Origin of the sequence: Alkalihalobacterium alkalinitrilicum (genome assembly GCF_002019605.1) — a bacterium.
GTDB lineage: Bacteria > Bacillota > Bacilli > Bacillales > Bacillaceae_F > Alkalihalobacterium > Alkalihalobacterium alkalinitrilicum.
In genome coordinates, this window is record NZ_KV917368.1 from 1,384,055 (window position 1) to 1,571,616 (window position 187,562).

At 35.4% G+C, this 187,562-nt stretch carries 171 protein-coding genes, 4 pseudogenes and 1 riboswitch; of the genes and pseudogenes, 34 read left to right on the top strand and 141 right to left on the bottom strand.

Annotated features, from left to right (window positions below; translation table 11 throughout):
* Positions 1-249, top strand: a 249-nt coding sequence (locus tag BK574_RS27380; RefSeq protein ID WP_158211557.1) for an IS3 family transposase, incomplete at its 5' end; no start/stop codon positions are given.
* 177 nt (positions 250-426) lie between these two features.
* On the opposite strand, the gene BK574_RS06565 is transcribed toward BK574_RS27380, so the two are convergent.
* The 3 genes from BK574_RS06565 to BK574_RS06575 form a co-directional block, all read right to left on the bottom strand.
* The gene (locus BK574_RS06565) at positions 427-1,812 is read right to left on the bottom strand and encodes a protoporphyrinogen oxidase (protein WP_078428009.1); all 1,386 of its coding nucleotides are present in this window, start codon (positions 1,810-1,812) and stop codon (positions 427-429) included.
* 658 nt (positions 1,813-2,470) lie between these two features.
* Positions 2,471-2,695 (bottom strand): 4-hydroxyphenylacetate 3-hydroxylase C-terminal domain-containing protein, encoded by a 225-nt coding sequence (locus BK574_RS29180; protein WP_158211558.1) that lies wholly within the window; start codon positions 2,693-2,695, stop codon positions 2,471-2,473.
* Positions 2,635-2,964 (bottom strand): 4-hydroxyphenylacetate 3-hydroxylase N-terminal domain-containing protein, encoded by a 330-nt coding sequence (locus tag BK574_RS06575; protein ID WP_078428011.1) that lies wholly within the window; start codon positions 2,962-2,964, stop codon positions 2,635-2,637. Before BK574_RS06575 ends, BK574_RS29180 begins: the two co-directional genes overlap by 61 nt.
* 364 nt (positions 2,965-3,328) lie before the next feature.
* On the opposite strand from BK574_RS06575, the gene BK574_RS06580 reads away from it, so the two are divergent.
* The 3 genes from BK574_RS06580 (at position 3,329) to BK574_RS06590 (ending at position 5,765) form a co-directional block, all read left to right on the top strand.
* The gene (locus tag BK574_RS06580; protein ID WP_075388641.1) at positions 3,329-4,252 is read left to right on the top strand and encodes a S66 peptidase family protein; all 924 of its coding nucleotides are present in this window, start codon (positions 3,329-3,331) and stop codon (positions 4,250-4,252) included.
* A 198-nt stretch (positions 4,253-4,450) separates the two neighbouring features.
* Positions 4,451-4,933 (top strand): YsnF/AvaK domain-containing protein, encoded by a 483-nt coding sequence (locus BK574_RS06585; RefSeq protein WP_075388640.1) that lies wholly within the window; start codon positions 4,451-4,453, stop codon positions 4,931-4,933.
* 301 nt (positions 4,934-5,234) lie between these two features.
* Positions 5,235-5,765, top strand: a complete 531-nt coding sequence (locus BK574_RS06590) for a YsnF/AvaK domain-containing protein (protein ID WP_078428012.1) — start codon at positions 5,235-5,237, stop codon at positions 5,763-5,765.
* A 6-nt stretch (positions 5,766-5,771) separates the two neighbouring features.
* Here BK574_RS06590 and BK574_RS06595 read toward each other — a convergent pair whose 3' ends face one another.
* Positions 5,772-6,284, bottom strand: coding sequence for a CBO0543 family protein (locus tag BK574_RS06595; RefSeq protein ID WP_078428013.1), 513 nt, complete (start codon positions 6,282-6,284; stop codon positions 5,772-5,774).
* Positions 6,285-6,343: 59 nt separating this feature from the next.
* On the bottom strand, positions 6,344-6,898 hold the full coding sequence (locus tag BK574_RS06600; protein WP_238457970.1) for a DUF3231 family protein: 555 nt from the start codon (positions 6,896-6,898) through the stop codon (positions 6,344-6,346).
* 547 nt (positions 6,899-7,445) lie between these two features.
* On the opposite strand from BK574_RS06600, the gene BK574_RS06605 reads away from it, so the two are divergent.
* From BK574_RS06605 to BK574_RS06615, 3 genes are all read left to right on the top strand, one after another.
* A complete protein-coding gene (locus tag BK574_RS06605) occupies positions 7,446-8,561 on the top strand; it encodes an IS4 family transposase (RefSeq protein ID WP_078427739.1) in 1,116 nt (371 codons plus the stop codon).
* Between the two features lie 384 nt (positions 8,562-8,945).
* Positions 8,946-9,464 carry a DUF2243 domain-containing protein gene (locus BK574_RS06610; RefSeq protein ID WP_420796929.1) on the top strand — a complete coding sequence of 173 codons (519 nt, stop codon included), beginning with the start codon at positions 8,946-8,948 and terminating at the stop codon, positions 9,462-9,464.
* Positions 9,457-10,287 carry a cytochrome c oxidase assembly protein gene (locus tag BK574_RS06615; protein WP_338020583.1) on the top strand — a complete coding sequence of 277 codons (831 nt, stop codon included), beginning with the start codon at positions 9,457-9,459 and terminating at the stop codon, positions 10,285-10,287. Before BK574_RS06610 ends, BK574_RS06615 begins: the two co-directional genes overlap by 8 nt.
* A 252-nt stretch (positions 10,288-10,539) precedes the next feature.
* On the opposite strand, the gene BK574_RS06620 is transcribed toward BK574_RS06615, so the two are convergent.
* Positions 10,540-11,199: a hypothetical protein gene (locus BK574_RS06620; protein ID WP_078428016.1), complete on the bottom strand. Its 660-nt coding sequence runs from the start codon at positions 11,197-11,199 to the stop codon at positions 10,540-10,542.
* Positions 11,200-11,395: 196 nt separating this feature from the next.
* Positions 11,396-11,683, bottom strand: a complete 288-nt coding sequence (locus BK574_RS06625) for an AbrB/MazE/SpoVT family DNA-binding domain-containing protein (protein WP_158211559.1) — start codon at positions 11,681-11,683, stop codon at positions 11,396-11,398.
* Between the two features lie 338 nt (positions 11,684-12,021).
* On the opposite strand from BK574_RS06625, the gene BK574_RS06630 reads away from it, so the two are divergent.
* Both BK574_RS06630 and BK574_RS06635 read left to right on the top strand, forming a co-directional pair.
* Positions 12,022-13,212, top strand: coding sequence for a sensor histidine kinase (locus BK574_RS06630; protein ID WP_338020584.1), 1,191 nt, complete (start codon positions 12,022-12,024; stop codon positions 13,210-13,212).
* Entirely contained in the window at positions 13,190-13,864 is a 675-nt protein-coding gene (locus tag BK574_RS06635) for a response regulator transcription factor (protein ID WP_078428018.1), read from the top strand. The genes BK574_RS06630 and BK574_RS06635 overlap by 23 nt, the downstream gene beginning before the upstream one ends.
* A 52-nt stretch (positions 13,865-13,916) precedes the next feature.
* On the opposite strand, the pseudogene BK574_RS06640 reads toward BK574_RS06635, so the two are convergent.
* The 8 genes and pseudogenes from BK574_RS06640 to BK574_RS29185 form a co-directional block, all read right to left on the bottom strand.
* Positions 13,917-14,300: pseudogene (locus tag BK574_RS06640) on the bottom strand (endonuclease); the annotation flags it as partial.
* Between the two features lie 347 nt (positions 14,301-14,647).
* Positions 14,648-14,851, bottom strand: coding sequence for a hypothetical protein (locus BK574_RS06645; protein ID WP_078428020.1), 204 nt, complete (start codon positions 14,849-14,851; stop codon positions 14,648-14,650).
* Between the two features lie 251 nt (positions 14,852-15,102).
* Positions 15,103-15,525, bottom strand: a complete 423-nt coding sequence (locus BK574_RS06650; protein WP_078428021.1) for a DUF1801 domain-containing protein — start codon at positions 15,523-15,525, stop codon at positions 15,103-15,105.
* Between the two features lie 170 nt (positions 15,526-15,695).
* The gene (locus tag BK574_RS06655) at positions 15,696-16,559 is read right to left on the bottom strand and encodes an isocitrate lyase/PEP mutase family protein (RefSeq protein ID WP_078428022.1); all 864 of its coding nucleotides are present in this window, start codon (positions 16,557-16,559) and stop codon (positions 15,696-15,698) included.
* A 141-nt stretch (positions 16,560-16,700) separates the two neighbouring features.
* Complete coding sequence (cls, locus tag BK574_RS06660; RefSeq protein ID WP_078428023.1) at positions 16,701-18,149, bottom strand: cardiolipin synthase; 1,449 nt, start codon at positions 18,147-18,149, stop codon at positions 16,701-16,703.
* A gap of 283 nt (positions 18,150-18,432) precedes the next feature.
* Positions 18,433-18,789 carry a response regulator gene (locus BK574_RS06665; RefSeq protein ID WP_218970548.1) on the bottom strand — a complete coding sequence of 119 codons (357 nt, stop codon included), beginning with the start codon at positions 18,787-18,789 and terminating at the stop codon, positions 18,433-18,435.
* Positions 18,790-18,824: 35 nt separating this feature from the next.
* Positions 18,825-20,186, bottom strand: coding sequence for an IS4 family transposase (locus BK574_RS06670; RefSeq protein ID WP_078428025.1), 1,362 nt, complete (start codon positions 20,184-20,186; stop codon positions 18,825-18,827).
* Positions 20,187-20,525: 339 nt separating this feature from the next.
* A complete protein-coding gene (locus BK574_RS29185) occupies positions 20,526-20,798 on the bottom strand; it encodes a CHASE domain-containing protein (RefSeq protein WP_078430790.1) in 273 nt (90 codons plus the stop codon).
* Positions 20,799-21,069: 271 nt separating this feature from the next.
* Here BK574_RS29185 and BK574_RS06680 point away from each other — a divergent pair, with 271 nt between their 5' ends.
* On the top strand, positions 21,070-21,255 hold the full coding sequence (locus BK574_RS06680; RefSeq protein WP_075387624.1) for a hypothetical protein: 186 nt from the start codon (positions 21,070-21,072) through the stop codon (positions 21,253-21,255).
* A gap of 361 nt (positions 21,256-21,616) precedes the next feature.
* Here the strand turns inward: BK574_RS06680 and BK574_RS06685 are convergent, their stop codons facing one another.
* From BK574_RS06685 to BK574_RS29190, 5 genes are all read right to left on the bottom strand, one after another.
* On the bottom strand, positions 21,617-21,820 hold the full coding sequence (locus tag BK574_RS06685) for a CLC_0170 family protein (protein WP_078428026.1): 204 nt from the start codon (positions 21,818-21,820) through the stop codon (positions 21,617-21,619).
* A gap of 12 nt (positions 21,821-21,832) precedes the next feature.
* Positions 21,833-23,038: a Ger(x)C family spore germination protein gene (locus BK574_RS06690; RefSeq protein WP_158211560.1), complete on the bottom strand. Its 1,206-nt coding sequence runs from the start codon at positions 23,036-23,038 to the stop codon at positions 21,833-21,835.
* A complete protein-coding gene (locus BK574_RS06695; protein WP_078428028.1) occupies positions 23,031-24,152 on the bottom strand; it encodes a GerAB/ArcD/ProY family transporter in 1,122 nt (373 codons plus the stop codon). The genes BK574_RS06690 and BK574_RS06695 overlap by 8 nt, the downstream gene beginning before the upstream one ends.
* 1 nt (position 24,153) lies before the next feature.
* On the bottom strand, positions 24,154-25,776 hold the full coding sequence (locus BK574_RS06700; RefSeq protein WP_078430791.1) for a spore germination protein: 1,623 nt from the start codon (positions 25,774-25,776) through the stop codon (positions 24,154-24,156).
* Between the two features lie 599 nt (positions 25,777-26,375).
* On the bottom strand, positions 26,376-26,543 hold the full coding sequence (locus tag BK574_RS29190; protein WP_078428029.1) for an ATP-binding cassette domain-containing protein: 168 nt from the start codon (positions 26,541-26,543) through the stop codon (positions 26,376-26,378).
* Positions 26,544-26,898: 355 nt separating this feature from the next.
* On the opposite strand from BK574_RS29190, the gene BK574_RS06710 reads away from it, so the two are divergent.
* Positions 26,899-27,123, top strand: coding sequence for a hypothetical protein (locus BK574_RS06710; protein WP_078428030.1), 225 nt, complete (start codon positions 26,899-26,901; stop codon positions 27,121-27,123).
* 411 nt (positions 27,124-27,534) lie between these two features.
* Here the strand turns inward: BK574_RS06710 and BK574_RS06715 are convergent, their stop codons facing one another.
* Together BK574_RS06715 and BK574_RS06720 are read right to left on the bottom strand one after the other, a co-directional pair.
* Positions 27,535-28,257, bottom strand: coding sequence for an HAD family hydrolase (locus BK574_RS06715; protein ID WP_075387628.1), 723 nt, complete (start codon positions 28,255-28,257; stop codon positions 27,535-27,537).
* Positions 28,258-28,456: 199 nt separating this feature from the next.
* Positions 28,457-28,969 carry an acyl-CoA thioesterase gene (locus BK574_RS06720; protein WP_075387629.1) on the bottom strand — a complete coding sequence of 171 codons (513 nt, stop codon included), beginning with the start codon at positions 28,967-28,969 and terminating at the stop codon, positions 28,457-28,459.
* Between the two features lie 358 nt (positions 28,970-29,327).
* On the opposite strand from BK574_RS06720, the gene BK574_RS06725 reads away from it, so the two are divergent.
* Both BK574_RS06725 and ltaE read left to right on the top strand, forming a co-directional pair.
* Positions 29,328-30,239 (top strand): hypothetical protein, encoded by a 912-nt coding sequence (locus BK574_RS06725; RefSeq protein WP_218970549.1) that lies wholly within the window; start codon positions 29,328-29,330, stop codon positions 30,237-30,239.
* A 101-nt stretch (positions 30,240-30,340) separates the two neighbouring features.
* Positions 30,341-31,369 (top strand): low-specificity L-threonine aldolase, encoded by a 1,029-nt coding sequence (ltaE, locus tag BK574_RS06730; protein ID WP_078428032.1) that lies wholly within the window; start codon positions 30,341-30,343, stop codon positions 31,367-31,369.
* 92 nt (positions 31,370-31,461) lie between these two features.
* Here the strand turns inward: ltaE and BK574_RS06735 are convergent, their stop codons facing one another.
* The 9 genes from BK574_RS06735 to BK574_RS06775 all read right to left on the bottom strand — a co-directional run bounded on the left by BK574_RS06735 (position 31,462) and on the right by BK574_RS06775 (position 44,508).
* Positions 31,462-32,394, bottom strand: coding sequence for a D-2-hydroxyacid dehydrogenase (locus BK574_RS06735; RefSeq protein ID WP_078428033.1), 933 nt, complete (start codon positions 32,392-32,394; stop codon positions 31,462-31,464).
* Positions 32,395-32,424: 30 nt separating this feature from the next.
* Positions 32,425-33,765, bottom strand: coding sequence for a hypothetical protein (locus BK574_RS06740; protein ID WP_078428034.1), 1,341 nt, complete (start codon positions 33,763-33,765; stop codon positions 32,425-32,427).
* Position 33,766: 1 nt separating this feature from the next.
* Positions 33,767-35,065, bottom strand: a complete 1,299-nt coding sequence (locus BK574_RS06745; protein ID WP_078428035.1) for a DUF58 domain-containing protein — start codon at positions 35,063-35,065, stop codon at positions 33,767-33,769.
* Positions 35,062-36,027 (bottom strand): AAA family ATPase, encoded by a 966-nt coding sequence (locus BK574_RS06750; RefSeq protein WP_238457971.1) that lies wholly within the window; start codon positions 36,025-36,027, stop codon positions 35,062-35,064. The genes BK574_RS06745 and BK574_RS06750 overlap by 4 nt, the downstream gene beginning before the upstream one ends.
* An 85-nt stretch (positions 36,028-36,112) precedes the next feature.
* The gene (locus BK574_RS06755; RefSeq protein ID WP_078428036.1) at positions 36,113-37,543 is read right to left on the bottom strand and encodes a phospholipase D-like domain-containing protein; all 1,431 of its coding nucleotides are present in this window, start codon (positions 37,541-37,543) and stop codon (positions 36,113-36,115) included.
* Positions 37,544-37,787: 244 nt separating this feature from the next.
* On the bottom strand, positions 37,788-39,161 hold the full coding sequence (locus BK574_RS06760) for a sensor histidine kinase (RefSeq protein ID WP_078428037.1): 1,374 nt from the start codon (positions 39,159-39,161) through the stop codon (positions 37,788-37,790).
* Positions 39,162-39,830, bottom strand: a complete 669-nt coding sequence (locus tag BK574_RS06765; protein WP_078428038.1) for a response regulator transcription factor — start codon at positions 39,828-39,830, stop codon at positions 39,162-39,164.
* A 147-nt stretch (positions 39,831-39,977) separates the two neighbouring features.
* Positions 39,978-43,082 carry an efflux RND transporter permease subunit gene (locus BK574_RS06770; protein WP_078428039.1) on the bottom strand — a complete coding sequence of 1,035 codons (3,105 nt, stop codon included), beginning with the start codon at positions 43,080-43,082 and terminating at the stop codon, positions 39,978-39,980.
* A 22-nt stretch (positions 43,083-43,104) separates the two neighbouring features.
* Complete coding sequence (locus BK574_RS06775) at positions 43,105-44,508, bottom strand: efflux RND transporter periplasmic adaptor subunit (RefSeq protein WP_158211561.1); 1,404 nt, start codon at positions 44,506-44,508, stop codon at positions 43,105-43,107.
* Between the two features lie 516 nt (positions 44,509-45,024).
* On the opposite strand from BK574_RS06775, the gene BK574_RS06780 reads away from it, so the two are divergent.
* Positions 45,025-46,155 carry an acyltransferase family protein gene (locus BK574_RS06780; protein ID WP_158211562.1) on the top strand — a complete coding sequence of 377 codons (1,131 nt, stop codon included), beginning with the start codon at positions 45,025-45,027 and terminating at the stop codon, positions 46,153-46,155.
* A 75-nt stretch (positions 46,156-46,230) separates the two neighbouring features.
* Positions 46,231-47,316 carry a serine hydrolase domain-containing protein gene (locus BK574_RS06785; RefSeq protein ID WP_078428042.1) on the top strand — a complete coding sequence of 362 codons (1,086 nt, stop codon included), beginning with the start codon at positions 46,231-46,233 and terminating at the stop codon, positions 47,314-47,316.
* Positions 47,317-47,428: 112 nt separating this feature from the next.
* On the opposite strand, the gene BK574_RS06790 is transcribed toward BK574_RS06785, so the two are convergent.
* The 5 genes and pseudogenes from BK574_RS06790 to BK574_RS06805 all read right to left on the bottom strand — a co-directional run bounded on the left by BK574_RS06790 (position 47,429) and on the right by BK574_RS06805 (position 52,629).
* Positions 47,429-48,946, bottom strand: coding sequence for a class I adenylate-forming enzyme family protein (locus BK574_RS06790; protein ID WP_078428043.1), 1,518 nt, complete (start codon positions 48,944-48,946; stop codon positions 47,429-47,431).
* A 20-nt stretch (positions 48,947-48,966) separates the two neighbouring features.
* A pseudogene (locus BK574_RS06795) lies at positions 48,967-49,699 on the bottom strand (SDR family NAD(P)-dependent oxidoreductase).
* 127 nt (positions 49,700-49,826) lie between these two features.
* Positions 49,827-49,973: a hypothetical protein gene (locus BK574_RS27385; protein ID WP_158211563.1), complete on the bottom strand. Its 147-nt coding sequence runs from the start codon at positions 49,971-49,973 to the stop codon at positions 49,827-49,829.
* Positions 49,974-50,073: 100 nt separating this feature from the next.
* Positions 50,074-51,054 carry an NAD-dependent epimerase/dehydratase family protein gene (locus BK574_RS06800; protein ID WP_158211564.1) on the bottom strand — a complete coding sequence of 327 codons (981 nt, stop codon included), beginning with the start codon at positions 51,052-51,054 and terminating at the stop codon, positions 50,074-50,076.
* A 33-nt stretch (positions 51,055-51,087) separates the two neighbouring features.
* On the bottom strand, positions 51,088-52,629 hold the full coding sequence (locus BK574_RS06805) for a sodium/proline symporter (RefSeq protein WP_078428045.1): 1,542 nt from the start codon (positions 52,627-52,629) through the stop codon (positions 51,088-51,090).
* 359 nt (positions 52,630-52,988) lie between these two features.
* On the opposite strand from BK574_RS06805, the gene BK574_RS06810 reads away from it, so the two are divergent.
* Positions 52,989-53,741 (top strand): SDR family NAD(P)-dependent oxidoreductase, encoded by a 753-nt coding sequence (locus tag BK574_RS06810; RefSeq protein WP_218970550.1) that lies wholly within the window; start codon positions 52,989-52,991, stop codon positions 53,739-53,741.
* 365 nt (positions 53,742-54,106) lie between these two features.
* Here BK574_RS06810 and BK574_RS06815 read toward each other — a convergent pair whose 3' ends face one another.
* Both BK574_RS06815 and BK574_RS06820 read right to left on the bottom strand, forming a co-directional pair.
* Positions 54,107-55,684 carry a class I adenylate-forming enzyme family protein gene (locus BK574_RS06815; protein ID WP_078428047.1) on the bottom strand — a complete coding sequence of 526 codons (1,578 nt, stop codon included), beginning with the start codon at positions 55,682-55,684 and terminating at the stop codon, positions 54,107-54,109.
* A 237-nt stretch (positions 55,685-55,921) separates the two neighbouring features.
* A complete protein-coding gene (locus tag BK574_RS06820) occupies positions 55,922-57,457 on the bottom strand; it encodes an NAD(P)H-hydrate dehydratase (protein WP_078428048.1) in 1,536 nt (511 codons plus the stop codon).
* A gap of 228 nt (positions 57,458-57,685) precedes the next feature.
* Here BK574_RS06820 and BK574_RS27390 point away from each other — a divergent pair, with 228 nt between their 5' ends.
* Together BK574_RS27390 and BK574_RS06825 are read left to right on the top strand one after the other, a co-directional pair.
* On the top strand, positions 57,686-57,835 hold the full coding sequence (locus BK574_RS27390) for a hypothetical protein (RefSeq protein ID WP_158211565.1): 150 nt from the start codon (positions 57,686-57,688) through the stop codon (positions 57,833-57,835).
* Positions 57,836-58,342: 507 nt separating this feature from the next.
* The gene (locus BK574_RS06825) at positions 58,343-59,179 is read left to right on the top strand and encodes an MBL fold metallo-hydrolase (RefSeq protein ID WP_078428049.1); all 837 of its coding nucleotides are present in this window, start codon (positions 58,343-58,345) and stop codon (positions 59,177-59,179) included.
* 56 nt (positions 59,180-59,235) lie between these two features.
* Here the strand turns inward: BK574_RS06825 and BK574_RS06830 are convergent, their stop codons facing one another.
* From BK574_RS06830 to BK574_RS06930, 23 genes are all read right to left on the bottom strand, one after another.
* Positions 59,236-59,904: an NUDIX hydrolase gene (locus tag BK574_RS06830; protein WP_078428050.1), complete on the bottom strand. Its 669-nt coding sequence runs from the start codon at positions 59,902-59,904 to the stop codon at positions 59,236-59,238.
* A gap of 238 nt (positions 59,905-60,142) precedes the next feature.
* Complete coding sequence (locus BK574_RS06835) at positions 60,143-60,766, bottom strand: hypothetical protein (RefSeq protein WP_078428051.1); 624 nt, start codon at positions 60,764-60,766, stop codon at positions 60,143-60,145.
* Between the two features lie 55 nt (positions 60,767-60,821).
* The gene (locus BK574_RS06840; RefSeq protein WP_078428052.1) at positions 60,822-61,550 is read right to left on the bottom strand and encodes a gamma-glutamyl-gamma-aminobutyrate hydrolase family protein; all 729 of its coding nucleotides are present in this window, start codon (positions 61,548-61,550) and stop codon (positions 60,822-60,824) included.
* Between the two features lie 248 nt (positions 61,551-61,798).
* On the bottom strand, positions 61,799-63,073 hold the full coding sequence (gene ltrA / locus BK574_RS06845) for a group II intron reverse transcriptase/maturase (protein ID WP_078428053.1): 1,275 nt from the start codon (positions 63,071-63,073) through the stop codon (positions 61,799-61,801).
* Between the two features lie 558 nt (positions 63,074-63,631).
* On the bottom strand, positions 63,632-65,377 hold the full coding sequence (locus BK574_RS06850) for an acyl-CoA dehydrogenase family protein (RefSeq protein WP_158211566.1): 1,746 nt from the start codon (positions 65,375-65,377) through the stop codon (positions 63,632-63,634).
* 360 nt (positions 65,378-65,737) lie between these two features.
* Entirely contained in the window at positions 65,738-66,139 is a 402-nt protein-coding gene (locus BK574_RS06855) for a MerR family DNA-binding protein (protein WP_078428055.1), read from the bottom strand.
* 192 nt (positions 66,140-66,331) lie between these two features.
* Positions 66,332-66,502: a hypothetical protein gene (locus BK574_RS27395; protein WP_158211567.1), complete on the bottom strand. Its 171-nt coding sequence runs from the start codon at positions 66,500-66,502 to the stop codon at positions 66,332-66,334.
* Positions 66,503-66,554: 52 nt separating this feature from the next.
* Complete coding sequence (locus BK574_RS06860; RefSeq protein ID WP_078428056.1) at positions 66,555-67,433, bottom strand: haloalkane dehalogenase; 879 nt, start codon at positions 67,431-67,433, stop codon at positions 66,555-66,557.
* A gap of 54 nt (positions 67,434-67,487) precedes the next feature.
* The gene (locus BK574_RS06865) at positions 67,488-69,044 is read right to left on the bottom strand and encodes an acyl-CoA carboxylase subunit beta (protein ID WP_078428057.1); all 1,557 of its coding nucleotides are present in this window, start codon (positions 69,042-69,044) and stop codon (positions 67,488-67,490) included.
* A 453-nt stretch (positions 69,045-69,497) separates the two neighbouring features.
* The gene (locus BK574_RS06870; RefSeq protein ID WP_078428058.1) at positions 69,498-70,529 is read right to left on the bottom strand and encodes an LLM class flavin-dependent oxidoreductase; all 1,032 of its coding nucleotides are present in this window, start codon (positions 70,527-70,529) and stop codon (positions 69,498-69,500) included.
* Positions 70,530-70,634: 105 nt separating this feature from the next.
* Positions 70,635-72,203: an ATP-dependent acyl-CoA ligase gene (locus BK574_RS06875; RefSeq protein ID WP_158211568.1), complete on the bottom strand. Its 1,569-nt coding sequence runs from the start codon at positions 72,201-72,203 to the stop codon at positions 70,635-70,637.
* 16 nt (positions 72,204-72,219) lie between these two features.
* The gene (locus BK574_RS06880) at positions 72,220-73,374 is read right to left on the bottom strand and encodes a thiolase family protein (RefSeq protein ID WP_078428060.1); all 1,155 of its coding nucleotides are present in this window, start codon (positions 73,372-73,374) and stop codon (positions 72,220-72,222) included.
* Between the two features lie 12 nt (positions 73,375-73,386).
* Positions 73,387-73,821: a thiolase family protein gene (locus tag BK574_RS28080; protein ID WP_218970551.1), complete on the bottom strand. Its 435-nt coding sequence runs from the start codon at positions 73,819-73,821 to the stop codon at positions 73,387-73,389.
* A complete protein-coding gene (locus tag BK574_RS28085; protein WP_218970552.1) occupies positions 73,799-74,386 on the bottom strand; it encodes a thiolase family protein in 588 nt (195 codons plus the stop codon). Before BK574_RS28085 ends, BK574_RS28080 begins: the two co-directional genes overlap by 23 nt.
* A gap of 40 nt (positions 74,387-74,426) precedes the next feature.
* Positions 74,427-75,632: a cytochrome P450 gene (locus tag BK574_RS06890; protein ID WP_078428061.1), complete on the bottom strand. Its 1,206-nt coding sequence runs from the start codon at positions 75,630-75,632 to the stop codon at positions 74,427-74,429.
* A 163-nt stretch (positions 75,633-75,795) separates the two neighbouring features.
* Positions 75,796-77,154, bottom strand: coding sequence for a phenylacetate--CoA ligase family protein (locus BK574_RS06895; protein ID WP_078428062.1), 1,359 nt, complete (start codon positions 77,152-77,154; stop codon positions 75,796-75,798).
* Between the two features lie 382 nt (positions 77,155-77,536).
* The gene (locus BK574_RS06900; protein WP_078428063.1) at positions 77,537-78,310 is read right to left on the bottom strand and encodes an SDR family oxidoreductase; all 774 of its coding nucleotides are present in this window, start codon (positions 78,308-78,310) and stop codon (positions 77,537-77,539) included.
* A 273-nt stretch (positions 78,311-78,583) separates the two neighbouring features.
* Positions 78,584-79,603, bottom strand: coding sequence for a zinc-binding dehydrogenase (locus tag BK574_RS06905; RefSeq protein WP_078428064.1), 1,020 nt, complete (start codon positions 79,601-79,603; stop codon positions 78,584-78,586).
* Between the two features lie 34 nt (positions 79,604-79,637).
* Positions 79,638-80,903 carry a TRAP transporter large permease gene (locus tag BK574_RS06910; RefSeq protein ID WP_142248055.1) on the bottom strand — a complete coding sequence of 422 codons (1,266 nt, stop codon included), beginning with the start codon at positions 80,901-80,903 and terminating at the stop codon, positions 79,638-79,640.
* A 23-nt stretch (positions 80,904-80,926) separates the two neighbouring features.
* On the bottom strand, positions 80,927-81,421 hold the full coding sequence (locus BK574_RS06915) for a TRAP transporter small permease (protein ID WP_078428065.1): 495 nt from the start codon (positions 81,419-81,421) through the stop codon (positions 80,927-80,929).
* Positions 81,422-81,538: 117 nt separating this feature from the next.
* Positions 81,539-82,615 (bottom strand): TRAP transporter substrate-binding protein, encoded by a 1,077-nt coding sequence (locus BK574_RS06920; RefSeq protein ID WP_078428066.1) that lies wholly within the window; start codon positions 82,613-82,615, stop codon positions 81,539-81,541.
* 370 nt (positions 82,616-82,985) lie between these two features.
* On the bottom strand, positions 82,986-83,207 hold the full coding sequence (locus BK574_RS06925) for a ferredoxin (protein ID WP_078428067.1): 222 nt from the start codon (positions 83,205-83,207) through the stop codon (positions 82,986-82,988).
* A gap of 48 nt (positions 83,208-83,255) precedes the next feature.
* A complete protein-coding gene (locus BK574_RS06930) occupies positions 83,256-84,464 on the bottom strand; it encodes a cytochrome P450 (RefSeq protein ID WP_078428068.1) in 1,209 nt (402 codons plus the stop codon).
* 211 nt (positions 84,465-84,675) lie between these two features.
* Here BK574_RS06930 and BK574_RS06935 point away from each other — a divergent pair, with 211 nt between their 5' ends.
* Positions 84,676-85,260, top strand: a complete 585-nt coding sequence (locus tag BK574_RS06935) for a TetR/AcrR family transcriptional regulator (protein ID WP_078428069.1) — start codon at positions 84,676-84,678, stop codon at positions 85,258-85,260.
* A gap of 190 nt (positions 85,261-85,450) precedes the next feature.
* Here the strand turns inward: BK574_RS06935 and BK574_RS06940 are convergent, their stop codons facing one another.
* Positions 85,451-86,800 (bottom strand): phenylacetate--CoA ligase family protein, encoded by a 1,350-nt coding sequence (locus BK574_RS06940; protein ID WP_078428070.1) that lies wholly within the window; start codon positions 86,798-86,800, stop codon positions 85,451-85,453.
* Positions 86,801-87,013: 213 nt separating this feature from the next.
* On the opposite strand from BK574_RS06940, the gene BK574_RS06945 reads away from it, so the two are divergent.
* Both BK574_RS06945 and BK574_RS06950 read left to right on the top strand, forming a co-directional pair.
* Positions 87,014-88,198, top strand: coding sequence for a thiolase family protein (locus BK574_RS06945; RefSeq protein ID WP_158211569.1), 1,185 nt, complete (start codon positions 87,014-87,016; stop codon positions 88,196-88,198).
* Between the two features lie 44 nt (positions 88,199-88,242).
* Positions 88,243-88,965 (top strand): SDR family oxidoreductase, encoded by a 723-nt coding sequence (locus BK574_RS06950; protein ID WP_274379458.1) that lies wholly within the window; start codon positions 88,243-88,245, stop codon positions 88,963-88,965.
* 79 nt (positions 88,966-89,044) lie between these two features.
* Here the strand turns inward: BK574_RS06950 and BK574_RS06955 are convergent, their stop codons facing one another.
* Complete coding sequence (locus tag BK574_RS06955; RefSeq protein ID WP_420796930.1) at positions 89,045-91,042, bottom strand: acetoacetate--CoA ligase; 1,998 nt, start codon at positions 91,040-91,042, stop codon at positions 89,045-89,047.
* 215 nt (positions 91,043-91,257) lie between these two features.
* Here BK574_RS06955 and BK574_RS06960 point away from each other — a divergent pair, with 215 nt between their 5' ends.
* Positions 91,258-92,619, top strand: a complete 1,362-nt coding sequence (locus tag BK574_RS06960; protein ID WP_078428074.1) for an IS4 family transposase — start codon at positions 91,258-91,260, stop codon at positions 92,617-92,619.
* Between the two features lie 252 nt (positions 92,620-92,871).
* Here BK574_RS06960 and BK574_RS06965 read toward each other — a convergent pair whose 3' ends face one another.
* The 6 genes from BK574_RS06965 to BK574_RS27400 form a co-directional block, all read right to left on the bottom strand.
* The gene (locus BK574_RS06965; RefSeq protein ID WP_078428075.1) at positions 92,872-93,828 is read right to left on the bottom strand and encodes a DMT family transporter; all 957 of its coding nucleotides are present in this window, start codon (positions 93,826-93,828) and stop codon (positions 92,872-92,874) included.
* 305 nt (positions 93,829-94,133) lie between these two features.
* Complete coding sequence (locus BK574_RS06975; RefSeq protein WP_078428077.1) at positions 94,134-94,316, bottom strand: hypothetical protein; 183 nt, start codon at positions 94,314-94,316, stop codon at positions 94,134-94,136.
* A gap of 39 nt (positions 94,317-94,355) precedes the next feature.
* On the bottom strand, positions 94,356-94,745 hold the full coding sequence (locus tag BK574_RS06980; protein WP_078428078.1) for a DUF2203 domain-containing protein: 390 nt from the start codon (positions 94,743-94,745) through the stop codon (positions 94,356-94,358).
* A gap of 86 nt (positions 94,746-94,831) precedes the next feature.
* Positions 94,832-95,575: an SDR family NAD(P)-dependent oxidoreductase gene (locus BK574_RS06985; protein ID WP_078428079.1), complete on the bottom strand. Its 744-nt coding sequence runs from the start codon at positions 95,573-95,575 to the stop codon at positions 94,832-94,834.
* An 84-nt stretch (positions 95,576-95,659) separates the two neighbouring features.
* On the bottom strand, positions 95,660-97,105 hold the full coding sequence (locus BK574_RS06990) for a DEAD/DEAH box helicase (RefSeq protein ID WP_078428080.1): 1,446 nt from the start codon (positions 97,103-97,105) through the stop codon (positions 95,660-95,662).
* Positions 97,106-97,337: 232 nt separating this feature from the next.
* Positions 97,338-97,511, bottom strand: a complete 174-nt coding sequence (locus BK574_RS27400; protein WP_158211570.1) for a hypothetical protein — start codon at positions 97,509-97,511, stop codon at positions 97,338-97,340.
* A 225-nt stretch (positions 97,512-97,736) separates the two neighbouring features.
* Between BK574_RS27400 and BK574_RS06995 the strand changes: the two genes are divergently transcribed.
* Complete coding sequence (locus BK574_RS06995) at positions 97,737-98,717, top strand: quinone oxidoreductase family protein (RefSeq protein WP_078428081.1); 981 nt, start codon at positions 97,737-97,739, stop codon at positions 98,715-98,717.
* Positions 98,718-98,734: 17 nt separating this feature from the next.
* Here BK574_RS06995 and BK574_RS07000 read toward each other — a convergent pair whose 3' ends face one another.
* From BK574_RS07000 to BK574_RS07140, 30 genes and pseudogenes are all read right to left on the bottom strand, one after another.
* A complete protein-coding gene (locus BK574_RS07000) occupies positions 98,735-99,109 on the bottom strand; it encodes an EthD domain-containing protein (protein ID WP_078428082.1) in 375 nt (124 codons plus the stop codon).
* A 79-nt stretch (positions 99,110-99,188) separates the two neighbouring features.
* On the bottom strand, positions 99,189-100,037 hold the full coding sequence (locus BK574_RS07005) for an enoyl-CoA hydratase/isomerase family protein (RefSeq protein WP_078428083.1): 849 nt from the start codon (positions 100,035-100,037) through the stop codon (positions 99,189-99,191).
* 48 nt (positions 100,038-100,085) lie between these two features.
* Positions 100,086-101,507 (bottom strand): MFS transporter, encoded by a 1,422-nt coding sequence (locus BK574_RS07010; RefSeq protein WP_078428084.1) that lies wholly within the window; start codon positions 101,505-101,507, stop codon positions 100,086-100,088.
* Between the two features lie 217 nt (positions 101,508-101,724).
* Positions 101,725-103,239: a long-chain-fatty-acid--CoA ligase gene (locus tag BK574_RS07015; protein ID WP_078428085.1), complete on the bottom strand. Its 1,515-nt coding sequence runs from the start codon at positions 103,237-103,239 to the stop codon at positions 101,725-101,727.
* 116 nt (positions 103,240-103,355) lie between these two features.
* Positions 103,356-104,510: an acyl-CoA dehydrogenase family protein gene (locus BK574_RS07020; protein ID WP_078428086.1), complete on the bottom strand. Its 1,155-nt coding sequence runs from the start codon at positions 104,508-104,510 to the stop codon at positions 103,356-103,358.
* Positions 104,511-104,624: 114 nt separating this feature from the next.
* Positions 104,625-105,392 (bottom strand): 3-hydroxyacyl-CoA dehydrogenase, encoded by a 768-nt coding sequence (locus BK574_RS07025; protein WP_078428087.1) that lies wholly within the window; start codon positions 105,390-105,392, stop codon positions 104,625-104,627.
* Between the two features lie 53 nt (positions 105,393-105,445).
* The gene (locus BK574_RS07030) at positions 105,446-106,594 is read right to left on the bottom strand and encodes a thiolase family protein (protein WP_078428088.1); all 1,149 of its coding nucleotides are present in this window, start codon (positions 106,592-106,594) and stop codon (positions 105,446-105,448) included.
* 324 nt (positions 106,595-106,918) lie between these two features.
* Positions 106,919-109,003 (bottom strand): sigma 54-interacting transcriptional regulator, encoded by a 2,085-nt coding sequence (locus tag BK574_RS07035; protein WP_142247913.1) that lies wholly within the window; start codon positions 109,001-109,003, stop codon positions 106,919-106,921.
* Positions 109,004-109,213: 210 nt separating this feature from the next.
* The gene (locus BK574_RS07040) at positions 109,214-109,675 is read right to left on the bottom strand and encodes a hypothetical protein (RefSeq protein WP_078428089.1); all 462 of its coding nucleotides are present in this window, start codon (positions 109,673-109,675) and stop codon (positions 109,214-109,216) included.
* A gap of 15 nt (positions 109,676-109,690) precedes the next feature.
* Positions 109,691-110,725 (bottom strand): phosphotransferase family protein, encoded by a 1,035-nt coding sequence (locus BK574_RS07045; RefSeq protein WP_218970554.1) that lies wholly within the window; start codon positions 110,723-110,725, stop codon positions 109,691-109,693.
* A 105-nt stretch (positions 110,726-110,830) separates the two neighbouring features.
* Positions 110,831-111,850, bottom strand: coding sequence for an MBL fold metallo-hydrolase (locus BK574_RS07050; protein ID WP_078428091.1), 1,020 nt, complete (start codon positions 111,848-111,850; stop codon positions 110,831-110,833).
* Between the two features lie 75 nt (positions 111,851-111,925).
* Positions 111,926-112,717 (bottom strand): enoyl-CoA hydratase, encoded by a 792-nt coding sequence (locus BK574_RS07055; RefSeq protein WP_078428092.1) that lies wholly within the window; start codon positions 112,715-112,717, stop codon positions 111,926-111,928.
* A gap of 529 nt (positions 112,718-113,246) precedes the next feature.
* Complete coding sequence (locus tag BK574_RS07060) at positions 113,247-113,837, bottom strand: group II intron maturase-specific domain-containing protein (protein WP_078428093.1); 591 nt, start codon at positions 113,835-113,837, stop codon at positions 113,247-113,249.
* Between the two features lie 69 nt (positions 113,838-113,906).
* A complete protein-coding gene (locus tag BK574_RS29195) occupies positions 113,907-114,212 on the bottom strand; it encodes a group II intron maturase-specific domain-containing protein (RefSeq protein WP_420796990.1) in 306 nt (101 codons plus the stop codon).
* Positions 114,213-114,365: 153 nt separating this feature from the next.
* Positions 114,366-115,168, bottom strand: a pseudogene (ltrA, locus tag BK574_RS28345) (group II intron reverse transcriptase/maturase); the annotation flags it as partial.
* Between the two features lie 546 nt (positions 115,169-115,714).
* Positions 115,715-116,386: pseudogene (gene ltrA / locus BK574_RS07070) on the bottom strand (group II intron reverse transcriptase/maturase); the annotation flags it as partial.
* A gap of 543 nt (positions 116,387-116,929) precedes the next feature.
* Positions 116,930-117,718, bottom strand: coding sequence for a crotonase/enoyl-CoA hydratase family protein (locus tag BK574_RS07075; protein ID WP_075387689.1), 789 nt, complete (start codon positions 117,716-117,718; stop codon positions 116,930-116,932).
* A gap of 36 nt (positions 117,719-117,754) precedes the next feature.
* Positions 117,755-119,326, bottom strand: a complete 1,572-nt coding sequence (locus BK574_RS07080; protein ID WP_078428094.1) for an acyl-CoA synthetase — start codon at positions 119,324-119,326, stop codon at positions 117,755-117,757.
* 229 nt (positions 119,327-119,555) lie between these two features.
* Complete coding sequence (locus BK574_RS07085) at positions 119,556-120,077, bottom strand: TRAP transporter small permease (protein WP_158211573.1); 522 nt, start codon at positions 120,075-120,077, stop codon at positions 119,556-119,558.
* Between the two features lie 25 nt (positions 120,078-120,102).
* The gene (locus tag BK574_RS07090; protein ID WP_075387692.1) at positions 120,103-121,419 is read right to left on the bottom strand and encodes a TRAP transporter large permease; all 1,317 of its coding nucleotides are present in this window, start codon (positions 121,417-121,419) and stop codon (positions 120,103-120,105) included.
* A 53-nt stretch (positions 121,420-121,472) separates the two neighbouring features.
* Entirely contained in the window at positions 121,473-122,642 is a 1,170-nt protein-coding gene (locus BK574_RS07095) for a type 2 periplasmic-binding domain-containing protein (RefSeq protein ID WP_078428096.1), read from the bottom strand.
* Between the two features lie 594 nt (positions 122,643-123,236).
* Entirely contained in the window at positions 123,237-124,400 is a 1,164-nt protein-coding gene (locus BK574_RS07100) for a type 2 periplasmic-binding domain-containing protein (RefSeq protein ID WP_158211574.1), read from the bottom strand.
* Between the two features lie 876 nt (positions 124,401-125,276).
* Positions 125,277-125,876, bottom strand: coding sequence for a response regulator (locus BK574_RS07105; RefSeq protein WP_078428098.1), 600 nt, complete (start codon positions 125,874-125,876; stop codon positions 125,277-125,279).
* Positions 125,873-127,006 carry a sensor histidine kinase gene (locus BK574_RS07110; RefSeq protein WP_158211575.1) on the bottom strand — a complete coding sequence of 378 codons (1,134 nt, stop codon included), beginning with the start codon at positions 127,004-127,006 and terminating at the stop codon, positions 125,873-125,875. Before BK574_RS07110 ends, BK574_RS07105 begins: the two co-directional genes overlap by 4 nt.
* A 217-nt stretch (positions 127,007-127,223) precedes the next feature.
* Entirely contained in the window at positions 127,224-128,243 is a 1,020-nt protein-coding gene (gene desA / locus BK574_RS07115; protein ID WP_078428099.1) for a Delta(5) desaturase DesA, read from the bottom strand.
* Between the two features lie 395 nt (positions 128,244-128,638).
* A complete protein-coding gene (locus BK574_RS07120) occupies positions 128,639-129,976 on the bottom strand; it encodes a CitMHS family transporter (protein ID WP_078428100.1) in 1,338 nt (445 codons plus the stop codon).
* A 206-nt stretch (positions 129,977-130,182) separates the two neighbouring features.
* Positions 130,183-130,887 (bottom strand): response regulator, encoded by a 705-nt coding sequence (locus BK574_RS07125; protein WP_078428101.1) that lies wholly within the window; start codon positions 130,885-130,887, stop codon positions 130,183-130,185.
* A gap of 13 nt (positions 130,888-130,900) precedes the next feature.
* Entirely contained in the window at positions 130,901-132,550 is a 1,650-nt protein-coding gene (locus BK574_RS07130; protein WP_078428102.1) for an ATP-binding protein, read from the bottom strand.
* A 170-nt stretch (positions 132,551-132,720) separates the two neighbouring features.
* A complete protein-coding gene (locus tag BK574_RS07135) occupies positions 132,721-133,014 on the bottom strand; it encodes a DUF6509 family protein (RefSeq protein WP_078428103.1) in 294 nt (97 codons plus the stop codon).
* Positions 133,015-133,082: 68 nt separating this feature from the next.
* Positions 133,083-133,268, bottom strand: a complete 186-nt coding sequence (locus tag BK574_RS07140; protein ID WP_075389385.1) for a hypothetical protein — start codon at positions 133,266-133,268, stop codon at positions 133,083-133,085.
* A gap of 329 nt (positions 133,269-133,597) precedes the next feature.
* Between BK574_RS07140 and BK574_RS07145 the strand changes: the two genes are divergently transcribed.
* Positions 133,598-134,017 (top strand): hypothetical protein, encoded by a 420-nt coding sequence (locus tag BK574_RS07145; RefSeq protein ID WP_078428104.1) that lies wholly within the window; start codon positions 133,598-133,600, stop codon positions 134,015-134,017.
* A gap of 174 nt (positions 134,018-134,191) precedes the next feature.
* On the top strand, positions 134,192-135,775 hold the full coding sequence (locus BK574_RS07150) for a bifunctional metallophosphatase/5'-nucleotidase (protein ID WP_078428105.1): 1,584 nt from the start codon (positions 134,192-134,194) through the stop codon (positions 135,773-135,775).
* A 349-nt stretch (positions 135,776-136,124) separates the two neighbouring features.
* Here the strand turns inward: BK574_RS07150 and shc are convergent, their stop codons facing one another.
* The 5 genes from shc to BK574_RS07175 all read right to left on the bottom strand — a co-directional run bounded on the left by shc (position 136,125) and on the right by BK574_RS07175 (position 146,844).
* The gene (shc, locus tag BK574_RS07155) at positions 136,125-138,002 is read right to left on the bottom strand and encodes a squalene--hopene cyclase (RefSeq protein WP_078428106.1); all 1,878 of its coding nucleotides are present in this window, start codon (positions 138,000-138,002) and stop codon (positions 136,125-136,127) included.
* Between the two features lie 194 nt (positions 138,003-138,196).
* Positions 138,197-139,336, bottom strand: coding sequence for a dicarboxylate/amino acid:cation symporter (locus tag BK574_RS07160; RefSeq protein ID WP_078428107.1), 1,140 nt, complete (start codon positions 139,334-139,336; stop codon positions 138,197-138,199).
* A gap of 312 nt (positions 139,337-139,648) precedes the next feature.
* Positions 139,649-142,903, bottom strand: a complete 3,255-nt coding sequence (locus BK574_RS07165; RefSeq protein ID WP_238457974.1) for an SNF2 helicase associated domain-containing protein — start codon at positions 142,901-142,903, stop codon at positions 139,649-139,651.
* Between the two features lie 538 nt (positions 142,904-143,441).
* Positions 143,442-145,244 carry an oligoendopeptidase F gene (gene pepF, locus BK574_RS07170; RefSeq protein ID WP_078428108.1) on the bottom strand — a complete coding sequence of 601 codons (1,803 nt, stop codon included), beginning with the start codon at positions 145,242-145,244 and terminating at the stop codon, positions 143,442-143,444.
* 229 nt (positions 145,245-145,473) lie between these two features.
* Positions 145,474-146,844, bottom strand: coding sequence for a hypothetical protein (locus tag BK574_RS07175; RefSeq protein ID WP_078430796.1), 1,371 nt, complete (start codon positions 146,842-146,844; stop codon positions 145,474-145,476).
* A gap of 350 nt (positions 146,845-147,194) precedes the next feature.
* On the opposite strand from BK574_RS07175, the gene BK574_RS07180 reads away from it, so the two are divergent.
* On the top strand, positions 147,195-148,418 hold the full coding sequence (locus BK574_RS07180) for an MFS transporter (protein ID WP_075389223.1): 1,224 nt from the start codon (positions 147,195-147,197) through the stop codon (positions 148,416-148,418).
* A 122-nt stretch (positions 148,419-148,540) separates the two neighbouring features.
* Here BK574_RS07180 and BK574_RS07185 read toward each other — a convergent pair whose 3' ends face one another.
* The 6 genes from BK574_RS07185 to BK574_RS07205 form a co-directional block, all read right to left on the bottom strand.
* Positions 148,541-149,890 carry a flavin monoamine oxidase family protein gene (locus BK574_RS07185; RefSeq protein WP_158211576.1) on the bottom strand — a complete coding sequence of 450 codons (1,350 nt, stop codon included), beginning with the start codon at positions 149,888-149,890 and terminating at the stop codon, positions 148,541-148,543.
* 201 nt (positions 149,891-150,091) lie between these two features.
* Positions 150,092-150,442, bottom strand: a complete 351-nt coding sequence (locus tag BK574_RS07190; protein WP_078428110.1) for a DUF2254 family protein — start codon at positions 150,440-150,442, stop codon at positions 150,092-150,094.
* A gap of 197 nt (positions 150,443-150,639) precedes the next feature.
* Positions 150,640-150,795 (bottom strand): transmembrane 9 family protein, encoded by a 156-nt coding sequence (locus tag BK574_RS26925; protein ID WP_142247914.1) that lies wholly within the window; start codon positions 150,793-150,795, stop codon positions 150,640-150,642.
* Between the two features lie 165 nt (positions 150,796-150,960).
* Positions 150,961-151,968, bottom strand: a complete 1,008-nt coding sequence (gene mreBH, locus BK574_RS07195; protein ID WP_078428111.1) for a rod-share determining protein MreBH — start codon at positions 151,966-151,968, stop codon at positions 150,961-150,963.
* Positions 151,969-152,450: 482 nt separating this feature from the next.
* On the bottom strand, positions 152,451-153,269 hold the full coding sequence (locus BK574_RS07200; RefSeq protein ID WP_142247915.1) for an alpha/beta fold hydrolase: 819 nt from the start codon (positions 153,267-153,269) through the stop codon (positions 152,451-152,453).
* Positions 153,270-153,282: 13 nt separating this feature from the next.
* Positions 153,283-154,350, bottom strand: a complete 1,068-nt coding sequence (locus BK574_RS07205; RefSeq protein WP_078428113.1) for an SDR family oxidoreductase — start codon at positions 154,348-154,350, stop codon at positions 153,283-153,285.
* Between the two features lie 247 nt (positions 154,351-154,597).
* Between BK574_RS07205 and BK574_RS27405 the strand changes: the two genes are divergently transcribed.
* Complete coding sequence (locus BK574_RS27405) at positions 154,598-154,768, top strand: hypothetical protein (RefSeq protein ID WP_158211578.1); 171 nt, start codon at positions 154,598-154,600, stop codon at positions 154,766-154,768.
* Between the two features lie 76 nt (positions 154,769-154,844).
* Here the strand turns inward: BK574_RS27405 and BK574_RS07210 are convergent, their stop codons facing one another.
* The gene (locus tag BK574_RS07210) at positions 154,845-155,762 is read right to left on the bottom strand and encodes a DMT family transporter (RefSeq protein WP_238457975.1); all 918 of its coding nucleotides are present in this window, start codon (positions 155,760-155,762) and stop codon (positions 154,845-154,847) included.
* Between the two features lie 27 nt (positions 155,763-155,789).
* Positions 155,790-156,779 carry an NADPH:quinone oxidoreductase family protein gene (locus tag BK574_RS07215; RefSeq protein WP_078428114.1) on the bottom strand — a complete coding sequence of 330 codons (990 nt, stop codon included), beginning with the start codon at positions 156,777-156,779 and terminating at the stop codon, positions 155,790-155,792.
* Positions 156,780-156,904: 125 nt separating this feature from the next.
* Between BK574_RS07215 and BK574_RS07220 the strand changes: the two genes are divergently transcribed.
* The gene (locus BK574_RS07220) at positions 156,905-157,492 is read left to right on the top strand and encodes a TetR/AcrR family transcriptional regulator (protein WP_078428115.1); all 588 of its coding nucleotides are present in this window, start codon (positions 156,905-156,907) and stop codon (positions 157,490-157,492) included.
* An 80-nt stretch (positions 157,493-157,572) separates the two neighbouring features.
* On the opposite strand, the gene BK574_RS07225 is transcribed toward BK574_RS07220, so the two are convergent.
* The 4 genes from BK574_RS07225 to phaQ all read right to left on the bottom strand — a co-directional run bounded on the left by BK574_RS07225 (position 157,573) and on the right by phaQ (position 159,976).
* Complete coding sequence (locus BK574_RS07225; protein ID WP_078428116.1) at positions 157,573-157,758, bottom strand: hypothetical protein; 186 nt, start codon at positions 157,756-157,758, stop codon at positions 157,573-157,575.
* A gap of 153 nt (positions 157,759-157,911) precedes the next feature.
* Positions 157,912-158,823, bottom strand: a complete 912-nt coding sequence (locus BK574_RS07230) for a CBASS cGAMP-activated phospholipase (protein WP_078428117.1) — start codon at positions 158,821-158,823, stop codon at positions 157,912-157,914.
* A gap of 174 nt (positions 158,824-158,997) precedes the next feature.
* The gene (locus BK574_RS07235) at positions 158,998-159,555 is read right to left on the bottom strand and encodes a hypothetical protein (RefSeq protein WP_078428118.1); all 558 of its coding nucleotides are present in this window, start codon (positions 159,553-159,555) and stop codon (positions 158,998-159,000) included.
* Positions 159,527-159,976 carry a poly-beta-hydroxybutyrate-responsive repressor gene (gene phaQ / locus BK574_RS07240; RefSeq protein WP_078428119.1) on the bottom strand — a complete coding sequence of 150 codons (450 nt, stop codon included), beginning with the start codon at positions 159,974-159,976 and terminating at the stop codon, positions 159,527-159,529. The genes BK574_RS07235 and phaQ overlap by 29 nt, the downstream gene beginning before the upstream one ends.
* Before the next feature lie 170 nt (positions 159,977-160,146).
* Between phaQ and BK574_RS07245 the strand changes: the two genes are divergently transcribed.
* On the top strand, positions 160,147-160,932 hold the full coding sequence (locus BK574_RS07245; protein WP_078428120.1) for an alpha/beta fold hydrolase: 786 nt from the start codon (positions 160,147-160,149) through the stop codon (positions 160,930-160,932).
* A gap of 70 nt (positions 160,933-161,002) precedes the next feature.
* Here the strand turns inward: BK574_RS07245 and BK574_RS07250 are convergent, their stop codons facing one another.
* The 11 genes from BK574_RS07250 to BK574_RS07295 form a co-directional block, all read right to left on the bottom strand.
* Positions 161,003-162,094 (bottom strand): alpha/beta fold hydrolase, encoded by a 1,092-nt coding sequence (locus tag BK574_RS07250; protein ID WP_238457976.1) that lies wholly within the window; start codon positions 162,092-162,094, stop codon positions 161,003-161,005.
* 27 nt (positions 162,095-162,121) lie between these two features.
* Positions 162,122-162,700, bottom strand: a complete 579-nt coding sequence (locus tag BK574_RS07255) for a peptide chain release factor 1 (RefSeq protein WP_078428121.1) — start codon at positions 162,698-162,700, stop codon at positions 162,122-162,124.
* Positions 162,701-162,730: 30 nt separating this feature from the next.
* The gene (locus BK574_RS07260; protein ID WP_078428122.1) at positions 162,731-163,357 is read right to left on the bottom strand and encodes a hypothetical protein; all 627 of its coding nucleotides are present in this window, start codon (positions 163,355-163,357) and stop codon (positions 162,731-162,733) included.
* Positions 163,358-163,411: 54 nt separating this feature from the next.
* Positions 163,412-163,849 (bottom strand): hypothetical protein, encoded by a 438-nt coding sequence (locus BK574_RS07265; RefSeq protein WP_078428123.1) that lies wholly within the window; start codon positions 163,847-163,849, stop codon positions 163,412-163,414.
* A gap of 493 nt (positions 163,850-164,342) precedes the next feature.
* A complete protein-coding gene (locus BK574_RS07270) occupies positions 164,343-164,588 on the bottom strand; it encodes a hypothetical protein (RefSeq protein WP_078428124.1) in 246 nt (81 codons plus the stop codon).
* A gap of 232 nt (positions 164,589-164,820) precedes the next feature.
* Positions 164,821-165,630: an adenosylmethionine decarboxylase gene (gene speD, locus BK574_RS07275; protein WP_078428125.1), complete on the bottom strand. Its 810-nt coding sequence runs from the start codon at positions 165,628-165,630 to the stop codon at positions 164,821-164,823.
* Between the two features lie 123 nt (positions 165,631-165,753).
* Entirely contained in the window at positions 165,754-165,978 is a 225-nt protein-coding gene (locus BK574_RS28350) for a polysaccharide deacetylase family protein (protein ID WP_238457977.1), read from the bottom strand.
* A gap of 99 nt (positions 165,979-166,077) precedes the next feature.
* Positions 166,078-166,869, bottom strand: a complete 792-nt coding sequence (locus BK574_RS07280; protein ID WP_238457978.1) for a polysaccharide deacetylase family protein — start codon at positions 166,867-166,869, stop codon at positions 166,078-166,080.
* Positions 166,870-167,024: 155 nt separating this feature from the next.
* Positions 167,025-167,417 (bottom strand): (2Fe-2S) ferredoxin domain-containing protein, encoded by a 393-nt coding sequence (locus tag BK574_RS07285; RefSeq protein ID WP_078428126.1) that lies wholly within the window; start codon positions 167,415-167,417, stop codon positions 167,025-167,027.
* Between the two features lie 125 nt (positions 167,418-167,542).
* Positions 167,543-167,752, bottom strand: a riboswitch (cobalamin riboswitch).
* A gap of 78 nt (positions 167,753-167,830) precedes the next feature.
* Positions 167,831-168,577, bottom strand: coding sequence for a type I methionyl aminopeptidase (gene map, locus BK574_RS07290; RefSeq protein ID WP_078428127.1), 747 nt, complete (start codon positions 168,575-168,577; stop codon positions 167,831-167,833).
* A 273-nt stretch (positions 168,578-168,850) separates the two neighbouring features.
* Positions 168,851-171,619 (bottom strand): hypothetical protein, encoded by a 2,769-nt coding sequence (locus BK574_RS07295; protein WP_078428128.1) that lies wholly within the window; start codon positions 171,617-171,619, stop codon positions 168,851-168,853.
* Between the two features lie 513 nt (positions 171,620-172,132).
* Between BK574_RS07295 and BK574_RS07300 the strand changes: the two genes are divergently transcribed.
* Together BK574_RS07300 and BK574_RS07305 are read left to right on the top strand one after the other, a co-directional pair.
* The gene (locus tag BK574_RS07300) at positions 172,133-172,441 is read left to right on the top strand and encodes a hypothetical protein (protein WP_075388955.1); all 309 of its coding nucleotides are present in this window, start codon (positions 172,133-172,135) and stop codon (positions 172,439-172,441) included.
* A 163-nt stretch (positions 172,442-172,604) separates the two neighbouring features.
* Positions 172,605-172,961 carry a hypothetical protein gene (locus BK574_RS07305; protein WP_078428129.1) on the top strand — a complete coding sequence of 119 codons (357 nt, stop codon included), beginning with the start codon at positions 172,605-172,607 and terminating at the stop codon, positions 172,959-172,961.
* Between the two features lie 453 nt (positions 172,962-173,414).
* On the opposite strand, the gene BK574_RS29200 is transcribed toward BK574_RS07305, so the two are convergent.
* The 9 genes from BK574_RS29200 to BK574_RS07355 form a co-directional block, all read right to left on the bottom strand.
* Positions 173,415-173,687 (bottom strand): CPBP family glutamic-type intramembrane protease, encoded by a 273-nt coding sequence (locus BK574_RS29200; protein WP_078428130.1) that lies wholly within the window; start codon positions 173,685-173,687, stop codon positions 173,415-173,417.
* Positions 173,688-173,732: 45 nt separating this feature from the next.
* Positions 173,733-174,143, bottom strand: a complete 411-nt coding sequence (locus BK574_RS07315; protein ID WP_078428131.1) for a hypothetical protein — start codon at positions 174,141-174,143, stop codon at positions 173,733-173,735.
* Between the two features lie 83 nt (positions 174,144-174,226).
* A complete protein-coding gene (locus BK574_RS07320; protein ID WP_078428132.1) occupies positions 174,227-174,538 on the bottom strand; it encodes a cyclic nucleotide-binding domain-containing protein in 312 nt (103 codons plus the stop codon).
* 453 nt (positions 174,539-174,991) lie between these two features.
* A complete protein-coding gene (locus BK574_RS07330) occupies positions 174,992-175,249 on the bottom strand; it encodes a hypothetical protein (RefSeq protein WP_075388952.1) in 258 nt (85 codons plus the stop codon).
* A 217-nt stretch (positions 175,250-175,466) separates the two neighbouring features.
* Positions 175,467-176,489 carry a potassium channel family protein gene (locus tag BK574_RS07335; protein ID WP_338020585.1) on the bottom strand — a complete coding sequence of 341 codons (1,023 nt, stop codon included), beginning with the start codon at positions 176,487-176,489 and terminating at the stop codon, positions 175,467-175,469.
* Positions 176,490-176,573: 84 nt separating this feature from the next.
* On the bottom strand, positions 176,574-177,821 hold the full coding sequence (locus tag BK574_RS07340; RefSeq protein WP_078428135.1) for a glutathionylspermidine synthase family protein: 1,248 nt from the start codon (positions 177,819-177,821) through the stop codon (positions 176,574-176,576).
* Positions 177,822-177,836: 15 nt separating this feature from the next.
* Positions 177,837-178,253 carry a DUF350 domain-containing protein gene (locus BK574_RS07345; protein ID WP_075388949.1) on the bottom strand — a complete coding sequence of 139 codons (417 nt, stop codon included), beginning with the start codon at positions 178,251-178,253 and terminating at the stop codon, positions 177,837-177,839.
* Positions 178,244-179,503, bottom strand: coding sequence for a glutathionylspermidine synthase family protein (locus tag BK574_RS07350; protein WP_158211579.1), 1,260 nt, complete (start codon positions 179,501-179,503; stop codon positions 178,244-178,246). The genes BK574_RS07345 and BK574_RS07350 overlap by 10 nt, the downstream gene beginning before the upstream one ends.
* Entirely contained in the window at positions 179,496-180,017 is a 522-nt protein-coding gene (locus tag BK574_RS07355; RefSeq protein ID WP_075388947.1) for a DUF1190 domain-containing protein, read from the bottom strand. Before BK574_RS07355 ends, BK574_RS07350 begins: the two co-directional genes overlap by 8 nt.
* A gap of 422 nt (positions 180,018-180,439) precedes the next feature.
* Here BK574_RS07355 and BK574_RS07360 point away from each other — a divergent pair, with 422 nt between their 5' ends.
* Complete coding sequence (locus BK574_RS07360) at positions 180,440-180,595, top strand: Spo0E family sporulation regulatory protein-aspartic acid phosphatase (protein WP_139313935.1); 156 nt, start codon at positions 180,440-180,442, stop codon at positions 180,593-180,595.
* Between the two features lie 116 nt (positions 180,596-180,711).
* Here BK574_RS07360 and BK574_RS07365 read toward each other — a convergent pair whose 3' ends face one another.
* Positions 180,712-183,150, bottom strand: coding sequence for a S8 family serine peptidase (locus tag BK574_RS07365; protein ID WP_078428137.1), 2,439 nt, complete (start codon positions 183,148-183,150; stop codon positions 180,712-180,714).
* 519 nt (positions 183,151-183,669) lie between these two features.
* Here BK574_RS07365 and BK574_RS07370 point away from each other — a divergent pair.
* Both BK574_RS07370 and BK574_RS07375 read left to right on the top strand, forming a co-directional pair.
* Complete coding sequence (locus tag BK574_RS07370; protein WP_078428138.1) at positions 183,670-185,103, top strand: carbon starvation CstA family protein; 1,434 nt, start codon at positions 183,670-183,672, stop codon at positions 185,101-185,103.
* 213 nt (positions 185,104-185,316) lie between these two features.
* Complete coding sequence (locus BK574_RS07375; RefSeq protein WP_078428139.1) at positions 185,317-185,682, top strand: hypothetical protein; 366 nt, start codon at positions 185,317-185,319, stop codon at positions 185,680-185,682.
* Positions 185,683-185,800: 118 nt separating this feature from the next.
* On the opposite strand, the gene BK574_RS27985 is transcribed toward BK574_RS07375, so the two are convergent.
* The 4 genes from BK574_RS27985 to BK574_RS07385 form a co-directional block, all read right to left on the bottom strand.
* A complete protein-coding gene (locus BK574_RS27985) occupies positions 185,801-185,965 on the bottom strand; it encodes a hypothetical protein (protein ID WP_180320581.1) in 165 nt (54 codons plus the stop codon).
* The gene (locus BK574_RS27990; RefSeq protein WP_180320582.1) at positions 185,947-186,084 is read right to left on the bottom strand and encodes a hypothetical protein; all 138 of its coding nucleotides are present in this window, start codon (positions 186,082-186,084) and stop codon (positions 185,947-185,949) included. The genes BK574_RS27985 and BK574_RS27990 overlap by 19 nt, the downstream gene beginning before the upstream one ends.
* Positions 186,085-186,188: 104 nt before the next feature.
* Complete coding sequence (locus BK574_RS27995; protein ID WP_180320583.1) at positions 186,189-186,881, bottom strand: hypothetical protein; 693 nt, start codon at positions 186,879-186,881, stop codon at positions 186,189-186,191.
* A gap of 517 nt (positions 186,882-187,398) precedes the next feature.
* Positions 187,399-187,554, bottom strand: coding sequence for a transposase (locus tag BK574_RS07385; RefSeq protein WP_420796991.1), 156 nt, complete (start codon positions 187,552-187,554; stop codon positions 187,399-187,401).
* Positions 187,555-187,562: the final 8 nt, after the last annotated feature.

The following is a 187,562-nucleotide window of genomic DNA, read 5'->3' on the forward strand; positions in this document are numbered from 1 at the left end:
GGTGTTAAAAACAAAATTTTTCAAAGCATGTCACGTAAAGCAACCTGCGCAGACAACGCTTCGATGGAGAACTTCTTTGGGATTTTAAAGCAAGAAATGTATTATGGGGAAGAATTGGTAAGCTATGAAGAATTAAAAAGACGAATTGAAGAATATATCTACTGGTATAACCATGAACGATCAAAAGAAAAATTGGCTGGGATGAGTCCAGTTGAATACCGAACTCACTCCAACCAATCAGCTGCATAATAAAAACTCTAACATTTGGGGGTAACCACCCATGAATAATTGATAAGGCTCTATTTTTTTATGTAGGTAGTTTAAGTTCACTTGGTAATTCCGAGGCAAACTCAACTTCATTAGAAACGATATACTTAAATAATTTAACAATAACTTATGTACAGATATACAAACTCCGTGCCTATTTTATAGGCTTTTTACAATCCTTCCGGCTGTTTCTTTACCATTTTTTATACAAGCTCCTATACCTACCCCATAATATGAACAACCCGCTAGAATTACATTAGGATATAGGGTGGCCATTTTTTTATTGAGTGAGTGAATAGCTTGGCTATGTTTTAAGTGGTAATTTGGCATTTGTTGATCCCAATTTGTCACTTCAACGTGTTTGGGTGTACCTTTCAGACCTAAACTCATTTCAATGTCTGTCAGAGCGGCTTGTACGAGTTCATCTTCATTCAATTGGTTTAATGATTCGTAAGCTGGATTAGAACTTTTATAGAAAAGTCTGACTAACAACTGTTGTTGTTTTGAAGTATGCTCCCATTTTCTACTGGTCCACGTACACGCATCACATTTTACATTACTATTTTCTGAAACAATAAAACCTGTCCCATCTGCTGGTAACTCATTGTCTGCAATATCAAAACCGAGATAAATGCTAATTAGCGATGAATTTTTTAATAAGTTAAAATCTAGATCTAGTTCTTCGTTCTTTAATATATTCTGCGAAACATCATGAGGTGTCGTTAATACAACATAATCCGCTTCAAGTTTTTTATCATTTGAATAAGTTATTTCATATTTGTTATTTTCGAAACGGATTGAGTTGGTGTTTACTCCTTTTACTATTTTACAATCCTTTAATTCTGCTTCAAACTGGTCAATCAATGCTGACAAACCATTATTAAACGAAATGAATTTTTTGTCTGCAGCCGCGAGAAATTGTTTTCTATTTTCTGCTAACCCTTTAATAATGCTACCGTACTTATTTTTATATTCAAGCAAATAAGGTAGTGTTGAAGCAATCGTTAACTTATTAAGGTCTCCTGAATACACACCTGATAATACAGGGGCAATCTGCTTTGCAACTAACTCTTTTCCTAGAAAATGTTCAAGAAACGATCCGATTGAGCTTTCGTGAGTGAACGTTTCGTTGTTGGTATCTAAATCTTTAAGCGCTTCATTTTTACCTTCTGTAGACACTAGTGTACTGCTAAATAAAGATTCTACACTTGTTGGGATACCAAACACCGTATCAACAGGAATAGCGTGTAACTCATTATTTGTATAAATATACGAAATCCCTGTTGCATTATAAACGACTTCGTCTTCTATATTTAACTCTTTAATTAACGGCATGACACTCTCGTGTCGTGCAACGATAGAATCTGCACCAGTTTCAATAATGAAATCCCTATTACGTACGGTATGGATTTTTCCACCCAAGTACTCATTTTTTTCCATTAAAATTAACTCAACTTCTAAATGTTTCTCTCTTTTAAGCTTTTGCAAATAATGAATCGTAGATAGCCCTGTAATTCCCCCACCGATAACAACAATTGTTTTCAATACATTTCAACTCCTAATAATCATTACCTACCTAATATAAATGATTTCACTATAAAGTGCTAGGCACCTATAGCACTCAATAGGTTCCTAGCACTACTTGTTCACTATCCTGTAAATATTTCCACATCAGGATAGCAGATATTCGACTTTTTTGGTCTTGCTAACGTAAATATTAACGCTAAAAAGTCCAATTCGTCAGATGTACATTATAAAATTATCACTTGTCTCCCTACTGATGTGTTCGATCTCTGGTTAATCCCATCGAAAGTCCTACAAGTACAGATTAGGGTTTTTGGGCAATGGTCATCATGTGCTTTATTCAACTTGGTGGTTTAGGGTAATCGTGTTTACTCCATAACGAAAAAAGCAGAAAAAACTTCGCAAACGTTTGTGTTCTTCAAATGTTTGCATTCATAAATAGGATTAGTATTTCATTAAATTGGGTCACTCTTCCAGTCATTTTATTAATGCTTCTAAGATCAATGTTACGATTTTCGCTAATTTTCCTTGTATATCCACTAATACTGATGCTGTATCCGCTTGCCTAAGCATCTTGAACCTCCCCTTTTGTTTGGTACTTATTATTATCAACAATGCAAACCTATCACCCGAGATATAAAAATTACTTTATAAGGCTCGAATGATAGATAATGGTACTCTAACAAATAGCATTTACTCTATCTTTCCTACGAATATGTGAGACCTCATTATGAGGTACGCCATTATATTTAGACATCAATGCAGAAGCCCCAATGATCATATCTCTAAGACCAGCAAGTGCTCCGATACATGATTGCCAGTGATGGTTCGCGAAAGACTCTGCTAATTTGCCTGTATATTCCCACTCTGCACATAAGAAAACTTTTTCCCACGGGATAAACACATCATTGAAAATAACAAGTGCTGTTCAATGTCCATAATTGAACTAAATGGAGCTTCAGCTGCTGGCTTTGCAATCATTTGTAAACCTGGTGCATCGACTTGAACGGCAAACGATACTGCGTAATCAACATCCTTTTCTTTCATCGCACGAGTTGGGAGCACAATAAACTCATGAACATAAGGATCCCCTGTTAAATTGGCTTTTGCCCCGCGGAAGACAATCCCTTTTTGATTTTTTTCAACGACACGAACATATAAATTTAATCGGATACTTGATCACAAAATTTCGTATAAGGCTGTAACGTCTTTACTATGACTCTCCATCGGATCAGAAACCTGCGATTTCCTTTTGTAGTCGTAGCATGAAATCTTTTTTTCGAAAAAACATTCACTGCAGCATCGATAATTTCTGCTCTTTTTCTAAAAATTAATCTTCAAAAAATCATAAATTTACCATGTGTTAATACAGTAACAGAATAAACAATTGCTAATGTAATAATTTGTTATTAAAATAAGTAATTTTTCATATATATTGATAAAACCACCACTGTTTTGAGAGATAAAAGTTATTGGTTTTGAACCACAACTAAGAGCTATTCATCATAAAATTAATTAAATGCAAGGGGAGAAAATTATGGCCATAAAACCACCACTGTTACAAAGTGGAGATACGATCGGATTAGTAACACTGGGCAGCCCTCTTGATGCTAATATTATTAACATGAGAATTCAGAATTTGAGAGATATGGGCTTTAATATCGCTTTTGGGAGGCACATGTATTCTTGGCAAGGAATCGCAGCTGCTCCTGCCGAGCAAAGATCTGAAGATGTTATGAACATGTTCCGAGACCCGAGTATCAAAATGATCCTTCCAACACGAGGGGGTACAGGAGTTCAGACTATCCTTCCTTATCTCGATTTTGATGTCATTAGAGAGAATCCCAAACTAATTTCTGGTTATAGTGACATCACGGTATTACTAAATAGTTTGTATCAGTACAGTAATTTAATTACGTTCCACAGCTTAATGCTTATCGATTTTAGACCTGACACACCTGCCTATAATTACAATCATTTTTTTTCAGCGACCTCTACATTAGTATCTCCGAGAATTATCGAAAATCCACCCGAAATGCCATTAATGAGTTTAGTACCAGGAAATGTAACTGGAGCAATTGTTGGAGGAAATATAGCTTCAATTGTAAATACTCTAGGTACTCCATTTGAAATTGATACAAAAGGAAAAATTCTTTTTTTAGAAGAAATTAATGCACCTACAACGATGATATATCGTTATTTCACACAATTACAAATGTCAGGGAAGCTTGATGATTCTATTGGTATTATCATGGGTGAATGTATAAATTGTCTTGCCTCTTATGGATCAACGTATGAAAATTTAATAAATGAATGGTTAGTTCCTTTAGGTAAACCGTTAATGGTTAACCTTGCTACAGGTCATGGACTGTATAAAGCGACGATTCCTATCGGTGCTAGGGTTAATCTTAATACGACAAAAAATACATTGACTGTAATGGAACCAACTGTTTCTCCTTAACTAAATTAATATTAAAAAGCAACACATAATTAGCGTATCAGGTTCACTTCAGGTGCAACCAATCATTTCAAATGATAACGTATAGGTTTTTAAATGAAAATTTATTATCTAAACACCCTTCGAATAGTTTATTCTCCCATTGGTTACGATAATATTTGTAATCAGGTCAAAATCACATTTCCTAGGAGGGTTTTAACTATGAACTTTTTTGATTGGTTAAACGGTGAAGACGAAACTCAGAAGGAAAGTCGAAAAGAAGTACGTAAAGTTGACCGAGCTACAGATACAGAATTTGCAGATGACAACGCACACCTGGACCTTCGTGAAGAAGAGTTAGATATTGACAAATATCGTGTGGAAACTGGCGATGTTGTGCTTCATAAGGATATCATCGAAGAAGAACAAACTGTTAATGTTCCAGTTGCTCATGATCAAGTAGTCGTGGAGAGAAAAGCAATTGATCGTGAACCAACTGATGAACCGATATCGAATGAAGAAACTGTCCACATTCCCGTTACTGCGGAAAAGATCGATGTAGATAAGCATACGGTTGTAACTGGTGAAATTTCTGCTCACAAACGTTCAGTTCAAGAAACTGAGCAAGTACGCGATGTAATTCATAAAGAAGTAGCAGACGTAGAAGCACATGGTGATACAGATGTTATTAATGAAGACCGGTAATTAAAGTACTGAGGCTGATTCGAAAAACGGTCAGCCTCTTTTCATATTTCACCACTTCAATGGGCATCATAATAATGTGAAATTTCCATCAGTGAGGTTCCTCCACTGATGTTTAGTTGAGGCCCACACGATGTGGTTTTCACGCAGCCGTTGCCACAGATCGTGGAGCATTTAGTTTGTATTCTTTTAGTTGTTACTGGCATTTATCGCCCACCTTATCCTTCTTTGATTTCTCGAAGTCTTGAGTGGGGGTATTACTGTCAGTTGTTGTGGGATAAAAAACTTTTACTCAGGAGGCTCTATGGGAAAATCTATTCTTATTGGTGTTATAATGGGAGGCTTAATAAGTTGGTTATTGGGCTTTACTATATTTACAGGAATTATCATTGGAGCAATTGTAGGTGGAATGCTTTACACAATACTGGCGAAAAAGAATCAAACAGCAGAAGAAACACAAAACAAATTTGATGATAATACATTGCAGTTGCGCGAAGAGGAATTAGATATTAAAAAAGAACGAGTGCAAACAGGTGAAGTAAAAATTCATAAAGAGGTCGTTGAAGAACCAAAAACCATCACAGTCCCCATTCGCCGCGAAGAAATGGTGATAGAAGCTGGGAGTGACGAAGTTTACCGTATTCCTGTTAAAGAAGAGGAAATCGAAATTAATAAACATCCAGTTAAAGTAGCCGAAGTTTCAGTATCAAAACGACAAATTGAAGAAATACAACAAGTGAAAGAAACCATAAAAAAGGAAACGGCTGAGCTTGAGGTTAAAGGTGTAGCAGATGTTCAGGAGGATAACAAAAAACACCACCCCCATAAAAAATGAGCCATATTAAACTGGCTCTTTCTTTATATTATCCTGTTTAAGTTTTTTTATGTCATAAAAATCCATTGCTACAAGGGAAGACCTCACCATATATTTAGCAATAGCGATCGTCATTAATGAATGAACCCAAGTCCAACCTTTATTGTACTTAATCAGTTGGGTATTCTTTTCTAACCACCATTCTGCCATGGCTTGTGGAAGAGCAAAGAACCAAACTTTGATAAGGGCTATCTTCCAGTTATCTTTTAAAGACATTCGACAATACCATGTTGTAACTAAAGAACATAAACAGTAATCGTAAAGAATACTACTTTGGTATACTTTAGGTAGAATTCTGACTGGATACTTCAAAAATCCTATCCTTTCTAATAACGGCGCAACAAATGTATTAGCGTATCCATTAAGTAAGAACGCCTTCATCCACTTTCTATAATCCTTTCCTATTATTGAAATAGGAACTGCTATTAATCCAAATGTTAAAAGGAACCGTAAAACGTTTTTTTCGAATTTGTTGAACAATGTGCTACTCCCTCCTCTCTTCACCACCTAATGATATTACAAATTATAATCTTTTTCTATTATTGTGGTTGTCCTGGTGGGTAATAATATGGGGGTATCTTTAGCCAGCCACGTTTCATCATTAATGCTTTTAAGCTTGTACCAAACGTAAGCATTTCGAGATGAAATTTAAACCAAAGCATGCCCATGTCATTTCTAATGGAATCAATTTGTCCTTTTGCACACATTGCTAGACACGTTGTTAATTTTAATGTAATGCCATTGGCAATTTCTTCGTCAGTTAGCTTTACTCCTAAAGGAATTGCATTTGGTTCAGAGTTTGGTTTTGGCGGAGTTGTTTCAGGTAAAGGGATTCCTTCTTTTTTCATGAAGTCACCTAATTTCTGTGCTTGGCTTTCACACATTCTTATTGCATCTGTTAACATTTCCTTTACCTCATCGTCTATCGTTGTATTTAAGCTCATCTCCTCAAATCTGATAAATTCTCCTAACGACGTAAGATACACCCAACAATCCATCGCTTCGCCAATATGTAATGGTGTTTTAGATGAAGTTAAATTATCAAATTCTTTACTTACTACATTCCAAACAGCTTCAAAAGTATTTGCCAACATTTTCACCCCTTTTTATCTATATTAAGTAGTTTTAATCTGAAACCTATAAATCATTCTTAGGGAATGGAAGTAATATTTACTAGTTAAGGCCCACACGATGTGGGGGTCACACAGACGTTGCCACAGAACGTGGCGCATTTAGTCTGTGTCATTTAGTTGTTACTGGCAGTTATTGAACTAATGACAAACGCGGATTATTAGAAAAAAACTGGCTCCGTTTTATGGAACCAGTTTATGAAATTAATCAAGAACGACTAAGTTTGAGAAGATATAAGAAGCTTATCAGGTTAATGTGAAATTGTTGAGTTAGTTTACTGACCTTTTTTATGAGTGGACTAAGCAATAATCGTATTAAACGAACCATTTTCATCGCCTCCTACCAAAAGTATTGGCAATAATCCATTTATCACTAGTGTTGCATTAAAAGAAACGAAATATTTAAAATACTATAAATCTTCAATTATTGATTGATTTGGATACAAAAAAATCCTTTACAATGGAAGTACAGGTGGTTCCTGTCCAAATCCAAAAGTAAAGGATATCAGCTATGGACAAGAATACACGATTATCTTCATTTGGTAAATGGGTTGCGCCCATAAATATAAAACTTTTTGATGAACAAGTTGAAAAGTATCAACTTGATAAGTACACAAAGAAGCTAAAAACACTCTCTTTTACTAAGCTTTTTCTTTATGCTCACTTAAATCAAATGGAAAGTCTCCATGATCTTAATACAGCACTGGCTGATGAGAAGTTACAGAAAGAACTTGGATTTAAATCAATCAGTGTCTCTCAGCTTTCTCGTAAGAATAGAGCGATAGACCCTGAGTTTTTATCAACTATCTTTCTTGAACTTGTACGTCTGATTCACCTCAAGACAGAAAAACGAAAAGCCATCCGACCGATTAAAATCATTGACTCTAGTACGATGCCACTCAATCTTACTCGTTGTCAGTGGGCCAAATTTCGAAAGACTAAAGCTGGCGTAAAACTTCACCTTAGGTTAGTTTACGTGGATCAGGAATTGGCATACCCAGAAAAAGCCATTATCACAGATGCTTCGGAACACGACCGAAACCAACTTGAAATACTCGTTGATGATAAAGACGCCATGTACGTGTTTGACCGCGGGTATGTTGATTATGAACGATTTGATCGTTATACAGATGATGGTATCTTTTTCCTATCCAGACTAAAGAAAAACGCAGTTATTCGAGAGATTGAAACGTTTAACATTCCAGAAGGTAGCCCAGTAACATCAGACAAAATGGCCTATATCGGCACAACACAAAAGCGATGTGAAAATGTGTTTCGTATTATTGAAACCGTTGATTCAAAAGGACAATTACTACGCTTGATTACCAATCGCTTCGATTTAACAGCTGAAGAAATTGGAGATCTATACCGTTCAAGGTGGGCAATTGAGCTCTTTTTCAAATGGTTAAAACAGCACGTAAAAATTAAAACTTTTTTTGGTTATAGTGAAGAAGCAGTTCACAATCAACTGTTTTTAGGACTGATTACGTACTGCCTTAGTGTACTTATCCAACTAGAAATCAAAAGTAAGCAAACACTTTTACAGATCACTCGATGGTTGAAGAGAACTTTATGGCGGCCAGTCCATGTATGGTTCAGTTATATTAGTCCCAAAGGGATTCCGTAAGAACTTTACTAGCTGACCGTCACTTAAGAACTAAATGTATAATTTTACCAAATGGACAGTACCACCTTTCGCTTGGTGTTGTCTTTTTAGCTCATTTGCCACGAAGTGCAAAATACAGAATATTCTAACTTATAGAATGCAGTTTTATGCAACACTAGTGTCCATTTATGTATTTTTATTTTTTAATGGATCAGCTGATTGATTTTGAAATAAAATAAAATCTTTACCAATAAAGTTAGCGAAACTGGGGGTGTTCCTATTCTCTATGACTACATTAGTTTAAACGAAATTTTGACTAAGAAATTTAATTCTTGGAGAAAATAATATAAATCAATGCGGTTTTTACCATCTATGCATTTAATACTAAATCAGCGGGGCGTACTTATGGAAAAAGAAACAATGAATACTAAGCAAAAATCAAATATGATGAATCGGCAATTATATTCTAAGCGCAATTTATGGTCTGGTATTTTATTTGGGGTCGGCCTAATTGCATTTTTTGATGAGGTTGTATTTCATCAACTACTACATTGGCACCATTTTTATGATCTATCAACAACTAGCATGGGGTTAATCTCTGATGGTTTGTTTCATGCCTTTAGTTGGTTTGCAACAATTGCGGGTTTATTTATGTTTGCTGATCTTAGGAGAAGAAACGCCTTATGGTTTACAAGGTGGTGGGGTGGTGTCTTTCTCGGTGCAGGAGTTTTCCAATTGTACGATGGAATTATTCAACACAAGTTAATGGGAATTCATCAAATTAGATATGTAGAAAACGTGATAGTATATGATGTCGTCTGGAATATTTTTGCTTTAGCCATTATTATCGTTGGGATAATTCTTATTAATCGGACACAAAATCACAAAACAACTGGAAGTACAGTAACAAATGATCATGTATAGTCATATTCACCCTGGAGAAGGAATACATCTTCACCATGCGATTGGAATTTTACCGCAGTTCATCTTAGCTCTACCATTTGTTTTAGGATTCGTACTGTATAGCATTGCAGTGTGGATTTCAAATCGTAAGTATAAACAAAAATGGCCCGTTTTTCGCACTGGATTATGGACGAGTGGGACTTTTTGTGCCATATTGGCAGTAGTTGGACCGTTAGCGGAAAAAGCACATGTTGATTTCACTGCACACATGATTGCTCATTTATTGCTTGGTATGCTAGCTCCACTTCTAATGGTAATAGCTGCTCCAATGACCCTTGCCTTACGTTGTCTCCCAATCACTCAAGCAAGACGACTTGCTAAGTTACTAGATACAATGCCCGTTCGAATTGTAAGTGATCCAATTGTTGCAACACTACTAAACGTTGGAGGTTTATGGATTCTATATACAACTAATTTATATACTGCCATGCACGAAATCACATTTTTACATATAGTTATTCATACACACGTATTTTTGGCAGGCTATGTTTTCACTTTATCCATGATTTATATTGATCCAAAGCCACATCATACGAGCCATGTGTACCGTTCTGTTGTTTTGGTAATTGCTTTGGCTGGGCATGGGATTTTATCAAAATATATTTACGCTCATCCACCAGCAGGAGTTTCTCAAACACAAGCAGAAATCGGCGCAATGCTCATGTACTATGGAGGGGATATCATAGATGCTATGATTATACTCATTCTTTGCTATCAATGGTATAAAGATACACGTCCTCGATTATTTTGGGAATCGGAACTGTACTCTTCTCAAAGTACTTGATATAAAAGTAAAACTTCCATCAGTGAAGGGGTTTCCTCTTCCTTTTCCCCCGACTGATGGTTAGTTGGGGCCCACACGATGTGGGTTCAATTAATATATTCGTTGAACAGATTTCATATAACGAGGGTTTGAACAAAAAAGGAGGACAGCTTTTAGATTAATGCCCTCCTCGTCTTATACTACTTTTAGTTGGTTTAGTTACTTAACGGTAAATATTATTATATAAATGTTTAAAGTATCTAAACTACGATTTTAAGTAACCATCTTTGTATTACTTATTTCTACCATTGCCATTTCCCTTGTCGTAACGATTCCTATGTTATTACTTTGATGAAATATTTCTGCAAGATGACCTGGATTATGATCTTGTTGATTTGAATAGCTAACGTCTTTACTTAGTTGAAATCCAAATAATAAGTAGGAACCTATCCCCATGAAAACAAACAATGGTTTAAATAGCCATTTTCTATTGTAGCCAATACGCGTTTGACTATCACCAGCACATAAAACGAAAAACAAGAGCAATGAGCTTATTGTAAAAGTAATAAAAATCATTAAAATAATAGAAGCTTCCGATCCTGATATCATATCACCTAACATTGCCCCCATCATACTTCCCATTAAGCCAGCCATAGCACCTTCGATAGCTGAGAGTATACCTAATGAAATTCCAGATAAAGCTCCAGCTAGTAATCCAAAGAATATAGAAATTATTGTAGAAAAATATAATTCACCTTGAAATAATACGCCAAACAAAACGCCACCAGTTAATCCTATATTCATAGAAACCGTCATCGATACGATCATCCTGTGCATCGGTAATAGTTTATCTTTGAGTAGGTAAGAGATGATAGTCATAACGATCATTGTAAGTAAGAGGCTGATAAGGATGTAATAATAAAATGGATTCAAGTTGTCCCCTCCTTACTTAATATTTATGACTACAAAACGCTGTACATGCAATAGAGTAAAAAAGATGTAAATCTAATTTTTATGTATACAAACTGAAAGATAAAAACCACATATTATACATGAACACGTGGTTTTTGCAACTAGATTATTTTTTTCACTTCTTACTTTAACTCCAGTTATCTTGATGGTTCTCCTTTTAATATTCTTTTTTTAAAAATATTCTCTCCCCTATGCCTTCGACGATAAAATGATCATTTGGACCAATGTTTAGTAGATTTCTAATCTCCTTAGGAATTGTAATTCTTCCTTGATGAAACACACATTGATTATGTGTGGATTCTTCTAAAAGGGGTTCGATAATAATCGTCTTGTCTTTATGGTAAACATAAACAGAGTATAGTTTTCCGTTGGCAAGGTTTAGTTGCTCCCTGACTTTTTTTGAAAAAGTAATTAAGCCACGGTTGGATATTTTACATACATTCACTTTTGAATCACCTTTATTACAAGAAATATTTAGTATAAGCTTAACAAGAATAAGTCAAGAAAATATGCAGAAACGAAAAATTAATTTAGAGCTTAGACAACTGTTTTAAAAAAAATCATCATAAAGTCTGGACTGCATATTTTCTCAACAATTTATGTTTAAACTTTTGTTATTATTTGTAAAGGTGATGATGATGAAATTTTCTATTAAAGTTGGTTTATGGTTCTTTTTATGTATATTGATTATCGAAACAGCTTTCCTTACAAGCGAGAGGAAATAGTCATCGCGATGTATTAGAAATCTCGTTTTATCACGATACGCTTCATCATATTGCGTTAATGGAAGCACAAGCAGATACTGAAGTGGTCATCACAAATACAAACCGAGACATAATAAAAACCTCGAGTCCGATAGACTCTGCTACTCAATTTATACTTGAAAAAGAAAACTTTAGTCATGCAGAAGGTGGACATATTCTGCAATCTGATTGGAAAAAGGAAAAATATATAGCAACGGTATCGCCATTTAATGATGGAAAAGGAAATCAAGGATACGTTTATATGCTTAAAAGTACAGATCATATTCAGGCATTTATTACCCATTTAAACCGCCATTTTCTTTTGGCTATAGTTCTTATTCTCTTATTTCTTTTCATTACGATTATCTTCTTATTAAAAGTATTAACGAAACCACTTGTCTCGATGAAGGAGGCGACGAAGAAAATTAGTAATGGAGATTTTTCAGTCACTGTCCCAATTAAGTCGAATGATGAAATCGGTGAGTTATCGAAATCAATTCAATCGTTAGCTAATGATTTGAATTATTTAAAAAAGGAACGCAATGAATTTTTGGCAAGTATTTCTCATGAACTTCGCACACCGCTAACTTATATTAAAGGCTATGCGGATATTGGAAGAAGAAAAACATTATCGGAAACTGAAAGAATGAAGTACTTGTATATCATCCATGAGGAATCTGAGCGTGTCTATCTACTGTTACAAGAATTATTTGATCTTGCCAAAATGGATCAAAACATGTTTACGATTCAAACGGAACGAGTCAATCTAAAACAGTTCATATCTTCCATCTATGAAAAAGCTCGACTCGTTTTCCATAATCAAGAAAAAGAATTGTTGTTTATGTGTACATCGGAACCGATTGTCGACATTGATCCGCGGCGATTTGAACAAGTGATCTTAAATCTATTAGATAATGCCCTTAAATATTCGCCAGAAAAGTCCATTACCTTGATCGAAGTACAAAGCATGAATAACGAAATTCTTATTAAACTCCAAGATGAAGGTAACGGCATCCCTAGTGAAGATTTACCACACATTTTTAACCGATTATATCGTGTTGATAAATCCCGTTCTAGGTTAACAGGTGGTTTTGGTTTAGGGTTGGCGATTGTAAAAGAAATTGTTGAAGCTCACAATGCTGATATAATAGTTGAAAGTAAAGTTGGCGAAGGGACATGTTTTATTATTCGTTTGAAGGAGATTAGTGATGAAAACCGTACTATTAGTTGATGATGAAAAACGTATGCTCGACCTCCTAGATTTATATATCACACCTTATGGCTATGAATGTATTAAGGAAACCTCAGGAATTGAAGCCATTGCATCCTTAGAAAAACAGAATGTAGACATTGTCATTCTTGATATTATGATGCCTGAAATGGATGGTTGGACTACCCTTGAAAAAATTCGGCAATTTTCGAACGTTCCGATCATTATGCTCACAGCTAGAAATGATAAGGGAGATATCGTAAAAGGGTTAAAAAAAGGTGCAGATGATTATGTGTCCAAACCTTTTGACGAAGGGGAATTACTTGCTAGAATAGAAGCGATCATTCGACGTACAAGTGATAAAACCGAAGACGGTCCTTTGTCTTTTCATGGATTAACAGTCGATCTAACGACGATCGAAGTTCAGTATCAAAATAAAAAAATTCCGATGACACCGAAAGAATTTGCGCTGCTCGAATTATTTTTAACCTATCAAAATAAAGTGTTCTCGAGAGATCACCTTCTATCCACTCTCTGGGGGCTTAAAGCAGATACTGAGGATCGCACCATTGATTCCCATATTCGAAACCTTAGGGAAAAACTTCGTAATGCGGGATTTCCTGCCGATGAACATTTGAAAACAGTATGGGGTATTGGGTATAAGTGGAGTTGATAGTGAGGACTCCGTAACTAATTAGTAGTACGGGTCTTTTTCTGCAGAAATATTATATTTCCCAGCCGATTTTCTTTACTAATTCAGGGAAGTCGATAAAAAGATTTCGATTCCCTTGGATTTCATAAATGGCTTTGTTCCTATGCTTTTCATATATGTCAACCGGGAATTCCTCATGCCATGTTTTCAATAAAGAAATGTTAAGGTTTTTCCGAAAACCTTTTCTTATTTTACTAGGGTAACGTAACAAAAAATAAAGAGTTGCCCGAGCAACTGTACCTTTTCCAAACTTCGGTTCAAAACGATCTGATTCGAAGGTACCACAGTAGTTACTATTACTTAACTTTCTTGGAACAGTTAAATATTCTCTGAAATCAAAATAAGGAAAATTTGACCGAGCATTGTTACAATTAGGTTCACAAACAAACAAATGATGTAAATCCCTTTCATCGGTTCTCCTCCATTAAACCAAGATTGTGGTACTACATGTTCCGTATTAAATCGGTGTTGTCTCGAAACGTTCATTACCTCTTCAGTCATCTTTTTACTATTAGACTGGTAATATAAAATTAGTTTTCTATATTGTTGAAATCACTTTTGAATGATCTCATAGTCTTCTTCAATTGCTTGTAATGGGTTCTTTCTTTCACCAGAATAAATTCCAATTAATTCTCCATTTGGTTGAAGGTCTACCCAAGAATATAACTTATCTTTACTAATGTAATAGGGATATTTGTATTGATGAGTTTTCGTAATTAAATCTTTAAACTCATGGACTATTTGTTAGGGTAGATTCCTATTTATTGTAATTTCGCGGTAATAATTCTCAATCCAAATTTCATCTTGTTTTTGATCATAATATAATTTTTTACTTGATTTGATTTTGTTTTGATTTTCGGTTAGGTTTACTACAAGAGTATCATGCTCACAGTTTTCCATACATTCTAACTCTTCCAACTGTAATTGGATAAGTTTGTTGTAAAGCATAATCTCCCTCCAAAATCTTAAGTTCATTCATTTTTAATTTTAGCTTTCTATTTTAAAATATCAGATAGTTATTAATAGTTAAATATGTAAAGTGAAAAAAAGGTGTGATTTATGCCTTTAGCTTAGTAAAGACTGTTCACAAAAATTAAAGGAGAGATCGACTATAATTTTGCTAAAGTCAATCTCTCCTCCTTTATACTTGAATTCAACTAAGCTATTTATCATGTATGTCAACCTAACATATATCCAAGCTATTGAGCAGGATACATTTCTTGTAAAAACGTTATTGATTGATTAATTAATGCCTTTAAGACATCAATATCAATGTCTGCGACTTTATTGATATACACACATGCTTTTCCTGTCGTATGCTTTCCAAAATCCTTTAATATCTCTTCTCGCTTTGTATCTCCTGTTACAAAATATAAACTAATTTTAGCTTTCCGAGGTGAAAAACCGACCAGTGGCGCATCGCCTTCATGGCCTGATGCATATTTATAATGATATGATCCAAACCCTATGATGCTTGGCCCCCACATTTTCGCCTTATACCCTGTTGTTTCAGTAAATATATCTAATAGCTTATAAGCATCTTCACGTTTTTTTGGACTTTCAACCGCTTCGATAAATTCAATCACACTATTATCAGTTTCTTTTGTTTTTAATTCGTACATTTATTTCTCTCCTTCCCTTATTAAAAAATTTTGATTTGGTTTATGGAAAAACTTTGTGATTATTAATCGATTACCTTCAAAAATTGTTATACAAACCCTAATTAATAATAAAATAAATACACTGTAACACACTTAGCTTCACTGGTCACAGTGTATACAATCAACAAACATTATTTAAAGTTTTTTTCCCACTCCATCAATTCGTCTAACCCTATTAATTGATTAAATTCTGGAAAATTGGTCATTCGGTCTAAACTTGGTTCGATGGTTCCATGACTAGATAGCGTTTCTAGCATTTCTTTTACAGCAAACGTAGCAGCAAACAAAACTGAGACAGGATAAAGTACTAATTTAAATCCAATTTGACCTAATTCCTCAATAGGTAGTAACGGGGTTTTCCCATGTTCCACCATATTAGCAACTAGTGGAATGTTAGGAAATGCTTTATGTATCGCTTCCATTTCCTGAATGGATTGTGGAGCTTCAATGAATAAAATGTCTGCTCCTGCATCTGCGTATGCCTTTCCTCTTTCAATCGCATCCTCAAAACCATTCACAGCTCTTGCATCGGTTCGAGCAATTATAAGGAAATCATCGTCAGTTCTAGTGCTTACGGCTGCCTTAATTTTTTGTGCATGTTCGTTTACTGAAACGACTTGTTTTCCTTCCATATGTCCACATCTCTTTGGGAAGACTTGATCCTCTAAATGAATGGCTGCAATACCAGCTAATTCATATTCTTGAACCGTTCGCTGAACATTAATTATATTTCCATAGCCTGTATCTGCGTCTGCGATTAATGGTATATCAACTGCCGCTCCCATGTTTTTTGCATTTTGAACCATTTCAGTTAATGTTAAATACCCATAATCTGGCTTCCCAAGAATGTTAGCCGTTGTTCCATACCCCGTCATGTAAACGACTGAAAATCCAGCTTGTTCAACTAATTTTGCTGTTAAACCATTATAAGCTCCTGGTGCCATAATTGGCTTCTCACTTGCGAGTAGTTTACGTAATATTTCTCTTTTTTTCATCTCGCCGCCTCCCATTCATTTTCTTTAATCACTATAGATTAGTTAACCAATTTCATTTTTAAAGATAAACGAAATTTATTCCCTGTTTGGTGCTTCATATTTTAATTAAATACAGCAGATGCTGTTGTCTCGTTCATTTCCCTATAGAATTGGAGAAAGTAATCGAGAAATTGATTCTTTAAAACGAATGAATTTTGATCGTTTTTCATATTTTTGTTGAGTCAATTCAGTACAGAATTCCATATCTTTTTCGAACACTTGAGCCAACTTTTCAGATGTTTCAACATCATAAATAAAAGCGTTCACCTCAAAATTTAGTTTGAAACTTCTCATGTCAATATTCGCTGTTCCAACAGAATTGATTATCCGATCAACAACAAGCATTTTCGCATGAATAAATCCTTTTTCATAAATGTATACTTTAGCACCAGTTTTAATGAGTTCACCAACATGGGATAATGTTGCCCAGTATACAAAAGGATGGTCAGGCCGATCTGGGATCATAATTCGAACATCTTTACCTGATAAAACCGCTATTCGTAGTGCATCTAAAAGACTTTGATCAGGAATAAAATAAGGCGTTTGAATATAAATCGATTCTTTGGCTGACATAATCATATAAATATAACCATTCTTCACTTGTTCCCGTTCTGAATCAGGTCCACTCGATACAATTTGAATAGCCGCTTTTCCTTGTATTGGTTTTTGGGGAAAATAGTGAGGATCGTAATTAATATAATAGTGTTTAGACGCGTGGTTCCAATCTAAGATGAACCTTTTTTGAATAGAATCTACTGCAGGTCCTTTAATTCGTAAATGCGTATCTCTCCAATAACCAAACTTTTTATTCAACCCTAAATATTCATCGCCAACATTAAAACCACCAATATACCCTAAGTACCCATCGACATTTACTAACTTACGATGATTTCTGTAATTTAAACGCAAGTTAATCCAAGCGAGTTTCGAAGGGAAGAATACTCCAACTTCTCCACCAGCTGCTATTAAGTCAACAAAGTCCTTTCGTTTTAACTTACGTGAACCTAACTCATCATACAATACCCTAACTTTTACGCCTTTTTTTGCTTTTTCGACGAGGGCTTGAATAATTTGTTTTCCTAGCCCATCATTTTTAATAATATAATATTGAATATGGATAAAGTTTTTTGCATGTCGAATATCTTCTAGTAACGTATCAAACTTCTTACTTCCGTCCACAAGAATTTCAACTTCATTTCCTTTCGTTAACATCGCATCGTTGTTAATGAGGTGCATGTAAATTAAATCCTTATATTTTTCAGTAGTTGTGTCATCAAACTGAAATTCTGAATGTTTTATTTGATCAATTTGTTTAGCAATTACTTGATCTATTCCTATTTTTTTCGTCCCTTCAGCATCAAATAAACGCTTTCTTGTTAAATTTTGACCGAGGAAAAGATAAATAATAAATCCAAGGAAAGGAATAAAAAATAAAATTAAGATCCATGCCCATGTAGCACTTGCATCTTTTCGCTCGATAAAAATAATAATACTGGCAAATAAAATATTTATAATAAACATGACTGCTACTAATATTGAATAAATCTCCATTTGTCATATCCTACCTAATCTTAGTTTATTACTATTATTTTACCATGGATTTAAATCAGTGAACCCTTTTTTATACCCGAAAAGGCTCAACCTATTTTATTTTGAGGTTGAGCCTTGCTGACTTATAAATAGCTATCGTTGTTGATTTTAACAAAACTAGTTTGAGTCGCTACTTTTATTTCGTTCTAGGTAGAGTTCAATTCATAAATTTATACAGATTTCTTTATCGGTTTTGTAAGGTGTACATTGCACCCAACATCGATACTTTTTTGTTTATCTTCTTTTAAAGCATGAGCACAGTTAATGCAATAATAGGTGTTTCCTTTTTTCCTTCTTGCTGTTCGATTTTTCTTATTTCCTTTGTCGCAGTGTACCCATCCATAACGGGCATTTGAATGTCCATCAAAATAACATCATACTTATTTTCCTTAAACTTTTCTACTGCAATGGCTCCATGCTCAGCTATATCAATTTCCCAATTTAACCCTTTTAAATAAGCGTTTATGAGGTGCCTATTATCAATGGAGTCTTCAACGAGCAGGAGTTTCACTTTATTATTTTTGGGATTTGTTGTTTCAATGATAACTTCTTTCTTACCAACATTTCCTTGATTTTGCTGTATGTCTCCAATAGCTGCCAAAAGAGTTTTTTTACTAATGGGTTTTAATAAATAACTCAACTTTCGCACACTGAAATAGGCAGGTAGACCTTGATGTAGTTAGGTAAGCCTGCAATCCAGTGTTGTAGTTGACATTGAATTAATTTTTGAATCTTTTTGTTACTTTCTTTTAGAATATCTTGAAGAAGCTCGATTAGCTGCCCAAGTGCAACAGCCCAATCAAGATCACTGATTTCATCACATAATTCATAGAATAGACCGCCTAATGTTCTTTGGTCTGTGCTACAACGGTTCTGCCAAGAGAGTACAATGTATCTAGTAAACACAATCGTGGTATGACAAATCAAGGAGTCATAAGAACGACCTTGAAACTCCTTTTGTAGCTTTAATAATGACTTTGTTGTTTTAAAAAAGACTTCAATGTCCCAGCGAATTCCATAGATACGAATGATTTCTTGTTCACTTAAACAACAATCTGTACTTAAAATTGCCAACCATTTGCTCTTTTTATTACGATTGCGGACAAAGACAATTTTGACAGGAATCCCATTCGCTTGTGTGGTATGAATCGAACGAAGAATTCCCTTCTTACCCTGGATAGGAGTGGCTAAGTGATACAGTTCTTTTAGACCGAACTTCTTTCCTTGGATAAGATAACGTTGCTTTAAGTTTTTCACCATGCCAATGACATCAAGACCTTGATCCTTGATCTCTTTAATAAGCGGCTGATGTGTAAACCAAGTATCCATCAGCACATAAGAGGCTTCAATTCCCGAGTTCATGGCACGCTGAACCATCGATGGAATTTGTTCAGGTGAAGATTGTAATGCTTCGACACGTCGCTTATAACCAGAACTGCGTTTATCAATTTTATCTGATATTCCATTGATGACACTGTTTTTAGAGCTCAATAAGGAAAAGTCTACAGGCATAAACGTTGTACCGTCAGACCAACCCAATGTAAGCATACGAAAGCCTTTGTAAAAGCGCATTTTTTGAGAAGCGTGGTCAAAACAACGCGCAAGAAGTTCAACTGATTTACTTCGATTTTTATCATAAGAAGAATCGTCAACAATCAGCACTTTGATACGCTCATGATTCGTAAGGTTACTTACTTTTTCAATCGAGTGTGTGCTTAATAAGAGTAGAAACCTTCTCCATGAATAAGTGGAATGGTTTAAGAAACGATAGACCGCGTCTTTAGCTGGAATATCCGTAGATTTCCTACTTTCGAGTGTTCGAAACCAGTTTTTGTTTTCAAAGATCAAACAGAAAATGAGCTGAAATAAATAAGCACAGGTAAAGCCAAAAGACTTGGTAATTCCAGCTTTTCTAAGATGTTTTAACACTTTTAGTTCTTTAAAGGTAGATTTTAATTCATTTGGTAGTTGCTTAGTTTGGTCATTATTCGCTATCATATAGAGGACACCTCTTCTGTATGGAATGTTTGATTCTCGACAAATCAACTATACCAAACGGATGGGTGTTTTTTTATGCAAATTTTTCGTGTCAATGAAAGTATTTCAATGACGTCAGCAACTACTGTTGGTTGAGCTTAATGAACTTTTATTGGTGCGAAAGTTGAGTAAATAAGAATCAATATTATAAAAGTTGATATCCTTTAATATAGAATTTAGATTTGTTGCTGTAATCATTTCTTCTACAGAAAAAGCAGCGACGACAGCTCCACGCCATTCATCCACGTCTCTCCTCTACTGTCTGAATGCCCTTATCAAACTCATAGGCGGGGGCATACATTATAAACCCTGCCTTATGTTCACCTTAATAGTTATTAATGTCAGTTTATCTGTAACCGTAATTTCACCTGTATCTCGTGCTTGAATTATTGAAGCAAATCGAACGGGCTCGCTAAAATGATTATAGCCAACTCCTGGTATTTTATGTTGTTCAGGATGTACGTATATATTAATAGCGAAATCATCTGTTTCTATTTCTGGCCAAACATCATATTCGTCAATCGTCGTTGTAACGTCTTCTTGTACTGCTAGAGGTCTGAACTCGGATAGTATTTAGCATAAGCAGTAACACGAAGTCCTGGATATTGTTCTAATAGTCTACTATGGTCAACAAAGCGTGTCATATAGAAAATTTATCTAAATTGACATACATATCTAAACAGTAAATGAGAAAGGTCCTAGATTTGATAAAAACTTGGGTATTAAATTCTTACTAACTTCCTCGTACCTTTCTATATTACCACTACAACCCCATCTTTTAGCTTATTTTTGTAACCGTTTACATATTTTAGACATATCATTATTCTGAAAGGAGGGAGAAAGAATGGATCGACTTATCTTATTAATGTTAGCTAGTATTTTAGCAGGTTTCGCCTTATTACGAGTACCTGTGGAAGGGACATTTATAGCGGGTATCGAACCGATTACAAGTACTATTGGTGTATTAGCTATTTTAGTATTTTCTCTATTCCTTTTATATAAAGGATTAATGGCTCTACTAGGTAAGTAGCTAAATATTTTAGATGGTGATATTAAACATAGTGTCAGGTAACTCTACCCACTACGTGTTGTCATAGCCATCTAGCTCAAATACAACATAGACAGCATATCTCATAAAGGGAGAGTAAGTACTTTAAAGTCACCCTCATTTCAAAATTACTTTTAAACATAAAGTGAAACTTCCATCCATGAGGGTTTTCCTCTTTCCCCACTGATGGCCACACGATGTCTCAGACGTTGCCACAGGACATAGCGCATTTAGTCTGTGTTTATTTAGTTGTTACTGGCAGTTTATCCCCACTTATCCTTCTTTAATTCCTCGAAGTCTTGAAGTGGGGATATTACTGCTAGTTGCTAATACGTTATACTGACTACACAAACCAGATATAATAACTCCAATCTACCAAAAAGATAAGCAAACCGAGAGTAATATTCAACCAACCTAAAATTTTAGCTGCCTTCTTCTCCTTTTTTAAATCATCCCGTTTATATATCCGAACATCTACATATAAAACCAACCCGCCTGATATCAAAAATAAAATGACAGCATAATGAGAATATCCAATTTCAAACATTGTTTTCTCCTATTATTTATTTTTCATCCCAATCCTTCTCGTGTCAATCGTTAACTCTACTTCAACAGGAAGATCTTTATACATTTCCTGCCATTTTTCTTTCGTCTTTATTTTTTGTTTCCAATAACGAGGGTGCTTGGCACGGATATATTCACCAAAACCAAAGATATCCGATTGATGTTCTTGTGTTTTTCTAATAAGGTCAATAAAACTTTCTTCTGCTTTTTCTTCGATTTCTTGTTCTATTTTTGATAGCGCCTCTGAATTTATATCAAATTGTTGATTCGTTTTTTCACGCAACTCTCCCTCTATATGAACTTTTATGGTCACCTGAGGGATATCGTTCTTAAAATTAATTTTTATTTTAGATTTACGCTCATCCGATTTAAAAATAATCGTGGCATTTTTGTCAGGTATTGGAACAAGCGCAGAATACCCTCCAGGATTGATTTGCATTATAGCCATGTAATTTCCGATTTGAAATGGTGTTGTTACCCCAACCATACGGTCATCTTTAAAATAAGCAAGTCCAGAAATTTCAATGTTCCCTTTATCCTTAATTGTTATATATGGGAGGTAAGCTTCCTGTCCTAAACTCGAAAGTTTACTCCAAAAAACCCCTAGAAAATCTTCAGGAAATTTCCCCATTTTAACTGCCTCTTCAATTGCTGTCACTAAATATAGTGTAGGAACTCGTTCCATTTCAGGAGCTGCATCCATATGTTTTATTGCTTCTCCTTGAGAAATAACCATCCATGCTGCTCTGCGGACTTCTGTGTTTCGACGTAAAAAATCATTTAAGTCTTTGACCCCTTCTTTCGCCACATCTTCACTAACAATAATGACACGTAAATGACCTAAGAAAATTCGAAGGGAAAGTTGTTGCTGTAAATTTTCCCAAGCATCATTCAGTGTTTGACCAGCAACACTTAACACTAGAACGGTTTCTTTTCCACCTCCTCCTTGTTCTCCACCTGTTCCTAGCGGAAGTCGTCCAGGTATGGCAATTTGAACGGAAAGTCGAATTGGTTGAACGTTTTCGATCTGAAGATCGTTAAGGTGAGTTATTTCTCCTTCTTTTTTTATTTCTTCTACAGTAGCTTTATCAATAGATATCCCTAGCACATTTGCTCTTGACTCAATATCAACATAATCCCAACAAGCTGTAAGAAAGGGGATCAAATAGATAATTAGGAAGAAAGGAAGCCATTTAGCCATTTTGATCCAAATTCCTTCCTGCATTTTCATTTCCTTTTGTTTTACTGATTACGGCTATTATTAGTAATAAACTAGGATATCCTATTGTTAACAAAAGACCTAAGCGTCCGACTAATTCAATAACGTTATACAACTCTAAAATATTCTGAGGTTGCATCGCTATAATAAAAATAAATGGTAACATGATAAATGAAAACAATTTATGATCCCAAAAATGAAAGAGCTCTTTGAGAGCATAGATGGTCAAAAAATAACTTGAAAACAGTGTAGTAAATACCGCGGTTACCCAAACTGCAAGGAAGCCAGCATCTAGACGTTCTAGGACTTGACCTGGTAATGATGTCATTTTGGCTAATTCTAATGTAGGCCAAATTAAATTTTTAATCTCTTGGGCACCAAATACGGAAACATTTGCAATTACAATAATAAAAAAAAGACCACCAGTAATGAGCATACCCCAAATACTTGCTTTAAGCGCTTTCCTTATTTCACGCATTGCTGGGATTATAAATGTTAAAATGAATGACCCTTGAAATAAAGCAGCAACTGTCAGCATCCCTTTTATCAGTCCATTTGGATAATTACCTATAATTGGTTGAAGATAAAGTAAATTTGCGTTTTTTAGTGAAAAAGCAACTATTACTAATGCAGGAGCTAAAATTAACGGAAAATAAAAGTGATGAATATAAGCAAAGGTTGTTATATTGCTCCGTGTTGACAACGAAGCCAGCAAAAGCATAACAATGACTGTAACCTCAAGTGGTGTTTCACGAAGAACCGATGTAACTATCACTTCTCCAAATTCACGTGCCACTAAGGAAGAGAGCGTGGCAAAAAAACAAATTATTATGATATTAAAGAATCGTGACAACCATTTCCCTATAACTTCTTCACTGTATTGAATGATAGATTTACCAGGAAATCGCTTTGCAAGTATAGTAATTAAATATACCCCTAAAAAAGCAATCAAAGACCCTAATAGTGTAACAAGTGGAGCCCCCGTGTCTACTGCTTCAACAGTAATTCGCGGAAGTGCTAAAATGCCGACCCCTATCGTTGTACTAGCTGTTATTATTGCTGTTTGAATGACTGTAATCTTTTTTTGATACTCCATTTCAATCATCCCACCTTTTCGTACCAGCCTGAGGATTAAGTGTATTACTTGGTTCTTGATTTAATTGTTCAACTACATTTTCACCTAGACGTTCTTGATTCTGACTATGGAATTGCCCTGGCCTTTTGGTCATCGACCATAGCGGACTTCGAACGACTGTATCCTTCATTCCTTGAAAATCCCCTGGAACGATAGGGCTCATGTAAGGCACACCGAATGAGTTTAAAGAAAGCATATGATTCATAATTAAAATAAAACCGATCATCACTCCATATAAGCCAAAGATACCCGCAATAATAACCAAGGGGAATCTAAGCATCCGTAGTGCGATAGCTGCATTATAAGCAGGTGTAGCAAATGATCCTATTGTCGTTAAAGCGATCACGACAACAGTAATCGGGCTAACAAAACCAGCTTCGACTGCAGCTTGTCCTATAACTAATACCCCAACAATTGAAAGGGCGCCCCCTACTTGTTGTGGCAAACGGATGGTTGCTTCTCGCAATACTTCCATAGCAACTTCCATTATTAATACTTCGAGGATAGTGGGGAATGGTACTCCAGCTCTTCCACTAGCTACAGCAACGGCAAAGTCAGTCGGAATTAATTCAGGATTATATGCAATAATCGATACGTAAATGGCAGGAAAAAACAAAGCAAAAACTAATGCAATTAGCCGAACGATTCGAACTAAACTACCCATTAAAAACCGTTCAGAATAATCTTCCGTCGTTTGATAAAACTGGTTAAATACAGCAGGTGCAATTAGAGCAAAGGGAGATCCGTCAACGAGAAGGACAACCTTTCCTTCTAACATCGCAGCAACCGCTTTATCGGGGCGCTCAGAATTTTGAATTTGTGGAAAAGGAGAAAGGTGATTGTCTTCGATAAATTGTTCAAGATACCCAGAATCCTGTATACCGTCGATATCAATGGCTGAAAGACGATCTTTCACCTCTTCAACAAGGGCAGGTTCAGCAATTCCTTCAACATAACATAATGCTACCTTACTCTTTGTTATACGCCCTAGCCTCATTGTTGTGATTCGGAAGTCTGTAGTTTGTAGTCGATACCGTAAAAGAGCCAGGTTAGGTTGTAGTTGTTCAATAAATCCTTCCCGAGGTCCCCGGATCACTCGCTCTGTATCTGGATTTTCAATCGAACGTTTTTCAACATTTCGAGTCTCTAAGAGAAACGCTTCCTCCAGCCCGTCAATCAAAACGGTGGTATGTCCTTCCATAAGACTTTGTACTATTCTAGAAATATTACTTTCTAATTTTGATTCAGCAAAATACAAGGTATCATAAAATATAATATTTTTTAATTGCTCAAGAGTAATACTTTGATTACCCAGGTTTTTAGGAGCATTCATAAATAGTTTTAAAATATCTTTATTAATAACCCCTATGTCATTTAAGTTTTCAAAATAAACAACTGCAGCTTTATACTGACCAAATACATGAAATCGTCTAATGAAAAAATCATCGTTCATTCCAAGGACATGTTGGATCGTCTCTAACGATTGTTCTAAGTCTGTTGTTAGCTTTTTATTTGATAGTTTATCTAACATTTGATCTGGCACTTTAGCAGTTTTACCCTTTTGAATTTTATGCTTTTTAATCATAATTCTTCGTTTCCAGACCAAACAAAATGACCCCCTTAATTTATGCTAAATGCTTTATATTTTATATACATTCATCAAACATTTCTAAATTAGTAAAGATAGAATAATTTGCCTATATGTCTAAATTTATCATGTCACTAAAAAATAATAATATTCGCATTGTTATTGAACCCGTAGAAGGAAAGATAATCTAAAATAAATGGTAAGTAGTGAATGTATGGAGGCAAGGAAGAATTATTAGAATTGTAAAATATTTTATTAATAATTTCTAAAGTTGTTTCAAATTCACATTGGAGAGCGACTACAATAAAAACTAGGCTACCCAGCACCAAAGAAACTTGGTGATGGGTAGCCTAGTTCTTTCATTTATATTGTTTCAGTTTAGCTAATAATTCTTTATAACCTTTAACTAACCTTTTACTGAAATTTAACTAAATTTTTGCTCCTCTTAAAAATCGGTAAAAATTTCTCCCTGCAAAAAGTAAATTAATCATCGCTACAAATAATAATACAAGTAATGATGTACACTGTAGTCGTTAAGGTTAAAGCGAAGGATAATACAAAGATTTCCATATATCCTGAAGAACATAGCCGATTCGCTACTTAATTTTGTTCTTTTCTGTCCTGAGAGGTAAACCCAAAACAGAAACTTTCCCTTCAAAATCTGCATGAATACTCGATAATATTTTCATTACTGTAGATTTACCCGCACCATTTGGACCGATTAATCCTAAACATATTCCTTTTCCTATATGTAAAATTAATATTTTGTAACGCTATTCTTTCACCATACACTTTATGTACATTCGCAAATTCAATCATTTCTTACCTCCCAATCTTCTTTACTATAATCTATTTTTTTCCGTGAAGTACCCACCACTTACCACCGACCAGGTAAATAGTTAGACGTTTCCACTCTACATTATGACTATGTTTAGAGATAGAAATTTTTTCAACGTCCTACTAATTTCTCAATTAATAGTTATCTTTACTATTACCCCCTAAAAATCCTAATTCATTTCGAATAGATAGGTAAAAGAAACCTCTTCAAAAAAGCACTTGCTGTTAAATTTAGTTTCATCACACATATAAAATACATAGTAGATGGGAGAAGAATGAATAATGCTCTTAAACATTACATACAGTCCAAGAAATCCACTTGTAACTAAACCAAAGCACATATATAAAGCGTGGGACAAACGTCAACGGCATCAAGAATTTTATAACATTAAGAACTCTTTGTCAGAAGAAAATCAGACTTCCTACATAGCTAATATTGATCTTTATGGTTATGGGTATAAAACAATTGAGGAACAAAAAAGTAATACGTTGGATGTTAGGATATAAAGTTAATACAGTAACAACGGGGATTTTATAAACGGAGTTTCTTGTCAGTTGTAATAATAATGGTGTGACTTTAAAGTGAAACTTCAGTAAATGGGCTTTTCCTTCACCCCAAATGAATGGTAGTTGAGACCTAAACGATGTGGACCACAAAGACGTGCAATATCTTTGTTCTTTTGCTTGTTACTGGCGCTAGCTTCTCACTTCGTCTTTCTTGTTTCCTTAAGACTTAAAGTGGAAGTCTTGGCGCCAGTTAAACAGGTTAAAAAAGGCTAGATATTCGTCTCCTAACCCTTCATTTTCAACTTTTTACCAATTCTATTACCTGCTCCTGAAACTCTTCTTCACTCATTTTTCCTTCTAGCCTCGCTCTAACTATTTGTTCATGTTCTTCCTTAATATCAAACCCTAAGATTACTTAGTAAACAATCCCGTTCGACTTGCTAATCTATGATACAACTCGTCTAATGTTCCACGTTCATCAATCGCATAGCTCTGAGTCCCACGGTCGATAACAAAGCCGTCAACCAAAAACGTTTTCATCCCAATCGTACTTACGACCATATCTTCTTGCACATCATTTCCTACCATAATACACTCTTCTGGTGTTACTTTCAGACGCTGACAAATATCGTTATAATAATGCGTGTGAGGTTTTGTAAATGTACTTTCTTCATAGACCGTCACCATATCAAACGGCATATCGGCCACTCCCGCCCAATTTAAGCGATGGTTAATTGCGACTTTCGGAAACACAGGGTTCGTTGCTATTGCAACTCGATATCCTTGTGAGAAGGCTTCATCGACAACTTTTTTGGCAGTTGAGGTTGGTTGGGTGAAATGTGAAAATGTCGGGAAAATGTTCTCATAAAAATGATCTAACGTCGGCCAAATGTCGTTTTTATTCAGTTTTGTCATGGTTAAAAATGTTTCTTCAAATACTTGTTCATTCGTTTTCTTTGGATCTAAATTTTTAATCATCGCTTCAGTTCCAGCCCAAAGCGATTTCACAAAATGATTAGGTTCCATGATATGAGCTACTCTAGGAGCTAATTCTTTAATGTAATTTTGGATAAACGACTCGGTATCCATAGGAAGTAATGTTCCATCTAAATCAAATAAAATGACCTTTGCCACGATTATCGCCTCTCATATCTTCTTTTATTTATATAAATTCTTATCCAAATTATAACATATTGAACAGTGTATTGACGTAATACAAAAGCAGCATTACGTCATTTATTTCTTATACTATAAAGTGAAACTTCTATCAGTGAGGATTTCCCTCTCCCCCCACTGATGTTTAGTTAAATCATATAGCCCAATTCATTTCCTTCTATTCCCACGGTTTATTGGTCGTGATAAAAGCAGCAAGATCCTTACTTTGTTTTCTTCTTTCAACGCGGATTTTTGCGCGCTCAGGACCTGTTTTGTGCAGTTGTTTTTCTTCTTCTGTTTCAGGAATGATTCCTGGGACGGCAATAGGTCTACCATCTTCACCTAAGCTGACAAACGTAAGAAATGCCGTTGCTGCCATTCTTCTTTGACCTGAATTAAAGTCTTCGGCGATAATTTTCACGAAAATTTCCATGGATGATTTTCCTGTCCACGTTACAAATGACTCTAGAGAGACGGCATCACTTTGATATATGGGATTTAGGAAATCGACTGAATCAGTAGAAGCGGTAACGACCTCTGTACGACTATGTAATCTTGCACTTATAGATGCGACTTCATCCACATTTCGCATTAAAATACCACCAAATAACGTATTGTGATTATTCGTTTCATTGGGTAACACTAAGTGTGTCTTAATTACTCGCGACTCTTTGACGAATTTAGGCGTCATAGCTGAACCCCCTTTTTTACCTATTATTCCGCAGAATGGAGACAACATCAAATATTCCACACTTACTCAAAATTGAAAGTACAAAAGATTTAGAATCCGCTACACCTGAAAAGCCTATGGGTAAAAACATTGCGGATGATCTCTTTTAGGCGACCGCCATTTATGCTAAAGCTATTTATTACTTAGCTAACATGAAAAATGAGTAAAGTTTGTATAAAAATGAATAGTAAAATTAGACGGGGCGGACCATCAAGAAATGGACGTCTCGTATATTTGTCTCTCGAAAAAACTCTTAAAGTATAAAAATTTTAAAATAAATTCATACTAAGGCACATAATACGAATTGAATCAGTTCTTAATGCAATCAATAACGAAACGGTTAGGTGGGTTAATGAAAAATCGAGTGTATTTTCTTGGGTTAAACTTTCTTTCTATACTCTTGCTTTTTTTTACGTACCGAAAAATGAATCAAGCAAACAAGCGTTACTTTTTTCCATTATACTTAGCATTCACAGGTATAAATTATTTCTTTGAATTTATTGTACTTGTCTTAACAAAAGCATATGAATATGATCCAAAAATATTAAAAAAACAATATTTTGATAACGTTTTTGGAGCTACGGTATCCCAACTTTTTGTAGTTCCAACCACAAGTCTACTTATGAATTTGTTAAACTTGAATGCCAAGTGGCCAACCTTACTATCCATATTAATGACTGGTCTTGATAAATTTTTTGTTAAGCAAAAAGTATATAAACATTTTTGGTGGAAAACACCTTTTACAACCGTTGGTATTCAATTGTTTTATGTCCTTGCCAAATTTTGGACAATTCAAATTATAGAAAGAAAAAATAAATGGTTTGAATTAATGACAGTTTACTTTGCTGTTTTTGTAAGTTATGCTACCATGAACTTTTTTCATGTCGCGCTTTTTAAAACTTGTTTTTTTCATATCAACCTCTATCGAAATCCGTACCGCAGCCACGTTGCAACTTCTAGTGTGTACAGCGGAATTTCTGCGTTGATTTTCATGCCTGTCATTCTATATAAAAAGTGGTACGTGACACTTCTTTCAATGTCTTTATTTATTAGCTTAGAAACATTATTTATTAGAAGCAGAATTATTACAATTTCTTCACCACCTGTTTTTTATAGTATTTCTTTTCTCACCAAGTTATTTAGTATTTTGATTGGTAACTATGTATTGCGTTTACTAAAGGGAAACACTAGCTCATCTACTTCAACTGGATCAGAGTCAAGAAGTTTTTAATGTAATTATAAGGTTAACAATGGTAAAATTACTATGAAAGGTCCTACAGTTAATCCGTGGGACCTTCTTTTAAATAAGTTTCATTAATAGGAGAGACAAACATGACGTATATCGATTTACGAAGTGATACAGTTACCAAGCCAACAGAAGAAATGAGACAAGCGATGCTAACTGCCGAAGTTGGCGATGATGTATATGGTGAGGATCCGACGATTAACCGTCTAGAGGCACTAGCTGCAAAGATGCTTGGCAAAGAGGATGCCTTATTTGTAACAAGTGGAACTCAAGGAAATCAAGTCGCAATTTTAACACATTGTCGACCTGGAGATGAATTAATATTAGAAGCAGAAGCGCATATTTTTTTATACGAAGGCGGTGCGGCTTCGGCTTTAGCGGGTGTTCAAACCCGAACTATTTCAGGGATTAAAGGAGAAATGGATCCATTAGCTATAAAAAAAGCCATTCGTGGTGAAGATATTCATTACCCGTATTCTGGGTTAATTTGCTTAGAAAATACCCATAACAAAGCTGGAGGAAAAGTCGTTCCTCTCCAAACAATGAAGGAAATCCATGAGATTGCCAGAGAAAAAGACGTACCTATTCACTTGGATGGGGCTAGATTATTTAATGCGGCTGTCGCGACTGGAGTACCTGTCGCTGATTTCACTCAATATGTGGATACCGTTCAAGTTTGCCTATCAAAAGGATTATCGGCACCCGTCGGATCGATTTTAGCTGGCAATACTGCTTTTATTAAGGAAGCACGTAAATGGAGAAAGCGTCTCGGTGGTGGTTTACGACAAGCTGGTGTACTTGCGGCTCCAGGTATTATCGCATTAGAGAAAATGATCAACCGCTTAAAAGAAGACCATAAAAACGCACAACTCTTAGCTGAATTATTAGCAAATGTTCCACGTTTACATGTTGACGTAGAAGGCGTTGAAACGAATATCCTCCTTTGCAATATTAAGGAAACAGGTTTATCCAACGAGGAATTTCTTACAAAACTAAAAGACGCTAGTATTTTAGCTGGTCCTTTCGATGATGGAATTATTCGATTTGTTACTCATCGGGAAGTAACGAGTGAAATGGTAGAAGCGGCCGTTCAAAAAATAAAACAAATCGTGTAATACGTAAAAGTTCAAAACTGACCTCATCGCCGAAATAAAGGTGATGAGGTCAATTTTCGTTTTTTATGTGTAGGTCCTACTACCGGAACCTCTTAAAATCCTTTATGAATATCTACTTGATTTCGTAATGGTGTATTTCCTTCAATATTCATTAAAGTCTCAATAAAACAATCGACACCTTCTTCAGGAGTTGTTACTGCTGATATGTGCGGTGTAATGAAAACATCAGGATGTTCCCATAATCGGTTATTTTCTGGGAGTGGCTCTTCCTCAAAGACATCAAGTACAGCAAACCTAACATGATGATTATTAAGTGCATCAATTAAAGCTTGTTCATCCAATGAAGCTCCTCTTCCTACATTAATAAACCCGACCTTCGCTACTTTTTCAAAAAGATAACGATTAAATAGCTTTTCTGTTTTTTCGGTTAACGGTAGTGTATTAATGATATAGTCGATTTCACTTAATCGAAAGAAATGACCTTCTATAGGAAATACCTCTTTAAAATATTGTTTTTGCTGACCACTTAATGAAACACCATAAACGGTTACTCCTAGAGTAGAAAGAATTTGAGCTGTTTTTTGTCCTATTTCTCCTGTCCCATAAATCAAGACTTTTTGTTCATTTATAAGTCGTGGTGTTATCGGATTCCACCTTTTCTCTACATTTAGCTGTTTGAATTCGTCATGACACTGTAAATCTTTTAAAATATAACTCAAACAATATTCGCCAATTCGTTGACCAAATGAACAAATCGTCCTTGTTAATAACACGTTTTCATCCCATTTTTTCTTATATAAAAAGCGATCAACTCCTGCTCCAAGGGAGTGTACCCATTTAACTTGACTATAATCATAATTGTTTTTTGTATTGAATGTCACAACTGCATCAGCCCATTTAAAATCATCGTTCGTCACTTTTTCTTCAGGTAAAAAGCGAAAATGCTTATTTAGTTGTTTTTTCGTTATGATGGATTCGATTTCGTGATACATCGGACTTACAACGGCTATATTTTTAATGTTCATATTCCACCTCTGTTACCTAATCTATACATTCTACTTCATTTGCAGTTTATTTAAATGGTCGATTATTTGTTTGTATTGTTTATCAGTCACATCGTTTTTCCCACCGTAATAAGTAGCCTGATAGTCTTGATTTAATTTCATTAATAGATCCTTTATACGATAGTCTTCTTTAGTCCCCAACTCGTTTTCTTTTTCTGAAATACGATCAATAATTTTCATCATAAATTCTTGAGACGTCTCTGTTTTTAATTTATGAATTCCATTCTTTTTAGCCCACTTCCTCACTTGATAATAATACCAATATACCGAGTGGTAGTAAAAGTAAGGAAACCGCTCACGCCATTTCATTTTGAGGTGTAGTAAAAAGGCTTTAAGTTTTTTTACTATATTTTCTAGCCAAGAGTCTTTATAAATGACCATTTTGTTCGCTTTCGCTGCTGTTGGTAAGCGCTTATTTTTTAATACTCTCGCAAGCAACCAAATGGCAACCGCCACAAAGATTACCACTATGATTGCGATTAACCACGGTGGAGGTAAAGAAAATACGACTTCTTCTGCTTCTTCAGGTGTAATCGGTGTTTCATCAGGTGCAATCTCGGGTAGTGTTCCCCCGATGTCCTCGTAAGGAATTAAGCTAATCAACCAATGAAAGAACGTCCAAACTAAAGAAACCAGCCACTTAACTCCTTCCCACACATTCATGACAACCGTATACAGTGTCCGATAAACAGGGGACAGTAGTAAAACAAGCGATAGGAGAGGAATAAAAATTAACAATGCCGTGACAACACCTATAAAACAACTCGAGTGTCCTACCTTCCGAATTACTGTACTTGAGTTCCCTTCATCCACTTCATGATTTTGTAAGGTAAGGATCATCCCCATTAAACTAATGATGATCGCTCCAATGAATAAATAATGGATCGTTTCATTTCCCCACTCATTATAAGAAAAAACCATTGCATAAAAAACATAAAGTACTATATTTCCTTCAAAGTGACGTAACATTTCAAACCGAGTCGATTGGCGGTAAATATAGGCACCACTACGAAGATAAATTAAAATAATTGCAATGCTAACCGCTAGACCAAATCCCCAGGAATCTGTGGGTACAACACTTGTCCAATTTTGCCAAACGATGAAACTAAGAGTTATTAAATTCAGTCCAAACAAAAGAATAAGATGACTTCTTCCTGCTAATATCCAATTTAGGATATATGCTGTTAATCCAGCCACAACCCACCACGTAATATTAAAAGAAACTGATGTATTCCATTCAAGGTTAGTAAACAGAACAATGGTATAATAAATCCAAAGTCCTTCAGTAAACAACACAATAAACGATTTATATGTTTGTTTAATCTGTTCCATACTAAGACCCCTTTAACTGTAAACGTGAAGTTGGGAGAATCGATTCAAGCGACTTTGCTCTTGTTGCTAACTTTACAGCATACTCTGTTTCTTCTCTATAATAAAAAACAATTTCTGTAAGCTTTTGTTTATTTTGTTCGTACCAAAAATAATGTTCTTTCGTTATATGGTCACAAAAAATAAATACTGGACTTGAAAATCTCCCTTCATGTAATAATTCATCTAGCATCCGCAATGTCTGCACACCCATACGCTGTGTAACACTGGCTAAATAATCTAATAACGGCGTCAGATTGGCACTAGGTGGAAGCGTATTCATTTTTTGTCCTGCATGATTCAGTACATTACTAGAAACCCCGATATGAATTCCTCTCTCCTTATACTTAACAGCCACAGTACCAATGACCGAAAGAAGCCATTCAAACGTTGCAATCTTTTTTGCTATATATTCTTTTAATTGTTTAGGATCTTCATAGGCGGAATAATCCATCACAAACCCTTCTACGTCAATCACCATCAGGACTCGTTCCGTAACAACAGGCTGATAAACATTCGTTTGAAGTTTTCCTGTCCGAGCACTAGCGCGCCAATTAAATCTACGAAATTCATCTCCTGCCTGATAATCACGAATACCATTCACTAACAATGGATCCTCAATAAAGCCTCCTTGCTTTCCTTTTGCCCCCCATTGAATAGAAGGCCGAAATGCAGGAACAGATACGGCTATTAATTTGGGATAAACATAAATGGTTCCTTGAAGCTGATTAGTTTGTTTTGTCTCAGCAAAACGAAATCCATCCCCAGAACGCAAAGTAACTTGTCCCATTTCATGAACTCCTCTTTGAAGTCCCTGACCGTTTATTGTCCAGTTTACCTTTTGATACCACAATAGCCATAATAATCGAATAAGGTACGCCTTGCCCTCTTTGGTTTCACCAAATAAGATCCCATTACTTTTCGGTAATTCCCATTCCATCCATACGAGTGGAAGCCACTTATCATTATAGACTAAAGCCTTTATTTCAAATTCCTCATCAACAAAAATTCTTGTTTTAGAAAGCTCTATAGTAGTCTGAACACTATTCAAAGCTTTCTTTTTCCACACAATGATGATAAATGATAGAAGGACTAAAAAGAGACTAACAATAATTAATGGAACAAACCTGAACCACACGCCTACAAGTAGAAAAACGATCAGAACCCAAATCGCATATCGCTCGAAAAGTAAACTCGTTTCATTCGTTGGAACTTCCTCTTCGTAATCACGATCTGCTTTTACTTCTTTATGTTCCTCATTCATACACGAACAACCTCTTCATTTGGAATTGTGACGTTTGCAACAATTTCTTCTAAAACATCCTCAGGTTGAATGTGATTGATATGGGCTTCTGTTTTTAAGATTAAGCGATGATTCCAAACTGGCTTCACCATTTCTTTTACATCATCTGGTATAACATACTGACGACCATTTAAAAGTGCCCAAGTTTTAACGGTTTTATACAATGCTTTACTTGCTCTAGGACTAACTCCAATATTGACGAGTGGATGCTCACGAGTTGCCTTTGATAGTAGGGTAATATATTCTCGAATCGCAGAATGAACGTTCACGGCTTGGCATTCTTTTTGCATTCTTTGAAGCGTTTCCTGATTAAATGTACTTTCAACTTTGTCATACGGAATATCATCGCCGACCAATTCGAGCATTAGTTCTTCTTCTTTTTGTGTTGGATATCCTAATTTCAACTTCATTAAAAACCTGTCCAATTGTGCTTCAGGAAGAGGAAATGTTCCTTCCATATCCACTGGGTTTTGTGTCGCTAATACAATAAACGGACTAGATAAGAAATACGTTTCACCTTCTATCGAAACTTGTTTTTCCTCCATACATTCCAACAAACTTGACTGAGTTCGCGGTAACGTCCGATTAATTTCGTCGACTAACAAAACATTTGTAAAAACTGGACCTTTTCTAATATAAAATTCATTCGTTTTAGGGTTAAATATCGAGCCCCCTAATATATCAGAAGGCAGTAAGTCTGGTGTACATTGAATTCGCGAAAAGGCACAATCAATTCCTTTCGAGAAAGCTTTTACCATCGTGGTCTTACCTGTACCTGGTAGATCCTCCAGTAAGATATGTCCTTGTGTTAATATTGATGTGAAAATAAGTTTAAGTTCTTTTTTTCTACCAATGATAACTTTCGCCATCTCTTCCATAAACGTATCTAATTGGTTTACAATTATCGATTTCTCCATCGTCATCTTAATACCCCCTGTTCAAATTCCATAGTAAACTTCTTTACTTATTAAATTTAGAAAAACTGCTTCAACCAAATCTATATTACTATTACAACATAAATTGAAAAAATCGCATAGGAATCGATATTACTCGGATCAATATCGTCTTTAATTTTGAAACTTCCTCTGCTTCCACTAAGGCGCTAGGATGGTAAGTACCATCATGTGCTACCATTAGGCTATTGTACTTTATATCTTTTTTTATTTTATCTATTAACATGGTAGCAAGTGGCTCACTATCAATCACAACCATTGATTCCGTACTAAGAAAAGTACTTCTTGGATCTAGATTGAATGAACCAACCATACTTATTCTGTTGTCAAACACATAAGTTTTCGTGTGTAATTGTTCAGTTGGGCCTTGATACTCGTATAATTGTACATCCTGATTAGCAGCTATACTGTCTCGGTACCATATATAACCTGAATAGGCCATTTTATTATTAGTAGCTGCTAGTGAATTCGTTATCATATTAATTTCAGCAGCCCTCAAATTATTTCTGTCAAAGTGCATCATTTCATTCGTTGGTATGAGATATGGACTTTGAATCCATATCGATTGTTCTGCATGTTCGGCTAAAGTAATTAATTCAAACCAAACCCACGGCTCTTTATTCATACGCTTAATCGGATTGTGTATAAAACTAATATAATTCGTTGGTATTGATTGATTGATCCATTGGATATTTCGTTGAAATATCTCAGGGTAACGGTCTTGATAGCTTTCAAGTTGTTGCCGTAAATTCAAAAGCATCTTTAATCCCTTTTCTTGCTGTTTCTTTGATAAGTCCCTCACCGAATTCTCACTATATTCATGATTCCACACCGTATCAAAATAGATTTTCATATCAAAAATAACGCTACCAACAGGTTGATTTGTATTGGTATTAATAATTACCAAATCACGATCATTAGAGGCTCCGACATACCCTTTTGGTGCAAAATATTTATCCCCAATATTTCTCCCACCAATCATAGCTAACTCATTATCCACAAGTATGAGTTTGTCATGAAGGCGATTATTCCACGTCCAAGGTTGTAAAGGTTCGAATGGTTCATACAATTTTAATTCGATATTCGGATGACTTGAAAAGGCATAAAGGATTTCCTTTAAACTTCCTCTTAAATTATGAAACATACCATCAAGTAAAATACGAATGTGTACGCCACGGTCAGTTGCTACTACTAGACTAGAGAAAAAGATATCACTAGCCATTCCAGAGTGCAATGTATGATAGGAGATATCCAAGGTGTGCTGTGCATTTTCGATCAGGTTAATTCGTGCAATTCCAGACTCCACACGGTCTTCGACTAATACCACTCGATCCTGAGAAAGGCTTTCACTATAAAACCGGTAAATATCGAGATCATTTAGATAATGACTAGTTGACGGTTGGTGAAAATGAAAAATAATAACCCCGAAAAGAAATGCATATAAAACATAAAAAAACAATAGTAGACTAAGGAATTTAGCAAACATTTTAATCCATTTTATGTTTATGTTGAACACCTCTTTATACTTTAAAACGTTCCACAAATAGGTTACTTAAGAAAGTATATCAAGAATGCCACTTTATAATGCGAGTCCATATGTAATAACTTACTCATTTTTACACTAACATCGCATTGTTATTTTGATGTTTCTTTATTTGTACCAACGGGCTAAATGGCTGATAAGAGAACAATGATCATGCTCTCTTTAATGGATTATCTTTCCTCATAACTTATAACTTTCTATCAGCGTCACTATAAATCGGAATTCGAACAGTAAAAATTGACCCTACACCTTCTTCACTTTCAACTTGTATCGAACAATCGTGTATTAATAATATCTTCTTAACTATCGATAAACCAAGTCCATTCCCTTTTACCGAACTACTTCTAGCTTTATCCACTTTATAAAACCGTTCGAACAAATGTGGAATGGATTCTTCGGGAATTCCCTTACCTGTATCTTTTATACTCACAAAGACTTCATCTTTATTCCCTTGTAAACTAATATCAACTATTCCATTCTCATAAGAGTATCTAATGGCATTAGTTATTAGGTTTAACCATACTTGTTCAAATAAATCTTGGTCAGCATAAATTTCAAGTGACTTTAAGTCCAAATTAATCTGAATGTTTTTCATTTTCCACTGAGGTTCGGTAGCAAGCACTGTCCTTCTAATTTGTTCATCAAGTCGATATTTTGAAGGGTGATAAGGGTGGTGCTCTGAATCAAGTGACGCCAGCCTTAATATGTTTTCACTTAGTCTTGAAAGACGCTCCGTTTCTTGAAATATAATATCCAAATACTCTTTTTGGTGCTCCTTTGGAATAACATCGTCTTGTAGCGCTTTAGTAAATCCCTTAATTGAAGTTAATGGTGATTGAATTTCATGAGACACATTACTTACAAAATCTTCTCGCATTTTATCAATTTTTTCTAATTCCGAAGCCATATAATTAAAACTATTAATCAATTCTCCAACTTCATCTTTATTCTTACTTTTTAGCCGAACCGAAAAATTTCCAGTCGCCATTTGTTTCGCTGCATCGGTTAATTTTTTTATCGGGTTCACAATATGTGTAGAAGCTAAAAGAATTAAAACACTTCCAATAAACAGAACTAAAAAAAGCGTAAAGGCGATTATTCTTTTTAACGCTACAACCTCTTTTTCATAATTGATTTGAATAAAAAGCGCATACTCTCCATTCAGCATTTGAATGGGGCTCCCAACGATCCTTGTTGCTTCTCTTTTATGATACGGAAGGACAGTTGACGTTATTTCAGGTGAATTGATAATGGTTTGTATCGACTCCGAATTAATCGCTAAAGGAGGTTTAGAAAATGAAGAATAGACTATCGCTTCTTCATTTACAATCATCATTTCCAGGTTGAAACCTTCTAGCGTCTCCATCAGATCTGGTACTTTTTCAACATCAATAAGTTCCACAAGCTCAGCTACTCCAGTAGAAATTTTCGAAACTTCCTCTTCAATAAAAAGTTCCTGATGAAAAAAGATCGAATTAATTAAATAGGAAATAAACAAACTAAGCATAACAACACTTATAAAAGTACTTACGATACGAAAATAGAGATTTCTTTTAAACAATTATTTTTCCTCCAAGCGATATCCTAAGCCTCTTACCGTTGTAATCATCAAATCTGGAAAAGCGCCTAATTGTTCTCTTAATCGTTTGATATGGACATCTACCGTTCTTTCATCACCATCGTAATCATAGCCCCAAATTTTTTCAATTAATTGTGCACGAGTAAAAATTTTTCCTGGTGAACGAGCAAGCTCAAATAATAATTCACATTCTTTTCGTTTCAATGTAATCGCATGATCAGCAGATTGTACTACAAATCGTTCAATGTCAATGGAAGTGAAACCAACCTTGATTACATTTTCTGAGACAACATTGTACCTTTTCAACAGTGCATTTACTCTTAATATTAATTCAACTGGGTCAAATGGCTTGACCAAATAATCATCGGTCCCCGCATTGAAACCTCTCACTTTATCTTGTGATTCACCTTTAGCTGTAACCATTAAAATGGGAATGTTTAAAAAAGATCGGATATCTTCTGTTAGTTCAATTCCATCGACATGAGGCATCATAACATCTACAATCGCCAAATCAATTTGCGTTTCCGATAAGATATCTAAAGCTTCTCTTCCATCAACAGCTTCAATGACTGTATATTGACTGTTTTCTAAATATAACCTTATTAACTTTCGAATATGTGCATCGTCATCAACTACAAGAATCGTATTCATAATCAATGCCTTCTTTCATTTCACAAAATTTTAGTATGAAAACCTAACATTTTAGAATTACCAAAGAGGTTAGGTTAAATTAATTTAATATTTATACCTTAAACTAGTACGAAAGGGTGCGTATAATACACACCCAGTTCGTTTACTCTAAATTTCAGCATCGGTCTTTTTTTTATGTCTGGAGAATAACCTTTTCACCCAGTTGGTAAAGTTCTCCGTATAGATATACATAACTGGTACGAGGACTAACGTAATGACGGTTGAGAACGCTAAACCAAATACAATTACAGTAGCCATCGGTGCCTGCAGTTCAGCTCCTTCGCCAATCCCGATAGCTAACGGTACCATTGCTAATACCGTTGTAAGCATCGTCATTAATATCGGTCGCAACCTTGTTGGACCCGCTTCTAATATCGCCTCTTCCATCGTCATTCCACGCTGTCTTAGTTGATTAATGTAATCGACTAAGACAATGGCGTTATTTACAACGATCCCAGCTAACATGATGACCCCGATAAATGCAGGAGCACTTAATGGACGGCCTGTTAATAAAAATCCTGCCATAATCCCAATAAATGTGGCTGGAAGACTAAACATTACGATAAACGGGTACAATACCCTTTCAAATTGAAAGGCCATGACTGCATAGACAAGGAAAATGGCTAGAACTAGAGCCAATGCCAAGTCAAAAAATGCTTCCATCATCATCTCATAATCTCCACCTGTATTATATTCATACCCTTCAGGGAAGATATATTGATTCAACTCTGCTTCAATATCAGCTATTACACTTCCTAAATCACGGTCCATAATATCACCCGTTACCGCAACTCCCCGCGTTTGATTTTGACGGTTAATGGTATTAGGACCATCCGCTTGAACAAAATCTGCGATCGTAGATAGTAACACAGTGTCCCCTATCGGTGTTATTAGTGGTAAGTTTTGCAATTGAGTATAATTCTCTCGATACTCTTCTGGTAAAATGACTGTAATACTTACTTCTTGACCCTCTGTACGCATAAGAGATGCAACTTGACCATTCATGCTGCCTCTCACCGTGTCCATGACTTCTGCATACGTAAATCCGTATTGATTTGCAACATCTCGGTCTACATGGATTTGCATCTCTGGTCTTGTTTCACCCATTGAATGGGTAACATTCGTCGCACCAGGAACCTCACTAATAATATCACGAACATCATCTGCAATCAGTTTCAGTGTACCAAAATCTTCTCCTCTAATTTCAATTTCTATAGGATTACCACCCATTCCGTCACTTTCAAAGGAGAATACATTAACATCAATATCAGGCAAAGTTTCTGCGAATTCACTAAAATCCTTTATGACTTCGTTCGTTGTTACATCTCTTTCGCTCGCTGGGGTCAAACGAATATATAAATCTCCACTATTCGAAGCTCCTCCCATCCCCATCATACCGCCGCCACCAACCGACGTATAAACGACTTCCGTTAAACCAGTATCCAATAAATACTGCTCTAATTCTCCGACTGCCGCTCTTGTTTCTTCAATAGATGTTCCAGAAGGAACTTCAAAACTAACAGAAATTTCACCTTGATCAAATGCAGGCATTAATTCAACACCGACGAATTTAACGGTTCCAAGACTTGCGATTAACAAAAACAGAGTTCCAAACGTTATCGTCTTTTTATGATGGATCGACCACTTTAAAACGCTCCGATATCGATTATTAATACCCTCGAAAAAGTCTCCAATTTTTGCACTTGCTTTTCTCAATCCTTTCGGATCTTCTTCTGTTTTCATTTCAGGAAGAAGAAGTCCAGATAACATCGGTACGATGGTAAGTGCAACAGCAAGTGAAGCAAATAAAGTAAACCCAACTGTAAGAGCTAGAGGTAAGAAGAGCTCTCCAGCAATTCCATCAGTAAACAATATCGGAACGAATACGACAAGGCTCGTTAATGTAGAAGCGATTACCGCAGACGAAACTTCTGAAGCCCCTTTTATTGCTGATTCTACACGACTGTATCCTCTTTCTCGATACTTATAAATGTTTTCCAATATAACAATGGAACTATCAACGAGTAAACCTATTCCTAACGCAAGTCCACCCAATGTAATAATATTAATGGTCTCTCCTGCAAAATAAAGGAGCGTAAATGCTGAAATAACCGCAATCGGAATCGATAAACCTATGATTAAAGTACTTCTAAAGCTCCTTAAAAATACGAGTAATACTAGGATTGCCATCGCTCCACCGATAATCATATTCATCGTAACACTACTAATCGACTCTTTAATAAAAATCGATGAGTCCATGATCGTCGTAAGTGTTACACCTGGGGGCAAATCTCTTTGTAATCGTTCCAATTCACGTGAAACCGAATCAGCAACCTCTACTGTATTCGCATCTCCTTGTTTTGAAATGTCAATACTTAATGTTGGCTCACCATTAACAAAGGCAAAAGAAGACATTTCTTTAAACGTGTCATTTACCAAGGAAACATCTGCTAACTTAATCGTTTCTCCAGTTCGAAGTGGAATGTTAATATTTTCAATTTCTGAAATTGAACGAAATTCCCCAACCATTCGTAATGGCATGCCTTGTCCACCACGTGTGATCTCACCAGCAGGGGAACTCATGTTTTCTCCACCAATGATTTGCGCTAACTGAGAAATTGTTAATCCGTGTCTTTGCATTAAGGTTAAATCAGGTTCAACAATAATTTCACGTTCTTGACCTCCCGTTAAATTTACAGAAGCGACTCCAATAATACGTTCCATTCGTGGAATAATCGTATCTTCTGCAATATTGGTAAGCCTCGTTAATTCCATATCACCTGAAATACCGATTTGCATAATTGGCATTTGATTTGGATCAAAACGCATCGCACTAGGTGTTCCTGCACCATCTGGTAAGCTTGTACGAACCATATCAATACGATCACGAAGATCTAACATGACCGCATCCAAATCTGTATTAAAGTCGTACATTAACAAAATTAACGATTGATTTTGTGTGGATATCGACTGCATTGTCGATAATCCTTCTGTTGCACTTAACGCTCCTTCAAGCGGCCTTGTTACTAGGTTTTCAACCTCTTGCGGCGCAGCGCCATTATATGATGTTGAAACAGCAGCAATTGGTAAGTCTAAATCTGGCATTAAATCGACTTTTAATCCATTTAAAGACACGCCACCAAGCATAATCATGACAAGAGCTATGATCATGACCCCAACTGGCCGCTTCACCGATTCTTTAATTAATTTCATACAGGACCTCCGTTATTTCGTGTTATGCCTCGGCTTGTTCATCTTCGGATACTTCATTTATTTCGTTTTCATTTTCTGCATCGGTTTCTTCGTCTTTTTCTGGCTCATTGCTGTCATCCTCTTCGACTAATTCTTCTATTTGAGATCCAAAATTCTGTCCAATGTCGTTTCGAATATTAATCAAGGCTCCATGATATAGTTGATGCACTCCTCTTACAACTACATATTCACCTTCTTCCAAACCGTCCTCAGCAGCAAACCATTCGGAAGTTTCGCTACCAATTGTAATCAGACGTTTTTCAACACGTTCTCCATCAGAAGTAACGTATACAAATCGTTCATCATTTTCATGACTAACTGCATTAACAGGTACTAAAATTTGCTCATTAGAAATAGAAGGCTGAATGATTACTTCTGCTAACATACCCATTCTTAAATGGTCATCAGGATTTGTTAACGTAATTTCTACTGGATAAGCACGAGATTGTTCAGCTGGTAGAATACTAATGTGCTTAATGTGTCCTTCGTACGTTTGATTAAATGATCGAATATGAACGTCAACCGTTTCACCAACTTGGATGTTAGGCAGGACGGTTTCATTGACAGTAATCTGGACAATTGGTTCATCCATTTGTACAAGCTGTAATAGTGGTGCTTGAGGAGATACCATTTCTCCTACTGCTACATTAAAATTACTAATTTGACCAGCCATTGGTGCTCGTACTACCGCATGCGTTTTTTGCTGCTCGGCCATTTCCACGCCAACTTTTGCTTGTTTGACTGAAGCTTCAGCAGCTGCAATTTGATCGGTTCCTTTAGCTTGTTGCAAAGCCATCTCAGCTTGTTTAACAGCTGTTTCAGCTTGTTTTTTATCGTTTTCTGTCGGCATATTGCTTCCTAGTAAACTTTGAAATACGCCTTGAAGTTCCTCAGGTACATCATCAAGTGGTATAGCTTGAGAATTGTCTGCATCCGCTATCATCTTATAAATATCTTTTGCTTGTTGTAACTGTAATTCAGCTTGCTTAATACTTTGCTCTCTCATTGATTTTGCACTTTTTAAATTGGCTTGGGCTGCTTCTAACCCAGCTCGCGCTTGAGAGATATTCAATTCAACATCTGTTGCATCTAACTCAATTAAAATATCATTTCGTTTAACTGTATCACCGTTTTGGACATGAACAGCTTTCACCTCACCAGTTAACATCGGGAGTACAGGCACAACTTTCCCTGCCATAATGTTTCCAGATAGTTTCAACTCATTGGTAAGCTCTCCTTTTTCTATCTCAGCGATTTCAACAGGGTGAACAGGTTCCAGGATTTCCTCTTCGGCCGTACCCCCAGTATCAGTACTACACCCAGCTAAAACTACAACAAAAAAAATAAAAAACAGGCTTAATATCCTAAAATTCTTCCTTCTAATCATGTAATTGACCTCCATCTATCCTTCAATTAAATTTTACACTGATTAACGTGTGTTATTTTACCACGATAAAATGAACTGAATATGAACTAAATGTCATTTTTCAAGACAAAAATAAAACGATAAAAACTATATCTATACGTATAGACCGAGCACAAGTTTCACTTGCAATATATTTCGATATTCGAAACTCTTTAAAAGTTATTGGTCTTTTCATCATTCGAGATTCGTAACATATGATTAATATAGATACCATTCGATTGTTACTGTTCTTGATCTTATCTGTAATATACGACTCGAACCTCGGAAAAGGCTTTGCATCCACTTAAATTTTGAATAAGCTTGTCGCTTTAAATTATTCTCCAAGTGTGATAAGGTCGATTGTAATATATTAAATGCTACCGTTTTATATCAGATGTTAATGTTTATTTGCCGAGTATTTTATAAACAAAAACGTCAACTCGACTCTATACTTTGATTTAGGGACAAAAAGAATAGATAGAAAGATGTTGAATGAATATGAGAAAAAAGCATGTAAATGAAATATTTTTATTAAGAAGTATCGCGTGTTTAAGTATCGTCTTGTTACATTCGATTACATGGGGAACAGAGCATATACGACATCTGTCTAAGTTGCCTGATGGGTTGCTCATTGTGTTAGATTCGCTCAATGTATGGTTATATTACGGAACACCTGCGTTTATATTTATTACTGCATTTATTTTAGGGTATAGTTATAAAGGAAGAGAAATTCAAATAAAACCCTTTTTTTTGAAACGTATCCAATTTATACTCATACCTTATTTATGCATGGCTGTTCTTTATGCATTACCTTATGTACTCATTTCGTTTGAACAGTTTTTAATTAAAGTGTTCTTAAACTCTATCATCGGTGATTTCCATGCATACTTTGTACTCATTATTTTTCAATTTTATGTATTCTTTGTTTTATTTAAAAAATGGTTTGATAAACACTCCCCAACATTTGTCATCTTTGGATCGTTATTGATAAATATTATCTATTTATCTATATTTAATTTTACTAGTCCACCCAATATTTGGTTCAGTGAATATATTTGGGAACGCTATTATTGGATTCCGTTTCCTGGTTGGATTTTTTATTTCGCCGTCGCCTACTATTTTGGAAGTCATTATGAAACACTTTCTCGTTCGCTTAGAAGATATAAATTTGGAATACTAGTTTCTTCTATTATAACTAGTAGTCTATTGCTTTATTTATATCATAGTGGCTTACTCACGATTCATAGTTCAAAACGGGTCGATATTTTATTCCATACCCTAACTATTGTTTTACTCATTTTCTATTTCGCAACGAAATTGAAGTCGATCCCAATTGCCTTTATGATGATAAGTAAATACTCGTATGGGATTTATTTATTGCATACATTTTATATGGCTATACTCATCCTATTTTTAACTCTAATTTCAATTAATTTCGGAGTCTTAACGATATTTATCTTATTTTTGGGCAGTATCTTCGCGTCCATCTCTACCATTTACTTTTTTAACTTATTTTCCTTTGGGAAATATATTGTAGGCAAAGTAGATATAAACAGGGATCCGATATTCCAGCCAAATTCAAACGCAACTGTCCAATCTCATCAAAACGTGCCAATTCGGGAAAAATAATGTAGAAAACAGATAACCCGTTTGTATTAAAAATACATACGGGTTAAAAGCTTATTTATTAAGGATGAATTTTTCATGTTTCGAAAAAAGAAATGGTCAATTATTATCTGTTCTGGCATTTTCTTTGTCTTTTTATACTCACTTACTGGATCAAAAAATACATCTCTAACCATTCCAAAATCATCTACATGGGAACAATATGAAACACCAGAAGAAGCAGGTTGGTCATCCATACGCCTAAATGACGCTAAAAAATATTACGACTCCTTAGGTTCTACAGCCGCTATGGTTATTTATAACGGAAAAGTCCTAATTTCTTGGGGAGACATTACTAAAAAAAGTAATGTCCATTCGGTAAGAAAAAGCTTTTTAAGCGCACTCTATGGTATTCATATAGAACAAGGAAACATTGATATAAACAAAACCTTAAAAGAATTAGAGATTATGGATAATGTTCTTCTCACTGAGCAGGAATTAGAAGCCGAGATTTCAGACTTATTAACTTCACGTTCAGGGGTCTTTCTAACCGCAGGAGAAGAATCGCTCTGGATGAGGTTAACACGACCTGATCGAGGATTATATTTACCAGGAACCCATTTTTATTATAATAACTGGGATTTTAATGTTTTAGGGACCATTTTTCGAGACAAAACCGACTCAGATCTATTTACGGAGTTCAAAGAGCGAATTGCCATTCCTATTGGAATGGAGGATTATACGATGGAAGATACCTTTTATAAATTAGAAGTGAACAGGTCCATTCATCCTTCCTATTTATTTCGTATGTCGGCAAGGGACATGGCAAGATTTGGCCAACTATATCTTCAAAAAGGGAAATGGGAAGGTCAACAAATTATACCTGAAGCATGGATTGAGAAAAGTACATCTGTCCAAACACCTGTATTACAATCCGATGAATATGGGTACGGCTATATGTGGTGGGTCGCCGATTCTGGAAAATTCGGTGAACTAGGTCTCTATTCCGCGATCGGACGATACGGTCAATCGATCGATATCGTTCCTGAAAAAAACCTTGTTTTTGTTCATCGCGTAGATTCCGACATTTTTTGGAATCGGTCATTAAAAAGGGTAAGTGATCGCAAAAGGTTACGATTATTAGAAATGATCTTAGAGGCACACATTTCCGAAACAGAAGCTTGAAGAACTAGTAAGACATCTCTTTAACAAAAAATTTAAATGTAAAAAGGGACAACCGTTGCGGGGTCCCTTCTTAAATGTCCGTAACAAACGCATCATTTTAGACTATAAAAAATTAAGAAACTGAATACTTCTTTTTCAACACATGTTTTAAGATTTTTCCTGATGGATTTTTAGGTAATTCATCTAAAAATTTAACAAACCTAGGTTTTTTATAGCTTGCTAAGTAATTTGTACAAAAGTTTATAACTTCCGTTTCTGTCATTCGACATTCTGGTTTTAATACAATCAAAGCCATGACAGCTTCTCCCCATTTTTCATCAGGAACCCCAATAACAGTAGCTTCTGATATATTTTTATTTTGGTAGAGGATCGTTTCAATTTCTTTCGGATAGATATTTTCTCCACCGCTAATAATCATGTCCTTCTTACGGTCAATTATATATAAAAAGCCGTCTTCATCAAATCGCCCTAGATCTCCTGTTTTTAACCATCTTCCTACAAAGGTTTCTTCTGTTGCTTTCGGGTTATTCCAATACCCCTTCATTACTGTTGGACCCGCCTGTGCTACTTCACCTACTTGTCCTACGGGTACATCGTTACCCTGACCGTCTATTACCCTAATTTCATTATATAAAAATGGTTTACCAACAGATCCTCTTTTGTGCTCTGGACTTAACATCGAGGTACATGAAGCTGCTTCTGTTAGACCATAACCTTCTGTAAATTTAGCTTTCGGAAACAGCTCTTGCATACGATCAATCACAGGCATCGGTAAAACCGCACCGCCAGAAAGCATAAAACGTATACTATCCATATTATACTTTTCAACTAAGTGTCCTTTTTCTGCAATCATATGAAACATCGTCGGTGCACAAAACATCATTGTAGCCTTTTCTTCTGATATCGTTTTTAAGATTTCCTCAACATCAAATTTTCTTAAGATCACCATAGAGGATCCATTGTGAATAGCAGGTAACGAGAACATAAGTAGCCCCCCTACGTGAAACAGTGGCGCCACAATGAGTGAGTGATCATTAGGTAATAAGGGATAATCTTCAATTTGGTTGAGGGATGTCCAAAATATATTATTATGAGTCAACATAACTCCTTTTGGTAATCCTGTTGTCCCTGAGGTATACATAATCATAAATATATCATCTAATTCAATTTCATCTTGTACAGGTTCACTAGAAGAGTATTTTGCTATAAAGGTTTCATAATCCTCACCTAGCCCCTCCATTCCTTCAACCCGAATAAAATGTTGCACTGTTGATGTGAGAGATGATGTTTCTTCCACTGTTTCTTTAAATCCATTACCATATACTAATACTTTTGTACTCGAGTTATCCAAAATAAATTGAACTTCTTTCGGATTAAGACGCCAATTGACTGGGACGATAATGGCACCCAGTTTTGCCGCTGCCCAGAATGCTTCAATATATTGATTACAATTATGCAATAGTACGGCTACTCTATCACCTTTTACTACGCCAATAGAGCGAAGACCATGAACGAATTGATTGACTCTTGCATTGAATTGAGCATACGTAAAAGATGTTCCTTCAAATTGGATGGCTAGTTTACTAGCGTATTTTTGTGCTTGCCTTTGAAGTAATAATCCTAAATTCATCCTACCCACTCCTTACACATTTATTGAGCCGTATATCCACCATCTACCTTTAAATTTTCTCCAACAATAAACGATGCCTCATCACTTGCTAAAAACACAACGGCATTCGCTACTTCTTCAGCTCTTCCTAACCTCCCAATGGGGTGAGCTGCGATCAAGCCATTTCGCTTTGCTTCATCATTATCTTTTAATAACGGTGTTTCAATATATCCTGGACATACTGCATTGATCCGTATGCCTTCCTTTGCGTATGTAACACCTAGAGAACGAGTTAAATTAACTACTCCGCCTTTCGATGCTGTATAGGCTGTTACGTTTTCTTTACCAACATGTCCTAAGATCGAGGCATTATTAATGATAGCACCACTGCTTTAACATTTGCTGAATGGCAATCTTATTCGTAAGGAATACTCCAGATAAATTGACATTAATCATATCGCTCCAGCTTTCATAAGAGAGCTCATGTGCAGGGGTCGCATCCCCGATTCCAGCATTCGCAAAAACAACATCAATGGTACCAAACCATTCTATCGTTTTATCCATTAATTGTTGAATTTCCTCTTCTTTAGTAACATCTGCCGGAAAGAAACGCACTTGATCGTTATGCCCAAGAGTCGCTACAACCTTTTCGCCATCAAGATTAACATCGCTTACAACTACTTTTGCTCCTTCTGATAAAAATGCCTTCACTGTAGCTAATCCGATACCACTTGCACCACCTGTAACAATTGCAATTTTATTTTTTAATCGCAAATTAATCCCTCCAGCCCCCAGATAATTTTTCTTTAGAAAGTAGCAAGGAGCTGCACGAGAGATCATCTTTATTCCTGCAACTCCATTGCTATCATTCTAAATACTCATAGATTCAATCAAACAATAATTAATCCTTCTTTTTAAACAAATTATCAATAACTCCCCATTCTTCATTTTCTGAATTAAAAGTGAGTCCGTAAATTAAACCTAAGAGAATTCCGATAAGGGGAGTCCCGAATACCATAAAAAATATAAACGGAGAAAGACCGAACACATCATCAGCTCCTTTAATTTTTTTTATAAGAGTTTTAAATATTCTGATCCATGACTCTGAATCAAGTCATAATCTTCCTATTTCTAAGAAATTCTTATTCTTATTTATCATTTTTGAAAAATTGATAACTACTAAAATAGTCTTCGATACCTCGATTAATTGTATATTCAGGTACAAAATTCAGTTCTTTTTCGGCCGCTTCTGTCGAAAGAATACCCCGGGTTGTCGCAGATTTCTCTTCTACTAAGTTTCGTTCATTTCCAAATGTAATCGAAACACTAGGCTCTAATGCTTGGATGAGCGGAACCATTTCTATTGGAGAAATTAATTCTTTCCCCGTGGCAATATTCAATATTTTTTGTTTTGTTGAGCTTGTGAGTGTTAATTGAATCGCTTTTACGACATCTTTGACATACGTATAATCTCGTTTTGAATTTTTTCCCCAATCAAAATGGGTATTCTCCTTTTTAACTGCATTTTCCACCATCGGTTTAATATACATCGGATACTTCATCCCTAATCCATAAACAGCTGATAGTCTTAAAGAAACAACGTCCATTCCATAGGTTGACCAGTAATGAAGACCGAACGCCTCGGCTGATAACTTTGAACTAGAATAAGATAATAATGTGGGTCCTTCAGTAGGAGAATGAACGGGATGTCGTTCATCCATTGGTTCATATTCCATTGCTGTGTATACTGATATCGAACTAATTAATACTACTTTTTCTATTTCAAACAAACGTGCTGCTTCTAATACATTCAAAGTACCTTCTACGTTAATTTTCATTGTCAATAAAGGATTATTCTCTAATATATCTAAATCATTAACAACAGCTGCATGAACAATTTTTGTTATTTTATTCGTTTTCACTGCTTGAATAATACTTGAGAGATCTGTTACATTTCCTTTTACAAAAGTGATCTTTTCTTTTTCATTTTGAAGCAGCCATTCGATTTCATAGCCAGGAGGTGGTGGAGCTAAATCAAAGACAACGACCTTATGTCCATCGTTTATAAGCTCTTTAACCAAATGTGCCCCTAAAAAACCAAATCCTCCTGTTACGAGGATATTATCCATACGCATCATTTCCTCTCTTTCTTCTTACAATTATTAATTCCCTGGAATATTTGGAGTTCGATCATTATTTACTGTATAACTCGACTTATTCGTAAAGTGATCGAATATCGGACTATCTACTGGTTTTGTTAGTAATGAGACAACTACTAACATTATCGTCGAAAGAACCGTTCCAACCGCTGCTACATTAAAACCTGCTAAAAGAGGATCTGAAGAGAAAACAGTTAAGTTTAAAATTCCAATGATACCACCTACTGCAATACCTGTAAGTAAACCTGCAATTGCTCCTTGTGGTGTCGCCCTTCGCCAACGAATACCGAGATATAATGCTGGAGCAAACATCGCTGCAAAGGCTCCCCAAGCAACGGATACGACTAATAGAATAAAGCCTGGCGGGTTAAGTGATAATAAGCACCCTACGATTAATACGAATACCGAACAGATTCGGATCCATTTCAATTCCACTTTTTCTGTCATAGCTTTACCTAATGTATTTTTAGAAAAGTCACGAACAATCGCAGCCGAGCTTAGAATTAAGAATGACTCTGCTGTAGACATCACCGCTGCAGCTACTGCTACTAGAAAAATCCCCGCTAAAATTGGACTATTAAAAAAGTTGTAAATTAAATGAGGAAGTATTTGGTCAGCTGCTTCAGGTGCTGTAAGGACACCTTGATCGACAAGGACTTTACCTGCCATACCTGGCCATTGCGAAAGTACTCCTAAGAAATATAAAATAACAGATACTAACGGTGCCCACTTTAAGACTTTGATACTTTTTACCGTTAAAAACTTAGTCGATACGTGAGGTACACCAGCATAAGCGAGCAAGCCAACAATCAATCCGTATTGTAAAACAATCGCCATGGCAAAACTTCCAGAGTCATGCCAAGGTAGTAAGAAGGATGGTGCAGTTTCAGCTAAAGTCCCATGTAATCCACTTAACCCTCCAACCTCAGGTAATATTAAAATGTTTAATAACACACCAATGATGACAAGCATGATCATTTGGAAAAAGTTCGTCCACATCGAAGCTTTCATTCCGCCACCGATTGTATACAAACTTAGTAATACTGCAGAAATAAATATCGAAGTCGTGTAAGAGATGTTTAAAATCGAAGATAACACCCATCCCATCGCTGCAAACTGGGCAATTAAATAGGCTAAACAACCAATGAGAATAGCAAAAGCAGATAGTCCTCTTACGCCTTTGTTATTGTTGTATCGAAGAGCTAAAAAGTCTGGTAACGTGTACACGGCGTGTTTCTCAGCGACAATACGCATCGGTTTTGCGAGAATCCAATAACTAATGACGATACCAGGAAAGGCACATGAAACTAACATAACGTAACCCGCATATCCAGCTCCAAAGCCTGTACCAGAATATCCCATTACTGCTCCGCCACTAAGAATGGCCGCCATTAAACCAAAAGTAAGCAACCAAATATTTAAACTCTTTCCTGCAACTAGATAGTCTTCAACTGACTTTGTATTTTTTGTGGCCACCCATCCAATCACAGAAAGAATAATGGTATAGATTATCATACTAACAATTGCCCAAAAAACGTAACCCATTTCATTACCTCCTTAAAATAATAGCAAAAAGATAGAAAACAAAAGCTAAAAATTTAAAATTTTCAGAATTAAATAAGTATAATATTACTTGGTTTTTCCATTACTATAAAAAGCTTTACATTAAAACTTTAAATCAGCAACTTTTCACCTACCTCCTTTTTTTTACTTACAATTTATTCACCTCCTCATACATTAACATGCAATTTACGTGCCAATCGATTTGTATTGTAGAAAATCGTTCTTATCGTAGCTCATTCAAAAGGTGTTAAGTAGTTTTCATTAATTGAATATTCTTAAAAATAAGAATATAGTAAGAGTAATCGTTTCTAATAATATAAAAATCTGATGAGGTGATGATTGTGAAATTAGATGGAAAAGTTTGTATTGTAACAGGTGGAGGATCTGGGTTAGGCCAGCAAATGAGCATTGCTATCGCAAAAGAAGGTGGCATTGTTGTTGTTGCAGATATTAATAAATTAGGAGCTGACCAGACTTGCGAATTAGTTAGAGACAATGGCGGCCAAGCCATTAGTATTGAAATGGACATAACTAATACGGCACATATCGAGCAAATGATAGAAACTGTCCTTGATAAGTATAATAGAATTGATGTTCTTTGTAATAATGCAGGGATTACTGGAGAACATGTTGTGACTCATGAAGTGTCAGAACAATCTTGGGATAATGTAATAAACGTTAACTTAAAAAGTATATTTCTAATGTCAAAAAGGGTTATCCCTCAAATGGTAAAGCAAGGAAAAGGGGTAATTATTAACACCGCTTCAGCTTCTGGGTTAATTGCAAGTGCAGCTGGGATTGAATATACGGCGGCGAAACATGGGGTTGTCGGTATGACAAAACAATTGGCTTACGAATATGGTCATCAAGGCGTCCGAGTTGTTGCGATTGCACCAGGGGTGATCCAAACTCCATTAACGAAAGAATACGCAAATGAAGAAGGTTATTTTCATAAATTAACGATGGATGCACCTGCTGGACGATACGGCAAACCAACAGATGTTGCAAATACTGTTGTATTTTTAGCGAGTGAAGATGCAGATTTTATTCACGGCCACACGATCCCAATTGAAGGAGGTTCAACCATTTTATAATTATATTAATAAAGTGAGACCTTATTCAGTGGGGGTCCTTCATTCCCACTGAAGATTAGCTGAGGCCCATACGAAGTGGTCACACACCTTGCCGCAGGACGTGGCGACTTTTAGTCTATGGTCCAGTATCTCCCACTTTGACTTCTTGTTTCCATAAAGTCTTGAAGCGGGAGTCCTAGTACCAGCTAAGCGGATAAAACAAAAAGAAGCCTTCGCATTCAAATTGAAGCTTCTTATAGATACTTAGTACCATTTTACTATACTTAATTTAATTAATAGAACTAAAATACAAAAACAGGAATCGTATGAGAACTACAACTCCTAGTCCCCGTACAATTCCTGTTTGTTAAGTAAAAAATCTCATCCTAGTTACCAACATTTTCTTCTAAATCTTGGTAGTACCCTCTATATTGCTCTCGCAATATATTTTTTTGTATTTTTCCTGTTGAAGTCATCGGGAACTCTTCTGTAAATATTACCGCCTTTGGTACTTGAAATGCACCAAGATATTTTTTACAAAAAGAGATTAGCTCATTTTCCGAAACGCTTTCTTCAGGTTTCAGTTTAACAACAGCAGTTACCGCTTCAATCCAGCGTGGGTGTGGTAAACCTACTACAGATACTTGCTCAACTTTCTCATTCGTATTAATGACATGTTCCACTTGTATAGAATCAACATTTTCTCCACCCGATTTGATCATATCTTTCTTACGATCTACAAATATCAATAAGCCGTCTTCATCAATAAACCCGAGATCTCCAGTATGGTGCCAACCAAATTTTCTGCTGTTTTGCGTTGCTTCCTCATCTTTTAAATAACCGTTCATTACGTTCGGGCCTCGGTGGACAATTTCTCCTGTTTGACCTTGTGGTAATAAATTTCCATCATCGTCCATAATAGCAAGATCTGTAATCATGGATGCTTCACCCCAGTAGGGGCCAATTTTACTAAGTTGATATTCTGGTTTAAACATGACCGTTGCAGGGTACATTTCGGTTTGTCCACTTCCTAATGAAAACTTACAATCTAGTTCGTTTATTGCTTTTTCTAAAAACTGTTTACTCATCGGTGCCATCGCATACATACAGTACCTAATTGAATTGAGGTCATAATTGTTGCGGTTCGGATGTTCGACGAAAGCGCGATACATCATCGGTAATGCAAAGATCCAGGAAATTTTATGTTTCTCCGTTAACTCCATAAAACGGATTGGGTCAAATTTCTCTATAACAACAACCGTAGCTCCTACATTTAACAACGAAGTCATGATCGTATGCTGAGCGCAATGAAACAACGGCATCATGACTGAACCAACATCGTCTTTTTGCAGCTCTAATTCAAACGCATTGCTTAAACATGCAAAATAGATTGCTAAATGACTAATCATTACACCTTTTGGCTTTCCTGTTGTCCCACTCGTAAACATTATTTGTGCAACATCACGTTCATGAATATCGACCACTGGTTCTGTTATCGGTTGATTATTTAGAACTGAATGAAATGGGGTACCAACCGCATCTCCTTCCTCACCGATAGCAATTAAGGAAGAACAAACTTGTTTTAATTCTTTAATATCATTTTTGAGTAATTGATGATCACCAATGATTAACTGACTTTCGCATCTTTCAAGAATATAGATCTTTTCATTCACCGAAATATCGGGATTGATAGGAACCCAAATTAAGCCTGCTTTTACAATGCCATACATCGAAATAATAAATTCGATTGAATTTCGGCAAATCGTTACAACTGTATCTCCTTTTTTCAATCCAGTACTTAGTAAATAGTTTGCTAATTGATTACACTTTTGTTCTAATTCCTCAAATGTCAATGAACGATTACATTCATCAATTAAAGCTAACTTATTAGGAAATCTCGTCGAACACCTACGAATAATATCGCCAACAGCTACTCGGTTAACAATCGACACTTCACTTCTCATCAATATCCCCCTGACAATTAATCTGAATATTCTGATAAATAAACCGGAAGTTTTACCTCTTTATCATAAAGATTAAGAGGCTTTTAGTTACACACAGCTACAAAATCAATCTATGTTTTAATACTACTTGTATTGTAATATTCCTTTTATATTTTCAAATTTTTTTGAAATATTTGTCTATTATTCTTTTATCAAGTTTCTATCTAAGGTCATGAAAATAAGGAATTTACTTTTTTTCTATAATGATTCTTTATGCTGCAATACCTTTAATGTCTTCGGTATATATTCAATAATATCTGTTGCTAACACATCCAAATGAGTATGTTTAGCTTGAACTAATAATTCTGCCGTTTTTCCATGAACATATACTGCATTGCAGATTGCTGTTTGCGTCTTACCGTGCTGCATTAAAAATGCCAAAATGATTCCAGTAAGAATATCACCTGAACCACCTTTAGCAAGCGCTTGGTTCCCTGTTGGATTGACATATTGTTTTCCTTCTGGTGTAGAAACGATTGTAAAAGGCCCTTTTAAAACTAAATATACTCCATACTCCATCGCAAACTGCTTTGATAATTCAAAACGGTTTTGTTCCACTTCTTGGATAGATAGCCCTGTTAAATGAGCCATTTCCCCTGGATGAGGTGTCAATATCGTGACAAGATCACGATTTTTTAACAGCGGTAACATTTTTTTCAAGTGGTATAGGGCGTCAGCATCAATTACGATAGGAACTTGTTGCTGCAATACGTTCTTCACTATCACTTCACCGCCTTGAGTTCTCCCCATCCCAGGACCAATTGCAATCGCATCGAAGCGCGCAAAGTCAATGTCCAAACTCCCGTTAAAATATCCTTGTTCAGTAGGGCAAGGAAAATACATGGCTTCTAAAAAATGAGCTGCTGCAACAGGATGTATGACATCAGGAATAGCAACGGTTAATAAACCTGCACCACTTCTCAATGCAGATTTGGCAGACAACATCACAGCTCCTGGCATAGACTGTGAACCTCCTATAATCATACCCTTTCCATTGACGCCTTTATGAGAATTAGGAGGACGAGTTGGAAAATGCTTCTGCACAAATTTTTCCGTCCATACGAAACGCTCTTGAGAACAATGTTCTATAGCAATCGGAGGAATTCCAATGTCAGCAACGATCATCTCGCCATAAAAAGAGGCACTTGGATATGTATATGCTCCCATTTTCGGCGCTTGAATCGTTACCGTTAAGTCAGCTTGTATCGCTTCATTAACTTCTCCACCGTCTGCCGAAACTCCGCTCGGTATATCAACAGATATCACTCGTGCTACCTTACAAGCATTAACCTTTTTGATGATTTCTTTATAAGGCGAACGTAAAGTTCCTTTCACGCCAATGCCTAAAAGACAATCGATAATAACATCGTAATTAGGTAATAAAGAATTAAAATGTTGCTCGTTTTGTGAATAGAAATGAACATCGTATCCTGACCGTTTGTACACTTCAAATGCTTGTTTAGCAATACCTTTTATCTTTTCTTTTGGTGGAATTACCCATATATCAACTTGAAAGTCAAAACTTTTTAATATTCTTCCGATAACAAACCCGTCCCCGCCATTATTACCTACGCCGACCAGAATACTTATTTTTTTATGGTCATTTATTTCTTTCATAACCCTACTCGCAATAGCTTGTCCTGCATTCTCCATTAACATATCTTCACTAAACCCTATCTTTTGAACCGTATACGCATCAATATCATACATTTCTGCAGCCGTTACTATTCTCATGAAACCAAAACCCTCCTTATACAATTCAACGACCGTTTTATTCTTGTACTTTCATTCCCGCAAAATCTAATGCGTCCTGGCCTGGATAAACTATTCATCTGAAGAAAAAGAATTCCTGTATCACATCATACAAACTTTACAAAAAATAGACTTTTCATTTTTAGCATAAATTTGAAGTTTCTTGCCATTATAAAAACGTACGCTAATCCAAATAAAGGAGTGAGTTTTTTGACAAACAATAAAAAACGATTGAATCCTCAAAGCGGAAGTCAAAAAGGGATGCAATATAATGAAGGAATGAATACAGACAATACATTAGCAAAGGAAGAACTCGAAAAAGCGATTTCCCCAACTGGACGACAAAATTCAAAACAATAATTCATAACTTTGCTCTTCGACTAACTTCAGTAAGTGTACAATAAGTAAGCCCTTACCCCAAATCAATAAAACAGGGAAGGGCTTTTTTCATTTTCTCTACTTCTTATTAATATAGTACTGAAACTCCACACTCAAATTCATGCCAACGCTTGTTCACAGGATTTTTCAAATACGAATGATCAAAATGATTATATTAACTTGCTTTTACTTTGTACATTCAATCTCTTGAAGCTCTTTTCCTTCGTACTTTAATTTGTTATCAAGAATGGTCAACAACAAAATTGCACTTCTTGCCAAACTAAAACTTAATGAAAGAACCTCAGTTTCTTAATATCAATGCTCGATCAATAAAATAATAGTTTAGAGTGATTAACTATTTTAACTTTTTCCTCTAACTCATAATTTGCATAACTACAAATATGTATAACTTTTAGAAGGAATTTGATAGTTAAAGACGAATCGGATAGTTAGTAAATCTTTTTATTAAAACATGAAAGGAATGTGTTTATGGGAATAGATCATAATGTGAAAATTCTTCGTGTTCCTGTACCAACGCCAACATTATATCCTCATACAACTACTAACTGCTATGTCATCGGAAACCAACGTGAGAGTATTTTAGTCGATGCTGGTTATGATCGGAAGGAAACAAGAGTGGAAATTGAAAAAGTCGTAAATACAAATGGCCTAGCCAAGCCTAAGTCAATAATTTTAACCCATTTCCACCGTGACCATGCACCAGGAGTGCGACAGTTTATTGACTGGTCTCCAGTTGTCTTTTGCCACGATAATGAAAAACAAGAAATTACGGAAGCGATTTCACCAGTAACTCATCTATCCTTTTTAAAAGATGGAGATAAAATAAAAGTTGGTAATACCGAGATCATAATCATTCACGGTCCTGGACATACAGCAGGACAGCTAAATCTATATTTTCCTTATGAACAAATCCTGCTTGCTGGTGACAATATTGTTGCGGAAGGCACCACATGGATTGGACCGCCTGATGGTGACATGAGTGATTATATCCAAACTCTCAATCGCCTAAAGCTTTTAAAACTAACTAAAATTGGACCTGGCCATGGGAAATGGGTGGATAATCCTTATGAGCAAATAGAATTTGTATTAAGTCGACGTCTCCATCGAGAAAAACAAATTAAGTCCTTACTCGAGGAACATAACCAATTAACATCAACTCAATTAACAGAAAAGATTTACGAAAATACGATTCATCCAAGTGTTTTTATTGTTGCGACAAAAACAATAGAAGCGCATCTTATTAAATTAATAAAAGAAGGGGTTGTTTTTGAACAAAATTCTTATTTTTCCCTGCAAGATGGGTAAAGTGGAAAGCAACAAAAATGGTTAACCCGAATTATTATAAATAAAATGAAGAAATTTTATTTACTCTTATTTTTTTGTCTCTCAGGCATTATAAGTGGTGCACCTTTTTGATGATTGAGTAATGTACGGAGTGATATGATCGTTGGTGACACCATTGGTAACTCTCCTTTTTCATAAGATGATAATGCTTCTTCTGGAGTAATCCAAAATGCATCAGCAATTTCATGGGCGTCTGGTTTTGGAGATTGACCATTAGGGAGTTGCGCTAGAAAAAATCGGGTATCAAAACGATACGGACTCCCTTCTGGTGTTAATCGGTATCCAAAGTACTGTAAATCTTTGAAATCCAAATAACACCCTTCTTTCTTTAAAATGTGCAAAAATGATATTTCACCATTTAAAAGCTTACTACGATATTCTTGCTCTTTTTCATCTGGAATTTGAACAGGATCACCAGTTTCTCTAACCCCAAGAAATATCCCAACTTCCTCGTAAAGTTCTCTTGCAGCGGCTACAAAGTGTCCGCCACTAAATTCTTCGCTTGAAAAATAATTTTTTACAAACTCACTTTCCGCTGCTACGTAGTCATCTGCTTCAAGTCTTCCTCCTGGAAAAACATATACACCGCCTAAAAACTTCATCGTCTTTGGACGTTTCGTCAAATACACTCTAGATAAATGATCCATTAACACGACTGTTGATGCTGGTTTCGGAATGACAGTCACTTTATCCCCCCTATTATTTTTGGTTTTATCTATTTCATTGCTGATCGTAAAAAGAGTTGTAATATATAACTATTCAATTTCATTCACTTATTTCCCTTCTTCCATAAGAAATACGAAAGAGATAAAGTAAAACTTTATTCAATGAGAGTTAGCGCTAGTTAAACAGGAAAAATAAAAAGGCGCTTTATTAAAATGTACCCTTTGTAAAGTTCATTTTAATATAATAGCGCCTTGATATTTACACAATTAAATTGTCAATTTCATTATTACTATAATTTTCCGCTACACCAGGTTTTGAAATTAAATAATTGATGATCTCTCCATTACTTAGCTGTACATTTCTTTTTAAACCTTCAATGATCATACTTAAATATTCTTTTGATGGTTTACTAAAAGGAACATCTAAATCCCAATCTGCTGTAAAAGTATAGATGGGATAGCCATTTTCTTCACCTATATATAAAATCGTACCGTACCAGGAATCCCTTAGTGTCTTATATCTCTTCTTCTTTACTTCACTAAGGTTTATATCTAATTCAATCCCGTTATTTTCTTGCTTTACTACATCAAAAAATTGATCTTCCGTTATTAAATATTTCCGGCTGTATGTACGATGCTGTTTATCTTCAGTCAGACCTATAAATGCAACACCTTGTTTTTGCCAACGGATTGAATTTTGTGCAAAATATAAAGGGTAGTGCATAATATGAGATGCTTCTTTTAGCGGAAGTGATTGATCTCTACACCCTACTTCTACTTTCTCGGAACCCTCAGGTTTTCCACCTCGTATATAACATAAAAATCGATCTTTGCTTAAATTAGATCCATAACTGGCATACCACACATACGTTTTTCTTTGCAAAAAACATCACATCCTAAAAAAATTTCAGCTTATAACAAATTATTTTAAAGTCACATCATACCGTATCACTGGAACATTCAGTAATAAAGGCCTTGAATAATTGAACCATGCTTGGATCTTCACTTGCCATTTCCTCTGGATGCCATTGTATACCAACCATAAAGGATACTCCAATACCCTCAATTGCTTCTATTACGCCATCAGGCGCCCGAGCGACAGTTTTAAAATTAGGAGCTAACTTATCAATTGCCTGATGATGCATACTATTTACACGGATATTTAAGCTTCTAATGACCCGATACAACCAACTATCCTCGAAAATCTCAATATGATGGGTAGCCTCAGATCGTTCTGCTTGCTGAAAGTGTTTAATCGCTTGATTATTATTCACTTCGATATCTTGAAATAATGTTCCTCCTAAAGCAACATTTAAAATAGATATACCCCTACAAATAGCTAGAATAGGTTTCTGCCTACTGTAAGCCTGTTTTACAAGTTCAATTTCCATTTTGTCACGTTTAGTAAACGTTTTTTGTAAAGTTGGATGAGGGTCCGAACCAAAATGGTAAGGGTCTACATCTTCACCACTACTTAAAATAAAACCATCACAGCTGGAAACCCACTCGCCTACTATCTCTTTTGGGCCAATTGGAAGAACAATAGGTACCCCTCCTGCATGTAAAACTGATTGAATATATTTCTCATGGACATGGACAGACCGAATATTATTGTGATTTTCAATGGTACTTGTAATACCAATAACAGGCTTGCTTGGAGAAAGCACGCTAAATCATCTCCTCAAGTTAGTCTCATTTCTTTCAATGCTGTTCCAAAATATTCTTATCGAATGATCGTACAAAAATACATACTATCAAATTCAGCTGTGAGGATGCTAAGCGATCACGACAACAACTTTTTAGTTAGTTTTCAAAATAAATACCTGATCCAAATCGAGTAGAGGGAAAATAAGTTAACCTATTTTCGCCCCTCTCACAGCACCGTACATACGGGTCTCGTATACGGCGTTTCAATTTATATTACAGTGTGTACTTTTAAGTAACGTTCTAAAGCAGAGGGTACTCCCCTTTGTTTTAGTCTTTTGTTTGAGATTGCTTTTTGAACAACTTTCGATAATCCGATATACCGATAACCTTTCCGGCAGAACGTTAATCCTTTCGCTTCTTCTTCAGGTATCCCTAATTGAGTTAGCGACTTGATTTGTTTTTTCGCTACCTTCCATTGTTTCCAGATGATTACCCTTAATCTTGAGCGTAATTTCTTATCTATTCGACTCATTGCTGTTTTCATATTTGCGATTCTAAAGTAATTCACCCATCCGAATATGACTTGTTTCAGTTTCAGTATTCGGTAGTCTAACGGAACACTCCAATTTCGCTTTGTCAATTGTCGAAGCTTCCTTTGAAATTTCTGTACTGAAATTGGATGAGGCCGCACTTGATATCTCTTGTTATTAGGATCATAATAATACCCAAATCCCAAGAATTTTAACTCTTTTGGGCGAGAAACTTTACTCTTTTCGGCATTTACTATCAATCCTAATTTCTCTTCTATAAATCTCACGATTGATTTCATCACTCTGTCAGCGGCTTTTTCGCTTTTCACAAAGATGAGTGCGTCATCAGCGTATCTTATGAATCGTAATCCTCTACTTTCTAATTCCTTATCGAGTTCATTCAACATAATATTACTCAATAATGGACTGAGGTTACCTCCTTGCGGAGTCCCGATTGGTGTTTCTTCATATTTCCCATTCACCATGACCCCACTAACAAGATATTTTCTTATTAGAGAGATAACGTCTCCATCATCTATTGTGTTGGCAATAATTCGCATGAGTTTATCGTGGTGGACTGTATCGAAGAATCTTTCAAGGTCAATGTCCACTATCCAATCGTGTCCATCATTCAGATATTCCAAGCTTTTTATAATTGCCATCTCACAACTTCTTTTTGGTCTAAAGCCGTAACTGAATTCACTGAACTGCTTTTCGAATATCGGACTAAGTACTTGGTGAATTGCTTGTTGAACTACCCTATCCACTACTGTTGGTATTCCCAATTTGCGCATCTTTCCATTTTCTTTTGGGATCTCCACTCTTAAGGCAGCTTGTGGTTGGTATTTTCTTGTTCTGATGCGCTGGCGCAGTTCATCCTTGTTCTCTTTCAGATATTGTTTTAGTTCGTCGACTGTTACTCCGTCGACCCCACTTGCACCCTTATTTCTATAAACACGCAGGTAAGCTTCGTTCATGTTTTGATTACTTAAAATCTGCTCTAAAAGCTTCACACTCGTTTCTCCTCTCCTCTCACGTAGTAAGTGATAGCTCCATTTTGGCTATCCTTTGAGATACGCTCATTCTTTCACCATTAACACATTCGGAGTTCGTCACTTACGCATTCGTGGCGTTGAAACACTATAAATTGTTCAGCCCTTCATGAGATTACTCATTACTATGGCTTCTGCTGACTTCTTGCGGTTAACCTTTTTCGACTGTACATATGTACATTCGCAAGATCTCCCAGGGTAAGACAGCTATCTTTCCTCTTTTACTCGCCTGATTTACTTAATAAAGTTACGCACATCTTTTGGACTTTGGCTTGTATTGGAGCCTCATCCCTTTATCAAGCCTTAGTATCAGATTTCTGTTCGTCGAGCCAAGATTTTATTCCACGCTTCCTTAGTGGTTGGTCGATGTGTACCCCCACAGTGGACTTTCACCACCTAGATAGTTGCCATGCCTGGCACACATTAAAAAGGTGGAGTCTTCTCCACCTTTAAAAAAAATGCCCTGCTATCTGTAGTGATTATATGAGGTAACTATTTTCTTTTTTTCGATAATATTAGTTACATAGATTTCTGACTAAAATTAACAAGTGATTCAAACACTTCATCTGAAATACTTTCGTTTGATAGAATTCCTCTATCAGCAGAACGATCAAAGGTGGAACGGATCCACTGTTCGACAGCCAGCATCCTTCGGCCGTCACCTTTATTTTCTATATCATACTGCGCTTCTTCTAACAAATGAACTGCAGCAAATACGTCATACATAAAATCTGCTAATTTCTTCGCTAAAGCCGTTTGAGTATAAGCATCTTGACTCAACGTGTGCTTGATTAACTCTGCCACACGGTCTACTTCTTGTTGAAGACTATCCTTATAGTTGGTTAGCGCAGAATGATTAATTCCTCCAAGTGTTTCACGTAAATCATTTATAAAGCTGTGACCGCTTGCCTTTTGTAACGTTTTCAAAATTTCTAGTGATTGAATATTTGCTGTCCCTTCCCATACTGGATTTACTATGGCATCCCGTAATAGACGTGGGGTAACATACTCTTCGATATAACCGTTCCCGCCGTGAAGCTCTAACGCATCTTTTGTTACAGATACACCTATTTCGCTACCGCGATATTTGACTAAAGATAATAAAATTCGTAATAAAGCATAGTTTTCTTCGTTCTTATTATCATACGTGTGTACTTCATCAAATAATTTAATCATTTGTGCTGAAATTGCCCAACCTGCCTCGATGTCTGTAATCATTTTTACTAATGTTTCACGTACCATCGGAAAACGATTGATCCGTTGTCCGAATGCTTCCCGGTGTTCGGTATAAATTGCAGCTTCGAGAAATGCACGTCTAGCAAGCGCAATCCCAGAAATTCCTGTTCCTAATCGAGAAACATTCAATGCCTCTGCCATATACTTAAAACCCTTATCCTCTTCTCCAATTAAATAACCAACAGCTTCATTAAAAATTAATTCTCCACTAGCAACAGCACGAACACCTAGCTTGTCTTTCAATCGCCGGATTGTTATATTATTCCTTGATCCATCAGGTAAGGTCCGCGGCACAAGAAAAAGACCTAAACCTTTCGTTGACGGCTTATCGTTAACACGTGCTAACGCAATCGCCACTTCTGCATCACAATTACTCGCAAACCACTTTTCTCCTGTTAATAAGTAGTGATCACCGTTTTTCACTGCCGCTGTGGTCGCTGCTCCAACATCAGAACCTCCTTGAATTTCTGTTAAAAATGTAGCTCCTTCTTTATGTGTATCTGGATCCCATGATGCTAACGCTGTTAGATATTTTGCTTTTTGTTGTTCGGAACCAAATTTCTCTAGGACAAAAGCGGCTGATTGAGATAAACCTACTGGACATGTAAACCCTGGTTCAGTTTCACACAATAAATAAATTAAAATTGAATTCACTAAAAACGGTATTTTTTCAGGAGCCTTTTCATCATAACGGTAAGCAACAACACCTGTTCCATATCCTTCTTTTACAGTTTGTTTGTATCCTTCGTTGTACCATACTTCGTTAATTTCTTTCCCTTTTTTATTATAGCGAATTAATCTAGGGGCACCTTCTCGATCAGTGTGTACGGCTCTTTTATCCATCGGGCCTGAAGCTAAAGCTCCTGTTTTTTCAAATGCTTCTTCTACATACTTTAAGACTGTATCTGATAAATATCGCTTAGCATAACGTGTTAGTATCGGATCATCACTATACCAGTTCGCATCATTTCCACTTTCCCATTTTCCATAGTCTAACGTGCTATGTTCTTCTAATATATTTTTACTCATCTTTTTCATCTCCTCACTTATAATATACTCTTGAAATAATGGAAGTTATTTTGCAACTATAAATCGGTAGGTGTTTAAATTAAAGTTCGAATTCCTCGCGTAACACTAAATAAAGATCGTGAGTGTAAAATATATATCGCTCTAAGTTGTCGTTAACGTTAACTTAAAGTAAAGTTTAACATTCGTATTTTAATTTGTCAAAATATTTATGCAATTATATTTTATTGCTTTCATATTTTATTGAAAATAAAAAAAGAGCTTTCATTAATGAGTCACTCATCGGCAACTTCTTTAGGAAAGCTCTACTTTTATAAATTAATAGTTTACGTTAGTAATAACTACATAACTTTTATTAAATGATTATTTACCTGGTGGTGATCCTTCTTTCTCTTCTAAGAACCTTTGACGATTAGTCTCAATTTCTGTTTTCATAATTTCTAACTCATGAATTTTCTCAGTAATTTCAGCTATTTTTTCATCGGCATATTGGATAATTCGTTGTCTTTCTTTTTCCCCCGTTGGATTAGACTCATAAAGGTCGATCATTTCTTTTATTTCTTCTAATTTAAAACCTTGACGTTTGCCACGTAAAATTAACTTTAACCTACGCCGTTCTTTATCTGTAAAATAGCGTTGTTGTGTTGGGCCTTCCCGTTCTTCTGATTTTAATAGACCTACTTGTTCATAATAACGGATCGTTCTGGATGTAATATCAAACATAGAGGCAATTTCACTAATTGAGTACCTTTCTTTTCTTTCCATCGTTTCTCCTTTTTCCGATTTTACACAAACTTATCACTTTCAATTACTATTGTCAAAAAAATCAAAAAAACTGTAGCCACACTACAAATATTGTAAAGTTTAGAATTTCCCTTGAAAAACAAGAATTGTTGATTTTACTATATCATCGTTCTTTAACTTTTTTCACTCTATAAAAAGTTCCTGAAGTTGTACTTAATAGTTCTCCTTCGTCTCACTTACAGGACATTCAATCGTACATTGCCTTTTTTCTTCATCATATGAAAACTCGAAATTAAATAACCTAAATAAGAAAATTTGTTCTGGTGAAAACTCAGCTTTTTCCAAAGAAGTCTTGATGTGCTCTAAAATGTCTTTTTGGTTCATTCTCCCATCTCCAAAATTTGATTTTTTGCTTGTCATATAAAGTATTGCTTTACTAAATTGTTCTTAGAAAGCTAGCAATAGCATCACCAATCTCATTAGGTGAATCTTCCTGAATAAAGTGGAGTCCTTTAACTGTAACTTCTGTTTGATTTGGCCAAGTTCTACAAAAGTCTCGTTGTGGTCCAGTTAAAATCATCCCTGGTTCCGCATTGATAAATAGTTTTGGAATATCACAAGTCGATAACCAAGAAGAATAATTTTGTACTATATTATGGACCTCTGCAGGTTCTCCTTCTAAAGGAATTTCACGTGGCCATGTTAACATTGGGCGTCGCGTTTCACCTGCTTCCTTATAAGGACTACGATAAATATCCATCTCTTCGTCTTTCATTGGACGCAAAATACTTGCTGGTAATATTTTTTCTATAAAACCATTTTCCTCTAAAATGAATTTTTCACCTTTTGGTGAACGCATTTTTTTAAAAATATTTAATGCAGAGTTTGGCCATTCATCCCAGGTAACGGGTCGTACAATTCCTTCCATGTATGCAATACCTTTAATTCGATCTCTATTCTCATTTGCCCAGTGGAAACCAAGGGCTGTTCCCCAATCATGCAAAACAAGAGTAACATTTTCTAATTTTAATGCATCAAACCAAGAATTAAGATAACGGAAATGTTCAAGAAAACTGTAATCTCCACTTGGTAATTTTCCAGATTCACCCATCCCGACTAAGTCAGGAGCCAAACAGCGTCCAAGACCTTCAACTTCAGGGATAACATTACGCCATAAATATGATGAGGTAGGATTTCCATGTAGGAATACAATTGGTTCCCCTTCACCTTCATCAATGTATGCAATCTCTGTATCTAGCACTTTAATTCTTTTACGTTTATACTTATCTTCTGCTGAAATATTAGTTTCTTTCATTACTATCCCTCCTCTTGTAATTGCCAAACTTAGACTTAAATTCGTTTATTTGTTTTACGGTCGCATACCATGACTGGAAGGACCTAGTTGTTGTGGAATTAATTCATATGCATTTTTAATCCAGTCACACAGAAGCGGACGTGTGTCTCTCGGATCAATGATCTCCTCAATGCCAAATGCCTCGGCTGTTCGAAATGGAGATCGAACGGCCTCCATACGTTCCATTAATTCATTAATTAAAGCTTCAGGGTTGTCACTTGCTTCAAGTTCCCGCCGGTAAGCTACATGAACTCCTCCTTCAACAGGTAAAGATCCCCAATCACCTGATGGCCAAGCATATCGTAAATTTAAACTGTGGCCGTTTGACATTCCCGCACCACCAACCCCGAATACTCTTCTAAGGATTATTTCTACCATCGGAACCGTCGCCTGATATACTGCTGAAATTGCCCGAACTCCTTTACGGATTGTTCCTTTTTGTTCTGAAGACAGTCCGATTACCATACCTGGCTGATCGACTAAATTGACAATCGGTAAATGAAACGTTTGACATAGATCCACAAATTTCTCAAGCTTCTCTGAGCTTTCTGAAGTTAACCCTCCGCCGTTAATGTAAGGGTCAGAAGCTAAAACTCCGACAGGGTAGCCATCTAACCTAGCAAAAGCAGTTACCGTACCACCACCATAATATTTACCCATTTCAAAGATGGAATCCTTATCAAATACCGCTTCAAGAATTGTACGAATTTTATATGGTGTCCTTCGATTTTTGGGTACAATTGATATAAGATCTTCCTCTCTACGGTTAGGATCATCGTAACTTTCAACGATTGGCGGAAGCTGCCATACGCTCGATGGAAGATAAGACAAAAACGTCCGAATTTGCTCGAATGCCTCTTCTTCAGTTCTAGCAAAATTATCTATTGCACCACTCGAACGATGAACTTGTACTCCACCCAATTCTTCCTTTGTCAAATCCTGCCCCATTCCAAACTTTACGACAGGAGGACCCGCGACAAAAAGTTGAGATGTGTTTTCAACCATGATAGAAAAATGTGAAGCAGCTACTCTTGCAGCTCCAAGACCAGCAACCGATCCTAAACAAGCTGAAACAACGGGAACTCTTTCCATATTAGCAACGACTAAATCCCAAGCAGGATTAACAGGTATATAGGTATGCCCTTCTTTATCTAAGTACTTTACACTTCCACCACCGCCAGTTCCATCGACAAGACGAATGATCGGTAATTGAAGATCATGGGCCAAACGTTCTGCATATATTTGTTTCCCCATTATGGCACCATCAGCAGCCCCACCACGAATTGTAAAGTCATCCGCACCGACAACGACTTTTCGTCCATTGACTCGCCCTGTGCCAAGGATAAAGTTAGCTGGTGTAAATTCAGTTAAATTACCATCTTCATCGTATTTCGCTTTTCCAGCAATCGCTCCTGTTTCATGAAAACTATTTGAGTCTAGTAAACTCTCAATCCTTTCTCTAACATTTAACTTTCCATGAGATTTATGCTTTGCAACCCTTTCCTCGCCTCCCATCTGACGTGCCACTTTTTCTCGTTTTCGAAGTTCTTCTATTTCAGGTTTCCAAGTCATAAAATTCCTCCTTAATCTATAAAAACTCTCCTTTTCTGGCAAAACTTATATTTAATACTAGTATTATCTCATACTTTCAATTCTATATCTAAACCTATATTTGTTTATTTGAATTTTGGGAATATTTTTGTTGTAAGTATATATAAACAAGAGGTTGTAGCTAATATTTAGTTAAATAAAAAGTTTAAAGACTCAGAGTATAAAGAACTCAGAGCCTCTTGTGTGTTATTTACTTTGTGATTTTTTTTTCAAATGTTTTAATGTGGTTTAGTACGTTTCTCCACAATAACCGAATAACTTTGAGTTTATTGTAAATATCCCTAGATGTAAGTGTTGCCAATATCATTTATCCCGCAACAACTGTCAGTAATACCCCACTTCAAGACTTCGAGGAATAAAGGAAGGATAAGTGGGGGAAGAGGGGAATCCTTACTGATTGAAGTTTTACTTTATTTAAATTCTTGGTTTTACATAACGCATAAATAACTCTAAAGACTTATTCCATTTATCCACCGTTGTCCAATCATACGTTGTGATTAATAATGTACCAAATTCTCCGATTTCCTTTTTGAGATCATTAATTTTACGGACACACTCATCAGGACTACCGATAATCCATGGGCCTGTTTCTGCCATATACTCTAATGTTACATCTTCATCAGCCATATCTGGATCCTCTTTCGCTAGCGGCCGAAGTCCTAATCCAAAGAGGTAATCATAGTAAGTTTCTTCTGCACCTGCTCGAATATCTTTCCAAGCCTGCTCAGTTGTTTCTGCTACATATACAACACGAGTTATTCTCCAATCTGGACGTGGTGATGGTTGTCCATGTTCAGCTGCTACTCTATCTAATGTTTCTCCGTGTTGTTTAAGGATATTAACAGGAGAAAACATGACACTTAGAGGAGATATCCCATGTTTTGCTGCAAGTGTAAAGCTGTTTAATGTTGCTAAACCAGCAATCGCCATCGGCGGACCACCCTTTGTATACGGTTTCACATTTAACTCCATATTGTTCATTTCCCAGTACTTACCCTTATGTGATACTGGCCCTTCCGAATTAAAGATTTTCATTATCATCTCTAAAGACTCATTCATCATTGGTCGTGTTTCCTCTGGTTCAATATCAAATAACTCCATATCACTTGGTAAGCCGCCCGCCCCTACCCCTAATATGAGACGACCTTCCGTCAAGTGTTCTAAAAATGCAATTCTTTCAGCTACTTGAAATGGATGATGATAAGGTAATGAAACAACACCCGTACCAAGTGTAATACGTTTTGTAAGTGCTGCTACATAGGCTAACATAATCTCTGCTGATGGTACTATTTCCCTACCACCAGAATGGTGCTCTCCCATCCAAACCTCATCAAAACCTAATTTTTCAGCATATATGATCTGTTCTACATCTCTTTTTAAAGCTAAAGTTGTATTTTCGTTTTCTGGATGGTCTGGCATAAAAAATAAACCTGTTCTTAAACCCATATCATACACCTTCTTATAATAGTTTTCCTTACTTTAGTAGTCTATGAATCTTTAATTTGAAAAATTACAAATTTATAGATAGAAGATGGATAATTTTTTAGGACTCTATTTTTGAATTTTTATATTACTTTTCACCCTATCCCATGCAGAACCAATGCCGTCTTTGCGTAATTCATACTTTTGTACTCTCTCAGTTGCTGTTTTGGGAAGATCTTTTCGAAGTTCTATATAGCGTGGTATCATATAAAACGCCATATTTTGCTCGCAATATCGAATGAATTTTTCAAGGTCAAATAGTCCTTGGTCTATATTAGGTTTTAAAACTAAATATACTTTTACATCTTCTTCGGATAATTCAGATGGCACACCGATCGCTGCACTTTCAATTACATCTGGATATTTATTAATGATCTTTTCAATTTCATAGGATGAAATATTCTCACCCCGATATCGGATACAATCCTTCAAACGATCTTTAAAATAAAAGAACCCTTCCTCATCCATCGAACCTCTATCTCCAGTGTAAAACCAGTTATTTTCAACTACATGATCAGTTTTATCAGGCATTTTATAGTATCCTGAAAATATCGTGCTTTCTTGTTTTGCACGAATAACAATTTCACCATCTGTATAAGGTGGTAATTCATTTCGATTTAGGTCTACAATTTTTACATCCAGATGAGATAAAGGTTTCCCAACGGAACCAATTTTTTGTTCACTCATTGTGTTACACATACTTACAGTAGCTACTTCGCTCAGACCGTAACCTTCCAAGATTTTAATATTAAATCGTTTTTCGAACTCTTCCCAAATTTCCTTTGGGGCAGCTCCACCAAACACTTTTGTTACTGAATGGTCACGGTCTGAGTCTCCTTGCTCTTGTTTATATAAAATCGTTAACATTGAACCAATGTAATTAAAAACAGTTGCCTTGTTTTCTTTAACTTCATTCCAAAAGTTAGAAGCACTAAATCGTTCTGATAACACAAGTTGTGCACCTTTTATCAGAGCTCCCATGGCAGACAACTGTTGAGCATTACAATGAAATAATGGTAAACACGTATATAGAATATCATCCTCATTTATTTTTCCATATTCATTAACGAACTTTAGTGCTGTATTAATATAAGTGTAGTGTGATAATACTACTCCCTTCGGTAAACCCGTAGTGCCTGATGTGTAAATTATCGACATGGGATCCGACTGTACAAGGCTTACTGGTTTAAATATTTTACTATGCGCAAAGCTTGCTTCAATAATTGATGATTTATTCCTAATCATCATTTCTCTTGATAATTCACATTTAATTTTGTCAATATTCTCCTCGAATTCAGTATCGTATATTAGTAATAGGGAATCTGAGTGATTTAATATATGCTTTAAGCTATCTCCTTTAATATGTGTGTTAACAGGAACCATGACTGCACCTAACTTTGCTAATGCAAACCAGATGAAAATAAAATCGGTGTGATTTTTTAATAGCAACGCGACATGACTTCCTTTTTTAAAGCCTTGGGCTGACAATACATGCGCAATTTGTGCAGAGCGCTCGTCTACTTGTTGATATGTAAAACTCTCATTTTTAAATTTTACATAAACCTGATTTGGTTTTCTTATCGCTTGGTGAGTAAGTGCATCAACGATATGATTTAATTGATTATTCTCATCTACCAATGTACTTCGCCTCCAACTAAACGATTCTTTCAATTATTGTAGCGTTAGCCATGCCGTGACCTTCACAAATCGTCTGAAGCCCATACCTTCCACTTGTTCGTTCAAGTTCATGAATTAAAGTTGTAAATAACCGAGTTCCACTTGCACCTAAAGGATGCCCGAGTGCAATTGCACCACCATTAGGATTTAATTTTTCTGGCTTAGCACCAGTTTCTTTTAACCACGCCAATGGTATCGATGCGAAAGCCTCATTGACTTCATATATATCAATATCATCTATTGATAGACCCGTTCTCTTTAATATTTTTTCCGTTGCAGTTATTGGTCCCGTTAACATAAGAGTTGGATCTGAGCCGATAACAGTCCTTGCTAAAACTTTAAATTTTGGATTTAATCCGAGGTCAATTGCTTTTTGTTTTTCCATTAGCAAAACTGCTGATGCGCCATCACTTATTTGACTTGAATTTCCTGCATGTATCTTACCACCCTCTTTAAAAACAGGTGATAATGTACTAAGTTTCTCTAAACTAGTATTGAACCGAGGGCCAGAGTCTTGAATAATTGTTTCCCTTTCTCCAGCCTGATTCAAAACTTCAACTGGCAAGATTTGTGTCTCAAACCTTTTTTCATTTATTGCTCTTATTGCTTTTTGATGACTCTCATATGCGAACTCATCCATTTCTTCCCTTCTAATCTCCCATTTTTCGGCAATCCATTCAGCTGACAAACCTTGATTTGTCATTTTAAATTGAGAGGTTAAATTAGGATGGAAATTAACTGGACCTAGAAAGTTTGAAAACATAGGGACTCTAGTCATATTTTCGATACCCGCTGCAATTACAACATCCATATCACCACTTAGAATAGCTTGAGACGCAAAATGAATGGCTTGTTGACTAGATCCACATTGCCGATCTACTGTAGTACCTGGAACTTCTATCGGAAAGCCCGCAAGTAGACTTGCTAATCTTCCAATATCTGCAGCTTGTTCCCCAACTTGAGTAACACAACCCATAATAACATCTTCAATCATTTCCGCTTCGATACCTGCTCTTTTCACAACTTCTTTTAATACAGAAGCAGCTAATTCATCGGATCGAATATTACTAAACACGCCCCCTTTTTTTCCTAAAGGCGTACGTACTGCTTCTATAACTACAACTTCTCTCATATTAACAAACCCCTATCTTTTTAAAATCGTTATTGCGCTCGCTGCGTTTTCACGTCCTAAAAATCCACCAGCATTTTCAGCCAGAGCAACCTTCGCGCCTTTTATTTGTCTAGGCCCAGCTTCTCCCCTCAATTGAAATACCAATTCACATATTTGACCAATACCAGTTGCTCCAACAGGATGACCTTTTGCTTCAAGTCCGCCACTTGTATTCACTGGCTTTGAACCATCTAGATAAGTTAACTTATCTACTATTAATTTTGCTGCATTTCCATGTTCACATAACCCGAGCTCTTCATAGGTCATTAACTCTGAAGAAGCTGCCGCATCATGTATTTCAAAAACATCAATATCCTCTGGCCCTATACCAGCCTCTTTATATGCTGCTTTTCCAGCCCCTTCTATGAGGCTTGGTTCACCCACTTCACGTTTTTGAACGTTGAGCATAAGGATTAAGACTTCCATTTGTGTGGTTTTTTGATGCAACCATAGCTAAGTGTTCTTTTGTAACTCCAGATTGATACATAAATTTCCGAGCGATAGAGGCATAGACATCCATCGTCACACTATGTGCCCCTGTTGATTGGTCTAAAATATGCTTCATTTCTTCCACATCTAAACCACCTTCGAACGACTTAAACATAATATTTCGATCTTCATGTGTCATTTTTTCAACACCAAGCACTAATACGCAATCGTACATACCAGCCTTTATACCAATTGTAGCTAAATGAAGCGCTGTTGAGGAACTTGCGCACGCATTCTCAATATTAAATATTGGGATTCCGCCGATACCAGCAGACTTTAAAACAACTTGTCCTCTAATCGTTTCTTGACCTGTAACAACTCCAGCTACCGCATTGCCAACATAAGCTGCTTGAATAGCTTCCTTTTGGATTCCCGCATCATTTAAAGCTTTATTAACAGCCTCGGTTCCAAGATCTTTTAAGCCTCTATCAATAAATTTACCAAACTGTGTCATACCTACACCTGCAATTACGACTTCATTCATTAGGTAACCTCCAATTCATACTTTCTGTCTTAAAAGTAATTTAATCAAAAAGAACAGGTAAGCTCTTCAACGCTCGACTGATAATAATAGGTTGCCATTCTACGTCATTCGTTTCTAAACGAATGGTTGGGAAACGCTTTAAAACTTGATTAATGGCGACCGAAGCTTCTAATCTCGCTAGGGGAGCACCTAAACAATAGTGAATACCTTTACCAAAGCCTAAATGGTGATTTGGTTTTCTCGTAATATCCAACTCATCTTCATTATCAAAGACTTCTGGGTCACGATTTGCTGCAATTTGCATTAATAGTAATCGTTGTCCTTCTTTTATTCTTTTTCCATTTATGACTACATCTTTTTTTGCCACTCTCATAATAGCCTTACTTGGCCCATCATAGCGAAGTAATTCTTCAATAGCAGTGTCAATGAGTGAAGGGTTGTTTTTTAAGAGCTTCAGTTGTTCTGGATTGGATATCAAAGATAGTAAACCATTCGCAATAAGGTTAGTCGTTGTCTCGTGCCCACCGAAAACAAGTAACGTACACGTTGCAATAATTTCATCTTTTGAAAGAGCATCGCCTTTTTCTTTCGCATTTACTAGGGAGCTGATTAAATCATCTTTCGGATTTTTCAACCGATCATTAACAACATCACCTAAATATGAGGCCATCTGTTGCATCCCTTTTTGTGCCCTTTCATGTCGATCTGAATCTTTTACTGCGCCAAAGACAAGCAATAATAAATCATCAGACCATTGCTTTAATAGACCTCTATCTTCATCAGGTAAACCTAACATTTTAGAGATTACGAGGATCGGTAATACAAAAGCATAATCACGGATCACATCCATCTTCTTAGCACTCTCAACTTGATCTAATAAGTAATCCGTAACTTCATACATAAATGGGCGCATTTCTTCAACCGCTTTCGGTGTAAATGCTTTATTCACTAACATTCGAATTCGAGTATGGTTTGGAGGATCATTAAACACCATCCATTTCGATAGGATTTCAAAGGTCGACACCATGTCTAAAACCTTTTCTTTTGACATGCTTTTAGATGGTCTAATTCGTTGTGACGTTAAACCTGGGTTTAGTAATGCTTCATTAATATCGTGATAACGAGTCAAAATCCAACCATCCCACTTATCACTCCAATAAACAGGATCTTCCGTACGTAGCAAATGAAAGTACGGATATGGGTTTTTCACCACTTCTGGTGCTAGTAAATCATCATGGATCGGCATCAATACTTCCTCCTTTTTATGAAAGTTAAAATCATAAAGACTTTACAAAATACAATCTGTTTTCAAAGATGGAAAACTATTACTTATACTTTCCTCGGTAACACGTAAATTTTGTAAGGCAATAGGTAATATTGAGATAATATCACTATGATTCCTTGGAAGATTAGCTAGTTTTTCGATTATCAACGACTCTTCTTGCTTTAAAAATCGTTTCTGGCAGTGAACCTTGTTCAATTAACTCTACGCCAATTCTTATCCCGAGTTTTGTTTTGAACAACTCTTTTGCTTCGTTTTCCATTTGTAATCTTTGATCCTCTCTTCTTTCATTCTTATATTCTATCTTCACTAGCATTTCATCTAATGCACCCTTTTTGTCTACGATGATCTGATATTCAGCACTACTCCAACTTAATGATCTAACAATATTTTCAATGGCACTTGGATAAATGTTCGTACCCCGAATGACGAGCATATCGTCTAAACGACCTAACACACCATGTGGTAAACGAGGATATGTTCTACCGCACGAACACGGTTCATCCGTCATAAAGCTTTCATCGCCAGGCCAAAACCGGATCATTGGCTGAGATTGTCTCCATAAGTGTGTGTAAACTATAGCTCCACGCTCACCCATAGCAATTGGTTGATGAGGGTCGTCCCCACTAACAATTTCAGTAAAAACCTCATCTTGATAAAGGTGAACACCTGATTGAGACTCACAAGCTGTACTTGTCATAAATGGATACATTTCAGATGTAGACCCTGCGTCATGAAGACTAGCATTCCAACCATTTGTTAATATTTCCTTAGTATGAGGTAAAGAAGCACCAATTTCTCCACCAGCGATCAGTCTAGTAACTGAACTTTCCTGTAAATCGATTCCTTTTTCCTTCGCCTTCATAAGTAAATGCATGCAATAAGAGACAGTCCCCGAAAAAGTCGAAGGTTTAATTCTCTCAATCAAATCTAAATGTTTATCTGATTCAATCGCTCCTAATGGAAAAATGGTTGAACCTATCCTTTCTGCACCTTGTAAAACACCCCATCCCCCAAAGAATAAAGAAAAGGGGAAACCTATTTGAATAACATCATCAGGTCTTAGTCCAGTGGACCACATGGCCATTGCATGAATTTCAGCCGCACGTTCCCAGTCCTCTTTACTTACTTGATAAAAAGTAGGTGTTCCAGATGTGCCACTTGAACCTTGTATCCTTGCAATCTCATTTGATTTAAACGGTCCAGCATAACTTCCGAAAGTCGGGTTTTCCAATTGATCCGCTACAAGCATCTTTTTAGTAATAATGGGAACTTTCCTTGAAAAGTCTTCAATTGTTTTAACATCAGAAGGCTTAAAATTATGATTATCATAATGTTTTCGATAAAAAGGTAATGTGTGATAGACGTAATCTAATTGTTTTTGTATTCTGTTTAATATGATTTCATTTCTTTTTTCGGGATCTAATGTTTCTCTCTCCTCGTTCCAATATTTTTGGTATCCTCTTTGGTCCATCACTTTTGTCATTTATCATTCCTCCTAAAATATGATAAAAACAAATAAACATGTTTTTATTTAGAGAACTAACTAATTTAATGTTATGAATATTCAGAATAATAATTACACACTTAAATGTTATGTTTTACAATGTAGGAATTAAGAGAAAAGTTAGAGAGAGGGACTAAAAAGGCAAAGTATTAGACCCTCAACTCTTTTCTATGGTTGCTAATAAAAAGTAACAACTATATTTCATGTAAAAGTGAGGGTCCCCTAACTTACGAGATACTTATATGAAAAGACAACTAATGTTATGAGAAGTTTTTTTGAACTAAGAGATAATGGTAAATAATTTTTATTCTAGTACAAATGATTGTTGACTAATATTCTATTCTTTAGCTTAAATTGCCGATTACATCGCACTAAATCCACCATCAACCATTAAAATATTTCCAGTCACATACCCACTTGCCTCTGAAGCTAAGAATACAGCAGCACCTTTTAAATCATCTTCTGAACCAAATCGGTTTAATGGTGTATGAGCTAGTATTGCCTCGGCATTTTCTTCCATTAAACCTTTTGCCATTTTTGTAGGGAAGAAACCTGGTGCAATGGCATTTACATGAATATTATGTTTACCCCATTTAACAGCAAGATCCTTCGTAAATGTAATGACAGCCCCTTTACTTGCATTATAACCAACTGCATCCATTATATCCTCACTAACTCCACCGAGGCCTGCAATAGAAGCGATATTAATAATTTTCCCAGATTTTTGTTTGATCATCTGTTTTCCTACAGCTTGTGACATTAAAAAGATACCCGTCACATTTACATCCATTACCCTGTTCCACTTATCTAATGGTAAATCCTCGAGAGGTGCCCCCCATGTTGCCCCACTGTTGTTAAATAATATATCTATTTTTCCGAACTCTTTAATTGTTTCTTCCACTACGTTATTTATATCGTCTGGATTTGTAACATCACACTTTATTGCTAATGATTTTACACCTAGTTCGCGTAGTTTTTGACTCGTTCTTTCGCAATCCTCCACCTTTCTTGAACAAACAACAACATCTGCTCCGAATTCGGCAAGGGAAATGGCTAGTTGTTCACCTAAGCCACGTCCTCCTCCAGTTACAATTGCGGTTTTGCCTGTAAGATCAAATAGCTTCTTCGTGTTCATAAAGTAATCCTCCGTATCTTAGTTTAATTGATAGAATTTTCGTATTTTAGTAATAAAATGAAACTCCTATCAGTGAGGGTCTTCCACTTTCCTTACTAATTGTTATTGAAGCCCACACGATGTAAATAGACATTGCCACAGGACGTTGCGCATTTAGTCTGCGTTCATTTACCTGTTAGTGGCAGTTTATCCCCCACTTATCCTTCTTTGATCCCTCGAAGTCTTGGAGTGGGGGTGTTTCTTCCAGTTGTATCAGGATAATTCTGTTGGCGCTTAATTAGGAATAGTTAAAACAATCTTTCCAAATTGGCTTCCCTTTTCCATTTGTTGATGAGCTTCATCTACCTGTTCAAGCGGATAAACTTGATCTACTACTGGCTCAATTTCATTTTTTTCATAAAGAGCCAACATATCAGCAAACTCTTTAGGCGTCCCCATTGTAGACCCCATAATCGTTAATTGTTTAAAGAAAATTCTTGGCATAACTACATTATTTACAGCACCTAGTGTTGCTCCAAAAGAAACAATTCTACCACCTGGTTTTGCTAAATTAATTAAATCATTAAAAGTGTCTCCACCAATACTATCTATTGATAGGTCGGCTCCTCCTGATAGCTTCTTCAATTCTTTTACCCAATTTTCATTGCGATAATTAATACCACCAGCAGCACCTAATTTTATTGCTTTTTCAATTTTTTCATCACTACTCGATGTAACATATACCTTAGCACCTAATGCTACAGCTATTTGTAAAGCAAAAGTTGCTACTCCACCACCAATCCCAGGAATAATGACGGTTTCACCTTCTTTTACCTGACCTTTTGTCACAACTGATCGGTATGCAGTTAGTCCAGCTAACGGCAACGCAGCTGCGGCTTCCCACGAAAGGTACTGTGGCTTTTTGAATACATTTTCAGCTGGTATTTTAATGTATTGTGCATAAGTTCCATCTATAGGCACTCCCAAAACAGAAAATGTTGGTTTTGGAAAATCAGGGTTATCGCCCCATCCCATGGCAGGGTTAATCACGACCTCATTACCAACTTCAAAACCTTGAACGCCTTCACCTAGTTCTGCGATAGTACCTGCACCATCTGCTCCAGGCGTAGAAGGTACTTGGATTCCTGGATACATTCCATAGCGAATGAAAATATCTCGACGATTTAGTGCAGCCGTCCGTAATTGAACCAATATTTCTCCAGGTCCTGGTTTAGGCATTGGAACTTCTTCTAAATATAATTCAGCTTTTTTTTCTCCAGGATTCACCTTATCTTTTAATACAATAGCTTTCATAATATACCTCCAGATTTCACTAGTATTTTATATACTACCTAAGGATACTAGGTAGGAATAATGATAGTTGTGGGAATAAAGTTACAATCAATAAAACAACTAATAACGCACTAAAAATGGGGAATAAATACTTAAAGGTTTTTTCGAAAGAAATGCCTGCCATTCTTGAAGCGATAAATACATTAACTCCCATAGGGGGTGTTAATAGACCTAAGGTTAAATTTATACAAACAATGATACCGAAATGCATCGGATCTACACCCAAACTCATTACAATCGGTAGAAGTAACGGAACAAAAATCATGAGTGCTGCAATCGTTTCCATTACCATACCAACAATGAGTAAGAAGACATTAATAATTAATAAAATCACAATTGGATTACTTGAAATTCCACTAAGCGTCTCTGATAAAAACTGAGGAATTTGTTCTAAAGATAACACTCGACCAAAAAACGCTGCAGCACCTACTAAGATTAAGACTCCACCACTCACAGCTGATGTATGCATAAAGATCCCAGGAACATCTTTAAAGGTAATTTCTTTATGAACAAACAAACTAACTACAAGACTATAAAAAACAGCGACAACAGCTGCTTCTGTCGGTGTGAAAATTCCACCATAGATACCACCTAAAACAATTACAGGCGCTAATAAAGCAAACTTTGCATCATAAAACGCTTTTAACATTTCTTTAAAAGTACTTTTTTCACCGCCAACATATCCTTCTTTCTTACAAATAAAATAATTGACGATTATTAATGCTATACCAATGAGGATCCCAGGAATTATACCTGCAATAAATAATCCACCAATTGATACACCAGACATGACTCCAAATAGGATAAACAAAATACTCGGTGGAACGATAGGACCCATAGATCCAGCACTAGCCACGAATGAAGCGGCATATGGTTTCGAATACCCTCTATTAATCATATACGGAAGCATAATACCACCAATAGCAGCTACTGTTGCAGGACCAGATCCTGAAATTGCTGCGAATATGAAACTAGCGATTACTGTAATAATTCCTAGACCACCAGTGAAAGAGCCAACGAGTTTTTCTGCAAATAGAACTAAACGTTTGGCAATTCCACCTTTACTCATAATTTCACCAGCTAATATAAATAAAGGAATAGCGATAAGAGGAAAAGAATCACTAGCACCAAATGAAGCGGTAATAAATAGGTTTAATGTAGCGAGATCATTGATGATAAGGACAACTAAACTTGAAATACCTAAGGCGATAGCCACCGGCATATTAGTTGCAATTAATAGGAAAAAAATTACAAATAACATTAGAAAACTTATTAGCAAGTGACTCACTCCTCCGTCGGATTCAATAAATTATCATTCTTAAAGTCTCGATAACCTTGTTGTAATAATCTTAATGCCATAAGAGTATAACCGATAGGAATGGAAATATAGATAATACCTAGTGGGATGCGCATCGCTGTCGATATATTCCCTGTACCGCTTAACATATTGATACTATACTTGAAACCAATATAAGCAATAAAAATAGAGAAAAGGAACCAAAGAATATTACCCGTTAACTCCAGGTATGGCCTTACTTTAGTTGGAAATGCCATTTTCAACGCTTCAATTCGAATATGCGTTTTTTCGATAAGGGCATAACTTGATCCAATAAAGATAAACCAGATAAATAAATACCTGGCTAATTCCCCAGACCATCGAAAAGAATTACTAAATACATATCTAGCAACGACTTCCATCCCCATAATGATCGTAATAGCAAAAAGTAAGAGGAAACAAATATAGCCTTCAATAGGTACCTTTTTTTGTTCAGTTGTCATTTCATATTTCCCCCCTATGTAATTAAATTTTATGAAAGCAGGCTGACACAAAGTGTCAGCCACCTCCACAGATGTTTCAATTGATGTAGTTCACTATGCACTATCCTGCTGTTATCATTATTTGCCTAACAATTCCAATGCTTTTTCATAAACATCTGCACCAGCTAAGTCAATGTTCTTTTCAATTGCTGGTTGAACACTTTCACTAAACACTTGGAATTCTTCAGGTGTTAATTCATAAACCTCTACACCTTCTTCTTTAAGTTTCTCAATTGCTGTTACTTCATGCTCTACAACTAAATCTCTTGAAAATTGGATCATTTCATCCGCTGATTCTAGTAAAATGGCTTGTAAATCTTCAGGAAGTCCTTCAAAGAAATTTTCATTAATTACTAGCACGTATGGAATTAAAACGTGATTTGTAACCGTTAAGTATTTACTTACTTCAAAAAATTGAGAGTCGTACATAAGTGGTAATGTTGTTGTTAAACCATCAATTGTACCTTGTTGTAATGAAGTGTATACTTCAGCGAAAGTAATTGGCGTAGGGTTTCCACCCATGACTGAAATGGTATCCATAAATAATGAAGATTGTGGAGTTCTAATATTTAACCCATTCAAGTCACTCGGTTGTTTAATTGTATGGTTACTATTAAGTAAAGAAAGTCCACCAATATCGTAATAACCTAAAATTTTACCACCAGTTGCCTGTTCGAAAGACGCTGTAAGTTCTTGTCCAAGTGGTCCTTCTGCGACTTCATAAAAATCATCTCGTGTATCATATAAGAATGGAAAATCATAAATGTTAAAACCATCCACTCCCCCAGCTTGCGCCCCAACAAATGAAGGCATTCCGATCATTTCAACTGAGCCGTCATTCAGCAATTGAAGATCTTCTTCATTGGAAGCAGAAAGTGTACCATTTAAATACAAGTCAACCTTTAATCTTCCATCACTTTTTTCTTCAGCTAATTCTTGAAACTTTTTAAATCCGATAGCAACAAAGTTTTCCTCATTTACAACAGCAGGAATACGAATAGTATATGTTTCTTCACTTGCACTACCATTTTCGTTTCCATTTCCGTTATCGGATTGACTCGAACCAGTTTCTGAAGACCCACCACAACCTGCTAATACGAGCATAAGTGCGAGAATTGTTGTTATTAAAAATCCATTGAGTTTTTTAATATTCATTATTTTTCCCCCTAAAAAAGTTTAATAGTTCCAATTTAACTTAGTTTAAATACGCAGGTTACAGTAAACGCTTTCATTTTATTTTTAATGATCATATGCAAACTACTTTCCCTTGTGTATTCACCCCCTTTAATCAAATACTTTGTTGTTAAAATTAAAACATACTTTAAGTTTAACAAAAATTACAATAATTTGTAACAAAAACTAGAAATACAGATACAACATTGAAAATATTCAGTATTATTTGAATTTATGTTCAAATTGTATCTGTAAATTCTACATTAGTCAATAATGTTTTTCTATTTATTAAAAATTAATGTAAGATATTCTCATATAGTTGAACAAACACTAAAGTGCTATTTTAATAACATTAAGGGAATAATCGTTTTCCTGACTTTTCATCTGAAACTGTTATTGCACTAACTGGACATGCTTCTGCTGCATCTAATATACTTTCGACGGTATGTGACTCAATGTCTTTTACTTGAGCTTTTCCATCGCTTAATTGGAATAACCCTTTTGTCGTATACATACACGACATAGTCCCCATACATTTTGAACGATCCACTACAACACTAATCTTCTTTTCCATCCTTTACGCCCCCCCATTGTTTTCACTAACCAAATAGGTAAGATAAAACTAATATAATTTAACGTTTAAATGTTTTAAGCCTCTATTAACAAATGTCGGTTGCCATTCCACTTTCTCATCTAGTACTTGATAATTTGGAAATGCTTCTATAAATTTAGCTAAAGCAATTCGTCCTTCTTGTACAGCTAATGGAGCGCCTAAGCAATAATGGATTCCTCTTCCAAATCCTAAATGATGGTTTGGGTTACGTGTTATATCAAATTGATTAGGTCTTTCAAATGCATTAGGATCTCTGTTTGCAGAAGCTTGGACTAACAAAATTTTGTCTCCTGTCTTAATATGTTTATCCCTAATAACCACATCTTCTTTTGCAACTCTAACCATAGCTTTACTTGGACCGTCATAACGCAAGATTTCATCGACTGCAGTATTAATTAATTCTGGTTTTTCTTTTAATAGTTCTAACTGGTCTCTATTATTGTGAAATGCCAATAATCCATTAGCTATTAAATTTGTTGTTGTTTCATGGCCACCAAAAACAAGTAACGTACAAGTTGAGATCACTTCATCGTCGGTTAATTGATCTTGATCTTCTGAAGCTTGAACGAGAGCACTGATTAAATCATCCTTAGGATTAACTCTTCTGTCCTGTATAATTTTCTTTAGATAATCTACCATTTCATCCATACTTTGTTTGGCAACTTCATGTCTATTCTCTACGTCTGCTGCACCAAATACTAATAACATTAGATCGTCTGACCATTTTTTTATTAAATTACGATCTTCTTTAGGAACACCTAATAAATCAGAAATGACCATTATTGGTAGGATGCTAGCATAACTTTGTAGTATATTCCCTTCAGGTTTCGTACGAATTTCATTTATTAAATAATTAGCTGTCTCTTCTATATTAGGTAATAATTTAGTAATCGCTTTCGGTGTAAATGCCTTCATCATCAACATTCTAAGTCTTGTATGCTTCGGCGGATCATTGAATACTAACCAATTAGAAAGAATTGCATACGTAGAAGACATTTCTTGTTTCTTTTCACTTCCCATTCCTTTTGAAGGTCTAACTCTTTCAGATGATAGTCTTAAATCTTGAAACCCATTCCTTACGTCTTCATAACTAGTAAAAATCCAGCCATCCCATTGTGCATTCCAATAAATGGGATCATTTTGCCTTACTACTTCATAGTAAGAATATGGATCAAGAACTACCTGTGGATGTAATAAATTATTATCAATTGTTTGCATGTTTTTTTACTCCTTCCATACGACAATTATTAAATTTACGTTTATTTATTGAATATTAGTTCACTCGATTATAATCTTTTTCATCAGATAATTCAATATATTTAAATGAAATATTAAACTTGTGTTCAATTTTTTATTTAAATTTACTGTTTTATGATATAATTCTATTTAATATCTGAACTAATTTTTAAAGATTAAACGAGGTGAATATATGTCATTGCACAAACAAAAAGTAGAAATGAAGAAAAAAGAAATTATTCGCTCTGCGGCAAAAACCTTACAAGAAAAAGGTTTTCATGGTACAACGATGGAAGAAATCGCGGCTCAACTATTAATGACAAAAGGTTCCTTATACCATTATTTTAAAAATAAAGAGGATTTGTTGTATCATTGTCACAAGATTATTCTCGAAATTAGTATTAAAAAAATTGAAGAAATTTTAGAAACAGAGCAAAGTAATACTAATAAGATAGAAGCCATTATTCGTTTTCATATTAATTTGGCCATCGAGGAAAATGCGATGTTTGGTTTAATAGACAACCCTGAACATACATTTTCAAAAGAAAATTTTGAAAAGATTAGGAAACGACGTTCTTATTATTCAAGGTGTATTGATAAAGTAATAGAACAAGGTGTAGAAAATGGAGAATTTCGAAATATTGATATTAAGATGAGTCGTTTCATTATTTTAGGTTCACTAAATTGGATACAACAGTGGTATAACCCTCAAGGAAATCGATCTCCCGAAGAAATTTCAGAATACTTCGTCAATAAACTATTACAAACATTAAAGTAACATTTATCATTATTTGATCAATATAGGCTGTCCACTTAAGTGCCCTCCTTACATGATGGATCACATCATAAGCGAAGGAATTGGGTATTTTAGTTAGGACAGCCTCATTTAGTTTTTGTAAAATGTAATTCTTATATTAAATTAAGTTCTTCCGTAAATAAGTCTTTTACAGAAATCACATACAAATTGGTTACCGCTTATCTACTACTCTCTTAGCTTTAAATATCGTTTCATCAAGTATTCCTGTTTCAACAACTTCTACTTTTACACGAATTCCTAGAGTTACTTTTAATTTCGCCTCAGCTTCTTTTTTCCAAACATCTAATTTACTTTCCTCGTACATCCGTTTGTTACATTCTATGGTAATTGTAATCTCATCCAGTTCTCCATTCTTTTCTACAATTATTTGAAACTCAGGACCGCTCCAATTAAATGAACGGACAACATTCTCAACAGCACTCGGATAAATATTTGCACCTCTAATAATTAACATATCATCTAGTCGTCCTAGTACTCCTTCTGGAAGCCTCGGATACGTTCTACCACAGGAACACACCTTATCATCCATATAACTTTCATCCCCACTCCAGAAACGAATCATCGGTTGCGACTTTCTCCATAAATGAGTGTAAACGATTGCCCCTCTCATTCCATTTGGTACTTTTTCATTTGTGTTATCTCGATGAACAATCTCTCCATAAACCTCATCCGTGTACACATGTACACCTTGATGTGCTTCACATTCAACATTCGTTTGGAATGGATACATTTCTGAAGTTGAAGCACAATCATGAACGCTAGCTCCCCAACCTTCTTCTAAAGCCCTTTTTGTATTTGGGAGAGAACCTCCAGCCTCACCACCAACGAGTAAACGTTTAACCGAGCAATTAGCCATATCATAGCCTAACTCTCTCCCTTTTTTGGCAAGATGAAGGCAATATGAAGGAGTAGCAGAAAAAACAGTTGGGCGAATTTTAAATAACAATTCTAGTTGCCGCTCTGTTTCCATTGGTCCTGTTGGAAATGCAGTAGCACCTATTCGTTCAGCCCCTTGTAAAACTCCCCAGCCGCCGAAAAAGAGCGCAAACGGGAAGGCAATTTGCATAATATCATTTGGACGAATACCAGCAGCCCACTGAGCCATTGCATGAACGTCTGCTGCTCTGTTCCAATCATCTTTACTTACTCGATAAAAAGTAGGTGTTCCTGATGTTCCACTTGATCCGTGTATTCTAGCAATTTCATCCTCAGAGAAATTCCCTGCATAACTACCAAATATAGGATTTTCTTTTTGATCAGCTACTAACATCTTTTTTGTAATAATTGGAACTTTCGTTGTGAAATCATCTAACGTTTGCACGTCGGAAGGTTTAAATCCATGTGCATCGTAGTGTTTTCGATAAAAGGGTAGTTCGTTATAAACATATTCTAACTGCTCTTGAATTCTACTAAGGATGATTTGATCACGCTCTTCCTTTGACCTTGTCTCTCGCTCTTCATCCCAAAACTTCTTGTAAGTAGACTTATTTTTTAATTGCATTAACAATCCTCCCTAAATCATTGTTCAATAATTAACTAATAATTCTACGTTAATTATATTTTAAACATTTGTAATTATCAATAAATATTAATTTTATAGGAGAAACCTTTTTATTAACAACATTCTATTGATTTTATATAATATTAAAAATATAATAAAAATTAAACAATAATTCAATTTAATACTATTTATTTAATGTAGATGGAGGTTTTTATGAGAAAAGTAGTAGTCGCTGGTGTAGGTATGGTACCTTTTGGTAAATATCTAGATCGAAATTTAAAGTCTCTTAGTAAGGAAGCAATTGACAAAGCTTTACTAGATACTGGTATTACCAAAAATTCCATTGAAGCTGGCTATGTTGGGAATTCCGTTGCTGGAGTAATCACTGGGCAAGATACGATTAGAGGTCAAGTTATTCTAAATAGTTATGGTTTAGGAGGAATTCCTGTATTTAACGTTGAAAATGCTTGTGCGAGTGGATCCACTGCATTTCACTTAGGATGGTTAGGAGTTTCCTCAGGGATGTATGATTGTGTATTAATTCTTGGAGTGGAGAAAATGACACATCCTGACAGAAGTCAAACGTTTAAAGCATTCCGCGGTGGAGTTGATGTCGAGGCAATGGCAGAAGAAATTAGTAATGAAGACACTTCAAAAAGTGTTTTTATGGACATCTATGCTGACTTTGCTAGAAACTTTATGGATAAAAGTGGATTAACAAAATCACACTTAGCAAAAGCAGCTGTCAAGAACCATTATAATGGAAGTTTAAATCCCTATGCGCAGTATCAACAACCACGAACTTTTGATGAAATTATGAATGATCGATTAGTTTCCGAACCTCTTACTAGGATGATGTGTGCTCCTGTGAGCGACGGTGCAGCTGCCTGTATCCTATGTTCAGAAGAATTTTTAAAAAAACATAGCAATAAATCCCCTATTTATGTTGAAGCAACTGTGACGAAATCTACAGCAGTTAAAGGAGATGACCGCCAAGGAGTCGTTGCATTTGCTGGGCAAGCAGCCTATGAATATGCGGGGATCGGCCCTGAAGAAATAGATTTATTTGAAGTTCACGATACGACAATTGCAGCTGAACTTATGGCTTATAACTCTTTAAACATCTGCTCTCTGGATGAAATCGGTCATTGGATTGACCACGATTACACAACCATTAATGGTAAAAAACCTGTGAATGCTAGTGGCGGATTAATCACAAAAGGGCATCCACTAGGGGCTACTGGAGTAGGTCAAATCGTTGAACTTGTATGGCAATTAAGAGGCGAAGCAGGCAAAAGACAACTAATTAAACAACCAAAAACCGCTTTAGCACAAAATGCTGGAGGTATTTTAGGAACTGAAAATGCGGCTTGTGCTATTACAATCTTAAAACGTTAATATAAAATGAGGAGGCGTTTATTATAGGTACTCAAAATTTATTCATAACAGGTGGTAACAAAGGTTTAGGACAAAGCATTTCTATGAAATTTGCGAAAGAAGATTATACAGTTTATATTAACTACAATAGTGATGACAAAAAAGCAATGGAAACAAAGCAATTAATTGAAGATAAAGGTGGAAAAGCAGTTCTATTACAAGCGGACATCGGAAACAAAACCGATTTAAAAAACATGCTAAATTCTCTCCCTCCTATTGATGTATTTATTCATAATGCCGTTTATGCCAAAACATCAAAAATTGAGTCTATCAACGACGACGAGTGGGAAAAATCCATTGCTGTTAACGTAACTCCACTCTTAAAGATTAGCCAATCCGTCTTCCCATCAATGAAGGAAAAAGGATATGGTCGCATCTTTGCAATCTCGAGTTTAGGAGCTAGTCGTGCAGTTCATAGTTACACTAATATTGGTGTTGCTAAAGCAGCAGAAGAAGCAATGATCCGATACATTGCGGGCGAATGGGGTAAATACGGGATTACTGCAAACACGATTTCTCCTGGTTCAATGGATACAGAAGCATTTCGATCGGTTTTTGGTGAAAAAGCTGATGAACGGTTAGATTATGTCGCTAAAAGAAGCCCTTTGAAAAGAATTGTCTCTTTTGACGAGGTTTCAAACTTAATTTACCGTTATTGTCAACCTGAACTAGCCATGATTACTGGGCAAAACATCCGAATTGACGGTGGTTATTCTTTACTATCTTAAAATATCAGTAGTTAAGTTAACTATAAGTACTTTTATAAAGGTCAGCAAAAGGCGGAGTGATTACACTCCGCCTTTTCTTTTAGAATAATTTTTCTTTATTTTGACTTTTTAATGTTTCTGCTAAATCGATAAAATATTGAAGTGATTCAGGGTTACTCATCGAATCAGGATTAACTACTTTCTCAAGGTCAAATCCTAATAACAACTTTCGAATGGGAACTTCCATTTTCTTGCCGTTCAATGTTTTCGGTATTTGATCTACCGCAAAAATCTTATCTGGCATAAAACGAGGTGATACATTCGTTCGAATTTGTTCTCTAATTTTTAATGCCAACTCCTCGGTAAGGACAGTGTTTGAATTAAGTACAACAAAAAGTAGTAATGACGAATTACGCCCCCTAACCTCTAAATCAATAGCCAAACTTTCCATAACTTCGTCTAATACGTCAACTACCCTATATATATCACTCGTCCCTGTACGTACACCTGATCGATTGATCGTAGAATCGGAACGACCGTAAATAATACAACCTCCATCTTCGTCGATTTTAATCCAATCTCCATGTCTCCACACTCCAGCATACGTATTAAAATAACTGTCAAAGTATCTTTTGTTATCATGGTCATTCCAGAAATATAACGGCATCGTTGGCATCGGTTTCGTAATAACTAATTCACCGACTTCATTAATTAATGGTTGCCCTTGTTCATCAAACGACTGAACATGTACACCTAATGATGGCCCTTGAATGACTCCGACTTTAACAGGGACAGTTGGTACACCTCCTACAAAACTTGCACAAACATCCGTTCCACCACTCGTGGAGCTAAGCCAAATGTCGTCTTTTACATTTTCATACACCCACATAAAGCCGCTGTCTGATAAAGGTGCTCCAGTTGAAGAAAGTGCTTTTAATTTTGATAGATCATATTTTTCTTTTGGTTTTAAGCCCAGTTTTAGACAGTTCATTAAATATGGTGCGCTCGTACCAAAAAACGTTATTTCAGCATCTTCCGCTAACTCCCACAATGTATCCATACTCGGATAGGACGGACTCCCATCATAGAGAACAATCGTCGAACCAGCGAGTAATCCCCCAACAAGTAAATTCCACATCACCCATCCTGTCGAACTAAACCAAAAAATAGTATCGTCAGAAGTAAGGTCTTGTTGAATGAAAAGAGACTTAAGATGTTCTACTACAATACCACCATGCCCTTGTACGATCGGCTTTGGCATCCCCGTCGTTCCAGAAGAATAAAGTATCCATAAAGGATGGTCAAAAGGTACACTTTCAAAAGAAAGTTCCACTTTTTCATGAATCAGATTGTCCCACTTAACGACATTTTCTAATTCTTCATTCGAACAATCATCTTCCATGTAAGGAACTAATACAGTATGCTTAATGGTTCCTAACTCCTTTTGCATTTCTGCAACGACAGATGTTTTATCGAATTTCTTACCATTATATTGATAACTATCAATGGCAAATAAAACAACAGGCTCTATTTGTTTAAACCGATCTATGACACTTCGAGAACCGAAATCTGGAGAGCAACTAGACCAAATCGCCCCAATACTTGCAGAAGCTAAAAAGGCAATAACGGTTTCGGGTACATTAGGCATATAAGCAACTACACGATCTCCCCTGCGAACTCCCATTTCCTTTAAAGAATGGGCAACAGATGCAACCTTGTTTCTAAGTTCTTTCCAACTTATACGACATTCGCGGATATGCTCTGATCTGAAGTAGATCGCGGTTTGATCTTCTTGATATTTTGCAAAAACGTTTTCTGCATAATTCAACCTTGCTCCTTCAAACCATTTAGTACCTGGCATATTACCATCAACTAACACTTGGTTATACGGCTGAGTTGCTTTAACATCGCAAAATTCCCAAGCGGATTCCCAGAAATCTTCAAGTTCATCAACAGACCATTGCCATAAATCTTGGTATCCATTAAATGTTAACCCTCGTTTTTCTTTAAGCCAGTCCATATACTTATACATCATTGAACTTTCAATCTTTTCTTTTGATGGCTGCCAAATGATATCTCCCTCAGAATACGTTTTCACATAAATCATCTCCTTATAAAAAATTAACTTGTATTTTTACTATAATTAACTCAACTTTCGCACCTTGAAAATTGACCTTTGAGTAGGTCTATCAAAGCTTTAAGAACTAGTAATTATGTTACTTGACGAGTGCTTTTAAACAGAAAAAGCACCTGATTCTTTGGTATAGTGGAATTGACTAGAAACCATTACCACAAAGAAGAGGTGCCTTCTCTATGATAAAGGAAAAACACTCGAATGAGCAACTACCAAATGAACTTTCTGCAGTATTCTCTGAATTACAAGTATCAAAACACCTTCGCCAAGCAGGTATTCGAAAAAACTTTGGGTTTTCATGTGCCTATTTGTTTCAGCTTGTTTTTAGTCTGATCTTTCATCAAAAAAATTGGTTTACCCTTGTCACTTCTAAAAAGAGCGAGCGTTATCCAGGCAAAGATACCGTCTATCGTTTTGTAAATCATTCCAAATTTGCTTGGCGGAAATTCCTTTTACTCTTTAGTACAGCTACCATTCAAAAGGTCAGCGTGCTTACATCAAAGGACCGTCCAAAAGTGCTAATTATTGATGATTCTACGTTTGATAGAAATCGTAGTAAGAATGTGGAGTTACTTGCCCGTTGTTTTGATCATGCTTCCTTGAAAATGCGATTTTATAAAGGATTTCGAATGCTTACATTAGGCTGGTCAGACGGTTATACTTTCATGCCGGTTGACTTCTCTTTACTAAGCTCAAAAACTTCTTCTATTAATGGGATCAACGAAGAAATTGATAAACGAAGTTCTGGTTACAAGCGCCGTAGTGAAGCTCTCCAGTCAGCACCTGATCAAATCCCAGCGATGATTGAACGAGCATTATCCAATGGTATCGAAGCCTCTTACGTATTGATGGACACGTGGTTTACTCAACAACCTTTGATTCAGGCGATCGTCGAACAAGGACTTGACGTCATTGGCATGGTCAAAAATGCGAAGCAACGTTATCAAGTTGATGGTCAAATGGTTTCATTAAAAGAACTCTACCGATCCGCGTCGCCCCTTCAAGGAAAGAAAGGGCTTCTTCGTTCCATCACGACGACGATGAAAAACGGCGTATCGGTTAAAGTCGTGTTCGTTCAAAACCGTAATAAGAAGAGTGAATGGCTTGCCATTCTAAGTACAGATTGCACGCTTTCCGAACAAGAAATTGTGCGTATTTACGGCATCCGTTGGGATATTGAAGTGTTCTTTAAGACGACAAAATCGCTTCTTCGCTTACAGAAAGAGTTTCAAGGTCGCTCGTATGACTTACTCATTAGTCATACAACCATTGTTTTTACTAGATATATCGTTCTTTCTTGGCAAAATCGTTGCCACACAGATGAACGCACATTAGGTGGTTTGTTTTATGACCTTTGTGACGAAGTGAATGAACTTGATTGGGCTGTCGCTTTACAGCAATTAATCGAGCTTCTTCAAGATGTCTTAAAGAAATCAAATAAACAAACTCAACAATTACTGAAAAATCAACTATCACAATGGATTGCAGGTTTACCAAATTACATCAGAGCTTACCTCCCTAATCTGGTATGCGAAAGTTGAGTTATTAAGATTAAAAGATGAATAGAAATTTAGGATAATCCCTAATAGTTCCACTCATTAAATAGAAATGCATATATTATGCCAAAAGCATAAAAAATGCACGATTCCCATAGTTTACAAGATTGAAAAAACGTCAATTTAATTAACCTGTATGTATATCAAACAAGTTTCATAGTGAAATGTAGGATTTATGAATTAAATCTGTATAAAGTGGTGATGAAACCTGCTGTACATTTAGTCTTTTTTAGTTTTTTACTTGGAAAATCCCCACATCGGGATCTTTTGTACATTAACGATGTACACTCCTATAATCATGAATAAGGCTCCTATGACTTGGAATATAGTAGGAATTTCATAAAGAACAAGCGCTGAAACAATTAATCCCGAAATCGGAACAAAAAACATGAACACAGACGCTCGACCTCCTCCTATTTCCTTCACCCCATTGTTATAAAATAAATACGCTAATACAGTAGGAAAAACAGCTAAATATAAATTAATCAACCAAAAATTAAAATTAAGACTACCCCAATTCGTGGTTATCAAATTGGGCAAAGCAACCAAACCTATAATAAGAGAACCTATTAACATTCCGTATGCTGTTGCAGGTAAAGGATCCACTCTTTGGAACAAACGCTTTCCTAATATTGTATAAATAGCCCAACATAAAGCGGAACCTAATAGTAATAAAATGCCAAGAAAACGCTGTAGGTGTAGTTGACTTCCATCGAATATGACACTAAAGAATATTACAGTACCGAAAAGAGCTACTGCTATTCCAATCACCTGAATTCTTCGCAATTTTTCATGTAAGAAAAAGGAGGCTAGAATAACTGTAATAACTGGGCTTAAAATTGGAATAATAATACTTCCGTCTGAAGCGTTTGCAAAATGTAAACCCGTAAATAACAACAAATTAAAAATCGTAACGCCTATAAAGCCTGCTAAGATGATTAATTGCCAATTACCTCTTCCAACTTTTCTAGTTGTTTTATTTTTTGTTAAACAATATACAACCATAACTAGCGCCCCTATACCGAATCTAAAGAACGCTGCAACATCTGCAGTAACCGAACTCATAACTATTTTAGTTAGTGGGAAACCACTTCCCCAAAATGCAGTTCCAATTAATAATAATAAAAACGTCTTTACTGGAATTGTAATTGGTAAATCAGCCTTTGCTACTTTTTGTGCAATTTCATTTTCCATTAACCGCACTCCTATTATTTTCTTTATGTAAATGCAACAAAGAAATAGAGATCTTATCGAAAGACTTATTACTTTTTTTTATTAGTAGTAATTTAATTTCACATCTCCATCCTAAAATACCTACTTGATACAAAATAATTATCCCTACCTTAATGTAAGCGTATTCAAAACAAAGTTTAAACATATAATTTTATTTCTATTATTATCATACACCTACTGGTAACTATTAACAATACTTTTGTCTGAATTTTTGAACTATTATTTAATTTTTTTTAAGTACTTAGGCATAATAAAAGGAGAGTATTCTACTCCCCTGTGTTGACAACAATATTATAACCTTTAGATGCTAACGTGTTTTCATAATTACTGACAGAAACGATATAAAAAGTCTCATTGTTATTGGTTACAACTAACTCATCAGGACTTTTATCTACTTTAGCCTCAATTAAACTATCGTAACCTTCTCCCAAAATAGCAGTTAACTCCATTATTTCACCTCCAGACCCAGGTTTTTTGGGAAACAACCTTTAATAAATAGGTTTCCTCCCAGCAAACCCCTCATGCTCACCATGATAATGTGTAACTTTCGACTCGCCTTGTTTCCAACATAAAAGTACATCTTCACCATCAATAATAGCAGGAAAATCTAGCAATCCTAATTCAATTCCTTTTAACTGAACACCCTTTGACTCAATGTTTTTCATATGAAGCTGTGCTTGTAACTCCAAAAACTCAAGCTCACTTTCAAGTGTAAATATACTTTCCGATTTACTTTGGTACTTATGTTCTTTAAGTTGATTTAATTGTTTAAATTTCAGTTGAAAGTTTTTTTGTAATTCTTGAATAGTAACTAATTCTTGTTCTAATAACGGTAGTAATTCATTAGCCTCTTCAACTGTAAAATATTTTTTTGACATTTGCCTCACCTCCTAATACCTTATTATGATAAAGTGTAGCAAATATATTAAGGATATTTATAATTTAAAAGGCTATTATGATTTCATTATGCTCTGAAGTTACCGCCATCAACCACTATGGTTTGGCCTGTGACAAAACTAGCTCCAGTGATAAGTGAAAGTACAACTTCTGAAATATCGTCAGGTGATGCTGGTCTTCCAAGTGGAGTTTCGCTTGAATGTTTTTCTACAAACTCTTCCTGGTTATCCATCCAACGAGTTAATACAACACCTGGCGCTACACTATTTACACGGACTTCAGGTGCAAGGACCCGAGCTAGCGATTTTGTAACACTTATTGCGGCTGCTTTTGATGCAGAATAAGCGATAGAACTCCCAGTCCCATTTAGGCCAGCTACGGAAGTAATATTTACAATTGTTCCTTTGTTTTTCTTTAATTCAGTCGCAGCAGCACGACAAGTATAGAATACTCCTTTTACATTCACATCCATCACTTGATCCCAATGTTCTTCGAGTAATCCTTCTAAATCATCATGAGCTACAAATGTTGTCGCTCCAGCATTATTAACTAAAATATCCAGTCTTCCAAAATGCTCAACGACTGCATTTATCATAGCTCTCACTTGTCGGTCATCATTGACGCTAGCTTGGAAAACGAGACAATCTACTCCTTGATTTCTAACTTCTTCAGCTGTTTCATTTGCTTCCTTTTCAGATCTGGAATAATTCACAACTACAGCTGCACCTCTTTTGGCTAAATCAAGCGCAACTGATCTCCCAATCCCTGTTCCTGCACCTGTAACAAGTGCAACTTTTCCTTGTAGTGACATCATGAAACCTCCTATTATGTATATCGTGCCTCATATTAGTTCGTTAAATAAAAGCATATTCCTGCCCAGAGTACGATTTTGTTGCTATTCTTTTGCCTTATGCACTTTTAACTGCTTTCCTTTAATCTTCGTATTTTTCATTTCTTTAAGGACTAAAAGCCCTTTACCGTTAAGTATTTCTACAAAAGAAGCATTTTCTTGTATGGAGATAATTCCGATATCATCTGCTGTGACTCCTTGAATTTTGGCAATCGTTCCTACAAAGTCAACAGCTCTAATTTTCTTTTTCTTTCCACCATTAAAATAAAGCTTCATAATCTCTTTATTAAAAGTTTCACTCTTGTCTTTTTTATATGACGGAAGAGCAGTTCTTTTTTCGTCAAATTTACTTTTTTTTCTTGCGACATCTTCTTTCGTTGGGACGTCTACCTTAGGTATTTTAAAACCAATATATTGTTCGATTTCCTGTAAGAGGTCGTATTCGAAGGGAGTAATAAATGAAATGGCTTTTCCTACTTTACCCGCACGTCCCGTTCTGCCTGTCCGATGTACATAACTTTCTTTTTCTAACGGTAGGTCAAAATTAATTACATGAGTAATATTTTCAATGTCTATTCCTCTTGCCGCAACATTCGTAGCAATTAAGTATCGAAAGTTCCCCCTTTTAAAATTATTCATAACCGAAGATCGGTCTTCTTGCTTCATTCCGCCATGAATTTTTTCGCAAGGGTAACTAGATCGGTTTAACTCTTGATATACTCCTTCTACTTGTTCCTGCGTACTACAAAAAATGATACAACTATCTGGATTCTCTATAATCATTACATTTTTCAATAACGATAACTTTTCGTCTTCTCTGACTTCCATTAGGGAATGTTCAATAGTATCAGTTGTTAGGCCAGAAGCTTTAATTTCAATATGCACAGGATCTACCATATATTTATGGCAAAGTATTGCAATTTCCTGTGGTAACGTTGCTGAAAAAAGCATAGTCATCCTGCTTTTAGGGAGTTCATTAATAATTGACTCGACTTGGTCGATAAAGCCCTTATTTAACATTTCGTCAGCTTCATCTATGACAAGAAAATTCAATCGTTCTAAATTTAAAGATTTTTTTTGAATATGATCTAACACTCTCCCTGGTGTGCCAACAACAACATGAGTTTTTTGCTTTAGTTCTAATTTTTGTCTAGCAAAAGATTGTTTTCCATAGATCGCATTAGCTTTAATTCGTTTATATCGACCAATATTCGTAATATCTTCTTTCACTTGGTAGGCAAGTTCACGTGTAGGTGAAAGTACCAAAGCTTGGGGCTTATTTTCTTCCCAATCAATTAGTTCACAAATCGGAACGCTAAACGCTGCCGTTTTTCCACTTCCTGTTTGCGATTTTACAACAAGATCTTTTTTTTGTAAGGCAATAGGTATGACTTTTTGTTGCACTTCTGTCGGTTGTAAAAATAGCAAACGATTAAGTGCTCTAGTGATATCAGAACTCAAATTATAATCTTTAAAGCTTTGATAACTCATTTGAAACCCTCATTTATGTATTTGTTTATCCGTCCATTATAAGCAAAACAACAGATCGGTAACTCTTTGATCCATCATACGCTTTCATTATTTGCAAATCAAGACTTAATCAATTTACGACTCTATTTATAATAACTTGCCTTTTTCTAACATTCCTAAAGTTAACCATCTGCACTACGAACTAAAAAGAAGCGTTACATAAAAGTAGCGCTTCTCTACATAGCTTAGTCCGTTATCCTGCTCTCGATATTTGACATCTTTCTTCCCATTTTTTATATTCTTCATCACTAGAGCCCCATTGTAACCATGAAACCATGATTTTTATCTCTTTATTCTTCACTAACCAATATTCCCATCTTTTTTTACTAATGTTCTCGTAAATTCCGCTTTTTCGAATATTACTCATATTCTCCCCCTATGTTGACTTATTTTTTCTGACTTAGAATGACAAATATTTTACGGATAAAAAGATCGTTAATAACTTTCTAATAGTACTTAAATTCTATGTATTCGTTAAAAATCCCTTCTTTTTATTTAAATTTTCCGTATTTTCTGTTATATTTGTTTAAACTTACATAATTAACGCACTTAAATAATTTTCAACAATTTTGTACAAGGGAGGAAATCAATAATGAAAGCAATAATAGTAGAAAAGTTTGGTGGTCCTGAAGTATTGGAATATAAAACCATTGAAAAACCGGTAATTGAACCACATGAAGTGTTAATTCGAGTATCAGCAACAGGGGTTAACTTTGCTGATACAGCAGCAAGACAAGGGAAATATCATGGGTCTGGCAAACCTCCTTTCATACCAGGATTAGACGCTGCTGGTGTAATTGAAGAAGTAGGGTCAGAAGTCCAAAACTTGAAAGTAGGTCAACGTGTAATTTCATTTGTTCATAAAGGTTCTTATGCAGAATATATAGCTGCAGACGAAAAACTCACCTATGTCCTTCCAAACAATGTTGATTTTGATACTGCTGCTGCGGCACCTATTGTTTCATTTACTTCCTACAAACTTCTTGCCGATGTGGCTAGAGTCCAACGTGGTGAAACGGTTCTCATACATGCTGCAGCAGGAGGAGTTGGTACAACTGCCATTCAATTAGCAAAACTATTAGGCGCTGGTACAGTGATTGGTACAGTAAGCAATGAAAATAAAATAGCGACAGCATTGGAAGCTGGGGCTGATCATGTTATCTGTTATGAAAATGAAAACTTCGTAGAAAAAGTAAATCAGGTTACAGGTGGTGAAGGAGCTGATATCATTCTAGACTCTATTTCAGGTTCAATAGCTGAGAGAAGTTTAGAGTGTCTCGCATATTATGGAAGGTTAGTCACTTTTGGGCATGCAGGTGGTATCCCAGCAAACATTAAAACAAGCGATTTGCATTCAAGCTGCCGTTCCGTTCTCGGTTTTAGTTTAGGAACTACTAGAAATAAACGACCGCATCTTTTGCAAGAAACGGCCAATCATGTGCTCGGCTTATTAGCAGATCGACAACTTACAATGAAGATTGGACATCGTTTTTCATTAAAAGATGCTGCAAAAGCTCATGAACTTATAGAAAGTAGAAAAAGCATTGGAAAGATATTAATAGATTTACGCTAAATTTCAGAAAGCGAATTTCAAGAAATAATCTCTCGTTCTGTAGCGTACCATATACGCGAACGTGAAAGATCAATAAATCGTTTTTCATCTTCTAATAGTGCGTCGGCAGCTGCTACACCCTCTTGGGAACGTCGCGGCTCCGCGTGATCCTCTAAGCTATCCCACCATAATTCAGCTACACCATCATAATCTGCAATTTCAGTATTACGAGTAGCACGAATTTTCTCTTGAATTTTTACATTTTCAATAGATGGCTGTTGAATGTATCGACGAATCCTTAATACTTCAGCATGTTTCTTTACAAGAGGCCCATGTATCTCTCTCCAATATTGGTCAAATTCCTCGTGAGTTAAGTGTGGTAATCGGCGTAAACAATAAATAATTTTAAACATGATTTCCCCCTATAAAAGTTAAATTTGTCAATCTCTACTATAAACATTTTACAAACGCCCTATTTGCAAATATTGTAATCTACTTAGAGTCAATCTTGATGTCTTGATGCATAGTGTTTAAATCTAATTCTCTATCGTAGGTTTGTCCACCCAATTCCATAAAACGTTTAATTCGTCTTTTGGCTTCAGGTGTTCTCAACGCCTTACCAAAATAAAATGCTTCCTCTAATAACCCATCAATAGTAGTTGTTTCTTGAACCTTATTAAAGGCTTCCTTTAATATTCCGATTGCTTCAGGAGGATATGAGGCCATCCGCTTTGCCATATTATCAACAAACGAATCCAATTCATCTTTTGGCAGTGCTCGATTTAACCACCCATATTTTTCGGCTGTAACTGCATCATAGTCCATGCCACTTAACAATATTTCTAGTGCCCGTCCACGTCCTGTTAGTTTTGTAAGCCTCTGTAAAGCACCGCCACCTGGTGGAAACCCCATAATAATTTCAAGTTGTGAAAGTATCGTACTATCAATAGCTCCAAACCTCATATCTAAAGCTAATACAAACTCACTACCACCGCCACGAGCTCTTCCAGTAATTTTTGCTATGGTCACTTTATTCATATTACGGAAATTTTCTAATAATTGATGAAATTGAGTTAAAGTTTGAGCTTTCTCTATATCATTAACTGGTCCATGTGGATGATCTAATAATGTAACATCAAAATGCGCTAAAAAATAATCTGGATTTTTACTTTGGAAAACTATGACTTTAACACTATCGTCTTTTGCTAACAATGGTTCGATCCGAAGCAATTCCTTAAAGAGATTTTTATCAATTAAGTTAATAGGTGAATTATTAAACGTAACATAAGCAACACCTTCGTCAATATTCGTCTCAATATATCTAAAACCTTCATACCCCATTTTTTCTTCACTCCACTTCTAAATTCTATTTATGTTATCTGACAAAACTTATTCACAGTTTACTTTTTCTCTTAACAATAATGCTTGTTGTCTACGATTTGAGTAATAAAAATAAAGACCGATTAAAACCGTTAATAGAGCCATCCCTATGAATATATTACTATAGACGGCTACTACGCCTACACTTTTCATAAACGGATTAAGAGAAACACCAACGAAAGAATAATCTAATATTCTCCCTAGAACTGCTCCTCCTATCGCACCAGAGATTAAATTTCCAAGATTATAAATTCCCATCCCAACCCCCATTTGTTCATCTGGTAAAATGGTTGAAACAGCATTTGCCATAGATGTTTGAAAGATTGGAAAAGCAATAAAGTTAATGCTAAACACTAGACTAATAATCCATGGAGCAAAACCGACAAAGCTGGAAAGAAGAAAGGAACCTAATAAAATTAATGTAATAGCAAAATAACCGACGGATTGACTTCCAAAACGATCCGTAAACCCTCCAGCAATACGCCCGACAAGCGCACCAAGGAGAGCTCCTGGAAACATTACCAAACCAATTTGAACGGTGCTCAGTCCATAGACCTCTCTTAATAAAAGTGGAAGTACAAATAAATTGCTAAACATAATTAAAGTTCCAAAAAAACTAGTAATAACCGTCGTTCTATATGCGCTATGCTTAAACATTGAAGGTAAAATTAACGGGAACTGGTAATGAAAAATCCACCAAAAAAATAAACCACCTAAACTAATATTCAACAGTAAATAGACCCAATTAAAAGTAGTTATAAACAACATTAAAAAAGCAACGCTTAAAGCCATTAAAATAGCGCCAAGTACATCTGGCTTTCCGCTTTTCTTTTCTTCTTTTGGTAATAAGGTTCGGATAAAAGGAATTGTAAAGATAACTACAAATGAAAACAGAAAAATATAATGCCAATCTAAAAAGCCTGCAATAAATCCACCTAATACAGGGCCTAAGCCAGCACCAAATGCCATTGTTGAAGAAAAAATACCTAGCATTCGACCTTTTTCATTTGGAAAATAACGAGATGGGATGACAAATACGATGGCAATAACTGCCGCGGCACCACATGCTTGAATCATTCTTGAAATAACAACCATTAAATAATTGGGAGAAAAGAAACCAAATATAGATCCTACGACAAATAAACATATCCCAATCGTTAAAAGATTTTTTATAGGATAGATGTCACCTAGTTTTCCATATAATAAAGCACCTATCGAATATAAAATAATATATCCAGTAACAACCCAACTTACTTGTGAAGGAAGGAGATCAAAGTAATATGCGATATCTGGTACAGAAACCATAAACATTGTCGAATTCATAAGCGAAAATAAGAGTAAAATACTTAGCAAGCTTATAAGCTTTTTTTTATCAGAATTTGATATGTTGTATTGAATATTTTCCGATGGAGTCTCCATTCTACAATACATCTCCTTTAAATCGATGATATATGGGTGATATCATCCGCTAGCAAACTGATAGTAAAGGAATAGGATTTTCATTCTAAAGAAGAGGTAAACCTTAGTGAGGAGGTTAGTTTTTACTATTAATACAAAAACAAAAATAATAAATCTAATAATCCCCAACTCTAAGGTTTACAAATCACTAAACTATAAAGCTCTATTACTTACACTCAAGTAGTTATCTTTACTTAACATTCCGTTTCGTATCATTTTGTCTAAGGGGAACTTTAGATATTTTGCCTGTTGTTGTTTTAGGAAGTTCATCAATAAATTTAAAAACTCGGGGCACCTTATAATTTGCCATACTTTGTTTGCAATAGGTAGAAAGCTCTTCTTCCTTAACTTCCCCTTTAGTGACAACATAGGCTACAATTTCTTCACCAAAAATATCATTTACTTCGCCAATTACGGCACATTCTATGATATTGGGATGAGCATATAAAACTTCTTCGATTTCACGAGGATATACATTGTATCCTCCACGAATAATCATATCTTTTTTTCGATCGACTATGAAAAGGTTTCCACTTTCGTCCTGATAACCTAAGTCACCTGTATAAACCCAACCATCACGGATCGTTTCTGCTGTAGCATCTGGTTTATTATAATAGCCTTTCATAGCGTTCTGACCACGGAAAATAATTTCTCCTACTTCACCTGTTGGGACATCTTGGTCATCAGCAGTAACAAGACGTAATTCAAGACCAGGAACAGGGACACCGACTGAACCGACTACTTTTTCCCCATGAAGAGGTTGACAAGTAATCATAACTGTTGATTCGGTTTGGCCATAGCCTTCAAGTATTTCAACACCAATCTCTTTTTTTATTCGTTCAATAATTTCGACTGGAATACTTGCCCCTCCTGAACCAAATATTCGTAATGAAGAATAATCATATTCTTTCAGTTTTGGTGAGTGAACAAACATTGTAAACATTGTTGGTACACCAGGAAAGAACGTGATTTTCTCACGGTCAATTAACTCTAACACGGAATCAGGAATAAAACGTTCCTCGATATATGAAGTTGCCCCTTTATAAAATGGACATAATAAACAGATTAATTTTGCATAGGCATGAAAAAGCGGAAGAACAACAACTACTTTATCTTTTTCACTTGTTTCTTGTATGTCTGTTACCGTTTTCGTCATCCATAAAACGTTACCATGAGTAATCATGGCTCCTTTTGGTCGACCTGTTGTTCCAGAAGTATAAATAATTTGAGCGGTATCTTCAGCTTTTCGTTGAATAAAGCTTTCTAGCGGCTGATGGTCTAATAACTTATTCCATTCGCAGTTTGGAGTAGTTTCACCGCTAAAAGCTAAAAGTGTTCTTGTTGTTATAAAGCCTTCTTTTGCGTTAATTACAACATTAGAAAAGTGACTCTCATAAATAAGAGCAGTAGATTCAGAGTCATTTAATGCATAAACTAATTCTCGTTCTTTAAACATAGGATTAATAGGGACTACTGCTGCTCCAACAGCTAGTATCGCAAAATAAGAAATCACATATTCAGGACGATTCGTCATCATCAGTCCAACATGCATGTTTTCCCCTATTCCACTTGCTCTTAAACCATTCGCTGCTTTAAACACTAGATCCTTCACTTGTCCATAACTGATCTTTTGATCTTTAAAGACAATTGCAGTCTTCTCTGGTAGCCGTTCAGCTGTTTGGACGAGGATATCTACTACATTCATTGTAACACCCCTTTATAATATTTTTAAAGCGGGGCTCTCTCCAATCCAAAAACTATAGGAACTTAAGTATTCTAGTGTATATCAAGCAAAGTTAAAGCGTTTTCAAAAGAAAATTCTTATAAGCCAATATTCTTAGCAATGATTTGTTTCATTATTTCATTAGTTCCTGCATAAATCGTCGAGACTGGAATATCTCGATATCTTCTTGCGATTTCGTATTCTTCCATATATCCATACCCACCATGGAGTTGCATACATTCCCCAGACATTTTTTTCGCTAGGTCAGTAATCCACCATTTAGCCATAGAAACCTCAGTAACTATCTTTTCTCCTGCCATATGCTTCACTATTAGATTATCAACAAACGTACGTCCTATTTCTACTTGGGTAGCCATTTCAGCAATTTTAAATTGTGTATTTTGGAACTGACTTATTTGCTTTCCAAACGCTTTTCTTTGTTTTACATAATCAATGGTAATCTCTAACATTCTTTCTGCAGAAGTAATAGATTGAATAGCCACCAATAAACGTTCTTGTTGCAATTTCTCCATTAAATAATAAAAACCTTTACCTTCTTCACCAAGTAAATTCTCAACAGGAACCCGAACATCTTCGAAAATCAACTCAGCTGTATCTGCTGTATGTTGACCCACTTTTCTTAATTTTTTCCCTTTTCTAAACCCTGGAACTTCTCCATCAATTGTATCAACGACAATGAGACTAATTCCTTTGTGGGGAGGATTTGCTTTAGGGTCTGTTTTACATACAACAACGATAAAATTCGTTGAGTACCCATTAGTAATAAATGTTTTTTCACCATTGATCACGTAATGATCTCCATCTCTAACAGCAGTTGTTTTGATTGCTGCTAAATCAGATCCTGTCCCTGGCTCAGTCATTGCAATCGAAGATATTATTTCACCAGTTACACTTCGAGGTAACCACCTTTGTTTTTGTTCTTCTGACCCAAATGAATTGATGTATGGCATAACGATATCATTATGAAGCCCTGGACCACCAATACCAGTACACACTTTTTCCAACTCTTCAGAAAGTACTACCGAGTATCCGAAGTCTGCATTCATACCACCATACTCTTCATCAAGCCATGGGCATAAAAATCCTTGTTCTCCAAGCTGCTTCCAATATGATCTAGGTACTTGCCTTTCCTCTTCCCAGTCTTCGAAGTATGGAATCACTTCTTTTTCTAAATATTTTCTCAATGACTTTCTAAAAATCTCATGTTCTTCGGTTAGATAAGGTTTAGACATATAGACACCTCTACAAGTTTATTTAGGGCCAACTTAACTACTAACACCTAGCAAGTTAAGTGGCCCCATTTAATATTTATTTATAATTAATCAAGTTTCTTAAGTTACTATGGTTTATTTCGGTTGCATACGAATCGCACCATCTAAACGGATTGTTTCGCCATTTAACATTGGATTTTCAATAATCGCTTGTGCTAATTGGCCATATTCTGTTGGAACACCTAATCTTGATGGGAATGGAACTTGTTTACCTAAAGCAATTCTTGCTTCTTCTGATAACGTATTAAATAATGGTGTTTCAAATAAACCTGGTGCAATCGTAACGACACGAATACCACTTTTCGCAAGGTCGCGTGCAATTGGTAACGTCATACCGACAATGCCACCTTTTGAAGCACTATACGCAGCTTGACCAATTTGACCATCAAATGCAGCAACAGATGCTGTATTAATGATAACCCCACGCTCACCTTTGTCATTTGGCTCATTTGATACCATTTGTTCAGCAGCTAGACGAATCACGTTAAATGTACCAATGAGGTTTACATTAATCACTTTCACAAAGTCGTTTAAATCATGTGCTTGATTACGGCTAACTGTCTTTTGTGCTAGACCGATACCTGCACAGTTTACGACTGCATTGTAGCTTCCAAACTTTTGCTTAGCTTCATTTAGTGCATTTTGAACACTCGATTCGTCCGTTACATTTGTCTTCACAAAAATGACACTTTCCCCTAACTCCTCAACCAGGTGTCTACCGTTTTCTTCAGACAAATCTAAAATTGCGGCTTTTCCACCATTTGATACAATATTTCTTACAGTAGCTTCTCCTAATCCTGAAGCTCCCCCTGTTACAACTGCAATTGTTTCTTGTAAATTCATATTAAACTCCTCCTAGTAATAGTTTTATATTTTTATTGAATTAATTGTTTTTATTAAATTCTTTCAATGATTGTTGCGTTGGCCATGCCGCCACCTTCACAAATCGCTTGAAGGCCAAAACGTCCACCTGTTCTTTCTAACTCATGCATTAAAGTAATCATGACACGAGCTCCACTAGCACCTAATGGATGACCTAAAGCAATTGCTCCACCGTTTGAATTTAATTTTGCTGGGTCTGCTTTAATCTCATCTAACCAGCACATCGGAACAGGTGCAAATGCTTCATTTACCTCATATAAGTCGATATCTTCTATTGTAAGGCCAGCTTTATTAAGTACTTGTTTCGTTGCTTCAATAGGTCCTGTTAACATTAATGTCGGATCTGAACCGACCACTTGACGAGCAACAACACGGAACCTTGGCTTAAGCCCTAATTCAAGTGCTTTATCTTTTGACATTAGTAAAATGGCCGCAGAACCATCGCTCATTTGACTAGCATTCCCAGCATGAATAACGCCATCTTCAGTAAATGCAGGTTTTAATGAGCCTAACTTTTCAAGAGATGTACCTTTACGAGGACCTTCATCTTGTGTCACAACCGTTTTTGTCCCATCTTCAAGAGTTACTTCTAACGGCATGATTTCACGATCAAAGCGTCCTTCTTCTTGCGCTTGAATGGCACGACGATGACTTTCAAGTGAAAACTCATCTAATTGTGTACGGCTATAACCCCATTTCTCACTAATCCGCTCAGCTGATAATCCTTGGTGAATCATTTCGTATCGAGAAGTTACTTCTTCACTCCAATCGGAATTTTTACGAGTTGCTCCCATTGGTATACGAGACATGCTTTCAACACCACCAGCTATGACGATTTCCATATCTCCACTAGCAATCGCTTGTGTAGCAAAGTGAACAGCTTGTTGTCCAGATCCACATTGGCGATCTATTGTAGTACCTGGAACACTAATCGGAAAGTCAGCCTGTAAGACGGCAGTACGAGCAATATTTAATCCTTGTTCCTCAACTTGAGAAACACACCCCATAATAACATCTTCAACTGATGCAGGGTCAATTCCAGCACGATTAACTAACTCTTTTAATACTTTCGCTGCCATATCATCAGGGCGAACCGTACTCAATACCCCTTTTCTTTTTCCTACAGGTGTTCGAACTGCCTCTACAATTACTACTTCACGCATATCCATTCCCCCAATAATTGATTTTTTATTAGTTTTAATAAGGTTCACATCTTCTTTAATGCAATAACTGTGCCATAATTACCTAACAGATTTATGCCTATTTTCTGTGTTTTTTTTAAAATTGTGTTTGGAAAATAGACATAGTTGTACTTAAAGGTGTCTTAATAGCACTCACTTGTTTTTTGATGTCAGCACAGCATAATTAATAATTAATTAATATAGAAAATATCTCCCTTCCCTTTTATGTAATAAAAATACGAAGTAAAAAAGAGATATGATTTTATACCCTGAAAGGACAATTCATCATATCTCTATAAATTAACTTTAATTGGTTGCTTTTTGTTCATATTTTTTTAATTTGTCATACAACACAGATCGGCTAATACCTAATATCTTACACGCTTTACTCTTGTTCCCATTCGATTTTAATAATGCTTTTTGTATTGCGATTTGTTCTGCTTTTTCCAATAAAGATTGGTTTTCTGCGACAGTTTCTTCTTCATCTACTAATAGGTCATAACCCACTTTTTTCAATAAATAATCTGGCAAGTCTACAAGTTGAACATTACCATTTTCAGCGAATATCATTGCTCTTTCCCACACATTTCGTAATTCGCGTATATTCCCGGGCCAGTCATAATCCATCATCGCTTGTTGAACAACTGGGTCCCACCCAATAATACTTGTTCCATTTTCTTTATTTAATTCTTCGATAAATGACTCGCTTAATAATAATATATCTCCCTTCCTTTTTCGAAGAGGCGGGATCTCAAACGAGATAACATTTAATCGATAAAACAAATCTTCTCTAAACTCTCCAGATTCAACCATCTCTTCTAGTGGTCGATTCGTTGCTGCAATAATACGAACATTAACGTCGATGCGTTCTGTCCCACCAACTCTATAAAACTCTTTTTCTTGTAAAACACGAAGTAATTTTGCTTGAAGTTGAAGTGACATATCACCAACTTCATCAAGAAATAAAGTACCACCATTCGCTAAATCAAACTTACCCATCTTTCCTTTTTGTTTTGCACCTGTAAATGCACCTTCTTCATACCCGAAAAATTCAGACTCTAGTAAATGTTCTGGTATCGCTGCACAATTTACCGTTATAAAAGGGCCTTGCCCACATGAGCTTGAACTATGAATGGCGTGGGCAAACAATTCTTTCCCTGTCCCACTTTCACCACGAATTAAAATAGTCGTTCGACCTTTTGCCGCTTTAATACCACTTCTCATTAACTTTTCCATTTGTGCATCTTGAGAAAGAATTTCTTTAAACGTAAATCTAGATGTTTCTTTTTTTCTTGTGGAAACATGTAGGTTTTTTTCTATATCTTCATATCTCCTAAATCGTTCGCGAACTTCATGTAACTGTCGATAGACTATCTTCCCGATAACCCCAATGAGTTGCTCATCCTGATAAACAGGAATACGATGGACGATATAATTGATCCCCTTCACTTCCATGAAATCACTAATATCGGCGACACCTGTCTTTAAAGCTGATTCTAATTCAAGGTGTGGAAGAAACTTATCAATTGGCGAATTCTCAATGGTCGCTCCATGGAGTTCAAAAAGTTCGACGAGTGACGGACTTATAAAAATAACTTCGCTACTTTCATTTATCATAACTAACCCATCGTAAGCGTTTTCAATAACAGTTTGTAAAATGCTTTTCCATTTCTTGACGGTTTGTAATTCTTGAGCCATATTTTCCAATTCAGATACATTTTGGAAAAGAGCAATATAACCTTGTGATCCTGTTGGTTTGTTATAATTGGATAACCGAACAACAAAATAATCAGAACCTATATTGATACGAATATGAACATCTTTTTCAAAACTATGGCTTTCCCAATTTGGAATAACTCGTTCTAATTGTTGAGATAATAAATCTTCTTTCGTTTGCTTAAGCATACTACTAAGTTTTTCGTTTACGAAAATAATCTTTCCTCGTTCATCAGTCATCAATGCTCCTAGGTTAGAAGTTTGCAAAATTGTTTCTAATTGTCCTTTTAGGAGACGGGTACTATGTAAAAAACTTAAAACAGCCGAGGAGGTTGTAATTAGGCCTATTGGTCTTCCATTATCATCAATAACAATTCCTGTTCCGACTTCGCTAGTCGCTATAAACTCTTCTAATTCTTCTGAAGTTGTCTCAAGAGTAACCGTTCCTACATCCTCTTTAATATAATTTCCAATCTTAGTAGAATGATCTACTTGTAATAACAACATTTGATAAAGAGCACTTCGAGTGAATACACCTATTAATTTACCTTCTAGGTTAGTAACAGGGACAGTATTCCATTTCGTTTTTTTCATAAACATAATTGCTTCAGTTAAGGTGTTATTAGGGAATAGACACTCATCAATGGGAGTCATGACTTTTTTTACAGAATTCAATTACATCTACTCCTTCACACTAGCTTGTTTGAACAAACATTCAATATTTTTTCTCTTCTTTAATATTAACATAAAATTTGTAAGAATAATCGAATAATTAACACAAAAAAAACTATTCATAAAGGTATGGTTCAACCTTCATGAACAGTTTCGGTAAATATATTATTGTTTTTATTGCAAACAATTGATAACGGTTGCAATAAAATCTTATTATCGAACTAAGTCCATTTCGATATTAAGTTGCTTTCTCAATTTTTTTCTTAACGGTAAAATATATAGTTGTTCAATGTTGTTATTAATTGCATTTTCTTTATATAGAAATCGAATGAGCTGACATTGAAGATCATTTAAACGGCTCCATTTTTCGGTGATATCTCCAATTTCAACAACTTCATTTAACTCTATTAATATTCGATTTACCCAATCAACACAAGTGTTAAAGTTACTACGGTCATTCTGAATTTTAATAATATATTCATTCAATGTTTGCTCCGTTAATACGGTTATTTGCTCTTGGGCACTGAAATTTTGTTCAGTTTGCATATCGACATTTTTTAAAACTGAGATTAATGCAATTGCCTGTTCTTTTGCCATACTATTATTTATATGTGGTATAATATTTTCCTTTAACACTTCGTTGATTGTACGAATAGTAAATGATTTATCTAACATACTATTACTCCCCTCTTAGTAATCTAATAATTCTGCAAGAATCCCTCGCATTAACGGCCAACGGTAACCTTGTCTAGCCATACGTAAGTCTTTTGTTTTTGACTTAGCAAAATCAGTACCAGCTGATTGGGAAATTAATACAAAGCGAACTTGATGAAAGACTTCGTAATAGTGAAGTACTTTTTCTTCAATCGTTAAACCTGTAAATTCACTATACGTTTCTAAAAACATTTCTTTGTCTAATAAATAATTTAATAATGGCGAGTCCATTCGATTAGATTTTGCACAAACATAGGCAACATCTGCCATTGGATCACCGATTTCCGTTGCTTCCCAATCCAATATTCCCGTAATCCGATTATTACTATATAATAGGTTTCCTGATCTATAATCACCATGAACAACTGATAGTCGTTGTGCTGCAGGTTTATATAGTTTCAACCATTCTAGTGCATCAACCATAATTGGATCTGGACTAATTAGATATTTATTATACATTTCTTCAAATTCTTCAATTTTACTATCAATGTATCCATAAGGTCCAAACGGTTCGACTAAATCTTCAGCTAGTCCTATTTCTTTAAAATCAATAAGGTGTAAATCCGCTAGATGTCGGACAAATTGTAATGGTATTTTCCCGTCTTTATGTGCTTGTTTGAAAAATAGTTGGCCTTCTTTCGACCATGGAACATAACTTTTTCCAGGCAACTTATCCATCACAAAAAACGTACCACCAAGTATATCTTCATCTGTTTCGTACCAATGAACACCAGGAATGGGTAAATTGCTATTTTTACTCAGTCGATCTAAAAGCTTAAAATGTCGATATGCATCTTGATATTCAGTCATTAACCCACCCTTATTTTGTTTGCGAATCGCATAACCTTTTTCAAGAGTTTTACCTTCCTGCTCCCAAACAACAGTAAACGTAAATGCTTCGTCTGACCAACCTGCCGATGGTTGATTGAAATCGGTAATACGAACATTTTTACCATCTACCAATTTATTATTAAAATAAGCTTCTATTGCTTGCATAGTAGTCTTCACCATAATTGTCCTACTCTCCCTTTTCGGTTGAACTTCTATATTAATCTCACACGTCATAAAATAGTAAACAATTTCATAATGAGTGAAAATTTTTTTCAATACTTGGTATTAATAATTTTTTATTGAGTAATAAGAGACCCCTTGATTCTCTTGAACTTCAACTTGATAAACTAGTTTTAATAAATCGAGGTGACCTAGCGTTTCTGATATGGTTAAATTTAATTCTCGCTCGAAAATATTTGGAAAAAGTAAACCCGTAATTTCAAAAACAGTTTTAGGACCCTCTTTCAGCAATTTACGAATTTTTTCAGTTCTTCGCCAATTGCTCTTTAACCTTTCATGAATCAGTTCTCTGTGATTTAAAACGGGTACACCATGACCCGAAAAAACGATTTGAATTTCTTCATCCGCACACATTTCTAAAGCGGTTCGATATTGAACTAACGTCATCGGCCGTTCGTTTGCCTTGTTAGCAGGGTCTATAGGAGGTTCAATCAATGCATTTGATGAAATGTGTTCAATAATATGATCACCACCAAGGAACACACCATCGCGTTTCCGAAAGATTGATAAATGATCTTGTGAATGTCCAGGAGTATATAGGACTTCCCATTCCTTTAACCCTGGTACTTGCTGTCTATGTCCTAACTTTATATCTACTTGACTAGGTTCAACTAGAGTTTGGATAAGCTCCTGTTCTTCAGCATAATGGTTATGATACTCTTTTGGAACTCCACATTCTGTATATAAATTGGCAAAAAATCGATTTCGGTATTCTAGGAATTTGTTATCGAATTGAAGATGCGGAACAAGTAAGGGGTGCCCAAGTGTTTGGGCACCAGAAATTTTTCTAATCCGCTCAAGTAATCCACTGTGATCCACATGGTGGTGAGTAATGAGAATTTGTTGGATATCTTTTAATTGATAACCCGTTTCCTCTATACCCTTTATAAGTATCTCCCACGCTTCATCCGTTTTAGGGCCAGTATCTACTAAAGTTAAAAGGTCTCCTTCTATTAAATATACATTCACTGGTCCTACTGGAAATGAGGTAGGTAGGACGATTTGGTAGATATCTTCTTTAACTTTAGTTGAATATTTTTGTCGCTTCAATGATTTGTTGTTCATAATAGTTGGTCCTCCATCTAGTAGAATTTGTACCCAATCAAAACGGTCTTATAAAAATGAAACGTTTACATAATATTAGCGATGTTTAAAGTTAGGAGAACGCTTTTCGATAAAAGCTTGTACACCTTCTTTTACGTCTTCCGTTTGGAAAACTCCTGCGAAATAACTAGCTTCAAGCTCAATCGCTTTGTTAAATTCAAGTTCCATACCTTCATTTACTGTCTTTTTAATTCGAGTCAACGCTTGCAAAGAATAACTCGCCATTTTTTGAGCCATTTTTTGAGCAGCAGCCATTCCTTCTCCTTTAGCAAGTACTTGATTGACTAAGCCAATTTCCTTAGCTTCTTGTGCAGTAAGAGGGTCTCCTAAGAACATTAATTCTTTTGCTTTAGCTTCCCCGACTAATCTTGGTAAACGTTGTGTTCCGCCTCCACCAGGAAACAAACCTAATTTCACTTCAGGTAAACCAATTTGAGCATGATCTTCGGCAATACGAATATCGCATGTTAGTGCAAGTTCACAACCTCCACCAAATGTAATCCCATTTAACATAGCAATTGTTGGCTTTGCCATTTCATCTATTTGGTTTAATACTCTATGAGACTCAAGGTTCATAGCTTTTAACTCATCTTCATTCATATGCAACCATTGCGGGAATTCTTTAATGTCAGCCCCTGCCATAAATGCACGTTCACCTGCACCAGTTAAAATGACAACAATAACTTCAGGATCTTCTGATAAAGCTGAAAACACTTCTCCTAATTCTCTAGTTACCTGTCCACTTAAAACGTTCATTGGTGGATTATCTATTGTTACCGTTGCAACTCCTTCTGCTTTTTCATAACGAACTAATTTTTCCATAACCATTTCCTCCTCAATTATCTGTTATATTTTATAGTACACTTTATTAATGCAATATTTATGCCAAGCATTATAAAGTGAAACCATCCAGCAGTGAAGGTTTTCCTCTTCCCAACTGATGGTTAGTTAACCAATCGGGCACTTACTGGCAGTTTATCCCCCACTTATCCTTCTTTGCTTCCTCGAAGTCTTGAAGTGGGGGTTTTATTGCCTGTTGATGCGGGATAAAATGGATAACTAAACCAACTTCTTAGTTTTTAAAATATTAGTTTACTAGTAATTTGCTTAGTAACGACATCTAGTGTTCTTACAATTAATGTATCCCATTTAGTAGATTTATCATTTTATAAATATGAAGATATTGAAAAGTGTTTGAAAAAAATACAATAAAGAAAGCGAAGTTGTTTATTTTTGATACGGATACACGATTATTCAGTTCTCACAAAAGATAAATCGAGTAGAGGAAAAATAAGTTAACTTATTTTCGCCCCTCTCACAGCACCGTACGTACGGGTCTCGTATACGGCGCTTCAATTTATATTACAGTGTGTACTTTTAGATAACGTTCTAGAGCAGAGGGTACGCCTCTCTGCTTTAGTCTTTTGTTTGAGATTGCTCTTTGAACTACTTTTGATAGACCGATATATCGGTAACCTTTTCGGCAAAAGGTTAATCCTTTTGCTTCTTCCTCGGGTATTCCTAGTTGAACGAGCGATTTAATTTGTTTTCTAGGCACCTTCCATTGTTTCCAAATGATTACCCTTATTCTAGAGCGTAACTTCTCATCTATTCGTTGCGTAACTTTCTTCATATTGCAAATCCTAAAGTAATTGACCCAGCCCAAGATAACTTGTTTGAGTTTCAATATACGATAGTCTAACGGAACGCTCCAGTTTCGCTTTGTTAGTTGTCGAAGCTTCCTTTGAAATTTCTGTACTGAAATTAGGTGAGGTTTCACTTGATATCGCTTATTACTAAAGTCATAATAGTACCCGAAACCTAAGAACTTTAAATCTTTCGGGTGTGAGATTTTACTTTTTTCAGCGTTGACTATTAATCCTAATTTCTCTTCTATAAATCTTACGATTGATTTCATCACTCTGTTCGCTGCTTTTTCGCTTTTCATAAAGATAAGCGAGTGAGTAGACCGAGGGAACCTCCCCCTCAGTCTCTCTCAGAACCGTACGTGAACCTCTCAGCTCATACGGCTCCCATTATTCATTGCCGGTAGTAATCCATATTTCCAATGCGCAAATAATTTGCGTTCTCGCCGAGCAATAGCTCCTAACCAATATTCTGCTCTTCTTCGATATTTTCGCTTCTTGTATTTTCGGCGAACCCATTTTACCAAGCAGCTATTGATGTAACGCAATACACTATACATTTCTGATTTATAGAAATGTCCATAATAATTACTCCATCCTTGGATTTTCTTATTAAACATGTTGGAAATATCCTGCAGAGTTTTATCTGCTTTGAGCTGTAATCGCCAACTTCTCACTTCTTTTCTGATTGCTTTCTTTGCCTTATCAGCAATAGCTGGTAAGAAGTTTGTGAAGAATTTTCCATATTTGTTCTTTGAGTGTCTTGGTCGAAATGTGTATCCGAGAAAATCAAAAGTAATAGTCGGATAGTTCCGTTGTCTATCATCATCTTTACAGTAGACAATTTTCGTTTTCTCCAAGTTCAACTCCAATCCACATAATTGAAATCTTTCTTCCAGTCTTCGTTGAAGATATTTTGCTTGTTTCAATGAAGTACAATGTGCTATTCCATCATCGGCGTATCTTGCCCAAGGAATACTTGGAAATTCCTTCGCCATAACATCATCAAATGTATAATGAAGAAATAGATTCGAAGAACTGGACTGATGCCTCCTCCTTGCGGAGTGCCAGAAGTTCGCTCTGCTAACGTCCCGTCCTCCATTTGAAAAGGGGTAGTTAGCCATCTTTGTATATATAAGATGACCCATTCTTGATTTGTATGTCGTTTTACCATTTCAATGAGGTAATCATGTCGGATATTATCAAACAGTCCCTTAATATCGAACTCTAGCACCCAGTCTTTTCGCCCACATCTTTTCCTTGTAGCCTCCATCGCTTGGATTGCCGATTTGTTTGGTCGGTATCCATGAGAATCTTCATAAAACAATTTTTCCACTGTTGGTTCAAAATATAGTTTCGCAACCATCTGTGCCACTCGATCTTCGACTGTAGGTATTCCAAGTGTTCTTGTTCCACCATGCTTTTTGGGAATAGATACTGCTTTTACTGGTTTTGGAAAATAGCTTCCTGAGGACATACGATTCCATAGGTTGTACAGATTATTCTTCAAGTCTAGTTCGAAACTTTCAATAGACTGTTCATCAGTCCCGTATGTCCCTTTATTGGCTTTTACTCGTTCAAATGCAGTCAGAACTACATTCTTTGAAATACTAAACGGTTTTGTTTCTCGCATAGGTTCCTCCTCCTTTCAAAGTTGACCTATCTTTGAAACTGAATAACTCGGGTTCTTTGCTCCGCTTCTATTACAGAAGTTTCATAACTACTACAACCCAATCTGCCCCTATGACTGCATCGGTACTCTTTTCTTGTGGGTCTTCCACTTGAAATACTCCCTTAACATCAGTCCGTAGGTTCCCACGTTCCGTACAAACGCCTGTGTTATGTTCATGCCACCTTTATGCCGCCCACCACTTAGACAGTAAACAGGTTTCCTCTAAGCTCATCCTAAGTTAACGACTACCCCCTCGTTTTGATGGAGTCTCTACGCTTTCGACATTTCCGTAAGTGGTTCACATGACCATTCATCTCCATAACACGCACTTGACAGTTATTGACTGCCTTTTCCTTAACGCTCAATACCATAGCTTTTGACTACAGCACCTTAAGGTAGTTTGAAATCTCCACCTGTATGGCGACTCCGACGGGCCCACCGTCATCATTTGTACAGCATAGTTGCTTTGAGTAGTCTCGCTACTCACGCACACTTTCGTGGCGCACCATCATCCGCGTATCTCACGAACCTTAATCCTCTATTCTCAAGTTCTTTATCGAGTTCGTTTAACATAATATTGCTCAGTAATGGACTGAGGTTTCCTCCTTGCGGAGTACCAACCTGCGTTTCTTCATAGTTCCCATTTACCATTACTCCACTAACCAAGTATTTCCTAATTAGTGAGATGACGTCTCCATCTTCTATTGTGTTGGCTATAATACGCATGAGTTTATCGTGATGAACTGTATCGAAAAATTTCTCCAGGTCAATGTCCACTATCCAGTCGTAACCATCATTCAGAATTTCCAAACTTTTAGTAATCGCCATTTCACAACTTCTTTTTGGTCTAAAGCCATAACTGAAGTCACTGAACTGTTTTTCAAATATCGGACTGAGCACTTGATGAATGGCTTGTTGAACTACCCTATCCACTACTGTCGGTATTCCCAGCTTGCGCATCTTTCCATTCTCTTTTGGGATCTCCACTCTTAAGGCAGGTTGTGGTTGGTATTTTCTTGTTCTTATGAGCTTTCTCAGTTCATCCTTGTTCTCTTTCAGATATTGTTTTAATTCGTCGACTGTTACTCCATCAATTCCACTTGCACCTTTGTTCTTATACACGCGCAAGTATGCTTCATTCATATTTTGGTTGTTTAAAACCTGTTCTAAAAGTGTCACACTCGTTTCCCCTTTTCCTCTCACGTAGTAAGTAATAGCTCCCTTTTGGTTATCCTTTGAGATACGCTCATATTTTCACCATTAACATATTCGGAGTTCGTCACTTACGCATTCGTGGCGTTGAAACACTATAAATTGTTCTGCCCTTCATGATTTCACTCATTACTATGGCTTCTGCTGACTTCTTGCGACTAACCTTTTTCGAATGTACATATGTACATTCGCAAGATCTCCCAGGGTAAGACAACTATCTTTCCTCTTTTACTCGCCTGATTTACTCTATAAAGTTACGCACATCTTTTGGACTTTGACTTGTCATGGAGCCTCATCCCTTTATAAAGCCTTGGTATCAGATTTCTGTTCGTCGAGCCAAGATTTTATTCCACGCTTCCTCTAGCCCTTACCTCACGATAAGTACCTTGCGCTTCCTTAGTGGTTGGTCGATGTGTACCCCCACAGTGGACTTTCACCACCTAGATAGTTGCCATGCCTGGCACACATGTAGAAAGGAGAGGGAATACGCCCCTCTCCTTCTTTTAGAAATTAACAACCTTTCCAAATGGGCTTTCTTTTCTCAGCAAATGCGCTAGAGCCTTCAATTACATCTTGAGAATTCATAATAACACTCGTATGTTCGTCGTTAATTTCCCAAGCTTCTGGAGGATGATCAAGAGGGCGATCAAGTCCACGGTATACAATTTCTTTACTCGCTTTTAATGATAATGGCGCATTTTCACTAATCTTTTCAGCTAGAGCCAAAGCGGTTGAAATGACGTCCTCATGTGGTACAACTTTATTAACTAACCCCCACTTTAATGCCTCTTCTGCCGATAATGGATCACCTGTTAGTACAGCCTCCATTGCTATTTTTAATGGGATTTGACGAGGTAAGCGAAGGAGACCACCAGCAGCTGCTATTAGGCCACGCTTAACTTCTGGTAAACCAAAGCTCGCTTTTTCTGAGGCGACAACTAAATCACAAGCTAATGCTATTTCAGTTCCTCCCCCTAAAGCAAATCCGTTGACTGCTGCGATAACTGGCTTCGGAACAAAATGATTTACGATCCCTCCAAAGCCCCATTTTTCACCACCAGGTGGTTGAATACTACGGCCAGCGGCAATTTCTTTTAGATCCGCACCCGCACAAAATGCTTTTTCACCAGCCCCAGTCAAAACAGCAACTTGAAGACTATCATCCTTTGAAAAGCTTTCTAATGCATGGCCAACATCATTCCATAATGTTGCATTTACTGCGTTCATGGCATTAGGGCGATTTAATGTGATTAATGCTACTGAGCCACGTCGCTCAAAGTGTATCGCTTCGTAATTCAATTGAGATAAACCCCTTTCATTAACAAAGCACTATCATTACTGTACCTTTTCATTGCTACTGCTATGTGTGCTTTTTAATACATATTTCAAAACTTTTCCTGATGCATTTCGAGGAAGTGCATCAATAAATTCAACATGTTTTGGTTTTTTATATGAAGCTAAACGATTTGCACAATAAGAGATAACCTCTTGCTCTGTTAAACTTTTATTTGGTTTGAGTACAACATATGCTTTTACATTCTCTCCCCATTGAGGGTCAGGAACTCCAACGATTGCCACTTCTAAAATATCATTGTGAGTATAAAGAACATCTTCAATTTCTGCTGGATAAATGTTTTCTCCCCCACTGATGATCATGTCTTTTTTGCGGTCCATTACATAGATAAACCCTTCATCATCTACTTGAACGAGGTCGCCACTATGAAACCAACCACCTTTAAATGCTTCTTCAGTTGCAGCTGGATTGTTATAATACTCTTTCATTAATGTTGGTCCACGATAAACGATTTCACCAACTTCTCCAATAGGAACATCATTCATTTCTTCATCGACAATTCTTACTTCTACATTAATAAAAGGACGTCCAACTGACCGCATTTTTCGTATCGAATCTTTCGGTTGCAATACAGTAGTAGCAGGACTCATTTCGGTTTGCCCAAAAACATCAAAAATGCCAGCATTCGTGAATAGCTTCATTACGTTTTCTTTCACTTCTAATGGGCACATTGCTCCACCCGTCATACAATTTTGCATGGAAGACACGTCATACTCTTTTACATTTGGAACTTGTAACAAGAAATTCCACATCGCAGGAACAAGAAATAGTGTATTAATCTTTTCCTCTTCAATCGTTTTCAAGACTTGAACAGGATCAAAATCCCGGTGTACAACTGTAATGCCTTTCACTAAACAAATGGTAACTAATGAATTCATTGCCGCAACATGGAATAATGGTGTGACGATCAACTGATTGCACTCAAATTGCAATCTAAACTCCCAGATACAATTCATACCATTTTGACATAAATTTTTATGTGTCAGTACTGCTCCTTTTGGTCGTCCAGTTGTACCTGAAGTATAAACAATCATACATCCGTCATCATCACAAAGTTGCTCAACAGGTGTATAATTCCACTGTTTCTCAAAAATAGAGTGATAGTTAATAAAGTCTTCATTTGAATGTTCAGTTCCGACGACAACAATTTGTTGAACTTTTGGAATTCGGTTACGAATTTCTTGGATGACTTCAACATAGTCACGGTCAATTATGAGGATTTTTGAGTCTGAATTATTAACAATATACTCAATTTCACCTGCAGCTAAACGGAAGTTGATCGGCACACCTACTCCGCCAGACAATGCTATTCCGTAAAATGCTTCAACGAAGGGTAAGCCATTCTTTAAAATAAACCCTACCTTTTCATCGTGCTCAATTCCTTGTGCTTGAAGCCAGCCCGCTAATTGACTAGCTCTTTCATCCATTTGTTGATACGTAACCCGTTTACCTTCATATACAAAAGCGTCTTTATGCGGCGATTGGTGAGCCGCTCTTTTCAATGTCTCGCCTACTAACTGTTGCCTTGATAACATTAAAGTAGAAGAACTCATTTATTCACTCCTCCATAATTTTAAGCTGTGTTAAGTAAACAAACTGTTGATTTTATTCCTGCTCACCTTATGAATTTTCAGTTTCATACGTCATAAAATAAACTGTAAAGTGGAATGAACGAAAAAGTAATACTTTCACTAGATTCATTCCACTTTTCAGTAATGAGGCAAAAATCAACAGGTTTAAAAAGAGCCATTTTAAAAATAACTAAAGTTAAACAAAAGAAAGTTAAGTTGTTTTACTAGAAAAAGGATTTTTCATTAATTCTTTGATAATATTGAAAACTAACTCTATCATCAGAAGAGCAAACCCGATCGGAACTAAAAAGAGCACTGGGTAGAGAGGATACATTTTTCCACCTGCAGGAAATGTTACACCTGCTTGCAGCCCTTGAACCGCATATTTCCAAGAGTAATAAAAAATCAAAATCATCACGAATATCTCCAGAAACAGTAATAACATATTAATAATATACTGAGCTTTTTCTGATAGTTTTTCTACAAACATAGTAATTTTTGGCATTAATCCAGAAGAATACGTAATCGCTATTGCAGGAAAAACTGCAAGTGGCATTAAGTATCTTTGAATGATCTCATAGTTACCAGAGATAGAAGCGTTAAATAGGTTTCTCAGGGTTACATCTACGACGATAAATGCCATCATTAAAAATACAGCTACACCCGCAAGTACTAGTCCTCCATTTTTAATTTTAGTAAACCCTTTATATAGAGTGTCTATTTTTCCCTCCACTGTTTTCACATCCTTTTTCATAGATTTACATCGTACTAGGCAACCAAGTAATAATTTGTGGGAAAATTAATGCAATAGTAACAACCACTACAGTAACCGCAATTGCAAAAACCGTCGTATGTCTAAACAGTTTTTCAATTGGTGTTTTCGTCACACCTGAGACGGCATAAACGCATAATCCAACTGGAGGGGTTAACATACCAGCTGCTCCAACAACACTAATTAGAATCCCAAATTCTAGCGCTCCAAGTCCTGCCATCTCAGCTATAGGTAGCGTAATCGGAACTGTCATTAGGATGACAGCAGCCCCTTCAATAAACATAAATAAGAAGAAGTAAGCTACTAATAGAAGTATGATGACTAAAATAGGAGTAGATGCTAAAGGCTCCAATAATCCCATTAATTTTCTCGGTAGCATTGATAACGAAACAAATCTTGCAAAAACAGCTGCTCCAATCATAATGAATAAAACCATACATGTAATTTTAACCGTGCTGACAAAAGAATTTTTAATGAATGATTTATTGACTTTCCCTAATAAAAGCGCTGCTACTAAACTTACAAATGCCCCAACTCCACCTGCTTCGGTAGGAGTAAACACACCTGCATAAATCCCCCCAAAAATGGCACCCATAATAACAACACTTGCAACGATAGAAATCACATATTTCGACTTAGGAAAATCTTCTACAGTTGTAGTAGCTGCTACTTCGTTTACAGCCACCTTTTCTTTAGTAGAAAGTTTATACATAATCGAAGTACAAATCACTAAAACAAGTACTGTTAAGATACCTGGTATAATAACCGCCATAAATAATGAACCAACTGGGGTTTGCGTAATCGCGCCATAAATAATTAACCCAATCGAAGGCGGTATTAACGTGGAGAGAGTTCCCGCAGAGGCGGCAATTGCCCCTGCGAGATCCTCGGAATATCCATGTTTTTTTAATTCTGGAACAGAAATTTGACCTAGTGTTGCTGAAATAGCAGTTGCAGATCCAGAAACAGCCCCTAAAAATCCTCCCAGAATGATTGTAAATACTCCTAAAATCCCTGGCTTACCACGAGATAGTTTAAATACTAAGTGATACAAATATTTAACTATATCCGAGTGCATAATAAACTGTGACATTAAGACAAATAGTGGAATTGTTGTTAGTGCATAACTTGCTACCCTTGCAAATGGATCCGTTTGTAATATACCTGTAAGTGGACCAATACCACCGAGTAAGAATATTCCTAAAATCCCTGTCACTAAAAGAACCGTACCTATTTGCAATCCTAATAGTAAGAGGGCAATAAATACTATGAAAAATATCGTCAACATTATTGGATCTGCCAAGGAAGATTCACCTCCATATAGTAAAACTTTTTATAGCTTTCTATGCCATTAGATTATTCGATCTCTTTAATCTTTTCTGGTACATCTCCACCAGCTTCAATAATCAAATCTCTCCAAAGCTTTGCAACTTCTTTTCCTGGCGAACCTTGCTCTTCAAGTAAATCAATCCAACTGAACCAAGTTTTTTCCATCGCTGCCATGATATGATCTCTTGTTTCGTCATTTAAATCGTTAATCGTTTCAAAAACAACTTCTCCTTCAACCAGTTCACGAACTTCAATATCTGTTGCTAACATATAGTCATTAGCTTCTTGTGCTATTTGTAGTTCCTTTGCGGCTGTATCCATAATTTCTTGGATATCAGCTGGTAAGCTATCCCACTTTTCTTGTGTCATTCCGAATACTGAAGTAAAGTGGCCAATGTTTGCGCCTTCAAGCACATACTTTATTAAATCTTGGAAACCCCACGATAACCAATCCCCGACACTCATTAAGTTACCGTCTAATGCCCCACGACTTAACGCATCATATGAATCGGTTTGTGGCATACTGATTGATGTAGCTCCAAGATTATTAACAAACATTTCACTTAATCGTGAACCTGTACGAATTCTAGCATTGTTAAAATCAGCAGGAGATTTAAATTCCTTTCCTACCGTATTAATAACATATGGTTCACCTGCATTCATTGCCCAAACTTTTAAACCATTGGCTTCCATCTCTAGCTCATAGAACGTTTTACCATCTTGTAATTCACGGTCACTATACACGAGGTTATGGTAAGCATTATTCACAACTTCTGTTCCTGAAACCGTTAAAGGAATCATCGTAATTTCTGATAACGGAAAACGGTGCGGGTCATACAGGTGCATGACTGGTAATGCAAGATCAATCGTCCCTGCATTTAATGCATCAAATTCGCCACCAAGAGGAACCAATTCCCCTCCTGTATAAAGATCAAATTGAACACGACCATTTGATTCTTCTTCGACTCTTTCCATCCAACCATATATGAACGATTCTAACCAAACATGTTGAGCTGGTAATCCCGTTGAGGCACGGATAACAATTGTCTCTTCTGTTTGATTATTTCCTTCATTGTTAGCATCGCTTTCATTATTTTCACTAGATGGTGTTGATGATTGGTTAGATGAACATCCAATCACTAGTAAAGCAATTAAAGAAAGTACAGTTAATAAAAATCCATGTTTCATTTTTCTCATAAGTAACCCCCCACTTATGTAATATTTTAAATATTCAGACTTCAATACCGAAACGATTTTCTTTTTTGCAGAAAAATAACATACGTTTTGGTAAGCGCTTTCAAACAGGTTAGTTTTTTAATTGCTAACCTTTCATAGTGAGGGTTTTTATTATGACACCATTAACTGCTTGAACGAGAACACCTTCAAGTACTCTTTTATTCTTAAAATATTGCTATAAAGTTAAGAGGAGTTATTAGCTTCACCACTATTTAACCTTAAAACGATTTTTCAATACAGCACCTAGTTACTCTGAATGACTTCCATTGAAGAAATCCCCCCTTAAAATAGTATAAATTACTTTTTTTATTAATTATTAAACTTTGTAAGCTTAACTTTCATGATTTATTATTCTTCAATGAAATAAATATACCTTTTTTTCGTGAAAAAATTTAATCTTTTAATGAACATTAAAGTGACTTTTGAGTTAATATGAAAGGTTAGTAATATATCACTCAATCTTTTATAGTTTTGAACAGGAAAAAAGGAATGATTATAGTTCCTTTTTTCTTGTTCTAACTTATAAAATCAAACTAGAGATATACCTATTTACCTCTATTCAATTTCTTTAATTTTGTCTGGTACATCTCCACCAGCTTCAATAATTAAATCTCTCCAAAGCTTTGCAACTTCTTTTCCAGGAGAACCTTGTTCGTCTACCATTTCAATCCAATCGAACCACGTTTTTTCCATCGCTTGCATAATATGTTCTCTTGTTTCGTCATTTAAATCGTCAAGAGTTTCAAATTCAACTTTGCCTTCAACTAAATCACGATTAATTTGATCCGCTTCAACCATACGTGCTACAGTCGGTTCAGCTAATTGTAATTCTTTAGCTGCTGATTCTAATATTTCTTGTATATCTGAAGGTAAGCTATTCCATTTCTCTTCTGTCATACCGAATACTGCTGTATAGTGTCCAATGTTTGCGCCCTCTAAAGAATATGCAAATAAGTCTTGGAAGCCCCATCCATCCCAGTCACAAATACAAAGAAGGTTACCATCCAATGCACCTCGGCTTAAAGCATCATAAGATTCTGTTTGTGGCATGGTAATTGACGCTGCACCTACGTTGTTAAGAAACATCTCACTTACACGTGCTCCAGCTCGAATTCTAATATTATTAAAGTCTTCTGGTGTTTCAAAACGTTTACCTGTTGTCGCAAGCGTATATGGGTCACCTGCATTTACAGCCCATACTTTTAAGCCTTGTGGTTCAAATTCTAACTCATAAAATGTCTTACCATCTTGCAATTCATGATCACCATAGACAAGATTGTAGTATGCATTATTTACTATTTCTGCACCCGAATCTGTTAATGGGATCATAGTAATTTCTGATAACGGAAAACGCCCTGGATCATAAAGGTGCATTACTGGTAAAGCAACATCAATCGTACCCGCATTTAATGCATCTAATTCTCCACCAAGCGGTACTAATTCTCCACCCGTATAGAGTTCAAATTGTAGACGCCCATTTGAGTCTTCTTCTACTCGTTCCATCCAGCTATAAAGGTATGACTCTAGCCAAACATGGTGAGCAGGTAAGCCAGATGAAGCACGTAATACTATTGTTTCTTCAGATTGATTGCTTCCTTCACTGTCGTTACCACCAGTGTTTTCACTTGAAGATGATGATTGGTTAGATGAACAGCCGACCACAACTAAAGAAAGTACAGTAAGAACCATTAATAATAGACTATTTTTCATTTTTTTCATAAGTAACCCCCCACTGAGCATAATATTTGAAATATTCAGAAACTTAAAACTGAACTAACTACTTATCTTACTGTGAAACTAACTCGTTTTGCGGAAGCGTTTACAAATTACGTGATTGGTAAATCTCTTCATGGCAAATGAACTATTTGGTGAACTATTAAATATTTTTCTGAGAATAGAGTATAGTATTTTCTAAATATTTTAGCGATATTCTTTTCGTCATATTTTGAGATCTTTCACTAAATCTTTACAAACGCTTTTCGCTTTCTACAACTAGTAACTACGACAATTTACTCTCCTAACGGATATCCCCTCCTATTAATAATATAAATTACATACTTATATAAAAGATTTAACTTTCATATTTTTATTATTCTTCAAAGAAATAGTAATCCCTTTTTTGTTGTGAAAAAAAATTTAATTTTTAAATCTATATTTAATTATAAAGGGTTTTCTCCAGCATTACTGAAAATGGAACAAATTTTTTCATTTTTTTTAAAGATATATTTGTCCAAAAAAACCACTCCTCTCAATTAGTAAAATAAATTACTGATAAATACTTATTTATTACCAATACTAAATTCCCCTATTACCACTTTTAGTGTAATTTAAACAATAGAATTAAATATTAATTCAATTACAAAATATAAATTTAATGAAATTACAAAAAAATAAAGGGATAACCTTATACTATTAAAATAAATTATAAAGGTAGTACCCTATGTATTAATAAAATTTTTATTGAAATTTAATGATTATTTTATTAGAATGACCAAACAATATCAAGAGTTTTTTGAAAATTAAATATTTTATTTTTCCATTTGAGTGTGCTATTTATTTGTATTTAAATAAAAGGAGAATCAAATAGATCCTCCTTCATTTAAACCATCCTTTTTCTTTTGACTGTGTAATTGCTTCAATTCTGTTTTTCACTTCAAGTTTATCTAATATTGTAGAAATATAGTTCCGAACCGTTCCTGTTTTAATGCTGAGCTCATCCGCAATTTCCTTCGTGTTTTTTCCGTCTGCAATCAATTCTAATACAGCTTTTTCTCTCTCTGTTAAAGGGTTTCCCTCACTGTATAGGTCGTCCATTAGTTCTGGTGCGTATATCCGTTTACCTGCCATAACACTTCGAATAGAACTAGCTAACGCTTCACTAGGGCTATCCTTTAATAAATAACCACTCACTCCTGCTTTTAACGCACGTTGAAAATATCCCGAACGAGCAAACGTTGTTAAAATGATTACTTTACACTGTAGTATTTTCAGTTCTTCTGCAGCCTCTAGTCCACTTTTTTCAGGCATTTCAATATCCATAATACAAATATCAGGTTTATACTCATTGACTAGATCTATAGCTTCTTGACCGTTGGTAGCCTTACCCACCACTTCCATATCATCTTCTAAATTCAGCAATGAACCTAATGCACCTAATAACATTCTCTGGTCTTCAGCAATAACGATTCGTATCATAGGCGTTCCTCCTCCGTCTGCTTGATAACATTTGGGACTCTCATCGTAATCGTCGTTCCATTTTCTGAGACGATATCCAAACTTCCATTTACAAATTCTAAACGCTCTCTCATACCTTGGATACCGCTTCCCTTATACAAATCTTGCTCCTCATTAATACCGACACCGTTATCTTTTACTTTAATACAAATTTCATTGGGATGCTGCTCTATTGAAATATAACAAACCGTAGCTTGACTATGTTTAACAACGTTTGTGACCGATTCTTTCATACACATACTTAAAATGTTCTCAACAAAAAGAGATACATTGGTTAGCTGAACGTCTCTATCATATTCAAAATCAATCTGAGCTGCTTTTAGAATTTGCTTAACATGAACAATTTCTTCTTTTATACGAATACCGCGCATTTGCGATACCATTTTTCGTACTTCATTCAATGCCGTTCTTGCGGTTTGTTGGACATCGTTTAATTCATTTCTAGCTTGTTCAGGGTCTTTGTCGATTAACTTCCTGGCCAAGTCGCTCTTCAAACCAATAAGAGAAAGTTTTTGACCGAGTGTGTCATGTAAGTCACGGGCAATCCGTTGACGTTCTTCTTGCTTTACCAACTCCGCAATTCTTTTATTTGCATCTTCAAGCTTTTCTTCTAATTGGTCTTGCTTTTTGCGATTATAAAGGTTAAATGGAAGAAGAATTACACTAATCAACACAATAATAATAAAAGGTATTTGTTTTAAAAATAAATCCCCTTTTATTAAGATATTGTAATTAATCGCTATCATCGTAAATACCAAGTGAATGATATACAAAGTAAGAAAAGCCACTCGATTTCTTATATTACCGTTATAGTACGCAATATAGAAAGCAAAATAAATAAATTGAAACAAAATGGTCATTGTTATTGATATAGCAATTAGAATACAGGTCCAAACGTACACAGGCCATTTTTGTGACATAAACGCAAAACGATACGAGACAAAAAACATAATCGTAAGCGTGATACCTGTAATTATTGCAGGGGTGGAGGAAGATTGAAAAACAAAATAAAACGGTAGAATACTAAAACTACTCCAAATATAAGGAGATATTCCTGAGTTTTTTTGAAAAAATTTTAGCTTATTTATCATGTAAGGACCCTCATTTTTACAGTATCTTCCTCGTTATCTTACCATAAAGAGAAACTTTACTCAGTGGGGGTTCCATATCCCCCATAGAATATTTTGAATAGGACTCATTGTAAACAATTTGACTTTAAAAAAATGACCTCTTCTTTTTAAACACTAAAAGCGTTTAAAAAGAGGAGGTAATGATATTGGATAACAACTAACAAAATAACAGCCGTTATTATTGTACTTTAACTTTTGGATTAACTTGTACGTCTTTAATCTCATTAAACGCAATGAACTTTTTATTGTTCTCATCCCAAAGACGAAAACGAAGTGATTTCAGACTTGAGCCGATCGTAATTGTTTGTACTTCTTGTAATGCTTGGTGTTTGTTATGAACTTCTTCAAGTTTATAGTTAGGAACTCTTGGGCTTAAGTGATGGATATGGTGAAAACCGATGTTCCCTGTTAACCATTGCAACACCTTTGGCAGTTTATAATACGAACTACCCTCTAATGCCGCTTTCACGTAGTCCCATTCGTCCTCATTTTCAAAGTAAGAGTCTTCAAATTGATGTTGAACATAAAATAACCAAATACCTAATGAGCCTGAAATTAAGAAAATTGGTCCTTGTATCAAAAGGAACGCCTGCCAACCAATTGCCCAACATAAAACGGCGATAATAGATACAATGGAAAAGTTTGTTAAATAGGTGTTCAATCGTTCTTTCATTCGAGCATTTTTCATGTTAAATCGATACTCAATTAAGAAGATATATATGGGACCTAATACAAACATAACAAACGGGTTTCGATATAAACGGTAAGCAATTCTTTTCAATATAGATGCAGATACGTATTCATCCACTGTTAGAACCCATACATCACCTGTTCCACGTTTATTTAGATTACTGCTTGTCGCATGATGTACAGAATGACTGTGCTTCCATTGTTCGTAAGGACAAAATGTCATAATCCCAGTAATAGTTCCAAGAATCTGGTTCGCCCGACGATTTTTAAAAAATGATTGATGACAACAATCATGAAAAATAATAAATATCCGTACTAAAAATCCAGCTGCAATTGTACATAGGATGAACGTAAGAACATATGAAACGGAAAGACTAGCATATGCAAGGACCCATAGGACAAAAAAAGGTACCATCGTATTTACGATTTGCCATACACTTGTCTTCGTATTTGATTTTTCAAAGGGGGCAAGTTGCTTTCTTAAGTGTTTATGGTTTTGATTTCCCATTGTTTTTAATCACTTCCTCTTTTTCATTTGTTTGTATCTTTAGGATAAATGAAAGTGAGGAAACGTTGTAGTCATAGCTGTCATGTAAAAAACATGATAAATGTCATGTATGTAGAGTAGAACGTTTACAGTTATTGAAGAAAAACCCAAAAATATTTATAAAGTTATCATGAACGAAACTAGCCCCTTACTCGTAAGTTCGTAGGTTAATTTGGTTAGACTGAATTACTACAAAAAACCCAAACCAAATCAGAGCTACATTACGGAAGGAGCTAGTTTATTATGAAGGATAACACAAAATACGTAGGTTGTCTTGAAGTGGAGATATTACTGCCGTTGTTGTGAGATTAAAAACAGGCTAACTGTGAAGTCAGCCTGTAATATATTTTTTCTTCTTATAGTTGAATAATTCCAATTAATATAGCTACTACAAGTAATACTATACTAAAACCCCACACCCAGAAAAACGAATAACGAATATGTTTTCCCATCTCAAGTCCAGCTAAACCAAGCGCTAACCAAAGAGCAGGTGAAAACGGGCTGACGAAAGTTCCTATAATATTACCAATTACCATTGCATAGGCTGCAGATACTGTATCTACTCCGTAACTTGTTACAATTTGTTCTACTACTGGTAGGAGGGCAAAATAGTACGCATCTGTATTTAATACTAATTCAAAAGGTACTCCTAATACACCAATGATTAAGTGCAAATACGGTACAATAAACTCAGGCAAAATCATAACCAGGTCCGTTGCTAGGGCATCTAACATCCCTGTACCTCCTAATATTCCTAGAAACGACCCTGCCGCGAGAATAATTGTTGCCATCAAAAGCGCATTTGGTGCATGTGCTTTTATACGTTGCATTTGTTCATCTACTGTGTGGTAATTCAGTGGTAACGCAATACTGAGTGCAATCATAAATACAAACCCAGCTGGAATAATACCCCAAACTAACATACCGACCAAACCTATAGTAAGTAATAAATTAAACCAAAGAAGCTTTGGACGTGCAAGAGTATTTTCTTTCTTTGGTAGCTCTGAAGCACTTTGGCTTTCTGTTAACTCATACGCAGCTGCTGCTTCTATACTTGCGCTTTCTGTTTCAACCATTTTTGCAATACGCCTTTTTTCTCTTATTCCTAAAATAATGGCCATTCCTATTAATAGAATCATAGCGATAATTTGTAAAGGGATAAGTGGTCTCCATAACTCAGTCGGATCCATTCCGAGCACTGCACCTGTACGTCCTATAGGTCCACCCCATGGAACCATATTAATAATACTTGCACTCGTTCCTACTAAAAGTAAAAGTAAATAGGGGCTCATGTTTAAACGTTTATATAATGGAAGAAGGGCTGGTATTGTGATCAGAAACGTTGAAGCTCCCGACCCATCTAGATGAGCAATCGCAGCAATAATTACAGTTGCCACGGCAACAGCAATTACATCACCGCGAGAAATCGCAATCATTTTATTAATGATAGGATCAAATAATCCAGCATCTTGCATAATTCCAAAATATAGTATCGCAAAGATAAACATGATAACGACGCTCATTACACGGTCAATCCCATTCGTAAAGAACCCCCCGATTTCAGTCATACCAAATCCCGCGATTAACGCACCAATAATTGGAACGAGAACAAGACCTATTATCGGATTAATTCTCCCTCTTAAAAGTAAAAATACAATCGTAATAATTGTCGCAAATCCTATTATACTAAGCATATGTTCTCATCCTTTCTAGTAAGCAATTGATGTATAAAAAAATAATAAGAATCAATGTATAAAATAACAAAAATGTAAAACGCTTACAATCGGTAGTGGAGATAATAGAATAATCCCTCTATTCAAATTAACATAATTTGAATAGAGGGATTATATTATGAACATAAGCTCATTATTGATCATTATGCGAATTTTGTTCATTTTGTTTACGTTAGTAGATAACGTCGTTCAGGTCTACCGACGTCACCATATTTTAATTTTGCCTCAACTTCTTTTACAGAAACGAGAAACTCTAAATAACGTCTTGCAGTTGAGCGGCTAGCACCAATTTGGTGACCTAATTCAACAGCCGTTAATCCCGTTGCTTGATTTTGTTTCATAATATTTTTAATTTTATCAAGTGTAATTGCATCTATTCCTTTAGGTAATTCCATTATTCCTGTTGATTTAGAAGAAAATGATGTATGAATTGATCCTGTTAACTGATCAATATCTTCTTGTTCCACTTCTTCCTTCGACTTAAGAAATTGTCGATGTTCTCTATACCTTTTTAATGTCTGTTCAAATCGTTCAAACTCAACAGGTTTAACAATATAATCGAAAATTCCACCCCTTAGTGCTTCTTCGACTGTCGATACTTCCTTTGCAGCAGTGACCATAATGATATCAACCAGACGAAACCTTTTACGAATTTCCCAAAATAAATTCAACCCCACTACATCTGGTATATAAACATCTAGGAAAATTAAATCAGGTAAATGATGTCTATTTTTTAAGTAGTCTAAAGTTTCTTCCCCTGTTTTAACGATCGTTTGCACAACAAACCCATCGACTTTATTTACATACTGACGTGTGATATCAGCAACCCTAAAGTCGTCTTCTACAATTAAAACTTCAAATATTTCTCTCAAAGTATACTCCCCCCTATATATCTTTATCTTTTGGTATGATTACCACAAAACAAGCTCCGCTCATTTCACCTTCTTCAAGAAATATTTCGCCATTGATTTCTGATAAAACTTGTTTAGTTAGGGCCAGTCCAATCCCACGATTTGAACCCTTTTTTGTTGTAAAGCCAAAACTGAATATTTTATCAGCAAGTTCTTCTGGGACGCCTAGTCCTGAATCTTCTATTTCGAATACAATGTTATCACCAACATCTGTAAAGAAAATTGAAATTTCTCGCGTTGAGGTAGGATTTAATTTGACCGCATCAATTGCATTCCCAATTAAATTGCCTAATACTGTTACAAGAGCGTCCCTTTTTTTGTTCGATAAAGAATACGTTAATTTACTCTCAGGATCGATTGTAATATGAATTTTTTGTTCGTTTGCCTGATTTAATTTCCCTAACAGGATAGCGTTAATGAGCGGATCTGGTACTTTCTCAATTAATAAACGAATCCATTCTTGCTGAATATTGTTTTCTTTCCGAATGAATTCTATCGCTTCTTTTTTCCGATCTAATTGAATGAGCCCTAATACAGTATACATTTTATTTGAAAATTCATGAGTTTGAGCTCTTAATGCATCGGCGTATTGCTTTATTCGAGTTAATTCTTTTGTTAAACGTTCAATTTCAGTTTTATTACGAATTGTAGATACAGCTCCGATTAACGTATCTTCATAATAGATCGGTACACGGTTTACATATACGATATGATTACCAATGATCATTTCTTTGTCAAATTGACTTTCTCCCTGATCGAGCACTTGATGTAGTTTGGAAGTAGGTAAAACCTCTAATATATGTTTGCCGATATAAAATTCAGGGTCTATATCTGTATTAGATAGCAATCGACCTGCTGCAGCATTAATCATAATAATCATCCCTTTACGGTTGACTGCAATAATTCCTTCATGTGTTGATTGTAAAATGGATTCCTTCTGTAAAAAAAGATGAGAAATTTCTTCTGGCTCTAAACCAAATAAGATTTTCTTTATATAATGTGCTATCGCAAAAGCTCCTACTAGTCCGAAACTAACAAGAAGTACTAAAAAAAACCAAAGTTCTTTACTATATCCTTTAATTATAGTTTGAACATCACTAACCATAAACCCTACTGAAACTACACCAATTATCTCTCCATTATCTGATATAATGGGAACTTTTCCTCTAATTGACTGTCCTAAACTCCCGACAGCTTTTGATACATATGACTGTCCATCGACTAATGCTGGGGCATTGTCTTCCCCTTTCATTTTACGGCCAATTTGGTCTGGATTAGGGTGAGAATAACGTATTTCATCTATATTTCCAACAACGATAAACTCAGCACCTGTAACTTCCCGTATAGGCTCGACTATCGGTTGAATGACAGCAGCTGGAACTTCATAATCAAATGCTCTTTTTAGATCAGGAATCAAGGCTACACTTTCCGCTACGCTTAATGCCCTTTCCCCTAATTCTTTTTCTAAAGTATCTGACACAAAATTATGTAAAAAGCCACCCATAATAGTGAACATTCCAATAATTAAAAGCCCAATAAGAATAATCATTTTCAATTTTAAATTAAGCTTAATGTTTGGTCTTAAAACAAACTTTTTTTCTTCGCTATTTTGAAAATGATCCAAATTAAAATTCCCCTTTAATGAATATTCTCTAAATATTAGAAATTTATCTAATGAAGCTAAAAAGACACTACTTTATAAATAGCGTCTTAAATCTGTATTCTTCATTCATATTGTGAATGCCAACTAGTTCTTTCTGCAATTTATACTTGAAAAACTAATTTGATCTATATTTAATTCAAAGGAGCTTCTACTTGTTGTCTACAATAGTTATTTATGATTTCTACTTCCTCTTCTTCCAAAGCAAAGTCAATATGTTCATTCGTTGTTTTTTCATGAATTTGATATTGAACGACTCTACCATCGTTTTCATGATATGCATAAATCACTCTTAAATATATTCCATTTTCATTATGTAGCTCATCATCTTCAGAAACAACAACATTTAGTGTGAATTCGTATCGATCTCCTACTAAAATTCCTGTTGTATCTGCAAGTTTTTCGACTGTATGTCCTGTAATTTCCATAAACATCTCCCTTTCTTGTTATAGTTTACGAAGTAGTCCTTTATTTTAAACTAAGTTCTAACAAAACACTATTTTAAAACCTTCTGTTTTTGCATAATTTGATATGATTTTTCAATAATATCTGTTAATACATCTCCCTTATAAATTCGACCAAGTTTTGTGTTTTCTTGATAATACTCTACAATCTCATCGAATTGATCTGATGTTTTTTTAGAAATTCTTACATTTAATTGAACCCTATTTTCTTCACCCATGCACATTTCCTCCTTCCATATTCAGAAGCGTCTCTTTGCTATCGTCTGCTAGCACTATGATAACTAATTGTTATTTTATATGATTTTTTGTAAAATGACCAATATTTTTGTTAATTTCTTGTCGAAAACTGAATATACTTATCAAACTTATGGTTATCCCCAATAAAAGCTCAAAGTATAGTAAAGAATCTATAACAAGAAGCATAAAACTGTTTTTTTACCAAAAGACTAACGGTACAACCGATAGCTCATTGTTCTGCATTAGCCTATTGTTCATAAAATGAGGACCATTTTATAAACGTTTTTTAAAGAGTCAAGGAGGTAATACCATGGATCAGTTTCGAGGAGATGCTCACAAATTCTATAAAAAAATAAAAAAGACGAGTGATAATAACCAAAACATTAATGAATTAAGAGAAATCGAAGAAATAAATAATATCCAAAGATTTTACGGAACACTTCCTATAAACGAATTAAAGATGATTCAATATCGAATGATCAAAGAACAGAATGGAAGTGGAATGTTTCCCATTTTGATCTCCATTCTACCGTGGCTTGGGTTAATATTTTCTAAACAAATTCAAAAAATTGCAGAGAAAAATATTTATTTTATTTATATTTTCCTTACTTTGTTTACTTGTTTCGCACTTATTTTTATTTTACTACATTATCGTGAAAAAGCTTGGGCGTCATTACACACCGAAATTCTTAAAGATATGATTGACAATCATGAAAAAAAGGAAATGTAAATGAGTAAAACTAGATGAACTGATTGCATGAACATTACGTCGACATTAACTATCATTATCGATATAATTGCGATATCAAATTTGTCATCTTTCACCGTTAATATTAAAAGACTATTCTATAATTAAAGGAGATTTAGCATTTTGACTCAATGATTAAAGAAAGGAAGTGTACACATGTCGAATAAAATAACCATTTCTATTCTACTAACAAGCGATATTCACGGTAATATTCTCCCGATTAACTATGGGAACAACGATAAAAGCAATGTCGGATTGGCTCAACTATCCACTATCATACAGCAGCAAAAATCAAGTGATCGTAATCACATAGTTCTGATCGATAATGGGGACATCATTCAAGGTACACCGTTAACTTACTTTTATGCCAGGGTTTGTAATATTGGAATCAACCCTATGATATCTGTTATGAATTACATGGGATTTGATGCAGCGGTCCTAGGAAATCATGAATTTAACTATGGACAAGCTGTTTTACAAAAATCAATTAAAGACTCCAAATTCCCTTGGCTCTCTGCAAATATTCTACATAAAGAAACGAAACTCCCCTACTATGGTAAACCATATACAATTAAAATACTCGCAGATAATGTAAAAGTAGGCATATTAGGTTTAACAACAGATTACATACCAAATTGGGAAAACCCTAACCATATTAAAGATTTGAGCTTTGAAAATGTAGTAAAGGCCGCGAAAAAGTGGGTTCCATTTTTAAGAAACGAAGAAAAAGTGGATGTAGTTATTGTTTCCTACCACGGTGGCTTTGAACGCGACCTAGAAACAGGTGAGACTACTGAACACCTTACAGGAGAAAATCAAGGTTACCAGTTATGTCAAGAAGTTGAGGGAATTGATGTTTTGTTAACTGGCCATCAACATCGTTTTCTCACTGGGAAAGTTAATAATGTCAGCATTATCCAACCTGGTGATAAAGGACAAGCATTAGGCAAAGTACAACTTTTTTTGGAAAAGCAAATCGATAAATGGGAAATTGTTGGGAAATCATCTGAGTTAATTAAAGTTGATGAGTTAACAGAACCTGACCCTAAAGTTATTGAACTGACTAAAACATTTGAAGAGAAGACACAGGCGTGGCTAGATCAACCTATTGGAAAAATTCAAGGAGATATGCTGATTAACAACCCATTGGAAATTCGAACAAAAGATAATGCATTAATTGAATTTATAAATAAAGTACAAATGGATATTGCTAAAGTTGACATTTCAAACACGGCCTTATTTTCAGACCAATCTCCTGGATTACACTCAGATGTAACAATGAGGGACATTGTATCAAATTATATTTACCCTAACACGTTAAAAGTTTTAAAAATAACAGGCAAAGATATGAAAGATGCACTTGAACGTTCAGCCTCTTATTTCGCTCCCTATAATGGTAAAGACATCGAAGTAAACCTAGAGTTTACAACCCCAAAGCCTCAGCACTACAACTATGATATGTGGGAAGGAATTGAATACGAAATTAATATCTCTCGCCCTTTCGGTGAGAGAATCGTGCGCCTAACCTACAAAGGAGAACCTATTGATTTTGATAAAGAATATCACGTTGTAATGAATAATTACCGAGCTGGTGGCGGTGGTGATTATGCGATGTTCCAAAATAAAGAAGTGGTCCAAGACATCCCACTTGATGTTTCTGAACTTCTCGCCAACTATATTTTAGAAAGAAAGGTCATTGAAGCGACAGTAAATCATAACTGGAAAGTCGTTCATGATTAGTGATAGTTCAATTCACATCAAACCATTGTGCTGGTACAAAGGGAACAAGCGTAATACAAAATCATCTGTTCCCTTTGTAATAAATATTTTTTCTTATTAATAATTTTCTTCGAATCCGTGATTATTTCCTCGACCAAACTCTAAACGCCGTACCCTTCGACTCAAACTCTCAACTTCTGATTCTAACCGAGATACACGTTGTGCAATACCTGTCGGTGGTACTGGTGTTGCTGGTGGTTGTGGTGGGAAAGGACTTGGTGGATAAGGAGCTGGGGTAAATCTCGGAATAGTAAGGACTTGACCAACAAATACTAGATTTGGGTTGATTATTGCATTAGCTAAGATAAACTTAATCTAAATACTTCTTTTTATATTTTGCAAGAGTTAGTAAAGCCCACGTATGATTTAAGCTATGGTAGTAAAAGTAAACACTACCTGGAATGCCTCCTCCTGTCGGGTAAACTGTCGTCCAATCATTTCTTTTTAGAGTATTTATTAAATAGTGAATACCACGATTAATTTCGTGGGTTGGTTTATCATTTATTTCAATGAGCATTTCCAATGCCCAAGCACTTTGGGTAGGAGTACTATGTTTGAGTGGAACGTATTTTTTTACAACATCACTATAACAAGATTCACCCCAACCCCCATCTTCATTTTGAATACTTAGCATCCACTGATTCGCTTTTCGAATGGCTGGGTCATAAGGGGATACACCAACAGCCAATAAACCTATAACAACTGCACTCGTGCCATGTGTATAAGAGATCCCCCATCTACCATACCAAGAACCATTTTTTTCTTGTTGTCTTTTTAACCAACGAATGGCTTTTTGTATGCGAAAATGTTTTTCGGTCTTACCACAATCATACCCCAAAAACTGAAGGACTCTTCCTGTTAAATCATTCGTTGAAGGATCAATAGCAAACTCTTTTGCTTCTTCAAAAGGAATCAATAAATTAATTATCCTTCGATTAAGATTTTTTTCGAAGGCTGGCCATCCCCCGTCATCATTTTGCATCATTAATACCCAATTCAACCCTTTATTCCAAGCATTACGAAACCTATTATTGTATACTGAACTTCTTTTTAACGCACGTAGAGCAATTGCGGTACAATCTACATCTGGATACATCGTATTTATGTCTGAAAAGCCCCAGCCACCTGGCTTGGCTTTCGGATTGCGAACAATCCAATCCCCTATTTGTAAATGTTGTCGAGAAAGTATATATTCGTTGGCTTTTTTGATTACTGAATTTGTTGGGAGTACGTTCGATTCTTGCAATGTAAAACTGATAATTGCCGTATCCCAAACTGTTGATGTTGCTGCCTGCAAATGATCCGCTTCATCGAATCTATAAACGAGCGACTTCAGCCCTTGTATTGCATTAACTATTATTTGAGATTGTTTTGTATAACCTAGTGAAATCATAGCAAAAATCATATAAATAGTTGCAGGGGCGTAACTGTAAAGCGTTCCATCGGGTTCAATTCGCTCCAACAAAAAGCTTTCTGTGGTTCTCATTGATTTTTTTAAGAGACGTTTTGACAATGGTGGAATTAACTTAGTAGGCAATGTTATCAGTTTTAAAAAAGACGTAAAGAGAGCTAGAGGATCTTTTGGGTGTTTTTTAATTGTATATAGATGATGAATATTGGGGGTATATTTGTTTTTTATTGAGAATCGTTTGTTGGCCATAATTATGATCGGAAGGAAATGAACACGTGCATGGCCAACAATGTCGTATTTATTAACGGGGAAGTTGTTCGGTAATAGAGTGAACTCAAGTGGTATACTTACACTTTTTGGCCAACGGATTTCACCGCTGATTGCAAGTAATACAAGCGTAAATAATTTGTTAACATTTCCTATCCCGCCTTTAGAACGAATAAATTGTTCAGCTTTTTTCATATTTTCGTCTTCACGATTTCGATGCTGAGAAAAAAGTAATCCATAGTATGCTTCGACGGTGGTCTCTAAATCACCGTCGCTATCGTAGCAAAGTTTCCAAGCACCATTTTCCGCTTGTTTACTTATAATCCGATTAGCTAATTGAGCAATCAGTTCTTCCTCTCCTTCAATTTCTAATAACCGTAATAAGATGATAAAATACACATCGGTTATTGGGCTTGCTTCTAAACTATACCCCCACGAACCATCGGATGATTGATCAATTTTTAGCTTATCTATAATGTTTTCAATACTAGACAATAGCTCTTCTTTCATCAATTTATAATACCTACTTTCTTCTGTTCCTCTTATATATCCATGTACCTATGTTATGTAACACATTAAGGGTGGTGAAGATCGCAAACAATTATGACCATGTATTGTTAAATTAAATTTATAGAATATAAAAAACTGACTAGTAGATGACCTCATCTGCTCTAGTCAGCTTTATTATAGGAATTAATTATCAATTACTTACTTGCCCATCTGTCAATTAGAACGTTAATAGCTCCATCCCCAGTCACATTGGTTGCTGTACCAAAACTATCTTGCGCCATATAAAGAGCAATCATTAATCCGATAGCAGCTTCATTAAATCCAAGCATCGATGTTAGCACACCTAATGCTGCCATAATAGCTCCGCCTGGAACTCCTGGGGCTGCAACCATAATTAAACCGAGCATGAATATAACGGGCATAAATTTTACAAAGGATGGATGTGGTAACTCGGGTGATAGAGACATTACGGCAATTGCACACATCACGATTGTAATTACACTTCCTGATAAATGAATCGTAGCACAAAGGGGCACACCGAAATTAGCAATATCCTCTTTTACTTCATTCTTCTTAACCGATTTTAATGTCACTGGTATGGTCGCCGCACTACTCATTGTTCCAATTGCGGTAAAGTAAGCGGGGAGCATATTCTTAATCAATCGGAGTGGATTTTTCTTAGTTACCACTCCAGCGATGATATATTGGATTACTAACCAGGTCCAATGAGTAACTATGGCTAAAACTAAAATGACACCGAATACCTTTAAAGTGGCAAACACTTCTCCTTCAGCAGCAAGTTCAGCAAAAATACCTGCAATATAGATAGGTAAAAATGGAATAATAATTTTCGTAATTACCATTTCAACAATGGCTTTTCCTTCATCAAAAAACTTTTTTAACCATTCTCCTCCTGTTTTGGCTACTCCAATTCCAAATACAAAAGCTGTCACTAAAGCTGTCACTACCCCCATTAATGGTGCAATTTCGAGATTAAGAAACGGTTCTAATGCTGATCCTTCAGCTACACTTCCTCCATCCGCTGTTAAAAAAGGAACGATGGTAATTGCCACTAGAAAAGCTAAGAAACCCGCAATGATCGTTGAAATGTACGCTGTTCCAACCGTCATACCAACGAGCCTCCCTGAGCTCTTCCCTAAGCCTGCAACTCCACTAGCAATGAAGAACAGTATGATAAATGGAATGATGAAACCGATAAAGCTACCGAAAAGAACTTTAAGTGTAATAAAAAAACGAATAAGAAACTCTGGACCAATTAGCCCTAGTACAATCCCAAAGATGATTCCAATGATTAATTTAAAAATTAATTTCATGTAAAATGCTCCTTCATTAAATTTGTACACTTGAAACACACATATGTATATCCCTATTTTACATAGTGCCCAATAATATTCAATGATTTTTTATGTTTTCAGAATAGTTATTTTTTATACTAACATAATGTATTAGGTTCATTTTTAATGTTTCCCTTATTATTAGTTAAAAAGAAACATACTACTCCATTTCAAGTTCCGATCCAAATTTACTGAAATATAATAAAAAAGAACAAGCAGTTTATTTGACTACCTGTTCTTTTTATACAGTAAGCTAGTTCATTTATATGGACTTTATATAACCTGCTAATTCTATGTTAGTAAATCTAAAATCTCCTCTTCAGTTAAACTAGTGAGCATCGTCTCCCCAGGTTGAATAACCTTTTCAATGAGTTCTTTTTTTGTTTGTTGCATCTCATAAATCTTTTCTTCAATTGTACCATGAGTGATCATTTTGATCACTTGAACAACGCTTTTCTGGCCAATTCTATGAGCTCGCCCTGCGGCTTGTTCTTCAATAGCGGGGTTCCACCATAAATCATATAAAATAACAGTATCCGCACCTGTTAAATTTAAGCCTGTTCCACCTGCTTTTAATGAGATTAAGAACAAGCTATTCTCTCCTCGGTTAAATCGTTCTGCCATTTCAACTCGTTCTTTTCCTGGAGTTTGTCCATCCAAATAAAAATAGTTATAGCCTTCTTTCTGTATTCTTTCTTCAATTATTTTAAGCATTGACGCAAACTGAGAAAAAATAAGAATACGCTTTCCATTTTCAACTGCACTTTGAACAGTCTCAAGAAGTTGTTCTAACTTTCCCGAACCTCCTTCATATTGGTCAAGAAACAGAGCGGGATGGCAACATAGCTGTCGTAGCCTCGTTAAGGCAGCTAATATTTTTATACGACCTTTATTAAGACCCTCTACTTGTAAAATTTCTGACGTTTCTTGTTTCACTTTTTGTAAATAACCGACATACAATTCTTTTTGTGTTTTTGTTAACTCCGATATTTGAACCGTTTCAATTTTATCTGGTAACTCTTTTAATACATCTGATTTCACTCGACGTAAAATGAAAGGCTTCACCATTTTAGAAATCTGATCAAGTTCGATTTTACTAAAGTCTTGTTTTTTTGGAAAAAACCCTGGTAGCAAAACGTAAAAGATCGACCATAATTCATCAATCGAATTTTCAATAGGCGTCCCACTTAATGCAAAACGTTTTGGTGCACGGATCTTAGTAATCGCTTTAAATGTTTTCGTTTGTGGATTTTTGATCGCTTGAGCTTCATCTAATATTAATGTATCAAAATTACGCTCGGCGTATAAATCTATATCTTGCCGTACTAAAGGATACGACGTTATACAAACATCAACATTGGTTAGGTCCTCTAACTTTCTTTTTCTCTCATCAGGTGTACCGTCTATAACTGCTACTCGTAAACTCGACGCAAATTTTTTACATTCGCTTTTCCAATTATATATAAGTGATGCCGGTGCAACAACAAGTGACGGAAGTGCCAATTCATTTCTTTCTTTTTCTGAAACGAGAAAAGTAATACTTTGTAATGTTTTTCCTAAACCCATATCATCTGCCAAAATTCCACCTAGACGATATGTCGCTAACGTTTTGAGCCACTGAAAGCCAAACTGTTGATAATCACGAAGTTCCGCCTGGACATTTTCAGGTATTTTAACGTCTAGTTCATCAGGATGTTTCAAGTTTTGTAATAGTTTTCGAAATGCTTTACTATATCTTGCTTTATACTGATCATCTTGACCAATAATGTTTTCTATTTGCATACTTCTATAAAGTGGAATTGCTACTTTACCATCTTCAAGCTGTGATTTCTGTATATCCAACTGCCCAAAAATTTGATTAATTTGCTGAAAGGATTGATCTTCAAAAGATAAAAATGAACCGTTCGCTAATCGGAAATAGCGTTTTTTCTCAACAACAGCTTGTAAGATGTCTTGAATGGACTGTTGTTCAATGCCATCCAAATTGAAACTTACTTCTAGCCAATTTCCATTCGAGTCAATGTCAATAGCAGTCGAAGGTTCGTAACGTTCAAATCCTAACAATCCTTTTGCAGAGTTGGTCAGAAAAACGTCAGCATTATGTTCAAAAAGCGGTAACATGTGAAACAGAAAGTTATAAATCTCTTCTTCCCCTTCTACATATAATTGATTGCCATTTATTTTTAACAATGACCCTTCAATAACATCCATTACGTTTTGTTCTTTGTCTACATCGCGAATTATGATTTTTGGGGTAATTTTTTCATTTCGATTTTCATAATCAAAAGGATTAATAACAATATCCCCATAATGATGTTCAACTTTAACAGTAACTCTCTCATTATCATAATCAATATAGACTTTTGACTGAAGCGGAACACTAATTAATTCATCTTTCAGTGCCTCATCCATTTGAATTGTCGTTAATTTATTTAATTTCGGGACAACGTGGGAAACAAATGGTTCGATCTGTTCCTTTGCAATTGCTAACCTTTCTTGACCTAAAAATTTATCTAATTCCTTCATGTACGTTTGTTGATCAGTTGTTAATTTGTATAAATTTAACTCATCAAAAACATACCCATACATCTCCATAAAATACAAATCTTGCATCTGACCAAGGTCCAAAATATATTCATCTTCTTCTCCCTTTAATATCTCGATCGAATATGGAAATTCAAAATTAGGGTGAATAGCAATAATTTGATTAGAACCTAGAGAATTACTGTATAAAAGTTCCGTCTTCGTTTCATGAAAGATAGAAAGTAGCGCCTCTACTGTATACGGGGCTATTAATAATTCTCGTTCAGGTATGATTGAAGACGTTGACCAATAGTTGGATGACATCCTTGTGTACAATTGTTCTTGTTCATACATTTCATAAAGCATTCTAAGAATATTTTGATCTTTACCAGCGAATTGATGGTCAATTGGATCAAAGCTAAAATTAGTAGTAAAAAAGTAAGACTTTTGTTGGTGGACATGTTTAAGAAATTCACCTATTTTTTTAACCACATACACTCTTTTAGGCCCAACTTTTAATTCAATCGTAAAAAAATACTTGTCTTGCTGTAAGTATGAATTATGTATTTTCAAATAATATTCCACGTTTAAAAGTTCTTTTGTATGTATACTCATCTCTGCTTTTTCGGGCGTTCGCAAATTAGTAAAAGATTCGATGAAAGAATTAGCCGTATCATAACTTCTTCGTTTTTGTTGTTTTACAAAAAAGTCTTTACTTTCGGTTAGCGACCCGTGTTCAGCGATCTTTAATAATACCGCTACACTATGCTTACATTCACCATAACTAACATGTGCTGGGCAATTGCAATCATCAACGATCATTCCATTTTTTTTAATGCTGATTTCTACCTCGTATTGTTCACTACCGAGTACAAGAGCATACCATGCTTGCTCTTGTGCATCATAGTTTAATTTTTCTACACGATTTTCATAATAATATACCAATCCTCGTCGAAAGACTTGACTTGAGAACATATTTTTAACTTCAGATTTTGTTATCGTATGATTCATTTTTGATTTCATTTTTTCCCAACTCTTCCTTTAACCAGTTCTATAATACATTATACTACGCTGACGAAACGACATCCAAATGAATCAAGGAACAACTTTTATGTCGAGTAACATTTCGTTAGGCGAAATTGTTTGGAATATGTTAAAATTTCTATAGGGAGCTTTCTTGGTTATAAAGGAGTTTTCAAATGAATAACATAGGAATTCAACGCTTGTTGGAAACCACATTATTAGGGTTTTTAGGTGGACTAATATTTAGTTTAGCGCACCTCCCTTTACCTTGGGTATTGTGATCGTTAACTTTTGTTATAAGTGGTATTTTAAGAAACAAGTTGCCAAACAAGCCGCGTAACGGATATTAATTTCTTCAATCACGATGGGTAGACGTTTTATTGTAGATTATAGTGCTTTAATTTATTAAAAAATGTATACAAAAATCACTAACAAAAGGATATAAGGGGTCGAGACTTATATCCTTCCGTATTAATATTAATTAATGTTAGTCCATGAGTTGTACCTGTCAGTGACCCACTTTTACTCGTGACTCAGTTCACTCAAAGCCTTTTTCTAATTCATCAATAAGAGTACCTACAAACTGAACTGTTTTTCGAATCGGCTCAGTGTTTGACATATCTATACCTGCCATTTTCATTAGATCAAGTGGTTTTTTCGTGCCACCCGCTTTTAGCACTTCTACCCAACGCGCCGCAGCAGGTTGGCCTTCTTCTTGAATCATTTGTGCTACTGCCGTCGAAGCTGTTAATCCAGCTGCATACGTATACGGATATAAGCCCATGTAGTAGTGAGGCTGTCGCATCCAAGTAAGCCGTGCCCCTTCATCAATTTCAACAGTATCTCCCCAGAAATCAGAAAGAACGGAACCTTTTAAGTCACATAGAACTTTCGCTGTAATTGGTTTTCCTGCTTCCGCATGAGCGTAAACGCGTCGTTGCATTTCTGCTTCTAACAAGTGTGTCACATAGTTATGATAATAAGTGCCTAATACTTGTACAATCACAGCAAGACGCTTACGTGGTTCTTCTGACTTGGCTAATAAAGAATGACTTAATAGCATTTCATTTAATGTAGAGGGTGCTTCAATAAAATACAATGATGGTCTTGTGTTATGATAACGTTGATAACGACCTGCAAGCGCAAAATGCCCCGCGTGCCCTAACTCATGGGCTAATGTAAACGCTGAACGCATTTTACCTGCCCATGTCATTAAGATATACGGGTGAACACCATACGGACTCGAACAAAACGCTCCACTCCGTTTCCCAATGGTATCAGCATAATCAACCCATCGCTCTTTAATTGCCTTTGTCATAATCTCCATGTACTCTGATCCCATCACTTCTAACGATTCAAGTACTTCTTTCGCAGCTTCATGGTACGATACATCAGCGTTATATTCTGGATCAAGCGGTGCCTTTAAATCACAAACGTACATAGTATCAAGCCCCAACACTCTTTGTTTTAATTTAGCAAAACGTCGCATATGTGGAGCTAACTCGGTTTGAATAACATCCAAAATATTATGGTACATTTCCATTGTTACTTCCTGAGGTTGCAACAGCATGTTCGTTACTGATGTATAGTTACGTTCACGTGCCATCACCACTTGCTTTTTCACTTCGGTAGCGTATGTAGTAGCAAAAGTATTTTTATATTGATTGAATGCCTTTGTATATGAAGCATACGCTTGTCTACGTTCATTTGTATTAGAAGATTGCTCATACAACGTTTCATATAATGCAAGTGACAGTTGTTGTTCTTCCCCTTTATCATTCATGATCGGCTCAAACTGCATATCTGCCGATTTGCTTCGTGTATAAACTGCAAAAGGAGCATCTAACACTTCACCTAATGAAGCTAAAATAGCTTCAGCTTCAGGTGATAGTCGATGGGGCTTCGTATCTAAAAGTTCAGTTAATGTTTTACGGTACGTCCCAAGGGCATTTTCTTTCTCTAGAAACGCTTCAATTACTCCTTCAGGTAACTCTAAAATTTCAGATTGTACAAATGATAAAGCCGCATGTATTGAAGCGACTGTTGAAGATGCTTGACTGGAATTCTCCTGATAAAGTGGATTCGTGCCATCAACAGACGTATTTAATTGAGCATATGTAGCTACACGAATGGTGCGTTGCAAAAGTTCATCCTGAGCATTTAGACATGAAAGTAAAATATGAGCTCCTTCTCCTAAGCGCCCTTTATACTGAGTTACCGTTTCAATTTGATCGGACAATTGATTTAGTTCCTCCACCCAAGCTTCATTCGAAGAAAATAAATCACTTAAATCCCATGTTTGTTCTACTGGTACATCAGTTCGAGCAGGTCTTTTAGACATTCGCTTTCAGCTCCTCTATAGCATAAATATTATTATAATATATTACGTAACTCGAAGGTATTTCTATTTTACCACTTTTTCTCCTTAAAAACTCCATCATTATGAATATTCATATAATTACATATACAAATTAAAAAAGCTTAGTCTACTTTTCCCGACTAAGCTTTAAAAAATTTATTGCTTGTTTCATATTCATATAGAGAATCCCATATAGCTCCCGTTACTGGCTTTATAATAATAAATATCCAAATAACACACCAACTGTTCCAAAAATAAGCGTAAATACCATGTTTCGTCGTGTAATTCGATAAGGATTTTGGTTTGTATTCATAGATGTCATTGTCACGGTAACTCCATAGGTCGCTACTGAAGCTGTAGCTAATGCTCCAGTAATAAGGACAATACCAATACTCACAGGATTGATCATGTCATACAAGGGTGGTAACACTTCGATCAATACACCAATTGTCGCAACTGGGTGCACTCCAATCATACTCATGACTAGGTAGGTCACCTGAATAAGTATAAAAATAATGATAGGTGAATGGGCAGCCGCTAAAAACGGTTGTTGAATAGATTGAAGAAACGGCGTTTCATTTAAACTACTTGAAAAAAAAGCCAGCGATATAAATAGAACTACAAAATTTTGCATATTATTAGTTCGTACTTTCCAAGTTTCCCAACCAATCGTACAAAAGCTACGCCATCTTTTCATAATAATGGCCCAACCAAAGGAAAATGGTAATATAACTAACGTAACAGATAAAATAAAATTTAACTGAAAGTAATTTCCAACCGTAACCACAATAACTAAAAAGGACGTTAACGCAATTAATAATTGGACTACTTGTATAGCGATTTCCTTAGGTTTTATCTTCCTTACGACACTATTTCCAGGCGGCTCGTATGGGATGGATTGAAACCTTCTTTTACTCCATAAACTATCAAATATTAGTACAATGATAGAACATAGAAATAACCAAGGTAAATAAGTGAGGTAACTAACCCCTGTTGCATCGACTGTGATGGCAACGATAATTTCCATCGGACTCCATACTAATGCTAGAGCAAATGCTCTTAAGGTTGTTCGACTAATAAAAGAGTCACTTAAACTTTTCTTCATTTTTGATAAATTTTTTTTCAGAACATCCTGCGTGAACGGAATGGCAGACAAGTTAATAAACATACAAAGTATATATGTCGTAAAAGAACTTCTTACATATAATTTTCCAAGATCAGCTACATTTACTTTCATCATGTCATTAATTCTTCGATCAAAACGGCCAGCCCTTACAACACTGTTCATCCAAGGTAGTACAGTTAAAAAGGCTAACAATGCCATATTTGAAGTCGTATATAGTGGAATTTGATGGAATGGTAAGCCAGAATAAACATAAAACCCTAACCCAACCATTACAAAAATACTACCCATGATTTTAAACAATCTCGTAGCACCTAAAAAAGATATACCTAGCATAGGTACTGATAATATACCAACAACATAAGTGACTATGTAACTATCAATAAACGTATTTATAATAAATAGTAACAAGATGACTGTATAAATCCAATACAAATTAGCATTGATCCATCTACACATAAATTTTTGCCCCTTTACTTGATGAGACAAATTAATATTTCGTCCCCCTACATTCTTAACATTTATTTACATTACTCCTCTTTTCAAAATCTTTCAAGCTTTTATTATAAAAAATTCGAAATTTTAAACTAAAAAATGTGACCTAATATGGTGTTGTCTGCGTTTTTCGAAAAAATTCAAGATAATTTCATCATCCTTAATTTCTAATAAAGATTTAAATATTTTTATTTTTGTCAAATACATTGTAAAATAAATTATCAGACTTTTAAATGGACGACTAAAAAATAACTTATTAGTTATACTCGAGATTAAATTAAGTTTATTAGAATAGTATAAAAGGAGATGTCTTCATGACGAAGGATCAAAAAAAGAGAATGTGGATTTATGCTTCGATTGGCATTTTAACAACCATTGTTGTATTAGCTTTCGCAAGGCTTTCATATGGCGTAGTATTGCCTTTCATGAGAGATGGCCTAAAAATCTCATACAAAGAAGCTGGATTACTTGGAACGGTTACTTCATTAGGGTATGTAAGTATGGTCATGTATGCTGGGATCCTTTCGTCTAAATGGGGTGGAAAGAAAACGATATTACTAGGAATTTCTATCGTGACAACAGGCTTTATCGGGCTTACCTTTACCCCTTTTTACTGGGTGACAATTATTTTTATGCTTTTATTAGGAGTAGGTACTGCCTTTACATACACTCCACTAATTTCATTACTCGTGGCTTGGTTTCCACAACATAAAGGGTTCATCATTGGTTTAACAGCAAGTGGTGTTGGCGTTGGGATGCTTTTGACAGGAATTGTTATTCCTTATTTGAATAGCATTTACCCTGATATTGGCTGGAGAATGTCTTGGGGATTATTTGCCATTTTTAGTATGATAGTCGTGACATTAACATTACTATTTATTAAAAATCCACCTTCTGATAGACCATCAGAACAAAGTCATCAACATACATCCCCAAAAGAAATTTATAAAAACCGTGCCGTTATTAATGTCGGGCTTATTTATGGAGTCATAGGAATTGCATACCTGGTCCAAATGTTGTTTATTATGAGTTTCATGATTGAATATGGTTTAGATGTTAAATTAGCTGGACAACTAATTGCACTAAATGGAATTTTATCTATTTTCAGTGGTCCAATTTGGGGGCTTATTTCGGATCATTTAGGAAGACGAAAATCACTTATCTTAACAATGGCACTTACCATGACTACTATGCTTCTTCCTATCTTTTATCCTACAGTCGTTGGGTTTACTATTCATATTGTTGTATTAAGCTGTACATTGATTGGTTTATTTACTTTAGTTCAAGCAGCTAGCATGGATCAAGTGAAACCGGCCGACATGCCATTAGCTTTTAGCTATGTTACTGTTTTCTTTGCAGTAGGTCAATTTATTGGACCAACGGTTGCAGGGTGGTTAATCGATGACTTTGGTGGATTTAAAAGTGCGTTTTTATTTGCGTCTGTTGCCTTATTTATTGGGTTGCTATTATCCTTAAAAGTAAAAAGTGCACAGCAACAGAGTGCAGAAGAGCCGAGAATAGCTGCCGAATCAAACTGAAAAATTTCTAAGGTCAATTATTTAAACGTATCAATATAATGACTATCATTGAGTGCAAGAAAGGCGAATGGTGAAAATAGAAGAAGCACATATAAAACATAATAATCACTGTGCTTCTTCGCCTAGTTATATTTTAATGAGGCTAATACTGCGTCAACTGCTTTTTGCCCCGATTGAACCGCTCCCTCCATATACAAACGCCATTCTGTCGCAGTTTCGGTACCTGCCCAATAGATTGGACCAATTGGTTCGCTTAATGCTCTCCCGTATTTTGTCAAGATACCTGGTGGAAAATGACTTCCAAATCCACCACCAGTCCACTTTTCTTCTGACCAATCTTTTTCAAAAAGATGAAGCGGGCTAGCTGCCTTTTTACCAAAAAATCGCACTAACGATTTTATCGTCTCTTGTCTACGATAACTTTCACCCATTTTACTGAAAATTTGTGCATTATCTCCACCTATCAAAACTGTAAGTACACCTAACGATTCATCATCAGGAGAACTATCCATCGTTAAACTGATCGGTCCTTGATCCGATAGTAACGAGCCATTTAATCCGTCTTCTCGCCAAAATGGATAATCATAAATAACTACTATTTTTATCACATAGGGAAAGTCTGCATAAGACTGAAGTTCTCTTCTTATTTCTGGTAACCTCGGTTCAAATGTGATGCGCTGAACAATATTTGGTGGTACTGTAACGATTACTTTTTTCGATTGCCATTTGTCATCGTGTGATGTAATGATTGCTCTATCACTTTCATATTCAATCTTGTTCACTGGTCGATTGTAAAGTATGTGGCTTTGTATTCGTTCAGTCATTCGTTCGACTAACATTGCTGCTCCTTGCTCAATCCACATTTGTTCAGCAGATAATAATTGATTCACACCACCAGCTGATTTAACAAACCAAAGGAAATCTAAGGCCGAAACGTTCTCTAATTTCGTGCTCATTTCTTCTTCTGTCAATAAAGCAAAGAACATCTTACCTTCTTCAGTAAACATATAAGTATTTATGAAATCTTGTATCGTTATTTTATCTAAGTCTTGTCCAAGGTCTGATTCCCACTGGTCCTCTATCGGGAGTTGTTTTATTAGTTGATTGATCTTTCGTTTAATTTTAAACAGGTCTAAAAGCGCCAAACGTGAAACAGGTGAAAAAAACCCACTTATTTTCTTTATTCGGCCTCGCTGTTCGTAAATCGATTTCCCTTTTTGATTGGTTGTTATTGTCTTTAAGTTATATTCATTTATTAATTGTTTCATTCTAGAATGAAACGAGCTAATCCATTGAGCTCCTAAATCAAAACCAAACCCATTATCAGTAAAACTATCAATACGACCACCAGGACGATTTCGTGCTTCTAAGACAACAAATGAATATTTTTTCTTTGATAGTTCAAGGGCAGCTGCTAGTCCTGACAAACCCGCCCCAACAATCACAATATCTACTTGATTTACTTCAGACAAAACCATCCCTTCTTTCTAATAGGGAATTCCTCTATTTTTTTATTAATAAATTTTTCTTTTTCAAGGCTAATACGCATCTCAACAGTACAGCTTCTAACCTTGGGTTATTTCACGTAGTTGGGTGACTTTCTCATTAAGATACTGAAGATCTAATTCTTGAAGAACTTCTTTATTAAAGCCTTTATAAATATATTTGCTGAACTACCATACTTTATTCTTTATCTTTTTTTCATTTACTTCTGAAATGGCGATTAACGCTTCATAAGTAGCAAGAATAATAGAGATATCAAATTTGCCATAATGGCAAATTTGATAAAAAGTAACGTAAAGTAACTCTTCAACCTTCTTTTGTGGCGAAATTACTCTTATAATACTATTTTCAGAGTAAGTTACATAATTACCGTCTTGCTTACAGGCTTCCGATAATAATTTCCCTAAATGCAATATACCATCAATGGCTGTATTTGGATCATTAATTCCTAAGTAAACACTTAAATGAACACAGACTAAGAATGTCACGTCCTGTGACAACGTCTGTGTGACCAGCATCATGCTGGCCTCAGTAACAACCCGATTGGTTCAACTAATATTCAATGGGCGCTGAAGGAAACACCCCACTGATTGAAGTTTTACTTTATTGTATCCTTATCGCTAAATGTTATAATTGACTTATTATTTCATATTAATTAATCATTTCTAAAGAATATTTTGTTCATAATTTATCAATCTTCCCTTCTCCATTGTCTCATTTAATGTGATGATATGTTACCTTTCTTTAATTCGTTTCGTTCCGAATGATAATCTTCGTTATTTACACTTACGTTTGTCATAAAAATATTAATACAAACAACGACGATAATAAGCCAAACCCACCACTTTTTCCAAAACGGGGTCTTCTTTCTCATTTCTAATTCATCCTTTTTTAACAAAAATTAAACTACTTTTTATAATAGCCACTCCCAACAGCTTTATACTTTTGTCACTCTTTGATATTAAATGAAAGAAAGAAAAACACCTTCCGTATATTGACGAAAAGGTGCTTACCAAACGATTAAATTCGTATCACTCTATTATACAACCCGTTTTTTTAATCTAGATAACATCTTAAGAGACTTTCCAGTACCGATAGCGACGGATTCTAAAGGGCTAGGTGCTATCATAACAGGAACGACAATCTGTTCACTTAACCATTCTTCTAATCCATTTAATAAAGCTCCACCACCTGTAAGGATAACTCCACGATCCACAATATCACCACTTAACTCTGGTGGACACTCTTCTAGGGTCGCGCGAATAGCCTCTAATATGTGGAGAAGGTCTTCATTCATCGATTGCTGAATTTCTGTTGAATGGATCGTAACATTTTTAGGTAAACCTGTGACGAGATCTCTCCCTCGAATATCCATTGATTCCTTTTCATGTTCACAAGGTGCATAGCCAATGTCTATTTTGATTTGTTCTGCGGTTCTTTCACCAATTAAGAGGTTATACTTTTTTCGTACATATTGAATAATCCCTTCATCAAACTTGTGCCCACCAATTCGTACCGACTGACAAGATACAACTCCACCAAAAGAGATAATTCCGATTTCTGTTGTCCCTCCACCGATGTCTACGATAACATTGGCAATCGGTTCATCTACTGGCAATCCAGCTCCAATCGCAGCTGCGACAGGTCCTTCAATAAGTTCTACCTGTTTAGCTCCACAACTTCTTACTGCATCAATGATTGCGCGTTGTTCGACCGATGTTGAACCTGATGGAGTGCATACGATGACACTCGGTTTTCTAAAGGATAATCCTAGCTTTTTTGCTGAGAATTTCATTACATGTTTAAGTAACATCGCTGTAACATCAAAATCAGCGATTACTCCATTTTTTAACGGATTTACCACTTTAATATTTTCAGGAGTTTTACCAACCATTTGTTTTGCGTCGGATCCAACCGCTACGACTTCATGCGAATGTTTATTTATAGCAACAATTGTAGGCTCATTAAAGATAATACCTTTATCTCGACTATAAACTAGAGTATTTGCTGTTCCTAAATCTATCCCTATTTCAAAATTCGAAAACATATATTCCACCAACTTTTTTATTCATAATTATTTTGTTCAAAAAAGGTTAAGATAACAAAGCTTCGAGTATTTCAATGCTATTTTCACAGAATAGAAACATCTTCTGCTTTTTGAATCACTTCGGAGAAAAGTAACAAAGAGGATTAAAGCAAGTTTCAGGTTTTTGAACAACTTTATTAGGTAATTTTATCAACAAGTTAAACTAGAAAATAGCTTCTATCGCCTTATCTTCTATGTAAAATCATGTGTGAATATGTAAAGAAAAATCGAAAATAAGGACAATAGGACGAGTGAATGTCATATTGCGGAGTGAATATGAAGGACAATAATTATATAGAACTATTTCGATACGACTATATAGGGTTTTAAAGATTTTATCATTAAGTTGTTAAAATTGGATAATACTCTACTTTGTGTAAAATTATAGGCTAGAATAAGTTATGAAAAAGGCTGCCTCAATAATGAGTACAGCCCTTTGATATCTAGATTGCTTTTCTACATTTACTTACTTCTTCTTTTGTATCACTATATTTCTTAAAAAACGCCAATGATATTTCATTAAATTGCTTAGAACCTTCTATATTACAAACATGACCGCACTTATCAAGAATTAAAAGTTTACAATTTTGAATTTCGGGAATTTCTTTTTTTATGAAATCAATAAACATATGGTCATTAACGCCAGAAACATATAGAGTCGGAAAATTTTTCTTTAATTTTAAAAAAGAGAGATACGATTGTTCTGTTTCTTTTTTTACGATATTAAACCATTTTATAAATTCTGTTTTCCCAAGTTTTTTTGCTTCTTTTATAAATATCGATCTAGATTTCTCGTGCTGTTTATTAGGCATAATAATGTATGCAAAGAAGCTATATAACCACATATAAGGGATAATCTTTTTTCCGATATCTCCTATCATTAAAAGCAGTTTACATCGCCTATTAAACTTTAAGGCAGCCCCTGCTTGAGTTAATGTTTCAACCCGTTCTGGACTAATGATGGCTATATTATGATTAACAATCGTCCCTAGTGAAATACCGACAAAGTGAGCTGACTTAATATCAAGATAATCCAATACTTTTAATACTTCTTTAGCAATAAATGCAAAAGTATAATGAGCAACAGTTGTGTATTTGTCTTTTGATTTGCCATGGCCACATAAATCTACTAATAAAACATTATATGACTTTTTGTATTCATCAATTTGTTTGTACCATATGTTCGAGTTTCCACCTAATCCATGGATTAATACGAGCCAAGAATGTTTGGGTGATCTCTCATAAGTTGTATAATATAGCATGAACATCTCCTTATTAAGATAATACAGGCTCTCTCTCTTTCTTGTAACCAACAATAATCGTCTTGAACATTTCCTCATCCATCTTTAAAACACTGTTATCTGTTTCTTTTAGTAGTTGAAGGGTGTTGGAAATGTCAAAATCAATATCTCGATTAAAATAAACCTTAAAACTCGAAATGAAATCGTTCAGAACTACTTCTTCTTTTGTCAGTGTTATATTTTCTTTTTGGCTAAATTGAATTTGTGGTAAATCTAATAATTTTTCTATCACTTTTAACCCTATATTATTAACTGGTGGATTTGGATTGGTAATATGGTAAATCTTTCGACTTTCGGCTTTCTCTATACCAGCTAATAAAATATCACAAACATAATCAACTGGAACGAAATTTTGGGTACCTATAGGATTTCCGATAATAGTAAATGTTTTTTGTTTATATTCTCCCCCAACCCTAGCTACTCGCTTTTTAAAAATTTCAAGCCCTTTCAAAAAACCATATAAACCAAACACCGAATCCGTTTCCCCTGTTTTTGAGTCACCTACAATAATCGCTGGTCTAAAAATTGAAACTTTCATAGTTTCACTGTAATTCATTACTAAATGTTCCGCTTCACATTTCGTTCTTTCATAAGCATTGTTAAATTCTCCATTAAGATCATGTAACTTTTCAATTGCACGGTCTTTCTTACCTAAGGTATAAGCGGTACTTACATAGAAGTAAGATTTTACTCCGATGTTTTTTGCGAACTCCAACGTGTTTTGAGTTCCATTGTAGTTAATCTCACGTAGTTCATCCTTCTTTTTAATATCGAATGACAACAATGCCGCAATATGGTAAAAAACATCGATGTTGCTGAATAGTCTGTTTTGATCTTCTTTAGAGATCGATAAGTCATGATTTGAAAGTTCACCCTCAATCACTTCCACCTGTGATTGTAAATGTAAAGGAATTTTATCTAATAAGTTCTGACTCTTCTTTTTAGAACGAGCCAAGACATAAACTTTATGTTTTGAATTAATAAGTTGTAAAATAAGTTGGGTACCTAAAAATCCTGTACCACCAGTTAAAAAAACATTCATCTTGTTGCTCCTTTCCGAGCTGCAAACTTTAACTCAGAGTCAAGTATAACAAAATTTCAATGATAATTTTATGTATAAATCTTTCAATATTGTGAAGACGCTTCCTTACTTTCATTCAAAAAGTAGAAATAATGGTAATTATTATGATATTCACTATTCGTTAGTCCATTTACATACACTATATTAGCGACTACATCTCCGTTTTTAATTTTACCCTGTAATCTAATTTTGGAAAGGATGGTAATAAATGTGGTTGACAGTAAAGGAAAAACAATATTTGGCCAACTTACTAGTCAAACAAAAGAGAAAGGTGTTTATATCAAAAGAGGAAAATGAATTAATTAATACAATCTATCAGAAATTAGGACAAACCACAAACAATCAAACCATTAATAAAATCAGAAAACCTAAACTATAAAGCTGGTAAACTAATTTTTGAACCTACAAATAATAAGAAGAAAGAAGGGTATGAGTTTCCTCCATACCCTTCTTAACTAACTGGACTTCTTCAACATGGCTTTTTCCTTTTTCGCTAATATTCTCTTGTCCAACAATCCCGTTGTTAGATAAACACCGGTAAAGACAAACAGACCACCTATTACTTGAACGAGTGTAATCATTTGCCCTAAGCTAATACTAATGATAGCCGTGAAAACGGGTATCAAGTTTAAAAATACCCCTGACTGACTAGCACCAATTTCTCTAACGGCAATGTTCCAAAATATAAATGAACCAACCGAAGGAAATAGGACGAAATAAACTATGCCGGTTAAGGCTAATGGACTTAGTTCTGAAAAATTGATCCCTTGAGCGAATGCAAAAGGAGCAAAAAGAATCATAGCGATTAAAGCAGATACCGCCGTTGCCGCAATCGGTGGTAGCGACAGCCGCTTTCCGATGATGGAATAAAAGGTCCAAACAATGATGGTTCCAACCATTAAGAGGTCACCTTTATTAAAGTCAAATTGAAAAATACGTGCAATATTCCCTTCCGTTAAAATCACAAACGCTCCAATTAAAGAAATAATAAATCCAAGAAGTTGCATTTTAGACAATTTTTCTTTTAATAAAATGACTGACGCAACAACAATGACACCTGGGTTCATTGCCGCTACTAATGAAGCATTGGTTGAGGTGGTGTATTCTAATGCGGAATAAAGAATTAAATTATACCCGATAATTCCAAGAATTCCGTTAAGAATTAAATAATGCCAATCCTTTTTCACAAGCTTCCAGTTCGGCTTCTCAACAAAATAAGCAATTGGAAATAAAAGAAATAAAGCTAAAAACCACCTTGAAAATGTCATCCAAACGGGGTCCATTTCATTAACGACGTAACTACCCATTACAAAATTCCCCGCCCAAAACAAGGTAGCTAATATTAACATGATCCATACCTGATATTTTTTCACCTTATGCACAACCTTTAAATGCACTAATTAAATTTTAACAACGACTCGCCCACGAATTTGTCCTTTTAAGATTGAAGCTAAATGTTGTGGTAATTGTTGTAAGTCACTATTAACTGCAATCATGTTCAAGTTTTCAGGTTTATACTCATCAGCTAGAAGCTCCCACATTTCCTTTCTAAGATCCATAGGGCAATAGACAGAGTCAATGCCTAATAAATTTACTCCACGAAGAATGAACGGGAATACTGTAGTTGCAACATCCATTCCACCTGTTAAGCCACTTACAGCTACAGATCCCCCGTAATGAACTCGACTTAAAATCGCTGCTAAAGTCCTTCCACCTACAGGATCAACCGCACCTGCCCAATATTGTTTGTCAAGTGGACGAATTTTCTCTGGAACAACATCTTCACGAGAAATAACATCTTTTGCCCCCAGTTTATGTAAATAGTTATGTTCTTCTTCCTTACCCGTACTTGCTACTACATCGTAACCACGCTTATTTAAAATAGCAATAGCAATACTCCCTACACCACCTGTCGCCCCCGTAACAAGAACCTTCCCTTTATCTGGAGTTAAACCATTTTCTTCTAATCGATGAACAGATAATGCAGCAGTAATACCCGCTGTTCCATATATCATTGCTTCTTTTAGCGTTAATCCTTCTGGTAAAGGAACAATCCAATCGCTAGGTATGCGAGCGTACTCACCATATCCACCAAAATGGGAAACACCGATTTCATAGCTCGTTGCAATAACTTGATCCCCTTCTTTATATCGAGGGTCTTCTGAAGACACAACTACACCTGCCAAGTCAATTCCAGGAATAAACGGATACGATTGAACCACTTTACCATTCGGAATACTTGCCAGTCCATCTTTATAATTTACACTAGAATATTGCACATTAATTAATACATTCCCATCAGGAAGGTCATCCATTGATACTCCCTTAATATCTAGTGAAAAATCTTCTCCCGTTTTATTCACTACTAAAGCTTTAAATTGTTTACTCATTACATAACCCTCCCAGAAATTAGCACAACTTAATAGTTAGTATACCAAACTTTATTCTGACTGGTCAAAATATTCTAAAAAAGTAGTATACTAATGTGAAGAGTTTTGATAAGGTGGGTAATCAAATGAAGAAAAAAGCGATCGAAAGAAGAGAACAAATTTTAAAAGCAGCTTTTCAAGCAGTAGCAGACAAAGGATTTGAAGCGGTAACGTTACAAGACATTGCAGATTATGCTGGCGTTAGTAAAGGGGTAACAAATTATTATTTTCATAATAAAGAAGATGTGTTTTCCTCTTTATTAAAGTGGGTAACCAACCAAATCTATAAAAATGAATGCTATGCAATTAATAAACAAACAACATCTGCCAAAAAGTTGGAAGCTTATATTTGTTCTGTCTTTATTAGCCCAGAAAAAAACAGGAAGTTTTATAAAGTGTACCTCGATTTTATTGCACAAGCGAGTCGGAACGAACATTATCAACAAATCAATCTTCAATTTTACGAAAACTGTTGGGGATTGGCACGAGATATCATATCTCATGGACAAGACGAAGGGGTATTTACACGAGAACTAGACATTGACCAAGCTTCTAAAATGATTCGATCCATTATTGATGGCGCTTTAATTCAATGGTTAATGTGTAATGAAGAAGAACTACATGATTTTTATAGAAACAGCTGTATTAATACAATTTTGAAGCTCTTAAAATAATCTAAGCCATTTTTCTGGAATTTCATCCAAGGAAAATGGCCGCTCACTATACTTGTTACCATAGTGATTAATTACAACTATTATTCGGTACTTTTTGTTCCACCGTTTGCTTTTTTTCTAGTATTATTAATTTTCCTATCTTTTTGCTTTTCCACTGCGATATTTCTTTCTCCACTATCTGCTAATTCTTCTGCAAACTCATGACTAACTTCATTTTCGCCAAGAGCTAGTTTTAACGGTTTACCCCTATGTTTTTTATGTGGCATGTATCTTTCCTCCTTTATCATTAGGCTGTTTTCGCACATGATTTATTTTTTGAAAAGAGCCTAGTTATATTTTGGTCTTACCGCTCTATTTTATGATATAAATTAACGAAAACTTTTACCGATTATTTAAAAAAGCAAATGTCATTATTACATTCATTTTTCTAGGAATGTTATTATTTCATTTTCCTTTTGTTTATACACATTTAACCCTAATGCTTTTAATTCATCAATATATTTGACTTCATCAAAAGGAACTTCTTTCCCGAGTTGCTCATTTAATCGTAAATAGTGATCTCCTAAAAGATGTTGACAATGGTAAGAAACTGACTCGGACGATAAGTGAAGAGCTAAATCGAGTAATTTTGGTGTAACTTTCATCGATGGAAAATCAAATGGAAGCCACTTTCTTGCACCCCAATCCATATTATCGTCCATTGTAAAATCAATGGTCTGTTGACCTGTACCAAGTGACAAAATTTTAATATCCCTTAAAGAATGATTAAAAAAGTCCATAGCTTCTGTAACACAAACTAAGGAAGGATTATTCGCCCACAACCCACCGTCGATGGATAAGTATTTATTTTTTACTTTATTGGGCGGAAAATAAACTGGTGCTGAACAAGAAGACAGCACAGCATCCCATAATTTTACTGATAAATCATCACTTTCAGGATGACCGTAATTTGTACGGTGGACGTACGGTCTTCCATAAGTAAGATTAACTGCTGGTATCAGTAGCGGTTTTTCTATATCCTTTAAGGTTAGTTCTCCAAATACCATTTGAAAAAAACGTCTTAAATAGCGATCACTGTAAACACTTTTAAATAAGCCAACTTTGGTTTGCCTAACAAAAATCTTCTTGCCGTTGGTTTCATACTCATTAAGTATTTCACTCATTTGCTTTTTTAAAGCAACTGATGCTGCAATAATAGCACCTGTACTCGTTCCAGCAATTACATCAAACAGGTCACTTATCGGGCAAGCAAATTTTTCTTCAATCTTTTGTAATATGGCAAGAGCAAACACCCCGCGAATGCCACCACCATCTATACATAACATCTTCATCAATTTCACCTAAACTCTTTGTATGTTACCTGTTATTGTGCCCTTATGCTTAACAAAATAAAAGGGAACAGCGCATAGCTATTCCCCTTTATTAATATATTTAGTTAGTATTTTGGAGTGTTTCAGTGCGAAGATCTCTCCAACTGATCAATCGTTCGTACTCAAAATGACATATTAGTTATTCGTTCCTGTGCGTAAAAAGGTACGAAAGCTATCTTCAATACGTCCCACTGCTTGTTTATTCTGTTCTCTTAAGATTTGGATATATTCATTTGAAACAGATGACCATGCTTTTCTACGGTTACGACTATATTTAATATAATCTTCTGTATTTTGCTCCACACGTTTCTCTATACGCTCAATCATATCAAACGTTTGGTTTAGCGGTGTTAAAGAAATCTCTTCAAACTTGTTAGTAATATCACGCCATTGTTTGTAAAGTTCTTGTGAATGCTGAGATGGTTCTCTTTTTAACTTTTCAGAAATACTTGATGAAATTCCTTTGACTAATTCATCATTCGTACTTCTAGTTTCTTGATATAGCCCTCTAATAGTTTTACGATAATCCCCACTAAACTTATTCATTTGTTTAACTGCATCTAAATAAGCATCGGATCTCTCATCGTTTTCTTTACTTATACGTGATAAGGCTACCTCAAATTGATCCCAAAATGTTTCTACAAACGTTTCTGTAACATTAGTTTCATTCTTTTGCTTCGCTTTTTGACTCATTTTCGTTCCTCCTCTTATGGTCTTTTTTTTGCTCTATCTTATCCTCCTTATTGAAAGAAGGTATGTAGAGATCAAGGAAACTGGAATACATATTGAAAAATTGATCAAGCATGGATTGATATAGCTCCAGCTTTTTCGCGTATCCTTGCAAAAAGTTTTTACCGACATCGGTAATCGAATAGAGTCTTTTGGCTGGCCCACTTCCTGTTGTATCCCACTCCGATTTTACAAGGTTTTCTTTTTCAAGCTTTCGAAGTAAACGGTATAAGTTCCCTTGGTCAACGGTATGAAAACCAAAAGACTGTAACTTTTGATTTAACTCATATCCATGTAGGGACATTCTACTTAGAATTAATAAAATAAATGGCAACACAAAATTTTTTGAAGGACTAATTGAAGTTTCTTTATTCTCATTTGCCATAAATAACACCTCTGCAACAATTTCTTATAAGTGTATTTTACACTTATGGTGCATAATTAGTCAAGTGTGCATATATATAAATATAAAAACTTTTTTGAATTTTGATTATCTTTACGGCGGATGGGTTAAAAAGAGAGAAAAGCCACTCAAAATTTAGGAGGTTACCTATCATGAATAAAAAGAAGGTTGATGCTATTACAACGCACTATCAGCATCTCGGAACTGGTGAGCCACTTGTACTGATCCATGGATTAGGTGAAATAAAAGAAGGTTGGATTTATCAACATGAGTTAGCTAATGAGTTTGAACTAATCATTCCTGACTTACGTGGTCATGGAGAAAGTGAAGCCACTGAGGATATCACTATTGAAAATTTTGCAAAAGATATTTTAGATTTACTGGACTATCTAAACATTGAAAGCGCTCACATCTGTGGTTTATCGATGGGTGGGATTGTAGCACAGGAAATATATAAGCAAGCTCCTGAACGATGTCGTTCTTTAATATTCGTTAGTACATTACACTATGTTCCAAAATTACTGGGTAGATCTATTATGCAAATTCGAAAATATCGACTAAAATATTTACCTGCTTCCATACAAAAACAAATAACTGCTCGTACATGTTTTTATTCATGGGAATCAGATATATCCAAACAATTTTCAAAATACCACAAACCAAACCCTGCAACTTATTTGCATTCAATTGAAGCCTGTATAAAAATAGATTATCGAAAATTACTTTCAGAAATAAAAGTACCTACTTTAGTGATTGGATGTCAATATGATGCTATTGTTCCTTTATGGGTACAAATTCAAATGTATAACTTAATACCAGACTCAGAATTATATGTTTTTAGAAATGTTGGCCATATTGCAAAGCTTGAAGCACCCGATCAATTTAACAATGTGCTTCGTAGATTTTTAAATAAAAATAAACTTGAAGAAGCTATGTAATATTAGTTAATTCAGGAGGGGAAATACCCCCTCCTCATAATTTTATTGTATTGCTTTATTGTCCTAAATATTACTGTACTTGTTGAACAATTTTTGAACGACTTTCTAACCATTCGTCAAGCAGCACAGCCAACTTTCCAGTTACAGCTAAAGAAACATGACCTGATTCCACTACTTTATAAGTTTTATCTTCACTCGAAACAAGGTCCAAGATCGGTAAACTTTGGTCTTCAAGAATTAGTTGGTCAAATTTAGAATTTATAACAAATAAATTTGCCGTAATATTTGATAAATCTACTTTTTTGTCCCTAATCATAAATTCACCTTTAACAAGCTTATTGTCTCGACCTAAATCAAATAATAGTTGTTTAAATGCCTTCCCAGTAAATGGAACATGCTCTGACATCCATTTATTAAAGCGACGCCATTTTTCAACGTAATTTTCATCATGAGCTCGTGAAAGAAGAGTCATATAAGGAGAAACGCTTATAGGTGCAGTTATTGATCGCATCATAACATCTACAAATTGTGGAGGCATATTCCCATAGACTTCAATTAAACGATCAATATTAAAATTACCGTTTTTTAAACCTTCATCCCATTTTTCGGGAGATGACGTGATACTAAAATCAATTGGAACTGTTGCAACAATTAGATTTTTAATAGGTTCCTCAGCTATAGCTGCATACATCGCAGCTAATGTGCCCCCTAAACAATAACCAATAATTGAAATTTCTTCCGCTCCTGAATGGCGTAATGCTCGCTTTACACCTTTCTGTATGTAATCTACAATATAGTCATCTAAACCAATTTGGCTATCTTCATAGCCCGCAATTCCCCAGTCTAACAAATACACATCGTAGCCACGCTTTGTCAAACTTTCAATCGAACCAGTTCCAGGGTTTAAATCTAATATAAACGGCTTGTTTATTAATGAATAAACAAAAAATAAAGGAACATCATACTTTTTTTCTTCAGCAGGGTAATACCATAATGTAGCTTTATTCTTCTTCCATACCGCTTGCCTTGGCGTATGATCAATATTAGGTTCAGCCTTACTTCCACTCATAATATTAAAAAAGCTTCCCCATCTATCCCACTCTTTCTTATTATCTCCAGAATAAAAAGGGATAGAATTTCTTTCTCTTGTTTTCGTAATCACGAACACTCCTCCATTTCAGTACCGGTTTTACTTATCATTTTCACCTACGAGCACCGCTTCTTTAATTTCTTCATTTGGACTTTTTGTTGTTTCCATAAGGCTCTTAACGGACGCTAGTTCTTCCTTCAAGCCATTTAGAGATGCTAGTTCTTCTTTAACTTCTTGAAGTTCTTCATTTAAATTCTTTGTATTTAAAAGTTCTCTTTTCGTTTTCGTTAACTCGCTTTTCAATTGCTTTGTCACTTTAATAACTTCCCTAGACACTTCTACAATACTTTCAATCTCTTTATTTGTTTCAGTAAAAGAATCAGATAAGTTCCAAATTTGTTCTTCTAACAGATCTAATTTTTCTTCAGTTTGAATTGCAATTTTTGATACGTTTGCTAAGTCCGTTTTTGTTGGTATATTTAACTGGTTAGCAAGGAATTCCTGATTTTTCCGAAAGAACTCAAGAAAATTTGCATTAGCATCCGAATTCATTTTTGTATAGCGAACAAATTCTGGATTATTCGTCCATAAGTAAAACATCTCATTCAACTGTTTTTCCCATTGGACACTATATTTTTTAAACGTTTCATACGGATCGTGCGTTTTGTAATCAGACATTTCTTTCGCCTACCTTTCCCTAGATAATGTTTACGATTTTGAAAGTTGTTCGGATCGCTCCATATACATGTTGAATGGAAAAAGTACATTTTTTACTTGTTTCGTAAATAATTGAACCATTCCTCGCTGATTTTCGTGAATAATTTTTAACGTTACTTTTAAATTTTCAATAAATTGAATTCTACTGTTTTTTCTAAATTCAACAAATTGCTCAACAGACTGGACGAACCTCTCAAGAACTTCTGCGTTGCTTAACGAATACACAGGAATATTAGAGATTTCTGTTGCTTTAACTTGAAAATTATCAACGAAACGATTAATTTCTTCAAATGACTGAATAGGAAATAGGTACTGCAAATGTGATGTAGAGGTTAACAATTCCTCACGAGCAACTTTTTCCCAGTCTCGCTGCTCCTTTACAAACTGTTCAATAAAATCTTTCATATTGGTTTGATTCCTTTTCAGATTTTCTACTAAATGTTTAGTAGAGTTCAGTAATACCTGCTCGCGGTAACAAGCTCGTTCACTCCATGCATCTAACTCTTGTAAAGATTGTTTCCACAGAAGATCAAAACTAGTTAGACTATCTTCACTAGCTTTTACCTCAATTTCTTTCTCAACATTTAACTCAGTATCTTTTTCGTTTTCTTGACTCATCTTCATTCCTCCTTGTAGAACGTTCAATCTATGAATTACAGCAAACTCTAATAATTAGAAACTTGCTATTAATTCCTCTAATTCACCTTTTAATAATTCTAGTTCTATTTTCAAGTCTTTTGAGCTTACTTCCTTGTCTAAGATGTTTTTTAGATGATGAAAATCATTTTTAGTTTTCGCTAATATTTTGGTAATCTTCCTACTTTCTAGTGTAAGACTGAACAGTTGGTCTTCTAAAAAATCAACTTGTTGTTCATGCTTTATTATTTTGTTAGCCAGTACTGCAATATTCTTTTTAGTAGGAGTACAGAGAACATCTAACCAAAATTCTGCTACTTTTCTTTTTTCTATGACTTCATCTAAATGAGAATCGATCCAATTTCCTGCTTCGAAAACAAAATCTTCGCAATTTAATGTTGAAATTAGACGTTTATTCCATTCCTCTTCAAATTGTTTAATACTTTTCAATGGATCGTTGTGTGTGTCTCTCATGTAAATATTCCCCGCATACTTTCCTCTGTTAGTCTTAAGAATATACGGATTTGTCTGAATAATCAATCCATTTTTGCAAGAAAATAATAATTATCGGTTAGATTTTATATTATTCCCATTTGAAATTGTGTTTTTTTACTATTTCTACTATTATATTATTATTTTGAAAACAAAAGTTGTAAACAGTTGTTTATCGACAAAACTCGTATGTATTATCAGAAAATGTCGTATTTACGTATCTGCTTTTATTGAATTTCGGTTTAATTTTCTTTACTTAACAAGCTCTGAAGAAGTTTTCAGTCTTATAAAAAAATGTCAAATTTTGAATAAATTATTTTTGTAATAAAAGATAACTGGTAACTTTAAATTTAACTTCTGAATGTATTTTTCATATTAAAAAGACTAACACACTAAAAGTGCCTGGCCCTCAAACACTACGATAATTTATTTTTATCGTAAATGTGAAAAGTCCAGACACTTTAAAAGTTAGCCTTTACCCAATTTTTTCTTCACTTTCTGCTTTTAATAACTTTCTTCTATTTGTTATAGGTGTTAAATCTTTCTTTTTTAAGAGATATAACAGATGATCAACAGGCATCGAACCATGACCTTTATTATTTCCTAATATAAATTGAACGACATTACGACTTTGTCGAATAATTGTTAACGTTTCTGCTGAATTAAAGTGACCTTTTCTTTCCTCAATAATTTCATATTCAGTTCCTAACTCAATTTTCATCAGATGCTCTCCTTTTTAATGTTCTCTCCTATATCTTGTCAAAAATCTCCAGTGTTATACGTAAATATATCCATAACTTTTTTATAGTTACTTATTGATGGGTAGTTAAAAATGATAAAATACAGTACAGACTACATCCTTGAAAGTACGAATAAAAAGAAAGAGACTGAATAATCAGCCTCGAAAGATACATGTTGCTATTTTCATTAAATTAGGACTTTAAATTAGAGTTTTAGTGAATATTTTTTCCGTAAAAAATTTCGTCCATTTCTAACTTTAGTTTTTCGGTAATTTCTTCAACTTCTCTTGTTGCTAACTTATCTTTTGTATAACCGAACAAGTAATTGTTTATATCAAATTCTTTTAAGCGACATTTCGTATGAAAAATATTTTCTTGATAAACGTTTACATCGATCATGTCATATAATCTTTTTACTTCATCAGGTATGTAATTTTGTATAGAATTGATATCGTGGTCAATAAATAATTTATTACCATCTATATCGCGTGTAAAGCCACGTACTCGATAGTCCATTGTCATTATGTCGGTTTCTAAAGAATGTATTAAATAATTTAATGCTTTAAGTGGTGAGATTTCGCCACATGTTGAAACATCAATATCTGCTCTAAACGTACTTATTCCTTCTGTTGGATGAAATTCTGGATACGTATGCACAGTAATATGGCTCTTATCTAAACCTATTACAACCGCCTCTGGAAGTGGACCAGGTGATTCATCGAATGATGACTCTGTAGGTACTTCGACAACTGGTCCTTCTGATACTAGAATAGTCACACTAGCACCTTGAGGCACGTAATCTTGTTTAGCAACGTTTAAGACGTGTGCACCAATAATATCTGCAACATTTTTTAAGATACTCGTAAGTCGGTCTGCATTATATTGTTCATCGATATAATCAATATAAGCTTGTCGTTCTTCTTTGGTTTTCGTAAAACAAATATCATACATGTTGAAACTTAATGATTTAGTTAAATTATTAAAGCCATATAGTTGAATACGTTGTTCTGGAGTTAGTGTCATTATTTTTCCCCCTTAACGTTTATTATGCGAAAAAACTTTTTTCTCTTTTACAGTCCCCGATCAAATATTTTGTTAAAGTGGTTAAACTTAGCATACCCACTTTATACTAGATAAAACAAAATTCTACGGGTTAGTTAATAAAGTTTGGACCGTTACAAATTGATAACCTTTTGCTCTTAGTTCATCTATAATTTTTGGCAAAGCTTCGACAGTTCCATCTAAAAGACGGGCATTTGTTTGAAAGTTATGCTGCAAAACAATACCACCTGGAGTAACATCACGTTGAACAATCTCTAAGATCTCATCACCAGATAACCCACTCCAATCAAGTGTATCTACAGACCACATAATGACCCGAAAGCCCATTTCATTTAATAGGATCGCATCGGATTTAGTGATCGCGCCAAATGGAGGACGAAATAAATCTGGCTTCCTCCCAACTGTACTCTACATAATGTTTTGTGTCGTTGTAATCTCATCCATGATTTTCGAAGTCATTTGAAGTGGTAACGCTGGATGACTCCACGTATGATTTGCAATACCGTGCCCTTCATCTACTATACGTTTCATAACATCAGGAAAAGTTTTAACTTGTTGTCCCATTACAAAGAAGGTCGCAGGAACACTTTTACTTTTTAAAATATCTAAAATTGTTGGAGTATAGTATCCATCTGGTCCATCATCAAATGTTAGTGCCACTAATTTTTTTGAAGTGTTAGCTCTGTATGTAAAATTGGGAGCTGATCGGATATTCGTTGTAATGAAGGTTCGTTCTATTTGCGGGTTATATGTTGCACCCATCCCAAATTTACGAGTGACATCTAATAGCGGAACGAAGACCTCACCTGCATACTCAATCGTTTTAGTAGTTAATGGTTGGCGTTGCCATAGACCCGTCGTACGTATAAATTCATCGGAATAATTCTGTCCGATTGGTAAAGCGAAGCGTTTATCTCCATAGCTAAAAACGACAGAGCGATATTGTTCATTCTGATCTACCCTAACACCCGTATGTTTTAAAAAAAGTGCTGGAACCATCAATTGGCCATCTCGCATAATATATTTTGTTATTACAGGTTGATTATCTATAAAAACAGGGGCTTCTGGTAGTTTAGACTCTTGTGCAAAAGTAGAAGTTGTAAAAATGGGAATAACAGTCATCAATAAAAGTAAACACATTACCTTCTGCAATATTTTACTATTGAATTGGTTTCGGATTGTTACCTTATGTTGTGTCATCGATTTCTCTCCTAGCAATGGAATATAAAATACAGATATTTATTATATTTTCCAAATCGCTAGTAAAATATTTAAAAAGAAAGGCAAATACCCGTATTTTTATTCTAGACCATTTACCTTAAATTAGTTCATAGACCGATTATATTAATAAGCTACTAAAATACTTTAGATACTTTCTTCACACGTTCTCGACCTTTACATTCTCCTACTGGTACTTCTGGCTGTCTAATAAAGCTTTCTCCATTAAAACGATGACTTACTTTTTCGAATAAGCTATCATCAGTAATTAACGATGCAATAAGCTGGTTAGCATCTTCTGGTTTTAAGTCTTTATACCATATTCCCTCTGGGTATACAATTAACACACATCTATCTTGGCATCGTCCATTACATTTAGTCCTCGTCGTATGAATTTTCTCATCTAGACCTAAGTTAGCTACCTCATTTCTAACCGACTGTGTAAGTTCTTCGGCTCCCGCTTTATTACAACTACTTCCATTACAAATTAATAAATGGTGTTTTGTTTCTGATAAATCCCAAGTCGCCATTTCAAATCCCCCCAATATGTTATAAAAAATAAAAAAGCATCCCTGACTTTAAAAGAGGTCAGAAATGCTCAAAAAACATAAATTATCCGCATACTAACCACTTCCCTATCAATCCCGTAGGTCAAACAGTGATGTTAAAATAGGCAGGTCTCCTGACTTAGGGTATAACTTCCAGTTCTTCCCAGGCATTGCCCAGTGGTATATCTGAAAGAATCAGTAAATGTACTGATACCCAACACAGTGGCGGGTCCGTGTCGGCTTTGAACCGAACTTCCCTATTAAGCTAATAAAAGTATTTTATGCTTTTATCTAGCACCTATTTTCAACGATATAAAGTTTTATATGAAACTAGTAAATATATTTCTTGTTGTTAATACTATTCGTAATTAGTGAAATTGTCAATACATGGTACATTATTGTAAAGTTAAAATGACTGGCCCATTTTTTGTAATTGCCAAGGTATGTTCGTATTGAGCTGACAGTTTCCCATCGACCGTTCTAGCCGTCCATCCGTTTGAGTCCATTTGACTATACCATATCCCTTCATTTACCATTGGCTCGATCGTAATGACCATCCCTTCTTTTAACCTAGAACCTTTTCCTGGAGATCCGAAGTGTGGAATTTGTGGATCTTCATGTATTGTTGGCCCTATCCCATGCCCCGTAAAATCTCGGACGACTGAGAAACCTTCTGATTCTACATAAGATTGAATCGCATGACCAATATCACCAAGCCTGTTTCCAACCTGTGCTTGTTCAATACCTTTGTACAACGATTTTTTAGTAACCTCTAATAAATGATTAACCTTCTGTGTAACGTTTCCTACAGCATAGGTCCATGCTGAGTCTGCTAATCCCCCATTTAAATTAACCACCATGTCAATAGTAACAATATCACCATTTTTTAAAGGTGTTTTCCTTGGAAACCCGTGACAAATTTCATCATTTATGGAAGCACACGTAGCAAATTGATATCCTTTATAACCTTTTTGTTCAGGTGTTGCTCCATTTTGAACTAGAAATTCTTCCACAAAACGATCAATTTCTATAGTTGTAATCCCTGGCTTTATTATTTTTGAAATTTCTTTATGGCAAGCTGCTAATAATTTCCCTGTTTCCATCATTTGATTGATTTCTCGTTCTGATTTTAAAGTAATCATATAAATTCCCCCACTTTCATTAATCCGATAAGTTCATATATGTATTATTTTCACCTTAACAAGTTCTAAAACAAAACCGAAATTTCTAAAAATTACTTCTACTTTTTGTCTATACCTCTTATTTTACATAATTACTACTTTTTATGTAAATTTTTAAGGAATTTAGCAGTACTTTTGGTCCAAAAGTAAAGGAGTTGCCCATAAGACAACTCCCAGTTAGTATAGGTATTTTAAAAAATGGGAGAAATGCCATTCACCTATTGTTATTATTTTTTATGAATAGGAAGGGCTTCTTTCAATTTCTACTTGCATCCATTCATATTGACGTAATCTCACTTCAAAAAGTGTAATAGGATCAAGATACTTTTCTGGATTCGCTTTTAACTGTTCCAATGTCTCCTTTTTTTGCTGAATTGCTTGTTGTTCTTCCTCCATAACTTCCTGAATAACACTGAAAGGTTCTCTAAAGAACATCGTAATATCACGAGTTAAGCCTTTTTCAAACAATTCAAATTGAAGGATAAACTGTTTAGTAACCGTTGTAGCTAACTTATCGTAATCTTCGTTTTCAATCAACTTTTTGTACATCGTACATAACATCGACTTGTTAGGGCGAAGAGTGCCAAATAGTTTTCCAGCGCTTTTTAACACTAATTGTGACGGTGTTGATCTGTTTAGAATATTCATGTTATCTAATTGTATTCCATTTGCTAAACGATGTGCATCACGAGACCAATCATCTAGTACCTTAAAGTCACAATTCAGCTTTAAGCGCTGCTCCCCGTACATTCTATTGAACCCTTCACTCATTTCTTCTAAGTAATCTTGACTTTGATAAAATTCATCAGTAGCCAGTTCAATCCAGCCTTGGATGGCTTTTGAAAACCTCGGTAAAACGGTATGTTGAATATAATTCTGTACTCTTTCGTTCATCTCTTGATTAAGTTCAATATGGATTTTGCGGAAGTCACTATTTTCTTTTATGAGTGCTGAACAATCGCGTATTAATTTCGGTATTGTCGTTTTTAAATCGTACTTTATATCTTCTTTCAACGTGTGATATGAGCTTTGTATGATTTGCATCTTTTCCTTTTCTAAGTCACTTAACTGATGTTTAGCTCCATTTAACTTAGATACGATATCTTCTTTCCATATAATTAATTCTGCCATTTCATTTTCAGTTTCAACTCGTCTTTTCAATAGGTAGGTTAAGGCTTCTCTAATGTAAAATAATAATTTCTGATTTCGGCGTTCCACTAGCGATTTTTGATCAAAACCCATCCTAATAAATTGTGAAAATCCTTCGACTTGTTTGCTGCTCTTATTATGCTTAGAAAAAGGAAATATCTTCGCTCTCGGAAAATGAGGTTTAATTCTCATTCGAATTTCTTCAACCATTTTCGAAACTTCTTCTTCATGATAAATCGTGTCTGTTTTTAATAAGAAATGAACTGGTAAATTAGGAATTTGTTCTTGAACTTTCAGTAATAAATCACGTTCTCTATCAGTGAAAAGAGTGGTAGCCGTTAAAATGAATAACAAACTATCAGCTAGATGAACAAATTTCAGTTCATCATTTTTATTATTTTTTATTGCTTCATAAGTACTTGGATCAAAATCAGGAATATCCATAACCGTCAATTGATTTTCAAGTAGAAATTTGCTCGGCGCTTTAAAATGTACAAGTGATGTTTTTGAGAAATTTATATCACTCTCTTTCATTTCAGCTAAATCAATAAGGCTAGGTATTGTTTGTGTTGACGTATCCGTAATTTCATCTATTTGAATAGATTCATCATTTTCATAGAAAACAACGGTCGAAGGAGGGGGAGTTACGCTATTACTTCCTAATAAAGAATTAATAAAAGCCGTCTTACCGTTCCCTGTCATTCCAACTACCAATAGATGGTTTTCCTCGAAGTTTGCAACCTTTTCAACGGTCCATTTCAAGCGTAGATCGACATCTAATCCTCTAACTTCTGCCCATTTTACTATTTCCTCAAACAATCTTTGTCCTGGTTCAATAGAAACACTATCATTTGTTGAATGTAGTAATGCTGTTTCAGCTTTTTGAATGGTAGTAGGACTCATCGAGTTCTCAAACATTTCATTCCATGCAAGTACTGACGTAGCTGAAAATAAAATATGTGAATGATCTGCTAAATATAACCAATTCGTAAGCAAGCTGGGGACAATATGCGAAATTTCATCGATAAAATATTGTCCATTTACTAATTCAACATACGTTTCTTGATATTTCGCTGACACTTTAGACCAAATAGCGGATGGATCTTGTTCAAGTCTTAGGAATAGGCCATCGATCTCACTAAGCCATGCAAAATAAAACTCACCACCTTCATAACTATTCCACATTGATACAACAAGCTGTTCAAAGCTAACTTGGTTTACATCAAATAACACTTCTAGTGGTTTTAAGAAGTAATCTGGTGAAATTTGTTTTGTTAACCCTTCGTCCACATAGTTTTTGAGAATATCGAACCAATCAAGCCCTTTCGTACGAATAGCCTCATCAACAGCAAGTTCAATGGCACTACTCCAATCACGATATTTTTCAAAAAATGCCCTTGCCAATTCTGTTACATTCGGATAGTCAGGGTTTAAAGAAACCGCTTCCTTTATAACATCCGCTGCAAAATCAAGTTCCCCTTGCTCGTTATAAATTGAAAATAATTGCAATGCTACTTCCGTGTTTAATGTCAAACTCTCACTATTAATCGATTTATAAAGGTCAACTGCAGTTGGTAGTAATTTCAACTCAAAGTACGCATCTGCCATATTTTTTCTAGCCCATTGCTCTAAGTCGTTATGTATTTTTTCCCATTTAAAGATAGCAGCTTCATAATCTTTATAATTGTAATAAACCTCTCCTTGAGAATATCGAATATAAGAAACATCTACCTCTTCTTTACCTAATTTCCCCATGTACAAATGTCCAAGAATTTGTACAGGATCATTGTCCTCATGATCAATCATTAAGTTTTCATAATATTTTTTTTGGATCAGTTGTTTTTCTAAAGTCATGTCTTACCCCCAAGTGTGATTTTTTAGTCGAATAAGCTTGTTATTCTCTTTCCGTCTCAGTATCATTCAGAATTCAAGTTCCTTCCTTAAATAGTAGCAAATCTTTTTTTTACAAAGGTTTCAGTAATATTTCAATTTGACGTCAACATATGTAAAAAAACCGCAAAGCAAGTAATAGATCACACAAAGACGTCTTCCTTTCTTTTTAAATTCATCCTTAGTTTGTATTATTCATTTTTTAGGCTAACCTGTGATTTATAGAATACTTCATGTCCATCGCCAAATTGAGGTTGCCTATCATTAACTCCACACACTAAAAATTTCATATACTTCTATAGCAATCACGTTAAAATCATGAAGACTTCTAAAAAACTAATCTAAGAACATCGCAAAAGTTGTAAAAGTCTCTAAGAGAAATGTTAAAGTCATGGTTTGACTATACAATGCAATTCAAAGTGCGTAAGATGGCAACTGTAAACAGAAATACAATTTCCAGAAGGAGGTTTTTTCAAAATGAAAAAACTATTATTAACAGCAGCATCAACTATTCTTGCCGTAGGAGTTCTAGCAGCATGTGGAGATCAAGATGTTGATGATCCAACTATGAATGAAGAAACAGACTTTGGAACAGAAACGGAAAGCGACATGGGTGGTTTTGAAGAAGAACCGACAATGGATGAAAGCCTAGATGAAGGAACAGAAGAATTTCCTGCTACAGAAGATGAGTCAAGTGACTTTGAATCCGATTTAGATATGGGTGAAGAAGAAGATTCTTTTGAATTTGAATCTGAAGAAAATGACTTAATGGAAGACGAATCTTAATTTAAAAATTTAGTTAGATTACAATAAACTATCAGTAGGGATAGTCCCTACTGATAGACTTCCTATTTTTCGTATTCTCTCCTCCATTCGTTTCACTAAACGACTAAAATCATGACATACTTTACACCTAATGACGTTAGTCTTAAAACGGAGGGATATATAAATGGATAATTCCAATCATCAATCACAAAACCAGAGCCGTGATGAGGAAAACAATCATTTGCCAAACGACTACCATACGTCAATTGAACAAAAAGGTACAAGAGGTAGAAAACCTTGGTATAATCAAGGGTGGTTATGGCTGCTTGTTGCTTTAATTGGGATAGGTGTTCTATTTTTCGGTTTTTCTAGTTTAATTGAGGAAATTGGAAAAATGAATGAATCATTACAAGGGCAAACTAACGCCATCAACGAGCAAAATGACGTTTTGCACTCCATCAGAGAAGGTATAAATGATATGACGGTGGCTATTAGAGATGCCTTTACTACCATTAAAAATTCTATTCAAGGCTCTGTTTAAATAATCTCAAACAATGAATTTTATAAATCCAATGGATGGTTCAAGGTTGGCAAATGAATAATGATATAAAATAGGGGGATGTCTCAAAAGCCCCAAAAATAAACCTGATGAGAAATTTCTCATCAGGTTTTTATTTTGCTCCCTATTATTTGGATCTTGCGAGCGATGATCGACCATCGCTCGCTTCTTCAAATTTTGGACTTAAGCAATTAATCCTAGTGCAATATATACTTTCTGGATCGTAAAAATCTCTCCACGCCGCACAAAAAATTAACGTTCCCCAAAAGATTAAATTCCAGCCGTATTCCACAATGGAAGGAGATTTTGCCAACCATTTTGTTTGACAACAGTGCTAATTCGCTCATAAAAATAACGATGGTAAGAAAATCAGAACTCTGGTTTTTTAATTGATAAATTCTGTAAATCCTAATACAAAGATTACCCAAATACCGATTAGCATATGAGAAACACAAACGCCAATGAATGATTTTTGTCTAGCAAACATCCAGCCCAAAATAGTCCAGGGGCAAATGCAGCAAGGGCAAAAAGTGTCCCAATATGTGAGTGTGCCATCGCAAATAATAAATTCGATAGAATAATTGATTTTAGATGATTTCCTTTTGCTTTAGGTAAAAAACGATAAAAAGCTGATTGTAAACCTGCTCTAGCGATAAACTCCTGTACAACCGAAAATAAAATATAGACAACAATCGTTAATGTAAAAATCGAGTAGTTAAAACCAAATTCTGAAAATGCTGCAGTCGGGTTAAATTAAGCATAATCAGAAAATGCTGGTATGAAGGTAATGAGTCCCCACTTTAACACAAGGAAGAAAAATAATATTGGAAGTGTTAAAACAATCGCATCTTTAACATGAACCTTCCATTTATCCATCGTTAATCCAAACGATTGCATTGGATAACCACTCTTCTTTAAAATTACGTACATGACGCCTGCAAATCCCATCAATAGACCGACATCTACGAATGTCGAAACACCGTGATAGTCAACAAAATGTGTAAGTGACATTAGCATAAGTGTGTAAATAGACAAGACGATTAATAAATTCGTAGCGAGTAACCCTAAAGCTTTATAAGATTTTTGTTCTTTATGTTGAATTTTCTCTTTTTCTATTAATATATCATTTTTTTGTTCTACTTCTGTTGAAAGTTGTTTTACCATTTTACTTAGAAGTTTGACATATAATGTTTTATATTTTGGATCATTAAATAGTTTTCTAGATCTATCTTAATTAAAAGGGATGGTTATCTTGTTTTTATAGAAGTTGTAGCACATTTTTCACCTTCTATCTGGGCTAAATCACCGATGATATCTCCACCCTTTAGTACTCTTAATAATTGTTCTCCTTCCACCTTTTCCTTATATAATCCAACACTACCCGTCTTAATCAAGATTACAGATGGTTCTATATCTCCTTCTCGAATTATATATTCATCTTTTTCTATCATATATGCATGAGAAAATTTAGTAATAATATTGACTTCATCATCTGTTAAACCTGTTATATACGGATTGCTCTTCATCTCAGTAAATAAATCAATCGTTGTACTCGTCATGTAAATCCGCTCCTAGTTTAGCAGTGGTGCTATAGTATAATATCTTTCTATTATAATTGATGATGCATATCGATTATAGTAGAATTGGGACAGTAATATTTAGTAAGTCAGACGGATATTACAAACTATTATAATTAAGATGACGCGAAAGTTGGATGTCCCCTTAAGCATAAAGTGAAACTTCCATTATTTAGGGGTCTCCTCTTCCCCACTGATGGTTAGTTGGATAGGCCCACACGATGCGGGTCACACAGACGGGCAACAGGACGTGGCGCATTTAGTCTGTGTTCATTTATTTACTGGCAGTATATCCCCCACTTATCCTTCTTTGATTCCTCGAAGTCTAGAAGTGGGGATATTACTGCCAGTTGTTGCGGGACAAAAAAAGAGCATAGCAAGGATTAAGCTTGCACGCTCTTCTCTATTAGACTTAGGTCCTCCAATATAATAGTTTTACTGTTCTTCCAACTCTTCAATTACAGCTGGGTTAAATAATGAATGAGTCATCGATTGATCCATCCCTTCTAAAGACTGTTTTTCAGTCAAGGCTTCTATTTCTTGATCAATCTTCCTTAAATCTTCTTCAACTAACTCAAAAGATGGACTGTTGCCTTTTAACTCCGTTAATTTATTTTGTAACATTTGTCGTGTTTCCATTAAAACATGAAGGTTTTGGAGTTTTTCAATATACGTTAAGTCTTGTTGTTCCATAACACTAGGTACCTCCCCACGAGTTGATCGTAGTATATAGTTTCCCTCGTTTTTTCATATCTATGTGAAAATAATCATTTTAACAGTTGAAAATTTCACTTTTATCTAACAGTCACTTTTCTACGTCAACTTTGATCCAGTATGATATATTTCCAGCACATGTGCTAAATTCTTACTAAAAACAATTCTACATCCTCTGTGAGAAAGTTATGTCTCCTTATTTTTCTATCAACGTCTGATATGTTTCTTTATTACAAATGATATACAATACCGCTTCATCAGGTATCGATTCTTGTAATCGTCGATTAATATTTAATTGGTCGCGATCAGCTATAAGTGTTGCTCCGTTCGATAGTAATTTTTGAAACGCATCATTATAAGTAACCCAGTTCGCTTTTTTCGATATTTTGTAAAGATCCTCACCATGCTGCCTGCTTATAAGCTGAGAATACACTTTACTTACCCCTTTATACAAGGCCGAGCGCACCGCTAAACTTGAGATCGTTTCTTGCGATAGGATAAATTCATCAACCTTAACATGAGAGAAGTTTAAAATATGCTTTTCAGTCATGACTTCAACTGTTGTATGTACATCAGGTGCTAAACGCTCTACCGTAATCGCTACTAACAAGGTTTTTGCATCTTTTAGAGAGCCATCCTGAAGCGTGTCATCTGAAAAAACAATCACTGCACGGGCCTTATCAATATTGGCTTTCTTATATGTTTCTTCCTCAGTAGGGTCTCCTTGAATATAGTGAATACGATTATTTGAAACATCCATTGGTGCGTGTGGTAAATTATCAATAATAACCACTTCCACTCTAGGGTCTGAGTCGAGAATTTCCTTAACAGCATAATCTGTTTTCTTTCCCCACCCAATGATTATGACATGATTTTCATTTGTATAGCTCAACTTACCTTCCTCCCTTTTCCTTCTAAAAATCGTAAATCCATCAACGATTTTACCAATCACAACACCAAGTAAACCAATTCCAAATAAATACATAAAAATAGCAAACAGTTTTCCTGCAATTGTGACAGGTGAATAATCCCCATATCCAACTGTAGAAAACGTCGTCATTACGAAATAAAACGTATTTAAAACACTCTCAAATGTATCAGGCTCTAGAAGAAACATAATAATCGTACACAAAATAATAAAAATCAACGTTGTGATAAGTAACGTTAAATTTTTCATTTTAATTAAGCTCAGACTAATTTTAAGAAAAAAATGCACCATTCACCCTCCCTTCGTGTAAAAAGTTTAAAAAAGATAAACAAGAAGAAAACAACTCCCGTTTATCTTGTAATATTTAATGATCGTTTACGTTGTAGTGTACGGAACAAACATTGACAGATTACCAGTAATCAACTCACCCACTCGTAAGAAAAGACCACTTGGTTCACCGTTCATTACATGTGAACCGATTAAGAGCTTGCCTGTATAAGGCCCATCCCATGTATCAATCGTTTGATCTGGCATCGGAAAGTATTGTTGATATATAGCTTGTTGACTTTGGTAGTAATCAACATCTTCATCTAATACTAGACCATTAGCAACAACTTTAATCCCTCCACCTTCACGACCTAACACTGGTTTTTTTACATATGAATCCGAAGCCATCTGATCTAAAGAAAAATACGTTGGTAAAAAGTATTTTTCTATTGCAGCTTGTTCTACTCTTGTATACCATTCTTCTTTTTTTGCTGTAATCAGTGCTAAAATTGCTTTTGATTGCATAAGTAATGCCGAGGGAGGATTAATAACCTTCACTTTATTATTGATAATATGAACTAGAAACTGCTCACCTATCGGTTCACCTGTTTCACTACGCTCTTCTAAAAAATATTCTAATGGATAAAGGCGATATAAAAATTCTATCGTATCACCATCAGGTGTTTTCACACCGTCTCTTTCCACAATGATTTGTTCAAGTGAGATGTATTTAGCTTGTTGGGGATACAAATTCATCATGTATTCTACCGTTTTCTTATCTTCATCATGCCAATTTGCACAAGTAAAGTAAAGGGTGTCTGTACTACGAATATTATAATCGCGAATAATCTGATCCCAAGTCGCTTTTATCCTCTTGTTAATATGCGCATTTGGATTTTTACTTTTATGTTCATGACAAAGGACTTCTTGAGCTATCGCTGACTCCACAATACCAACAGGTGTATCAGTATTAGCTTCAATGACTTTTAACCCATTAGAAGACGCTATAAAATCAAATCTAGTAAAATAAGAATACTTTGTTTTCCCTAGTTTTTGAAACAAATCCCATAACATAATCGGTAAACCTAAATCATGAATTGTATGAGGATTTTTTACAATTTGCTCGTACGTTTTTGTAAAAATATCATGAGCGGCACGGGTTGCATTTTCAATTTCGCGCATCATCATGTCTGGAATGAGTAGAAGAGAGTCGCTCATATATTGATTGTCTTCATAATTTTCATAAAGCGTCGCCCACGTAAACCCTTGTTCAGCTACTTTCTTTTCAACAGCTTCCCATGACTTTAAATACAATTCTTGCTGAAATGGCTCAGTTAATGATTTATACGGAACCATAGAGAACCCCCTTTTTTAATAGCTAATCGCTGCAGCTACGATCATACCGACAAGAATTGATACCCCACCTAGGAAAAGACCGACTGCGACATTTCCTTTTTCGACTTCTTTCGCTAAACTCGTATTACGAGTAAACACATACTCAATGATAAAATGAAGAACGATTTGAATGATAATTGCAATCACAGCCCAAATCGTTAAATCGACTAAGTTAATTGAACTTCGGATCGCTGATTGTAATACAACGACGAGCCCTGCCATTTTACCTAATAGCTTTAGAGAAACTGCAACATTACCACTCTTAATAAGGGCACGTTCTGAATATGGAGTAAGTAATTTAAAAATATAAGTCCCAATTAAAAATAAGACTAATGAAGCTGTCAAGTAAACTAAAAAATGATCAAATGTTTGTAAATAATACGTTAAGTCCATTCACGTTCTCCTTTCACACCACATGGTAAGAAATATGATAAGTTATTCGTTATTTTATCGCCGGCCCTTAGTCCAAACGCACTCGGTTTTTCATTAATAATAAAACTTCCGATTAATAGATGAGCTTTTGAGCTTCCATTTTCCGTTTGGATTGTTGTTTCTGGAAGGTCGACATATTTTTGAAATACTTTTACATAGTGGTCATACGCTTTTTCGTTTGGTGAATACACCGTTTCCCCATTCTGTTTGACTTCTACAGTGTTCCCTTCTCGTCCAAATGCAGGTTTAGAAACGTAAATATCTCCTGTATCTTGAAATGGGTCTTCATCTAAATAAGTTGGTAAGAAATACTCTCCAATGACCTCGTGTTCATTTTCGCTAAAAAACGGATGTCGCTGTTCAAACATTCCCCAAATAACTGCCATGACTGCTTTACTTTGCATTAAAAACGCAGATATAGGATTTAACATTCCGACTTTTTTCTTTAGTACTAAGTTCATAAATTCAATTCCAATGGGAAAATCATCTCTCGTTTTATCTTCTAGTAATGCTTCTAATGGATAGGTGTGACGGTAAACGATATCAATTTTCTTGCCGTAAGAATCATAGACACCTTGATGCTCACCTTCTGCAACGATTTGTATTTCTTTCAAAGGTACAAATGACGCTTCTTTAATTTTTGCAACCTCTTTTAAATACTTCATCGTTTCTCGGTCTTCAATATCATCTTCATGAGCCGTAAAAACAACGTACGGGTGGTGATGAACATCTATTGATTTAGCACAATGAAACACACTATTGCGGATCGCTTTACCTAAGTATTCAGCTTCATGCTCATTAGGGTTATAAACCTGAAAGTGCTGACAGACAAGACCATTAATCTCAAAAAGTTCACGAATGAAAGTCGGAGTATCCGAATTAAATTCAATAAGTTTAAGTCCCTCGTTTGAATTAACAAAATCAAAACGACCTATTACCGTTTCATAAGGAAGCTGTATCATCCGTAAAAAAGGAATTGCCTTTTCCGGAAACCCTAAGTTCAGTAAACTGTCATCTGAAGCATTCCTTATCAGATGATTGATTTTTTTATATATTAGATAAGCTTTACTCGTCGCATGTCTAACTGTATCCACGTCTTCTGAAGATAGCTCATAACAATCATATAAAGCATATTCGTTCCCATATAATCTGTCCCAAAAACCAGGTATTTTCGCATAAAATACATTTCGCTTATTTGTGTGTTTATCCACCAAAGGTACCACCACTGCCCATACCAGACCTTGAATTAGTCACTTGACCTGAATTTGTATTTGAACGATTGGTCTGTTGGCCCGTTGTTGTTTGGTTATTCTGATTGTTTTGATTTACGCTTTGTTGAGTATTTGTCGCTCCAGTATTAGGATCTTGTCGTCTGTCATTGTTTAAATTTGCATTTGTTGCCCCACCTCTACCAAGCGCTTGCCCGGCCATAAACGCCGCAATCGTTGGAAACCAGCTTCCACCTGAATAGTAATGTCCATAATTTTCAGATTCCTCTTGAACACATTGATACACTTCTGCTTCAGCATCCCACGTCCACGTATCACAATCCGCTTCATCAGGTGATGGTGGGGTAGTCGTAGGACTTGCGGCTTGAGTATTCGTTTCTTCAGGGACTGAAAATAATTGTTCTTGAGAATTGGTTGAGCATGCCGTTAATCCAAATAATGCAACACTCGTTCCAACGATGCCTTTAAGAAGTTTATCCGTCTTTGGTTTTCTCATTTTCAACACCTCCACGCTAGTATTTACGAAATACCTTATGCAAGGTTTCAAGCTTTTTAAATTCTATCAGTTGACGTCTAAATGAGCAAAGAACTTTTTTAATAGTTTAAGATTTTATATGTGGGTATTACTGCCAGTTGTTACGGGATAAATTTAAAAAATTTAATGTGAACAAATAGGATTATTATACTTGTATGGCGAATATTTATCTTTAATATAAGCTGTGTTTAGTACAAGTTGAATTTCAAGTGATTTAGATAGGAAAATTATTTAAATTGCAAAATACACACTTCACTTAATTAAACGTTGTTTTACTGTTATTCTCAAAATGAGCCGAAGTTGGTATTTAAAAGTACTTCTAACCAGCAATATATTAATAGGTAGAAAGAAGGGTTACTATGATTGAGGGGGGCTACATAGAAATGCCTGCAAGTTTAATGAAGACGATCGAACTGAAGCGAACTGAATTGGTGAGATTCGGAGTTGAATATGGCTTTTCCTCGGAAAAGACTATCAAAAGTAGTCAAGAGCTTGACCAACTGTTAAACACATACGAAAAAACAAAGAAACACCACTAGAAAAAGCAAACCCATTTTCCAGCAGGAAAGTGGGTTTGTTTTTCTAGTGAATCTCACAATCTATAGTAGGAAAAGGAACGATCTCTCTATTTCAAAAGGGATCGTTCGTTATTTCCCTATTCTATTGTAACTAAATATGCTTTATATTCAGTCTCACCTGCTTTTTCTACGTAAACAGCTAACACATAGTCCCCAGGAGGAAGTTTTTCACCATTTACTTTACCATCCCATGAAAATTCGTGTATTGGTGCTGGTACGTTAGAGAATGCACCAATAGTTCCTAGAAATTTACCGATCGTGTTTCCTGGTCCTAATTGATAAAAATCATATTCAAGAACTTCAGCACCACCTGGCAGATATGAACCTACGTAATAAGTTCCATCTTCTTCATTACCAAAGGTTACACCTGTTACTCTCGGATAGTCAGGTTCTCCTACAAATAGAATAGTAGGAACATCAATGCTATTAATACCATCACTTACTACAATAGTACCTTCATAATAACCTGGATCTAACTTTGCAGTGTCGACTTTAACATTGAGGTTTACTTGTTGTTTTTTACCAGCTTGTACATTTAAATTGTTACTTGTTGATACTTTAATGCCATCTGGATTTCCTGTAAAACTAACTTCAAAACTATAACGCTTATTTTTATCAGAAAGATTGATAATCTCAAAGCTTTGTCTTTCTACTTGATTACCAGTGCCTTTCACAAATTTACCGAAAGAATGACTTCCAGGTGCTGCTAATGTTTTTGTTTCAATAGCATCTAGTACACGAATACTTCCTGCACCTTGTGTATTGTGGGGGTAAACCTTCTCTGTTGTTGGATTAATCATATCTTCAGCTGTGTTCATTAACGCTGCTTTCACATTATCTACTCCCCAAGTTGGGTTAGCTTCTAAGATTAAAGCTACAGCACCCGCCACGTGTGGAGCTGCCATAGAAGTGCCCTGGAATGCACCATATCCATAAGGATTTTCAGGATTATGAGTTGGAATGGTACTTACAATGTTAACACCAGGAGCTGATACATCTGGTTTAATCATCCAAGTCGATGTTACTGGTCCGCGAGAAGAGAACTCAGCTACTGTTTCACCTACTTCATAAGCAAATTCAATGTCAAATGAAATCGTGTTGTTTCCTGCTTCTAGTTCTGCTAGTAACTTTTGGCCATCATCTAATGTTGTTTTAATGGTTGGCACTGCCATACCAGGTACATCTGGATGCTCACCAGCAACATTGTTATAAATAATTGCACCGACAGCACCTGCATTTTTTGCGTTTTCTGCTTTATCAACAAATGCAAAGTCCCCACGGCTAATTAATGCAATTTTACCTTCAAGATTTTTTCCTTCAAAGTCTTTTTCATAGCCAAGACCCACATCAACAAACTCATATTCACCTTCATTTAAGGCCAATAAATCTCCCTCTTCTGTAAAGCCCATTACTTTAGCAGAAGGGTACTCAACACCTTCAGAAGTAAATATTTCAGATGTGAAAACATTATAAGGTAGACGAGTCGCTCCTACAGAAATCGCTTGACGCGAAGTTCCAGGAGAACCAACAGTCCAGTTGTTCGGACCGCTGTTTCCGTTAGACGTTACTGCAACAACACCTTCTGCCATCGCCCAATCTAACGCAATAGAAGTTGCCCAGTCTGGACTATTTATTGTGTTGCCTAAAGATAGATTCATAATGTCTGCTCCGTCTTGAACCGCTCTTTCGATACCCGCTACAACATTTTCTGTTGTCCCGCTACCACCTGGACCAAGTACACGGTAAGCTAATAAAGTTGCATCAGGAGCTACACCTTTAATTTGTCCATTAGCTGCAACGGTACCTGCTACGTGTGTACCATGGTTTGTCGAGGCACCGCGAGAATCACCAGGGGGTGTTTCTTGTGGATCATCGTTGTTATCAACGAAATCCCAACCTTTATAGTCACCAAATGCGTGCGCTAAGTCAGGATGTGTATAATCCGTACCTGTATCAATAACTGCTACTGTAATACCTTCTCCAGTGAACCCAGCATCCCATGCTTCATTAGAACCTATAAACGGAGCACTTTCCATCATATACGGGCTGAATGCCTCAGTAGAAATTACTTTTCCACCTACTGCGTCAACAGTATACTCGACGTTCGGATATACCGATTTAACACCAGGTGTTCCTAAAAGTTGAGGGATTTCATTTGCTGGAAGTTCAACTGAAAAACCAGAGAAAACGAAATCATACTCACGGTTCACTTCCACATTTGATACCTTCTTTTTTAGTTCAGATATTACTTTTCCTCTTTCATTCGCTAGCTTTTGTTTCGATTGATTCTTTCCTTTATGTTTAGCTTCAACTACTGACTCTTCATTTATTTCAACTAGGACAATTGTTGGAGCTTTGGTTGACATATCGATATCGCCAAAAATTTCAGCTAATGCTAGTTCTTTAGCTTGTTGCGTTTTTCCTCCTGTATTTGCTAAGGCACTCATACTAAAAGTGGATAAAATGAGTGCAACTGCCAATAACCATATGATCGATTTAGAAATCCTTTTATGCATCGTTAGTAAACATCCTCTCTATATTTATTCTAGAAAACTAACTATCTCTATACTTTAAAAATTACACCTCCTTTTGAGAGTTAGAAACCAAGTATTACGAAAATTTCGAACACTGTAATAATTACTCTTCCAACAAACCTTTTTCCTTTCAGACAAATGCCCTGTCTTTTTGACGAAAACTTCAATAGAAAAACGGGAGTATTCCACCTTGCATTTGGTATTTTTTCGTAATTTCCTAATTCTTTATACATCGCTACAAACTAGTATAAAATATCTAAAATATAAACATAGGTTAAATGTACTTGATTAATATCTATTTAAAAATTCCAAAGTCATTTAAAACAATTAAATAAAAAGTTAATATATTTTCACTATAATTTCCTGAAAATGTAATCAAAACTAGATATCTCTTATACTGATTAATAAAATTTTCCGAAAAATTATTTACACTTCTTTATTACTTTAGTAAAATAACGTAATAAAATTATATACGAATAGTAATTGAAGGGGATTAGACATATGATCACGTTTTTAGCATCTATCGCACTACTTATCTTTGGTTATATTTTTTATTCAAAGCTCGTTGAAAAAGTTTTCGGGATTGACGACAGTAAAACAACTCCAGCTTATGCAAAGAAAGACGGTTTAGATTTTATGCCGATGAGTTGGGTAAAAGGAAGTTTAATTCAATTATTAAATATTGCTGGGCTAGGCCCAATTTTTGGTGCAATTATGGGTGCACTTTATGGACCAGTTGCTTTTATCTGGATTGTTGTAGGAGCTATTTTTGCTGGGGCTGTTCACGATTATTTTGCAGGCATGATGTCATTACGACGGGGAGGAGAACAATTCCCTTCGATCGTTGGTCGATATTTAGGAGTAACAATGAAATCTATTATTAACATCGTTTCAATCATACTTATGATATTAGTAGCCGCTGCATTTACAGCAGGACCTGCACAGTTGTTAGCATCAATAACACCAATTAATTTTACGGTCGCTATTTTCATAATATTTTGTTACTTTGTAATTGCTGCAATGTTGCCTATTAATAAGGTAATTGGTAAAGTTTATCCTATATTTGGAGCAGTATTAATTTTTATGGCTCTAGCAATTGGTATAGGTTTGTTATTTCAAGAGCAACCAGTCCCTAACTTAACTTTTGAAAATTTACATCCTCAAGAATTGCCAATTTGGCCACTCATTATGATTACGATTTCGTGTGGTGCGATCTCAGGTTTTCATTCTACACAAAGTCCAATCATTGCCAGAACAATGAAAAAAGAAAGCGATGGACGTAAAGTATTTTACGGTGCGATGATTGCAGAAGCCATTATTGCAATGATTTGGGCTGCAGCGGCTATGACTTTTTTTGGAGGAACAGGTGGTTTACAAGCTGCTCTTGCCGAAGGTGGTCCAGCAGGTGTGGTCGATCTTATTGCAAAATCATGGCTTGGAACTCTAGGAGGTATTCTTGCAATTATTGGTGTTATTATTCTACCTGTAACAACAGGTGATACTGCACTTAGATCTGCAAGAATGATGCTTGTCGATTTGCTAAGAAATTTATTCAAGTTAGAAGAAAAATGGAAGCAATCATTATTAGCTATACCTGTAATTATTACAACATTTGCTTTGACTCAGATCGACTACTCATTCTTATGGAGATATGTAGGTTGGACAAACCAAGTTGTTGCAACTGTCATGTTATGGACAGCAGCCATTTATCTTTTACAAACAAAAAAATTTCATTGGATATGTTCGCTTCCCGCATTATTTATGACTGGCGTAGTTGGAACATATATCTTCTATGCACCAGAAGGTTTCAGCCTTTCTTACCCTCTTTCTGTTGGGATCGGAATTGGTGTAACAATAGTTGTCGCGATCTGGTTTGCTCTACAAGTAAGAAAAAACAATCGTATAGGACCAAAAGAAAACTCTAATGCTGCCTAAGTTAGACTGATGAGAACTACTTCAAATGAATTGGAGAAAGACATATAAATGGAGAAACGCTAGGGCTTTTTTTCCTAGCGTTTTTTTGTTGATCATAGTTCTTTACAAACATTTAATATTTTCTTTAATTTTATTACTAGAAATAGTTGTTATAATATAAACAGAATATGCATATTAAAGTGACCATAATATTTAATTAATGAGGTGATATTAATGAGTGATCAAATCTTACAACAGATTTTACAAGAACTTAAAATCATTAAATCTGACCAACAACAAATGAAAGATGATCAGCAAGAAATGAAATCTGACATCCAAAATATGAAACCTCTACTCGATGAGAATACAGCGATTGTAAAAGCTATTCGTGATCGTCAAGAAGAAACTGATGCCAAACTTGAAAACCTCGCTACCGACGTTCACCAAATCCACGGTGAGATAGCACGTCTTGATGAAAAAATTGATGTTACGCATAAAGAAATAGTCGATGAACTACAAAACATTAGAAATGACCTTGATTTCACTTATCAAAAAACTGCAATAAATGAAAGAGAAATCTATAAATTAAAAAATAAGTAATTTCACACTTCCCTTAATTCACTACCCCGCATAATGGATTACAACTTCAATTACTATCATCTAGTTAACCAAATATGTAAGAAGGCTGGCTATTGTACCAACCTTTTATTCTTAACTTTTATAAAAAGATTAACCCAAATATCGTTGAAATTATAAGCCCTAACACAACAGGAATAAAACTCTTTCGAACGAGTTCCCTGACTGGTACTTTTGCAAATCCAGCAACGGCTACGAGTGAGGACCATGCTATTAAGGTTCCACCGCCTACCCAGATTGAACCCATTTGACCGATGGAAGAGCTAATGTAGCTGCATCGACACCTACAGTCGGGCTTAAAGCTCCTGATAACGCCCCTACTAACGGGAGCCCTGAAAATCCAGAACCATCTAATCCAGTTATCATCCCAATGATGAGAATACCAAAGCCCGCGACAAACGCACTGTCTGGAATAAGCTGTTGTCCAGCTTGGACAAGGTCAAAAAGGGAAGAAGGGGAATTTTCTACACCTAATATTTGGGCAGATAACTCTCACTTCCGATAAACAAAAATCCTTTGACGATGTTATCACTAACATTACCAAGTGCTTTCTTCATATTATTAAAGAATGTTGCGGCAATTAATAAAACTGCTGCTGCCCCTCCAATCAGTGCTGCTCCAGACCCACCTTCAATAGACGGTATTACACTCGAAAATTTAGCTAGAACCATATAAACGATAATTATTAGAAATGAAAGAGGAACTAGCACAGCAAACAACATACGATATTTGCTATTCTCTTGTTTTTTGACTTCTGGACCCTCATCATCAACTGCTGAATTTGTTCGTCCCCACACTAATAAATGTTTATCTGAAGGACGTTGTATCGACTTTCTTATAAAAATATACGCCAGAGTAATTGCAACTGCACCTGTAATGATCGATAACAAAAAGGCTTTGTCAGCTACCGGACTAACTTCAACTCCTGCAGCAGTAGAACTTAACATTGGCGCAATTTGTATAACATAATCTGAAGATAAAGCCATTCCCTGACCAGCTAGTGAAATTGCAATTGCAGCTCCAATTGGTGGTAACCCTGCACGGATCGCAACGGGAATGAGCAATGCTCCTACTAACGGGACAGCGGAAGTAGCAATAGAGACAAAATTATTAAAGTTTGAGAATTCTTTCGATTTCAATGGTAAGCCGTTACAGGAAATCATTCGCCATTACAACCAACTTTTCTAAAAAATGGCGTGAGAAGCTGCATTATAAAAGATTACTATTCATCATACTCTTTCTATACTCGTATTAAATAATTTTTGGTGGTAGTAAATAATCATCGCAGAGCTTTTTCTAAACTCATTCAAGCTACAGTAGGAACTCAATCAACACTTATTTTTTTCTTTTCTAATCTGTAGTATAATTGTCGTTAATTTCTCGAAAGTAGCATTTGGATAATCTTCTTTAAAGAGATTGGAATGTAGATATAATTCCTTTAACCCACTATGATAAATTATTTCATTGTGACTATTTTTATATCCTGAATTATTCATACTTCGAAGTTAAATCACGATTGAACTCAAAAAACCAATAAATTACTTCATTATAAAGTGAAATCATAGTAACTTGGCTACTTCAGTTGTGATTTTAAAAGTTTTGCTTGAAAATATCTGTTTTTAGGCAGACTACTCCCTTGGTCTGGTGTGTAGTTTCTAAAAATTGGTTATTTGATCATTTTTAATTGAATTTCAATTTTTGAACTCGCTGAAGTACTTTCCAAAAGAATTCCTGATACACGAAACTTGAGGCTAGTTTAAAGTAAAGGGAACGTCCTGACTTTACTAATTTACTGGCAACTTTAATAATTCGTGTACGTATGGTATCGATTTGCATGGTCTTTT

Coding starts and splice junctions, on each gene's coding strand:
- BK574_RS06580 (WP_075388641.1), top strand. CDS start 3,329: ATGGCCATAAAACCACCACTGTTACAAAGTGGAGATACGATCGGATTA.
- BK574_RS06585 (WP_075388640.1), top strand. CDS start 4,451: ATGAACTTTTTTGATTGGTTAAACGGTGAAGACGAAACTCAGAAGGAA.
- BK574_RS06590 (WP_078428012.1), top strand. CDS start 5,235: ATGGGAAAATCTATTCTTATTGGTGTTATAATGGGAGGCTTAATAAGT.
- BK574_RS06600 (WP_238457970.1), bottom strand. CDS start 6,898: ATGTTGGCAAATACTTTTGAAGCTGTTTGGAATGTAGTAAGTAAAGAA.
- BK574_RS06605 (WP_078427739.1), top strand. CDS start 7,446: ATGGACAAGAATACACGATTATCTTCATTTGGTAAATGGGTTGCGCCC.
- BK574_RS06610 (WP_420796929.1), top strand. CDS start 8,946: ATGGAAAAAGAAACAATGAATACTAAGCAAAAATCAAATATGATGAAT.
- BK574_RS06615 (WP_338020583.1), top strand. CDS start 9,457: ATGTATAGTCATATTCACCCTGGAGAAGGAATACATCTTCACCATGCG.
- BK574_RS06630 (WP_338020584.1), top strand. CDS start 12,022: ATGGAAGCACAAGCAGATACTGAAGTGGTCATCACAAATACAAACCGA.
- BK574_RS06635 (WP_078428018.1), top strand. CDS start 13,190: ATGAAAACCGTACTATTAGTTGATGATGAAAAACGTATGCTCGACCTC.
- BK574_RS06645 (WP_078428020.1), bottom strand. CDS start 14,851: ATGCTTTACAACAAACTTATCCAATTACAGTTGGAAGAGTTAGAATGT.
- BK574_RS06650 (WP_078428021.1), bottom strand. CDS start 15,525: ATGTACGAATTAAAAACAAAAGAAACTGATAATAGTGTGATTGAATTT.
- BK574_RS06655 (WP_078428022.1), bottom strand. CDS start 16,559: ATGAAAAAAAGAGAAATATTACGTAAACTACTCGCAAGTGAGAAGCCA.
- cls (WP_078428023.1), bottom strand. CDS start 18,149: ATGGAGATTTATTCAATATTAGTAGCAGTCATGTTTATTATAAATATT.
- BK574_RS06670 (WP_078428025.1), bottom strand. CDS start 20,186: ATGATAGCGAATAATGACCAAACTAAGCAACTACCAAATGAATTAAAA.
- BK574_RS06680 (WP_075387624.1), top strand. CDS start 21,070: ATGGATCGACTTATCTTATTAATGTTAGCTAGTATTTTAGCAGGTTTC.
- BK574_RS06685 (WP_078428026.1), bottom strand. CDS start 21,820: ATGTTTGAAATTGGATATTCTCATTATGCTGTCATTTTATTTTTGATA.
- BK574_RS06690 (WP_158211560.1), bottom strand. CDS start 23,038: ATGGCTAAATGGCTTCCTTTCTTCCTAATTATCTATTTGATCCCCTTT.
- BK574_RS06695 (WP_078428028.1), bottom strand. CDS start 24,152: ATGGAGTATCAAAAAAAGATTACAGTCATTCAAACAGCAATAATAACA.
- BK574_RS06700 (WP_078430791.1), bottom strand. CDS start 25,776: ATGATTAAAAAGCATAAAATTCAAAAGGGTAAAACTGCTAAAGTGCCA.
- BK574_RS06710 (WP_078428030.1), top strand. CDS start 26,899: ATGCTCTTAAACATTACATACAGTCCAAGAAATCCACTTGTAACTAAA.
- BK574_RS06720 (WP_075387629.1), bottom strand. CDS start 28,969: ATGACGCCTAAATTCGTCAAAGAGTCGCGAGTAATTAAGACACACTTA.
- BK574_RS06725 (WP_218970549.1), top strand. CDS start 29,328: ATGCAATCAATAACGAAACGGTTAGGTGGGTTAATGAAAAATCGAGTG.
- ltaE (WP_078428032.1), top strand. CDS start 30,341: ATGACGTATATCGATTTACGAAGTGATACAGTTACCAAGCCAACAGAA.
- BK574_RS06735 (WP_078428033.1), bottom strand. CDS start 32,394: ATGAACATTAAAAATATAGCCGTTGTAAGTCCGATGTATCACGAAATC.
- BK574_RS06740 (WP_078428034.1), bottom strand. CDS start 33,765: ATGGAACAGATTAAACAAACATATAAATCGTTTATTGTGTTGTTTACT.
- BK574_RS06745 (WP_078428035.1), bottom strand. CDS start 35,065: ATGAATGAGGAACATAAAGAAGTAAAAGCAGATCGTGATTACGAAGAG.
- BK574_RS06750 (WP_238457971.1), bottom strand. CDS start 36,027: ATGACGATGGAGAAATCGATAATTGTAAACCAATTAGATACGTTTATG.
- BK574_RS06755 (WP_078428036.1), bottom strand. CDS start 37,543: ATGTTTGCTAAATTCCTTAGTCTACTATTGTTTTTTTATGTTTTATAT.
- BK574_RS06765 (WP_078428038.1), bottom strand. CDS start 39,830: ATGAATACGATTCTTGTAGTTGATGACGATGCACATATTCGAAAGTTA.
- BK574_RS06770 (WP_078428039.1), bottom strand. CDS start 43,082: ATGAAATTAATTAAAGAATCGGTGAAGCGGCCAGTTGGGGTCATGATC.
- BK574_RS06775 (WP_158211561.1), bottom strand. CDS start 44,508: ATGATTAGAAGGAAGAATTTTAGGATATTAAGCCTGTTTTTTATTTTT.
- BK574_RS06780 (WP_158211562.1), top strand. CDS start 45,025: ATGAGAAAAAAGCATGTAAATGAAATATTTTTATTAAGAAGTATCGCG.
- BK574_RS06785 (WP_078428042.1), top strand. CDS start 46,231: ATGTTTCGAAAAAAGAAATGGTCAATTATTATCTGTTCTGGCATTTTC.
- BK574_RS06790 (WP_078428043.1), bottom strand. CDS start 48,946: ATGAATTTAGGATTATTACTTCAAAGGCAAGCACAAAAATACGCTAGT.
- BK574_RS06800 (WP_158211564.1), bottom strand. CDS start 51,054: ATGGATAATATCCTCGTAACAGGAGGATTTGGTTTTTTAGGGGCACAT.
- BK574_RS06805 (WP_078428045.1), bottom strand. CDS start 52,629: ATGGGTTACGTTTTTTGGGCAATTGTTAGTATGATAATCTATACCATT.
- BK574_RS06815 (WP_078428047.1), bottom strand. CDS start 55,684: ATGAGAAGTGAAGTGTCGATTGTTAACCGAGTAGCTGTTGGCGATATT.
- BK574_RS06820 (WP_078428048.1), bottom strand. CDS start 57,457: ATGAGAATAGTAACGGCTGCAGAAATGTATGATATTGATGCGTATACG.
- BK574_RS06825 (WP_078428049.1), top strand. CDS start 58,343: ATGGGAATAGATCATAATGTGAAAATTCTTCGTGTTCCTGTACCAACG.
- BK574_RS06850 (WP_158211566.1), bottom strand. CDS start 65,377: ATGAGTAAAAATATATTAGAAGAACATAGCACGTTAGACTATGGAAAA.
- BK574_RS06855 (WP_078428055.1), bottom strand. CDS start 66,139: ATGGAAAGAAAAGAAAGGTACTCAATTAGTGAAATTGCCTCTATGTTT.
- BK574_RS27395 (WP_158211567.1), bottom strand. CDS start 66,502: ATGAACCAAAAAGACATTTTAGAGCACATCAAGACTTCTTTGGAAAAA.
- BK574_RS06860 (WP_078428056.1), bottom strand. CDS start 67,433: ATGAAAGAAACTAATATTTCAGCAGAAGATAAGTATAAACGTAAAAGA.
- BK574_RS06865 (WP_078428057.1), bottom strand. CDS start 69,044: ATGACTTGGAAACCTGAAATAGAAGAACTTCGAAAACGAGAAAAAGTG.
- BK574_RS06870 (WP_078428058.1), bottom strand. CDS start 70,529: ATGGGTTTAAGAACAGGTTTATTTTTTATGCCAGACCATCCAGAAAAC.
- BK574_RS06880 (WP_078428060.1), bottom strand. CDS start 73,374: ATGAGAGAAGTTGTAGTTATAGAAGCAGTACGTACGCCTTTAGGAAAA.
- BK574_RS28080 (WP_218970551.1), bottom strand. CDS start 73,821: ATGCTCAACGTTCAAAAACGTGAAGTGGGTGAACCAAGCCTCATAGAA.
- BK574_RS28085 (WP_218970552.1), bottom strand. CDS start 74,386: ATGAATGAAGTCGTAATTGCAGGTGTAGGTATGACACAGTTTGGTAAA.
- BK574_RS06890 (WP_078428061.1), bottom strand. CDS start 75,632: ATGCCGATCCATGATGATTTACTAGCACCAGAAGTGGTGAAAAACCCA.
- BK574_RS06895 (WP_078428062.1), bottom strand. CDS start 77,154: ATGACAAAAGTGATGGACCAAAGAGGATACCAAAAATATTGGAACGAG.
- BK574_RS06900 (WP_078428063.1), bottom strand. CDS start 78,310: ATGAACACGAAGAAGCTATTTGATCTTACAGGCAAAACCGCAATTGTA.
- BK574_RS06905 (WP_078428064.1), bottom strand. CDS start 79,603: ATGAAAGCTATTGTATTAAAAGATAAGGTGAATCCTGGAGAAAAAAAA.
- BK574_RS06910 (WP_142248055.1), bottom strand. CDS start 80,903: ATGTTATTTGTAATTTTTTTCCTATTAATTGCAACTAATATGCCGGTG.
- BK574_RS06915 (WP_078428065.1), bottom strand. CDS start 81,421: ATGACAACTGAACAAAAAAAGGTACCTATTGAAGGCTATATTTGTTTC.
- BK574_RS06920 (WP_078428066.1), bottom strand. CDS start 82,615: ATGAATATTAAAAAACTCAATGGATTTTTAATAACAACAATTCTCGCA.
- BK574_RS06925 (WP_078428067.1), bottom strand. CDS start 83,207: ATGGAAAAGAAGATTAGTGTTGTAGTGGATCGTTCAAAATGTATGGGG.
- BK574_RS06930 (WP_078428068.1), bottom strand. CDS start 84,464: ATGCAAACAATTGATAATAATTTATTACATCCACAGGTAGTTCTTGAT.
- BK574_RS06935 (WP_078428069.1), top strand. CDS start 84,676: ATGTCATTGCACAAACAAAAAGTAGAAATGAAGAAAAAAGAAATTATT.
- BK574_RS06940 (WP_078428070.1), bottom strand. CDS start 86,800: ATGCAATTAAAAAATAAGTCTACTTACAAGAAGTTTTGGGATGAAGAG.
- BK574_RS06945 (WP_158211569.1), top strand. CDS start 87,014: ATGAGAAAAGTAGTAGTCGCTGGTGTAGGTATGGTACCTTTTGGTAAA.
- BK574_RS06960 (WP_078428074.1), top strand. CDS start 91,258: ATGATAAAGGAAAAACACTCGAATGAGCAACTACCAAATGAACTTTCT.
- BK574_RS06965 (WP_078428075.1), bottom strand. CDS start 93,828: ATGGAAAATGAAATTGCACAAAAAGTAGCAAAGGCTGATTTACCAATT.
- BK574_RS06975 (WP_078428077.1), bottom strand. CDS start 94,316: ATGGAGTTAACTGCTATTTTGGGAGAAGGTTACGATAGTTTAATTGAG.
- BK574_RS06980 (WP_078428078.1), bottom strand. CDS start 94,745: ATGTCAAAAAAATATTTTACAGTTGAAGAGGCTAATGAATTACTACCG.
- BK574_RS06985 (WP_078428079.1), bottom strand. CDS start 95,575: ATGTCACTACAAGGAAAAGTTGCACTTGTTACAGGTGCAGGAACAGGG.
- BK574_RS06990 (WP_078428080.1), bottom strand. CDS start 97,105: ATGAGTTATCAAAGCTTTAAAGATTATAATTTGAGTTCTGATATCACT.
- BK574_RS27400 (WP_158211570.1), bottom strand. CDS start 97,511: ATGAGTAATATTCGAAAAAGCGGAATTTACGAGAACATTAGTAAAAAA.
- BK574_RS06995 (WP_078428081.1), top strand. CDS start 97,737: ATGAAAGCAATAATAGTAGAAAAGTTTGGTGGTCCTGAAGTATTGGAA.
- BK574_RS07000 (WP_078428082.1), bottom strand. CDS start 99,109: ATGTTTAAAATTATTTATTGTTTACGCCGATTACCACACTTAACTCAC.
- BK574_RS07005 (WP_078428083.1), bottom strand. CDS start 100,037: ATGGGGTATGAAGGTTTTAGATATATTGAGACGAATATTGACGAAGGT.
- BK574_RS07010 (WP_078428084.1), bottom strand. CDS start 101,507: ATGTATTGTAGAATGGAGACTCCATCGGAAAATATTCAATACAACATA.
- BK574_RS07015 (WP_078428085.1), bottom strand. CDS start 103,239: ATGAATGTAGTAGATATCCTCGTCCAAACAGCTGAACGGCTACCAGAG.
- BK574_RS07020 (WP_078428086.1), bottom strand. CDS start 104,510: ATGTCTAAACCTTATCTAACCGAAGAACATGAGATTTTTAGAAAGTCA.
- BK574_RS07025 (WP_078428087.1), bottom strand. CDS start 105,392: ATGAATTTACAAGAAACAATTGCAGTTGTAACAGGGGGAGCTTCAGGA.
- BK574_RS07030 (WP_078428088.1), bottom strand. CDS start 106,594: ATGCGTGAAGTAGTAATTGTAGAGGCAGTTCGAACACCTGTAGGAAAA.
- BK574_RS07040 (WP_078428089.1), bottom strand. CDS start 109,675: ATGTTAGATAAATCATTTACTATTCGTACAATCAACGAAGTGTTAAAG.
- BK574_RS07045 (WP_218970554.1), bottom strand. CDS start 110,725: ATGGTGAAGACTACTATGCAAGCAATAGAAGCTTATTTTAATAATAAA.
- BK574_RS07050 (WP_078428091.1), bottom strand. CDS start 111,850: ATGAACAACAAATCATTGAAGCGACAAAAATATTCAACTAAAGTTAAA.
- BK574_RS07055 (WP_078428092.1), bottom strand. CDS start 112,717: ATGGTTATGGAAAAATTAGTTCGTTATGAAAAAGCAGAAGGAGTTGCA.
- BK574_RS07060 (WP_078428093.1), bottom strand. CDS start 113,837: ATGAAAAGCGAAAAAGCAGCGAACAGAGTGATGAAATCAATCGTAAGA.
- BK574_RS07080 (WP_078428094.1), bottom strand. CDS start 119,326: ATGAGTTCTTCTACTTTAATGTTATCAAGGCAACAGTTAGTAGGCGAG.
- BK574_RS07095 (WP_078428096.1), bottom strand. CDS start 122,642: ATGAGAAAAATGAAACATGGATTTTTATTAACTGTACTTTCTTTAATT.
- BK574_RS07100 (WP_158211574.1), bottom strand. CDS start 124,400: ATGAAAAAAATGAAAAATAGTCTATTATTAATGGTTCTTACTGTACTT.
- BK574_RS07105 (WP_078428098.1), bottom strand. CDS start 125,876: ATGATACGAATCGTTATTGCTGAAGACCAGAGAATGTTATTAGGTGCA.
- BK574_RS07110 (WP_158211575.1), bottom strand. CDS start 127,006: ATGATAAATAAGCTAAAATTTTTTCAAAAAAACTCAGGAATATCTCCT.
- desA (WP_078428099.1), bottom strand. CDS start 128,243: ATGGGAAATCAAAACCATAAACACTTAAGAAAGCAACTTGCCCCCTTT.
- BK574_RS07120 (WP_078428100.1), bottom strand. CDS start 129,976: ATGCTTAGTATAATAGGATTTGCGACAATTATTACGATTGTATTTTTA.
- BK574_RS07135 (WP_078428103.1), bottom strand. CDS start 133,014: ATGGAAATTACAGGACATACAGTCGAAAAACTTGCAGATACAACAGGA.
- BK574_RS07140 (WP_075389385.1), bottom strand. CDS start 133,268: ATGGGTGAAGAAAATAGGGTTCAATTAAATGTAAGAATTTCTAAAAAA.
- BK574_RS07145 (WP_078428104.1), top strand. CDS start 133,598: ATGGATCAGTTTCGAGGAGATGCTCACAAATTCTATAAAAAAATAAAA.
- BK574_RS07150 (WP_078428105.1), top strand. CDS start 134,192: ATGTCGAATAAAATAACCATTTCTATTCTACTAACAAGCGATATTCAC.
- shc (WP_078428106.1), bottom strand. CDS start 138,002: ATGAAAGAAGAGCTATTGTCTAGTATTGAAAACATTATAGATAAGCTA.
- BK574_RS07160 (WP_078428107.1), bottom strand. CDS start 139,336: ATGAAATTAATTTTTAAATTAATCATTGGAATCATCTTTGGGATTGTA.
- BK574_RS07165 (WP_238457974.1), bottom strand. CDS start 142,903: ATGAAATCAAAAATGAATCATACGATAACAAAATCTGAAGTTAAAAAT.
- pepF (WP_078428108.1), bottom strand. CDS start 145,244: ATGTCTAAAAGACCTGCTCGAACTGATGTACCAGTAGAACAAACATGG.
- BK574_RS07175 (WP_078430796.1), bottom strand. CDS start 146,844: ATGTGTAGATGGATCAATGCTAATTTGTATTGGATTTATACAGTCATC.
- BK574_RS07180 (WP_075389223.1), top strand. CDS start 147,195: ATGACGAAGGATCAAAAAAAGAGAATGTGGATTTATGCTTCGATTGGC.
- BK574_RS07190 (WP_078428110.1), bottom strand. CDS start 150,442: ATGATGCTGGTCACACAGACGTTGTCACAGGACGTGACATTCTTAGTC.
- BK574_RS26925 (WP_142247914.1), bottom strand. CDS start 150,795: ATGAGAAAGAAGACCCCGTTTTGGAAAAAGTGGTGGGTTTGGCTTATT.
- mreBH (WP_078428111.1), bottom strand. CDS start 151,968: ATGTTTTCGAATTTTGAAATAGGGATAGATTTAGGAACAGCAAATACT.
- BK574_RS07200 (WP_142247915.1), bottom strand. CDS start 153,269: ATGCTATATTATACAACTTATGAGAGATCACCCAAACATTCTTGGCTC.
- BK574_RS07205 (WP_078428113.1), bottom strand. CDS start 154,350: ATGAATGTTTTTTTAACTGGTGGTACAGGATTTTTAGGTACCCAACTT.
- BK574_RS27405 (WP_158211578.1), top strand. CDS start 154,598: ATGTGGTTGACAGTAAAGGAAAAACAATATTTGGCCAACTTACTAGTC.
- BK574_RS07215 (WP_078428114.1), bottom strand. CDS start 156,779: ATGAGTAAACAATTTAAAGCTTTAGTAGTGAATAAAACGGGAGAAGAT.
- BK574_RS07220 (WP_078428115.1), top strand. CDS start 156,905: ATGAAGAAAAAAGCGATCGAAAGAAGAGAACAAATTTTAAAAGCAGCT.
- BK574_RS07225 (WP_078428116.1), bottom strand. CDS start 157,758: ATGCCACATAAAAAACATAGGGGTAAACCGTTAAAACTAGCTCTTGGC.
- BK574_RS07230 (WP_078428117.1), bottom strand. CDS start 158,823: ATGAAGATGTTATGTATAGATGGTGGTGGCATTCGCGGGGTGTTTGCT.
- BK574_RS07235 (WP_078428118.1), bottom strand. CDS start 159,555: ATGAGTCAAAAAGCGAAGCAAAAGAATGAAACTAATGTTACAGAAACG.
- phaQ (WP_078428119.1), bottom strand. CDS start 159,976: ATGGCAAATGAGAATAAAGAAACTTCAATTAGTCCTTCAAAAAATTTT.
- BK574_RS07245 (WP_078428120.1), top strand. CDS start 160,147: ATGAATAAAAAGAAGGTTGATGCTATTACAACGCACTATCAGCATCTC.
- BK574_RS07255 (WP_078428121.1), bottom strand. CDS start 162,700: ATGTCTGATTACAAAACGCACGATCCGTATGAAACGTTTAAAAAATAT.
- BK574_RS07260 (WP_078428122.1), bottom strand. CDS start 163,357: ATGAGTCAAGAAAACGAAAAAGATACTGAGTTAAATGTTGAGAAAGAA.
- BK574_RS07265 (WP_078428123.1), bottom strand. CDS start 163,849: ATGAGAGACACACACAACGATCCATTGAAAAGTATTAAACAATTTGAA.
- BK574_RS07270 (WP_078428124.1), bottom strand. CDS start 164,588: ATGAAAATTGAGTTAGGAACTGAATATGAAATTATTGAGGAAAGAAAA.
- speD (WP_078428125.1), bottom strand. CDS start 165,630: ATGACACTAACTCCAGAACAACGTATTCAACTATATGGCTTTAATAAT.
- BK574_RS28350 (WP_238457977.1), bottom strand. CDS start 165,978: ATGTGGTCTGTAGATACACTTGATTGGAGTGGGTTATCTGGTGATGAG.
- BK574_RS07280 (WP_238457978.1), bottom strand. CDS start 166,869: ATGACACAACATAAGGTAACAATCCGAAACCAATTCAATAGTAAAATA.
- BK574_RS07285 (WP_078428126.1), bottom strand. CDS start 167,417: ATGGCGACTTGGGATTTATCAGAAACAAAACACCATTTATTAATTTGT.
- map (WP_078428127.1), bottom strand. CDS start 168,577: ATGATTACTTTAAAATCAGAACGAGAAATCAATCAAATGATGGAAACA.
- BK574_RS07295 (WP_078428128.1), bottom strand. CDS start 171,619: ATGACTTTAGAAAAACAACTGATCCAAAAAAAATATTATGAAAACTTA.
- BK574_RS07300 (WP_075388955.1), top strand. CDS start 172,133: ATGAAAAAACTATTATTAACAGCAGCATCAACTATTCTTGCCGTAGGA.
- BK574_RS07305 (WP_078428129.1), top strand. CDS start 172,605: ATGGATAATTCCAATCATCAATCACAAAACCAGAGCCGTGATGAGGAA.
- BK574_RS07315 (WP_078428131.1), bottom strand. CDS start 174,143: ATGGTAAAACAACTTTCAACAGAAGTAGAACAAAAAAATGATATATTA.
- BK574_RS07320 (WP_078428132.1), bottom strand. CDS start 174,538: ATGACGAGTACAACGATTGATTTATTTACTGAGATGAAGAGCAATCCG.
- BK574_RS07330 (WP_075388952.1), bottom strand. CDS start 175,249: ATGGAACAACAAGACTTAACGTATATTGAAAAACTCCAAAACCTTCAT.
- BK574_RS07335 (WP_338020585.1), bottom strand. CDS start 176,489: ATGGTGCATTTTTTTCTTAAAATTAGTCTGAGCTTAATTAAAATGAAA.
- BK574_RS07340 (WP_078428135.1), bottom strand. CDS start 177,821: ATGGTTCCGTATAAATCATTAACTGAGCCATTTCAGCAAGAATTGTAT.
- BK574_RS07345 (WP_075388949.1), bottom strand. CDS start 178,253: ATGGACTTAACGTATTATTTACAAACATTTGATCATTTTTTAGTTTAC.
- BK574_RS07355 (WP_075388947.1), bottom strand. CDS start 180,017: ATGAGAAAACCAAAGACGGATAAACTTCTTAAAGGCATCGTTGGAACG.
- BK574_RS07360 (WP_139313935.1), top strand. CDS start 180,440: ATGCCTGCAAGTTTAATGAAGACGATCGAACTGAAGCGAACTGAATTG.
- BK574_RS07365 (WP_078428137.1), bottom strand. CDS start 183,150: ATGCATAAAAGGATTTCTAAATCGATCATATGGTTATTGGCAGTTGCA.
- BK574_RS07370 (WP_078428138.1), top strand. CDS start 183,670: ATGATCACGTTTTTAGCATCTATCGCACTACTTATCTTTGGTTATATT.
- BK574_RS07375 (WP_078428139.1), top strand. CDS start 185,317: ATGAGTGATCAAATCTTACAACAGATTTTACAAGAACTTAAAATCATT.
- BK574_RS27985 (WP_180320581.1), bottom strand. CDS start 185,965: ATGGGTTCAATCTGGGTAGGCGGTGGAACCTTAATAGCATGGTCCTCA.
- BK574_RS27990 (WP_180320582.1), bottom strand. CDS start 186,084: ATGATAACTGGATTAGATGGTTCTGGATTTTCAGGGCTCCCGTTAGTA.
- BK574_RS27995 (WP_180320583.1), bottom strand. CDS start 186,881: ATGATTTCCTGTAACGGCTTACCATTGAAATCGAAAGAATTCTCAAAC.
- BK574_RS07385 (WP_420796991.1), bottom strand. CDS start 187,554: ATGCAAATCGATACCATACGTACACGAATTATTAAAGTTGCCAGTAAA.